At 40.5% G+C, this 230686-nt stretch carries 207 protein-coding genes, 8 pseudogenes and 1 riboswitch (1 of these 216 cut by a window edge); of the genes and pseudogenes, 42 read left to right on the forward strand and 173 right to left on the reverse strand.

The features are described 5' to 3' along the window. Positions 1–252: 252 nt before the first annotated feature. The gene (locus tag AC1D69_RS15925) at positions 253–927 is read right to left on the reverse strand and encodes a TetR/AcrR family transcriptional regulator (protein WP_495457135.1); all 675 of its coding nucleotides are present in this window, start codon (positions 925–927) and stop codon (positions 253–255) included. 142 nt (positions 928–1069) lie between these two features. On the opposite strand from AC1D69_RS15925, the gene AC1D69_RS15930 reads away from it, so the two are divergent. Together AC1D69_RS15930 and AC1D69_RS15935 are read left to right on the forward strand one after the other, a co-directional pair. Continuing rightward, on the forward strand, positions 1070–1822 hold the full coding sequence (locus AC1D69_RS15930) for an SDR family oxidoreductase (protein ID WP_495457136.1): 753 nt from the start codon (positions 1070–1072) through the stop codon (positions 1820–1822). A 45-nt stretch (positions 1823–1867) separates the two neighbouring features. After that, positions 1868–2662: pseudogene (locus AC1D69_RS15935) on the forward strand (SDR family oxidoreductase). A 190-nt stretch (positions 2663–2852) separates the two neighbouring features. On the opposite strand, the gene AC1D69_RS15940 reads toward AC1D69_RS15935, so the two are convergent. The 26 genes and pseudogenes from AC1D69_RS15940 to AC1D69_RS16065 form a co-directional block, all read right to left on the reverse strand. Further along, positions 2853–3059, reverse strand: a complete 207-nt coding sequence (locus AC1D69_RS15940) for a hypothetical protein (RefSeq protein WP_495457137.1) — start codon at positions 3057–3059, stop codon at positions 2853–2855. A gap of 151 nt (positions 3060–3210) precedes the next feature. Next, positions 3211–3855 (reverse strand): hypothetical protein, encoded by a 645-nt coding sequence (locus AC1D69_RS15945; protein ID WP_495457138.1) that lies wholly within the window; start codon positions 3853–3855, stop codon positions 3211–3213. Positions 3856–4056: 201 nt separating this feature from the next. Next, positions 4057–4599, reverse strand: coding sequence for a hypothetical protein (locus tag AC1D69_RS15950; RefSeq protein ID WP_495457139.1), 543 nt, complete (start codon positions 4597–4599; stop codon positions 4057–4059). 188 nt (positions 4600–4787) lie between these two features. After that, positions 4788–5666 (reverse strand): aminoglycoside phosphotransferase family protein, encoded by an 879-nt coding sequence (locus tag AC1D69_RS15955; protein WP_495457140.1) that lies wholly within the window; start codon positions 5664–5666, stop codon positions 4788–4790. 217 nt (positions 5667–5883) lie between these two features. Further along, the gene (locus tag AC1D69_RS15960; RefSeq protein WP_495457141.1) at positions 5884–6165 is read right to left on the reverse strand and encodes a hypothetical protein; all 282 of its coding nucleotides are present in this window, start codon (positions 6163–6165) and stop codon (positions 5884–5886) included. Between the two features lie 131 nt (positions 6166–6296). Then, on the reverse strand, positions 6297–6590 hold the full coding sequence (locus AC1D69_RS15965; RefSeq protein WP_495457142.1) for a hypothetical protein: 294 nt from the start codon (positions 6588–6590) through the stop codon (positions 6297–6299). A 202-nt stretch (positions 6591–6792) separates the two neighbouring features. Further along, the gene (locus AC1D69_RS15970) at positions 6793–7287 is read right to left on the reverse strand and encodes a hypothetical protein (protein ID WP_495457143.1); all 495 of its coding nucleotides are present in this window, start codon (positions 7285–7287) and stop codon (positions 6793–6795) included. 64 nt (positions 7288–7351) lie between these two features. Continuing rightward, positions 7352–8317 (reverse strand): phosphotransferase enzyme family protein, encoded by a 966-nt coding sequence (locus tag AC1D69_RS15975; RefSeq protein WP_495457144.1) that lies wholly within the window; start codon positions 8315–8317, stop codon positions 7352–7354. Positions 8318–8453: 136 nt separating this feature from the next. Next, positions 8454–9110 (reverse strand): hypothetical protein, encoded by a 657-nt coding sequence (locus AC1D69_RS15980; protein ID WP_495457145.1) that lies wholly within the window; start codon positions 9108–9110, stop codon positions 8454–8456. A gap of 177 nt (positions 9111–9287) precedes the next feature. Further along, positions 9288–9899, reverse strand: coding sequence for a class I SAM-dependent methyltransferase (locus AC1D69_RS15985; RefSeq protein ID WP_495457146.1), 612 nt, complete (start codon positions 9897–9899; stop codon positions 9288–9290). Positions 9900–10098: 199 nt separating this feature from the next. Next, positions 10099–10623, reverse strand: coding sequence for a GNAT family N-acetyltransferase (locus AC1D69_RS15990; RefSeq protein ID WP_495457147.1), 525 nt, complete (start codon positions 10621–10623; stop codon positions 10099–10101). A gap of 880 nt (positions 10624–11503) precedes the next feature. Continuing rightward, positions 11504–11899 (reverse strand): HIT family protein, encoded by a 396-nt coding sequence (locus AC1D69_RS15995; protein ID WP_495457148.1) that lies wholly within the window; start codon positions 11897–11899, stop codon positions 11504–11506. Positions 11900–12135: 236 nt separating this feature from the next. After that, a complete protein-coding gene (locus tag AC1D69_RS16000; protein WP_495457149.1) occupies positions 12136–12726 on the reverse strand; it encodes a GNAT family N-acetyltransferase in 591 nt (196 codons plus the stop codon). Between the two features lie 411 nt (positions 12727–13137). Next, positions 13138–14019, reverse strand: coding sequence for a phosphotransferase (locus AC1D69_RS16005; RefSeq protein ID WP_495457150.1), 882 nt, complete (start codon positions 14017–14019; stop codon positions 13138–13140). 300 nt (positions 14020–14319) lie between these two features. After that, positions 14320–14484, reverse strand: a complete 165-nt coding sequence (locus tag AC1D69_RS16010) for a hypothetical protein (protein WP_495457151.1) — start codon at positions 14482–14484, stop codon at positions 14320–14322. A 333-nt stretch (positions 14485–14817) separates the two neighbouring features. Further along, the gene (locus tag AC1D69_RS16015) at positions 14818–15813 is read right to left on the reverse strand and encodes a phosphotransferase enzyme family protein (protein ID WP_495457152.1); all 996 of its coding nucleotides are present in this window, start codon (positions 15811–15813) and stop codon (positions 14818–14820) included. 209 nt (positions 15814–16022) lie between these two features. Then, complete coding sequence (locus tag AC1D69_RS16020) at positions 16023–16151, reverse strand: hypothetical protein (RefSeq protein ID WP_495457153.1); 129 nt, start codon at positions 16149–16151, stop codon at positions 16023–16025. A 25-nt stretch (positions 16152–16176) separates the two neighbouring features. Then, positions 16177–16695 (reverse strand): DUF4085 family protein, encoded by a 519-nt coding sequence (locus AC1D69_RS16025; protein ID WP_495457154.1) that lies wholly within the window; start codon positions 16693–16695, stop codon positions 16177–16179. Positions 16696–17073: 378 nt separating this feature from the next. Beyond that, positions 17074–17664 (reverse strand): hypothetical protein, encoded by a 591-nt coding sequence (locus AC1D69_RS16030; RefSeq protein ID WP_495457155.1) that lies wholly within the window; start codon positions 17662–17664, stop codon positions 17074–17076. 519 nt (positions 17665–18183) lie between these two features. Next, complete coding sequence (locus AC1D69_RS16035; protein WP_495457156.1) at positions 18184–18873, reverse strand: hypothetical protein; 690 nt, start codon at positions 18871–18873, stop codon at positions 18184–18186. A gap of 132 nt (positions 18874–19005) precedes the next feature. Then, complete coding sequence (locus AC1D69_RS16040) at positions 19006–19422, reverse strand: DUF6157 family protein (protein ID WP_495457157.1); 417 nt, start codon at positions 19420–19422, stop codon at positions 19006–19008. Positions 19423–19665: 243 nt separating this feature from the next. Next, positions 19666–20314, reverse strand: a pseudogene (locus tag AC1D69_RS16045) (FusB/FusC family EF-G-binding protein). A gap of 298 nt (positions 20315–20612) precedes the next feature. After that, positions 20613–20792, reverse strand: coding sequence for a hypothetical protein (locus AC1D69_RS16050; RefSeq protein ID WP_495457158.1), 180 nt, complete (start codon positions 20790–20792; stop codon positions 20613–20615). 25 nt (positions 20793–20817) lie between these two features. Continuing rightward, positions 20818–21519 (reverse strand): class I SAM-dependent methyltransferase, encoded by a 702-nt coding sequence (locus tag AC1D69_RS16055; protein WP_495457159.1) that lies wholly within the window; start codon positions 21517–21519, stop codon positions 20818–20820. A gap of 29 nt (positions 21520–21548) precedes the next feature. Beyond that, on the reverse strand, positions 21549–22331 hold the full coding sequence (locus tag AC1D69_RS16060) for an MBL fold metallo-hydrolase (protein WP_495457160.1): 783 nt from the start codon (positions 22329–22331) through the stop codon (positions 21549–21551). Between the two features lie 36 nt (positions 22332–22367). After that, complete coding sequence (locus AC1D69_RS16065; RefSeq protein WP_495457161.1) at positions 22368–22943, reverse strand: GNAT family N-acetyltransferase; 576 nt, start codon at positions 22941–22943, stop codon at positions 22368–22370. A 256-nt stretch (positions 22944–23199) separates the two neighbouring features. On the opposite strand from AC1D69_RS16065, the gene AC1D69_RS16070 reads away from it, so the two are divergent. Genes AC1D69_RS16070 through AC1D69_RS16080 form a run of 3 tightly spaced genes read left to right on the forward strand, consistent with a single transcriptional unit; the run spans position 23200 to position 25087 of the window. Next, positions 23200–23586, forward strand: a complete 387-nt coding sequence (locus tag AC1D69_RS16070) for a GntR family transcriptional regulator (RefSeq protein ID WP_495457343.1) — start codon at positions 23200–23202, stop codon at positions 23584–23586. Then, a complete protein-coding gene (locus AC1D69_RS16075) occupies positions 23583–24434 on the forward strand; it encodes an ABC transporter ATP-binding protein (RefSeq protein ID WP_495457162.1) in 852 nt (283 codons plus the stop codon). The genes AC1D69_RS16070 and AC1D69_RS16075 overlap by 4 nt, the downstream gene beginning before the upstream one ends. A 5-nt stretch (positions 24435–24439) precedes the next feature. Further along, positions 24440–25087: an ABC-2 transporter permease gene (locus AC1D69_RS16080; RefSeq protein WP_495457163.1), complete on the forward strand. Its 648-nt coding sequence runs from the start codon at positions 24440–24442 to the stop codon at positions 25085–25087. Between the two features lie 88 nt (positions 25088–25175). Here AC1D69_RS16080 and AC1D69_RS16085 read toward each other — a convergent pair whose 3' ends face one another. From AC1D69_RS16085 to AC1D69_RS16125, 9 genes are all read right to left on the reverse strand, one after another. Beyond that, entirely contained in the window at positions 25176–26072 is an 897-nt protein-coding gene (locus tag AC1D69_RS16085; RefSeq protein WP_495457344.1) for a cation diffusion facilitator family transporter, read from the reverse strand. 230 nt (positions 26073–26302) lie between these two features. Continuing rightward, positions 26303–27565, reverse strand: coding sequence for a molybdopterin molybdotransferase MoeA (locus tag AC1D69_RS16090; protein ID WP_495457164.1), 1263 nt, complete (start codon positions 27563–27565; stop codon positions 26303–26305). A gap of 177 nt (positions 27566–27742) precedes the next feature. After that, positions 27743–28492, reverse strand: coding sequence for a DUF4247 domain-containing protein (locus tag AC1D69_RS16095; RefSeq protein WP_495457345.1), 750 nt, complete (start codon positions 28490–28492; stop codon positions 27743–27745). A gap of 39 nt (positions 28493–28531) precedes the next feature. Further along, a complete protein-coding gene (locus tag AC1D69_RS16100; protein ID WP_495457165.1) occupies positions 28532–29038 on the reverse strand; it encodes a DUF4178 domain-containing protein in 507 nt (168 codons plus the stop codon). Positions 29039–29072: 34 nt separating this feature from the next. Then, positions 29073–29477: a DUF350 domain-containing protein gene (locus tag AC1D69_RS16105; RefSeq protein ID WP_495457166.1), complete on the reverse strand. Its 405-nt coding sequence runs from the start codon at positions 29475–29477 to the stop codon at positions 29073–29075. A gap of 148 nt (positions 29478–29625) precedes the next feature. After that, entirely contained in the window at positions 29626–30294 is a 669-nt protein-coding gene (locus AC1D69_RS16110) for a PspA/IM30 family protein (protein ID WP_495457167.1), read from the reverse strand. 101 nt (positions 30295–30395) lie between these two features. Next, positions 30396–30737 carry a prenylated flavin chaperone LpdD gene (gene lpdD, locus AC1D69_RS16115; RefSeq protein ID WP_495457168.1) on the reverse strand — a complete coding sequence of 114 codons (342 nt, stop codon included), beginning with the start codon at positions 30735–30737 and terminating at the stop codon, positions 30396–30398. A gap of 44 nt (positions 30738–30781) precedes the next feature. Beyond that, positions 30782–31714, reverse strand: coding sequence for a dihydroorotate dehydrogenase (locus AC1D69_RS16120; protein WP_495457169.1), 933 nt, complete (start codon positions 31712–31714; stop codon positions 30782–30784). Then, positions 31707–32408, reverse strand: a complete 702-nt coding sequence (locus AC1D69_RS16125) for a dihydroorotate dehydrogenase electron transfer subunit (RefSeq protein ID WP_495457170.1) — start codon at positions 32406–32408, stop codon at positions 31707–31709. The genes AC1D69_RS16120 and AC1D69_RS16125 overlap by 8 nt, the downstream gene beginning before the upstream one ends. Before the next feature lie 238 nt (positions 32409–32646). Here AC1D69_RS16125 and AC1D69_RS16130 point away from each other — a divergent pair, with 238 nt between their 5' ends. Beyond that, positions 32647–33492, forward strand: coding sequence for a polysaccharide deacetylase family protein (locus AC1D69_RS16130; protein ID WP_495457171.1), 846 nt, complete (start codon positions 32647–32649; stop codon positions 33490–33492). Positions 33493–33603: 111 nt separating this feature from the next. Here AC1D69_RS16130 and AC1D69_RS16135 read toward each other — a convergent pair whose 3' ends face one another. Together AC1D69_RS16135 and AC1D69_RS16140 are read right to left on the reverse strand one after the other, a co-directional pair. Then, on the reverse strand, positions 33604–35508 hold the full coding sequence (locus AC1D69_RS16135) for a beta-N-acetylhexosaminidase (RefSeq protein ID WP_495457172.1): 1905 nt from the start codon (positions 35506–35508) through the stop codon (positions 33604–33606). Between the two features lie 34 nt (positions 35509–35542). Further along, positions 35543–36403, reverse strand: coding sequence for a helix-turn-helix transcriptional regulator (locus AC1D69_RS16140; RefSeq protein ID WP_495457173.1), 861 nt, complete (start codon positions 36401–36403; stop codon positions 35543–35545). A 131-nt stretch (positions 36404–36534) separates the two neighbouring features. On the opposite strand from AC1D69_RS16140, the gene AC1D69_RS16145 reads away from it, so the two are divergent. The 4 genes and pseudogenes from AC1D69_RS16145 to AC1D69_RS16160 form a co-directional block, all read left to right on the forward strand. Next, complete coding sequence (locus AC1D69_RS16145; protein ID WP_495457174.1) at positions 36535–37593, forward strand: Gfo/Idh/MocA family protein; 1059 nt, start codon at positions 36535–36537, stop codon at positions 37591–37593. 21 nt (positions 37594–37614) lie between these two features. Continuing rightward, positions 37615–38499, forward strand: a complete 885-nt coding sequence (locus tag AC1D69_RS16150; RefSeq protein ID WP_495457175.1) for a sugar phosphate isomerase/epimerase family protein — start codon at positions 37615–37617, stop codon at positions 38497–38499. A 33-nt stretch (positions 38500–38532) separates the two neighbouring features. Beyond that, the gene (locus AC1D69_RS16155; protein WP_495457176.1) at positions 38533–39390 is read left to right on the forward strand and encodes a sugar phosphate isomerase/epimerase family protein; all 858 of its coding nucleotides are present in this window, start codon (positions 38533–38535) and stop codon (positions 39388–39390) included. A gap of 492 nt (positions 39391–39882) precedes the next feature. Beyond that, positions 39883–40646 (forward strand): annotated as a pseudogene (locus tag AC1D69_RS16160) (transposase); the annotation flags it as partial. A gap of 333 nt (positions 40647–40979) precedes the next feature. On the opposite strand, the gene AC1D69_RS16165 reads toward AC1D69_RS16160, so the two are convergent. The 15 genes from AC1D69_RS16165 to AC1D69_RS16235 form a co-directional block, all read right to left on the reverse strand. Next, on the reverse strand, positions 40980–43727 hold the full coding sequence (locus tag AC1D69_RS16165; RefSeq protein WP_495457177.1) for an alpha-mannosidase: 2748 nt from the start codon (positions 43725–43727) through the stop codon (positions 40980–40982). A gap of 66 nt (positions 43728–43793) precedes the next feature. After that, a complete protein-coding gene (locus AC1D69_RS16170) occupies positions 43794–46919 on the reverse strand; it encodes a beta-galactosidase (protein WP_495457178.1) in 3126 nt (1041 codons plus the stop codon). After that, on the reverse strand, positions 46916–48235 hold the full coding sequence (locus tag AC1D69_RS16175; RefSeq protein WP_495457179.1) for a glycoside hydrolase family 125 protein: 1320 nt from the start codon (positions 48233–48235) through the stop codon (positions 46916–46918). The genes AC1D69_RS16170 and AC1D69_RS16175 overlap by 4 nt, the downstream gene beginning before the upstream one ends. A 13-nt stretch (positions 48236–48248) precedes the next feature. Continuing rightward, a complete protein-coding gene (locus AC1D69_RS16180; RefSeq protein WP_495457180.1) occupies positions 48249–51386 on the reverse strand; it encodes an alpha-mannosidase in 3138 nt (1045 codons plus the stop codon). A gap of 1 nt (position 51387) precedes the next feature. Further along, positions 51388–53688 carry a glycoside hydrolase family 3 N-terminal domain-containing protein gene (locus AC1D69_RS16185; RefSeq protein ID WP_495457181.1) on the reverse strand — a complete coding sequence of 767 codons (2301 nt, stop codon included), beginning with the start codon at positions 53686–53688 and terminating at the stop codon, positions 51388–51390. Between the two features lie 28 nt (positions 53689–53716). Then, on the reverse strand, positions 53717–54634 hold the full coding sequence (locus AC1D69_RS16190; protein ID WP_495457182.1) for a carbohydrate ABC transporter permease: 918 nt from the start codon (positions 54632–54634) through the stop codon (positions 53717–53719). Positions 54635–54657: 23 nt separating this feature from the next. After that, positions 54658–55590: an ABC transporter permease gene (locus AC1D69_RS16195; protein ID WP_495457183.1), complete on the reverse strand. Its 933-nt coding sequence runs from the start codon at positions 55588–55590 to the stop codon at positions 54658–54660. Between the two features lie 100 nt (positions 55591–55690). Next, entirely contained in the window at positions 55691–57163 is a 1473-nt protein-coding gene (locus AC1D69_RS16200) for an ABC transporter substrate-binding protein (protein ID WP_495457184.1), read from the reverse strand. Between the two features lie 195 nt (positions 57164–57358). Continuing rightward, the gene (locus AC1D69_RS16205; protein WP_495457185.1) at positions 57359–58873 is read right to left on the reverse strand and encodes a response regulator; all 1515 of its coding nucleotides are present in this window, start codon (positions 58871–58873) and stop codon (positions 57359–57361) included. Next, positions 58866–60695 carry a sensor histidine kinase gene (locus AC1D69_RS16210; RefSeq protein ID WP_495457186.1) on the reverse strand — a complete coding sequence of 610 codons (1830 nt, stop codon included), beginning with the start codon at positions 60693–60695 and terminating at the stop codon, positions 58866–58868. The genes AC1D69_RS16205 and AC1D69_RS16210 overlap by 8 nt, the downstream gene beginning before the upstream one ends. 267 nt (positions 60696–60962) lie before the next feature. Further along, on the reverse strand, positions 60963–62060 hold the full coding sequence (locus AC1D69_RS16215; RefSeq protein WP_495457187.1) for a hypothetical protein: 1098 nt from the start codon (positions 62058–62060) through the stop codon (positions 60963–60965). 144 nt (positions 62061–62204) lie between these two features. After that, a complete protein-coding gene (locus tag AC1D69_RS16220; protein WP_495457188.1) occupies positions 62205–62453 on the reverse strand; it encodes a hypothetical protein in 249 nt (82 codons plus the stop codon). Between the two features lie 15 nt (positions 62454–62468). Next, the gene (locus tag AC1D69_RS16225; RefSeq protein WP_495457189.1) at positions 62469–62786 is read right to left on the reverse strand and encodes a hypothetical protein; all 318 of its coding nucleotides are present in this window, start codon (positions 62784–62786) and stop codon (positions 62469–62471) included. Positions 62787–63014: 228 nt separating this feature from the next. Beyond that, positions 63015–63902 carry an AraC family transcriptional regulator gene (locus AC1D69_RS16230; protein WP_495457190.1) on the reverse strand — a complete coding sequence of 296 codons (888 nt, stop codon included), beginning with the start codon at positions 63900–63902 and terminating at the stop codon, positions 63015–63017. Positions 63903–64073: 171 nt separating this feature from the next. After that, positions 64074–64676 carry a hypothetical protein gene (locus AC1D69_RS16235; RefSeq protein ID WP_495457191.1) on the reverse strand — a complete coding sequence of 201 codons (603 nt, stop codon included), beginning with the start codon at positions 64674–64676 and terminating at the stop codon, positions 64074–64076. A 140-nt stretch (positions 64677–64816) separates the two neighbouring features. Between AC1D69_RS16235 and AC1D69_RS16240 the strand changes: the two genes are divergently transcribed. Beyond that, on the forward strand, positions 64817–65170 hold the full coding sequence (locus AC1D69_RS16240; protein ID WP_495457192.1) for an MmcQ/YjbR family DNA-binding protein: 354 nt from the start codon (positions 64817–64819) through the stop codon (positions 65168–65170). A gap of 327 nt (positions 65171–65497) precedes the next feature. On the opposite strand, the gene AC1D69_RS16245 is transcribed toward AC1D69_RS16240, so the two are convergent. From AC1D69_RS16245 to AC1D69_RS16255, 3 genes are all read right to left on the reverse strand, one after another. After that, complete coding sequence (locus AC1D69_RS16245) at positions 65498–65839, reverse strand: VOC family protein (RefSeq protein ID WP_495457193.1); 342 nt, start codon at positions 65837–65839, stop codon at positions 65498–65500. Between the two features lie 142 nt (positions 65840–65981). Further along, complete coding sequence (locus tag AC1D69_RS16250) at positions 65982–66548, reverse strand: DUF4256 domain-containing protein (RefSeq protein WP_495457194.1); 567 nt, start codon at positions 66546–66548, stop codon at positions 65982–65984. A 66-nt stretch (positions 66549–66614) separates the two neighbouring features. Next, positions 66615–67130 (reverse strand): hypothetical protein, encoded by a 516-nt coding sequence (locus AC1D69_RS16255; protein ID WP_495457195.1) that lies wholly within the window; start codon positions 67128–67130, stop codon positions 66615–66617. A 250-nt stretch (positions 67131–67380) separates the two neighbouring features. Between AC1D69_RS16255 and AC1D69_RS16260 the strand changes: the two genes are divergently transcribed. The 3 genes from AC1D69_RS16260 to AC1D69_RS16270 all read left to right on the forward strand — a co-directional run bounded on the left by AC1D69_RS16260 (position 67381) and on the right by AC1D69_RS16270 (position 70974). Then, the gene (locus AC1D69_RS16260; protein WP_495457196.1) at positions 67381–67581 is read left to right on the forward strand and encodes a DUF3311 domain-containing protein; all 201 of its coding nucleotides are present in this window, start codon (positions 67381–67383) and stop codon (positions 67579–67581) included. Continuing rightward, complete coding sequence (locus AC1D69_RS16265) at positions 67578–69029, forward strand: sodium:solute symporter family protein (RefSeq protein WP_495457197.1); 1452 nt, start codon at positions 67578–67580, stop codon at positions 69027–69029. Before AC1D69_RS16260 ends, AC1D69_RS16265 begins: the two co-directional genes overlap by 4 nt. Positions 69030–69327: 298 nt before the next feature. Continuing rightward, positions 69328–70974, forward strand: coding sequence for a glycosyl hydrolase family 28-related protein (locus tag AC1D69_RS16270; RefSeq protein ID WP_495457198.1), 1647 nt, complete (start codon positions 69328–69330; stop codon positions 70972–70974). A gap of 184 nt (positions 70975–71158) precedes the next feature. Here the strand turns inward: AC1D69_RS16270 and AC1D69_RS16275 are convergent. The 17 genes and pseudogenes from AC1D69_RS16275 to AC1D69_RS16355 all read right to left on the reverse strand — a co-directional run. Beyond that, positions 71159–71429, reverse strand: a pseudogene (locus tag AC1D69_RS16275) (zinc ribbon domain-containing protein); the annotation flags it as partial. Positions 71430–71530: 101 nt separating this feature from the next. Continuing rightward, positions 71531–72565, reverse strand: coding sequence for an LCP family protein (locus AC1D69_RS16280; RefSeq protein ID WP_495457199.1), 1035 nt, complete (start codon positions 72563–72565; stop codon positions 71531–71533). A gap of 40 nt (positions 72566–72605) precedes the next feature. Continuing rightward, entirely contained in the window at positions 72606–73700 is a 1095-nt protein-coding gene (locus tag AC1D69_RS16285; protein WP_495457200.1) for an acyltransferase family protein, read from the reverse strand. A 27-nt stretch (positions 73701–73727) separates the two neighbouring features. Beyond that, complete coding sequence (locus AC1D69_RS16290; RefSeq protein ID WP_495457201.1) at positions 73728–74672, reverse strand: NAD-dependent epimerase/dehydratase family protein; 945 nt, start codon at positions 74670–74672, stop codon at positions 73728–73730. A gap of 144 nt (positions 74673–74816) precedes the next feature. Then, positions 74817–75989 carry a DegT/DnrJ/EryC1/StrS family aminotransferase gene (locus tag AC1D69_RS16295; protein ID WP_495457202.1) on the reverse strand — a complete coding sequence of 391 codons (1173 nt, stop codon included), beginning with the start codon at positions 75987–75989 and terminating at the stop codon, positions 74817–74819. 54 nt (positions 75990–76043) lie between these two features. Further along, positions 76044–77153, reverse strand: a complete 1110-nt coding sequence (locus AC1D69_RS16300; protein WP_495457203.1) for a GNAT family N-acetyltransferase — start codon at positions 77151–77153, stop codon at positions 76044–76046. Next, complete coding sequence (locus AC1D69_RS16305) at positions 77146–77979, reverse strand: GNAT family N-acetyltransferase (protein WP_495457204.1); 834 nt, start codon at positions 77977–77979, stop codon at positions 77146–77148. The genes AC1D69_RS16300 and AC1D69_RS16305 overlap by 8 nt, the downstream gene beginning before the upstream one ends. Beyond that, positions 77976–78602: a sugar transferase gene (locus AC1D69_RS16310; protein WP_495457205.1), complete on the reverse strand. Its 627-nt coding sequence runs from the start codon at positions 78600–78602 to the stop codon at positions 77976–77978. Before AC1D69_RS16310 ends, AC1D69_RS16305 begins: the two co-directional genes overlap by 4 nt. 143 nt (positions 78603–78745) lie before the next feature. Next, positions 78746–80659, reverse strand: a complete 1914-nt coding sequence (locus AC1D69_RS16315) for a polysaccharide biosynthesis protein (RefSeq protein ID WP_495457206.1) — start codon at positions 80657–80659, stop codon at positions 78746–78748. Positions 80660–80724: 65 nt separating this feature from the next. Next, positions 80725–82044, reverse strand: a complete 1320-nt coding sequence (locus AC1D69_RS16320; protein ID WP_495457207.1) for a glycosyltransferase family 4 protein — start codon at positions 82042–82044, stop codon at positions 80725–80727. Continuing rightward, entirely contained in the window at positions 81941–83218 is a 1278-nt protein-coding gene (locus AC1D69_RS16325) for an O-antigen ligase family protein (RefSeq protein WP_495457208.1), read from the reverse strand. Before AC1D69_RS16325 ends, AC1D69_RS16320 begins: the two co-directional genes overlap by 104 nt. Before the next feature lie 97 nt (positions 83219–83315). Further along, the gene (locus AC1D69_RS16330) at positions 83316–84551 is read right to left on the reverse strand and encodes an oligosaccharide flippase family protein (protein ID WP_495457209.1); all 1236 of its coding nucleotides are present in this window, start codon (positions 84549–84551) and stop codon (positions 83316–83318) included. Positions 84552–84557: 6 nt separating this feature from the next. After that, positions 84558–85265 (reverse strand): CpsD/CapB family tyrosine-protein kinase, encoded by a 708-nt coding sequence (locus tag AC1D69_RS16335; RefSeq protein WP_495457210.1) that lies wholly within the window; start codon positions 85263–85265, stop codon positions 84558–84560. Further along, positions 85213–85971 carry a YveK family protein gene (locus AC1D69_RS16340; RefSeq protein WP_495457211.1) on the reverse strand — a complete coding sequence of 253 codons (759 nt, stop codon included), beginning with the start codon at positions 85969–85971 and terminating at the stop codon, positions 85213–85215. The genes AC1D69_RS16335 and AC1D69_RS16340 overlap by 53 nt, the downstream gene beginning before the upstream one ends. 243 nt (positions 85972–86214) lie before the next feature. Next, a complete protein-coding gene (locus tag AC1D69_RS16345; RefSeq protein WP_495457212.1) occupies positions 86215–86859 on the reverse strand; it encodes a 3D domain-containing protein in 645 nt (214 codons plus the stop codon). Between the two features lie 11 nt (positions 86860–86870). Further along, positions 86871–87046, reverse strand: a riboswitch (cyclic di-AMP (ydaO/yuaA leader). 164 nt (positions 87047–87210) lie between these two features. Then, entirely contained in the window at positions 87211–87933 is a 723-nt protein-coding gene (locus AC1D69_RS16350) for an amino acid ABC transporter ATP-binding protein (RefSeq protein ID WP_495457213.1), read from the reverse strand. Next, entirely contained in the window at positions 87920–89389 is a 1470-nt protein-coding gene (locus tag AC1D69_RS16355; protein ID WP_495457214.1) for an ABC transporter substrate-binding protein/permease, read from the reverse strand. The genes AC1D69_RS16350 and AC1D69_RS16355 overlap by 14 nt, the downstream gene beginning before the upstream one ends. Positions 89390–89612: 223 nt before the next feature. Here AC1D69_RS16355 and AC1D69_RS16360 point away from each other — a divergent pair, with 223 nt between their 5' ends. Next, entirely contained in the window at positions 89613–90785 is a 1173-nt protein-coding gene (locus AC1D69_RS16360; protein ID WP_495457215.1) for a M20 family metallopeptidase, read from the forward strand. Positions 90786–90948: 163 nt separating this feature from the next. On the opposite strand, the pseudogene AC1D69_RS16365 reads toward AC1D69_RS16360, so the two are convergent. Further along, positions 90949–91131 (reverse strand): annotated as a pseudogene (locus tag AC1D69_RS16365) (transposase); the annotation flags it as partial. 444 nt (positions 91132–91575) lie between these two features. On the opposite strand from AC1D69_RS16365, the gene AC1D69_RS16370 reads away from it, so the two are divergent. After that, a complete protein-coding gene (locus AC1D69_RS16370) occupies positions 91576–93321 on the forward strand; it encodes an alpha-glycosidase (RefSeq protein ID WP_495457216.1) in 1746 nt (581 codons plus the stop codon). A gap of 74 nt (positions 93322–93395) precedes the next feature. On the opposite strand, the gene glgA is transcribed toward AC1D69_RS16370, so the two are convergent. After that, positions 93396–94847 carry a glycogen synthase GlgA gene (glgA, locus tag AC1D69_RS16375; RefSeq protein ID WP_495457217.1) on the reverse strand — a complete coding sequence of 484 codons (1452 nt, stop codon included), beginning with the start codon at positions 94845–94847 and terminating at the stop codon, positions 93396–93398. A gap of 12 nt (positions 94848–94859) precedes the next feature. Then, positions 94860–96788, reverse strand: a complete 1929-nt coding sequence (gene glgB / locus AC1D69_RS16380; protein WP_495457218.1) for a 1,4-alpha-glucan branching protein GlgB — start codon at positions 96786–96788, stop codon at positions 94860–94862. A gap of 290 nt (positions 96789–97078) precedes the next feature. Here glgB and AC1D69_RS16385 point away from each other — a divergent pair, with 290 nt between their 5' ends. Further along, on the forward strand, positions 97079–98293 hold the full coding sequence (locus AC1D69_RS16385; protein ID WP_495457219.1) for a glucose-1-phosphate adenylyltransferase: 1215 nt from the start codon (positions 97079–97081) through the stop codon (positions 98291–98293). A gap of 115 nt (positions 98294–98408) precedes the next feature. Here the strand turns inward: AC1D69_RS16385 and AC1D69_RS16390 are convergent, their stop codons facing one another. From AC1D69_RS16390 to AC1D69_RS16410, 5 genes and pseudogenes are all read right to left on the reverse strand, one after another. Beyond that, the gene (locus tag AC1D69_RS16390; protein WP_495457220.1) at positions 98409–99803 is read right to left on the reverse strand and encodes a sensor histidine kinase; all 1395 of its coding nucleotides are present in this window, start codon (positions 99801–99803) and stop codon (positions 98409–98411) included. Beyond that, entirely contained in the window at positions 99800–100498 is a 699-nt protein-coding gene (locus tag AC1D69_RS16395; protein WP_495457221.1) for a response regulator transcription factor, read from the reverse strand. Before AC1D69_RS16395 ends, AC1D69_RS16390 begins: the two co-directional genes overlap by 4 nt. After that, complete coding sequence (locus AC1D69_RS16400) at positions 100491–101795, reverse strand: hypothetical protein (protein WP_495457222.1); 1305 nt, start codon at positions 101793–101795, stop codon at positions 100491–100493. Before AC1D69_RS16400 ends, AC1D69_RS16395 begins: the two co-directional genes overlap by 8 nt. A 298-nt stretch (positions 101796–102093) precedes the next feature. Further along, the gene (locus AC1D69_RS16405; RefSeq protein ID WP_495457223.1) at positions 102094–102819 is read right to left on the reverse strand and encodes a phosphonate ABC transporter ATP-binding protein; all 726 of its coding nucleotides are present in this window, start codon (positions 102817–102819) and stop codon (positions 102094–102096) included. A gap of 74 nt (positions 102820–102893) precedes the next feature. Next, positions 102894–104054, reverse strand: a pseudogene (locus AC1D69_RS16410) (MFS transporter). Positions 104055–104186: 132 nt separating this feature from the next. Here AC1D69_RS16410 and AC1D69_RS16415 point away from each other — a divergent pair. Beyond that, positions 104187–105104, forward strand: a complete 918-nt coding sequence (locus AC1D69_RS16415; RefSeq protein WP_495457224.1) for an ArsR/SmtB family transcription factor — start codon at positions 104187–104189, stop codon at positions 105102–105104. Positions 105105–105117: 13 nt separating this feature from the next. Then, positions 105118–105879 (forward strand): HAD family hydrolase, encoded by a 762-nt coding sequence (locus AC1D69_RS16420; RefSeq protein WP_495457225.1) that lies wholly within the window; start codon positions 105118–105120, stop codon positions 105877–105879. Between the two features lie 37 nt (positions 105880–105916). On the opposite strand, the gene AC1D69_RS16425 is transcribed toward AC1D69_RS16420, so the two are convergent. Continuing rightward, positions 105917–108154 (reverse strand): type IA DNA topoisomerase, encoded by a 2238-nt coding sequence (locus AC1D69_RS16425; RefSeq protein ID WP_495457226.1) that lies wholly within the window; start codon positions 108152–108154, stop codon positions 105917–105919. Between the two features lie 458 nt (positions 108155–108612). Here AC1D69_RS16425 and AC1D69_RS16430 point away from each other — a divergent pair, with 458 nt between their 5' ends. Beyond that, positions 108613–108885 carry an AbrB/MazE/SpoVT family DNA-binding domain-containing protein gene (locus AC1D69_RS16430; protein WP_495457227.1) on the forward strand — a complete coding sequence of 91 codons (273 nt, stop codon included), beginning with the start codon at positions 108613–108615 and terminating at the stop codon, positions 108883–108885. Between the two features lie 180 nt (positions 108886–109065). Here the strand turns inward: AC1D69_RS16430 and AC1D69_RS16435 are convergent, their stop codons facing one another. The 7 genes from AC1D69_RS16435 to pdhA form a co-directional block, all read right to left on the reverse strand. Beyond that, complete coding sequence (locus AC1D69_RS16435) at positions 109066–110553, reverse strand: glutamate synthase subunit beta (RefSeq protein ID WP_495457228.1); 1488 nt, start codon at positions 110551–110553, stop codon at positions 109066–109068. Positions 110554–110736: 183 nt separating this feature from the next. Beyond that, positions 110737–111228: a dihydrofolate reductase gene (locus tag AC1D69_RS16440; protein WP_495457229.1), complete on the reverse strand. Its 492-nt coding sequence runs from the start codon at positions 111226–111228 to the stop codon at positions 110737–110739. Positions 111229–111243: 15 nt separating this feature from the next. Beyond that, positions 111244–112038 (reverse strand): thymidylate synthase, encoded by a 795-nt coding sequence (gene thyA, locus AC1D69_RS16445; protein ID WP_495457230.1) that lies wholly within the window; start codon positions 112036–112038, stop codon positions 111244–111246. A gap of 685 nt (positions 112039–112723) precedes the next feature. After that, positions 112724–114148, reverse strand: a complete 1425-nt coding sequence (gene lpdA, locus AC1D69_RS16450) for a dihydrolipoyl dehydrogenase (RefSeq protein WP_495457231.1) — start codon at positions 114146–114148, stop codon at positions 112724–112726. 4 nt (positions 114149–114152) lie between these two features. Beyond that, positions 114153–115763 carry a 2-oxo acid dehydrogenase subunit E2 gene (locus AC1D69_RS16455; protein ID WP_495457232.1) on the reverse strand — a complete coding sequence of 537 codons (1611 nt, stop codon included), beginning with the start codon at positions 115761–115763 and terminating at the stop codon, positions 114153–114155. Between the two features lie 38 nt (positions 115764–115801). Further along, positions 115802–116779: an alpha-ketoacid dehydrogenase subunit beta gene (locus AC1D69_RS16460; protein ID WP_495457233.1), complete on the reverse strand. Its 978-nt coding sequence runs from the start codon at positions 116777–116779 to the stop codon at positions 115802–115804. Between the two features lie 69 nt (positions 116780–116848). After that, entirely contained in the window at positions 116849–117916 is a 1068-nt protein-coding gene (gene pdhA / locus AC1D69_RS16465; RefSeq protein ID WP_495457234.1) for a pyruvate dehydrogenase (acetyl-transferring) E1 component subunit alpha, read from the reverse strand. 258 nt (positions 117917–118174) lie between these two features. On the opposite strand from pdhA, the gene AC1D69_RS16470 reads away from it, so the two are divergent. Next, the gene (locus AC1D69_RS16470; RefSeq protein ID WP_495457235.1) at positions 118175–118906 is read left to right on the forward strand and encodes an alpha/beta hydrolase; all 732 of its coding nucleotides are present in this window, start codon (positions 118175–118177) and stop codon (positions 118904–118906) included. 241 nt (positions 118907–119147) lie between these two features. Here the strand turns inward: AC1D69_RS16470 and AC1D69_RS16475 are convergent, their stop codons facing one another. After that, entirely contained in the window at positions 119148–119615 is a 468-nt protein-coding gene (locus tag AC1D69_RS16475) for a low molecular weight protein-tyrosine-phosphatase (protein WP_495457236.1), read from the reverse strand. A gap of 47 nt (positions 119616–119662) precedes the next feature. Then, positions 119663–120289, reverse strand: coding sequence for a trimeric intracellular cation channel family protein (locus AC1D69_RS16480; protein WP_495457237.1), 627 nt, complete (start codon positions 120287–120289; stop codon positions 119663–119665). Between the two features lie 232 nt (positions 120290–120521). Between AC1D69_RS16480 and AC1D69_RS16485 the strand changes: the two genes are divergently transcribed. Beyond that, positions 120522–121163 (forward strand): thiamine diphosphokinase, encoded by a 642-nt coding sequence (locus tag AC1D69_RS16485; RefSeq protein ID WP_495457238.1) that lies wholly within the window; start codon positions 120522–120524, stop codon positions 121161–121163. Between the two features lie 269 nt (positions 121164–121432). Beyond that, positions 121433–121948, forward strand: coding sequence for a C40 family peptidase (locus tag AC1D69_RS16490; protein WP_495457239.1), 516 nt, complete (start codon positions 121433–121435; stop codon positions 121946–121948). Between the two features lie 78 nt (positions 121949–122026). On the opposite strand, the gene AC1D69_RS16495 is transcribed toward AC1D69_RS16490, so the two are convergent. The 22 genes from AC1D69_RS16495 to metH all read right to left on the reverse strand — a co-directional run bounded on the left by AC1D69_RS16495 (position 122027) and on the right by metH (position 146212). Continuing rightward, complete coding sequence (locus AC1D69_RS16495; protein ID WP_495457240.1) at positions 122027–122719, reverse strand: response regulator transcription factor; 693 nt, start codon at positions 122717–122719, stop codon at positions 122027–122029. A gap of 131 nt (positions 122720–122850) precedes the next feature. Further along, complete coding sequence (locus AC1D69_RS16500; protein WP_495457241.1) at positions 122851–123912, reverse strand: thiazole biosynthesis adenylyltransferase ThiF; 1062 nt, start codon at positions 123910–123912, stop codon at positions 122851–122853. A 19-nt stretch (positions 123913–123931) separates the two neighbouring features. After that, entirely contained in the window at positions 123932–125491 is a 1560-nt protein-coding gene (locus AC1D69_RS16505; protein ID WP_495457242.1) for an ABC-F family ATP-binding cassette domain-containing protein, read from the reverse strand. A gap of 128 nt (positions 125492–125619) precedes the next feature. Beyond that, the gene (locus AC1D69_RS16510) at positions 125620–126612 is read right to left on the reverse strand and encodes a hypothetical protein (RefSeq protein WP_495457243.1); all 993 of its coding nucleotides are present in this window, start codon (positions 126610–126612) and stop codon (positions 125620–125622) included. After that, complete coding sequence (locus AC1D69_RS16515) at positions 126599–127159, reverse strand: hypothetical protein (RefSeq protein ID WP_495457244.1); 561 nt, start codon at positions 127157–127159, stop codon at positions 126599–126601. The genes AC1D69_RS16510 and AC1D69_RS16515 overlap by 14 nt, the downstream gene beginning before the upstream one ends. Further along, complete coding sequence (locus tag AC1D69_RS16520) at positions 127159–127557, reverse strand: hypothetical protein (RefSeq protein WP_495457245.1); 399 nt, start codon at positions 127555–127557, stop codon at positions 127159–127161. The genes AC1D69_RS16515 and AC1D69_RS16520 overlap by 1 nt, the downstream gene beginning before the upstream one ends. A gap of 17 nt (positions 127558–127574) precedes the next feature. After that, positions 127575–128066: an ABC transporter permease gene (locus AC1D69_RS16525; protein ID WP_495457246.1), complete on the reverse strand. Its 492-nt coding sequence runs from the start codon at positions 128064–128066 to the stop codon at positions 127575–127577. Positions 128067–128079: 13 nt separating this feature from the next. Beyond that, on the reverse strand, positions 128080–130152 hold the full coding sequence (locus AC1D69_RS16530) for a hypothetical protein (protein WP_495457247.1): 2073 nt from the start codon (positions 130150–130152) through the stop codon (positions 128080–128082). Next, positions 130142–132028 carry a pilus assembly protein CpaF gene (locus tag AC1D69_RS16535; protein WP_495457248.1) on the reverse strand — a complete coding sequence of 629 codons (1887 nt, stop codon included), beginning with the start codon at positions 132026–132028 and terminating at the stop codon, positions 130142–130144. Before AC1D69_RS16535 ends, AC1D69_RS16530 begins: the two co-directional genes overlap by 11 nt. Beyond that, positions 132029–132877, reverse strand: coding sequence for a hypothetical protein (locus AC1D69_RS16540; RefSeq protein ID WP_495457249.1), 849 nt, complete (start codon positions 132875–132877; stop codon positions 132029–132031). Continuing rightward, positions 132874–133587: a hypothetical protein gene (locus AC1D69_RS16545; protein ID WP_495457250.1), complete on the reverse strand. Its 714-nt coding sequence runs from the start codon at positions 133585–133587 to the stop codon at positions 132874–132876. Before AC1D69_RS16545 ends, AC1D69_RS16540 begins: the two co-directional genes overlap by 4 nt. Positions 133588–133611: 24 nt before the next feature. Further along, on the reverse strand, positions 133612–134619 hold the full coding sequence (locus AC1D69_RS16550) for an SAF domain-containing protein (protein WP_495457251.1): 1008 nt from the start codon (positions 134617–134619) through the stop codon (positions 133612–133614). Positions 134620–134652: 33 nt separating this feature from the next. Next, positions 134653–136128: a serine/threonine protein kinase gene (locus tag AC1D69_RS16555; RefSeq protein ID WP_495457252.1), complete on the reverse strand. Its 1476-nt coding sequence runs from the start codon at positions 136126–136128 to the stop codon at positions 134653–134655. A gap of 222 nt (positions 136129–136350) precedes the next feature. Beyond that, positions 136351–137424 carry an SAM-dependent methyltransferase gene (locus tag AC1D69_RS16560; RefSeq protein WP_495457346.1) on the reverse strand — a complete coding sequence of 358 codons (1074 nt, stop codon included), beginning with the start codon at positions 137422–137424 and terminating at the stop codon, positions 136351–136353. A gap of 15 nt (positions 137425–137439) precedes the next feature. Continuing rightward, positions 137440–138213: an ABC transporter ATP-binding protein gene (locus AC1D69_RS16565; RefSeq protein ID WP_495457253.1), complete on the reverse strand. Its 774-nt coding sequence runs from the start codon at positions 138211–138213 to the stop codon at positions 137440–137442. Beyond that, on the reverse strand, positions 138213–138530 hold the full coding sequence (locus AC1D69_RS16570) for a thioredoxin family protein (RefSeq protein ID WP_495457254.1): 318 nt from the start codon (positions 138528–138530) through the stop codon (positions 138213–138215). Before AC1D69_RS16570 ends, AC1D69_RS16565 begins: the two co-directional genes overlap by 1 nt. Then, positions 138517–138873: a cyclic-phosphate processing receiver domain-containing protein gene (locus AC1D69_RS16575; protein WP_495457347.1), complete on the reverse strand. Its 357-nt coding sequence runs from the start codon at positions 138871–138873 to the stop codon at positions 138517–138519. Before AC1D69_RS16575 ends, AC1D69_RS16570 begins: the two co-directional genes overlap by 14 nt. A gap of 50 nt (positions 138874–138923) precedes the next feature. Then, on the reverse strand, positions 138924–139778 hold the full coding sequence (locus tag AC1D69_RS16580) for a deoxyribonuclease IV (RefSeq protein WP_495457255.1): 855 nt from the start codon (positions 139776–139778) through the stop codon (positions 138924–138926). Continuing rightward, positions 139768–140583, reverse strand: a complete 816-nt coding sequence (locus tag AC1D69_RS16585) for an Fpg/Nei family DNA glycosylase (protein ID WP_495457256.1) — start codon at positions 140581–140583, stop codon at positions 139768–139770. The genes AC1D69_RS16580 and AC1D69_RS16585 overlap by 11 nt, the downstream gene beginning before the upstream one ends. A gap of 66 nt (positions 140584–140649) precedes the next feature. Beyond that, positions 140650–141438 carry a TIGR01457 family HAD-type hydrolase gene (locus AC1D69_RS16590; RefSeq protein WP_495457257.1) on the reverse strand — a complete coding sequence of 263 codons (789 nt, stop codon included), beginning with the start codon at positions 141436–141438 and terminating at the stop codon, positions 140650–140652. A 345-nt stretch (positions 141439–141783) separates the two neighbouring features. Next, positions 141784–142713 carry a ribonuclease Z gene (gene rnz / locus AC1D69_RS16595; RefSeq protein ID WP_495457258.1) on the reverse strand — a complete coding sequence of 310 codons (930 nt, stop codon included), beginning with the start codon at positions 142711–142713 and terminating at the stop codon, positions 141784–141786. Positions 142714–142819: 106 nt separating this feature from the next. Continuing rightward, positions 142820–146212: a methionine synthase gene (metH, locus tag AC1D69_RS16600; RefSeq protein WP_495457348.1), complete on the reverse strand. Its 3393-nt coding sequence runs from the start codon at positions 146210–146212 to the stop codon at positions 142820–142822. A 224-nt stretch (positions 146213–146436) separates the two neighbouring features. On the opposite strand from metH, the gene AC1D69_RS16605 reads away from it, so the two are divergent. Beyond that, entirely contained in the window at positions 146437–146979 is a 543-nt protein-coding gene (locus AC1D69_RS16605; protein WP_495457259.1) for a cupin domain-containing protein, read from the forward strand. A 92-nt stretch (positions 146980–147071) separates the two neighbouring features. Here the strand turns inward: AC1D69_RS16605 and AC1D69_RS16610 are convergent, their stop codons facing one another. The 5 genes from AC1D69_RS16610 to AC1D69_RS16630 all read right to left on the reverse strand — a co-directional run bounded on the left by AC1D69_RS16610 (position 147072) and on the right by AC1D69_RS16630 (position 149643). Beyond that, the gene (locus AC1D69_RS16610) at positions 147072–147491 is read right to left on the reverse strand and encodes a FixH family protein (RefSeq protein WP_495457260.1); all 420 of its coding nucleotides are present in this window, start codon (positions 147489–147491) and stop codon (positions 147072–147074) included. Positions 147492–147701: 210 nt separating this feature from the next. Further along, complete coding sequence (locus AC1D69_RS16615) at positions 147702–148496, reverse strand: HAD family hydrolase (protein WP_495457261.1); 795 nt, start codon at positions 148494–148496, stop codon at positions 147702–147704. Positions 148497–148520: 24 nt separating this feature from the next. Further along, positions 148521–149054 carry a hypothetical protein gene (locus tag AC1D69_RS16620; RefSeq protein ID WP_495457262.1) on the reverse strand — a complete coding sequence of 178 codons (534 nt, stop codon included), beginning with the start codon at positions 149052–149054 and terminating at the stop codon, positions 148521–148523. A 26-nt stretch (positions 149055–149080) separates the two neighbouring features. Then, on the reverse strand, positions 149081–149284 hold the full coding sequence (locus AC1D69_RS16625) for a DUF896 domain-containing protein (protein WP_495457349.1): 204 nt from the start codon (positions 149282–149284) through the stop codon (positions 149081–149083). Positions 149285–149382: 98 nt separating this feature from the next. Beyond that, entirely contained in the window at positions 149383–149643 is a 261-nt protein-coding gene (locus AC1D69_RS16630; protein ID WP_495457263.1) for a LysM peptidoglycan-binding domain-containing protein, read from the reverse strand. A gap of 290 nt (positions 149644–149933) precedes the next feature. Between AC1D69_RS16630 and lexA the strand changes: the two genes are divergently transcribed. Together lexA and AC1D69_RS16640 are read left to right on the forward strand one after the other, a co-directional pair. Next, positions 149934–150560 carry a transcriptional repressor LexA gene (gene lexA / locus AC1D69_RS16635; protein ID WP_495457264.1) on the forward strand — a complete coding sequence of 209 codons (627 nt, stop codon included), beginning with the start codon at positions 149934–149936 and terminating at the stop codon, positions 150558–150560. Between the two features lie 146 nt (positions 150561–150706). Then, positions 150707–151363, forward strand: a complete 657-nt coding sequence (locus AC1D69_RS16640) for a pentapeptide repeat-containing protein (protein ID WP_495457265.1) — start codon at positions 150707–150709, stop codon at positions 151361–151363. Between the two features lie 377 nt (positions 151364–151740). Here AC1D69_RS16640 and glnA read toward each other — a convergent pair whose 3' ends face one another. The 20 genes from glnA to AC1D69_RS16740 all read right to left on the reverse strand — a co-directional run bounded on the left by glnA (position 151741) and on the right by AC1D69_RS16740 (position 176480). Further along, complete coding sequence (gene glnA / locus AC1D69_RS16645; RefSeq protein WP_495457266.1) at positions 151741–153069, reverse strand: type I glutamate--ammonia ligase; 1329 nt, start codon at positions 153067–153069, stop codon at positions 151741–151743. A gap of 43 nt (positions 153070–153112) precedes the next feature. Further along, the gene (locus tag AC1D69_RS16650; RefSeq protein WP_495457267.1) at positions 153113–153523 is read right to left on the reverse strand and encodes a MerR family transcriptional regulator; all 411 of its coding nucleotides are present in this window, start codon (positions 153521–153523) and stop codon (positions 153113–153115) included. 80 nt (positions 153524–153603) lie between these two features. After that, positions 153604–154824, reverse strand: a complete 1221-nt coding sequence (locus AC1D69_RS16655; protein WP_495457350.1) for a methionine gamma-lyase family protein — start codon at positions 154822–154824, stop codon at positions 153604–153606. Positions 154825–154940: 116 nt separating this feature from the next. Beyond that, entirely contained in the window at positions 154941–156230 is a 1290-nt protein-coding gene (gene hflX, locus AC1D69_RS16660) for a GTPase HflX (RefSeq protein WP_495457268.1), read from the reverse strand. A 64-nt stretch (positions 156231–156294) separates the two neighbouring features. Beyond that, a complete protein-coding gene (locus tag AC1D69_RS16665; RefSeq protein WP_495457269.1) occupies positions 156295–157287 on the reverse strand; it encodes an AAA family ATPase in 993 nt (330 codons plus the stop codon). A gap of 55 nt (positions 157288–157342) precedes the next feature. Continuing rightward, a complete protein-coding gene (locus AC1D69_RS16670; RefSeq protein ID WP_495457270.1) occupies positions 157343–158026 on the reverse strand; it encodes a YdcF family protein in 684 nt (227 codons plus the stop codon). Then, the gene (locus tag AC1D69_RS16675; RefSeq protein WP_495457271.1) at positions 158023–158580 is read right to left on the reverse strand and encodes a ribonuclease FAU-1 family protein; all 558 of its coding nucleotides are present in this window, start codon (positions 158578–158580) and stop codon (positions 158023–158025) included. The genes AC1D69_RS16670 and AC1D69_RS16675 overlap by 4 nt, the downstream gene beginning before the upstream one ends. A gap of 235 nt (positions 158581–158815) precedes the next feature. Beyond that, positions 158816–161494 (reverse strand): PBP1A family penicillin-binding protein, encoded by a 2679-nt coding sequence (locus tag AC1D69_RS16680; protein WP_495457272.1) that lies wholly within the window; start codon positions 161492–161494, stop codon positions 158816–158818. A 128-nt stretch (positions 161495–161622) separates the two neighbouring features. Further along, positions 161623–161862 (reverse strand): RNA chaperone Hfq, encoded by a 240-nt coding sequence (gene hfq, locus AC1D69_RS16685; RefSeq protein WP_068585714.1) that lies wholly within the window; start codon positions 161860–161862, stop codon positions 161623–161625. Between the two features lie 19 nt (positions 161863–161881). Further along, positions 161882–162862, reverse strand: a complete 981-nt coding sequence (gene miaA, locus AC1D69_RS16690) for a tRNA (adenosine(37)-N6)-dimethylallyltransferase MiaA (protein WP_495457273.1) — start codon at positions 162860–162862, stop codon at positions 161882–161884. Beyond that, positions 162846–163634: a class I SAM-dependent methyltransferase gene (locus AC1D69_RS16695; protein WP_495457274.1), complete on the reverse strand. Its 789-nt coding sequence runs from the start codon at positions 163632–163634 to the stop codon at positions 162846–162848. The genes miaA and AC1D69_RS16695 overlap by 17 nt, the downstream gene beginning before the upstream one ends. Before the next feature lie 48 nt (positions 163635–163682). Beyond that, positions 163683–165644 (reverse strand): DNA mismatch repair endonuclease MutL, encoded by a 1962-nt coding sequence (mutL, locus tag AC1D69_RS16700; protein WP_495457275.1) that lies wholly within the window; start codon positions 165642–165644, stop codon positions 163683–163685. Between the two features lie 315 nt (positions 165645–165959). Beyond that, positions 165960–168740: a DNA mismatch repair protein MutS gene (gene mutS, locus AC1D69_RS16705; protein WP_495457276.1), complete on the reverse strand. Its 2781-nt coding sequence runs from the start codon at positions 168738–168740 to the stop codon at positions 165960–165962. 36 nt (positions 168741–168776) lie between these two features. Next, complete coding sequence (locus tag AC1D69_RS16710; protein ID WP_495457277.1) at positions 168777–170024, reverse strand: putative amidoligase domain-containing protein; 1248 nt, start codon at positions 170022–170024, stop codon at positions 168777–168779. Between the two features lie 181 nt (positions 170025–170205). Beyond that, a complete protein-coding gene (locus AC1D69_RS16715; RefSeq protein ID WP_068648547.1) occupies positions 170206–170757 on the reverse strand; it encodes an outer spore coat protein CotE in 552 nt (183 codons plus the stop codon). Positions 170758–171016: 259 nt separating this feature from the next. After that, entirely contained in the window at positions 171017–171994 is a 978-nt protein-coding gene (locus AC1D69_RS16720; protein WP_495457278.1) for an aromatic acid exporter family protein, read from the reverse strand. Between the two features lie 108 nt (positions 171995–172102). Next, positions 172103–172882 (reverse strand): ABC transporter permease, encoded by a 780-nt coding sequence (locus AC1D69_RS16725; protein WP_495457351.1) that lies wholly within the window; start codon positions 172880–172882, stop codon positions 172103–172105. Positions 172883–172962: 80 nt separating this feature from the next. Next, the gene (locus tag AC1D69_RS16730) at positions 172963–173739 is read right to left on the reverse strand and encodes an ABC transporter ATP-binding protein (protein WP_495457279.1); all 777 of its coding nucleotides are present in this window, start codon (positions 173737–173739) and stop codon (positions 172963–172965) included. Between the two features lie 28 nt (positions 173740–173767). Continuing rightward, positions 173768–174778, reverse strand: coding sequence for an ABC transporter substrate-binding protein (locus tag AC1D69_RS16735; RefSeq protein ID WP_495457280.1), 1011 nt, complete (start codon positions 174776–174778; stop codon positions 173768–173770). A gap of 184 nt (positions 174779–174962) precedes the next feature. Continuing rightward, a complete protein-coding gene (locus tag AC1D69_RS16740; RefSeq protein ID WP_495457281.1) occupies positions 174963–176480 on the reverse strand; it encodes a carboxypeptidase M32 in 1518 nt (505 codons plus the stop codon). A gap of 118 nt (positions 176481–176598) precedes the next feature. Between AC1D69_RS16740 and AC1D69_RS16745 the strand changes: the two genes are divergently transcribed. The 4 genes from AC1D69_RS16745 to AC1D69_RS16760 all read left to right on the forward strand — a co-directional run bounded on the left by AC1D69_RS16745 (position 176599) and on the right by AC1D69_RS16760 (position 178720). After that, the gene (locus tag AC1D69_RS16745; protein WP_495457282.1) at positions 176599–177165 is read left to right on the forward strand and encodes a beta-class carbonic anhydrase; all 567 of its coding nucleotides are present in this window, start codon (positions 176599–176601) and stop codon (positions 177163–177165) included. Positions 177166–177354: 189 nt separating this feature from the next. Next, positions 177355–177906 carry a PadR family transcriptional regulator gene (locus AC1D69_RS16750; protein ID WP_495457283.1) on the forward strand — a complete coding sequence of 184 codons (552 nt, stop codon included), beginning with the start codon at positions 177355–177357 and terminating at the stop codon, positions 177904–177906. Between the two features lie 95 nt (positions 177907–178001). Further along, a complete protein-coding gene (locus AC1D69_RS16755; protein ID WP_495457284.1) occupies positions 178002–178433 on the forward strand; it encodes a hypothetical protein in 432 nt (143 codons plus the stop codon). A 5-nt stretch (positions 178434–178438) separates the two neighbouring features. Beyond that, entirely contained in the window at positions 178439–178720 is a 282-nt protein-coding gene (locus AC1D69_RS16760; protein ID WP_495457285.1) for a YxcD family protein, read from the forward strand. A 355-nt stretch (positions 178721–179075) separates the two neighbouring features. Here AC1D69_RS16760 and AC1D69_RS16765 read toward each other — a convergent pair whose 3' ends face one another. Further along, positions 179076–179513: a TVP38/TMEM64 family protein gene (locus AC1D69_RS16765; protein WP_495457286.1), complete on the reverse strand. Its 438-nt coding sequence runs from the start codon at positions 179511–179513 to the stop codon at positions 179076–179078. Positions 179514–179812: 299 nt separating this feature from the next. Here AC1D69_RS16765 and AC1D69_RS16770 point away from each other — a divergent pair, with 299 nt between their 5' ends. The 5 genes from AC1D69_RS16770 (at position 179813) to AC1D69_RS16790 (ending at position 184234) form a co-directional block, all read left to right on the forward strand. After that, positions 179813–180625, forward strand: coding sequence for a lipase family protein (locus tag AC1D69_RS16770; RefSeq protein WP_495457287.1), 813 nt, complete (start codon positions 179813–179815; stop codon positions 180623–180625). A 155-nt stretch (positions 180626–180780) separates the two neighbouring features. Further along, on the forward strand, positions 180781–182019 hold the full coding sequence (locus AC1D69_RS16775; RefSeq protein ID WP_495457288.1) for an MFS transporter: 1239 nt from the start codon (positions 180781–180783) through the stop codon (positions 182017–182019). A 144-nt stretch (positions 182020–182163) separates the two neighbouring features. Beyond that, complete coding sequence (locus AC1D69_RS16780; RefSeq protein WP_495457289.1) at positions 182164–182658, forward strand: RNA polymerase sigma factor; 495 nt, start codon at positions 182164–182166, stop codon at positions 182656–182658. A gap of 1 nt (position 182659) precedes the next feature. Then, the gene (locus AC1D69_RS16785) at positions 182660–183643 is read left to right on the forward strand and encodes an anti sigma factor C-terminal domain-containing protein (RefSeq protein WP_495457290.1); all 984 of its coding nucleotides are present in this window, start codon (positions 182660–182662) and stop codon (positions 183641–183643) included. 105 nt (positions 183644–183748) lie between these two features. After that, the gene (locus AC1D69_RS16790; RefSeq protein ID WP_495457291.1) at positions 183749–184234 is read left to right on the forward strand and encodes a hypothetical protein; all 486 of its coding nucleotides are present in this window, start codon (positions 183749–183751) and stop codon (positions 184232–184234) included. Positions 184235–184323: 89 nt separating this feature from the next. Here the strand turns inward: AC1D69_RS16790 and AC1D69_RS16795 are convergent, their stop codons facing one another. The 14 genes from AC1D69_RS16795 to hemH form a co-directional block, all read right to left on the reverse strand. Continuing rightward, positions 184324–185613 (reverse strand): DUF4179 domain-containing protein, encoded by a 1290-nt coding sequence (locus AC1D69_RS16795; protein WP_495457292.1) that lies wholly within the window; start codon positions 185611–185613, stop codon positions 184324–184326. Beyond that, positions 185600–186151, reverse strand: a complete 552-nt coding sequence (locus AC1D69_RS16800; RefSeq protein ID WP_495457293.1) for a sigma-70 family RNA polymerase sigma factor — start codon at positions 186149–186151, stop codon at positions 185600–185602. The genes AC1D69_RS16795 and AC1D69_RS16800 overlap by 14 nt, the downstream gene beginning before the upstream one ends. 669 nt (positions 186152–186820) lie before the next feature. Further along, positions 186821–187909, reverse strand: a complete 1089-nt coding sequence (locus AC1D69_RS16805; RefSeq protein ID WP_495457294.1) for a Gfo/Idh/MocA family protein — start codon at positions 187907–187909, stop codon at positions 186821–186823. Positions 187910–187934: 25 nt separating this feature from the next. Further along, entirely contained in the window at positions 187935–188852 is a 918-nt protein-coding gene (locus AC1D69_RS16810; RefSeq protein WP_495457295.1) for a helix-turn-helix domain-containing protein, read from the reverse strand. 12 nt (positions 188853–188864) lie between these two features. Continuing rightward, positions 188865–189866, reverse strand: a complete 1002-nt coding sequence (locus AC1D69_RS16815; protein WP_495457296.1) for a Gfo/Idh/MocA family protein — start codon at positions 189864–189866, stop codon at positions 188865–188867. A gap of 292 nt (positions 189867–190158) precedes the next feature. After that, the gene (locus tag AC1D69_RS16820) at positions 190159–191352 is read right to left on the reverse strand and encodes a glycosyltransferase family 2 protein (protein WP_495457297.1); all 1194 of its coding nucleotides are present in this window, start codon (positions 191350–191352) and stop codon (positions 190159–190161) included. A 3-nt stretch (positions 191353–191355) separates the two neighbouring features. After that, positions 191356–192258 (reverse strand): glycoside hydrolase family 16 protein, encoded by a 903-nt coding sequence (locus AC1D69_RS16825; RefSeq protein WP_495457298.1) that lies wholly within the window; start codon positions 192256–192258, stop codon positions 191356–191358. 631 nt (positions 192259–192889) lie between these two features. Next, the gene (locus AC1D69_RS16830) at positions 192890–193249 is read right to left on the reverse strand and encodes a hypothetical protein (RefSeq protein WP_495457299.1); all 360 of its coding nucleotides are present in this window, start codon (positions 193247–193249) and stop codon (positions 192890–192892) included. Between the two features lie 171 nt (positions 193250–193420). Beyond that, on the reverse strand, positions 193421–194713 hold the full coding sequence (hcp, locus tag AC1D69_RS16835; RefSeq protein WP_495457300.1) for a hydroxylamine reductase: 1293 nt from the start codon (positions 194711–194713) through the stop codon (positions 193421–193423). A gap of 125 nt (positions 194714–194838) precedes the next feature. Beyond that, a complete protein-coding gene (locus tag AC1D69_RS16840; protein WP_495457301.1) occupies positions 194839–195357 on the reverse strand; it encodes an ATP-binding cassette domain-containing protein in 519 nt (172 codons plus the stop codon). A 436-nt stretch (positions 195358–195793) separates the two neighbouring features. Further along, entirely contained in the window at positions 195794–196570 is a 777-nt protein-coding gene (locus tag AC1D69_RS16845; protein WP_495457302.1) for a CPBP family intramembrane glutamic endopeptidase, read from the reverse strand. Between the two features lie 268 nt (positions 196571–196838). Next, positions 196839–197414, reverse strand: a complete 576-nt coding sequence (locus AC1D69_RS16850) for a DUF305 domain-containing protein (protein ID WP_495457303.1) — start codon at positions 197412–197414, stop codon at positions 196839–196841. A gap of 55 nt (positions 197415–197469) precedes the next feature. Further along, positions 197470–198468 (reverse strand): phosphotransferase, encoded by a 999-nt coding sequence (locus tag AC1D69_RS16855; RefSeq protein WP_495457352.1) that lies wholly within the window; start codon positions 198466–198468, stop codon positions 197470–197472. Positions 198469–198621: 153 nt separating this feature from the next. Further along, positions 198622–199653, reverse strand: coding sequence for a ferrochelatase (gene hemH, locus AC1D69_RS16860; protein WP_495457304.1), 1032 nt, complete (start codon positions 199651–199653; stop codon positions 198622–198624). A 301-nt stretch (positions 199654–199954) separates the two neighbouring features. On the opposite strand from hemH, the gene AC1D69_RS16865 reads away from it, so the two are divergent. Both AC1D69_RS16865 and AC1D69_RS16870 read left to right on the forward strand, forming a co-directional pair. Next, positions 199955–200449 (forward strand): hypothetical protein, encoded by a 495-nt coding sequence (locus tag AC1D69_RS16865; RefSeq protein ID WP_495457305.1) that lies wholly within the window; start codon positions 199955–199957, stop codon positions 200447–200449. Between the two features lie 49 nt (positions 200450–200498). Next, a pseudogene (locus AC1D69_RS16870) lies at positions 200499–200894 on the forward strand (DUF2871 domain-containing protein). Positions 200895–201130: 236 nt separating this feature from the next. On the opposite strand, the gene AC1D69_RS16875 reads toward AC1D69_RS16870, so the two are convergent. The 5 genes from AC1D69_RS16875 to AC1D69_RS16895 all read right to left on the reverse strand — a co-directional run bounded on the left by AC1D69_RS16875 (position 201131) and on the right by AC1D69_RS16895 (position 206913). Further along, on the reverse strand, positions 201131–202108 hold the full coding sequence (locus AC1D69_RS16875; protein WP_495457306.1) for a ring-cleaving dioxygenase: 978 nt from the start codon (positions 202106–202108) through the stop codon (positions 201131–201133). 259 nt (positions 202109–202367) lie between these two features. Further along, a complete protein-coding gene (locus AC1D69_RS16880; RefSeq protein WP_495457307.1) occupies positions 202368–204437 on the reverse strand; it encodes an FtsX-like permease family protein in 2070 nt (689 codons plus the stop codon). Beyond that, a complete protein-coding gene (locus AC1D69_RS16885) occupies positions 204434–205192 on the reverse strand; it encodes an ABC transporter ATP-binding protein (protein ID WP_495457308.1) in 759 nt (252 codons plus the stop codon). The genes AC1D69_RS16880 and AC1D69_RS16885 overlap by 4 nt, the downstream gene beginning before the upstream one ends. 79 nt (positions 205193–205271) lie before the next feature. After that, positions 205272–206258 (reverse strand): sensor histidine kinase, encoded by a 987-nt coding sequence (locus tag AC1D69_RS16890; RefSeq protein ID WP_495457309.1) that lies wholly within the window; start codon positions 206256–206258, stop codon positions 205272–205274. Next, a complete protein-coding gene (locus AC1D69_RS16895; RefSeq protein ID WP_495457310.1) occupies positions 206233–206913 on the reverse strand; it encodes a response regulator transcription factor in 681 nt (226 codons plus the stop codon). Before AC1D69_RS16895 ends, AC1D69_RS16890 begins: the two co-directional genes overlap by 26 nt. Before the next feature lie 132 nt (positions 206914–207045). On the opposite strand from AC1D69_RS16895, the gene AC1D69_RS16900 reads away from it, so the two are divergent. Then, positions 207046–207612 (forward strand): sigma-70 family RNA polymerase sigma factor, encoded by a 567-nt coding sequence (locus AC1D69_RS16900; RefSeq protein ID WP_495457311.1) that lies wholly within the window; start codon positions 207046–207048, stop codon positions 207610–207612. After that, on the forward strand, positions 207609–208721 hold the full coding sequence (locus tag AC1D69_RS16905) for a DUF4179 domain-containing protein (protein WP_495457312.1): 1113 nt from the start codon (positions 207609–207611) through the stop codon (positions 208719–208721). The genes AC1D69_RS16900 and AC1D69_RS16905 overlap by 4 nt, the downstream gene beginning before the upstream one ends. 137 nt (positions 208722–208858) lie before the next feature. Here the strand turns inward: AC1D69_RS16905 and AC1D69_RS16910 are convergent, their stop codons facing one another. The 10 genes and pseudogenes from AC1D69_RS16910 to AC1D69_RS16955 all read right to left on the reverse strand — a co-directional run bounded on the left by AC1D69_RS16910 (position 208859) and on the right by AC1D69_RS16955 (position 221445). Then, entirely contained in the window at positions 208859–209368 is a 510-nt protein-coding gene (locus AC1D69_RS16910; RefSeq protein WP_495457313.1) for a hypothetical protein, read from the reverse strand. Further along, positions 209368–209523 (reverse strand): annotated as a pseudogene (locus AC1D69_RS16915) (IS1595 family transposase); the annotation flags it as partial. The gene AC1D69_RS16910 and the pseudogene AC1D69_RS16915, both read right to left, overlap by 1 nt. Positions 209524–209681: 158 nt before the next feature. Then, positions 209682–210950 (reverse strand): hypothetical protein, encoded by a 1269-nt coding sequence (locus AC1D69_RS16920; protein ID WP_495457314.1) that lies wholly within the window; start codon positions 210948–210950, stop codon positions 209682–209684. 264 nt (positions 210951–211214) lie between these two features. Further along, positions 211215–212548, reverse strand: a protein-coding gene (locus AC1D69_RS16925; protein ID WP_495457315.1) for an IS3 family transposase whose coding sequence is annotated in 2 segments (ribosomal slippage) — positions 211215–212164 and positions 212164–212548 — 1335 coding nt in all. Because the reading frame shifts where the segments join, the coding sequence is not laid out codon by codon here. A 148-nt stretch (positions 212549–212696) separates the two neighbouring features. After that, on the reverse strand, positions 212697–214190 hold the full coding sequence (locus AC1D69_RS16930) for an extracellular solute-binding protein (protein WP_495457316.1): 1494 nt from the start codon (positions 214188–214190) through the stop codon (positions 212697–212699). Between the two features lie 123 nt (positions 214191–214313). Then, positions 214314–215237, reverse strand: a complete 924-nt coding sequence (locus AC1D69_RS16935; RefSeq protein WP_495457317.1) for a carbohydrate ABC transporter permease — start codon at positions 215235–215237, stop codon at positions 214314–214316. 18 nt (positions 215238–215255) lie between these two features. After that, positions 215256–216212 (reverse strand): ABC transporter permease, encoded by a 957-nt coding sequence (locus AC1D69_RS16940; protein WP_495457318.1) that lies wholly within the window; start codon positions 216210–216212, stop codon positions 215256–215258. A gap of 198 nt (positions 216213–216410) precedes the next feature. Continuing rightward, positions 216411–218021 (reverse strand): response regulator transcription factor, encoded by a 1611-nt coding sequence (locus AC1D69_RS16945; protein WP_495457319.1) that lies wholly within the window; start codon positions 218019–218021, stop codon positions 216411–216413. An 18-nt stretch (positions 218022–218039) separates the two neighbouring features. After that, the gene (locus tag AC1D69_RS16950) at positions 218040–219860 is read right to left on the reverse strand and encodes a sensor histidine kinase (protein ID WP_495457320.1); all 1821 of its coding nucleotides are present in this window, start codon (positions 219858–219860) and stop codon (positions 218040–218042) included. After that, positions 219853–221445, reverse strand: a complete 1593-nt coding sequence (locus AC1D69_RS16955) for an extracellular solute-binding protein (RefSeq protein WP_495457321.1) — start codon at positions 221443–221445, stop codon at positions 219853–219855. Before AC1D69_RS16955 ends, AC1D69_RS16950 begins: the two co-directional genes overlap by 8 nt. A 298-nt stretch (positions 221446–221743) precedes the next feature. Here AC1D69_RS16955 and AC1D69_RS16960 point away from each other — a divergent pair, with 298 nt between their 5' ends. The 3 genes from AC1D69_RS16960 (at position 221744) to AC1D69_RS16970 (ending at position 225301) form a co-directional block, all read left to right on the forward strand. Then, positions 221744–222562 (forward strand): sugar phosphate isomerase/epimerase family protein, encoded by an 819-nt coding sequence (locus AC1D69_RS16960; RefSeq protein WP_495457322.1) that lies wholly within the window; start codon positions 221744–221746, stop codon positions 222560–222562. A 73-nt stretch (positions 222563–222635) separates the two neighbouring features. After that, positions 222636–224210, forward strand: coding sequence for an FAD-dependent oxidoreductase (locus AC1D69_RS16965; RefSeq protein WP_495457323.1), 1575 nt, complete (start codon positions 222636–222638; stop codon positions 224208–224210). 26 nt (positions 224211–224236) lie between these two features. Next, positions 224237–225301 (forward strand): Gfo/Idh/MocA family protein, encoded by a 1065-nt coding sequence (locus AC1D69_RS16970; protein WP_495457324.1) that lies wholly within the window; start codon positions 224237–224239, stop codon positions 225299–225301. A gap of 375 nt (positions 225302–225676) precedes the next feature. Here the strand turns inward: AC1D69_RS16970 and AC1D69_RS16975 are convergent, their stop codons facing one another. The 5 genes from AC1D69_RS16975 to AC1D69_RS16995 all read right to left on the reverse strand — a co-directional run. Beyond that, a complete protein-coding gene (locus AC1D69_RS16975) occupies positions 225677–226594 on the reverse strand; it encodes an N-acetylglucosamine kinase (RefSeq protein WP_495457325.1) in 918 nt (305 codons plus the stop codon). 26 nt (positions 226595–226620) lie between these two features. Continuing rightward, positions 226621–228180 carry a glycoside hydrolase family 3 protein gene (locus AC1D69_RS16980; protein WP_495457326.1) on the reverse strand — a complete coding sequence of 520 codons (1560 nt, stop codon included), beginning with the start codon at positions 228178–228180 and terminating at the stop codon, positions 226621–226623. A gap of 15 nt (positions 228181–228195) precedes the next feature. Next, positions 228196–229335 (reverse strand): exo-beta-N-acetylmuramidase NamZ family protein, encoded by a 1140-nt coding sequence (locus tag AC1D69_RS16985; protein ID WP_495457327.1) that lies wholly within the window; start codon positions 229333–229335, stop codon positions 228196–228198. A gap of 108 nt (positions 229336–229443) precedes the next feature. Then, complete coding sequence (locus AC1D69_RS16990; RefSeq protein WP_495457328.1) at positions 229444–230148, reverse strand: PIG-L deacetylase family protein; 705 nt, start codon at positions 230146–230148, stop codon at positions 229444–229446. Beyond that, positions 230148–230686: the 3' portion of a GNAT family N-acetyltransferase gene (locus tag AC1D69_RS16995; RefSeq protein ID WP_495457329.1), read on the reverse strand. 430 nt of this gene lie beyond the right edge of the window; the window shows 539 of its 969 coding nt (coding positions 431–969); the start codon falls outside the window, past its right edge; the stop codon is at positions 230148–230150. Before AC1D69_RS16995 ends, AC1D69_RS16990 begins: the two co-directional genes overlap by 1 nt.

The following is a 230686-nucleotide window of genomic DNA, read 5'->3' on the forward strand; positions in this document are numbered from 1 at the left end:
CAACAAGGTGAGATGTGGAAATTCGTTCAATGCGTTGATTTTGTCCGTCTGATTGTTTAAACTTCATATTTAGAGCGCCTCCTTGATGGTGTTGGGTTATTAACCCGTCGACAAACCCATCATACTGAGGCGCTCCTTTTTTGACAAAGGCCAAATCTTAGGCCTTACAGGAATGTTTACCTTAACGAAAACAAGGAGCAGCTGCCGTGGCAATCTGCTCCTTGTTTGATTGAACTATTGTGTTCCGTTAGTTCAATCATTCTTCTTGGCTTGCTCTAGCGGGTTTTTGAGGGCAGGCAGCAGGATGCCGTCAATTAGCGCTGTGAAGAAAGGCTTATCGAAGGGTTTACGCTGGATCAGTCCGCGAAAAGATGCCACTGATGTAATAACCTTGCAGGCCATCTCAATGTCCGCATGAGCCGGAATCTCACCGCGGGCGACGGCTCGGTTCATAAACTCGCGGTTCACATCCGCCCAGGGCTCGAAAATCTCGGCTACTTTTGCCTCGGCAAATGACGAATGCTGCAAAAAGGAACCTAGTCCCGCCAGGACTCGGAGTTTGCGCTCTTCTTCCGCGATGGATTGCGGTTTCAGTAGCATAAGGAGATCCCCACGCAAGCTCCCTGTATCCGGAAGGCTCTCGAGCTCCAGATGATTTTGATTCATCCAACTTAACGCGTCTCGAACCAAATCTACCTTAGAGGACCAACGGCGATACACCGTCGCTTTCCCGGCCTTTGCTCGAGCTGCGATCATGTCCATGGTCATCCCATCAAAGCTCGATTCGGCGAGGATTTCTATCGCCGCCTCGAGGATTTTTTCATCCCGCGTGTGGTCACGCTTGCGGCCCAATGCTGGTGCTGGCTTTTCTGCAGGAGCCTCGGTTGATTCGCCCTTCTGGGACATTTCCTTCTTGATTTCATTCATAAATATAGCTCCTTTTAAAATTCACTTATAGAACTTATTAGTTTCGGAACTTTACAGTTCCGTATATATATGTTTTAATATCATTATCCCACATCGAGCGGGAAATATATAGATGGCAACCTGCCAGAAGGAGATTACAAACATGCAGAACAAACCCGTAGCCTTGATCACCGGCGCCAATAAAGGAATTGGTCTACAAATTGCAAAGGGTCTAGCGGAGAACGGCTTCACCGTGCTCGTCGGATCACGCAACCTTGAGAATGGAGAAGTTGCCTCTAACAGCATCGGTTCAGATGCGCATGCCCTTCAGCTTGACGTTACAGACCAAGATTCTATTGTTGCTGCTACAGATCGTATTCGAAATGAATTTGGTCGTCTTGATGTACTCGTCAACAATGCAGGTATCTCCCATGCAGGCAAGCCTGACGATCCATTTCCAAGCGGAGGTGCAGCGAGTGGCCTTCTGACCGTCGCTTCACTCGAAGATATTCGCTCGGTTTATGATACGAATGTTTTTGGTGTCATTGCAGTCACCCAGGCAATGTTGCCCCTGTTGCGCGAGGCTCCCGCAGCACGCATCGTCAACATGGGTAGCACCGGCGGCTCTCTGAGCTGGAACTCCATGCCGGAAAATGATCATCGTGCCATATTTGGGGCCTATTCGGCGTCCAAATCGGCTGTTCATGCGGTGACGCTTGCGTTTGCCTTTGCGCTCGAATCGACCAACATCAAGGTCAACGCGGCATGCCCAGGTCATACATCCACTGCGCTCAATAATTATTCCGGCGCTCGTAGCGTTGAACAAGGGGCGAGTGAAGCGGTTCGGCTTGCGATGATTGGTGCGGACGGTCCAACAGGAACGTTCTCGGATGAGGATGGTCCCATCGCGTGGTAATTAAAATTGATACAATAATAGCTGAAGATTAAGGAGGATATCCTTATGCATGTTTTCGTAACCGGAGCAACAGGCTACATCGGTTCCGCTGTCGTCGGTCTTGTTCGCTCAGACAATAGTGCCGCCAAACTAAAAGATGCCGGGGCCGAAGTGCATCGCGGTGACATCGACGATCTCGACAGCCTTCGTAGCGGTGCGGCTGCTGCGGATGGCGTCATTCATCTTGCATTCAATCATGACTTCTCGAACTTCACCGGGGCACTTACAGCAGATCTTCGCGCCGTCGAAGCGATGGGGCAGCGCTGGAAGGTTCCGATAATCCGTTCGTAATCACCACACACGTCAATGGAGTAGCAGCGGAATGCAGTATTATCGCTGGCTGGGCGCGGAGTGCGGACATCCAGCGTAGAGCTTTGTCCTTCGGTTCACGGAGAGGGCGATACCGGATTTGTGCCGAGGCTGATTCATGTTGCCAAAACGAAGGGAATCTCAGCCTATGTAGAAGAGGGAACCAATCGTTGGCCGGCCGTTCACCGACTTGACGCCGCGCATCTATACCGCCTTGCGTTAGAGAAGGCATCTGCCGGTTCAAGATTAGATGGGGTCGCAGATGAAGGAGTGCCGTTTCGAGACATTGCCAGCGTAATTAGTAGACGCCTGAATGTACCTTTAGTCGGTATTCCACGTGAAGAAGCGGATGCGCACTTCGGCTTCCTCGGCGCGCTAGCAGTACTAGATATCCCAAGATCAAGCGTTGCGACTCAAGAGCTTCTAGGATGGAGGCCGATTCAACCTGCACTTATTGCCGATCTCGATCAGTCTCATTATTTCAACGACTAATTGGAATGCTCCCGTAAATCTCGGGAGCATTTTCTCTTTATCGAACAAAATTTAATCTGGCCGTTATTTACGAAGAGTAGGATCAATATTGCTTCGTTTTTTAAAAATGAATTATTTAAAGATCGAGTTCTCGCAATCTTTTCACTCGTTCTCCACCGTTTTTCTGTAAATAATACCCTTATCGCTGCCGCTAACCTGCCCGTTCGCTAAAAAAATACATCAATCCAGCAACTGCAAATGAAACAACTCCTGCTAAAGTAGACCATTTAGCAACTTTCTTCATCATTTCAAGATCTTCCTTAGGCTCTGAACTATGTTGGTAACCATTCATCCATGATCTAATGCAAAGACCAGAAACAGAAATAAAAATCATCCCTAGAAAGATGAAAAAATTCATAATTGATCTCCCTTCCCAATCACCCTAGATACTAATTTAACGTTTATTACAGGAAAAGGTTGTAAAGAAGTCAAGTTCATTGTGCTATCCTATTCGTTAACTAAAAAGGGCTACCGAATGTTGGCAGCCTTTTCTTCAAGATTTTCTTTTTTCATAATCTAAAATGTTCAATAACTAATGCAAATTGTTCTTCAACACTCATGTCGGGTGTTCTTTCAAGTGTTTTGATATCATTCTTTACGCAGGCATTTTTAATCGCATCTGAAAACTTAATGATGGACTTGTTACTCTGCTTTATCGTTTCCTCTGGATTTGTTGTATAAGCGTTAATACAGTCCAAAATCATCTTATGGTCTTCTCTGAAAAAATATAATCTTTCGATTTCTGAAGCAGACGTATAGAGACACATCATTCTTTCTTTAGGAATAAAGGATAGGATATGCTCAGGCATTATGCCTAAATCAATAATAATCGGTTTGTTATTCGGCATTCTCAACAAATCGATAACAAAGAACTCCATCATCTCTTCGACGATCTGAAGGAGCCATTTATAATGGTCATCAACGGGTTTATTAAACCACTTCTCCCAGTCTAAATTAGGATTAGGCATTTGAAGGGCAGGATAGTCAACAGGGCTAGTAAAGGGTCTATATTTTAAGACATCATCCCCTAGTGTTTGAAATCCAAAGTCTTCTATAAGTTTCTTTGTCATTGTGGTCTTCCCAGCGCAAGCTCCACCATTTAACCAATATACATGATTTAATTGTTCTCTTAGATAATTATCATTAATCTTCATGTTTACTCCTCCTCATCATTTTATTGTTGAAGGAGATGGCGTATTCTTATCATTCTGTAACAGTGAAAACACATAAAAGAGCCTCCTTATATTCCGTTATTTATTTTGTAAGCAAACCGAGTATATCTCATTATTCTTACTATTAAATCGATGCCGCTCATCCGCTATTCCACTATTATTCTACTATTCCCGTTAGCTCAATCATTTCCTACTTTCTTCTTCAAACTTTTGGATTAACCCTTGAGACCTTTTCATTGCTTCCTGTAAGTCATTCGCTGGTGCTGTAATCATATATCCGTTTGATGGGGACCACTGGCCATCATCATTCGTAACTTTAATTGTAAATTCAGAGAATTTATCATCAGTATATACATATACCCAACCGTAAGTGAAAATATCAGGCTCTATTCTACCTTTATCTTCTTTGATTCGAAAAGCGGAGAAAATGGTTGTGAAATTATGACCATCGTAATGCAACTCTAATTCTGTTCTATCTTTAGGAATTTGAGGAACCTTACTTCCTTCAAAGTCAATTACACCTTTAAAGGTTCTTTTTCCATTTATATGATTTTGCAACTTTCCATCAAGACGTACTTTTATACGCTCGATTATCCCTTCCGTTCCTAGTCGATAATAAACACCATTTACTGTCTCTGAGTACCGCTTAGGTATGAAGTACCAAGTAGAGAATATACTTGCGATTATTGCAATTATCATAACTATAACAGCAATTTTTCGCTTCATTAGACACCTCTTTTATTGTTTCAGGCTCTTTCTGTAATAAACGTAAACATACACACTAAGTTGCATTATCTTCTCTTTTTGAAAAAACAGCTGATTTATCCACTGGTACCCTGTCTGATGTCCAATTGGCTTAAGGTCCATAGGTACGGGTGGCTCTACCACTTGGTCAGTTGGATCTGTTGCCTGAATCACTTCTCATAAATTCTTGATATCTCATTTAAGTGTTTATTAGTTTCTAACATGTTATTAATAATACTCAATGTATTATAATTCTTAGGCAATGTTACTATTCTATTAAGTAAAATCCATCTCAAACAAGCGATAGCTTCAAATAATTTCAACTGCTCTTCTGGAAATCCGTTCATTTCCATATATGTCTTGATGAAAATGCGATATGATTCTTCGTCTGTATATATCAGCATCAAAAAACCAGACCATGCCACATCATATCTGACATCACCTAATTGTGCATTGGTCCAGTCAATGATTGTAAATCTTCCTTGCTCTTCTAGAATGTTTCCCAGATTAAAGTCACCGTGTATAATACAATCTTGTTGCATATTTGATTGTTCTACAAGTCTCCCTAGTATATTGTGAATGTCTTTGTGTTCCGTTAGTCCTGGAAAAAAACAATCAATAAAATCAAATTTCCTATGCATCGATGTATCCAATTGATTTATTGATGTTCTATGTATTTCAACTAATAGTCCCGAGATAACTTTTATTGTTTGCTCGTCTACTGTAGAGACCGATTTCCCATCAAAACTTGTAACTAATACTTTATTTAAATCCTCGTCATAACCCCAACCATACGGCTTTGATACAGAAACCCCGGTGTCGAAAAGAACTTGGAGTAATTTATACTGATAATTAACATCTGTACTTAATCCTTGATTCCAAATCTTGACTACCGCGCTTCCATACTTAGAATTCACTCTAATTACTTCGGCTTCTAATCCTCGTGGTAAATGATTCACTGTTATTTCGTTTGATTCATTCAGAATATCATTCAAAATTGCAGTTTGTTCTATCCATTTAAAATATTTAAAGTTTTTTATGTTTATCATCCTTTCGCAGGGAATTCTAATACGTTTGGCATTCCTGACGTTCCAGCAGCTTAAGTAAGTGACCAATGTAATGGGGAATCGGACTTAACATGTGAATGTATCCCTCAATCTATTTCTCTAATATTTCACTTCGAGCCCGAGGAGTTGACATTTCAACGATAGAATTCTTTGTTGTGTGATGCCCCCACTTTATCAAATTCCCTGTCCTATTACTTTCTTAACATATACTTTGAGTTCCATGAGTAATCCCTGTCTGATCATTTACATACTCAATTCCATTTTCACAGTTGGATTCTCTTTCCCACACGACTTTATATTCTCCATTCTCATAATCTACTGTAATAATATCAATTTCTTCTTGATCATTATTTGTTTCCTGTTGTGCTTTTACAATTGAAATTGCTTGATCTTCTGTAATTAATTTATCCCTCGAATTATCACATCCACACAAACCAACTATCAGAATAATTATCAAAAAACAGTACTGCAAATATCTCACTTCATTACCTCCCACAAGGTTGATAATTCAATTTATTTATCCCTTGCTACAACCAAAAAATAATGGTATTAATTCGATTAGTGGTCATGCCTTCTCTCCACGGACTGTAGGTAGGGGGGCTGAATCTTTAGCTAATTATTCTCTTCGAGTATCTTAACTTCATTGGAAGTCACCATGTATTTATAAATCGAGCGCATTTGAGGCCCCTCTCCGTCTTTAGGTTCACAATCTCGTTGAATTTTGATCACAAAGCCATTATCATTTTCCTTGCTTTCAATAACCTTGTTGAATGTTTCCAAGTTGTTACCGCATATAGGAACCTTTCTTAAGACCCTATTTGTAGCAGTTTCTTCAGTCAATTTTTGTTCAAAAATACACCCAGATAACAATATGATTAGTATAAACATATGCAATAATTTACGCATTACTTAACCCCCTTTAATAAGTTAGACGTAAAGATTATTTCTTTTGTTTTACTTTAGAACGCTTTAGAGGGTTTTCATAATGTTCGCTGATTCCCTATACTTTGCGCATTTCTGAAGTCCAAGCAGTTTAAGTGACCTAATAGGAAGGGGTCTCAGACTTAGCGGGGTGATGGCGCAGTATGAAGCTTTATTAAACGAATTTCTACTCTAACAAGAATAATCCTTCAATGTTTCCTTTATATTCTTCAAATCGTTTTAAATCATCAATTGCTTCCTGTACAACATCTTCTGTATTTCCGTATATCCCTTCTGTCGCTAGATAATATCCATCACTTAATCGGTCTAGAAAAGAAAATTCAGTAACATCTTTATCTGACGAACAACCATGAGTATATAAACGAAATATATATGTAAAAAATTCATCCTCAGATATCTTCTGCTTTACAAAATCCGAACGAATCAGACACAGCATAATATACATCGGGATCACAAATTCATTTTTACCATAAATAGTCTTTAGAAAAGATAAATTATCTTCAATGGATTTGGAACCTGATAATGAGAGTTCAATAAAATCATAAGGAACATCAACATGTTCAATGCAAAAATCAGCCCAGTTTATAACTTCACTTCTGCTAATATAACCTGTAGCTAGAGCAAGATAATATATACCTGCTTTGATATTTAAGTCTTTCAAATGTTTATCAATCCTTAGTAGAATTTCATCTAACGTTGTTACATTCCGATGTTCAATCGTCTTATTAGGAAGATAATAAAGAATCTATTTCAAACCAATGTTCAGTCAACCATAACATTTCATCTTTGAAACGCTTTGGGATTTCGTCACATTCGCCAAAAAATTCCGGTTGTATCCACCAAGGTATTTCAATGCACCACGATAGCCGCAAAGCGTCTGCTATATTAGATAAAGTCAACGCAGAATGCTGTGAATATCCTTCTAGGAAAGCGCATACCTTTTCGACGTTCATTATATTTCCTTCCAATGCAAAAGAAAGTATTGCTCTTCCTATGTCATGCCAAATATAGCTGAAGCAATTACGGTCGAAATCAATGACCGCGGATACGCAATTCACATCGAATAGGATATTTCCGGGTTGAAAATCCTCATGGGCAAATCCTTTTGGAAACTTATCAAAAAATTCGTTATTAAGTTGCTTCAAAATTGGTTCCAGCGCAAGCAATGCTTTCCGATATTCAACGTGATTATCAGATGAGAATTTCATCATACTGGAGTTAAAATATTCCCATAATAAATCCATCGTATAACCGCCGAAACTGGGTAGGGTCTTGACCGAATGCATCGGCAATTGTGAAAACGCTCTGTGCATTGTAGCGCAGGTGCTACCGAGACTGTACATTTGCGATACAGTGATTGTGTCGGGACTTTCTATCTTTCCGGTGCGAAAATCCATAACCATATAAGCTGTTTTGTCATCTAACCAACGAATTACACGGTCTCCGCATTGCCACAGAATTGGACAGGGAACGCCGTTTTTTTCAAGGATAATCTGCCGTTGTAGCGCGGACTCGATTCTCTTAATTTGTTCTCTGCGAAACCGCTTATTGCTGTATTGTTTGACCAATAGTTCGCCTTTTTCAGTAGAAACCTTCCATTTCAGATTCAACATTCCACCTGTTACCGGAGTAATTTGATTGAAAGTGATCCCATAGCTCTCTTTTAAATCAGCTATAATACTTTCCTCCATTTATTTACACCTTCTTGTTTTTTTATTGGTGGTTTTGTGGAGATAAGCTACTCCGAAATTCATCTTGCAGACCAAGGGTCACAAGACACGCAGCGTAGATACAATGTTTTAACATGTCCACGACTGATTCGCTAATCTATACAAGAGTCCTTACAATAAATTCATATTCCTTTGTATTAAGATTAATTATCCTTGTTCTTAAATCGTTCTTAGAAATGAAAACCGGCTCCCCATCCCTATCAATACAATAAGATATTGGTATTGAAATACCGCAATTTCTATATGAACCATCTGCATGACTTGTACCAAGTATCATCGTATTATATTTAACTGCGATTCTCTTCGCTTCAGAAATCCACTCATCAAATTGTTCTTCACTGAACATACCTACACCTATCGGATGTGCAATATACGTTAAACTTGTCTCATATTCTTCTAATCCAAGTAAACCTTGCAATAATTCTACACATAATAAATAGCCGATCTTAGAATCATTAACCTCAACTGCAGAAGGAGTATATAAACGAACATTCATGGGTGATTTTGCACGTTCTAAAATGATTTCACCAAGCTCATTAATTATCAATGCCCGATCTTTGTTGTTATCTCGATAACCGGTAATTATCATTTTCTTATACTTATTTGCTAACGCACATGCTTTAGCTACGTTATCTTTACCTGTAATGTAACCCTCAGGAAATAACACTGTATCAAAATCATAATCTAATGCTATTTCAGTTTGAAGTTGTTCAAGATTTCCTTCATGGGTTGGCTGAGAGATAAGGATTTTCATAGAATGTACCCTCTTTTCAATTGTCCGCTAGATGAGGTTGTATAAGGGCCGTACGGTTCGCAGACGAATGTTATATTAGATGATTTGGCTGGCCTCTTTCATATACGATTAAGGTTTCTTTGCTTTCCATATATATCTATACTCTTTCATTTCAATTCTTCCATCATTATTATTTTCTTAGATTTTCTTTTCAAGTTCTTCCTTATATTCAGGCCTTGTATAATCAGGATTCCCTGGTATTCCAGATATGAACTTGGCAAATTCATTATGGTTAGGAAATGTGATTTTGGCATCGTTGTATTCTCTTATTTCTATGTCCTTATAACTATTATTCATTAACCGTTCCTTAACAGTATCTAATGATCCCGAATGTATTCCAAATATCGTTCCCCCTGATTGAAGAATTCGACTATGATTTATGATCGAGGTCGGTCCTCTACGATTATATATCAGGTTAAATTGTCCCTCTGAAAAGGGCAGCTCTTGCTTTGTTGTTGTATCGATAAACAGCAAATTAGAAATGTGCGTTTCTTTCAAAGTCGCCCTAGCTATCTTAATCATCTCAATTGAGTTATCAAATCCAATGATTGAATTGGCGTGTTTAGCCATCTTTAAAGTGAAATCTCCGTGCCCACAACCTGCATCTAAAACAGAATGGAGATTAGGTAACATACTTATTAACTCTTGTTCAAAAATCTGTTCAGCTGAAATTCCTTCCACTTTGAAAATAGCATTGCTTCTGTAGCCGCCATTCCTAATAGCCAATGAATTATACCAATCTACTCCCATGTGATCCCTCCATATAATATGTATATACGTTCGCACATTACGAGGATCCAACTTGCGTAAGGCCTCTTGGTCCGGGTGGCGACGAAGTAGAAATGTTAAGTTAGATGATGTTACCAGGCTTCTCTGAAATAACCCGCGGTATATTCCCTTGAAATTCGATCTGTAAAACTTCAACAGTGACAATGAATTTAGACGATGCTTACAGTCTCTTTAACATATGTATATCATTTGGCTCTAGATCAAATAATTCTTGGTCTAATTCATCTGTTAATTCACTTCCACAGTGTTTATAAAAGTTTACTGCCGACTCTGTCTCTGTCGAAGAAATATACAAGAATTTTGCTCCTCTATTCATTGCTTCTTTGCTTAACTCGTTCATTAATTGTTTTCCTATTCCTTGCCTTCTAAAATTTCTTGTCACATACATAAGATCTATTTGAATTCGGTCTTTATTTTTCCCTCTTAATTTGTGGCCTAAAACACCAAAACCTATAAGACATTCATTCTCAAATGCTCCATAAGCTATTCCACAATCTGTGATTTCAATTCTAAACCTTTTTAATAATTGATCTAAATCCCTAGTATTCCATGTTGGACATTCATGATCGGTTCTGATTTCTTTAAGTCCCTCATTACTATTTTTGTAGATCAGATTAACTTTTTCTGATCGATCAATTTCTTTAATTTTTTTTACTTCTTCGAGCTTCATTTCTCTAATGATCATCTATGACCAACTCCCATTCCAAATTAAGTCTGGTAATTTATCGCCGAACATTTTTGTGTCTACGAATTACTGACCTTCAAACAGCTTATGTGGCCGAAGGGAACGGGTCGCCAGACTTAGATGTTGAATGTATCACCTGAATTAACTTTCTCCGATATCCCTCTTGGGAATCAAGGGCTAATGTTCTTCGATTCACTCCAAAACAATCATTCATATAATTATGTTAAGTAAGCAGGGAACATTATTGGAAAACTCACTAAAAACCCTATAATCAGAATAATTATTGCTTGTTTTATTGAATTAAGTGATCTATAAAATAGTGTTTTCATATTTCTATTGTAATAGAAGCTACTAATTAGAATAAGTAATATATAGATTACTAACATCGAAATACCGATAGATCTCGAAGTTACTGAAGGTCCAATATAATCTTCTCTAAATCTATGCTCATACTCAAATCCAAAATACGCACCATAGAAAAATAGATAAATAAATAATGTTATTATTGATGCAATGAGAAGTAATGTAACTTTTATCTTTAGTTTATTAATACCCTCATTCGAATTCTCTCTCATATAATCCTGCTTTCTGGTTATTTCATGAAACGTTCGCGCATTCCTGACGTTTCAAGTAGCTCAAGTGACCGTAGAGAGCCGGTCATCAGACTTAGCCGGACACAACCGCGCTTAGTCAGTGTAGGTGTATCGCCTGATTCAACTTCACCGCAAGTATTCCTAGAGACCCAGAGTCGGTAAGCCGGCTCATAGCGTGTTATTAACTAATATTCCCTCTTTCTCGAACCCCGTTTAATGGTCTTATGCTTTTATTGGTGCCATATTTATCTCTTTGCTCGTGTTTTTTTGTTTCAATACTCTACGTATTAACTATTTATACGTCTATTTTCTTCTTGCATTAGCCAATGCCGTATTCCCTTACCGGCATAAGGTTCATCTTTATATCTTGGTACAATATGTAAATGAGAATGAAAAATATACTGACCGCCCACTTCTCCTATATTCCAACCAAGATTATAACCATCTGGCTTATATTTTGTGTCTAAGTAATTTTTTGTTATATCAATCAATTTTTTTGTGTCTATCCATTCTCTTTCTGATAAATCAAATGGTGTCTCTTTATGTACTTTCGGTATGATATAACATGACCCTATTAATATATTACTATCATCAGAGACACAGACAACTGATTCATATTCAAATAAAACATGCTGAAAATTTGCTTGGTAATTACAGCATTTACAATTAACTTTTGTATTCATCTTAACCTCCAAGTTTCAAAAAGCTTAACTACAACTCTAGGATCTTATCCCGAGTTAATCTAATCTTTGGCTTGTTTTGCCATTCAATATCTATTAAATCAGATAGACAGGACAATAATTTCAATCAGCAAATATACGGTACACAAACTATAGCTTTTTCACTTTTTAGATGCACTCATAATATTATGGGTTAGGAGATTTCACTACCGTTTGGGTACCCCACTCATTTTGCAATGTTATTTTAACTTTTTTCTCATAATCAGTTTAGGTTCAATTTCATAATACGCAGAAAATCCTAATTTTTCATATAATTTTGCAGGTCCCATATAATCATATTCCGTATTCATAAATTCTCTATTAGGATACGCTTCTACAAAATCAAAACCCTCTCGTGCCGCATCTACGCAGACGCTTTTCAAGAGTAATTCTGCAATGCCATTCCTTCTCATATCAGGAGCAATTACAAAACAGAACACAGCTTTAACTTTTATATCTGGAGAAGATTCCTTCTTATTAACTGTACTCATATACATTTTGCCACACTGGCATTCAAGACAATCCGATTTTGTGTTTGCATTACACCAGCCAACAACCTTGTTATTATAATAAGCAAGATATCCTTGAATATTATTCTCGTTGACATAGGTAATCGCTATATTCCTTCTTTTTTCCGCAGTAGAAAAGTCTTGCCCTTCATAGGCAACATTGCACCAACACACACAGTAACATTTATCTTCCTCTTTATCAGTAAAGTGAGATACCGTATCAAAAAAATGTAAATAGTCATCTAATAATTCAGGTGATAATTTCTTAATCTCAATATTCATTTTTTTAGCTCCTCAAATATAATTCGTCTCCGCCAAACAAATTTATCGTTGAGAATCACCTACTTTACCATATTTATTTGAGTTCTTGTTTCGAAAATAGTTACACAGCTTTTGCATTTACTTACGCCTAATGTTCAGAAAACCCACCTTCTTCTAGCCGTAGCTTTCATCAGGTGGGTTTCTGTGTTGGTGGGTTCACTTCATTGGTTTATCTTCTTCCAACCGAGACCATCTTAATGTATGGAAATATAAATTCTGGGTTCGGTGATTAACGTTCCTGTATCCACGATGCCTCACCGACTTAAGGCTCCGTCAGGAGCCGGTATCGGTGCATGTGTCCGCTGAATCCGCTTCTCATCTAATCGCTTCTCAGGGAACGAGGACAGTCAGGTCCGAAGTGTGGATATGATGTTAGACGATGCTAATGCCCTCCTCGAGTTGCTTACAAAGATCCCTCCAATGTTTCCATGCTAATAAATATTGAGACAAGTCATTAGTATGATGTTTGATACTTAACCCTATTCGACAATAGAGTTGTACTGACACCTCATCTATTAATCTTTCTTTATCAATTAATCCTTGTTTAAGACGATTATAGGCAGTGAGTAAAGTATCCAAATTAATGTCATCAGGTGATGAACAAAACGCATAGATAAAGTCATATATTAATGGACCCGCCATCGGTGAAGGGTCAATTACTCCAATTAACCTTGATTGATTGAAAACAAAGTTGTGTACTCCTGTATCACCATGTAGTAAATATTTCTCAGTTGAATTATCACTATACAATTTCAATACTTGTGATCTAGCAAAATTATAATCTTCATTCGAGAGAATATTTCCGATATTGTTTTTAGCTTCTTCTACACTTGTCTTATTAAAATCCATCCATGAACTACGTAAATCTCCTAATCTTCCCCACGAACCTTCTGCCTTATATGGTTTATACTTGTTTAATAGATCATCGACTAGTCTAATTAACCATAATTTCTTATCACCACGATTAAAATGCGTCGTACCTTCAATAAACGTATAAATAATATGTGACCAATCATGAGCTAAATAAATTATATTCGGAAGCAACGATGATTCTTGATATGAGTTCAATAAATCGGCTCCAATTTTAATTTCATTAGGATGATCAAACTTTAAAACAAGCTTACTTCCTTTGGTAGTAATTAATTGAATAACACGACCGTCAGTCGTTCCTGACATTATTTTATAATCTACTAGGTCATAATCCAATTTATTAGATTTAAAAAGTTTCTGTATTTCAATAATATCAAGTTCCATATTTCTCCCCTTTTATCTTACATATCTCTGCATTAGTTTCATCTACCTTGCGCAATCCTGACGTTCAAGCGGCTTAAGGACCGTAGGTCCGGTTAGCTCTGCCACTTAGTCGGTTGGATGTGTCACCTGATTTAATCTTCCTTCTGGTGACCAAGGAAGCGTAGCGACCACTGTGTTAATGCAAGGTTACCGATGTTGGTAGCCTCTCTGAATCAATCCATCAAAACCACTTTATGTTTCTTATTTATTTTGCATTATTAATCTTTGTAATATTTTTTTGTACTTTATAATTCCTGAGTTCTATTTGTTACTCTTTGGAAATCCATAAGCCAATAAAAGAAATCCTAAGAAAAAAAAGAACCAAACAAAAAAATTATCAAAAAATCCTGAATAATTAGATGTTCTATCGGTACCCGTTCCTTGATTAGCATACCCTGCTGCAACTATTGAAGCTGATAACTTCACAATGATTCTTTCAACAGTGTATAATATCCCACTGACTATCATAAATATGGTCCCTAAAATCTTGTACAGGTTGTTTCCCAAGAAAAAAACTCCCTCCGCTTGTTATTCATGTTTTCGTGTTTCAATACATCTTTATACCATTATCCGATAACGTTTGGTATTCACGAACCCGAGAGGCTTAAGGAGCTTAAGCTCCGGGTCGCTAAACTTAGTCTCGCAGGGTGTCTGCCTGAATCCACTTCCTCGAAATACCTCTAGCACTATGGACCTCAGTCCAAAACATGAATACTGTGTTATCGGATGCCGGCACTTCCATTGGGTTACCTCAAAAATCTATTCCCAATAGGCTGTGCCTGTATATAGAAATGGCTCCTTGTTTAAGTAACTACTGAATTCTCTACTTACTAGACTACTTATGTGACCTTCCAACCATTCATTAGAATCAGGCATCCCTAACCAATAACCTAAGGTATCTAATTGACCAGCAATAAAAAATGTTTCAAGTAACGATTCATAGTTTGACGGCAATGGAAATATGTTTGAATAACAATTTAATAGACTTTCTCTAAATGAAGGATGAATATATGAAAATGTCCACCCAAGATCGAATAAATAAAATCCGAAACCACAAGCACCGAAATCAATAGGACTAACTATATCATTGTGAAATATATAATTAGAAGGAATTAAATCAGCATGGATTACTCCCCAATTATTATTAGTTTTTTCAAGATTTATTATTATGTTCTTAGCTTTTTGTCCTGCTAAAATAAGTGTTTCTCCACTCTTAATTATAGTACCATTCTCAATGGCTATTTGAATTCGTTCCAATGATTTATCAAGTTTATGTTCATCGAAAGTCGGTCGTGAAAATCCATTTGGAACAATCCATTTACTAGATTCAAGATGGAGCTTTGCAATCATTGTCCCAACTTTACCTGTATCCTCAGCAGTCGGAACATATGGTTTTTGTTCCCCATTAACCCAAGATAATAAAGTACAATACATAACCTTGTCACAATGATTGACTTCAGTAATAAGATTGTTATTTTGGTTATATATTGGTTTTGGAACTACGATATCACTTGCTTTAGAAAGAGCATCTAACCATGTCATTTCAGAATGAATAGACTCCTTTGTACCCCAAATCTCTTCAAATCCCTGGGATAGTGATTCATGAATTCTAAGAGAGAATTGTTTGCCACTATCCGTTTCATTAACACGATATATGACATTGCCACTTTGACCAATATACTCGATCTCATAATCATTGAAGTCATATTCTTTCAAAGCTTTCTTGGAGATCTCAACATAATTAGCATTTGACATTTGAATTGATCTCCTCTTTTTTTGTGCCGATTTCACTTAACGTTTCCGTGTTATCATAGCGTCCCACCACCTTAAGGTCCGTAGGACCGGCCGCGATGCGGTTAGGTAGTGTGGATGTGTCCGGCAACTGCTTCCTCGACTTCTCTTCCGAGACCGAGGCGGCTTCCGTAACATATTGTTAGCTGATGCCATACACTTCTTCGTTATTGCTACAATGAGCCTCTCGATTCTATTATTTTCAGATCACTGAATGTGATTTCTAGTTCTGCTAGTTCCAACCACCCATTCATTAATATTTGCACTTCAAATAAATCTTGTTCAATTAATCGTACTTCCATCCACAGACAGCTATTATTAGTAAGTTTAAATGAGAAATGAGTATTGAAATTTTCGTACTCCAGTAAAGATTAATCTTATTAGTTTTTCTTCCACAGTCTTAATTAGAAGTACAACATCATTTTCTTCATTACTAAACTGTACAATCGTCGCATCATATATAAGATGACTATTATGTAACTTTTTTATTTCTTCTGTGAGGTTACTTGAAATTGAACTGTAATATTGGTTATATTCCTCCCCAATTGATTTCCATTTCAAATCCCATTCAGCTTTCCAAGTTTCGACTTTATTTTGTATGGTTTTTTCTGGTATATTACATCCCATAAAACTTTGATTTTCTACGTATTTTAGTAAGTTGTGAGGTAGATACTTAAGATAGAATGGCTTCATGTATTCAAAGTTCTGTAATGACTCTTTATAGTAATCTCTCCCTTCATTTTCATACAATTCTATCCATCCCTCTAACTCTTCCTTTGACTCGTGAAAGCAAAGACTTCCTCGAACTTGCATTTCTTCATATATCTCTTTGGTGAAATACCTCATTACTTCCTCCAAAAAATTTATTTGTATAGTTTCACCTAACGTTGGTGTGCTCCCGACTCCTCACCGACTTAAGCCCGAAGGGCGGCCGCGACGCGGTTAGTCGGTGCAGGTGTGAATCCTCTTCCTCCTCGAAATTCCTCGGGCAGATCAAGGGGCGTAAGCCCAGCAGCGGGAAAACGGTGTTATACCACCATAACTATATTACTACCGACTTTACTAACATTGGAAACAGATAACCTCAATTTACTAGTTTCTCTATTTACAACGCCAGATGTCTATTACATGGATACTTTGGTTGCAGTTAGCATCCACTTTTTTAAATATCATTTTACTGTAACGTTTATTTCCCATTTTGCACCAACGCAGACCTTTCTAATTCTATACATCGAATCCTAAACTATTAATTTTCCACTCATTGTTATACTTAATAAATGTTAAATTTAGAAATGTTGGAGGGATCTCGGGTTCCCCATTTAAGTGTATATAGAATTCTCTTATAAATATATCGAATGTATTCGTTTTACGATCATATTCATATCCTTGAATTACCCAATCATCTAATTGAGTCTTTTCTTCATTATTAAATAAGAGCCATTCATAACCGTTAGTGTTTAATATTTTAGCGTATAAGTTATTATCTTTTTCTTCAAGAACGATGTCTTCTGATAATAATTGGCGGAGTTTGTCTTTATCTCCTGTTGTATGTGCTCTAACAAATTCCTTTGAAAGATTACTTATAGAAGCGTAATTTTCTTTTTCCTTATTATAATCATCAATTTGTATATTAAGTTGCTGGATCGTATGATTTAATTCTTCTATCCTTTTTTCTTTTTCATTTAATATTTCAGTAAATTTTGTATTTTCTTCTTCAAGCTGACTTTCATACCCTTTTATTGAGTCATCTTGCTGAGAACACCCAGTTAACAGTGTAAAACTACAAATAGTTAATATCAATAATCTCCTCACCATAATCACTTATACCCCTACTTTCTAATAGGTTTGTATTCATATTATATCGACTTCAACACGTGAGGTTGAAAATTATTTATTCATTTATCAACCACGCATAACCTATTTCCATTGTATATTATTTAGCTCTGGAATAACCATTTGTTCCAAATCATTGGTTATTATATATGATTTTAATCTTTTCTTTTGCGAAACCGCATTGTATTCAAAAATAGATATATGGTTATTATCGTAAAGTGTTATTCCAAAATTTCTATTTCCATTGCTCTTTAAGACTATCCAGTATGACGTTTTGAAATTGAAATTTGATACATTTGATTCTTTTAATTTCATCTGAGAGAAAGCATCCATTATTTTTATGATTTGGCTTGGATTTGTTACCGCTATTTCACTCTCATTTGTACGATCCGATATGATCCTTGTTGATTATCTTAATCCATTTTGCAATGTCTATGTATATCTATTACGAGTCCAAGTATGATTGCCCGATACTTTACGGACTATGAATATCCTTTTACTTCAATCAATAAGATCTATCAAGCCAAAATCTCTTGGATCGCTTATTGTTTTATACGCTATGAGTTCCCCTTTTTCATTAAAACCCTGGATATCAAATGGCGTGACAGATGTTGAGGGTAGAAATACGTACCAGATCATTTTTCCAGGATCTATTTCAGTCAATTTAGCGTTATATTTACCTTCACCTTTAATCTCAACGGATACATTCGTAATCGTTGGATCCAGAATATCTCCAGTAACCATAGGAAAGGGAGTTGAGATATTATCTATTTCAGGGATACTCATATGATTTAAGGCAGGCTTATTTTGTGAAGATTCACCAATTGCGTACCCCTGACCCCAGACCCATTTCCATCCGAGCCACGTTTTACGTGCATACTCCACTTGAAGATTACTAGCCACTTCTTCATTACCTCGTTTCACAAATAAAAGCATGCCCCCTTCTACAGGTTCTCGGTGAATGACTCGCATCGATGATAAACCTCTAAATTGCTGAACAGCGTCATCTGGGGTTTTACTAAGTGGGATACGAATTGTACTACTCAGTCCCATAGCATGACTCATTCGTCGGTCTGATAATCCACCGGGTCGATCATTAACATAAACAAGTACATAGAAGACAACGACAGAAGAAAGAATTAGTGTGGCAGTGGTCCAGATGATTCTTTTGTACTTTTTCAGTATTCGCATGCCCTACCTCCATCACAATATCACAAATTATTTTTAGAATATCTTTAATATAACGTTTATTATAGGGAAAGGTTGCAAGTAAAAAAGGTTGCCGTAGCAACCGTTATCGTGTCCGTTCATTCCAGTTTTAAGCTACCGTTGTATTCGACTTGAGCGCATTGCTTTCACATGTTTTATACTACTGTCATTTATAAAAGACTTATATTCATCTGATTCAATCGCGTAAAGTGCCACTTTCCCTTGTGAGTCATTATGAATACCCCAACCGTATCGTTTCCCTATGGATGATGTTCGAAGGCATGGTTGTCCTTTGGAAAATAATTTCTCGCGCTCAACTTTTCTCTCTGCATCCACAATATTATTACGATGTGCAAATACTTCAAATAGTACATCCTCCTGAGTGTATTGGTAGGGGTTATTCGCAATCAATTCAAACTGTAATACCGGAATAGACTTTGAACCACTTTTTGTTTTTGGAATTTCTGCTGTTTTAACCGGACAGTCATCCGCAACTTCAATAAATGTGTTGTAAAAATTCATATCCTTCATATTTGTAGTACCTCCAATCGGTTATTGAACTTTATATCTAACAATGGATTATTGTGTTATATGAATGAAACTAAGTAGTTTACTGTTCTCTTTTATGCAAGCATAAACGGCTTCGCCGTCCTTTAGCGGCGATGAAACGTTTAGCGTTGAAATATAATCCTATGTATAAGCAGAAATACTTATAAATTCTTATATTTTAAAATAGACTGCCTATGAAGGCAGCCTTTATTCTAACTATAAGCTTTATTTGCGTACTGACAGAATGAATTTCTCGAGTGCACCTGTATCCGTAATACTTTGATTACAATCATGACTCTCCATACATACGTAATGACCAACCATAGAATAATTGTCTGGTGAACCGTTCACGGTCTTGGTCTTAACAGAGAAGTATGCTAGCTCATGATGCTGATTACAGAACAGGCAGAACCCTTTCTTGTGTGTCGGTGTAATTCTTCCCTCAACTCCAATGAACTGTCCGTCGTATGGATATATAATGAATAGTTTGTTACTAGCAACATCTATCCATCTTAAATATGTCATATAACGAAAATCGAGGTCACGCAAATCAGATATTTTCAACTTCTTGTTCTTGGGGAATAGCTTCTGAATCTGTTTCTCCGTTATCGACGGATATGCATCAAGGTAAAGCTCTAATTCATTAAGATATGTCTGGAATTCATGTTCCAACTCGAAGGTCGATATTTGCTCCAGTATCTTCTTTTTGATTCTCTGTAAGAGAAGGAAATACTTCAACAATGTTCATCACAGCACGATATCTTACAGTCTCCAAGACTCTACGATCCGCAACGGTTCGCAGTGTATGCAGAATAAATTTCGTTTGTTTCTTAATAACGTTATATTGATGGTTTCTAATAAATGGTGTAATCATAGCTCTTCAGCTCCTTATTTTTAATGAAAAATGATAAGGTGCAAAGCCCATTTATAGAAACGATAAAATTAAGTTTGGGCGATCCATTCCATCGCACCTCACGCAAAGTATCGCCCTAAAAACTAGGCTTTGCATGAGGAACTTCTAGCTAATGGGCAATTCAGCATTAGCACTGTACCACCTCCGAGCATATTTATTCGCAAAAAATTATAGCACCAAATTTCAGAAGGGGCAATATATCTCCAGGGTTTAGCTCCATCTGACATCAGCCTTAAAAAAGTGATGCCATTATATATCATCAGATTGAAGAATCACTCATAAATTGAACAATACCAATTAACATCAAAAAAACTATAAAGACAATTATAAAGATGATTACAAACTTCAAAATTCTAGAAAACTGCGATTTTTGTTGGAGTTGATTCTCCACACTTACCAAACGTTCTTTCAGCTGCTGTATTTCTTTTTCATTGTCCATTTATTCCACCCTTTTGTCTCAGACTTTAAAATCGTCTATCCGGAAGATCTTCTGTAGTTTTCTGTCCAACAACAAGTCCTAGTGACAACCAGCGACCGTTATCCTCTAATATAAAGTCTTTCTCACCATCATAATACCGGAAATTATCGATCATCCATTGTTTAGCTTCCGGAAAATAGTATTTTTCTGTAATCGATAACCCGTGATTTCGATATAAGTCACAGTTCCATTCCAATGATCTTAACCATTTCTTATATGACGTAAAAATTTCATGCTTTTTCAATTCCGATGGTATTGGATTTAGTGTACACATGGGTTCTGCGATTCCTATATGCCCACCTTTACGTGTAACCCTTATGATTTCTTTCCATGCTTGTTCTCTTTCATCAATCATAAAAAAAGAACCAATACCAAAGACAGCATCAAATGATTCGTCTGGAAAAGGCATATCCTTGGCGTTTACATTCATTGCAACAACGTCATTCGACACACCTTGTTGAACCGCGAATTCTTGAATAACCTCTAAACTTTCCCAAGGTTCTAGAGTAATGACGGATACTCCCCAATTCCGAGCTAATATGGCAGCTACTTGACCCGTACCAGCACCAATCTCTAATACTCGCATCCCAGCTTTTAATTTCAGGGCATTTATTAATGGAAGTGCCATTTCATACGAGCCTGCTCCAAGTGGTTGGGGATGATCGATAGATAAAAAAGGATTGTTCATATCAATACTCCTCTGACTAAAAAGATATTTTAAAATTGTAAACTAAACCCTTTAAATGTATGAATTCCCGTTCCGTGTTGTACAAGTCCCTTTTCTCTCAAATCAACTACAGCTATCTTCACTTCATGTAGAATTGTTGGATCAAGACCTAAGGTATTGTGTGACCCGTAGACCTTTGTAACATTCGGGATTTCGGAAATCTTCTCTAATGAATCAACTAAGTCAACAGGATTGGTAGTGGGATAAAAGGCATAAATAGGCGTTTTATCATAAAGTAAGTCCCCTGTAAATAAATAACCGTTGTTATTATCAAATATGGATATATGCCCGGGAGAATGACCAGGAGTATGATAGATCGTTATTCTTCTTTTTCCAAGATCAATCACTTCACCATCTTGTAATATACCCGTGGGTTTCCCTTGAAAAGGCTTATAGGTATCTGGATTAAAAGTTTCTGGAGTAGGTATTGTGATATCTCTACGTATATCCTTCCTAATTAGCTCTATGGGCAGGCCCTTAATGCCATTGATTAACCAATCTTCCTCAACTTCATGAACGAAAATGTTATCAAATTCACCGTGACTTCCTATATGATCAACATGTACATGTGTTGTAATAACTAGGATTGGCAAGTTAGTTAGTTGGTCAGTTATCCTTTTAATATTGTCAATACCAAGACCTGTATCAATGAGTGCCGCTTTTTCTTCACCTATCAATAAATAAGAATGTACTTTCTCCCAATGTCCATACTCACTGATTGCATATGTTTTTGGATCAATTTCTTGAATTGTAAACCAAGCATCTTCTATCATTTCAAATCCCCCAATAAACGATTGTTCCTTCTCCAGCTATCTCTTACTAAGTTTGTAATAATTATATTTCCTATTTTCAATATCAATATTATTTTGGAATTCAAAACCACATTTTTGGATCACTCTATTCGATGGAAGGTTACGTATCTGAGCTATAGTGATGAGCTCCTTGACCTGTGTATTTTCAAACAAATACATAATTAACCCTTTTGCAGCTTGAGTCGTGTAGCCCTTATTGGTATGTTCTTTCGAAATTCCATAGTAAATCTCTCTATTTGGTAGTGGAAAATTATCCAAAATCCCTGTACCACAAACCCCTATAAACTCGCCCGTTTCTTTGGATATTATACCCAATCGCAAACGTAACTCTCCAATATCTCCATCTTTTGATACAGCATTTAAAAATCGTTTGTTTTCAGGCATTTCATAATTATTGAACCAATCTTCTCTTTGCTCCTTGGATCCATTCCAATCAATTAAATATTCATAAAAGTGAGGTTGCCAGGTAAGGTTATGTAGTTCGTCTAAATCCTCTGCTCGATACTCCCTCAAAAGTATATCATTACACTCTATAGTAAAGACGTTCTTGCTATTATTTTGCGAGTTACGCATCGGTATCCCCCTTCTAAAGAAGTAACTAAATTCGTTAATATGATAGCATATTTAGTGCGATTGAATTGATAAACAATAACTATAGTAAAACTCTCATGGATGTTTCCTTCGTTTCTCCATAACGACTCTATACAAATTAGATAGCTATGAATAAGCTATCATTGAGATCCTTGTAATGTTGAACTTTAACTTGACTTCGACTCAACATCTGTGTATTCTGTGTATGTATCACATACACAGTTGAAAGAGAGTGAAGATCACGAGAATAATTATTTCAAATGTATCCGACCCCCCTATATATCAGCAGGTAAAAGACCAAATTAAAGATGCCATTCTTCGAGGCGAATTAAACGAAGGCGAGCTTTTACCATCCATTCGAGCATTAGCCAACGATTTACATGTGAGCGTACTGACTACCCGAAGGGTATATGATGAGCTTGAATCAGAGGGCTTCATTACAACAAGACCCGGTAAGGGTTCTTATGTATCTCAGGGTAACCTTGAACTTTTGCGTGAATCTAAGAGGCATATGGTAGAGATGAAGCTTACCGAAGCATGGAAATCGGCATGTTCCCTGGGAATTAGTAAAAGCGAATTGTATCAAATGATGGACTTATTATTTGAGGAGATGGAAGATCAATGAATTCATTCTTGGAAGTACAGGGACTAAACAAAAAACTAGGCAGCTTTGAGTTACATGATGTCAGCTTTTCGTTACCAGAAAACTGCATTACGGGTTTTATCGGGATTAACGGAGCTGGGAAAACCACAACAATCAAATCTATCCTAGGATTAATATTGAGGGATACCGGAAATATTCAATTATTCGGCCAAGATATGGACAAAAATGAACGAGAATTGAAAAATCGGATCGGTATTGTTTTCGACGAAGGTTACTTCTATGAGGACTTAACGATGGCCGAAATGAAAAGCATTATCGCACCCGCTTATTCCCAATGGGATAATTCTATCTTCAAGAAGAACATGGAGCGCTTCGGGCTACAACTTAACCAGAAAATAAGTACCTTGTCCAAGGGAATGCGAATGAAATATGCAATCGCACTAGCGTTATCTCATCATGCTGATCTGTTGATTATGGATGAGCCGACAAGTGGCCTCGATCCTCTAATTAGAAGAGAGATTATGGACATTCTGTTAGAGTTCATGGAACATGAAGGAAAAAGCGTGTTCTTCTCAACTCATATCACCTCTGATCTCGACAAAATAGCAGATGTGCTGATTTTAATGGATCAAGGCAAAATTGTTTTTAACGAAGATAAAGACCTATTGTTAGATAAACATGGCTTTGTTAAGGGTGACACAAAGAATCTTAATGAACACACACGGAAAATGTTTCTAACACTACGCGAAACTGAATATGGTTTCGAAGGTTTAACGAATAATAAACCAGCTATACGGCAGGAAATGAATAATGTACTTATTGAAAAGCCGACGATTGAAGATATTATGCTCGGCTATGTTAGGAGGTAATGAAGATGTTGTTGAATCTCGTAAAGAAAGACTTTCTTCTGGTAAAAAAATATTTGATTATCATGTTTGTCGCTGCTATCGTGCTACCCGTGTTCATTAGAATGAAGACCGGCTTCCTTATTGATGGTGGTGCTCTCTCTTTTTTTATAAGTACGCTATTTATCTTATTTCTGATATTCAATTCAGTGTCGATGTTAGAGTATAAATACAAAGGTTCTGCGTTATTATGCGCGACTCCCTACAGAAGGAATGCGTTAGTCATATCGAAGTATCTGTTTCTCTTGATCATGTTTGTTAGCTGCTACATCTTATATACAGTGACTTCCTTGCTTATACCCAAGCAGTTAAACATGTTAAGTTTCTCCGGCTTAGGGACATCCTTTTTGATTATAACCCTTATTTTCTCGATCATGATCCCTGTTCAATACCGCTTTGGTTTCGAGAAGGCTAAATATATTTTCTTTTTCAGTGTATTTATAACACCTTTCATTACACCTGTTATAGTCAATTATGTACAAGACGATCTCAACGTCCAAATAACACTTTCTGCCCCGCAGATTATTCTAGACTTACTACCTATTGTATTGGCATTGGTCATAGGTAGCATCTCAATGATTGCCTCCATGCGTATTTATGGAAAAAAGAACCTCTAACAAAAATAAGACACACTTTTCGCCAATTGCTATTGCAACCGCTAAAAGTGTGCCTTATCACTTCGTTCTAAACGCCATTCACACTCATCTAGTTCTTAGATTCATCTGCATACCAAGGGTTGATATGAACCAACACCTCTGCTACCTCTCCATGTTGTTTCATGATGGTTTGCTTGATGATTCGAGAAGTATCATGACCATCCTGAACAGTTAATGTGCCCGGTACACTTACACGAACATCGACGATTGTATAATGTCCATGCTCTCTTGCCCTAATGCGATCGATTCGTTTCACATGTGGAATCGTTGTGATAAGCATAGCGAATTGATCCAATTTCTCGGTCTCTAAATTCTTCTCCATGAGTACATCAACGGACTCTCTGCCCATGTGAATCGCAAGCTTTAAGACGAAGTAAGCTACAACAATTCCTGCAATCGGGTCTCCGTACATCAACAGTTCAATGCCATAATATTCGCCGACCATAGCCAGGGCAATACCAATGACAGCCGCAACCGAGGCATACACATCAGCTAAATGATCATACGCAGTCGCGATCAACCCCTTACTGTTAACCTTTTTCCCGATTCGCATGGTGTATACATAAAGCGCTTGTTTGACGATTAGTGATATTATGGCTGCTATTAATGCAATCATGGATGCTTCATGCGGAGGTTCAAACAATGCCAGGACGGCGTGATACCCAATGAACAACGCTGCAATGATTAGAATGACTGCCACAATACCTGCCCCTATAACTTCTGCTTTCCCATGTCCGTAAGGATGATCATCGTCTGCCGGTCGTTTAGACACATGCATGGCGCTTAAAGTGGCCAAAGTAGCCACGATGTCACCCGCGTTATGAACCCCATCAGCAATCAAGACCTGACTGTTGACTAGAAAACCTACAATCAATTTTAATCCCGTCAGTACAATGTTGCCTATTAGACTAATCCAAATTGCGAAAGATGATTTTTTGTTGTCCATTGTCATTAATTCTGCCTCCTACCATAAACATTGCCCTAAGGAAACAAAAACCCTCGACGGGGTCGAGGACTGATTTGGATCACTTATTGAAAATTGATACACATTCGTCACATCGTCACCACATTTACTTAGTAGGATAATAAAGTTTTATTATAACACAATGTTGGTTGGAGACAAGGCACACTAGCCTTCCATACAATAAAAGGGCTACTGCATGTGGAATTTCTTCATCATTTCAACATCAACATGTGAATCTTCTCCCCACGTTTTAACCCTTGATCGCTCGGCGGAACGACGATTAAGCAATCGCTGTCCTTAATCGTGATCATCACGCCTGACTCATCTATCCCTGTTGGGATAGCGTAGACAACACCGTCTCTAATGTCGATCTTTCCACGAACGTAACGTGTGAAGTTGTTTACTATAGAATAATCTGCACCTAATGTGCCACTCAACTCTTTTAAATAAGGGCTCTGATCACCCAACATCCCTCTAATACTTGGTCTAACAAACAATTCAAATCCGACGAAACAAGCGCCAGGATTACCAGACAATGCAAATAACAACTTACCATCTTTAACAGCTGCTGTCGACACGCTCCCAGGACGCATAGCAATTTTGTTGTACAGCATTTCCTCACCGTCGCCACGTACCAGATCACCCATAATATCATAATCACCAACGGATACACCACCACTTGTAACGACCATATCATAGTGAGCGAGAGCCTCTTCCACTTTCTTACGTGCTAAAGACAGATCATCCATAATAGCGTCAAGAACGATTGGCTCTCCTCCAGCCTCGATAACCTGAGATGCAAGCATCAGAGTATTACTGTTACGTATTTTCCCAGGCTGAAGAGGTTCTTCAACAGATAAAAGTTCAGATCCTGTTGAGAAAATAGCTACACGAGGGCGACAATATACATCAACTTGATGGATACCAAATGTCGCTAACACAGATATTTCACCTGCTGTAATAGTTACACCTGGACTAAGGATTAATTCTCCCGCTTGCAGCTCTAATCCTATTGGGGTTATATTTGCCCCACTGTCGATAACATGTCTTAGTCCAATAAAAGATTGAGTATGTTCCTCACGAGCCTCTGTCTTTTCAAACATCACGACTGCATCCGCACCTTCTGGAATCTGTGCACCTGTCATAATTCGTGCAGCTGTACCTGGGGTGATCATCTTATCAGATACGGTACCACAAGGAATTTCATCAATGACTTGAAGCCATGTGATATGATCATCAGAACATTCCATGGTGTCAGCAGAACATATCGCATACCCGTCCATAACAGAACGGCGAAAGTGTGGATACGGATGGGGTGCAGATACTTCTTGAGCTAAAGTTCTTCCATGACTTTCGTTCAGCGAGATCCTTTCCGTATTCCCTGCACTTATATACTCGGCTATCATCGATTGAGCAACATCGACCTGTAACGCTTTTCGATTAAATTTAGAATCATGATGTATGGATTCAGACATGTTGTAACCTCCGTTATTAAAAAAAGTGTCTAGTACATTTATAGACTATGATCAAGGTTATTAGCAACCCTTCATAGCATGTTACACAACAAAAAAGGTAACCTACGAAAGAAAGTATTCTCCGCACGCTACCTTTACATATAATAATCTAATTTTTAAGCATACTCGATCTTCTCATTACCTTCGACTTCGCCTGCTAATCTTACCTGAACCAATCTTCGTCTTTGGCTTACTAATGGACTTCTTGGAACTTTTGGAACTGCTCGAAGAACCAAAGATACTGGATCCGCTATCGCTGCTCCCTCTCTTAATCGTTCCTTTACTTGTGTTTGAATCACTGGCACCTCGACTGAAGATCGTATCGTCGGATCCCGTACTACTCGAAGAGTTGGTCTTTCCTCGACGCGTAATCAGCCCTTTTTTCTCCACAGTCAGTGGGGGGGCAATTTTCTTGTCGTCTACTGTTGCTTGGCGGTAACTACCTTGTTGTGGTTTATAGACATCCTTACTTGAGTATCCACGATATGTACCACCTCTACCTATGGAATCAAATAGATTGCCTATAATACTTGCTGCGATATAACCTTGTAAGAAGCTTGAATCATAATTTTTCTGCACATATTCTTTAGAATCAACCTCGATAAGCGTATCTTCTTTGTTATCTGGATCCTGTTGCAAATGATACCATTCATTCGAATAGACAAGGAACATTCGCTCCGGGTCTTCTGGTGAGATCTCATCCGGCTTACGTTGTTCTGAAAGATCAGTAGCTACCTCTGGTACCGTTTGCCCTACAGCTTTATATACATATGAGGTCGCGTTACCTTCTTTATTGACGGACTCAAGCGGATACGACTTCGTTAAATCCCCCGACCCACAACCACTTAATAACGAAATAACTAAACTAAGAACAATCAATAATTTCATAGAAAGAACTGAACGTTTCTTCACTTGATCCACTCCTAGCTAGCTTGCCCGAATAACTTTGACATCTGCTGATATCACACTTTCACCTTCATACATCATGAACCGGCCATTCTGCCATTCAATGCGAAGCAGAAAATTATCATCGGATTGATATTGCCACACATGCTGGTCTCCACCTTGCATAAAAGGAGATCTTCCTGTTACTAATACATTTCCATCATATTCTTCTTCTAAATGGAATGCTCTATCATCCAAATCAATGATACTTGGTACTTCTTTAGGATTGTCTAATCTACCATCAATCGGAGTATATAAGGCATATTGTAAATTTTCTCTTTCTTCAATATGAAGATATGCGAGATCTTGGCCATCTTGTAAAGTAAGGACAACCGCATTTCGAGCCCGATTGTGTACTCTACCCACAACTTCATAAGTTACAAGAGATACTTCACAAATGTCTCCAGGAGCGAGTCCTAGCATACTTTTCTCCCGTATTGGAGGTTCTTCTTTACCAAATAAATTCCCTATTCGTTTCCATACACTCATTTTCTATGACTCCTCGCCTATGTTTCTTATCTAATTATAAACAAGCAGTTATGATTAATGCCCCAACAATATGAAGGGTCCCTGCGAATAGGCCGTAACCTACTTTACCTTGTTGTGTTCCCAGATCTAAATCGAGCTTAGCCCATCCACGTAACATGATTCGAACGATGCTCTCCAAAACGAGTAGTACGAGAAACGAGATGATCGATACTACAATCGCTTCAAGCAGTTCGTTAGAGGTAGAGATGGATACAGATAGGATATATCCTTGAGCAAGTAGCTTCATGATCATACGTGATGTGACTGCCATATTTCCTGCTTTTACCTCTTCGAAATCTTTATATTTCGTGAATAATGAGTCCACATAAAGCAGAATAAATAGTAAAATTGAGCCTACACCTGTCCAGACCAATACTCTTAGAACATACTCTAAATCCATGATACAGTCACCCCATTCAGCATTAAATAATACAGCAAACCTACTTCAATTCATATAAAAGCGAAGGAGGCCGATCTTGTGAATGGCTCCTTCGCCTGTTTCAAAAATGTAACTTTACCTGAATCAACCCTTAGATTGGATTCAATATTTATTTCTTTTCGTATTGTTTCATAAGTGCTGCTAGTTCATCTTCTACCGCTTGGTCTTTGCTTAAGTTAGCAAACTCATCATCTAGTGATTTCTCACTTGAAGCTAATTCATTGCTTGCTTCAGCTTGTGCTTCCATTTGCATCATTTTATCTTCCATGCGCTTAAGACCATTTGCTGCAGAATCCGTACTGAATCCAGTCATTGCTTTATTGATTTCAGTCTGTGCCTTAGCTGCATTGTAACGAGCAACTAGCGTTTCACGCTTATTTTTCATCAAAGTCAATTGCTTACGCATTTCATCCAGCTTACCACGTAAGTTGTCAGCAGCTGCTTTATTCTGATCATAGTTTGTTTTGTATTCATTCATCTTCACTTCTGCTGCTTTCTTCTCTTCCAAAGCACGACGTGCAAGATCAATGTTCTGAGCTTGTGCAGCTGTAGCTGCTTGTTGACCACGTTTCTCTACTAATGCTTCTTGTTCTTCAAATAGTTGTTTGAATTTCTTTTCAATTGCGATCTGTGCAGCTACCGCTTTCTCTGCATCTTCAAGATCCTCGTGCATATCTCGAATGTACTGATCCGTCATTTTAATTGGATCTTCCGCTTTATCGATAATGCTATTAATATTTGACATTGTTAAATCCCGTAATCTTTTGAACATTGACATGATTGATTTCCTCCCAGAAATAGGTTTGATATTTTATAATAAGGTTTACGCACGAAAAAAAATAATGTTTCAATATTTTTAAAAAAATATTTTAACTAAACTTAGGATTGAGCTACTTGTTGCAAATACTCATCCATTCTTTCATTCACGATGGCGACGATTGTCTTAATTTGTTCTAACGAAATATGATCATAATGGATTCCAGCGGCTACCGTTACGGTTCGATCCAGCGTTCTTGCCGCTTTGATTGCTAACTCTTCACTGATTGTATGCTCTTTGTGTCCGGGTAACGCTGTCGTCTGTACTTCGATCCTACCACTACTATCCTTATATGCTGTAGACACAGCACCGATATGTGCAGCTCCTCCTGTGACGAGCAGCATCATATCACGACCTACAGGAACTTCTCTTACTTCAATGTCTTCAGGATTATATTCATGCATTCTGACTCAGCCTTTCTTCATCAGTAGAATCGATATCCCTAATTCTATATTATTCCACGAATTTCGTCCAAAGAAGTTATATTCTCATCTCGCATAAATTGTTCCAATCCTTCAATTAGATCTTGACCCGCTCTAAGATTCATAAAGTTATAGGTTCCAACTTGCACTACTGAGGCACCAGCCATAATAAATTCAATCACATCCGTTGCGGATACAATACCTCCCATTCCCATAATCGGGATATTCACTTGTTGGGCCACTTGATGTACCATCCGTAGGGCAATCGGTTTGATGGCTGGACCTGACAATCCCGCATAAACATTCCGAAATACACTTGAACGGCGATGAACGTCTATTTTCATAGCTGAAACGGTATTAATGAGTGATAAGGCATCTGCGCCTTCATCTTGACACATCACAGCCATTTCAACGAGGTTCTCAGCATTCGGAGATAATTTAACCGTTAAAGGTAGCGAGGTAGCTTGTCTTACTTGCCGAACCACTTCACGTGCAGCTATTGTTTTCACGCCATAGGCTATTCCACCCTCTTTTACATTAGGACAGGAAATATTCAGTTCAATCATATCCACCGCTTGTCGCCCACATGCTAGTCTTCTATCATAATCCTCTTGTATAAGGATGGCACCCTTCACATATTCATCCATACTATTTCCACCTAAATTAACAATCCGTACCGTATCCAGAGTCTCCCAATAAGCGCATTCTTTATCTAAGAAATAAGGGATACCTGGATTCTCAAGACCTACACTATTCAACATTCCTGAAGGTGTCTCAAATACGCGTAGACCATCATTACCAGCCTTCGGATGTAACGTTAATCCTTTACCGCTAATGCCCCCGAGCTTCGAGATATCGTACAATTGACCATATTCTCTCCCGAAACCAAACGTTCCTGAAGCCATTACAATTGGATTCTTAAAGTGAATATCTCCCATTTGGCACGTTAGATCAATCATGAAACACAACCTCCTCTGCAGCAAACACAGGGCCATCTGTGCATGCTTTTTTACGACGATCCTTACAGGAGACACTACATACTAAACATGCCCCAATCCCACAAGCCATTCGATTCTCTAAAGAAATATAGACACGAGCTGAACTGCCTGTTATTTGTTGTTTGGTTTGTATAGCTCTCATCATTCCATGGGGTCCACAGGACAGAATCGTATCATACTGGTGGAAATCCACATCATCCACAATATATCCCCCAACATTAATATGAAGTTTACCCGCTACATTATTGAATTGATCTAATAAATAGGGCTCCTTACTGAACCCTAGATAGATATCTGCGTGTGGAATTTGTTGTGCACAATAATAGAGCGGTGCTATTCCGATCCCTCCACCAATCAATGCGACTCGACCTTCCGTCTCCGTAAATCCATTTCCAAATGGTCCTTCTAACCTAATTGAATCTCCTGGTCGGAGTGCTGCTAGAAGTGCTGTTCCCTCTCCGACAACTTGAATAAGAAACTCGATACTACGATCATCCTTATTAAATATACTTATGGGACGCGAGAGTAACGGGTAATTCCCCCATGCACGCAACATATAGAACTGACCCATTATGACTACATCATTGTTACAATCTTCTACTTTTAATAAATACACCTGTTCCGCTACCCGTTCGTTAGATATTACTTTCCCCATGGGAATACGCCTCCTATCACCACAAATCCATTCTAACAAACATAGCTCAGATCGATTATGAAGATAAGTGATCTTTTTCACAATAAAACACAAAACCATCATCATTTAGACTAACTCGCCATGACGAATACATTATTGTCCTAAATGACAACTCTTTTTAAGCATAAATTCAGCACGGTAAGGAAATAACAACAAAGATCTTGTCCATCGTAATTTCCAAAGAAGGGAGTCCATCGTTATGTTCAAAAAAATAGCAGTTATGCTTATGTTACCTCTCCTATTAAGTGGAATCCCCCAAATTCATTCGGAAATGAGTGATTCGTCAAGTCACATATCAACCCAAACCATTTTAGCTTCAGATCCAGAACCGCTTCAACCCACAACGAAAGCAGTAAACTCTACCAAGCGAAATCAACACAAGAATAAAGAGGCCACTTTATCAGAGTTATATCGCAAATTTCCTGAAACAATCATAACCAAAGGCCCTAGAAGTAAAAAAATAGCCTTAACATTCGATGATGTTCCAGATCCACGTTTTACACCAGCTGTATTGGATATACTCTCTAAATATCATGTTCCTGCCACCTTTTTTGTCGTTGGTAATCGTGCAGAGAAGCATCCAGGACTCGTGTCTCGAATGAAACGCGAAGGTCATGCTATAGGAAATCATTCGTATGACCACCCTCTTTTCACAAAGATTCCTTTATCTCAGTTTCAGAATCAAATTTTGACGACGGAGCGGAGAATACAATACATTGTTGGGTACAAACCAAAGTTGATACGTCCACCTTATGGGGATATTACTGAAGAACAGCTGAAATGGGCTAAGAAACATGGTTATAAGATCGTGAACTGGAATGTGGATTCTTTAGATTGGAAAGGCATTAGTAAAGAAAAAGTTAAGAATAACATTCTGTCTTCTGTAGGTCGGGGTTCTATCATTCTACAGCACGCAGGGGGAGGTGTTGGGTCAGATCTAACGGGTACCATTCAAGCTCTACCCGAAGTCATCCAGACATTACGAAGTAGAGGTTATACGTTCGTTACTGTTCCTGATTTGTTACATATATCTGAGGGGAAATAAATTCACAAGGAACATCCCAACCCTTCCATTCGATATGATTCATGGCTCTCAACAAACCGAAGTAATGGGCACTTCTATTTTTGATAATCATGCCCATTGCTTCAGATCCATTTAATTCATTGCTGATGCCGTAACGATCATCTGATACGACGCGTTCACATTCAAGGGTGCGGTAGGTACGCCGTTCTGATCAAAAATCAGACGTTGTACTTCCAACTCCTCTAATTCCTCCACATGTCCTTCCACATAATCCAATATCCGATCACCTGTAGACTGTATACGAGCCATTAAGCCGCCATACCGGATGTCGAGTACTTCCCAACCAAAAGCCTTGTATGTCATCATCCACATACGGCGATGGGCCATGCGCAATGCATCGACTTGACGATATAACTCTGGAAGTTCCGTAGACACAAAGTTCATTAGCTCATCCCTCTGTCTTGCATCGTAGCTCCGTTTAATACGTATACCTAAGGTAGACTTCAATACAAGTAGGCCTGCTAGTTTCTCATAAGTTTCGAACAAACGATTAAACGGGGATGGCATGGATTCCTTATAAGAGCGCCATTTCTGTTCCAGATCAGCATAGTATGTAGGGAGCACTTTCTCACTCTCCTCATCGATATGCCCGTCGAACAATCCCATCATCAAATCCTGCCATAATAAGAACTTCGATGGATTGGCCATCCAGTGATTACCCTCATCAACACCCGGAATCTCATCCATATATTTGAGAGAAATAAGGGGATCAAATAAATCGAGACCTGTGCAGACTTTTAGACGCTGACGGAGTCGTTCGTCATCAACTTCATCCCCATATCCATGTTCTGCAAATAGCTGTAAGCCAGCAAGAATGACATAATGATTTGTTTCGTTCCCATTATCACCCCACGCGGTGGAGAATACTTCTTTCACCCCTTTGTTCTTAGCTGCACGCAGCGCAGGATGACTTGTTACCCATGTTTTTCCGTAATTCGGGGCTATAGAATTCCACATATGAATCCCGCCTGCAAATATAGGGAGTGATCCGAACTTAAGATGCATGTCAACAATTTTCTCGTAACCTGCTTCGTCACCTTTACCATAATCCCAATAAACAAACTGCACGTCATTTGGGATTTTATCTATATGTTCATCAGAGAAATCGGCATTCATGTTATACAATTGTCCTTGATAATCGTTTGCAAGCAAGTTGAAATACATGTCGCTCCAGATCATCGGATGAAGTCCCAACTGTGTTGTAATAGCAAGCACCTTGCCCACATGTTCGTTCATAATCTCAAAGCGATCACGAAAGCCGTTCTCCCTCAAATAACGTCCAAGTCCAACCTGAAACGCTTCGTCCATTCCGATATGAATACGTTTCGAACGAAATGTGTTTGCAGCTGTCGTTATCATTTGCTCTATGAATTCATATGTTTTGGCCTCACCAGGCAGGAGAATGTCGTGATGATCCTTCATCTGTCCAGCATAGTCCCATTTCAATGCATGTTGCAGGTGACCTAACGTCTGGATACAAGCAATCATTTCAATACCAAACATATCGGCATAATCGTCTAACTCTCGCAGTTCCTCCATCGTATATCGACCACGCATATATCCGAAATACGGAAGTTCTTCGATTTCGTAAGTATCTTCCGTGTACATCATCAATCCGTTCAGACCCATGACTGCCATAAAACGGATAAACTGCTTAATGGTACTCACACGCATGACCCCGTTACGAGATACATCCAGCATCGTCCCATTGAAATCGAATCTAGGTTGTTCTGTTACCTCAAAGGAATCACCCGCTGTGGCATGTTCAATAAATAATCCAAGCGCACGATAGAAGTGAATATTTTTCTGATAATGAATGACTCCTTGGCCACCGCTACATAAAACCCTCAGAGGACCATCCTCCTGTATCACCTCAATACCGATGCCACCGTGGTCAATCTGTAATCCCAGCATGTCTGCTAACTGGGCGACACCTTGAGCCATGCTCGTCGTCAATCCTTTAAAATACACTCTCATTGTTCTACCTCCACCTGTCTGACTATAAATTGTTTTACTGACCGCCTCTCCCTCGATAGTTCCTCGGTGAAAGACCCGTTATACGTTTGAAGACTCTGGAGAAATAAAATGTATCTTTATAACCAAGTGCTTCACCCACTTCTTTAACCGCCAACTCTGAATTGAGCAAGATGTTCTTCGCTTCCGCAATCTTAAGCCTGTGAAGAAATTCATTTAAGGGATATCCTGTATACTCATGAATGATTCTGCGTAGTGTCGACACTGAAATATGATGCCTAGCCGCCATATCCGCAGGCTCTTGCGATAAGTGCAAGGAACGGGAAATATCATCAATGACTTTCACAACTTGGCTTCCTCGGTTACCAGCTTCACTTTTATCTCCTTGAGCTACAAGTTCATACAAGAAGGATTCAATCATCATCGAGGCGCGATCCAGATTGCTTGGAACACCACTATCAATGAGCATGAACATCAATTCCATCTTATGAATATATGCTTCATCAATATCCGCTTGTTTGACGAGATCAGGATCAAGAAGCCAATTCTCCAGCCACTCGGCTACCCTGGTTCCTTCCATGGTAAAATAATACTCATCCCAATACCCATCCATATGCGGACCGTAATTAAAGACAGCGCCCGGATATAGACAGAACCAGCTTCCCTGTTCAACGAGCTGTCTCTCGCCTCCGTTTACCTGGTAATAACCTCCTCCGCCCGTAATCATCACGAAAGCCCAATATTTGAAATCGGCGTCGATTCGTTGAAGTGTTCTCGCAGGTAAATGTCCCGCATTTACAACCGTCAGTGTCCTAATTCTTTTCTTACTAAGATCTACCATAGGATGAAATACACGGATCGGATGATTACTGATCATATAATCCATATATTTTGTCATTCCAACCATTCTCCCTTTTAAACAACTGTGTTAAATTATCCTTAGATGAACAAATAAAACATATCTATGTACAAGAACGAGCTAATTATAACAATATTGTACAGATAACGGAAGGGATGTAAACGTAAACAATGGATATTATCAAAATAGGTCTTATCGGAGCTGGATCGATCTCCGAATCCCACTTATTAGCCTATCAAGCCAACCCGAAAGTGAAACTATGGGCAGTCTGCGATCTAAACGAAGAAAGAGCTAGAAAAGCAGCCGAGAAATACGATATCCCTCATGTATATACGGATTATCATGAACTCCTTGCCAACTCGGAAGTCCAAGCCGTCAGCATCTGCACTTGGAACAATTCCCATTCCGAGATAAGTATCGCTGCTCTAGAAGCCGATAAGAATGTGTTGTGTGAGAAGCCACTGTGCAAGACTGTAGACGAAGCTCTTCGAATCGAAGAAGCTGTCCGTAAGACAGGTAAAATGCTTCAAGTTGGATTTGTCCGTCGTCATGCCTCTAATATCGCGGTGTTGAAAAAGTTTATCGATGCTGGTGATCTGGGTGACCTCTACTTCGCTAAAGCTAGCTTGATTCGCCGACTCGGCAATCCAGGTGGCTGGTTCTCCGACAAAGAACGCTCAGGCGGAGGACCGCTTATTGACATCGGCGTGCATGTGATCGATTTATGTTGGTACTTGATGGGCAAACCAAAAGTGAAATCAGTTAGTGGTAATACTTACTCCAAACTCGGCAACCGCTCCAATATAGAGTATTATGATTTCTATCAGGCGGCTGATTATGACGCAACATTAAACGACGTTGAGGACATGGCAAATGCACTGATCCGTTTTGAGAATGGCGCTTCCCTAATGGTAGATGTGAGCTTCTCACTTCATGCCAAACAAGATTCAGCCCAAGTCAATCTCTATGGTACGAAGGGCGGTGCCGAAGTCGAGCCTACATTATCGATCGTCGCAGAACAGCACAATACAATGATCAATATTGAACCACAAATCTCCCAACCTGCATTTGATTTCCAAGTCAGTTTCCGGAATGAGATCAATCATTTTGTGGACAGTTGCTTAGGGATTATCGAAACAAACAGTCCCGTCGAAGACGGCGTAGAAATAATGAAAATACTGAATGCCATATATCAATCGGCTGCTGAAGGCCGGGAAATTCAATTCTAAATCGGAGGAGGTATGAATGAGATGAGCCTACCCCTAAACAACAAAATCGGTGTCATTGTAGATAGCTTTGGTATAGGTGTTCTGGAAGGTCTGAAAAAGGCAAAAAAAGTAGGAGCAGATGGCGTACAAATCTATGCCGTATCTGGCGAAATGGACCCTGCTACGTTAACCGCTGCTAAACGCAGAGAACTTCGTAGTTATATCGACGATCTTGGGCTCGAAATTTCAGCGCTTTGCGGAGATTTGGCTGGCCATGGATTCCAAGATGCTGAGGTAAACCCAGACAAAGTCGAAAAATCTAAACGTATTCTCGATTTGGCTGTAGAACTCGGTAGTTCCATCGTAACTACTCATATCGGTATCGTACCCAACGATAAGAACGATCGCATTTATGACTCGATGCAACGTGCATGCGACGAATTGGGTATATACGCGAAGAGCATGAATGCCTATTACGCCATTGAGACGGGTCCTGAACCAGCAGCTCATTTGAAAAGTTTTCTAGATACGTTGCATACGAATGGAGTCTCCGTCAATTTCGATCCAGCCAACATGGTCATGGTCACGGGTGATGATCCCGTTGAAGGCGTCAAGACGCTGAAGGATTACCTTGTTCATACACATGTCAAAGATGGCAAACGTCTACGCTCTGTCGACCCTAGAGAGGTATATGGTTATCTTGGTTACGGTGCAATGGATCATGCCAAAATTGCTGAAATGGCTACATCCGGTGTTGCTTTTGAGGAAGTTCCACTTGGCGAAGGTAAAGTGGATTTCAATGCCTACTTCGCAGCCCTTAAGGAAATAGGTTACAACGGCTATTTAACCATTGAACGAGAAGTCGGAAGTAATCCCGAAGAAGATATACGTAAAGCGGTCTCTTTCATCCAAGCATTTCGTGGTTAAATTCCACAATATATTACCTAAGGAGCATTCATCATGAAATTAGGAGTTAGTTCTTATAGTTTGTATCAAGCTATGACTGCAAATGACATGAGTATTCAGGACGTTATTACATGGGTAGCGGACATTGGCGCTCAGCATATCGAAATCGTTCCGATTGGATTTGACTTCAATAGTAATCCCGAATTAGAAGATCAAATTCGAGAGAAAGCGGCAGAAGTAGGTATCGCTATTTCCAATTATGCTATCGGAGCGAATTTCATCACGGATACAGAAGAAGCCTATGAGGCGGAGATTCAACGTGTCATCAGCGAAGTAGATCGTGTCCATCGTCTTGGAGCCAAACTAATGCGCCATGATGTAGCTTCCCGCCAAGATACGTCCATTGCTCGATTCAATGAAGATTTAGCCCGCATCGCTCATGCTTGCCAGCGTATTGCTGATCATGCTAAACAATATGATATTACGACAAGTGTAGAGAACCACGGGTATTACATACAAGCCAGCGACCGTGTACAGTCACTTATTCATGCTGTAGACCGTCCGAATTTCAAGACGACCCTTGATGTCGGTAACTTCGTATGTGTGGATGAAAATCCAATATCCGCTGTGAAGAACAATATTAATTATGCATCGATGGTGCATATTAAAGACTTCTACATCCGTCCATCTTACCGCAACCCAGGTGAGGGTTGGTTCAAGAGTGCTGGAGGAGAATTCCTACGCGGAGCAATCGCCGGTCAAGGAGATCTCAATTTATATGAAATTCTACGGATCGTAAAACAATCCGGTTATGACAATTACATGTCTATTGAATACGAAGGCATGGAAGAATGCCGTAAAGGAACCCAGATTGCCTTTAATAACGTAAATCGAATCTGGAATGAAGTCTAGAATAACCGACTCATCATTTTATTCAGATAGATGACAGAATCTCAATACCAAAAAGGGGCTGTCCCAAAAGTCAAAAATGACTAGGGGCACCCCATTTGTTTTTTTGTAGGAGAAAGTTAGATGTTCTGAAAAGACGCTCCGCGAACGGACCGTTTCTCCAATCGCTGTGGTCTCCAAATTTCTGGATTGAAACCGCTCAGCGGTTAAAATTCGGAGACAGCGAAATCGTTCCGTCCTCTGCGCTACCTTAAGCATATTTTTGCAACTTTTCAACCGAATACAACACAAAAAAACCGCTCTTTTTGGTAAATGAAGTACGACCAACCATACCAAAGGGAGCGATTTTTTTGTACATTCATATACCATGGATCAACTTTTCTTGCCAATGGATTTAGAAGAAGACATTCCACAAAATCACCTCGTTCGTCTCGTCAACGCAGCCGTAAACCGGTTGGACGAAGCGATCTTTGACGCATCCTATTCCGGTGGTGGTTCATGCGGATGAAAGAAGACAACATGCGAAATGGTCAACTAAAATCGGGCTATAATGTGCAAGTCGGGACCGAAAACCAGTTTATTTTGGCCTACAGTTTACACCCAAGGTCTACCGATACTCGCTGCTTAGAGCCGCACATGGAAAAAGCAAGACAGATACTTGGCAAACTCCCACGAACCGTCATTGCAGATGCAGGATATGACAGCGAAGAAAACTACGCATATCTGGATAAGAAAGAAATTCAAGCTGTAGTGAAATACGGCAGCTATCATAAAGAAAAAAGCAAAGCTTGGAAAAGTAATGTCGGAAAGATTGAGAACTGGACGTACAACGAAGCTGCGGATATGTGGATATGCCCCGCTGGACAAACGTTACACTTCCGAAAAACTAGCAAAGAAACTCAACCTAGTAGATACGAAATTCAAAAACGCCATTACCGAAGCGAAAGCTGTGAGAGCTGTCCACTGAAGGAACGGTGTACGAAGACAACAGGAAATCGGGAAGTGGTTGTCAGTTTGGAACGACTGCGGTACCAGAAACAGGCACGGGAAATCCTGCGAAGTGAGGAAGGTTACGCCTTGGCCGAATGACGGAGCCGGAAAGTGTATTTGGACAACTGAAGAACAACCGGGAATTCCGGAGATTTCTACTTCGTGGCCTGGAAAAAGTAACGCTTGAGGTCGGTTGGCTTTTACTTGCCCACAATCTTCTGAAACAAGCCGCGATTGATCAAAAACGCAGAGTAGCGATCCTCCAATAACGGGAGAATCGCTACTCTGTTGACTTTTTACTGTTTTGAGAATGAAGAAAATCTATCATCGCTTGTAGAAAATCTACTTTTGGGACAGCCCCGTTTTTTTAACTTTACCCACAAGAGAGATTTCTTGTGTTGGAGTGAATTAAAAAAGGCTAACAGTAGCGCAGAGGACGGAACGATTTCGAAAAAGCGTAAGCGGTCACCTTGGTCTCCGAATTTCAACCGCTGGGCGGTCAATCCAGAAATTTGGAGACCACAGCGATTGTAGAAATGTTCCGTTATCGGAGCGACCGCTCCCTTTATTATCTATAACTCAAATACAATATCAATCTCCTTCTATCTACGTATACCCACTGTTATGATTTCACAAGGACCCACTTGTAAGGATACACAACCGTTCGAAGAGCTAGCGATTGGCTCACTCTCCCCTTCCAATATCGTCGTCTTGTAGAAGTGCTGCAGAGGTAGAGCCGAACTTAAACTCAGGTCTGTATTTTCCTGACTCATGTTATACCACCGAAGAAGCATATCTCCAGTCGCCTCGTTCATTTTTAATGAGGAAAATGCAAGTTCCTTGTTCTCCCATTCAAACGGCGTATATACCGGTGCAATGATCCCTTCATGAACATCTGTTTGACACACGACCCAAGGAATTTGGAATTGGTACGCCTCTGAATAAGCACCTGATGTCATAGCATTACCGGTGTGTGGAATAAGCTCCATACGTACAGTATGTTCTCCGAGACATTGCGCTTCCGGTGTAGGGAACAAGCCCCAGTCTCCGAGTTCACCCACACTACGAAGCAACGTGATCGCAATGGTGTTACGACCATCCCGAAGCACTTCATATTCGTTCAATCCAAAGTTAGCGACTGTAAGACCAGCGTTCTCTTCACTTATATCCACAAAAGCCTGCTGATGTTGTGTGTTACTCGGATTAGCCCACTCTGTAGCTGGCTCGATATCCCGCTCAGGAATTTCGAACATGGAGTCTACATGATGAACAGTATTGTTCATATCCGTTGGGAACAACGCACGCACGCGGTGGTCCTTGGCAGGATTATCTATCGTTGTTTCAATGTGTACGCCCTTACCATCGCGCTCTATGCTAATTATGGTTCGAAGCTTCAGAATGACCATGCGACTGCTTCGCTGTGCTTTACGCTCCGGATAGTACACCAGTGCCCGCTGCTCCTCGTCAAGCCATTCATCAGCTGAAGCTGGAATTTCCCAATCATGCTTCATTTCAACAGAAGCTCGGTAAGGTGTATTTTCCAGAACGGCAATGTTCGCCTTAAGTCCTTTTGTCGTCAACACCTGTTCGGCCAATGGCTGCATGTACATATACTCGTTACCGATATCGCCCGTGTTCTCGTACACACCAAGATCTCTGTACGTCTTGCCATTATTTTTGTCGAGCAATGTGAATGAACCGTCATCTTGGATCTCTACCTTAAGTGACTCATTCTCCATTACCCGGTCTCCTTGAAGCAAGGAATTAGCCGCCGTTGGTGGCAATGCGTCTGTACGACGAACCCAAGCGTATGAGCGAAGGCCGAGTGCAGGAACTTCTGCTGATTGGAATGTAAGTTGTACTCGACGACACATATACGGCTGGCGGAATCTATCATCTGGCAAGTCGTAGCCAAATTGAAGACCCAAATCCTCCATCGTGCATGCCAAAATATTCCCTTGTTCGTCTACAAGTTCACGATCGCTCAAATCGAGCTCCTTCATCCGCCGGGCTGTTTCTTCCAAAGAGAAACCTTCTCTCAAATACAGATGCGCTGCGTCAAGTACTATGCTCACCGTACCCGTGCGCTTCCAACCCGTCATGTTCATGACGACAAACGGAAGAACGTCCTCACCATATTCAGCGAACCCAGAAGTATTTACAGCTGTTGCAATCACTTGCTTACTATCATCTACGATAGTCTCCGTTACATGGCGGCTTTTCTCAAAGCGGGTAACCATTTCACGATGTACTTCATCTACACTACAACCACAAATACTGTCATGTGGGTGATTCTGCATCAACGTTTTCCAGGCATAAGTAAACAGATGATGTGGATAGTCCTTGCCCAATACGTGAGCGAACGATGCAAGTGGTTCGGCCAATTTCTCTAGCATCACCTGTCCTTCTTGATTCATTTGTTTCAAATAGACGCGTGCTGATGCCGTGTTTACTAGGGTACCCCATCCGTCTGTCCGCTGGCTACGGAGCTCACCCTTTACAGATGATAAGTTGCTTCGATCCATTGCTCCCTCTACTGCCTTAAGATAATCTGGAAAGTTCGAATGAATAAAGGTCATATCCGGATACAACTTCCTTGCCGTTTCGATTGCTTCCGGCAAATCCAGTTGAACAGGTTGATGATCACAACCATTCATGAATAGCAGCTCACTTGTAGAAGCGAATTTTTCTGCGTCTGCAAGCTTCCGCTCCCAGAACACTTTCGCTTCCGCTTCATCCACAGGTACTTCATTTCCGTTAGAATACCAGTTGGCAAACAGAATGCCCAGCACTTTGGAACCGTCTGGCCCTTCCCAAATGAGTTCGGAGAAAGAGGACTCATAACCTCCATCAGATACGGTATTATTGAATCCCGTTGGTTTCACACCTCGTCCAAAAAAGGCATTCGTGATCCCAGATTGCTGCATTAACTGCGGCGTCTGACCTACGAGTCCGAAGGTATCTGGAAAATAGCCGATCTTCGATGGTTCCCCGTATCTTTTCGAGTCCTGATGCCCTATTTGCATATTACGTATGTTCGCTTCCCCGCTTGTCAGGAATGCATCTTGCAGGATATACCACGGTCCAATGAGCAGGCGACCTTCCGTAATATATTTCTGCAGACGCTCCTGATTTTCCGGGCGAACCTGAAGGTAATCCTCCAGAATGATGGTCTGCCCGTCGAGGTAAAAACTCTTATATTCACTATCTTCATCTAACTTATCTAGTAGTGCATCAACCAGCTGAACGAGGCGCACATGGTGCTTCTCATAAGGCAGGTACCATTCCCGGTCCCAGTGGGTATGGGAGATGATGTGTGCAGTGCGTGATTTACCTGGTGTTGTTTCCAAAGTGAAGACCTCCTTATATGAAATGCATTCTCCATACACAGTTACTTAACATAGACACTGAGATTTTTAAGTTACGATGATCTCAACTTCCAACGGGCGATATACGCCTATCAGATCACCGGCCTTATTCGTTGCAAATAGCACTGAACGATCTTGTTCCAGCACAAATTCGTAGATTCTACCGGTTGCAGGATCCTTCACCTCGATCTTCGCGTCCAGAGCATACTCCGACACGAAGGTGAATAGAGCGCCTGTATCGAAGCTCAACTTGCGCCCGTAAACACCAGGTGAGTTGCCTCCGCTAAGCCAATCAAGCTCACGCTCTACACCTGCAGCTTCTATCGCATAGCGGTACAAAGCTGCTGTAGTGTCGCTACGCTCGCTCAGTTCAATAGGTAGCGGACTCCAGATGATTCGTCCTTTACCCAGGGGAATGTTCACGACAGAATCTCCGATGGAGCTATCCAATGATCCGTGAACAGGTGCTTCCTTTGTCACCTCAGCAATGCGCCGGTGACCGAAAGAGACAGGTAGTGCTTCGCCTTGCAGATCAAGCACTTCTTCGCGGCGCACATTTCGTTGCTCGTGCTTGCCGAGGATATGACTCAGGCGGTCTGATGGACGCCAATATGCATCTATATTAAGCGGGCCAGTGGCAAGTAATACTGCTCCGGTCTGTTCAACAATACGAATCAGCTGTTCCATCGCTGCATCGTCAAAGTTATGCGCGCTCGGTAGCAGAATAAGTTTCACTGGATTCTTTTCCAAGTCATCTAGATGATATTCGGAAGCCCCTCGGAAGGGCATTTTGAGATCATAAGCCAGAATACGGGTAAGTTGCGTTGTAGCAGCAAAGGCTAACTTACGATTTGAGAAATCGTTAGAATAAGGGAATACTGCTGCAATCTCTTCCAACTTCCGATCACCAAACACATCACGGATACTTTCTATAAATTGACCGAAATCATAAGATACGTTCGCCTCCGGCTTCTCAGTTCCATCTGCTCTCAGTGCCCCGATGTGGGACTCATTTGCATTATCCATATAGAAATTCGTGTTCCATATCCAGTGCACAGCTCCAGCACCTGCAGTCCCAAAGGCGTAAGCGTATTTACGTTCCAGTAGACTACGTAGCTCATGCTCCGAACGTTTAGCCCGTCCATCTGGCGTTTCGACGTACATGATACCGGTCTCCTGAATAAGGTTTGGCTTATTCGGGGTCTTGGCAAAGATGCCATCCCACATCAGATAATCATTAAACCACCAGGAATGCACCGTGGTATAATCTACTGCTTCTTCATAAAAGAAAGGCGAAGGACGTTGCGCACCTAACCCTTCATCCTGACCGACCGTCACCATATGTCCCGGACATTGTTCCTTAATGGTATCGGATAACTGTTTCACCCAGCGGTTATGCATATCCATAGAGAACAAACAGTAATCTAGCCAGCGTGTTCCCCTCTTCGCATTGTGCATATCCTGTACATCGAAGTTAATCTCTCTTGATTCTGGAAGTTCTGCCGAAGCGAAGCTCGGGAGCTGTGCTGGTGTCATGTTCCATCGTTCCTGAAGCACTTCGATCACGCCATGTCTCGCTTGGAGCCATTCTATGAAAGCTTGTTGTTCAAAGCGGTCATGACATGAACTCGGACCATCTGAGAAAATACGCACAGAATCAAACATCGATGGTTCATTAATCAAATCCCAGTCTACATTCGAAGTCTCTTTATGGCGAGAAACGATAGAACGGATGAATCGTTTCTGGGCTTCCACACTTTGTGGGTCTAGGTAAGGATTCACCCCACCCCATGTTTCCGGAGTGAAAGAGAAGAATGTAAAGGTCACTTGAAGATCGTGCTTCTTTGCTGTCATGATAAATGCATCAATTGCGCGTAGTACGTCTTCAGACACATGGCCATCGTCTTGCATTATATTACGATAGGCCGTCCAAATACCCGTACGAATCCAGTTAATCCCCGCCTTACGCATCTGTGCCATATCACGGTCCCATACCCCGACGTTCGGAAGGAAGAGAAATTTCCGTGCTACATCACTTGTCATATAGGTCATGCCTACGACTGGAAGCGGACGCCCATCCTTTATGAAATAATCTCTACCGCTTGTTACCGGTTCCCCTGCAGCTAGTAGCTCAGGTGCATGCCCCCAGAACCCTTGACGCATTATGCGAACTTCACCATCCACAGCTTCTGCTCGGCATTCAATCAAGTACATTCCACTTCTGATTTCCAGAGGAACAGGAATACGAACCATGTTCAATTCAGCATTAGCCTTCATCTCTAAGTTGTGGATCCATTGCAGGGATGCATCTTCTTCATGCTCTACCGTAATTGTAAACGTCCATGCCTCTTCGATCTGCGAAGACAACTTCACCCGTTCAAGCTGCTGGATCTGAAGCGTCAGCATGGCTCGTTCACCTGAATCATAGGAACCGTAATTGGGCTTAATCCACATCTCTGTAACGCCCTTGGCACAGAATTCGATCCATGTGGATATCGCGGATACACCCTCTTGTTCCCACAAGAAATCCGTCACTGGGACATTTACGAACAACCATCGTGAGCCGCCAAACAAACCGAGCGTATTCTCCCACAGTACCACTGGAGCAGCCATTTCCCTGCCATCTTGCACAATTCCCTTCAGTAGCGGATAAATTCGTGTGCTCATCGGACCCGAGGAACCCATTTGATGTGGTAGATCGCTTGTCTTCGTCGTATGGGGTACAAGGTTCCATGTATCGGAACTCGCCGTGAACAGGGATTCCTGACCCTTAAGCAAAGGAATGCCATCGGATGTAATCAGCGATTCAATGCGTGAACACTCAACGCGTAGAGCCTCATGGATATACAGCTCCTGATGATAAGAAGTCTGCTCCACTTCCACATGCCATTGTCCGTCTTCTCTACGAACCGGATGTTTGAAAGGAGCACCACCGATGCTAATCAACCCACCGCCTCTTTTCAAATAGTCAAGGATGTCCGGCCATGCAGATTTCGGAAAATATGGGGCGTGCAGGTTGATGAAACAACCACCTTCAGATCCATGAAGTACTTCTGCAAGGTGATCCCCATCCACAATCGTGCCGTATTCACTCATCGATTCAAGAGCTTGATCAGGTATTGAACCCGACATTGGAAATTCAGAATCGTAGAATATGATGATAGGTCTACTCATAGAAGCTCCTCCTTCATCGCCTTGTAGACAAGCTGGGAGAACAAACTATTGGACCAAGCGAACCATTTTCTAGTGAAAATAGTCGGATCATCAACATGGAAACCTTCATGCATAAATCCAGTATCCGCATCTGTTGCCTCTAACATTGCAATCATTTCTAACTTCTCTTCCTTAGATGAAGCCGTCAATCCTTGCATAGACAAGGCCATATGCCAGATGTATCCTTTCGGAGTATGCGGACTACCGATTCCTTTAGCTGCAGTACCTTCGAAATAAAATGGATTCTCTTTGCTTAAGGCAAAGCGTCTCGTATTCTGATAGATTTCATCATCTGCCGTAACATAACCTAGATAAGGAATAGACATAAGTCCCGGTGTTCCAGCATCATCCATCAAGCAGTAATTACCGAAACCATCGGTTTCGTAGGCATAGATGGGTCCGAATGTCGGATGACGATAAATCCCATACAGCTGGATGCCATGATCAATATCCGCTTCCAATGCTTTAAGTTCGTCTAACAAGCCAATATCACGGAATACCCATTCTGCGAATTCTTGCATCTGACGCAATGTAACCACAGCAAACATATTTCCTGGAATATTGTAATGGAAATCACATGCATCATCACTCGACCGGAAGCCGGACCATACCATGCCGGTATAGTTGACAGGCATACCCATTCCGTCGTTGCGTAGCGAGTCTTCTGGAATACCGTTATTACGTGTGAAACGATAAGGTGACAATTCGAAATGTCGCTGTTCCGTTTTAAACAAGTTGAATATCTTAACCATAGCTGCCTTAAATCCAGCATCGAATATATCGGTCAATCCTGTCTCTTTCCAATAAGCATGCACTAAACGCATAGTGAAACACAGAGAATCGATCTCAAATTTGCGTTCCCATACCCATGGAGACATGTCCGTAATATCTGCCGTACTCCAATGCCAATCATTGGCCGTCTCATTAAAAGCATTCGCGTATGGGTCGATATGAATATATTGAATATGACGTTTGATTAACCCACTTATAATACGTTGAAGATCAGCATCGTTCTTGGTAAAAGGGATGTAGTGCATGACCTGCTCCACAGAGTCACGAAGCCAAGAAGCTGGGATATCTCCAGTAATTACAAAGGTTGTTCCGTCATCCATGAGTTTGGTAGTTGTCTCTAATGTATTCGGGAAACAGTTCTTGAACAGCTGTAACAGTTTCGGACGATGAGCGAGCTTCTCCTCTGCTTCGTTCAATACGTCTTGAATAGCCGGTGGAAGTGCCATCTTCGGCATAGAGATCGTTGGAAGTCTGAATTGTTCCATGATAGTCACTCCTTTATGATAAGTTAGGGATTAATTTTAAAGTCTTAATTTCATATGGGGAAAATTGAAGTTCTATCGTTCCCTCGATCATTTCCAGTTCTTCAAATTGTTCCTCAAGGGCATTCGATACATAAACATTCGTAAGCGCATAAGGCCAACTTAGAGATACATTCTCGCGTCCACCAGAAGATTCATAGAACCGAAGAATGACACCATCGCCATCTTCTGCTGGTTTAATGGTATCCAATACCACTTCTTGACTCTTGAAAGGAATGAACGATAAGCAAGACGGTAGCGTTCCCTTCCTTTGTTCGCTTACAACAACAGGCATCGAGTGATTAAGTTCGGCTGCTTTCCTTACCGTCTGGGCAGTTCGCCAATCTCCAGCATGCGGATATAGAGAGTAAGTGAAATCATGTTCACCCAAATCAGCGGTTATATCGGGCCACTTAGGTGCCCGTAATAGTGACAAGCGAAGGGTACTGCCTTGAACATCATAACCATACTTACAATCATTCAACAGACTGACACCATATCCTCTCTCCGACACGTCAGCGAAGCGGTGCCCACAAACTTCATACTGCGCCTGCTCCCAGCTCGTGTTGCGGTGCGTTGGTCGTTCTAGCGCACCAAAAGGAATCTCATACGTCGCTTTCTCCGTCACAATATCAACTGGGAAGCCTACCTTGAGTAGCTTATGTGATTCATTCCAACGTACATGCGTCTTAAAGTCAATGCGAGCATCATGATGGTAAAATACGATATCTTGCGTGATTTCCGATTGATGCAACTGCCAGCGGAACCTGAGAATATCTTGTGTACTTCCGGCCATAATCAGCTTCTTCTCAAGCAGCACCGCTTCGCCTGCTCGCTGTTCTTCATATCGTGCGTCGATATCCCAAGCATCCCACAGTGTAGGTCGGTCATGGTAGAAATGAAAACGATTGGCCAGTTCACCGGTCTTCACGATTTCCCTCTGGGCCTTCTTGTCGTACAAGCTTACTATTTCCCCATTAGCGTTAAACCGAACGCTGTAGAATGCTGTCTCCCATTGATCTGCAAGCATATTGGGTCGATCCGTAGCTTCGGGCGAGACATTCATTTCTTCATATCTAAGCCATACTATCTTATATCCAAATGCCGGAATACCAGATACTCGAACGGACCATTTATCGTTGTCTCCATTCTCTCCTCGTATCCTATCGGTATCCAGACGTATACCTTCATCATCATAGAACGCAGCACACGCTGTACCCCTTGTTATGTCGCTCTCAACAATAGAATCCCTTTTCCAACCCAAGCTATTGAAGATTAGATATGGGGTACCTGTTCCTTCCGTTGTTATATCAGCAACAAGTTTATTCAGTCCATACTGAAGACCACTATTTCCTTTTTCGAAAATTTGCGTATATTCTTTCTCAGATGTTTCGTAGGCTTCCGTAATCGCAGAGCCTGGTATAATATCATGAAATTGATTCAGTAAAATTAGTTTCCATCCCTCGTGAAGGCTACCCCGGACTTCACGTTCTTCTGCCTGTGTCAGCAATGGTGCCGCCAACGCACTCCAAAGTTCTCCTTCACGATACAATATTTCAGCCTTGCGATTGCTTCTCTTGTTCCGTCCGTGCGTCGTGTAGGTTCCACGGTGAAGCTCCAAGTACAGGTCTCCCCGCCACTCTGGCAACGTTGGATCCTGCTCTGTTATTGCGCCGAAGAAATCTGCGGCAGTGCTATATCGGACCTCCGGTTGGCCAACCATCAGCTCACCACGCTCTATATATTCAAGCATTTCGCGCGTGACACCACCGCCCCCATCACCGTGTCCGTACAATAACATTTGTTCAGCATGGTTGTCTTTTTGCCTATAGGACTGCCAATGATCATGGATATCCTTAGGCATCGTATTCTCGTTCACACCATGATTGAGATATGAAAGCATCGGTGTTCCATCGATCCCAACCCAATGGAACAGATCATAAGGAAATACGTTGGTGTCGTTCCAACCAAGTTTCGTGGTCATGAAATAGTTCACACCACCATGCTTCAAGATTTGAGGCAGTGAAGCACAGTATCCGAACGTATCCGGAAGCCACTCAATATCAGAAGTCATCCCGAATTCTTCTTTGTAAAAAAGCTGTCCATAGAGCATCTGTCGCATAAGTGATTCACCACTTGGTATATTCAGGTCCGGCTCGACCCACATCCCACCAACGAGTTCCCAGCGCCCCTCAGCAATTCTTGCTTTGACCCGTCCATAAAGTTCCGGGTCGTTCTCTTTGAGAAAAGAAAAGAGCAGTGGCTGGCTCTGTGCATACTTGAAATCAGGATATTCGTTCATCAACGCATCAATGGTGGAGAACGTACGACTGGTCTTGCGGACCGTCTCTCGAACCGGCCACAACCAGGCAATATCAATATGCGACTGCCCAACCATATGCTGAATCCCTTCGGCATTTCCACCAATCTCGTTTACACGTCGTTTCAATTTCTCTTCTAATAAGATGATTGTACTGCCTTCCCGTATTTCCTTCTCGTCCATTGCAACAAATGTATCCATCGCTTCATATAACGTTTGGATCAGTCGATTACGACGGAAATCCTGCTCTGGCAAAAGAATGCTAGATGCTCGGATCACTGTTACCGTATGCATCAGGCTTTGAACAGGATGATTGGGCAATACAATCAAACTACGTACCGAGCGAATCGGCGGTTGAATAACAGCCTGCTGGTTAAGAGGATCTACTGGTTCAGGGATTGGATCATATAATTCAATTTCCAATGCTAGGGTTCTGACGTTGGTTTCTAGATGCTCTAATATCGGATTTAACGTCACATACGTATGATTCCGATCTAGTCCATGACGCGACAATCCATTTATCCGGAGCAAACCTTCTCCACCCGATTCAAACAACAAGCCCGCTTTGCCATTCATCCAGTCTTCTGATAGCTCAACAACTTGTCTGAAGAAGTACGTCGTCCCCTGCACACTCGGAAAATGGGCCAATCCATTTCCCTCAGGGTACAGTGCACGATCTTCATACTCCCCTGGCAGTTTATAGGTCGTCCGAGTAATCTCCCAGTCATTGAGTTCCGATTGTTCGAGCCATTGATGCTCGGACAATTCGCGAATAAATCGTGTAATACGTTCCATATTATCGAACCTCCCTAACCATTAGATCCGTGCTTAGTGTGTCATTGACATGCCTACCTACATGAATCCGAAACAACCCTTCTTCAACAACAGGCTTATAATCCATTCCTATACATTCTAATTGCTCTGCAGAAATAGTAAATTCTACCCTCCGGGTCTCACCAGGCTTCAGAGAAACCTTACAGAAGTCCTTCAGTTCTTTCGCTGGTCTTGTAACTGTACTGACGACATCCGTAATATATAACTGAACAACTTCTGAACCTTCAACCTGGCCTGTATTCGTCAATTCAATGGCAACGGATACGCTTCCTGTCGGGGTCATTGTATCCGCTGTTATTGTTAAATTTGAATAGCAGAATTCCGTATAACTTAGACCATAACCGAACGGATACCTAGGCTGCGAATCTGCTTCTAGATACCTCTTGCCGCGTGAACGCTTGCCGTTATAATAAACGGGAAGCTGTCCTACATGTTTTGGAATAGATATCGTGAGCCTACCCGATGGATTCACCTCACCAAACAAAATGTCAGCAATGGCATTTCCACCTTCCTGCCCTGGATACCACGCCTCCAGAATAGCGTGGGCATGATCGTCTACCCAGGGCTCAGCAATCGGTCTGCCATTAATATAGATAATAACAACGGGTTTCCCCAGTCTATAAATTTCCTGAATTAATTCTAGCTGTACTCCTGCAAGTTCGAGGGTCATCCGGTCAATCCCTTCACCGCATTCCATATCGCTCCAAGAATGCTCCGTCACCTTGGACGCGCCCGTCTTTAAGTCGATGCTTCCTTCACCAAAGTCGCGAGCGCTCGATCCGCCGACCACCATGACAACGGTGTCGGCCTGCGCTGCACAAGTTAGTGCATATTCGAACCCTTCTTTGGAGTCACCTTTAATCTGGCAACCCGGGGCGTATAAGAGACGTTCAGAGTCATTATGCAAATGGTTACTAATGCCTCGCAGTACAGTAACTACTTTGGATCGCAGCTGTGGCGATGTATAATCACCCAGTTGATTATATCCCTGATCGGCGTTCGGGCCGATCACAGCAATCTTACCGATGGACTTAGATAATGGTAATGTATTCGCTTCATTCTTCAGTAGAATGATGGCTTCTGAAGCTGTCTGCCGCGCAAGCTTGATATGCTCCTCGCTACCGATGACCTTCGCAGCTTTGTCCGGATCGGCATAGGGTTGTTCAAACAGACCCAACTTGAATTTCAATGTGAGTACTCGCCGTACAGCCTGATCCAACACGCCTGAATCAAGTTTGTTCTGATGAACAGCCTCTACTAAATAGCGACCAAACATTTCACCCGACATTTCCATGTCAATCCCGGCTGAAATCGCCCGTATTGCCGCATCCATTCCATCCTCCGCCGTATCATGTCCAGATGCCAACATATCTATTGCACCGCAATCGGTAATTAGCATTCCTTCAAATCCCCATTCTGAGCGGAGAATCGACTCAAGTAATTCCGTATTCACCGTACAAGGAATACCATCAATTTCATTGTAAGCAGGCATAATGGAGATAGCACCCGCTTCGACAGCCTTCTTAAAAGGTAACATGTCTACCTCAAGTAACTCTCGAAGTCCCATATGAACAGGGCCCGCATTTCTTCCACCTTCTGAACTACCATAAGCAACGAAGTGTTTCAACGTCGCTACCACACTGTCTTCGCTATCCAGACGTTCACCCTGATGTCCCTCTACGGAGGCAACAGCGAACTGACTGATCAAATACGGATCTTCTCCGAAGCATTCTTCCGTTCGTCCCCATCTTGGATCGCGGACCACATCAAGCACTGGAGAATAAGTTACCGCACCTCCTTGGCTCCTTGTCTCCCTAGCGACAGCTCTGCACATTTCACGGTATAAATCCACGTTCCATGTACTGCCGATTGATAAGGGTACTGGAAATACAGTTGCTCCAATGGCCATGTGTCCATGTGAGCATTCTTCACCAATTAGAATGGGAATACCGAGGCGCGAATGCTCTATAGCATACTTCTGGATCGCATTGACAGCCTCAGCGCCTTCTCTCGGAGAAAGCCCTGATTCAAGCGTAACACCTGTCCATGGATCAGCGCGTAGTACACCGTACAGCGAACCTACACCTCCATTCTCCACTTGAGCTTTAAAAGACTCAGTGAGAACAACTTCCCCTTCACTATGTTCATAAGTCTGCCAACCGAAAGGCTGAATGAGCTGGCCCACTTTTTCTTCTACAGTCATAAGACCGAGCAGATGCTCTACCCGATCTTCAGTTGGCATACTTCTATCTTGATAGATCATAGCTCCACTCTCTTCTCTATATATGACTTTATTCTTTTACAGCACCGATAGTCAGACCTTGAATGAAATAACGTTGAAAGAAAGGATATGCGAAAATAATGGGTCCAGTCGCAAGCACAACCATCGCCATGCGTGAAGTATCTTGAGGCATATTTTGCATAGCCCCTAAACTTAATGAGCTATTCTGTGAATTCTGAAGAATGAACTGCATACTCGTTTCGATCCGCATTAGCATCGACTGCAGCGGTACTAGATTTGGGTTGTCGATGTATAACAAAGCATTGAACCAATCATTCCAATAACCAAGTGTACTGAACAAACCAATTGTCGCAAGACCTGGTAGGGAAAGTGGTAGTACAACTGTTAAGAATATTCGGAATTCTCCCGCCCCATCAATTTTACCCGCTTCAATGAGGGCATCCGGTACACTTGTCGTATAGAAGGTTCGTAGAATCATAATGTAGAATGCATTTAGAGCAAGAGGAAGAACCAGTGCCCAGAATGAATCTTTCAGTCCCATTAATTGTGTAACGACAATGTAAGTAGGAACTAAACCACCATTGAATAACATCGTGAAGAATGCTAGAAAAGCGAAAAAATTACGATACTTGAAGCTTTTTCTCGAAATAGCATAGGCATACAACGCAGTGATAAAGAGACTCAATAGGGTTCCAACGACGGTGACCGAAATGGTCACGAAGTAAGAATTCAACAGTGCTTCTCCATTCTGGAATACGTACCGATAACCCTCCAGACTCCACTGAGATGGAATCAATTGATAGCCATCACGTGCCAGTGCCCCCTCATCTGTAAAGGAAATGATGACAACGAACAGAAAAGGAAATATACAGAGGAAAGCAAAAATACCGGCGATTAAATTAAACACTACATTCCATGAACCTCGAAGGCGATGGATATCTTTTTCTTTTGATTTTCTTTTTGACACAGGACTCACTCCCTCCATAGGTTCTAGAATAAGGCGCTATCTTTATCCACTTTACGTACTATATAGTTCGAAGTCATAACAAGAATGAAACCAACAAGAGATTGATACAATCCAGCAGCCGTACTCATACCGATTTCACCCGTCGTTTTAAGCCCACGATATACATAGGTATCAATGACGTTAGTAACGCTATACAACGTACCTGAATTTCGTGGAACTTGATAAAACAATCCGAAATCGGCATAGAATATTTTCCCGATAGCAAGCAACGTCATGATCGTAATGATCGGCTTCAACATAGGGATCGTTATACTACGGATCTGTTGCCACTTACTGGCTCCATCAATCATGGCAGCTTCATAAAGTGATCTATCAATCCCCATTATGGCTGCTAAATAGACGACGCTATTGTAACCAACAGCCTTCCATAGAAAGATAAGAACTAGGAAATAAGGCCAATATTTCGGATCAGAGTACCATTGAATCGGATCCATCCCAAACCATCCTGTAATTTGGTTCAGCATCCCCCGGTCCATACTCAGAAAGCTAAATGCGAAATACCCGACTACAACCCATGATAAGAAGTAAGGTAAGAACATCCCTGTTTGATACAGTTTAGCGAGCTTTTTATTTGCAATTTCAGACAATACCACAGCAAGAATAACGGACAAGATCAGACCTAGCGTAATAAATGCAACATTATACAGTAACGTATTTCGTGTAATGATATAAGCATCATTCGTACTGAATAGAAATTTAAAGTTATCAAATCCCACCCACTTGCTTTCAATAATACTAGCCAAGAATCCGTCTCTACTGTAACGATACTGTTTAAATGCAATAATCGTTCCTAGCATTGGTAGATAGGCAAAGAAGAGGAACCATAATGTGCCGGGCAATACCATAAGCAGCATGATTTTATTCTTGACAAGGTTCTTTAGAAATCCACCGATCATACATATCCCTCCCACTTGAGTTATAACGAACAAGAAAAAAAAGAACCGGGTATACGTTAGAAAGCACCCGGTTCTTTCAGATTCAAACTTCCTGTGCTTACTACTTCTTAGATGCTACCCATGCGTCAACTTGTGTTTGTGCTTCAACCATAATTTTGTCCAATCCGGCAGCTTTGAATTTCTCTAGCGCTTTCGGTAAATATACATCTGGATCAACGGTACCTGTCATTAGCGAGGACCAGAACTCTTCTTTGACGTTCATCACAGCTGCGACTTCATTTGTGATCTTGGAAGTGTCAAAGTTAAACCCTAGCAACGGTGCATTTTTACCTGCATCATTAAACTTTTTGAATTCATCCCATTTATTTTCAGGGTCACCTTCGTTTAAATACGTAAGGAGAACGTTACCAATTGAGAATGTTGGGATATCATAGTTTTTAGATTCCGCTAAATTCTTCATCATATTATCGGCAATTTTTTCATAATGAACATTCTCGATTCCGGAATCCAACAGATTACGTAGATACTTATCCGTATTTATTAGATTCAGGAACTCCATAGCTTTCTCAGGATATTTCGAGTTAGCTGAGATTGCCTGCATGGAACCCATTACGGACCAGTTATACACGATAGAATCTCCCGCTGGAGTAGATACAACAGGATAGCCATAGCTGGCTGACCATTGGTTATCTGCAAGAGGCTGAGTAGCAGCACGATCCGTGAACCAATTCCCAGTCTTGATCAGATCATCTGTTGAAGTCGTTGTAGCTGCTTCTGGTGAAATATATCCTGCTTTATAGTACTTATGCATCGTAGCAAGGCTAGCTTTCAATTCCGGGGTTTCCAACATGTTTATAACTTTATAGTCTTTTGTATCCAGTTTTACTGCCATAGGCATTTTCTCAATTAGGTAATCGAAAGGCATCAATGGTACGTAATCCTTGTTAATAGCAAATGGCGTAACGTTAGGCTCATTTTCTTTGATCGTTTTGAGAAGTGGCTCTGCACTCTCTAAGGATTTAACGCCGCTGATATCAAGGTTATATTTATCTAAGAGTTCCTTGTTGAAACGCCATACTTCCAATGCTGGTAGTTCTTTGTTGGCCGGAACGCCATAGTTCTTACCATCCACTTTGGAACCTTCAAGGAATGCTGGATCCAGTGTTTCGATAATTCCTTTACCTTCTTTAGTCAATAAATCATCAATTGGAGTAAATGCACCTTTTCTAGCATTCTGTACATAATCGAAGGCCCATGCACAGGTGAATAAAATGTCCATCGGCTCGCCAGATGCAGCCATTACCTGCATTTTTTGAGAATAGTCACCGTAGTCGATCATTTTCATCTTCACGGTAGCGTTTATTTTTTCCTTCGTATATTTATTCACTTCGGCGATAACAAGGTCTGTATCCTTCTGTGGTGCACCAATGGTATACCAGATCAGTTCAACAGGCTTCTCAGTACTTCCACTGTTACTAGAACTATTGTCTTTATTTCCTCCACATGCGCTAAGCGTCAGTGTACATGCCATCAACGTGGCAAGCATAATCGTAAAGCTCTTTTTCTTCTTCATCTTATAGTTCCCCTCTGTTCTGTAGTGTTTCTTAACAATTAATCCGTTGCCATTACAGTAAGTTCGCTAGTCTTTATACACTCTGTTCGTCTGTCATACTTTGTTTAACGGCTATCTTCACTTTAGTTCATGTAAGCACTTTCAAATAGAGGATAAACTTAATAAATGGTGTAGAAATTAAAGAAAATAAAAATACTAGAGTAGCCCTTTATATTCAATCGGAGAAATGCCAACATACTTTTTAAACTGTTTATAAAAGTATCCGCTTTCTAAATAACCTACGTTTGCAGCTATTTCATGGACTTTTAAATGAGTTGTTTTAAGTTGCTCCTTGGCCTTTTCTACACGATATTTATTAATGTATCCGGTGAACGTCTCGTTCGTCTCCTTATGGAATAACTGTCCCAAATACACGGGATGGATATTGTAAGCTGCTCCTAATGTCTTGAGGGAGAACTCTCCAGCATAGTTCTCATGAATATACTTCAGCACCTGCTGAACAACCGGATTCTTTACATCTCTAACCAATGCATCGATAACGGAAACTGCCACCTCTTGGATCGCCTTGATCAGGTCAGTTCCTGTATCCGCTTCCCTAACCGTCGTAAAAGCCAAAGTGAATGGTTCAGCTTCTTCCTTGTGATTCATTTCCTTTAATTGCATTTTGAATCGGACGATCAGTTCAAGAGCGATATCCTGTAGATGGCTTGGTGTCATTCCCTCTAGTCTCTGGATCTCTTTAAAATCATTCCCTATTTTCTCTTCCAGGCTTTCCGTCTCTTTCGCTAATATAAGCTTGACATATTCCGACCAGTCTATAGGAAATACCGATTTGAGTGGTCCTTCACATAGTGGAAGCTCACTATATTCCATAATCGCCTGTTGGGGGCAGATGAGGAAATACTCCATTGCTTTTTTGGCTTCAACATAACTTTTAGGAGCATGCTGAATTAAAAATCCTACACTTCCCATAGAGATACGAACTGGACTGAACGCAGTAATACGTTCATGTATATCTTCTAAGTTTTCTTTCAACCTCTTTTCTTCCAATACCTCCATCGTGGAAAGAATAACGATGTCCCCATCCATATCACGAAATGGTGTGAATGAATCATCGTTATCAAAAAGCTTCGTAATCAGGTCGAATACTTCATCGCCTGCCTTCTCACTCCGTACAATGGATACGGAAGCCAAAGGCCGTTTAAGCTGAATCCCAAGAAGGTCTGCCCGCTCATTGAACTCCGTCGTAGCCATTTGACCCTTCAACCAGCGATGCAATATATTATCTTTTACGATTTGCACACCCTTACTATCAAACCATTGTTCCACAAGTAAAAGATTCAACTTCTCTACCATACCTCGCAGTGTAGACTTTAACTCTTCAATGTTTATGGGCTTTAATAGGTAATTCTCAATTCCAAGCTTCATAGCTTCCTTCAAATAATTGAATTCACTGAACCCACTAAGAATGATTGCTAATAGATTAGGTTGAATCTCCCGAGCACTACTGATCAACTGAAGCCCATTCATGACCGGCATAGAGATATCTGAAATTAGCAGATCTACAGTCGTATGTCTCAGAATATCCATGGCTAGCTGCCCATTCTCTGCATGCCCCACAATTTCCATTCCGAAATCCGCCCAATGAATGATATTGTACAATCCTTCAAGGATAAACGGCTCATCATCAACAATAAGTACTTTATACATACTGATTCCCCTCCACTTCAATATCGGGAAACCTTACGATTACCGTCGTCCCGTTGTCTAATTCACTCTGTATATCAAGCCCATAAGACGGACCATATAATAACTTCAGTCGAGTATGTACACTACGTAATCCGAACGATCCACCTTCTTCTTCCGGCTTGTCCAGAGAATCTTTTATTTGTGTTAGTCTTACCGGATCAATTCCTCGTCCGTTATCCTCAATAATGACCTCTATGAATCCTATCTCCTGTAACACTCGAATCGATAGATGGTTATCCGTCCGTTCCGTTCTTATTCCATGTACGATGTAATTCTCAATTAGCGGTTGCAGTGACATCTTCATAACGACTTTTAAGGAATGCATCGGCTCGATTTCGATCTGGTAGGAGAACTTATCCTTATATCGAATCCGAAACAGTTCAAGATAAAGACGACATGCCTCCAGTTCATCTGTGAATAAGTGAATCTCCTTCTGCTGTACAAGACCTTTGAACAACACGGATAGGATGTAGATCATTTCGCTCACATCACTGGCACCCTGAGAGATCGCTCGCATACGGATAACCTCAAGCGTATTATATAGAAAATGGGGGTTAATCCTTGCTTGTAAAGCTGCTAGCTCTGTATGCTTCTGCTTAATTTCCGCTTTATATACCCTATCGATGTAGAGATTGAGGTCATCCATCATGTTGTTGAAACTCTTCGATATTTGCCCGAGTTCGTCCTCACGCTTGTCCTCAATTCGAGCCTCCAATTCACCATTTTTCACTTTCCTTGTGAACCGTATAATTCTATTTGTCCGCTTAGCGTAATTAGCAACGAATAGCGAGGGAATAACAATAGAGATGATGATACAGATCGCGCTGATCAACATAATCGTATTACGGAGGCCCGTATAAGACTGTGCAATGACATCCTTAGGTGCTACACCAACGACCATATATCCACCCTCGTTCGAAATTAGCTTGTTAATATACATGCCCTCATCCGCGAGTTTAGTGCTTTTGTCACTATAGAGAAATGAACTCTGATCTGCATAGGGGTAACCCCCTTCATAATATTGGGAGGATGAATCATACATTACCCCTCCATCCGGAGATATGACGGCAATATCCCCTTTTAATTTATCTTTATAACTGGATAGTACATTTGAAATGTGATCAGCGTCATAATAAATCAATAGTTGACCGATATTTTTTAACGTTATTTTGTCATTAAGCGGTATCCGAACCGAGTACAAATGCGAATCCCACTGGTTGATCGCTGTGCGAACCCAAACGTTAGGTCGGGAAATATGTTTATTTTCCAAAGCCATGACATCAGGGATGTAAGAGTTAGCAGCATTGGTAGAGATCGCTTTGAAGTGTTTATTCTGATCAAAGGTGAACAGATTCTGCTGATCCGCACTATACAGCATTAAGTTCCGTATATCCTCATCATTATCAAGCTGATCTTTTAAAAATTCCAGGACATCGGTCGATTTATCAGCATTATTGTAATAATATTGATCCAATTTATGCTGGGCATAATCTTGAAACGGATGTGTTAAGAAATAAGATAGATTCCCTGATAATGTCTCATTCCGGTACATCGCAAGCGTCATGTCTTTTACCGCAACATACTTAGCATCCAAGTAATTACTCACACTCTCCATCGCATTCTTCTGGATGTCTAGTTCTTTCCCAACGACCGATTGGGACATGGAGTGAAACATTAAATAAGAGAAGGTAATGATTGTAATAATCGTAATACCCGAGTAGAGCAGAATCATTTTCAAGAACACATTGTTTTTAAAATAATTTCCGTAAAGTCTCCTGACCATCACTATGCCTCCCATGTTGTCTTTTCGGTTAATTATAACAATGTTTCCAGCATATCGAATCAACATTTAGCAAAGAGTAAAAAAAGCCCTCCGATAAAAAATGTTAAGTCCAAAATATCATGAACTCATTTTCACTGTCTAACGTATGGAAATAATAATAGAAAAGCAGCTTTCCCACTCAAGGAGAAAGCTGCTTTTCATTATGTAACTTTCCGTTATCATACATATAAACTTCAAGCTCATACGAGAAGAGTCCTCATAAGAATTCTACTGAGGCCAGTTAAAAGGTTCATCTTCAACCTCTTGCTTTATCTCATTGAAGAACCATGTAACACCCTTCCACCAATTTGGATCCTCCGCATAGGTTTGGTTTAGCCATTGAATCGGGTGGCTTGTTCCTGGACGCCTATTGCTAATATTAGCTACAGTCTTCGCTGCGATATTAGCTGAAGATGCAATCGTTGTATTGTAACTCTCCCAACTTCCAAATACATTAAAAGGATTATTCGCTATCTCTTTTACTTTTTTATGATTTTTTGAAACGAATCCCTGCTCTTGCCCTGTAATGGCAAACAATAAAAGCGGATGAATATCATATTTCTGTGCAGCTTTCACAATCTCAGACATGTACGGTTCCTCAGCTAAAATGGAGTTCTTCCCCTTCAAATAATGATTCAATCGTTTCTTATCTATTGAAACGTATTTGAGCTCCTTAGGTATTCCATCGACCGGTTTCAGGTCACGAATCACTTGGTTATTTATAGGAACTTCAGTAGATATAGATGTAGAAGACCGCTGCTCTAATGATAATATCAACATTATACCTAGAATAACCACAATTAGAGACAGACTCGCAATAGATACCTTCCGATTGAGCCTTGCTTTCTTCCAATAGGGAACAACCGGTTCATTAACAACGGAAACGGCGATTTCCATGTGGCTGTTCAGGTTCTGTTGCTCCCATTCTCTCTCCAATGCTTGAAGTGAGACTGTAGTGAGTTCTTCCTGTGACCATTGAAGAAGGATGTCTCGAACCACTTCTTCCTGTAATTCTAATGTGGATCTGGCACAAGCCCATTCAGCTAAAGAGGATATCAGCTCATCTTTGCTCAAATCGAGAGACATACAATGTTGAAGAACATCATCTGCCTGAATAATAAGAGATTCTTTAAACTTGCTAAGAAGCTCGTAACACAGCCTCTTCTTCACCTCTTCTGGAAAAGAAGGTAAGCGGCTTTCAATAATTCGGTGCGCTGCATCCGCAAATACAGATGCTCGTCTCTTCGGATCAAGACTTTGATGTTTGCGATTAATATAATGCTTCAGTCTTACAATTTCTCCATCAGACAATACGAATTCTTGCATCCTTATGATCCCCAGCCTATCCTGATGTTCAGTTAGTGAACAATTAGAGTAATGATCCCTTTAAGAATGATTCCACATGTAGGTTGGAAAGTCCTTCTTCATCCATCATCGCTCATCAGCATTGTTGTCGCTCGCTATCGCGTCTTACTTTAATTCCTCTACAATACTAGTTAGTTGCTTGGTTAGATAAGGTGAAACATCACCGATTACGGATACTTCTTCTAGAAGGTCAAAGGTATTTCCGCCCCATGGACCTTGTGGATCGGATACTTGCCTACCGATTCGTAAAGTTCCTGCTTCGATATAGCTGTCTAGCAGTTGCACGCCTTCTAGAAGTAGATCAACTGGCAGCGGTTTGTCTCTGCGTCGTGACCATACTGCTAAGAAGGACATGCCACGCAATATATCCTATTCAAAAAACCTTGGAAAACAAGGTTTCAGCCATTCCGTATCGATGATATGCCCCGTTTGTTTAGAACATACGAGACGATGTTCAATCAAATAACGTGCACCTTCATCCAAGAAGATCGCTTCCTGCTCCGTGAAATCGCGGTTTGTATACCACAGAATAGCCTCTAGTGGAGGTAGAGTTGAAACAATAGAGCTTTTATTAGAATGTATATAAGCTTCCGGATCGCAGTTTAATCCTCCATCAGACTGTTGATGCTGTAAGAACCATTTGCGAATCCAAGGCATCTCCTTGTCCACATCACAGCCATATGTCATCAAGCACCGTCCCATTTTTCACGGCTGTGCTCGCAACGATCTAACTCCATATTCGGAGCAGATTCTAGAAATTGTACAGATTTTTGGATAGCGACCCGAAGGCTCTGGTTTGTTTCCATCTTAATCTATGTCTCCCAAAATTCTATTTAATTACATTTCCAAGGAACGAAGACGAAGAATGCCTGAGAAGATAATCTACACTTCTGCAAAGCTTGCAAAACACATGATCTATGGCTTAGGAACAACCCGTAACCATACCTCACAATAGCAATGTTCATCTTTCCCAAAATACAGCTCCATCTCATATTCATCAATTTTAGTATATGATGCTGTCGGTAACCAATCTGTATAGATTCTCTTAATCATTTCCTGAATAACAGTACTCGTCTCTTCCTCTGAATGCTCTCTTGTTCTGAAGATAGCCCATGTTGATGCAGGAACATCCAGCACAGTGTAACCTTCTGCGTTACAATGATCTGCCATGTAATTAAACAGCATATAGCGGAAGGAACTATCCATCTTGCCCTCATTACTCCAACATATAGCGTTAATCATACTAAGCTCATCATCTTTGTCCTTTTGTGCCGATAGAGCCAGCTTCTCGAGGCTTCCATCCTGCGCGCAGTCAATCCAAAATTGGGGTATATCTGTAAACTGCTTTTCTTGATCGGCTGTAAACACACGGTCGATACCATACACTGAGAATGCTTCTTTCTTAATCACTCGATAATCCATAGCTACATCTCCTCGAATTGATATATGAAAAGAGATTCGGGGATACGCTTTAAGCATTGCCCCTTCCCCACGAGCTGAGGTTGGAGTCAATCCATGTAGCGCATGAAAGGCACGTGCGAATGCTTCAGGTGACTCATAACCGTATTTTAATGCAATATCGATTATTTTGGTTTGACTATGCTGAATATCGAAAGCAGCCATTGTCAATCTGCGACGTCGAATATATTCTGCAAGCGAAACACCCGTAATAATGGAAAATACTTTTTGAAAATGATACACCGAGCATAAGGCTAACCGTGCTGCTTGTTCATTATCGATATCTCCATAGAGGTGACCTTCAATATAGTCGAGTGCACGATTCATCCGTTCTAACCAATCCATCGCTCCCCCTCCTTTCACAAGTATCATAAGGTGTGAAGCTTATCGTTGCCGTGCATTTCGTGCTTGTTACTGCTAGGTCTCCCGTGATCATATGTATGATGTTGTAAATAAACGCAATTGACCTCATGATGTGTAGAGTTTGTAAATAAGGTTATTAGTCATCCTTTTTTCTTAATTTTCAATAGGTTCAACATTAATTAGATCCACAATAAATTCATTCTTGACACTGTCGAATTTATATGTGATATGGAATTCACATACATATGTTGGCGATACTCCAACAGATCCCGTGATGTTTAATCTTATTTTTTGATTCTCTACTTCATAAATAACTACACCACCGAAAGCGAGCTCATCTTGATGGTAATTCGGAGCTGGATCATAATCATAATCAAAGTTATACTCTTTTCCTTGCGTTTTAACTATAATCGCTAAACCACCATTATCATTTTTAGCTACATACGATTCAATCTGGTCGGCAACAATGTCCAAATAACTTTGTACTTTAATCTCTGAGAAATCTTCGGTATTAATTACTTGAATATCATAGGTATCTAATCCTGTCCCACGGCCGATCTGGATGATAATTACGGTTTCTTTACCATCACCCTTAAGATCAGTATAGAATACCTGCGGTTTGGTTCCCGTATCAGGGATTTTCCAATTAAAGTATTTTTGACTTCCATTAATATTTAAGGTTACCCCTTCTATTCCATTCTTCGTTTCTTTAGTCGCATAAAGTTTTACTTCTTCATTTCTTGAAGTACTAATCAATTTTGCATCAGTCTCTTGCGTAACACCTCTTCCATTTCGCTGCCAAATCCATAATAACTAGTTTCTATAATTAACATTGCTTGCAATATCAGCTATAATTTTATTATTAATTAACTCAGTCCAAGGGGAAATAGATCAATATGAACTTACAATTATTAACGAGTTACTGTCTGTCAAAAAAGGGCAGCCTAGAGGATTATCCATTCGGTGACGATGTCCTAGTCATAAAAGTTGTATCCAAAATGTTTGCATTGATTTCTAACCAAAATAACCATCTAAAAATCAGTTTGAAATGTGATCCATTTATGGCGGAAAGTTTACGACAACAATACACTTCGATTACTCCGGGATATCACTTAAACAAAAACCACTGGAACACGATCTTGATCGATGGTACTCTTTCAGAACTAGAATTATGTAAAATGATAGATCACTCTTATGAATTGGTCTTTAAAGGGTTGAAAAAGTCAGAGAAAGATGCAATTAACCAATAGTATCATTTAGAGTTACAGCTTTATTTCGATCATTTAAAAAGTAAACTATACACCGACCGAATCAATTTCGGAGTCTATATAAACCGTTCTGATTAGCACTGTACATCTTTGCGGCATTTCAGTGATCGCAATCAGCATGGTGAGCAAGCACTAATAGTGTATGCAGTTGTAAAATAACCCCCTTCCTCCATTGGCATAGTTCACACGAAGGTCAAGAGGGTTATCATCTTTTAGCATTGCTGCCTCCCTTCTAACAAAGAAGGCAAATCACTTCCTAGTCGAAGACGGAGAAGGATGCTCCTCCCTTCGATAAATCACTGTCTTTTGTTACATGTCCCCAACAATATTGATAATATTTCCTTCCGTGTCCGCAAATGAAGCAAACACCATGCCGATCTCGGAAATTTCGGTTCGTTGCGTCACGATTTCACCGCCGCACTTCAAGATTCGTTCAATCATTCCATCTACATCGTCGACCCTAATTACTAGGCGCGGTTCCTTCAATTCTTCGCTGCGTTTAACGATTTCACCGTTTATAGCACCCACTATATTTTTGTTTGCGTAAACTTCTTCCTTGTTCCAACCGAAAACTTGCCCATAAAAATTCCATGCCCGTTCCTCATCATCTGTCGGAATTTGAAACCAAGTAACTTTATTTGAGGGTATCATCGTGGTTCCTCCACTCTTTAATTATTAACATATATCCTATTATATGGATAAATAACTGGCAGCACAATGTTATTCATAGCATACCAATACACAGCGATTTATCCATTAACACACTTAATACACTTCACCTTTTGTACAAAGCTCAGACCCTGAGCGATCCACGGAACCCTCTGGCGCCATAGTAAGATTCCGCACCGTTATGATACACAAAGACATGACCGTAGCGGTAATCAGCAAAGATAGCACCGCCGAGTTTTCTAATGTCAGATGGTGTTTTCACCCAGCTCGATGTTTTCATATCGAAATTTCCAAGGTTCAGTAGTTCCCGATACTGTTCTTCTGTTAACAGCTCAATGCCCATCGTACCCGCCATTTCAATAGCGCTATTTTCCGGTTTATGTTGTTTCCTTGACTCTAGTGCTTCATTGTCGTAACAAACACTTCTGCGACCTTTAGGACTTTCTGCTGAACAGTCATAGAAAATGTATTCGCCCGTCTCTTCATCATAACCAACAACATCCGGTTCACCGTCGGTTCTCTCCATTTCATTGAGTGACCATAGTTTCTCAGTATTAGCTTCCAGTTTTGTCTGTACGTTAGTCCATACAATATCTTTATGGCGGTTTATGTTTTTTTCAAACCGTGTTTCCAATGCTCTAAGTAGTTCTGCACGTTGTTCTGGTGACAACTTACATTCTTCATTTTTCATAATTACAAACCTCCTTGAAGTTTTCGAGAACTCACTTCATATATTATTTTATTCTACTAATTTACTTTATTTTAATTTAAGACTTTTAGCTATACTTAAAGCCGTCTGTTCATCAACATCTTGAGTCTTAAAATGTAGATCGTACGCCTTATTCTTATCCTTTAGAACAAAGTAGATGTGTGTGGATTCAGTTACAGTCAAATCACCCGATGCAGCTGGAGGTGTTTGTTTTAACTTTTCCAGTACGGCTTCTGTAAAATAACCTTCTAGTTTTTTGGATTCAATGACCTCTGTATGATTGGATCGTAATTGAAAAATAGGTTGGTCTGGATAGTATTCGACTACATCAACTCCACCTATCACGTTTCCATTTTTTTCGAAAGACAAGGATGAAAAAGGTAGTGTTCTTATGGACCAATTTTCAGGAGTAGTTAGTTCGTATAAGTCAGGTTGAGTGTTCTTCTTGATTTCTGCGTTGGTATTCCCAACTCTTGCCCCAATGATCGAAGCACCAATTATTACTACCATTAGAAGTACTAATGAAATGAATAGATTAACTCTCTTCTTTTTCTTATAGTTCATGATCTCCCCCAGCCGCTACTATTCATTTTTTCTAACCTTCTTATTAGTTTACACTTTTTCCCATAACTATTAAACCGTGATTCCTTCTACATTCCCCGCTGCTGTCTCCCTATAAATTCGATAAAGTCGGATATTCAGATGATGTTTGGTAAAAAATATGCCGTATTAACTTTAAATTTGATATGCAAATAGTGTAAGGTATATAAGTTATCATTAAAAGGTTCATTTTTTAAGAATGGAGGGTTTGTTTTTGAAAATTGTTTATATTCTTTCTATCGTTCCTTTTATAGGCATTTTGGGGTTACTTCCTTTTGTCAATAGAATAGAACCATATGTATTAGGGATGCCTTTTTATATGTTCTGGATGGCGATGTGGGTGGTCCTTACGTCCGTTATTTTGGGTATCATGTATAAGTTGGACCCTAGAAACCGGGAAGGTGAACAGGAATGAATATTGCCCTTCTCATTATTACAGGATTTTTACTTCTATCGATCTGGCTAGGAATTCGTTCAACCAAGGGAAAAGATATGAATTTGGAGCAGTGGACGGTTGGAGGACGCGGATTTGGTGCAGTATTCGTCTTTCTATTGATGGCTGGAGAAATTTATACGACCTTTTCCTTTCTTGGCGGTAGCGGCTGGGCGTATGGTAAAGGTGCACCTGCTTTATACGTCCTTATCTACATAACATTGTCTTATGTATTGTCCTATTGGCTTCTTCCAGAAATATGGGAATATGCCAAAAAACATAATCTAATGTCTCAATCTGATTTTTTTGCAAGTAAGTATAAAAGCCCTATTCTAGGGATCCTATCTGCGCTTGTTGGTGTAGTGTCGATGATTCCTGTGATTGTCGTACAGTTAAAAGGTCTAGGGATTATTGTATCTGAAGCCTCTTATGGCGCCATATCCATATCTACCGCGGTTTGGATGGGTGCCATCTGTCTTACTATTTATGTGATGCTTTCTGGCATACACGGCTCAGCTTGGATAGCTGTCATTAAAGATATCATGATGCTCGTGATCATAGGGTTCTTAGGAATTTATCTTCCTATTCATTACTATGGTGGTTTCCAAGCAATGTTTGAAGCTATTCATGTAGCTAAACCTGAATTTCTAAAACTTCCTGATCAGGGACTCAGTATTTCGTGGTTTATATCCACAGTAATTTTACTCGTATTCGGGTTTTATATGTGGCCCCAAGTCTTCAGTGCAGTCTATTCGGCCCGTAGTGGGAAAGTATTTCGCAAAAATGCGATTATCAGCCCGTTATATACACTCATGTTGTTATTTGTCTTTTTCGTAGGGTTTGCTGCCATATTGAAAGTGCCTGGACTCGAAGGAGCCGATGCAGATCTCTCCTTACTCCGTCTTTCGATCGAGACCTTTGATCCATGGTTTATCGGCATCATTGGTGGAGCTGGTCTGTTGACCGCATTAGTACCGGGGTCTATGCTATTAATGAGTGTAGCAACACTGCTATCAAAGAACGTCTTCAAAGAGTTCGTACCTTCAATCTCTGATCAGACTGTTGTAAGATTAGCAAAATGCCTTGTTCCTGTGATAGCCCTTATATCGGTGTACTTCACTTTAAACGGTGGCGAGACAATGTCTGCATTAATACTCATGGGATATAGCTTAATCACACAATTATTCCCTTCGCTTCTCTTTAGTCTAAGAAAGAATAATTTCGTTCATAAATATGGCGCTATCGCTGGGATTATCTGCGGCTTAGCTATCGTAGCTTATGTTACGATTAGTGATTCAACCATTGGTTCCTTGTTTCCATCTTTACCACAGGCAGCGAAGGATTTGAATGTTGGAATTATCGCTTTATCAGTCAATCTCCTTGTTATGATAGCAGTAAGTCTTGCTGTTAGAAGAGCCCAACACAAATAAAAGGCAAACCAAGAACCCATAAATTTTCGTACCTAGAATGGACCACTAATCACACGGATACCCTGTGTTTAGTGGCCTTTTTAGTTATATATCCGAGTGAGTCCTGCTATAGAATAGACTAGGTTCGATACACGATACTCGAAAAACACAAAGTCTTACAACCCGAACGAGGAATGAGCCCTGTTCCTAATACTTTCAAAAAAAGGCTACTTCCAGCCTTTTAGAGAGGTGTTTGTATCACACATCTTATACTAGATTCACATAAACTACGAAAACAGAAAAAAAGGAGTGAATGCACATGGCAACTCCCCCTATTCCAAACGGTTCGGTAACATCGACCACCATTGCTGACGGCGCAGTCACTTCTATTAAGTTGGATCCTGAGACAAACGGTTACGTGAACGTCCGATCCTTCGGGGCCAAAGGTAACGGTATCCAGGACGACACCGTAGCCATTCAAAATGCAATTAATGCTGGGAACACCAACCGCAAAGTTGTGATCTTCCCACCCGGCGTATACAAAGTCTCTTCCGGGCACATGCGTAATCCTTCACTTTTGGACTGGTGGTGCCTTCGTATGCCAACCGGAAGCAATCTACACTTCGAACCCGGATCCAAGTTGGTGCTTGCCTCGAACCCACCATCAGATACTCGGGTTCTCGTCATCTTCAACGTTTCTAACATCACGATATCTGGCAGTCTCGAAATAGATGGAAGTGCTTCCACCGTGAAATCAGCAGTCAACGATCAGCTTCACGGCTTGTTCATTTCTTCCGCACAAAATGTAAGGATCGAATCGGTGTACTCCCATGATTGTTATGGTGATAATATTTTTATTGGTGGTACAGAAGAAGATCCATCCATCAATGTACAAATCGGCTATGTGCGCTGTGAAACGGCTGGACGAAAAAACTTCGTTCTCCATTTCGTAGATCAGCTTCATGTCAACAGAGCGGTACTAAACAATAGTCTTGGTGGTGCTCCAGAATTTAAAGGAGCCAACTCACTCGATTTGGAACCCGACGAGTTCAAAGGAACACGTAGCTTTTATCAACGAATCGACTCGTTGACTACCATTGGCTTCGGTAATGATCTATCTGCTGGACTTACGGATGCCATTGCAAGACGTTGGACACTCGACATCGGTTCTCTCGACATGCGTGTGGCTGGAACGACGAATCCTGCATTATTGTCATATGGACTAACGATGAACATTAGCCATTTGACGATCCGCTCCACAGATCATAAAGCCACTTACGGTCTTCAGACGATTTATTCGCAGTTTATCGATATCGCGAGTGCTAGATTCGATGGTATAGGCGGCCCTGCAATTTACTCAGCCTTCAATGCTGCTGGTGGTAAGCCAAGGTTGCACATCGGCTCGCTAGGAATGTACGGATCGGGTTCTACGCTGGCAAGTGGCGTTCGAATCGACGGAGGAGATCTTTATGTAGGGACACTCGATGCACAAGACTTAATAGGGAGTACTTTGCAATTATTCACCACGGAATCTAATACAATGGCAACTGTCGATAATATGATCGTCCGTAACAGTGGTACCAATCAGGTAGTATTGGTCTCCTCCTATGGTGCCGCTAAACCTTCCTTGCATCTTAACAATGTAGCCGTCTTTGATACTCGAAACGTAAAGGTGAAACGCATTCTTGAATTCGAAACGTTGATAGGTATGCAAGGTACGTCACTTGGCACCTTGTACAATCCGTATTCACTTACGGAATGGTTCTCCACCTACGGCAACTTCAACCGGGCACTTCGCCTCACCGGAGGTACACTGCTTCCAGCAGTGTTCATGGTGGAAGGTTCTCCTGAGGGTAGCCTCACTGCTCCGGTCGGAAGTCTAGCTATGCGAACAGATGGTGCAGCGCAAACTACCTTGTATGTAAAGGAGAGCGGCACGGGTGCGACAGGCTGGAAGGCTAAATAATCAAATATAATCATTTCATCTGGACAGTTTGGTCCAGGTGGAATACATATCACATCAACAACTCATGACTTAAGTCACGAGCTTGTAACTGCCCAGAAGTGCGAACGATAACTTGCGAATCTCCTTCCTTAGTATGGCGTTACATCAGGGCAGGTTGACAGCTACCCAACTACAAAAGATATGCTTATGTAGTTACTTCAACGAAGTACTCAATTCCTTTTCGTTGAAGATTCATTGCTCCTACACGATCATCATTAGATGTATTGGCACGTTTTGCAACAAAAAACATGATTCTTCTTGTCTCGATCTGCCTTCTCTGTATGACCACATTTCGGACATGTCTGCGAAGTGTATTTTGGATCAACTGCAATAACCTTCGAGCCAGACATAACAGCTTTATATTCAAGCATTTGACGGAACTGAAAGAAAGACCAAGATACGAACACATAACGATCGAAGCAAGAAAGGATACGTAATAAGCTGATCCCCCGTATATATACAAATAGCTCCGCACATTGATGATCATCATCCTGAAACAACCACTCCCGTCCTTCCCTTATTCCGTAAACAGACGTTCCTTAAGTGAATTTACTTCTGTCAAATCTGCACTCCAGTAGTAAACCTTAGACCCGACTAACGGATCAGGTCCGAAACTGTTTTTACCAGGAATTTGCTCATATGTGAAATCATCAGATTCCATGCCCTTGAACAACCAAGCAAGACTGATCAAGTCACTGTCACTAAAGCTTGTATCGATAATGTCATTCTTCTCTTTCAGTAGTAATCCAGCTAGGTCAGGAATATGCTCGGGTTCCAGTAGCTGTTCAGCCACGGCTCGAACGATATGGAATTGTTCCCGTTGACGACTGAAATCGCCATCTTTGGTGGAATACCTTTCCCTCGCTAGGTAGAGTGCATGCTCTCCATCCAGATGTTGCTCGCCTTTCTTGATCGTAATCTCGGGGGTTATGGTCACATCCTGGTCGATGACCATATCGACCCCACCGATCGAATCTATGAAATCACGTACCCCGGAGAAATTTGTCTTGATGTAGTGATGTATGGGGATATTCATAAAGTCGCTGATGGCCTGGACGAGTGTCAACGTTCCCTGCTGATTACCACCCTTTGACTCACCAACAATATGAGCATGATTGATCTTGGTATAACCCACCTTTTGCACATAAACCCGAGTATCTCGCGGTATCGAGACGATATTTACCTTCCGCTGACTCGGCATTACATGTGCAACCATGATCGTGTCTGCTCGCGAGATTTCCCCACCCCAAGTATCGGTTCCAATTAACACAACATTAAAGGATGAGGTTTCTTTTTCTGAAGCAGCTTGTGATGCAGTGGGCACTTGCGTAGATGGTAGAAATCCTTCCGTATTAGGAAGACGATTTGGCGTGTCCACCGACTGCTCCATCCCCTCAGCCATTGGATAAATTTTCGAACTGGGTATCGTCAGGGGATTAAGGACAGCCTTTTGGAATCGATGTTCCGAATGTAACACTCCCCAGATCCAGGTACCAGCCACTACAATCAGAATAAGTAACCCAATGAATCCGACTCTTCTAATCCGTCTCACCAATGCACCTCCACCTGTAATCGATCATTGAGGAAAAAAATTATAGGATAACAGAAGGATATATAGGTGTCTTACTCCGATTTAACCCAATTCCGATACGACCGAATACATAGGATCCACCTGGGATGCGATTCGCTATGTTCATTATAATGGCCGAACCCACAACACACCCGATAAATTGTAGCCCAACACTGAGTAGCCCTAAGTCTTGGAACCCGAACGAGGAAGGAAGTTTGGCAAACACTGCCAACAATAACGGATGAAGCAAATATATCCCAAAGGAGTACCTACTACTCCACTCCAGGACACGTGGTACTGTCCGCATCGATGAGGCCACCATGAAGAGTAACAGGATCATGCTCAAACTGAATAGAAACATATCTATTCGCTTGGAACTATGTGCTGTAATCCAGCCTTGCCCATTAACGAACAGCACAAGCGCCCCAGTTAATACCGGAAGTGTGTACACGTACCATCGGAACTGTTTCAGCTTTTCCCGGAACCATGTCTCATTGCGTCCTAAGTAATAGGCCACGGTGAAATAGAAAATCCACCCTGGGGAGAATATCCAGTACATTTTATCCCAAATATAATGAGTGACTACCGTATCAACAGGCTTAGTGAAATTAAAGAAGCCTAAGTAAACTACGTTTATAACGAACGACACAATCAGAATACTTTGAGGCGAGAATCGCTTCGCATGCTTTTGAAACAAGATGTGTAGAGCGTAGAACTGAAAGATAATAAGGATAAAGTACCCGTGAAAATCGCCAAGAAGCAGATGACGCCAAAGATAATACCAACAAGCCTGAATAAGTGAAACACCTTGACTGCTCGACATTTCAAATCCTTTTAATCCTGCATATAAAGCACCGAAAAAAATGTACGGCAGGAAAATATATTTGATCCGTTTCTCCCAAAACCTCGCTGGAATTCCATCTGGGTAAGCAAATGATAGTACGAATTGGGAGATAAACACGAATACCGGTGTACCGAACGTAAGCAATAGACCCACTGATTCCACCCAAGGTGTATTTCCGTCGTCGTAAACCCGATATAAGGCATGCAGTAGCGCAATACTTAAGCAGGCTATGCTACGCAGAACGAACATTTCCGTATTCATTTTGCGTTCCATGATGGTTGCCTCCTTCCATTGTTGCGATTAGTTATCCACTGCTCTTCCTACAGTCAACCGGGCGACAATCGTCTTCTCTAACCCCATCTTAAGATCATGGTCTGGTGACCAAGACATCAATTCTTGTGCTTTACTATTGTTTAAATAGCTGTGAAGAATATCGCCCGGTCGTTCCTGTTGGTAGGTTGTCAAGAAATTTCGACCTGTAGTATCACCGATCATCCCAACAATGGTATTAATCGAGGTCGCTACTCCACAACTTATGTTCATTGTCTGATTGTCCACCATTTCATCTGTCTGAACCGCATTTACAAATGCTTTTGCCACATCCTCTACATAGACGAAATCCCTTGTCTGTTCCCCGTCCCCATAAATAACAAGACCTTTGCCATCTTTCATTCGATCCAGAAAAACCGAGACGACCCCAGCTTCCCCATGTGAACTTTGCCTTGGTCCATACACATTCGCAAGACGGAGAATCGTATACTTAAGCCCATGCATACTAGCGAACTGTCGAATGTAAAACTCAGGAACACTTTTGGATACGCCATAGCAGGATTGAGGATTTAAAGGATGCATCTCATCAATGCTTAAATATTCAGGATTTCCGTATACAGCTGCCGAAGAGGCGTATACAATTTTGTGCACACTATGGGTCTGACACAAGCGCAGAACGTTTAGTGTTCCGAGAATATTCACGTTCGCATCAAACAACGGATTCCTCTGTGATTCTCTTACATCAATCTGCGCAGCCAAATGAATGACAGCATCTGGTTTCTCCCGGCCAAACACATCATCGAGTGCCTCGTCCTGAATATCATATTTATGTAGAACTGCCGATGGATTCTTATAGAACGAGCCAGAAGCACCAGATAGATTATCTACAATCACGGTCTCAACGCCATGTCTTATGAGCCGATCAACAACATGCGACCCAATAAATCCAAGCCCTCCTGTTACTAATACTTTCAAATAAAAAAACTCCTTTCGCCCTATTAGAGTGGTGTTTGTACCACACATGAGTCCCCTATCCCCGACGATTCGGTGACAACGACCATCATGGCTGACAGCGCAGTCACTTCTATTATTGGTGGTACAGCAGAAAGACCAGATGGGCTACGTAAACCTCTTCTGAATACATGACTTTATCGTCTCAATTACACGTTCCTGATTCTCCTCCGATAAAGAACTTCCAGAGGGTAGGCATATCCCGGTTGTGAACAATTGATCAGCCACGCTATATCCCTCTAAGTAAGGATAATAGAAGGTGCTTGCGAACAAAGGCTGCAAATGAAGTGGTTTCCATACACGTCTAGCTTCAATATTGTGATGTTCCAAGCAAGCCAAGAGTTGATTGGAAGAGACACCCACAATCTCTTCATCAATCGTTACAGCACTCAACCAACGAGTGCTTCGGCCATTCGGGGCTTCTGGCATGAAATGGAGTCCCGATATAGAACTCAAGTGGTCCATGTACGTCTGACTAATATGTCTACGTCGTTCGACTCGCTCCTCAAGAAGTTCTAATTGCCCCCGACCAATAGCTGCTAATAGGTTGCTGAGCCGATAGTTGTAACCCATCTCGGAGTGTTGATAGTGTGGTGCAACGTCACGGGCTTGCGTAGACCAGAACCGTGCCTGTTCTAACGCATCGATATCGTCCGACACCAGCATACCTCCACCTGAGGTCGTAATGATCTTATTGCCATTGAATGAATAGATGCCGAATCGTCCCCAGGTACCACTTGCCTTTCCATGATAAACAGCACCAAGCGATTCGGCAGCATCTTCAATCAACGTGATCCCATACCGATCGGCGATGTCGACAATAGGCTTCATGTCTGCGCTCTGTCCATACAAATTGACAACAATAGCTGCTTTGGGCAGGATTCCTTTCTCATTCAAATCTCGGCAAGCCCGCTGAAATGCTAGTGGACACATGTTCCATGTCACGGGCTCTGAGTCGACGAATACGGGCGTAGCACCCATATATAGAATAGGATTAGCGCTCGCAACGAATGTGAGCGTCGAACAAATCACGTAATCACCTTGCGAGACACCCGCAAGACGCAGTGCGAGATGAATCGCTGCCGTTCCAGAGCTTAACGCAAGTGCGCCCTTCGAACCTGTGTAGGTGGCCATCTCTCTCTCAAAAGCGTCGACATGCGGGCCAATTGGAGCGATCCATCCCGATTGGAATGCGTCCGTCACATAGGCCTGCTCGCGACCGCTAATATGCGGAGGGGATAATAGGATCCGTTCCTGTATGCTAGGTTGAATAATACTCATGCGAAGCTCCCTTCTCTATCTAGATAATTAAGTCTAGATAGAATACATATCAACTTATTTAACAGCGTGATCCAAGGTGTTTTGTTCCAAAAAAGCTGGTTGTCTATACAGTGGAAAGTAATTTCCTTCTACGTGAATGTCATTGAGCGACAGAATCCGATCATACAGTTCGGGAAAGAATATACGCTTACCTAAACAAAAGTCTAGTGGTTCTAGGTGAGTACCGAACCTATGTTTGAATTGAAATAAGTTATCATTCCCCTTATAACCCCCACCAAGATGAAAACGTTCAAATCCATTCTCCATCCCCCATAAAGCTGCTGCGTGAATGAGCATTTTGGTCGGTGACCAATGTAGATATTCCCTATCCCACCCACACAGGTGATAATGCATCCAGGGTCGCTCATGGATCACAATGCAGGCCGCTACTGTTTTCTCCCCGTCCATGGCTTCGAACAGTTCTAAGTTTCCCGTAAGCAAATGGGATGTATCCCTGATAAATTTTTGCGTGAAATAATAGAAAGAATCCGCCTGTAAATCTTTTAACGTTCCATAATACAAAGTGCTAAAGGGCTCGATCCGAGCCCGCAGATCCGACTTGCGAATTGTAAATGGTGATGACTTTATTTTGCGAATGTTTCTTTGATGATTACTACAATAGTTCTTCATTAGCTCCGACTCCGAATCAACTCTCAAATCCATATAAGCTGTATTCCGAATGAAGTCCGTCTTTAACCCGCTTTGGTATTCGGTGGCATTACCTATTAACGGGTGAAAGCGTACAAACTCGGTCAGGATCCGCTTCTCTCTGCAGTATTCGGAGAAAGCTTCCCCGAATTGCCTGTACAACTCAGTTCGTTCAGCTCCCGGTGAAACATTAGATATCGGTCCACCGTATCCATAAGGCGTGCTGATATCGTACCATTCACCTTCCAATCCCAGTTTGATTATTGCGGGAAGGTGACTAATCGTTCGAAGCAAGTACGGATACATAATGAGCTGGTCCCCAAGCTTATATACAAACAGCTCCGCGCGTTGATGTTCTTCATCCTCGAACAACCGAAAATAAGCTGAGGAGAAATAGATATCCTTCTCGTACATCTGATTCAAATAGGAATCCCATTCATCCGATTGCGAGCTATGAAGCACGATAAAGCTACTCATACAACTCCTCCTGATTCTCTAATATTTTGATCATTCGAATACTTTCACTGCTTAAGATCAGACGAGGATCTATCTCAGGCAAGAATGCATCCGGCGAAAGTACAAGTAATTTCCGTGCTCTATCCAATTCGTTAAGCACATTGGTCAGGTGATAGCATCCGTCCCACTCCCCACTTTGCGTTTGGATACGATAATACCGTTCACCTAGCCGTCCCACTATTGAAGTCTTTTGTTTCGTCCTAATCCTAAAAGAAGAAAACCCATACTTTATATGATGTGCTTCTGCCATTGGATAATCATCAATGATGTAGTCCAACCCGGGCGATTCATCACGCTGAGCTACAGCTGTATTAGCATCTTCCATAGCATTCAACGATTTGCCCAAGTCCCCCTCGTACCAGTAAGTACGCCCTTCCTCTGAAAAACCAAGCCGAAGATACCAAGCATGGGCTTGTTCATTCCATGAAAACACATCCAATGCCAACTTATTAACGCCTTCCAATCGAGCTAACTTCTCACCGTACGCCACGAGCTGACCGCCGATACCATACTTGCGATAAGCAGCATCTACGTTCAAATTGTTTAGAACAAACATCTGTTCCATTCTTCGCCACTCAGCGAATCCAATGAGAAGATCTCCTGAATAAGCACCGATCAGAAGTGTCGTAGAATGGCTCCCACACTTACAAGCCGCTTGTAGATAAGCAGCGTAACCCGAACAAGCAAAAATGGTCTGATTATATACCTGCTCAGGTAAATAGCACCGCAAGAGCCGGCATGCATGGTAAATATCATCTTCATGCAGCGGACTAAACCGCACATTCATGCCGATCCCTCCTTTTTATTCATCCTGTACTCATCTAAGGGAAGACTATGCTGTCCGGGATTTTCTACAATGTCATCTTGTCGAATTACCTTCAGCACTGTTTTGCATAAGATTAGAGTATCTAGTCGTAAACTTAACTTTTCGACATAAGTAACATCATAAGAAAGCCGCTCTTTCCAAGGTAAAAGGTTACGCCCAGACACCTGCGCTAGTCCCGTAATACCCGGTCTTTCAGTGAATCGCAACTTCTCCCGTTCCGAGTAATATGGGCTGTAACGCATGAGCAGAGGTCTCGGTCCAATCAGGCTCATTTCTCCCTTCACCACATTCACCAATTGCGGTAGCTCATCTAGACTCAGTCTCCGAATCTTCCCTCCGAACTTCACAAAACGGCGATCATCCGATAATAGTCGACCCTCCGTATCGTACAGTTCAGCCATGGTTCGAAACTTGTAGATGTAGAATGGTTTCTCTCCTCTTCCTGGTCGCTTCTGCTTGAACAAGATTGGGCTTCCCAGCTTCATCCAAATCAACAACGACACCACAGCCATGACTGGACTAAACAGACATAACATTAAGGTCGCTCCTACTATATCGCAGCCTCGTTTCATATAGCGATACATGTAAGTACACCTCCTAACCTTCTCTTTTTGCTTAAAAAGAAGTGCCTTAATTATGAATTCACCTCCGCCTCATGACGGATCAATTCTTCCGTAATCATCCTGTCTCCCTTTTTCCTAGGAAATCTTGATTACATTTTTATCGCTCATATTCCTACATGAACTTCAGTTGGTATTCGTTCAAGCTCATGACTGCTTACCTGCAATTCTTCTTGAAATCCCGTATAACTTGGTATAAGTTGCTTTAATAGTTTTTTGATCTGTTGACTGCTCGGAACATATTCGTAACGCTTACACAAATTCTCCAGAACACCAAGCACCATATGCATTTCGGACCTAGAGACGCTTTGCGGACGGCTGATCATAATCCGATAGTTCTGGGTAACAATCAACCCTTCCTCTTCCGTCAACAGTTCCTCATATAGCTTTTCACCAGGACGAATGCCGGTGATCACAATGGAAATATCCTTCTCAGGTTCCAATCCCGACAAGCGAATTAAATCCCGTGCCAAATCATATATACGCACTGGTTTGCCCATGTCTAATACAAACACTTCGCCCCCTTCGGCTAGCACACTAGCCTGAATGACTAACTGTACCGCTTCGGGAATCGTCATGAAATAACGCACCATCTCCATATCCGTCACCGTCACAGGGCCACCATTTGCAATTTGTCTTTTGAATAGGGGGATAACGCTACCTCGACTGCCTAACACATTACCGAAACGAACAGCTGCGAACGCCGTCTTGCTGAACGAATTCTGATCATGAATGATCATTTCCGCCGCTCGCTTCGTAGCTCCCATCACACTGGTCGGATTAACCGCTTTGTCTGACGAGATAAGGATGAATCGCTTGACGCCGTATTTGTCACTCGCCTCCGCTACGTTCCTCGTTCCGATAACATTGTTTTTGACCGCCTCTACTGGATTCATCTCCATCAGTGGAACATGTTTGTGCGCGGCGGCGTGATATACGATCGTAGGTCGGAAACTTTGAAAGACACTTTCGATTCGCGACACATCCTGAATATCTGCAATGATTGGATGAATCACCTGTTGGGGGTATAGTTGGCGTAACTGTTGTTCAATGAGGTAAATACTGTTCTCTCCATGTCCTAACAGCAGCATTTCCTTCGGTCGATACACAGCCAACTGCCGGCACAACTCCGAACCGATTGATCCACCTGCACCCGTGATGAGAATAGTCTCACTTCCTAGATTCTCGCGAATCTCCTCTGTGTCGATCTCTACTGGCGCTCTCCCAAGCAAATCATTCACGGACACTTCACGAATCATATTAACTGCCATTTTTCCATCTAGAATATCTGTCATACTAGGCATCAGCTTGATCTGGGCTTTGGTAGATTTGCAGATCTCGATAATCTCCAGTACGGCGCTTTGAGGTGCGGTCGGAAGAGCAATAATAATATAGGAAATATCCAATTTCTTAACAGCTTCAGGAATATAACTTCGGTTACCAACAATCGGTAATCCCATCATTTCAAGCTTCTGTTTGGTCGGATCGTCATCAATGAAAGCGATCGGATTCATGAACTTAAATTTGGAATGCTTGATATCTTTGGTAACAAGGATCCCTGCCTTCCCCGCTCCTACGATAAGTAGATTCCCTTCGAATGAATCTTTCGCTCTCGGTATCACAACCCCATCATTTAGGAGACGGCTGACCATTCGTATCCCAGTAATACCGAGAAATACATATCCCGATGTTAAATAAATAGAAATTGGCAGACGGTAGGAAGGAACGAGTATATGCGCAGATACATTCACAATGATAACTCCAACGAATGTTAGGACGGTCACTTTAAGTAGCAACAATATCTCTCCCATACTGGTATATCGCCACATACTGTTATATGCTTTGAAACCGAAAGAACAGGAAATATGTACCGTAATGTATGTGATTATCGCTACTGGAAGCATGTTCATGTAAAGCTGGGGAATCTGAAAATCAAAGCGAAGTAAAAACACAAACAACACTGAAACCGCAACAATCCCCGCATCTAACAAGATCAAACGTACGAGCCTCATACTCCTCATCACTTCTTTCACCCTTATTAACCGAATGTTCACAATAGTCCCTGTACTTATATGTGTGAAATGCCCTATTCCCCAGACAGTGCCTGCCTATCTAAAGGAATCACCGTCCGCTTCGGATCGTTTAGTGCTTCTATATAAATCGAATTCATGTCATGGAGAACCGCAGGTAGCCCGTAACGCGTGATCCTAACCTTGTTCGCTTCCCCCATCGCAGCAGCTAAAGCCGGATCATCACGAAGTTGAAGAATTGCCTTTGCCGTTGCGGCCACATCGTCAACCGGAACCAAAATACCTGTTGATTCATGATCAATCAGATCGCGAAGTCCACGAATATGCGTGCCGATCACAGGTTTACCTGCTGCCATGGCCTCCATAATCGCCCGGGGTAGGCCCTCGCGATATGACACCAGCGCTACGGCATCACATGCTCTCAGCAGATCTGGTATATCTCGTCGATACCCAAGCATATGGACTCGATTCTGGATCCCCAGCCGATTGGCTAAATCTAGTAGTGCCTGCTGTGATGGACCCGTGCCCGCTAGTGCCAAATGGATGTTATCTGCCCGATCCGTTAACTGATACAGCGCTTCGATCAGTTGTTTCTGGTTCTTATTAGCGTTCAACTCAGCAACACACAGCAAGATAAACGCTGATTCTTCTTCGTCAATTTGAGGTAGACCAAATAATTGATAACGGCTCTCTGTTGTCTCTATTTTGGACGCTGAATGCTCCTCCTGATCACCGTAGACTTTGAGATCAATCCCAACGCCATTCACATACGTCACTTTATTTCGCACTGGAAATTTGAGGGCACGCTCAAAATCTTCCTTATTAATTGTGATCAGCACATCTGTAAAACGCGCCATCCATCGCTCGAACGGGTAATAAAGCAACCAATTCAGGAGTGGTGCTCCTTTGAAGAAGTGGAAGCCGTGTGCTGTATACAATGTGCAAGGTACGCCTGCCCTACGTGCCGCAATTCGTCCGAGAATCGAAGCGACTGGTGTATGTACATGGACGAAGCGGAATCCTTCCTTACGGAAGCTTTTAGTTAAGATCCGTAGAGCCTTCCAATTCTGTACTTGTAACGGGCTACGTTGAATGGGCACATCGTGGCATACGATCCCCCTTCGTTCCAATTGTTGTCTTTCTTCCCCTGGCTGCGCGTAAGCATGCACTTCGCAGCCCTTTTGCTGCAATAAATCCATGTAAGGTAAATGAAAGTTGCCAAAATGCCCATAAATAGAAGCGACAAAAGCAACTTTTACGGGTACGCTGACTTCAGCCGGGATAATCTTGCTGTTGTACTTGGTGTACTTGTTGTTCTGGTTCTGGTTCTGATTGTTGTTGTTGTTGTCGTAGCTCTCGTCCGGTCGTTCGTTCAATCCCCTTGGTTCGATGGTGCAACTCTCCTTTCAATTTCTTGTCCGTTAATTGGATACACGCTGCATTCATAGCCATCATGAACCACCAATAGCGCTGGAATAATGCTTCGATGCCCATGGAAAGTCCAATCATTGCGGCATGAGACAGTAGTAATGCCAAAATAATCGGTCTATGAATGGGATCCGCTGCACGGTAAGAACGGATTCCGACGATGAAGAACCAGACCATAAATCCGCCATATACCATCAACCCTACTAAACCGAATTCCGTCATAAACCACAGTGGTGTGTTATGAATGATAATGCGTAGTTCATAGTTATATGTACCGAGACCAATCCCGAACAACGGGCTTTGTGAAATCCAATCCAACGCTTTGTTAATGATGTCGAGGCGGGACTGAATCTGCGAAGGTCGACTGGACATTGATCCGAGTACATCTAGATAAGCCGTACCTTTAAACAACAGAAGTACTACAAAAGCAGTCATAAACCCCATACCGATCTTAATCAATCGCGATGGATTACTCAGCAAAAGCGTAAGTAACACAAGGATGAGACCGATCCAGGATGAACGTGAGAAGGTCATCATAATACCACCAGCCAAGGTTACCGTAGCGACTACGCTTACCCATCCCCAAAGGAGCTTCACCCCACTACCACTCGTCATGATATGAATGGCGAACGCCGTCACAAGCAATCCCCCGTATGCATTCGGATCAATCAGCATACCGGACAAACGTCCATCTTGCACCATGAATGGGACCTTCACGCCGCTAAAGAAAGCGAACAGGGCCAGACCATTCAGCCAGAGTACACTCATCAGAAAGACACGAAGCATCGTATATAGTCGATCCCAACAGTCTACGGCCTGAATGAGCATGATATATGTCAGCAAAAGAAGGATAAATCCAACATCCTTTTGCAACAAGGCGTATTGAGTAATGAACCCATTGCGCCAGATGGATACGAATGAGGCTAGGATAAAGATAAGTAACATGCCCCAATGCCATGAACTGAACTGCCTACGATCCAATTTCAGGTGTACACCCGCCGCGAACAAACCTAACAATAAGAAGAGATCCGACGGTGCGAGTCGGAATGCTCCTCCAATATCAAATTGTGCGGGAAGACATATGATGTAACCCATAATCGCAAACTGAAATAATTTGCTCATCGTGTAGGGGTTGTGTAATGTATCTTTTTTATTACATGTTCTCTCTACAACGGATACAGACGCCATATCGTCCCCTACTTTCCTGTGGGAAACAGCTCTATGTAACCACTTCCCGTTGTACTTGTTTCTTGGCCTGACCGATCACATAAGATAGTACGACCAAGCTGCCAATCATCTGTACGAATAATCCTAAGCTTGCTCCTATCGCAGCGCCAATCATCCCATATTGGGGTACGAATATAAGACAGGCCAGCCCATTCGTAATCGCTGTGCACAGAAACAATGGAATCTGTGCTTTGTACTTCCCGGTTGCAGTAATGGCATACCACAGGTATGACGAAACAAACACTAATAAGGTAGACACGAGTAACCATCGAAATAACCCTATCTCTTGTGCCACATCAGGACTGTATAACAAGGTCAGAAGTTGCTGTCCGAACATCCAACCGACGACACATGCCATTGCACTAATCCCCACGCCCACCGCTATCATTCGACGGAGTAAAGAAATAAATTCCCGATGCATCCCAGCAGCATGCCATCGTGCGAGACGTGGTGTGATGGCTTCTCCCAATGCCGTAACTACCACATTGCATGCCACGATCATGTAGGAGAGCGAAGCGTATATACCTAAGTCGTATTCCCCTTTAAAGTAAGAAATCGCGTATAGTGGAATATTCGTATTAAGCGACATCAACGCCAACACAACACCAAGCGGCGAACTGACGATCAACAACTGCCACAGACTACTTTTATTGAAAATTGGAATAAGGGCTGTAAGCGCTCTTGCTTTGCGAGCATCATATCCAATCGTTATAGCCAGCCATCCGATGATCATAACTATTAAAGCTAGATTGAGACTCTGTGTAGGGATGAATACGAATGTGAAGATAAGTATGGAAGACAATCCTTTAGCAGCTCTTGAGATCGAGATTTGATCCAGCCTCTCTTGCTTTTGAATGATACCTAACAAGATATCACTGACGGATTCAACGATTCTATACAAGCTGATGAGGAAAATAACAAGTACCGTGTTCCAGTCAAAGCCACTTACGATGATAAAGGCTGCTATAAATATGAATGCAACTACGGTCGTTATTAACCGAAGGCCAATAAAGTCTCCAAAGACGTATTTCCCAGATGTGTCCACGATCAAGACTGATCGAAGATGTAGATGAGACAACATGAAGATCGGCGCAGTAACCGCAAGTCCAAGCGAATATTGCCCAACGATTTCTGGTGATCCGAATTTATTGAGTAGTATCACAATGATGAACTGAGATCCTGCGTAAGTGATGTTTCCGAATAAATAACGAAGAGAGGCAAATGACATGATACGTCACACCATTCCTGAAGATGAAGCCCAATCGGCAAAATCCTCACTTCGGATCTTCTCACGTCTACTACTTTTCCTCTGATTCAGCACTGCTCCTAGTACATGAGCCCCTTGTTGCTCAAGCAACTGTTTGGCAGAACTCGTGTGCTTCAGCAACACTTTTCCAGATTTCACAACAAGCAGTACCCCCTCAGCCATCCTGGCCAAAGTCAGTGCATCCGAGAATGGGATTAGCACAGATGAAGAGTCGATGACGATTGTATCCCACCGCTCGCTCAGCTCCGCAAATAAATCCTTCATCCCCTCGGAGCCCAGTAATTCAGCCGGATCTGGTGAGATAGGCCCAGAAGTCAGCACAGAAAGTCCCCTTGAATATTTTATAGAATGAATGCAATCTTCCAGCCGAGTTTGATCAACCAGAATGCTGCTCAACCCAACCGAATTGGGAAGATCAAATGCCTTATGTACGGTTGGCGTACGCAGGTCCCCATCCATCAGTAACACAGACCTACCGGTCTCTGCCATCGATATAGCTAGGTTCATGGCCAATGTCGACTTCCCTTCCTCTGGAAGAGAGCTTGTGACTAATAACGACCGAATTTCTCCACCTACTCGGGTATAGCGAATATTGGATCGAATAGTTCGAAAAATAGATGCATTAGCTGATTTCGGTTGTTCCAGGCAATATAGCTTTGGCACTCTCTTCTTCATGTCTAATAACTCCTTCAACTGATTTAGCTTTCGTCCGTACCCGCCGTTTACGTAACTTCAATTTACCCACCGTACCTAGAAGAGGAAGTTGCAGATCAAGCTGAATGTCTTTGGCGCTGTTCACGGTCTTATCCATCAATTCCTTTAAAATAGAAATGGCGATCCCGGCAATCAGCGCTAGTCCAAATGCGACCACCAAATTGAATAGTGGCTTAGGCGATATAGCCTCGGTAGGAACCTTCGCCCGGTCGAGAAGTACAACATTCTCTACCCCCATAATGGATTGTATATTCCCGTTGAATGCCTCCCCGAAACCATTCGCGATATCCGTTGCCTGTTGTGCGTTCGAGTCCGTCACAATAACGGTTGTTAACAGTGACTCACTATTGGTTCTTGTCTTGACATGTTCGAGCAGTTTTTCCGGTGTCATCTTTAATTCGAGCCTTCTAACGACTTCTTCCGCTATCCTACTGCTTCGGATGATCTCCCCGTAAGTTGTTACCAGCTTTTGTCCTGCCATGATGTCATTAATTGCTTTCTCTTGCCTGTCCCCCTGAATAAGAATAGACGCTGTTGCCTCGTATTTCGGTTTCAACACATAATAGCTGACGAAACTGGCGAGTCCCATCGCAGTAATACACAACACAATGATAAACAGCAACCTACGTTTCACTAGTTTCAAAATGCTCCCTAGTTCGAACTCCATCGATTATTTCTCCTAACTAGTTAATGTATTTCTATCCTCTATAAAAATATGATTGTATATTCATATTCTCTTTCTCCCAACATATGTCCAAAGCATGATGAAAAATTTAAATTTTTCGGATTATACTAGTGAAAGGATAACTCTATCTCCCTTTTACCATGTTAGTAATCCAGATAAAAAAAAAGACCGAGAACCCATATTTCTGGTTCTCGGTCTCTTTCTTATCTTAATCTCTAAAACATTCTATTTAATTACATACAATTTAATTTGTTGAAACCCGAATGAACTTACGCTTTTCTGGCTTCCAGGAATAAATATATCAATTCGATTACCCTTGATAGCAGAACCTGCGTCGGTTGCTGTAGCAATAAAGGCATCGTTAGGAAGATTACTATGATTATGTCCAGTAACTAATACTTTCGTTCCCATAGGAATAACATTAGGATCTACTGCAATCGTACCTAGTTTAAGAGGATTTCCGAAATAATCAACGGCTCCCCATTTCCCATTTTCACTTGCAGCAGCTGAGTATGCTGTAGCTTTGACCTGAACTGTTTTACTATAGCTAAAGGTTTTACCCCAAGCTTCTACTACTTTCTGATCTGAAGATACGACTAGGTTAGAATCTGCCGATTTCACAGGAGCAGCGGATGCTGTGTTCTGCACCGTTGGTATGTTTAATTTCATTCCAACATGGATATTGTTTGCTTTCACATTCGGATTGGCATTGATCAACTTATCAAGATTTACACCATATTGTTGAGATAGTTTGTAGAACGTATCTCCGTCTTTGGTGATATGTACAGCATCAGCATGAATCGGTGTATTTTGAACGACCAATGCGACACCCATCGCCGCTACTATCATTTTCATTTTTCTGAATTTCATTGTGTTATGTTCCTCCTTGTTTTTAATGCCTGCGAAGTTAGCTGTCGGATTCGGATTGGGAGTCAACCCTACGCACACGAACTTGTGCGATTCACCCCAAGGTGCGAAGAACGGTTACCCGTTGTTCTTGTACACGCCTATTACATCCCCCACACTTTCTCTTTGAAAGTTTTGGCTCAACAAATATATCACAATTTTGTAACCAGAAAATATGTAATAATTGACAACAGTACTTTAACAACAGAGAATCGCGACTTTTTCGCACAAAAAAACAGACGTAATAATGACTAATATGTCACTTTTACGCCTGCTTAATTACACTTTAATTCATGAGTTTAGTTCAAGTCTACTTTACAATACTTTACTAAGAAATTCCTTGGTACGTATGTTCTTAGGATTACCAAATACCTCTTCAGGTGAACCCTGCTCCGAAATGCGACCTTCGTCTATGAATAGAATCCGATCCCCAACTTCACGTGCGAATCCCATTTCATGGGTCACAATGACCATCGTCATGCCTTCGAAGGCAAGTTTCTTCATAACTTCGAGAACCTCGCCTACCATTTCAGGATCTAGTGCCGAAGTTGGCTCATCAAACAACATGACGTGAGGTTGCATCGCCAGTGCGCGTGCAATCGCTATACGCTGTTTCTGTCCACCTGATAGTTGATTAGGGTATACATCCTTTTTGTCCGACAAGCCGACGGTTTGCAAAAGGTTCTCAGAAATGAGATCAGCTTCAGCTGCAGACTGCTTTTTAACCGTAAGTGGGGCTATCGTAATATTTTGGCCCACGGTTTTATGTGGAAAAAGGTTAAAGTTCTGGAACACCATTCCCATTTTTTCACGCGTTGCATTGATATCATGATTCGGAGCCGTAATAGACTCCCCTTCGAACAGAATCTCACCAGATGTCGGTTGCTCAAGTAGATTTAGACAACGAAGTAAGGTACTTTTACCAGAACCAGAAGGACCAATGACAACGACGACTTCACCTTTATTGACGAACAAATCGATCCCCTTGAGAATGTCTACTTTTCCATATGATTTATGAAGATCTTTAACGGTTATCACTAGCACTCAACTTCCTTTCAACGCGATTCAGAATCTTAGATAAAGTAAATGTCAGTACAAAATAAATGGCCGCAGCAATAATGAATGGGCTAAGACCTTGATACGTTATGTTCTTAACTACACCTGCTTGGTACATAATATCTACCATCCCAATAACCGAGATGATCGATGATTCTTTAATAATGGTAATGAATTCGTTACCGATCGCTGGAAGAACAGCTTTAAATGCTTGAGGCAAAATAATATGACGCATCGCCGTTCCACGTCGCATTCCAAGTGACCGAGCAGCTTCCATCTGTCCTCGATCCACACCTTGAATCCCTGCTCTAAATATCTCAGCTAGATAAGCAGAACTATTGATGGATAATGTGATAATACCGGACTGTAGCGGTGAAAAGTTAATCCCTAACGTTAAAGCTAGTCCGTAATGGATGATCATGAGCTGCACAAGCATAGGAGTACCACGCAATATCTCTACATATGCTGTTCCTAACCACTTCACAATTCGAATATTTGTCATCCGTAATAAAGAAATGAATAATCCAATAATGAAACCAAATAATACTCCTAGTGCGGATAATAAGAGGGTATATCCGATCCCTTTTGCATAGTAGCTACGATATTCCCAAGCCGTAGTAAAAATATTTCCTGAATCCTCTTTCAGATCCGCGTTACCTGCTGCTAATAGACTTGCTTCTTTAACCATTTCATCAATAGCACCTTCACTCTTCATGCGAGCAAGCGATTCATTAACGGCATTCAGAAGCTCAACATTCCCCTTCTTAATACCAATGGCTGCTTGGGACTCAGAATTATCTGGGACAGCTTCGGATAGAACCATCTCTGAGTCAAGATAACCTTGAGCTACCGTGTCTTCTACAATAACAGCATTAACACGTTTCGTCTGAAGCTGTAATATGATATCTGGGATTTTATCCAAAGAAGTCAGTTGTGCACCTGGAATGCTTTGGCCAATTCCTTCTTGAATGGAACCCTTTTGGACACTAATTTTCTCGTTCTCAAAATCCTTCATGGTTGGATATTTATCTTTATCTTCTGCTCTAACGATCATAACCTGTTGCGCTTTATAATAGTTATCAGAGAAATCGATGCTTCTACGACGTTCTTCTGTTGGTGTCATTCCTGAGATAACAAAGTCTACTCTACCGCTCTGTAGCGCAGATAGTAGGCTATCAAATGCCATATCCTCAATAACTAACTCGGCTCCCATATCTTCTGCAATCCGTTTAGCTATAGATATATCGAAACCAACAATTTGGTCTTGCCCATCTATTGTTTTGTGGAATTCATACGGTGCAAACTCAGCGCTTGTGCCCAGAACCAACTTTTTAGCTGTTCCCTCTTCGGCGCTAACCATTTGTGTCGTGTGAAAACCCGCTGTTATCAAGATGATAGTGCTTAGTAGAAAAACAATCATACGAGTTATTTTCTTCAACTTTCTTTCTCCCCTTACTTTTTTACACTTATAATATTTATACAGAACATAAACCATCATAAGTCAAAATGCATGATTATGCAATGACATTCCATTGGCAACCAAGGTTTTCCTAACATTTTGATACAAAATCATACAATTCTGATGCATAGACTCTACAAAAAAATTCATGTTATAATATAGAGCATTGTTAAATCTTCATACACACAGAGGAGTTGCCCTAATGAGTACTAAAAGCACGATTTCCAACACAATAGATCAATTTGCTTCGCGCTTCAAAGAAATTTCATTATATATCGGTGCAAATCCGGAACTCGGAAATGAAGAATTACTGGCCTCTGCTCGATTGAAAGAAGAACTTACCTATCACGGATTCACCGTTGAGGCTCCGATACTCGGTATTGAAACAGCATTCATCGGTACCTATTCATCTAATAAGCCTGGTCCTACCATAGCCTTGTTATGTGAATATGATGCACTACAAGGACTTGGACATGCTTGCGGTCATCATCTGATCTGTATGATGAGTCTAGGAGCTGCTGTTGGTCTTAAATCCGTGATTGATACTATTGGAGGAACCATTCGTGTATTTGGTACTCCAGCGGAAGAAACACGTGGTGCAAAAGTTCCAATGGCTGCTGCTGGGCTTTTTGACAATTGTGATGTGGCGTTGATGACTCATCCTTTTTATGCATTCGAGAAATCAGGACAATCTCTTGCTATGGATGCTATACAATTTGAATTTTATGGTAAGTCATCCCATGCTGCAGCGAGTCCACATGAAGGAGTAAATGCCCTTGATGCAGTCATTCAAACTTTTAATGGGGTTAACGCTTTCCGACAACAAGTGAAAAGCAGTGTACGTATACACGGGATTATTAATCATGGAGGACAAGCTGCTAACATCATTCCAGACTATGCTTCTGCTCAATTCTACGTTCGTGCAGCTACACGTAAAGAACTGAACATCTTAACAGATCGCGTGCAACAAATAGCACAGGGTGCGGCACTACAAACAGGCTGTCGTGTAAACATTTCAAATTATGAAACATCCTATGATGAAATGATTACAAACGAGCACCTGTCTGATACATTTACGTCCAACCTAGTAGCATTGGGAATTAACCAAGAGGACATCCAAACAGGTGATGATCACGGCTCCATGGATTTAGGTAATGTATCCTTATGCTGTCCATCTATTCATCCTTATATTAAGATTATTAATGAGAAACACATGCTTCATACGCCAGAATTCCGTGATCTTGCTATGGAAGATCTGGCATTAGATGGCATGATTCTAGCTGCGAAGGCATTAGCAGGAACAGCATATGACGTTATCACCCAGCCAGAGTTACTTGCACAGATTCAATCGGAGTTCCAACAAAGACAACAATAGTTAAATTTTTAGGGTAAACCGTAAATTGAAAATCTTTTGATGAGGTAGCCAACTTATCAAAAAAATACTATACACACAAAATAGCAGCTCAAGGCGTTTTATCCTTGAGCTGCTATTTGGCTTTGCTTGTTACAGCATTACCAGAACCTGAAGCACAACAGTAAAATACCGTTTCAAGCACATCCTTCATTCGCTTTGAATAAAAGCGATTGCTGGGGTCCGGAAATCTGGGCGTTTTTGTCCCGCCAACCACATCAATGGAGGTTTTATCTAGTAGACGAGAAAAATAAATACGCTGAGTGTATCCCTAAACAATAACCTTCGTGAGCATTTTGGGATGATAACTATATTGAATGTATAAAGAAATCCACTCCCGTGTGAATTGTTAATGGTACTTCCATTTAAACAAAAAGGACGATTTCATTTGTTGTTTTCGTTTGAAAAGTTAAAGAATGTGCTTAAATTAGCGCAGAGGACGGAACGATTTCGTAAAAGCGATAGCGGTCACCTACAAGCTTTCCAAAGGAAAGCTATTTCGAAAGCATATGCTGTCTCTAAATTTCAACCGCTGAGAGTTTCAATTCAGAAATTCGGAGACCACAGCGATTGGAGAAACGGTCCGTTCGCGGAGCGTTCTCGCAGAACACCTATTTTTTTGGGCACCCTCCTTTTCGCACATATTCTACATTTTCTTCATAACATATGACATTCGCCCGCCTATTTCCATCATCACTTGGTACAAAATAGCCTAAATTGGTTACTAATTCCAAAAGGTTGAGGAGGTGTTGTCATGTTGTTGGAAGCCTTGTATCATGTTGCACGAGATAAGTGGGCTTACGCTTATGATCCCTCAACGATCCATTTACGTGTTCGCACGAAGCGCAATGACGTTGATACCGTTGTCGCATTGACTGGGGATAAATACGATTGGGATCGAACTTATTTTGAGATTACTATGGAGAAATTGGCATCTGATGATATGTTTGACTATTGGGAGGCTGCTGTTCGCCCAAAATATAAACGATTATGTTATATATTTCGTGTAACCGATGGCATAGACACGGTATTCATGCTGGATAATGGTATTACGACAGAATGTCCTCAACCTGCGGGGTCCTATTATGAGTTTCCTTACATACACGAGATCGATGTGTTTAAAGTGCCTGAATGGGCTAAGGAAGCTGTATTTTATCAAATTATGCCGGAACGTTTCGCCAATGGTGACACTACGATTGATCCAGATAACTCGGAACCTTGGGGAGGCGAACCATCCTTCACAAATTTCTTCGGTGGCGATTTGCAGGGGGTTCTAGATCATCTAGATGACCTAGTGGAACTTGGAATTAATGCAATTTATTTTACCCCCCTCTTCCTTTCCCCATCTAACCATAAATATGACATTGTTGATTATAAGCTGGTCGATCCTCATTTCGGAGATAATGCGTTACTTAAAAAGGTCGTTGAAACATGTCACGCCCGAGGTATTAGAGTCATGCTTGATGCTGTGTTCAACCATTGCAGCGATCAATTTCCACCCTTTCAGGATGTACTCAAGCATGGGGATCAATCGAAATACACGAATTGGTTCCATGTCAACCAGTTCCCAGCTCATGTCCAAGATGATGGTATTGCCACATATGATACGTTTGGATTCTTTGGCCATATGCCTAAATTCAACACGGCTGATCCAGAAGTAAAGAAGTACTTACTGGATGTAGCCGAATACTGGATTAAAGAGATTAAGTTGGATGGTTGGCGCCTTGACGTTGCTAATGAAGTCGATAATCATTTCTGGAGAGACTTCCGCCACGTTGTAAAGAACGCTAATCCCGATTCCTATATTGTAGGTGAAGTATGGAGTGACTCCCTTACTTGGCTTGTTGGAGATATGTTCGATTCGGTCATGAATTACCCATTTGCAGATAAAGTATTACAGTTCTTCAATGGGGGTATGGATGGGATTACATTCGCTAATCGTGTAGGTTCAATCTTGATGCGCTACCCCCAGCAAACGAACGAAGTCGTATTTAATATGTTATGTAGCCATGATACAGGTCGACTCTTAAACCGTGTAGGAAATGACACACGCAAACTGAAACTTTCAGTCGTATTTTTATTTACATTCATGGGAACACCTTGTATATTTTATGGCGATGAAGTTGGATTAACGGGTGGAGACGATCCCGAGTGCCGACAATGTATGATATGGGACCCTGAGAAACAAGACCGTGAATTATTCCATTTTTACCAAGCCATGATCTCACTCCGCAAGCGAAACCATGCACTTCGACAAGGGCGATTTCACTTTCTAAAAGCAGACCCCGAAGATGGGCGTATTATATACGAACGTGTTGATGAACAAATTCATTTCACCATCTGGATGAACAATACAGATAGCCCACAAATCTTATCCCATCCCATGGTTACAACCGATTGGAAAGATGCCATGTCAGAAGAGGATGTCGTTCCTGAGGAAGGTATCATGAATATTTCTCTTGACCCTTTCGGTTATCGGATCTTATATCGCAATTTATAATCATAAGGACACGTAAACAAAAACGGTAGATCAAGGATACATCAACCTTGACCTACCGTTTTTTAGTTTTATTTTTAAGATTCCAGCGTTGGTGTCTCAAACTTCCCTGTAATTCGTTCATATATATCCATATACTCCCGTGCAGAGACATTCCAGCTATAGTCACCATTGAACGCATTTTTGGTTATTTTCCGCCAGTGTTCAGGCTGATGATAGAAGGATACGGCTCGACGAATCGTATACATCATATCATGCGCATTAAATGCACCAAATGTAAATCCATTCCCTTCACCCGTAAATTCATTATACGCATAAACCGTGTCATTCAAGCCACCAGTCTCACGAACGATGGGAATACTACCGTATCGTAGAGCCAACAATTGACTGATCCCACAAGGTTCGAACCGGGAAGGCATGAGGAATAAGTCACTAGCTGCATAACATTTACGTGATAACTCTTCATTAAAAGTAATCTGAGACGATAATTTGTTTGGATAACGTCCCGCAGCCTCTCTGAACCATTGTTCATAAGAAGCGTCTCCTGTGCCCAATATGACTACTTGTACATCATCGTAATAAAGGAGTTCGTCTAATGTTCTAATGAGCAAATCAAGCCCTTTAGAGTCCACTAAACGGGTGACCATCGCGATGAGAGGTATTTTAGGCGCAACGGGTAAGTTCAGTTGTTTCTGTAATTCAATTTTATTATCTTTTTTCTTATCCAGATTCGTACGATACTTCGTATATATATAAGGATCGTTTGCTGGATTATAACTTTTAGTGTCAATACCATTGACGATTCCACTCAATTTGTCGCCTAAAGATGATAGCAGACCATCGAGTCCATATCCATAATATGAAGTCTGAATTTCTTTAGCATATGTAGGACTTACTGTCGTAACATGATCGGAGAAGGTAATGCCCGCCTTCATGAAGTTCACATTTCCAAAGTATTCTACGCCTAGGTAATAACGATTATCCAACTCCATGAGTTCGCCCATAATCTCATAAGGAAATACACCTTGATATAGAAGATTATGAATCGTGAATACGGTACGCATATTAGAATAAAAAGGATCATGACGATAATGTGCATCCAGTAACAATGGCATCATCGCTGTATGCCAATCATGGCAATGCAACACATCCGCTTGGAAATCCACTACATGCATCACTTCTAATACGGCACGATTGAAAAATGCAAACCGTTCACCGTCATCCATATATCCATAAACACCATCACGCCCGAAATAATACTCATTATCTACGAAATAGACAGGTATGCCATCGTGAATAATTCTTTCAATTCCACAATATTGGCGCCGCCAACCTACCTGCACATCCACTTCAGCAAGATGCGTCATGGCATCCCTATATTCTTTAGCGATTCCATGATACTTAGGTAGAATGACTCGCACGTCAACGCCACTGTTATGAAGTGCTTTCGGAAGAGCCCCAATCACATCAGCCAGTCCACCCGTTTTAATAAAAGGTACAGATTCTGCTGCAGCAAACAATACGTTCATGATCATTCTCCTTTACTCTATTCTTGATTTTCTAACTCTAGGTTCCTTTTTATACACCAACATACTGAGCGGCGGAATTCTGAGTACAATGCTTTGCTTCTGGTTATGCCAAGGGACTTTTTCGGTTCGCAAGTCCGACTCGATGGTTACACCTTCTCCACCATATTCGACCTGATCTGTATTGAATACACATTGGTAATTTCCTGTTCGCAACATGCCAATGCGATAATTCTCGTGTAAAATGGGTTGAAAATTAATGACAATAATGAGATCATCTGAAGGTTTCTTTCCTTTGCGTATATACGAAATCACACTCTGTGAATGATCATCTGCACTAATCCACTGGTATCCATCTAACACATGATCCAGTTCCCATAATGCTTTCTCATCTTTATAGAAATGATTCAATGCAGCCGTATAGGCTTGTGTCTGACGATGTTTATCATAAGACAGTAAGAGCCAGTCCAACTGTTCTTGATCTTTCCATTCAATAAATTGGCCGAATTCGCCACCCATGAATAATAGCTTTTTACCAGGATGAGTCATTTGATACCCGAGCAATAACCGAAGTCCGGCAAATTTCTCCTCATAACGACCTGGCATTTTATCTAACAGAGATTTCTTACCGTGAACTACCTCATCATGTGATAACGGAAGCGCGAAATTCTCTGAATAGGCATAACAAATGGGGAAAGTTAGTAAGTTATGTTTGTTCGGTCTCTCCGAGAAGGGCTTCTCAACATAATCTAAAGTGTCGTTCATCCAACCCATATTCCACTTATAATTGAACCCCAATCCATGATCTTCAATCGGAGCTGTGACACCAGGCCATGCACTAGATTCTTCAGCCATCATTAACGCATGCGGGTGATATTGAAATACCGTTGTATTCAGTTGCTTTAGAAATGCAATGGCCTCTAGATTCTCAAGCCCACCCTTTTCATTCCTCTGATACTGCTCCTCTCTCTTCTCAAAATCAAGACGAATCATGCTCGTTACAGCATCTACGCGAAGCCCATCAATGTGATACATATCTAACCAGAATAAGGCGTTTGAAATCAGGTATGAGACAACTTCAGGTTTACTATAATCAAAAGAGAGCGTTCCCCAGCCAGGTTTCTCCGCTTTATAAGGATCACTGTACTCATATAATGGAGCCCCATCAAACATTCGTAATCCATGGGCATCTTTAGCGAAATGTGCAGGTACCCAATCCATAATGACACCTAGTCCGGCTAGATGACATTCGTCTACCAGAAACATGAAGTCCTGTGGTGAACCAAAGCGACTTGTTACTGCAAAAAATCCCGTCCCCTGATACCCCCAAGATAAATCATAAGGATGTTCACTTAAGGGCATAAACTCAATATGTGTGTATCCCATTTCTTTCACATATGGAATGAGTATATCGGCCATTTCCCGGTAAGAATATAAGGTACCATCCTCTTTCTGTCTCCATGTTCCTAAATGAACTTCATAGATGTTAAGTGGTTTCTGGAACGGCTGTTTTAATTTCCTAATCCATGATGTATCTCTCCACTTATATCCATCTATCTCGGACACTACAGATGCTGTTGCTGGTCTTAACTCCGCTTGAAAGGCATATGGATCAGCTTTTAGAAAAGGATTACCGTCAGGGCCGGTAATATGATATTTGTATAAAGTTCCAAGCGGTATCCCTGGGAAAAACCGACTCCAAAGTCCGGTTTCGGGTATCTTATATAAAGAATGATTGAACCCATTCCACGCATTCTCATCCATGGCTAGTCCTACGTGGGATGCATGTGGAGCCCATACGGTAAAACGAACACCAGCTTGTCCCTCTTCTGTTGCCGGATGTGCACCAAGGAAGCGGTAGCTATGATGTGATGTTCCTTCATGGAATAAATAAATTTCGTCCGATGAGATCACTTCATCCAAATAATTTAGCAAAGTTTTCACCTTCTCCTTTATGTATAGTACATCCTTACATCCTTATCATTACCCTATTCTAATCATCTTGAAAATATAAATGATATTCTGAATCTAATTTTGTAATAATTTCATAAGTTTTTCAATATACTCGTTTCATGTGTGTATTAAGCAGGTTATATATGACGTATCACCAAATCACATTTTCATAAAAAGTGGTGTCACGTTTAAAACGTAACAGTAAACTTCACACAGCTGTCAATGATTCATCATCATAATTTACTACAATAACTTAGATTTCAATTAGGGAGGGACGCAACATGAATAAAAAAGAATGTATTGCCATGCTACTTGCAGGCGGAGAAGGTCGCAGATTAGCGCCCTTAACTTCAGAAATGGCCAAACCAGCAGTTCCATTTGGTGGCGGCTACCGTATTATTGATTTTCCATTAAGTAATTGCGTTAATTCTGGTATTGATACTGTGGGTGTTCTCACCCAATATGAAGCACAATCATTACATGAACATATTGGTAATGGTGAACCTTGGGGTCTTCATAGCGATGGAGATGATGGTGTCTCTCTTTTACCTTCCTATAGTACGGGTAAAGAATATTTAGGCACAGCAGATGCTATATACAAGAACATCAAGTATATAGATCGTCAAAATCCTGAACATGTTCTTATTCTTTCTGGAGATCATATTTACCATATGGATTACAGTGAAATGTTGCAACAACATAAAGATAATAATGCTACGGCAACAATATCTGTTATGGAAGTACCATGGGAAGAAGCGAGTCGCTTCGGTATACTCAATGTTGATGCAGAATCACAAATTACAGATTTCACAGAAAAACCTGCACATCCTGAAAGTAATTTAGCTTCTATGGGGATTTATATCTTTAAATGGTCCTATCTAAAACAATTATTACTGGATGATGCAGCCAACTTAACTTCTTCACATGACTTTGGTAAAGATATCATTCCAACGATGCTAAATAATCAAGATACCCTGTTTGCATTCAGATTCAAGGGTTATTGGAGAGATGTTGGTACGGTTGAAAGTCTGTGGGAAGCTCATATGGACTTATTAGATAACACCGTTGATTGGGAATTACATAAGTCTAATTGGCCTATGTTCAGCCGCCCATGGAGAACGAAATATAGTCAGCCACAAAAGATGAAAGTTGGTAACTCATCTAATTCTATCGTATCTGATACGTGCTCGGTAGACGGTAATACTGAGAAATCCGTTGTGTTTTGTGGTGCAGAAATCGGTAAATCCTCAGTGATTAAGAATAGTGTCATTATGCCTAACGTTAAAATCGGGCGTAATGTTATCATAGAACGTGCAATCATTGGTGAAGGAGCCGTAATCAAAGATGGTTCAGTTATCAAAGGATCTGAAAATCATGTCGTTGTTGTAGGACCACGTGAGATTGTATTCCGGAAACCTACCGTGCGTACTCAACCCGCTCGTATTCTTCAAGATGTATATGAGAAATCAACACAGCTTCGTGCACAAGGTTTATAAAAAGAGTAACAACTACATTGCCTATATTGTAATAAAGAGCGAATTCCAATTGGGATTCGCTCTTGTTGTTATTATCGCTATTCTACCTGAAAATGTAATTAAAGTACAGTTAATGTCATTCATTTTCCAATTCTTCCGAAAGAGGTAACATGACCGTAACCACGGTTCCCCTTCCTAATTCACTGTTAATTCCCATCGTACCTTGATGCAATTCTACCAATTGTTGTGTGATAGCAAGCCCTAGTCCTGTTCCACCATTTAGAGGATTTACTTGAAAGAATCGATCTCGCACCCTATTTAAGTGCTCTTCACTTATTCCTACTCCATCATCCTGAATCTCAATCTCGACCTGTTCAGGATAACAATTCAATACAATTCGAATATTACTGTTTTCGTTAGAGAATTTAATGGCGTTATCAACAAGGTTAAGGAATACTTGTTTAAGTCGATTAGCATCGCCATTTACAATTGGGTTCTCGTCTGATTCCAATACAAGTTTTATGTTCTTAGTTTCCGCTTTCGTCCACATGTTAAGCATTATTTCTTGTAAAAGCTCCTTAAGAACCACTCTAGCCATGACTAATCTCATTTCATTTTGTTGAAGTTTCGAGAAGTCCAGAATTTCTTCTACTAGACCGATTAGCCTTGCGGTCTCTTTTGTTATAATCTTTATACCGATCTTCGTCTCATCAAGGTCATATCCACCTGAAGTGATCGTTTCACTCCATCCCTTGATACTCGTTAGTGGTGTTCTAAGCTCATGTGAAATGGATGAAATGAAGTCATCTTTAATCTGATTACTTCTAATGATCTCTTGGGCCATATGGTTAAGTGTACTTGCCAATTCACCTAATTCATATTTATAATCTCCCTTAACTCTTGCCTTATATTTACCCTTAGCCATTTGAGCCGATACCGCTGTAATATTATTCAATGGTTTGACGATGGAATTCGCAAGAGCCAAACCTAATGCCAGAACTACAGCTAATACAGCTGCACCAATTGAGATGGAGATTAATGTCACATTAAATAATTTATCATTTAACGTTTTTAAAGAAGTTGTATATCGCAGAATATAAGAGTCTTCCCCACCGATTTGTATTAATTTCGATACTGCCATAACGTCCTCATTAGTGGATGGTTGTCTTCCTACCCATCTACCCACATTTCCAGCAATAGCTTGTGGGATATCACTCGTTGTAAGTGAAGTATCCGCTTGAAATTCTGTTGTATTAATGAGTACATTACCCTTGGTATCCAATATTTGCAGTTCGGTATTATCCAATTTAAAATTCAATAACATATCTGATAATACATTCGAATCCTCTTCTTCAATCAAACGGAAATAATCCTCAGCATTTGTCACATTAATCTTGATATGACTATACACAGTATCATAATAATAGGTTCTCATTGCTAATAAGAAAATCACTTCGACGAGAAGAATCGCCGTAAACACTACAATGAAATAGTGAAGGACGATCTGTCTGCGAATACCCTTCTTAATCATTGTACCTTACCCTTCCACTTATACCCATGCCCCCATACGGTTTGCAAAAATTCCGGCTCTGAAGGGTTTTCTTCGATTTTTTGACGTAATCGTCTGATATTCACATCTACGATCTTAGGGTCACCCATATACTCTCTACCCCACACATGATCTAGAAGAACATCCCGACTCAAAGGAGTAGTCTCCTTTTCTAAGAAAAATTGAATGAGCGAAAATTCTGTAGGCGTTAGTTCAATAGTCACACTATTCTTCTTAAATTGTTTGGTGATAAGATCTAATGAGAATGGTCCTGAGTGAAAACTAACCTTCGCTGAACTTTCCCGATGAACATTCACACGACGTAACAAAGATTGAATTCGCGCGATTAGCTCTGTGGGGCTAAACGGTTTACTAACATGATCATCCGCGCCTACAGACAGAGCATATACTTTATCCTGCTCCTGAACTTTCGCTGTTAAGAAAATAATTCCTATCCGTTCATTGCTCTCTCGTATCCGTCGGCACACTTCGAACCCATCGATACCAGGTACCATGACGTCTAAGAGTGCAATATCAATATCAGGTATCGTCGTGAATTTCTCAATAGCCTCATACCCATCCGCTGCCTCTACAACCTCAAATCCATTTCGCTTTAAGTTAACAACAATAAAACTACGAATAGACTCTTCATCTTCCAAAATCAGAACTTTACTCATCCTTATTTCCTTTCCTCTCGATCGGAGCAACGTCCGTCTCCACTTTTTTATTTTTATTAAGCTCAAGATTCACATCATTACTCTTATATGCAACTACTTTATCGCTCACTTTAACGAGCAATTGCCAGTCACTATGACCCTTATCCCATTCTGATTGCGTGAAGAATTGGATCTCTGCAATAGTTTTATCTGTATCTGACATGACAAAACGTAAATATTGATCTTTATTTGATTTCGTGTCAATGGTTACGATATTATGCCATTCTGGAGGAAAAAAGTTAAGAAGGAACCTGTTCTTATGATCATGGTATTGTTGTCTTACAAAGGTCATTCCATCCTCACCATCCCATTGATAGTAAGAAAAGAACCAAGGAATCTCATCAAAACTAAAGTGTTCCCAGCCTTTAGGTGTTTCCAATATCCCAATTTCATATATACCATCTGAATTCACATCTTCACTATAAATCTGAATATCCTTATAGGTCTGATCATCATTAAGGACTGGCGTTAATTTATTGTCCTCCATAACGATCATTTCCGAATACCAATACCCAGAACTTGATCCACTTGCAGCATCTAAGATAATACCTTTCTTATCTTTTGCTACATTTCCTGCGACAACATTGTAATAACTGTTCACGTTTTTATCTAAATCTAATGTATCCAACTCTTTGAAAGCTTCATTATACTGATAAGTTGTCATCCTAGCATATTCATTACGCTTTAACGAAACGACCGTAATATCATTTAATCCATCGCCATTCAAGTCATCGATCACATAATTGGTATACGATTCCTCTAACTCTTTTACAAGATGATCGCCATGATAAGTATAGATGACTAGCCCGCTCTGAAGCTTTTCCTCACCTCTAGAGAATCCAGCAATCATGTCGATACTTCCGTCATTCGTTACATCACTAAATCTTAATGATTCCAGTACTTTTCCTTCCCCATCAAAGGATACGGTCAGCACCCATTCGCCATTCTGATTCTCAAATATTGAACCGTGCAATTGTACTGCTTGATCCGGAGTTTCATAAAATACGATAACTTCCTTCTTCCCATCACTGTTGAGATCTGCAAAACGAATCAAACTCGTGTTATCGTTATCCCGAGCCCGAATTAACGCCGCTCCTTTAGGAAGCTGTGATGTTATAAATGCCCGAAGTGATTCATTCTCAGCAGAAATCTGCGGTGTCTTCATTAGAGATACCGGATCACTGATGATGCTACAACCTCCAAGAATAAACAATGCCAAGCAAGCAGCACATGCCCGGGTTAAGCATGATTTGTACACCTATATCACTCTTTTCTATAAGAGGTTGTTCAAAAAGTCATCTTTTGATCACGAAGTATACCAAGAAGCTTATTCGACATCGAATATTGAATTCAGCCGGTCCTAGCGTATGCTTTCGAAGTATGTTTCCTTCGGAAACATTTCAGGTGCTCACGTAGGTACTGCCTACGCTCCGCTCCTCTCTCCCTTACTTCATCCAATCTTCTGAATCGTTTTGAAAAAACGCAGCATCGTAAGCATATTCTTGGTGCTGAAAATTTGACTTTTTGAACACTCACTATATATACCGCTCATAAATTTAGATCATATTCTTCTCGCGTTGGGTTAGACGTCGACCTTGAACATCGAACATGATTTCCCCTTTAGAGAGTCCTATAATTCGACTTCCGTATCTTTCAGCAAGTTCAAGTGGGAGCACCGTTAAGACAGTCACTCTCTCTTCCTTACACAATGTTCTAAGCTGCTCAAGTACACTTTCAACAGATTTAGGATCTAGACCTATAACCGGTTCATCTGCTAGAATCACCTGCGCACCATGAACTAGAGCTCGAGCGATAGCGATCCGTTGGCGTTCTCCACCACTTAACTGACCTGCCTTGTAATGAGCTTTCTCAAGTAGCCCTAGATTCTCTATTACATCCATAGCACCCATGTAATCATCCGACCTCACCATGCCTGTAAGCATACGCCACCAAGGTGTTTGACCAGATTGTCCGACAAGGACATTCTTAAGTGCCGTCCTTTTGAGACTAAACTCAGGGTTCTGTTCCAAGTATGCCCATTCTCTTCTAATTTTCATTTTACCTTTTAAACCTAATTTAAATATGTCATCCCCATCTACCATAAATGTTCCTTCATCCCATTTGGAGTGAAGGGATAGGCAGCGTAATAATGAAGTTTTCCCGCTTCCGCTTGCCCCTACGATGGTAATCATCTCACCTTTATGAAATTGAATATTCACATTATGTAGAATGGGCTGTTTATCGATTCCAACAAATTTAGTTAAGTGTTCTACTTTGATCATGACTATAACTCTCCTCTAGGTCCTTTCCTATAGTGTATTGGAAAAGACGTTGAAATTCCATGCGAACAATTGTTCTATTCTCTTTGTTTCGACGGTGAATACCAGAATCCTGCTAATCCAAACAATAAATAAGAAAGGCCAAGCATGATAAACAACCCTTCTTCCCAGTGATAGAACATGAAGATTCCACTTAAACTAGGACCTACAATACTTCCTATATTAAATTGAAATGATGCCACGACATTGGCCGCTGGTAACAAATCACGTGGTAACACATCTGCCGCATAAGCAAGACCTAACGAGAAGAATGAACCGATCAATCCACCCGCCAACATCATCAATATGATGCATGCTATGAAATGATTACCGACAGACGGGATGAGTGAAAAAATAATGCCCCCCGCAATGCCACATCACATTAAACACTTCTTTCTTCCAAAACGATCACTTAATATACCTAGCGGAAGCTGTAGTAAAAGCCCACCAATTCCAATCGCGGGAAGTAAGGCAGATATTTGCCCTTTACTATAACCAATCTGTAAACCATATAGTGGGAAACTACTGTTCATACTTGCTTCCATATAACCATAAAGCAATGCAGGAATGAGCGCATACCAGGCGATCCGATAACTTCGACGAAAGCGATGTTTCTGATTCACTGTACCTGATACCTTCTCAGGACGTTCATTGGGAAGCTTCAACACTACGAAAATTAATACGACAACTAGACATAGACTTAAGACGATAAAAGGGACTTCTTTTCCAAAAGAGAGCAATTGAATTCCCAGTGGACCTAGACTGAATCCCAACCCATAAGACATTCCATAGATCGATAAGTTTCTGCCTCTATTCTTAGAAGGAGAGGACATAATCACCCACAATTGTGAGGCATAGTGTAATGCACTATCTCCAATTCCAATGATGAGACGAAGTACAAACCATAGTCTTATATCGGGGATCCAGGGAAACAAAAGTAAGGTAACCAGGACGAGAACAAGGCCTCCGACGATTAATTTTTTAAAGCCTAAGGCTCCTAGTGTTTTCTCTGCTACAAGTGTCATCGCAAATGAACCTATGTATAATGCTGCTGCATTTAAGCCGTTCATGAATTCCGACACACCCATCTGATCTAGAAAAATAGCCAGTACGGGAAGCAACATCCCTTGGGTAATTCCTGCCACTACGATTACAGCAATGAGTATGAGATAATGTGTACGTGTCACATTTTGATGCATATGATTAGTCGTGCTGGTATTTACTGACACCGTTATTTCCCCCTTAAACTAATCCACATTATAGTGGACAACCCCTATCTGAACAAGCCATAATAAAAGAAGCTTTAGAAATGACGGAAAGGTATGTGTAACATGAACTATAAAGTGAAAGTCGATGTTTCATCGATCTACGAACTTATGGCGAGTTTTATGGTGTATGTGTCAAAAAAATGGACTGACAATATGGATATGGGGCCAGAGTGGGTACAAAAGGTCGAGTGTCAGCTACCAAAGGATGTACGCTCTAAGTTTACACCCGCATCATCATGGCCATTTAATGATTATGACGTGTTATATACATGGGCACTCTTCAGACAGACAGGAGATGACGTCGAACCTTTTCTTCACTATTTGATGGAATGTAGTGTGGATGATTTGTTCGAGATATCCTCACCTGCCATTCCAACGATGTCCTTGGATGATGTTAGTCGCATTCGGAATGACTACGTCCCTTTATTAAATCTGTGGTATATCCATTACTTCAAAGATGTTGAAGATGATATAAGACCACTAATTGAAGAAGATGCAATGGAAAAAAGAGCTCTTATAACCAAAATGGATCCTGAACATTTAATTGAATATGCCTCAGGCGGGTTAGTCGTGGAAGATATGCCCGATTTACATACGGTATTCCTATTCCCCACGGTTCATAATCGACCCATTAATACGTATTGCTTCTATACCAACATGTTACTCATTCAATATTCAGTAGATGTGCCTGAAGAACATGAAGATGAACCACCCATGTGTCTTTCGCGCATGACTCATGCTATATCTGATCAACATCGACTCCGTTTATTACGTTATGTCGCGGATCAACCCAAGTCTTTTACCGATATGCAACGAGATTTAAATCAACCTGTAGAGACACTGAAGCATCACCTCATGATTCTTCGAGTAGCCGGATTTCTACGCATCCATCTCGGTGATCACAACAATGAGAAATTCAGTATTCGTCCCGATGGTGTGGCCGAACTTCAAATATTCTTAGAGTCGTATATACATCTATAGGAGTGATTCACATATGAAACCAAGACAACAAATTCTATTCGATCTGGATGATACACTTATTCATTGCAACAAATATTTTGGGCTCGTTCTAAGTGAATTTTATCAATTATTGCAAGATTGGTTCGTTGAATATGAACTTACAACTTCTGAAATTCGCGACAAACAAATCGAGATTGACATCGCTTCTGTCCACATCGTTGGATTTAAAAGTGGCAACTTCCCTACATCTCTTATTGAAACGTATCGTTTCTTTAGCCAAAAGTGCCATCGCATGACCCATCCACTAGAGGAAGAGCAACTTCTAAAGTTAGGACTTAGTGTTTATGATCTGGAAGTTGAGCCATACCCAGGCATGGTTGAGACACTTGAAACTTTGAAGAGTGATGGTCATCAGCTGTATCTCTATACAGGTGGAGAGACTGCCATTCAGCAACGTAAAATTGATCAAATGAAATTAAATATGTATTTCGATGAGCGAATTTACATTCGTGAACATAAAAACACACACAGCTTAGAAAAAATTCTACATGCTGGAGCGTTTGATCGTTCCTCAACTTGGATGATTGGTAATTCTCTAAGAACGGATGTCATTCCCGCACTAACCGCAGGGATCTGCAGCATTCATATCCAAATATCGAATGAATGGGAATACAATATTGTTGATCTTGAGAAATCCCCAGAGCATATACTATATACCGTTACATCGATTCATGAGGTTCCAGAAATGATTGAGCACAAAATACAGCAAGAGATACAACAACGGACCCTAAATTAATGGGATCCGTTGTTTTTTTTCTCACAATTAGTTCGCCTTATTGTTCAATGGTTAAATCACCGGTGTCTAAATTTGCGATGATTAGACGAGCTTCCGTGGCTGTTCCATCTTCGAGTGTGAGTTTCAACTTACTGGTCTTCCCCTTATCAATTAAGGCTCTAACTTGTGCATCGGTTAATGCTCGTCCATAATTTTCTTTCCAGATGACAAATTTACAACCTTCTTTATAGTGGGAACAACCATATCCCTTACGACCCATGAATATCATCCCCCCACAACCAGGGCGTGGACACTTAGCAATGACTTGCGGTGACGATGATTCTTGTTTTTCCACTTTTTCTTTTTTCTTAGAAGCTGTTCTAGCCCCTCCAGCTGGCGCTGACGAACGTTTCTTCGCTCCAGGCTTCTGTGCTGAATCGTCACTCTCAAACGATGTCTTAGACGCTCTAGATTGGACACGAACCTTATCTACGATCATGGTTGCAAATTTCTTCACATTTCCCATGAATTGTTCATCCGATGCTGTACCTCGGGAGATTTCATTCAACCTACGCTCCCATTGACCCGTCATTTCAGGTGAGGTCAGAAGATCGATACCTGCTCCACGAATTAATTCGATAGCCGTTCTTCCTTTTTGCGTAATCTGAATTCTCTTCCCTTGCATATCGACATAACCCACACTTTTCAATCGCTCAATAGTTGCTGCGCGTGTTGCTGGGGTCCCAAGGCCTGAGTCTTTCATAGCATCACGTAACTCTTCATTCTCGATCTGTTTACCCGCACTTTCCATCGCTTTTAGGAGAGTACCTTCCGTATAATGTTTCGGAGGTTGAGTATCCTTCTCTTTTACAATCGTATCTGAACAAGTTACACCCTCACGCTCTTGAATCATGAAAGGTTCGTTAACTTCGGTCTCTTCTTCCTCTTCTTCATCCTTGTCTTTTCCCTTAGACTTCTTAACCTGTTCCTTCTTCTGATCTCCAGTAATAACCTTCCATCCTAAACTTAACAGCTCTTTTACGGTTGTTTTGAACACTTCACCTTCAACTTCAGTCATGACGGTATGTACTTTATATTCAGCCGGAGGATAGAAATGCGATAGAAATCTTCGAACGATCAAATCATATAGTTTCTGTTCATCTGGGCTAAGATTCGATGCCTTTCGATGAGTAGGAAGTATCGCATGGTGATCTTCTACTTTTGCTGGATTACAAATCGACTTATTTCCCGTATGAACTAGATTACGATTGGCTCCCGCTACCAGATCAGAATACGATGTCCCTTGTAAGACAGAGAGTGTTTTGTGCATTTCCGGAATATTCTGTTCCGTCACATAGTTTGAATTCGTCCGGGGATAAGAAATAACTTTGTGTTTCTCATAAAGTGCTTGTGCCGTATCTAATGTTTTCTTTGCAGAAAAAGAATATTTGGCGTTGGCCTCACGTTGCAGAAGCGTCAAATCATACAATTTGTAAGGATACTCTTTCGTTTCCTTCACTTCATATGATGCAATCTTACCTTGTTTACCCTTCACTTTGGTGGCTAAGGCTTCAACTTTGGCTTGATCGGTCATCCGTTCGCCCTGCCACATCCCTTTATACGTGTTCTCATGCTGCGCGAAATGGCCTTCAAGTTCAAAAAACTTTAACGAGTCAAAAGCTTCGATCTGCTTCTGTCGATCATAGATTAGCGCAAGAACAGGTGTCTGCACCCTACCTACGGATAAAAGAACATTGTGTTTCGTTGTGAAAGCACGTGAGCCGTTCATCCCAATTAACCAATCCGCTTCACTACGGGCTCTTGCAGCTTTGGTTAAATTCTCATACTCTGATCCTTCTTTCAGCTCCGCAAAACCTTTTCTTATCGTTTCAGGAGTTAGATCAGAAATCCATAATCGCTTCACGGGTTGACTCAGTTTCAAATGTCGTTGAATGAGTGAAAATATATGTTGACCTTCTCGTCCAGCATCGCATGAATTAACGAGAAGATTACTTCGCTTTGCTAATTCGTCAATGACCTTGAGTTGATCGATTGTTCTTTTATTAGGAACTAACTTAAATAAATCAGGAATAATTGGAAGATCATTAATATTCCATTTTTTATATTTATCATCATATGCATCAGGTTCAGCTAGACCAATTAAATGGCCGATAGCCCATGTAATAATATATTGATCACCTTCTAAGTAAGATCGGTGATTCTTCGCTTTGGGTTCTATAGCTGCAGCTATGTTTCGACCCATATCAGGTTTTTCTGCAATAATGAGTGTCTTCACTTACTTGTCACTCCTTAATCAATATATGTAATAATCTCAATGCAACGCATTCTATCGTATCATATTATAGTTATGTTAACTAATAAAAGTTGTTAAATATAAATGCTATGAACATTGTCATATCCGAATATCCGAGTGCTTAAACAAACTTTTTTAGTATCCAGTGGTAATATCACCATAAGAATACTTTAAATTTCATATTTTCCTCCATTGTGTTAATGTCGTGAAAGTATAAATATTGACGAATAATGTCGATTAACGACCTGCGAATGATAGTATTAAAATTCCTCAAACTTCCCAAAAAAACACTATTTGAGTGACAACTTACAATTAATACGACTTTTATGTTGACAAAAAGCTAGAAATAGGAATAAAATTCAATAAGTGGTTACGCAAAATTTGTCGAATAATATATATTATTGTCGTCATAATTCGATGAATCAATAGGAGGAAAAATTATGTTAAAAGCAACGGGTATTGTAAGAAAAGTAGATGAACTAGGTCGTATTGTATTACCGATCGAATTACGTAGAACGCTAGGAATTGAGATTAAAGATGGTTTAGAAATTTTTGTTGATGGTGACCGTATCGTCCTCAAAAAATATGAACCTTCATGTATTTTCACAGGAAATGCAGAAGATCTGATCTATTTCAAAGGTAAAATGATTAGTAAAGCTGCAATGGAAGAAATGATTACTGTCTACAATCAATCATTCTCTAAACAATCATAATCGTAAAAACGAATTACATATATTCTATTAACGATATGAAAAAAAAGGGATTGCTCACTAATGTCAGTCTATTGACCTTAGTGATCATTCCCTTTTCTTCTATACCAAATCATCAAAACAGTAGGCTGAAGATTACTCCTTCAGCCTACTGTTTGTTATATATATCGATAAATGCTTAAGCTAGACTAGCACTGTTGAACCCATTAAGAATTTATCTACTTCACGAGCAGCTTCGCGTCCTTCGTTAATGGCCCATACCACTAAACTTTGACCACGGCGCATATCGCCTGCAGCAAACACTTTATCCACATTAGTTGTATATCTACCTTTATGTGCTTTCACATTCGAACGGCGATCCGTTTCCAGACCCAACTGCTGAATCATCGTCTGTTCAGGACCATCAAATCCGATTGCGATCAGAGCCATCTGTGCTTTAAAAATACGCTCTGTGCCAGGAATCGGTTGATAAATTTTGCATCCTGTTTCATCAACGATTCGTTGGATTTGAACCGTATGCAACTCTTGGAGTTGACCTGATTCATCCCCTACAAACTTTGTAGTCATGATCGAGAACTCACGTGGATCTTGACCATAAATAGCCTTCGCTTCCTCTTGTGCATAATCTAAAGTATATACATTTGGAAATTGTGGCCATGGATTACCCAATGGATCACGTTCTAGTGGCGCTTTTTCATGTGTACCAAACTGTGTAATGCTACTACATCCGTGACGTAAAGACGTTGCTACACAGTCAGAACCTGTATCCCCACCACCAATTACAATGACATCTTTATCTTTGGCAGATATATAATTTCCATCTTCCAGACCTGAATCTAGAAAGCTCTTAATCGTTCCGTTCAAATAAGTCATTGCATAATGTACACCTTTTAGATTAGAACCTTCAATATTGAACTCACGAGGTTTCGTAGCCCCTCCGCAAAGTACCACAGCATCATATTCGTCCACTAGTTGCTGCGCCGGTATGTTACCGCCAATCTCAGCATTCGTTACAAATTGGATACCTTCTACTTCAAGAATATCTACGCGCCGTTGGACAACACCTTTATCAAGCTTCATCGCCGGAATACCATATGTCAACAATCCACCAATACGATCTGCACGTTCATAGACCGTCACGTTATGCCCTGCTTTATTAAGCTGAGCTGCTGCTGCAAGTCCTGCAGGACCTGAACCTACAAGCGCTACACGTTTACCTGTACGTCTCTCAGGCGGCTTAGGAACAACCCAGCCTTCCTCAAATCCTTTATCGATAATAGCTTGTTCAATCGTCTTGATCGTAACGGGTTGACCAATCAACCCAACAGTACAAGAACCTTCACAAGGTGCTGGGCAAACACGACCTGTAAATTCCGGGAAATTATTCGTCTTGTGAAGGCGATCTAACGCCTCTCTCCACAAGCCACGATAAATCAAATTATTCCATTCAGGAATAAGATTATTCACAGGACAACCTGACGTTCCACCTGCCATATCAACCCCTGTATGACAATAGGGTGTTCCGCAATCCATACAACGAGCACCCTGCGTCCGAAGCTCCTCTTCAGACATATGCTTATGAAACTCTTCCCAATCCTTAATCCGCTCCGTTGGATCACGATCGATAGGAAGCTGACGACTATATTCCATAAAACCTGTTGGCGTAGACATGACCCAATTCCCCCATCCGTTCTCTCTTTAAAGGCATAATTATTTATATAATTTTATAAATATGCTATCTCTTAAAAAACATTATATTTTAATTATATTAGCATTCTGATGACGTATTATTAATGGATTATCCGCCTAATTATTTGTACTATTTAACGCCAACATCACACAACATGGAAGCCATTAACATTTATTGCGGTCATAGATATAAAAGTCATAATCATAAAGATTCTTCTCATCTCTAATCCCTGGGATCTTCTCGGTAATGCTCCACTCCGACCAGTCCACATCTGAAAAAAAGGTATCTCCCGCGAAATCTTCTTCAATTCTTGTCACTAAAAGACGATCAGCGTAAGGAAGCCATTTCTCATAAATTTGTGCACCACCAATGATCATAAGCTCTTGATTATTTGCATAATCTAACGCTTCTTCTATACTATGAATAACTTGGGCTCCCTGTGCAGTATATTCTTTATCCCGAGTCATGATTATATTAAGGCGATCTTTTAAAGGTTTGCCACCAAAGGATTCCCACGTTTTCCGTCCCATAACAATCGTTTTCCCTAGTGTTTGTTGTTTAAAAAAAGCCATATCCCGCGGCAAATGCCATGGCATGCCGTTGTCTTTTCCTACAACACCATTTCTTCCCATAGCCCATATCATGGTAATGCTCATTTAGATCCTTCCCTTCTATATAGCTACTGGAGCCTTAATTCCAGGATGGTACTTATAATTGATAAACTCGAAATCTTCAAACTTGTAATCAAAGATAGACTCCGGTGTACGCTTTATTTCTAATGTTGGTAAATCAAACGGTTCACGTTGCAGTTGCTTCTGAACTTGATCCATATGATTTGAATAAATATGCACATCCCCACCAGACCAGACAAACTCTCCCACTTCTAACCCACATTGATGTGCTACCATATGTGTCAGCAAGGCATAGCTAGCAATATTGAATGGAAGGCCTAAGAACGTATCTACAGAGCGCATAGTAAGCATACAAGATAGCTTCCCACCGGCTACATAGAATTGAAATACAAAATGGCATGGCGGAAGTTTCATTTGATCTATTTCAGCCACGTTCCAAGCACTTACAATATGTCGACGTGAATCGGGATTATTCTTGATCGCTTCAATAACGTTCGCGATTTGATCAATTCGTTCGCCACTTGGAGATTCCCACGATCTCCACTGTGAACCATACACTGGGCCCAATTCTCCGTGTTCATCGGCCCATTCATCCCAGATCGACACACCATTTTCCTTCAAGTACTTTATATTGGTATCACCACTAAGGAACCATAACAACTCATGAATCACCGATTTCAGATGGATCCTTTTGGTTGTTAAGAGCGGAAATCCTTTGGATAGATCAAAACGTAATTGGCGACCAAATACAGACACCGTTCCTGTGCCTGTCCGATCTTCCTTAGGTGTACCGTTGTCTAGTATATCTTGTAGTAGTTCTAAATAATTCTTCACTGATTAGAGCACCTCACTGTAATTTATATCTGTTACATTCATTATTCTAATGATCTCAATTATTCTAAGTTTAACAGTAAGTATCAATAAAATAAATATATACACTTCAATAAATGAAAATATATAGAGTCTTGTAGATGTCCGCTACGGTGACGGATTGTCCTTCCAATCGCTGTCGCTTCTTCAGGACAATTCCGTCACCTTCGCTACTACGAAGGTTGTCATTACTTAATCTAAAGAAGCTATTCTTGATTTGAACTCTCCTTTAAAGCAGATATAGAAATTGCGCTATCAAATCTGATGAATGTAGTTGGCTGATAGGATAAATCTTATCGTCATAACACCACCGAGAATTAGCTACAAGAAATGTAGATTGTCTTTATGTTGTATTGTCGAAAAAGTTTGAAAAAATCATGCTCAAATTAGCGCAGTGAACGGAATTGTTCTGGAGAAGCGGAGCGGTCGCCTACAAGCTTTCCGTAGGAAAGCTACTTCGAAAGCATATGCTTGCCACCGAATTTTATCGCTAAAGCGATATATTCAAAAAAATTAATTTGGGGGCAACAGCGATCGGAAGAACAATCCGTTCGCGGAGCGTCCACCGCAAGATTTAGTTATCAAGAACAAAAAAGAAGCGCCCCCAACCATAATGGTCAGGAGCACTCCTATTTATGAACTTAATTATTTATTTTTTACGTGGAGCGATCATGTGAATTGGATTACCAAGACCAAGCTCAGCAGTTTCCATCACAATTTCACCAAGAGTTGGATGTGCATGAATAGTCAAAGCGATATCTTCAAGTGTAGCACCCATTTCAATTGCCAAACCAAGCTCAGCAATCAAGTTAGAAGCTTCAAGACCTGCGATATGGCATCCAAGTACAAGATCTGTACCTTCTTCTGAAATCAATTTCACGAATCCGTCTGGGCTATTTAGAGAAAGCGCACGTCCGTTACCGGCAAATGGGAATTTAGCTACAACCACTTTGTAACCTTTTTCCTTCGCTTCTTTCTCTGTATAACCTACACTTGCACATTCAGGATCTGTAAATGCTACAGCAGGGATACACTTGTAATCAACAACAGATGAGTGTCCTGCAATAGCTTCTGCAGCTACTTTACCTTCATATGAAGCTTTATGAGCAAGTGCTGGACCAGCGACGATGTCACCAATCGCGAAGATGTGTGGGAAGTTTGTACGACCTTGATGGTCAACTTTCACCAAACCACGATCTGTCATTTCAATACCAACAAGATCAAGACCAAGTTCACCATCTGTATTAGGACGACGTCCAACAGTAACTAGAAGATATTCAGCAGTTACTTCTTTGGATTCTCCACCTACAGAATATTTCACTGTAACGTCTTTATCTGTTTGCGTAGCACTTTCTGCTTTTGCATTTGTAATGATTTCAATACCTGTTTTTTCCATACTCTTCACAACAAGTTTAGTCATATCTGGATCGAAACCGTTAAGAACGGATTCTAATCCTTCCACGATAGTAATCTTCGTACCGAATTTAGAGAACATTTGGCCTAGTTCAGCACCAATGTATCCACCACCGATTACGATCATACTCTTAGGAATCTCTGGAAGACTCAATGCTTCTGTTGAAGACATGATACGTCCGCCGAAAGGAAATGGCTTAAGTTCGATTGGACGAGATCCTGTTGCAATAATACAGTTCTTGAAACGGTAACGTGGGGATTCGTGATCATTAAAGACACGAGCTTCGTTTTCATTGATGAACATACACTCACCATTGAATACTTCCACTTTGTTACCTTTAAGTAATCCAGCTACACCGCCAGTCAATTTCTTGACAACGCTGTTTTTGAATTCTTGTGTTTTACCGAAATCAACTTTCACGTTCTCAGCAGTAACACCAAATGCAGCGCCATGTTGAGCAGACTCATATTGATGAGCTGCTGCAATCAAAGCTTTGGAAGGAATACATCCACGGTTAAGACATACACCGCCGACTTCTTCCTTATCCACGATTAATACTTTTTGACCTAGTTGTGCTGCACGAATTGCAGCGACATATCCACCAGGACCTGCACCAATGACCAATGTATCGATATCTAATGAAGCGTCTCCTACTACCATATAATTAAACCTCCATAACTAGCGACTCAGGATTAGCGAGAAGCTGTTTAATGTAGTTCATGAAATGTTGTGCAGTAGCGCCATCGATAATACGGTGGTCAAAGCTCAAGGACAATGCCATAACTTTTGCTGCCACAATTTCACCATTCTTCACGACTGGTTTATCCGAGATACGACCTACACCCAAGATAGCAACTTCAGGGAAGTTAATGATTGGAGTGAAGAACATACCGCCAGCAGAACCAATGTTGGAGATAGAAATCGAGCTACCCTTCATTTCGTTCGCACTCAATTTACCATCACGTCCACGAACTGCAAGGTCAGTAATGGATTCAGCAATCATCCAGATGCTCTTACGATCAGCTTCTTTGATTACTGGAACGATCAAACCGTTAGGAGTATCTGTTGCAATACCGATATTGTAGTATTTCTTGTATACAATTTCATTGTTTTCTTCATCAATCATCGCGTTAAGAGCTGGGAATTGGCGACTAGCCGCAACCAATGCTTTGACGATAAATGGAAGGTAAGTAACTTTGATTCCTTTTTTCTCAGCCATTGGCTTAATACGAGTACGGAATTCAACCAATGCAGTTACGTCAACTTCGTCCATGATTGTAACATGTGGAGCTGTGTAAGCCGATTTAACCATTGCGTTAGAAATTGCTTTACGAATACCTTTGAACGGTACGCGTTCTTCTTCAAGGTTTGCATTAGCTGCAACAGTAGCTGTTGAAGCAGCTTTTGTTGTAGTAGCTGGCGCTGCTTTTTCAGTTGCACTAGCTGCTGGTGCTGAAGTTGCTTGACCACCATTCTTGAATGATTCAACATCTTCTTTCATCACTTTACCATTCTTACCTGATCCAGTAACGTTAGCGATATCAACACCTTGCTCACGAGCGAATTTACGCACACTTGGTGTAGCTAGAACGTCTTTGTTAGGAGCAGCTGGTGTTGATGAATTCGTTTTTGTGTTTGCACTACCTTTTGCTGCATCTGCTTCTTGTGCAGCCTGCGCTCCAGCGCCTTCTTGCTGAGGAACTTCACCTTCAGCAGCAATGATAGCTACAACTTCACCAACGCGACATACCTGACCGTCTTTAGTAAGTACTTCAAGTACTGTACCGTTAACTGGACAAGGAACCTCAACTACGGCTTTATCATTCTGAACTTCCATTACGATATCATCATCAGTGACTTTGTCACCCACTTTGATATGCATTTTGATGATTTCACCTTCATGTAAGCCTTCGCCTAGTTCTGGGAAACGATATTCAAAATTAGAAGTAGCATTAGCATTAGCTGCTGGTGCAGATTGAGTCGCAGCTGGTGCAGATTCTGCTGCTGCAGGTGCTTCTTGCTCAGGCACTTCACCTTCTGCATCAATGATAGCTACAACTTCACCGATATGACATACTTGTCCGTCTTTGGTAAGCACCTCTAGTACTGTACCGTTAACTGGGCAAGGAACTTCAATAACTGCCTTGTCATTTTGTACTTCCATTACGATGTCATCATCAGTGACTTTGTCACCAACTTTGATATGCATTTTGATGATTTCACCTTCGTGTAATCCTTCACCTAACTCTGGGAATCGATATTCAAATTTAGCCAATATTCTTACCTCCTACGATTTGTGACTGAGAAAACTACTTAAAATTCCAAAACTTTGTTAACTGCTGTAATGATACGAGCCGGAGTTGGAAGCCAAGTGTCTTCGATCTGTGCAAATGGGTAAATTGTGTCAGGACCTGCTACACGTAGAACTGGAGCTTCCAAGTGAAGAATAGCCTTCTCATTAATTTGTGCGATAACTTCAGCTGCGATACCTGCACTTTTTTGTGCTTCTTGAACGACAATGGCACGATTTGTTTTCTTAATTGAAGTTACAATTGTATCTATGTCAAGTGGGTTTAGTGTACGTAGGTCAATGATTTCAGCTTTAATACCGCTCTTCTCCAACTCATCAGCTGCTTTAGTAGCAGTATGCACAGTCATTCCGTAAGAAATGATTGTCACGTCGGATCCTTCACGAACGATGTTTGCTTTACCAAGTTCAACGGTATATTCACCTTCTGGTACTTCAGCACGGAATGCATGATATAGATTCAAATGCTCCATGAAGAATACAGGATCATTATCGCGAATAGCAGCGATTAGAAGTCCTTTTGCATCATAAGGGTTAGATGGAACTACTACTTTGATACCTGGAGTTTGAGTAATCAAACCTTCCAAAGAATCTGTGTGTAGTTCAGCCGCTTTAACACCACCACCAAATGGTGTACGGAAAACGATTGGTGAATTGTAACGTCCACCTGAACGGTAACGCATACGAGCAGCTTGAATCAACATTTGATCCATAGCTTCAAAAATAAATCCAACGAATTGAATTTCAGCAATTGGACGGAATCCTTGAATACCAAGTCCAACAGCCATACCACCGATAGCTGATTCAGCCAACGGAGTATCGAACACGCGCTCTTCACCAAAAGCCTTCTGCAAACCTTCTGTCACACGGAAAACTCCACCAACATTCCCTACATCTTCCCCGAAGATCAATACGTTAGGATCACGTTCAAGTTCAACACGCATCGCATCACGAATTGCTTCTTTCATATTCATTTGTGCCATTACTTCATATCCTCCTTAAACATTCACAGTCAAATAGGTTAGTAAAAAAAACTTACATTTAGAAAATTTCTATTCGAAATCAGCCTTCTGCTCTTCAAGATGCTGAGGAGTGTGTTCGAACATGCTATCGATTAAGCCAGAAACAGTCATTTTTTCCGTTTGTTCTGCCTTTTTAATTTGTTCATTAACTTTTGCTTTAGCTTCTTCTCTTACGCGAGCAGTATCTTCTTCAGTCCAAAGACCCTTTTTCTCTAGATACTTAGCAACACGTGCGATCGGATCTTTTTCGCTCCACTGTGCTTCTTCTTCTTTTGTACGATATTTACTAGCATCATCGGACAAGGAATGTGGGCGGAAACGATATGTAACAGCTTCGATCAATGTAGCTCCTTCGCCATTACGACCACGTTCTGCTGCTTCACGAACAGCACTAATTACTGCAAAAATATCCATACCATCAACTTTAATGCCTCTGATACCTGCAGCTACTGCTTTGTGTGCAATAGAAAGAGCTGCTGTTTGCTTAGCAAAAGGAGTTGTGATTGCATAGCCGTTGTTCTGAACAAAGAAAATAACAGGAAGTTTATATACGCCTGCATAGTTCAGACCTTCATAGAAGTCACCTTCAGATGAACCACCGTCACCTGTATAAGTGATTGCTACATGTTTTTGTTTTTTCAATTTAAAGCCCATTGCAATACCCATTGCGTGTAGAATTTGCGCACCAATAATAATCTGTGGCATCAATACGTTAACACCTTCTGGAATTTGACCTCCATGTTGGTGACCACGTGAATAAAGGAATGCTTGGTAAAGTGGAAGTCCGTGCCATACTAGCTGCGGAATGTCACGATATCCAGGACATACAAAATCTTCTTTATCAAGTGCGAATTCACTACCTACCATTGTCGCTTCTTGACCAGATACAGGAGCATAAAAACCAAGACGGCCTTGACGTCCTAAATTAACAGCACGGTCATCCCAAGTACGGGTAAATACCATACGGTACATAATTTCTTTCAATTCATCATCAGTAAGTTTCGGCATCATACTTTTATTAATGATTTCACCATCTGGGGAAAGAACGGATAGTGCCTCTACTTCCTCTGTATACACTTCATAAGGAACCTTGCTCATTATCTTCACCTCAACAAAATAATTTGATTATCATGTGCACCTGTTATAATATTATTATACACCTGTAACATACAATTCGTCAAAGGAAAATAGCATCTAATTTCAATTCTTTTGATTTTTGTATGTATAACAGTCGATAATAATTGGTATAACAGATAATACATTGAAACAACAAGCCATGAAATTAATCACACCGTTCACATCATATCTTAACGTTTTACCGTTTGCAAAAAACCATTTCAAGAAAAGGTGACATTCATGACAGATGCTCGATTTTTAAAACGAACCATACTAAAAGAAGAAATTCACAGTAAATACCTTGATGAGAAGCGTAACCTCCGCATTTATTTACCTCCAGGATATAATGAAATACTTACTTATCCTGTGGTGTATTGCCAAGATGGAGAAGAGTTCTTCAACTTTGGCAGAATTGCGACAATTGCAAACCGCCTCATTCTAGATGAAGGTGCTGAACCTTTTATTATAGTAGGAGTTGAAGTCGATACAACCGTACGTACGGAAGAGTACGCACCTTTTGGCAGCAGATTCAAGGCATATGTGAGTTGCTTTGCTGAAGAGATTATTCCCTTCATCCAGCATAAATATCCCGTTCGCACCGATCCAGCCGAAACTTTAATTGCAGGTGACTCCTTAGGAGGAAGCGTTTCTCTTCATATTGCTATTCAATATCCCCATCTGTTCACCCGTGTACTTAGCCTGTCCGGCGCTTACTATGAAGCTTCCCAAGAACTTATTGCAGCTGAACAAGACTTGTCTTGGTTAGACATCTTCATGATTGTTGGACTTCAAGAGAATGATTACCAAACCGACACAGGTACTTATAATTTTGTTCAACTCAATAGAGACACGAAGAATTTGTTACAAGAACGCGGCGCACAAGTCCACTATGAAGAAAAAGATGGTCATCACCTTTGGGGTTTCTGGCAAAAAGAACTCCCCGATGCCCTTATGTATTTCTTTGAAGAATAGCCATTAATAATATAGGTGAACCTACTCGTTATTTATGAGGATAGGATTCACCTTTATTTATCCATTATCATGAATGCGCTTACACTGTTTTTCACAAGCATAAACGGCATCGCCGTCCTTTAGCGGCGATGAAACGTTTAGCGGTGAAATAAAATCCTATTTATAAGCAGAAATGAAATACTTATAAAGTCTTATATTTTTAAAAAGAGCACGACTCTCATGCTCACTATAAATATTAGAATTAGATATTCTTTTCTTGTACGATTCTCTCCAGCAATACTTCACAGCCAGCATCCATCAAATCATATACCTCTTCAAAGTTTCCTGTGAAGTATGGATCGGGCACTTCACGCAATATCGCATCAGGTAATAAATCCATAAATGGAATAATGGACGCCTCTTCTCCACCCACAAGTTTTCGAAGGTTTGTTAAATTAGATTGATCCATACATATCAGATAGTCAAATGCTGTAAAATCTTGGCTTGTTACCTGTCGAGCAGTCATACCTTCATAGCTAATTGTATGAGTATCTAGCAATTTTCTAGTTCCTTCATGTGGCGGATGACCGATATGCCAATCCCCTGTTCCTGCAGAATCAACACTAATCACTTTCTCTAAACCCTTATTTTTAATTTTGTCCCGTAATACGGCCTCAGCCATGGGAGATCTACAAATGTTACCGAGACAAACAAACAATACTTTAACCATCGTACTTCATCCTTTCCGCGCTCACTCGTTACATTTTTAGTAAATTACTACTTAAGTCTTGTTGTAGGAGAATTTACAGAACGTCTTCTTGGTAATTTCCACTTATAAAAGACAGATAACAATCTGAATAATACGATAGCAACGAATACGGATAATAATTCCCACGTATCATGAAGCCAATTCAGACCCATAATTACCCCAATAATTAACGCCCACACAGCATAAATCTCATCCCTGAGGACAAGTGGTTTACGACCCGCAAGAATATCTCGGATAATACCACCCCCAGTTCCAGTTAATACTGCAGCCACAATTACAGCACTTAGGGGTTGCTTCATATCCATTGCATAGAATGCGCCTTGAATCGCAAAGGCTGACAAACCAATAGCATCATATATAACATCTGATCTCTTCCAATGCTTGACCCACTTTTGAGGTAGGACAAAAGCAAACAAGACAGAAATAAGGGCAAGACTCATTAATAGCCCTTGGCTCCACAACGCGGTTACAGGGAAACCAATCAACACATTACGTACGATTCCTCCACCAAAAGCGGTGACAAGACCTAATACGATCACACCTAAGATATCGTACTCTTCTTCCATTGCTACAAATGCTCCTGACATTGCAAAAGCAATTGTGCCGATAATACTGAACACATCAAAAATATCCATATCCACTTTTCAATGCAACCTCTTTCCTAACATGATGCTGACACTATTGTAAACAAGACTTGATGAATTGTGCAACCCTGAATTCTCATTTATAATTGTCACTAGATACAGTAATATTAATTGAACCAAAATAATTCCCGTCTTAAATCCTATTGATTCAATCTATAATCAACATTTATGGGCCTTAAAGTTCATTTTATCTATTTCAATTGATCACGGAGGAATAATACATATGACATATAAACGCGTAATCATTTTTTCAGGTGGAAGTCTCTATCCAGAGTTTTTACAAGAGATTCAAAAAGATGACTTCATTATAGGAGCCGATAAAGGAGCTCTATTCTTAATAGAGAATAATATACATCCTCACATGTCTGTAGGAGACTTCGATTCAATCACCGCAGGTGAGAAAGAAATCGTGTCTGCATCTAGTGGTCAGATCATGGCATGTGATGCTATTGATAAGAATCTCACAGATAGTGAACTAGCTTTTGAGATTGCTCTTGAGCAACGCCCTACTCACATTTTACTTGTGGGTGGAACAGGTACTCGGCTCGACCATACGTTAGCCAACATCCAGATGCTAAATAGAGCATTACAACACCATACTTCTTTCGCTATACTCGACAAAAATAATTATATTACAATGACCGGGTCTACTATTGAAGTCAGAGATATGGGCTACACCTATGTGTCACTCTTGCCGATGACAGCAGAAGTTACTGGCATTACTATTGAAGGATTTCAATATCCTCTCGTCAATGCAACATTGAAATTAGGACAATCTCTAGGCGTTAGTAATCGCTTAGCTGAGGAGATCGGTTCTGTTTCTATTGAAAGTGGATTATTACTAGTTATTCAAAGTAAAGATTAATTTACTACAGTTTTGTAATAATTAACTGATCACAAACTAAGCCAAGAAACCCTGATGATACAGGTTTCTTGGCTTTTTATTTTTGAAATAAATGTAATATTTAATATTTTGTAACTTTTAATTGAATTTTAATAAAGCTTGTCTAACTACTGGTATATCTGTATTTTCTGAGTCATGCCCATAATTTAGGTTGTTACAGAACTGTTATACTTGGTTTCGAGCCCAGACAGATATCAAAAATAAAATGAAATATTCGGAGGTATGACAACATGACTAAACACACATTGACCCATAGATTAGCTATAATTGGGATATGCTCATCTTTAGCCCTAACTGCTGCCATTACTATATCAAATCCTGTTGCAGAAGCCGCTACGGCTACAGCTACAGCAACCACGACATCAAAGGCAAATAAAATCATCAACTACGGAAAAACCTTTTTAGGAACTCCTTATAAATTTGGTGCTGCAACGACTACAACTAAGAACTTTGACTGTTCTTCTCTAATGAAAAGAATTTATGCCAAATACGGCGTTAGCTTGCCTCGTACGTCTGTTGATCAATCCAAAAAGGGTGTAGCGGTGTCTAAAGCTAACCTTAAAAAAGGTGATCTATTATTCTTCTCTACTGGAAGTAGAGCAAACGGTAAGAATGTAACTCACGTTGGTATGTACATTGGAAATGGTAAAATGCTTCATACTTATGGCGCGCCAGGTGTTATGATCACAGATATTAATAAAGCACACTGGAAGAAGACTTATTTGAAGGCGCGACGCGTCCTTTAATACATCAGAACTTTAGATATCATATATAAATTCATACAACATTCAGATGAACTGACAGTTAAATAACTGTCAGTTTTTTTAATATGTGGGTCCCTTTAATATATAACCCACTCCACGTGAGGTTTGAATCATTTTGTCATGTTGACCTTTATCTAACTTAACTCTTAAATGTCGTACATATACATCAACAACATTCGTTCCTAATGAATAATCATACTTCCATACTTGTTTTAAAATCTCCTCTCTACTGCATACTTCGTTGACGTGCCGGGCAAGAAATACTAACAAATCATATTCTTTTGGTGTCAGGTAAATCTCCTCAGAATTACGTGTAACTCTACGACTTTTCAGATCAATCGTTAATTCACCAATTGCAAGGGGTAGACTCATCTCTAAACCATTCATAGATGTAAGTTGAAACAGATTCTGAATCCGAACTAACAATATGTCAATTTGAACCGGTTTAACGATATAATCATTTCCTCCTGCGTTGAAACCTTCCACTATATCTTCTGTATTTAATCGATGGGATAGAATTATACTTACAAAATGCCTTTTTCTCTCCTGCAGCCTTCTAATCAAAGTATAATCCATCACTTCATCCATGGATTGATCGATAATTAGCATATCTATATCGTGGATATCTGCATATTCCTTAGCTTCCGTATTGTTAACAACTTTTATCACTTCGTACGTCGCTTCTATTAACGCTTCAATAATGGGATCCGCAGATCCACTATCGTACTCCACATATAAAATGATCTCATTCACAGCTTCCACCAATTTCTCTATAATCTAATCGTGACCTTTATCTATACCATAGCTTGCTCCAAGACAAAAAATCCATTCCTCTTAAGAGGAATGGATAGCAAGAAAATAAATTAATGATCCGAGGATGAAAATTATCCAAAGTATCGGTGATACAGTGTTCTAGCTTCCGCGATGTCCTTGGTACCATGGATCAATGCTCTCCCATCAGGAAAAACAACTAATCGATGTTGTCCTATACGATAGGATACCAGGAAGGGGTTGCTCTCTACTGTACCTTCTTGAAGTTTCGAAAGCCGAGAGGCTACCTGTTCAAGATTTATATGTTGGTGTTGGCTCGGACGAATTTGTACAGTGTCACGTCCACAAAGAACATCCACCTTCTCTAAGTTGGATGCTGATAAGTATGGATATGTGGCATGACTTCCACAAGAAAGACAATCCTCTTTCTTAGCAGAATCCACTCCAATGGATACATACTCATTTCGCCACAAATCAAAGGAAAGTAACTTACGACGTAATGCTTCTGGATGACCGCTAAGAAGTTTCAACGCTTCTGTTGTCTGATTAGCAGTTACCATCTGTACGGCTTGAGGAATAATGCCAGATGTATCACACGTGTCTCCACCTAGGGGCACGGCACCTAACAGACAATTGAGACAAGGTGTTTCTCCCGGGATAATGGTATAAGTAATGCCATAACTCCCCACACATCCACCGTAAACCCATGGAATATTATGCTTCTGAGAAATATCATTAATCAACAATCGTGTATCGAAGTTATCTGTGCCATCCATGATCAGATCTACTCCGGTGATCAAGGCTTCCAGTTCTTCCACCCGTACGTCCATCACATGAACATCAATTGTCACGAAAGAATTGATATCCTCTAATCGTCGCTTAGCAGCTACAGCTTTAGGAAGACGTTGTGAAGCATCTTGCTCACTAAACAACTGCTGTCGTTGTAGGTTGCTCCACTCCACATAATCCCGGTCAGCTAACGTAATATGCCCTACCCCTGCTCGTACTAATGTCTCAGCAATAGAAGTCCCTAAGGCACCGCAACCTACGATCAGAACATGGCTTTGTCCAAGTTTCTTCTGACCTTCCGTACCTAAAGGTGTGAATCGTTCTTGTCGTGAATAGCGTTGCAAGGCATCTGATGGTATTTCCTGTAGGATCTCATCATTGGACATGTTATTCACCCTTTCAGTACTATACAGTTTTGATCTTGGATGCCCATTCTTCTACGTTCCATTCTTTTGTGATCCAGTCTTCATAGAATTCTGGTTCATGGCAGACTAGAACTACCGTCCCTTTAAATTCCTTAAGAGCCTTCTGTAATTCAGCTTTAGCAATGATATCTAAATGGTTCGTAGGTTCATCAAATAGAATCCAGTTCGTTTCACGCATCATTAGCTTACATATACGAACTTTTGCTTGCTCTCCACCACTCAACATACTTAAAGGGCGTGTAATATGATCATTCTTAAGACCCACTCGTGCTAAATGTGATCGCACTTCACTTTGCGTAAGGTCAGAAAATTCATTCCATACGTCTTCAAGAGGCGTGATTTTACCAGCCATTGCTTCCTGCTCGAAGTATGCTGGTTGTAAATACTCACCTAGGTACGTTCTACCACTTATCGTAGGTAACTTACCGAGAATTGTTTTGAGCAATGTAGATTTACCTACACCATTGCACCCAACGATTGCAATCTTATCACCACGTTCAATCACCATACTCATCTTCGGAAGTAGTGCGTGATCATAACCAATCTCGAAATCAATCCCTTCGAACACGGTCTTAGAACTTGCTCTAGCATCTTTGAATTTGAAGGTTGGCTTAGATGCTTCTTCTGGTTTCTCAATTCGTTCCATGCGATCCAGTTGTTTCTCACGGCTCTTCGCTTGTTTGGATGAAGAAGCACGTGCTTTATTTCGAGCGATGAAATCTTCCTGCTTCTTAATCAACTCTTGCTGTCTCTCGTAAGCATCGACATGCTGATTCTTCGTCATATCAGCCATTTCAAGGAACTTCTCATAATTCGCAGTATATCTTGTTAATTTAGAGAATTCCAAATGATAAATGATATTTACGATTTGATTCATGAAATCCGTGTCATGTGAGATCAACATAAAAGCATGTGGATAGTTCTTCAAATACTGTGTCAACCATTCAATATGCTCAACATCCAAGTAGTTGGTAGGCTCATCCAGTAGTAGTACGTTCGGTTTCTCAAGTAATAACTTAGCAAGCAATACCTTCGTCCGCTGCCCACCACTTAATGATGCTACATCCCGATCTAAACCGATAGCAGTAAGACCTAGACCTTGGCTCATTTCTTCAACTTTAACATCAAGCAAATAGAAATCCCCGATATCTAACTGCTCTTGAATATCACCCATTTGCTCTAAGAGAACTTCTAATTCTTCAGGTGTTGCTTCGCCCATCTTGTTAGTAATCTCATTCATTTCCTGCTCAAGTACCAAAAGTGGCAAGAAAGCATCTTTGAGAACATCACGAATCGTTTTTCCTGGTGTTAACTTCGTATGTTGATCCAAATATCCAAAACGAACGCGTGGCGTCCATTCTACTTTCCCTTCATCCTTAAGCAATTTACCCGTAAGAATATTCATCAATGTGGATTTACCAACCCCGTTGGCACCAACAAAACCTACACGTTCCCCTTCTAACAATCGAAAAGAAACATCTTTAAACAATGTACGCCCTCCAAAATTATGGGAAAGACCTTCTACAGTTAATAAACTCATCTCTATTTTCTAACTCCTATCTATTATGAAAATCAATTAATCACGATTAAAAATTACTGTCAAGATTATATTGTAACATAAATAGGAGGTGGGCTACAGCATAAATGTATCCCATATTTAATCGGACCTTACGGAATGATGGTATTATAACAAGCCTTTTCAATATATCCAGCTAGTGCTGCGTCTTTAGCATGATTATATATTTCGTCTGATTGAATTGGAAATGTACACGAACCACGGTAGTAATATTTAATCCCTGTGCTCGGTTCTATTCCTGCATGAATATCCGGAACTTTTACTAATCTACCACCGCCTAATGCATAGTTATTATAAAATTGATCACCTACGGGGATTCCTTGAACGAACGCCATCATCCCAATATCGTTGACGGTATTGTTCCATTCTTCTTGTGAGATTGTTGGCAAAGTAAATAAATAGGATATCCCATTTCTTGTTGCGATGTCATTATGTCGCTGAATATACACACTAAGATCATCTTGGATTGTATTCACAATCGCTGTTCTTCTTACTTGTTCAAACAGTTGATTATCCTGAAGTAATGGAATCGTGGTACTGTTCTTTATTTCTTCTTGCCGACCTTGTAACCACTTTCCACTATTGGAATCAAAGGCTTCAACTACTTGATCTAAAGTAAAATGAATACTGTTTCCGTTCCTATCACTATACGAATAAGGTTTCTTCGTAGTCCACATCGGTTTTTGAATAGTAGTTCCTGCACCGTCCTTGTATTCACCCATCGTATAGATGTAATAACCATCATAATCCATCACAACAATGGCAGGTATGTACCACTGTAGAACAGACTGAGCTATTGGATCATCCTCTATGTCCATGTTAATATACATTGTCCGTAAAAAGATGTTTAGAGCTAGCTCTTTATCCGCACGAAACAACTTTGATGAAGTATACCCTGACTCAAGTTCCTGCTGTTCATTCATACTGAGTACTCTCCCACCATCCTGAACAGCCGTTCGTAGAGCCGCGGTATATTTCATTTCTAATATTTGAACTTCTTTTTGATCTTCTACATGTAGTCCATTAATCATGAAGATAGGAAATAAAATACATACAAAGATAATCGATAAATCAGTAATCTTCATTAAGGACCATTCCTCCATAAGGGAAGGCGATTGCAGCACGTTCTCCTGAAATAGACCCACTGCCATAGAGCAAATCAGACATCACATTCGCTGGAGTACGATTTGAATTGGTGATTGTTACTTTAAAGAAATCACCAACCATCATTTTATATTTCCGAGACTCACTATCTAGTGGTAAAGAGTTATCTGGAAATAGAACATCCGTCAAATCGGAGTCATAAAAGCCTTCGTACACCACATTAAATGTATCTTGAAATGTATTGGGATCTGCTGCATCCGTATATTCCGGGTGATACTTCTTATGTAAATGTTCCATATGGATGACGTACTCGTTCCCTGTAACATATACATCTCGAATAAACTCATTGTACATGGTAGGTGTTACATATCCCTTCGATCTAACAGCATCCACAAATTGAGTGACAGCATTCGTGACAATCATCTGGGAAAGATCATCTTGGTGTCTTGCCGCTTCTAGGGTTGGATAAATATATAAGAGCAATAATGCCAAAATAACAGCTACGAATTTAGACACAGCATTGCTCATTAGGGAGTCCCCTTTGGCGCCTTCGTAAATATAAGGGATTGTATATTACCGTTAGCATCTCGTATATATTTCACCAAGTAATTCGATTGCAGGTCAATAACAGCCTGATCTCGAGCAGTCATTACTGGACCATTGAAGGTTGTACTGTCAATTTCAATACGTTGTCCTAATGGTAAGCTTCCCTTCAGGCTATATAATACCTGAGAACCACTATATATTTCTGCTCCCAAGGAACGATAAGTCTCATCTATTGTTCTATCTTGTCCTCTTGTGACCTTACTTACAGCCTGCAAAGCATGATCCATTTGGTTGGACATACTAACAGACAACCAACAAGCACCCACAAATATGAACAAGGATGTGCTTAAATAGATCATACTCTGAGCATTTCCAGACATTCAGGCTGCCTCCTCCATTAATATTGACTAAATATAAGACCCCGAACGACATTCGAACTATCTTTTACAATACTAGCTCTAAATTTACCGCTGGGATTCACATACTCTGCATTTGCTTCATCAATAGTATCGTTAATGTTTCCTTGTCGAGATCCGGGGTTAATCACCGAACCATATTCGCTATTTGTATTTGCCACGGTCATATTAAGTGCATTACCATACCATGCACCGCCCGTAGTTAGGTTTTTACCTGTTTCAATCTTAACTCCAAATTGATCTTTATCCTTAAATTTACGTAGTGCGTTTGTCACCTGTGATCCACTAATGGTAGTTCCATCATATACAGTGAAAGATGCTTGAGATAATTCCGTTTGAATGTCCGAGAAATTATTTTGTGCTGTTTTGGTTGCCTCTTGTGCTGAAATAAACAAAATGACTACAATCGTTATTAATGCAATCGTTAGAAATATACCTGCGGCTACTTTTAATGCTGTTGAAGCGTTATTCATGAACTCCATCTCCTTAAATGTGTTGTATTTGTTCGTAATACATGTTCATTTGCATAAAACTCATACCAATCAGCGGAATAACAAGATACAGAAATATCAAGGCATACATGGGTGCAAAACCGATTATTCTTCCCCATCCTGCTTTCGTATCAATTATTTTCTCGTATTCTTGTTTACGCTGCTCGAAATAGAATGACATTTCACTCTCCAGATCATCAAACGCTTGAGCAATTGGGATTTTCTCTACGGCTAAGAGAAGCTTGTCTACAATACGTTGAAACTCTGCAAATAAAATGTCTTCCTTCAGTACATACAACGCCTTCTCTGCACCATGATCATAATGGAGAATACATCTTTGCAACGGGATTTTGAAGATCATAGAGAACCTTTCCATCCATTCCAACATCTCTTCCACGGACATGCGATCCATATCACGTAACATCGATAGAACGGTATGGAATTGATAGACTTCATGCTTCATATCCATCGTTCGTACTTTCTTTTGAAAATAAAGTAACCATAGCGGGAACTGGTACCCTATAATGCCTAGTAACACAGCCAATAAACATTCCCACCATTTCAGATATTCGGAATTATACTGTTGTAACTTGTCCAATATCCGTTGAACGTTGGTCACCAGATCCTCACTACTCGTTGCTTTATCCGCCTGTCCCTCCACTATTAACGCCACTTGATCATAGTTTGCTATAGCAGACATACCAACCTGCTCCATCACTTGCCGATCCTTAGTCGCTAATTGGTTACCCTCGTACTCCTGTTCTACTGACAACTGACCAAAGAACGCATTTGTGGAGACAGGATCTTCTAAAATATGTTCTCTTTCAGAATAGTGTAGGAACAACACTGTGGTTAAAGTAATCAAAAAGCTAAGAACAAAAAACATCATTCGGCGAATATAGAACCATTCCACCTTTAAATGGCTGTTCGTATCTTTAAGTAGCTTGATAACGGTATAGTAGGGTCTAGTTTGTGGTTTAGGCCCTATCAGAACAGCCATCCATCTGATCCAGCCGAAGGAATTTATGATTTGTTCCCATGATTTATGTTCTTTCCCAGCCCGGTATACAGTCTCATCGTTATGTTGTAACTTCTGAAGAATCATATACGCTAGAATAATGATGACAAATATCGAAATCTTAGTAATGTATCCTAGCTTACTCATGTAGAATTGATCCATGGCTGGAAAACTATTTCGTGCCCAACGTTCAATAGGCTTTGTAAAGAAAATAGGAGCCAGCGCAATTACATTAAGACCTTTCAATAAATAATCAAGTTTGTCTCTTCTCAGAATTTCGAGATGAATCTCCTTACTGAGACTGCTAAGTCCTTGAAGATAAATGGACCCGTGCTCTTTCACCTTGTCTCCAAATTCCATAATCATGTAAGAGATCCCCGCAAACGCCTTAATAAAACGATTGGGTGCCGCTTCGTAATATTTCTCAAGCTCCTCGTTTGGATTCTTAGAAGTAAGTGCTTCATAAATTTTACGAGTATGTAAGGCTACCTCATAACCAGCAGTTTCTGCAGCTTCATACAACGCTTCTTCTACCATGCCATGTTGATGATAGCGATGACGAACATCAGAGAAGAGGTCCACCATCTGTGATAACAATCTTCGTTCTAAGGCGTTAACATACATATCTACAATAAAACTGTTCATCACGATTGCCGCAATAATGACTGACAAAAGAAAACTTAAACTCTGATTAATAGTTAACAACATGATTACTGAACAGCCAATACTTCCAAGTACAGCGTAAGTCATCTTCATGCATTCATGACGTAAATGAAACTCATCGTAGGCATGGACGCCAGATAGCCTTTTTCGCATTCGTCTTATATAGCTTGATAAGAGCGGAAGCTTCATTCCTCTTGTATAAGATAATTGTAAGAAGGAATGATACCTCTCCTTGAACTTGAATTTATGAGTAAGTTCGTTACCATAAAGGACCGTTTGTTCGGCATTCTGTTCTCTACTCTTCATCCAAGCTAGAAAACCATATGTCATACAGAACATGACCAAGGTTATAATCAGGATTGTTGTTAATACAAAGTTAGCCGACATCACATTCACCCCAGTAATTCTTAGTGAATCTCTCGAAGGACATGGCATCTTCAGGGCTCATTTGCTCAACCATCTCATGGTAATTATGTTCAGAGATCGGATGCACGGCTACATATCCTCCATCACGATATTCAATGACATTACGTGAAGTAAAAGCGGTCCTATCTCCTACTCTTCGGTAGTACTCATTACTTAATTTCATGAACTGACCTACCATTTGTTTCATTGACCCATCACTCTCTGCCCAAGGCGGAAATGGTGGTTCTTCTCGAGGAATACATTCTGTAATTCGTTCAATATATCGATTACCATATGGATCCCGCTTCATATGAATATCGAAATTAATAACATGCACAACTTGCTGTTCTGCTATGGCTTCATTGTGAAACACCCCGCTTTTGAGAAGTGAGTTACGCAACGAATGAATCAAATCTCTAAACGTTTTGGCATGATGCGTAAATACGGTGAACAAACTTGCTACTTGCGACATTTGGATCATCCACGAAGCGACTTCATCACTTGCCACTTCACCAAGAATATTGACGGTTCCATCTGTTTTCTTCTGTAGATCCAGACCTGCTTGTCCCGATATATGCTCTGTCTCTCGAAAGCTTAATATGTTACGCCTACTATAAATTTTACGTAGATGGAGTTCAAATGCCATTTCCTGTACCCGTAGCGTATATGAAGCATAAATATATTGAACCATGGCCATTAACAGCGTTGTTTTACCTGAACCTTGGGCGCCAGTTACAGCTGTAATTCGACTACCTTTCATCAAATAAGATACAATTCCGATCGGCAGCTCTGCATTCTCTCCTACAATAAGTTGTTCTAAGGTTGCGTTGGGAACATCAAACTTCCGTACAAAGAAAGCCCATGATTCCGAGAATGGCGGTCTTACGACAACGACACGTGAGCCATCCTTCATTTCGTTAACTTTGTAACTTACCGCCTCTGACAATTGTCCAGGATAGTTGTATTTGTAAATGTTCTGACATACACGCTTCAACTCAAGCTCTGATCCAAAAGAAAGAAAGGCCATATGAATAGACTTTCCTTTATAAAATACCCACACACTTTCAATAGCTTTAGTCGGCATTTCACTTCGATCACTCATCTGGGATGTATACCAATCCAACTCAGAATCATAGTCCGTAACTCCATTAACGCCGCCACTTATGCCATCAATCCGCTGATCACGTAACTCATCTACTACGGAGAACCCCTTATATTCCTGATAGATACGTTGTGCAACGATGTCTACCTTCTCCTCGAATGACAACAACCGATACTCCGTGGAAAAAATACGAGAAATATCTTCTGCAACAATCGCATAGACAGGTTCATCTCCATAGTGAGGAAGGATCCTAGGTTCATCCAATTTATAACGCTTAAATAATTGAGATAATGCATCTTGATGAAATTGTTGTCCATATAAATAAAGAATGATTTCGAATTGATCTTGTGAACTTAATAAATGAATCTGCTCAAACGGAATAGCACCGTCAATATTGGTCTCGCTTAATCCGTAGCTCTTGATTAATAAATCACTCATAAATTGTTTTACATACTGCTTGTCATACAAGTCACCTGAGATACATCCCTTAAGTGCTTTCCGGAGTTCACTACGTTTGTTCAATCTACGTCTATATTCTTCTTCGTGAAGACCTAGATCTGACAACTGACTGTGCGTTAATTCATGTAGAGTCGCCTTAACAAATTCCGTCATTGATTCAATACTATAATGTTCATGGCCAGATGTAATTTGCGGCATGGGTCTACGAAGTTCTAGAAATTTAATATAAAGAAACAATGTAGCAAATAGTGTGATCAGACCTATTATAATGGCGTTTATAGTCGTTCCGAAGAGCATTTAAGCGCCCCTCTCCATCATTTTGATAGAAGAACTTAGGTTAAGCTGGTCCATAATATCCTTTGCCAAAGACCGAATACTCTCATAAAAAGGTGCCGCAGATTGATGACTATTCATATGTCGACTTCTATGTATAAACGGCAATACGGCCTGCATATTCCATGCATCTAGAAAGTCAGTCGAATAAGGAATCCCATGAATGGAACCTTTGAACTTAAATCTTCTCTTCATATTCTGTAATGTACAGTGAGAGTCACGGTCATATCTACCCACCACGATGATATATGGCTTATTATGAAGAGCTTCGGGCAGCTTTCCTCCTGAGAAAAAAGCTTCAAGTGCTTTAATGTTCTGTGTTAGACTGACGACGATTAGATCTGCATTATTAAGAAGCGCTCCATCTCCTTTGTTATCTAGATCTTCATTTCCACATCCAGCATCCATGAGTACTAGATCATAATATTCGTTAGCACATGAGAGGATCGACGGTAACAATGAAGGTCTATATCCCGGAAGTGTACCTTCCTTCTTTGCATTTCCAGTAACAAAGTCGAATCTTTCAGGCATTAACGGTATCGTGTAATCGCGGATATTCTCTTTATTTAGACGTCGGTTCAGACATAACCGTTCCAAAGCATCCATGCCACAATCATTAAATGAAACAAACGACTGATCTAATGCAACTTGGCCTGACTGAAATGCTCCCTCCACTCTCTCACCTACTGCTCCACCATGTCCGAGCAACATACGAACTCGATATTCCAACCCAATCATAGATGCGACAGAAATGGTATGTGCGGTGCTTCCACTTCCTCCTTGTAAAGGACTCCAAAATGCAACTGTGCTCATGCTTTTCTCCTTTCTGCTTTGTGTAGCGCACGCTTAATTTGTTTATGTTCAATCTCAGTAAGCTGTTCTACTAATGTACACAACACCCGTTTGTATCGCCTAGATAGTGGTTTGAGCCGCAGTTGACGTAAATGCTCATTCTCGATCCTTAACGCAACATCCAGCTCATCCCAAGGAATAATCGTAGACTCATTCACCCAGGTTACAGGCCATTTATCCACGGAACTATCCATAAAGGAACGATCTAATAAACAATCCACTGTTCGTAAATATATGAGTTGAAATGGGAGCCCTTTGAGCTCTGGGTGTTGGTGTATCCAATCGTTCATCCATTCTGCTCCTCTATGCAATGACCAAACCCCATACTCCATCGTCCATATCCTTGCATCTGCTCCTAACCAAATATTCACTGAACAGAACGATTCAATTTCAATGTCGTAGATAACATAATCATATTTATCTATTCCTTCTCCTTCATTTTGTAAATGCCTCTCCAGATCCATATGTGAAGTAAACCCGCATGCTACATCAAAATTAATAAACTCAGTAATAGCCAACGGACAATCCAATTGTCCAATATATAATGGATATTTATGTGTCAATGTAGCATCTACTAATAGAACTCTCTTATTGGTAGATGCTAGAATCATGCTCAGATAGAGTAGCAAATCACTTTTATCATGAATACCGGCAAACATCCAAGTCTTCAATCGTGTGTGTCTCCTTTCTCTTCATTACGGTGAAGGGTTATCTTGCGCATCTGAGAATATTTCTTCTGCGGGGGAATTCTGTGCTAAAATATCATTTTTCATTTCATTATCCGTGTTGGTAATAGTTGTGTTCTCCTCATTCATTTCTAATGATGTTGGTACTTCGGAAGAGTTAGAGGCATAATTATTCATTGTTTCTATAGTGCCTGTTCCAGTAACCAATGACATTCGTTCTAGATCGGCTTCTAAAGATAATCGAATGGATTCTGATAAATGCAGCTCTGCTTTGTTCACGATGTTGGGATCCTTAGCTATTAGTTTCTGAACTTCTTTATTTATAGGGTAAGTTGGGATAGCCTCATCTTGCATTTGTGGTTCAACATACGTTAAAGCATATAATGTAGCCTTATGCAGGTAGGCATCCACCATGGCGCTTGAGAACGTTAAGATTTCTTGTTCATTAAGTCTGATCCACATCGTTGGACTTAACAAATTATCAATTTTTTTCTTCGACAGAACGATGTAGTCTTGGCCTGTTGGAAATTGAATACGTACATCTACCACCTCGTCAATCTTAAGGTTCGTAGGAAGGTTAATAACGTTAATCTCTCTATTTCTCAAATCGGGAGAGGTCACTGCACCTTCAAAGAACATCGTCTTGGTCAAGGGTGTTCCTTTTCGGAGTTCAATTTTACTACTAGATCCTACAATGTCCTCATTGTTCGCAATTAAGTTCTCTGGAGAGGCCATGGGTGGTAATTTCACTGAGACCAGATCCTTCTGTTGTATCATCTGTCCTGCTGCAATATCACTTGAAGTTACATATCCACTAACCATGGATTGTTCCTGTTTATCTTGTTCATCCTTCATGACCTGAACCTTTTGTTCATACTCTAATCTCAGGTTTAATTGCTGCTTATTGGTGTCTCTGATGTTGTATATCACGTACCCTGCAAACATAATTCCCACAATAGCAGCCCCTGCAAGTCCAGAATAGATCAGGTTCTTACTACGCTGCCGGATCTTAGACATCGTCTTTCTCCCTTCTAGAAGTCATTCTCAATGCTATCCTAATCCGAATCGAAACCTTTTTCGTTTCACTAAGCCAGGTACAATGCCTTGAAATAGTTGATCCATCACTTTTTCCGTCTGATCACATCGATCAAAAGGATCCACATGTACAGGTAAGCTGTAGACTTTAGTAGTATTCATCTGTTTACGAAGACGTTGCACGGCATCCGGAGCTGCAAGAGGTAAACAATATACCCATTTGTTCTGAGGATATCTCCCAAGACTGTGTATGACATCATTCATATCCTGCATGCGCCATTCCGAACCCCAACCAACAAGAATTGGAACATCAGCCCTCAGAAACTCTTCCAATCGGTCGTTATCACGGTATGAACCCAAATCCATAACTACAAAACTGTAACTCCCCCCAAGTAATGCGATCACATTAGCTCTTGCAGTCTGTCGGTAATAATCTACATCCTCTACCGAGAATCGTCGCTCTTGTTGCTTCGTAACACTCGTTCTCCCTTCGATCACCTCCTGAATTCTAGTAAATGAAGAAGCGTTCATATTCATTTCAACGATGGCAACCTTGCTAAAAGTTCTAGCTAAATAATGTGCGATACAAATAGCTGTGTGTGTAGTACCAGCACCTGAACCGACGCCCATAACAGCAATCACTCGAGTTCCTATTTGTTCTGTAACTCTAGTCTGAGAAGAATGACTTACAGGTTGGTTATTTCTCATCCATACCTTGCTTACATCCTGTGCTGATTGATATCGATTATCTGGTGATTGTTGTAAGCATTTACGTATTACAGATATCATCTCTTTTGGGAAATCACTACGAACCTTAGATTCTATCCCATCCGTCCATTCGCTGGCCGTTCCTCCTGTGACTAGATATAAGAGTAAGGCCCCTAAGCCATATAAGTCCGATCGCGCATCACTCTGACCACTACCATATTGCTCGGGAGCTGCAAACCCGACTGTCCCAAGTTTCACCGTATCTTGATCCTTCTCTTGGTTGTAGTTACGTGCGATTCCAAAGTCTATTAATCGGACTTCTAGTTGGGATGTCAGCATGATATTGGATGGCTTAAGATCGCGAAAAATGATAGGAGGATCATGTTTATGTAGATAATCAAGTACATCTAGTACTTGTTCTGCAAGGGTAATGATAAAATCGCAACTTACTTTTCTATTATGACTACTGAAATACTTCTCCAATGTAACTCCTTGGATATAATCCATGACTAAATAGGCATGATCTCCTCCATGGGGTGGAAAAAAGTCTACAATCCGTGGAAGTCTTGGATGACTTAGTGTAATTAGAAGCTCCGCTTCATCCTCGATGTTGATTAGTTGCTGTGGAAAAGAAAAACACTCTTTTACAGCCCACTGTTTACCTAACAACTTCAGATCATCGGCCAAATAAACATGACTCATTCCTCCAGAACCTATCACATGATGGATCATGTATCTTCCACCAATGATATGCCCCTTTTGAAGGAAAGACCGTTGATTCATTATTTCACCTCCATGTAGCAACAAAAAAAAGGAAAGTATCCAGAAAAGTGAAGAAGCGGATTGAACCGATATTCTTCGAACTCTTCGGGATACTTTCCCTAATGTTGTTCTTTGGTTAATTTTGGAATTATCATAAATCATTACAAAGACACTTGTAAAGGTTTATTTTTGAAAAGTACGAGTAAATCGGATAAAAGTCATCAAATCAACGAATTCAACGCATTAATATTTAATCATATGAAGCGTTATCTCGTCCCGATTATGGAAGAGCTGCTTAGCATATTGTAATTGCATCTGATCTTCTTCAAATGATGCGATCACATCCTTGATCAATGCCATCGGCTTCTTATGCATAAGCTTAACTGTAACTATAGCTGTACCTCCAGGGGACAAACTATACAATAAATCTTTGACCAGTTTAACCATTTGCTTAGGACTCCAGCTCATATCGCATACAATTAGATCAAATTGATTATCACGGAATTTAACTACTGAAGCATTCTTACGCATAATTTTTAATTGAGAGTTATTCACTAATGAATCATGCATCTTCGCTGGATCAACCGCAGTCACATGAATTCCACGTTCAAGTAAGAACGATGTCCATCCCCCCGGTGCAGCACCTATATCAAGAGCATGGCGAAAAGCAGTGAAATCAATACCGAAGGATTTCTCCGCCTCTAGTAACTTAAATTTAGCTCGAGAAATCTGACCTTCTTCCCGTTGGAAACGAACAGCACCACCATTCCAATCCGAAAGATTATCCTTAGGCAGAGATATGCCCGCATAAATATGGTCGGATGATACAAACACAGACAGAATCCATTTCGCATCTTGAACCGTGAATTCCGCGTGTAGGTCTGCCAAATCTACAAGTAGTTGTTCTCTAAGTGCACCCGCACTTTGTTCACTTAGGCTCTTTTCGGATTTACGTACTTGAAGTGAAACACTCGCTCCCTGTAGTACATCTTGACGCAGTAGAACTTCCTTCAACTCAGATAATCCTTCATTCAATTGATCAGCCGCAATCTCAAAATCTACAGGTTGAATGTGTCGAACAAAGATAGGTGCTTGTTGCGCAATCATATTCGCCACTTCGTCCCATGAATATGCCACGCTTACCAAAAACACCTCACCGGAGATGAGAACCGTACTTTTGACACTTCCGAACAAGCGTCGCAATTCCTCTTGGGCAAATGGCGCGAACCCATGATTTGCGGTACAAATAAACTGTGATTGTCGTTGTTCTTGTTGCTCTTGTTGTTGTTGTTCTTCTTCACTAATATTTACTTTAATATCATCCAATTCGGATTAACCTCCAGAAGTTACCTTGATCCAGGGACGTCCACCGTCCCATTCCAGTTCCACTGGAATCTCATAGGTACGCATAATCATTTCTTTATTTAGAACTTGTTCTTTAGGTCCCGCTCCAGCCAGCTTACCATCTTTAATGAGTGCAACATGGGTAAAGAGTGGAACAATTTCTTCTACATGATGGGTAACATAAACAACTGTTATATCTCTCTTGCGCAAACGATCTACTTCAACTAACATTTTTTCCCGTTCAAATAGATCTAGACCTGCACAAGGCTCGTCCATAATAAGAAGTTTAGGATTTGCCATTAAACAACGAGCCAGTAATACCTTTTTACGTTCACCTTGAGATAATGTACCTAATGAATGCTCTGACAATCGCGCCATGTTCATCTCTTCTAATAAACGATATGCATTCTCTTTTACCTCTTGCGGAATGACTTCATAGAAGCGCAAGTATGCATACGCACCTGTTGCTACAACTTCCCACACCGTATCTGTCGCGGTAAATCGATCTAATAGTGAAGGACTGATATACCCAATGCTTTTGCGTATTTCTCGAATATCGCATTGTCCATATACATTCCCCATTACTTCAACTCGACCCCTACTTGGAAATAAATAACCCGTCATCATTTCCAGAAGAGTTGTCTTCCCAGAACCATTTCGACCTAAGATCGCCCAGTTCTCGCCACTCTTAATCTCAAGCGATACATCATCCAGTATAATATCATTCTCTCTTTGAAGAGTAATATGTTGCATGGATATCATTACATCACACTCCTAATAGCTTCTAACAACTCCTCCACAGATCCCATACGATAGCGAATACTAGGTGGGTGTTTACGATTCGCGTCCATTAGCAAGAGAGCAGGTACACTTCGAATTTGATACTCCTGAGCGATCTGAGGCATCATGTTAACATCCGCCGCCGATAGTATATCCTCAGGAAGTAAGTGCTCCGTAATCTCTAACATCCGTCGAGCAACCTTGCATGTTCCACATAGTGGTGTATACAGAAACACAGCTATCGGTCTACCCTTCTCATTCATTTGGGTACGTAACTCTTGTTCATTAAGAGTCAACATGTAGATCAGAATCCTTTGCAATACGGAGTAATACCTTATCACTCATCGGTCCATTGTGGAGAATCATCCCCGCAGGTTTATGCTCATATAACATCTGATACATCTCCTGTTTCCCTGACAGACTAGAAGTATGGAGATACACTTCGCGTGGATACAAACCTTCTCGAATGAGCGCAGCCACTACATCTCCACCACACATGTTACTATCGAAGCCAAGCTCGTAATCTAGAGATAAAATATCTACTTCACATTCACGAAGCATCATTAAACATTCTTCTCCATTGCGTGCTAAGGAGAATCCTTTAGGACAGCGACGATAGTCATCTAAATACAAATGAATCACAGTCATCATCCTTTTCAATAGTTTCACAAATCCTCATTTAAAGTAACTACTCACATCGATGTCCAACGGAGGACTTTGGCAATATCCTCTTTGTGTGTACCATCTTCACCGACTTCAGTCTCCATCACGATCGCTACATGATCCATGCCATGGAAGGATAATAGCTCTTGCAAAGCCGGCTCTCCAATATAACCCTCTCCTACACGCGCATGTCGATCTTGACCAGAACCGTAAGGAAAACGTGAATCATTGAGATGAACGGCAACGAGGTTTTTCCAATAATCCAATGTTACACCTTTATCGAATAACAATTGACTAACCGAAGTATCCCATAATCCTGCTGTAAATGCATGACATGTATCGAAGCAGAAGCTAATTTTCTCAGGATATTGGGACAAACTTCGAATATTAACCATTTCTTCAAGCGTAGTTCCCATCATATGCCCATGTCCCGCTTGATTCTCAATTAATATCTTTGCCTTTCCTTCCCAAGAGGTGAGTACCTTATTAAGACATTGTAATATATTTTTATACCCTTGTAATGGCTCAATCCCTTTATAATGACCAAAATGAACCACGACCCCGAGTGAACCGCAGGCTTCAGCGATGTTCAAATCATTCTGTATAGAACTCACAGTAAGATTAAACAACGCAGGATCATCACGCTCATCAATGGCTAAATTAACGGGATAAGGAGTGTGCGCAATACTAACGATATCCGCTTCTTCACAAATTAACTTACACCTTGCAGCGTCTCTAGCATCGAATTCTTTAATATGCAAACTCCGCGGATTCTTAGGAAAATATTGAAAAGATCGAGCCCCCATATCCATCGCTCGACGCGCCGCTTTAGCATAGCCACCTCGAATACTGATATGACTTCCAATCTTCATGTTATTGTTCATGCTGACAAGTAGGGCAATAAAATGTTTTGCGTCCATTCAACTCTACTTTAACTACGAGTCCTGCACATGTACCACAAGGTTCACTTTCACGATCATGTACTTTGAATTCTGATTTATAACTCCCCGTGTGGGTGTCATCTTTCATCACTGGCATGTCAATATAACCACCAGCTTCGACTGCTTTACTTAGAACAGATTTCATACTTGTATATAATCGGTCTATCGCTTCTGGCCCCAAATCCTGCACTTTTACCGATGGCAACAATCCTGCATCATAAGCAATCTCATCCGAATAACGATTCCCTATTCCAGCAATAATATTTTGGTTCACGAGAAGTGTCTTTAATGAACCACGACGACCTTTGACAATGCTCGCGAATCGATTGCTGTCCATTCTACGATCCGTCACTTCTGGACCCAATTGACCCAGAACTTGTTCTACTTCTTTCGCAGATAATAAATGCACATAACCTAGACGTAGGCCGATGAAATATAATGTAACCTCTCCAAATGAAATTTCCACTTGTGTATTGCGTTGAGGGAGATCCTCGTTCGTGCCCATATATAAGAGTCCACCAAGCATAAGATGGACTAACAATCTACGACCATTATTTAAATGGAAATTCAGATATTTACCCCGACGCTCTACAAAAATAACTCTTGTGTTCAACAATTCGGAGATAAACATATCTCCTTCCATATTAATCGACTTCTCCCTATTCACTTTTACATTCGTGATGGGTATGTTTAATATTTGGTCAGAAATTAGTTTGCGATAGTTTTCCATTTCCGGCATTTCTGGCATGTGGACTTCGACCCTTTCATGTGTGAGAATAACGATTTAAATTCAAATTATTGAAATACTTATCATTTAAGAAGTCAGGAGTTTTATAAGCTCATGCAAATCTTTACAAATGGTATCCGGTTCTACTCCTGTAGTCTGTATATGCTGCTGTAAGTTATTATCCGTCGTAATTCCTGTAAGAACAAGAATCGTTTCGCAACCAGCAGCTGCACCTGCAGCAATATCGGTACGCATATTATCACCAATCACTATGACTTCAGATGGTTTCATCCCTAGTATATCCGTTGCATAAGTCATTAAGTGACTGGATGGTTTACCAATGACAATGGGCTTCACACCACTCCCAGCTTCAATTGAAGCCGAGATTGTGCCCGCACCTGGGATTTGCCCATGATCTGAAGGAAGAAGTAAGTCAGGATTCGTTAGAATGTATTGTGCGCCTTCACTAATCCAACGGATCGCTGCAGCTAAAGATTGGTATGTAAAATTCCGATCAATACCTTGAACCACATATTGTGGTGACACCTCAACTTCTTGCAAACCTGCTTCAGCTAGTGCTTGACGTAGGCCATCTTCCCCCAGAATTGCTACCCTTGCCCCAGGTGATTCTTCAGCAATATACTTTGCGGCAGCCTGTGATGAAGTACAAACATCTTCAGGAACAGCTTGTATGCCCATCCCATTTAATAGAGCTGCTACATCTTGTGCGGTTCTCGATGAGTTATTGGTTACGAACAGATACGGGATATCCATGGATTTTAACGTATTAATAAGTGTATCTGCTCCTGAAATCATATGTTCCCCATGATATAACGTGCCATCAAGATCAATTAATAGGCCTTTAGATGTTTTCATATGATAGAAGCATCCTTTCAATGGAGAGTACACATCAGCTACCCTCCATTTAATTAATGGTATTAGTATTTAATCTCATTTCTCAAAAACATATTACCTGTATCTTTCTATTCCCACAGTGGGAAATGTATCATTAGGAAATAAACACAGAAAATTAACTTAGCATTACTTTATGACAATCGAAGGTTTAAAGAGCACATTTAGCATCACTTCTACTCAATATTCGTCACATAGTATCGAAGGATCACCGGATTTTCTATGAATACCATGGAATCCTGTGTCTAAACCTGCGCTTTCCCGGAAAATAATTCAAGAGTTTCTCCAGAGTTATACAACTCAATTATCTCATTGAATCCGTTCAATTGGAAGAATGTGAAATTCTTCTGCTAATATTGTGTTTGGAAAAATGGATTGCGCTTCTTCAAGAAGCCCACCTAGCTGCTCCATATCTTTATATCGTGAACTAAAATGAGTCAGTACGAGACATTTAGCTTTGGCCTTCATAGCAGCAGTAGCCGCTTGAACAGCTGTGCTATGATGGTATTCGTAAGCCGTATTTACCATCTCATGAAGGAACGTGGCTTCGTGCACAAGTATATCCGCATCTTGTGCTAGAGTGATAACGGTAGAACATGGTCGAGTATCACCAAGAATGGTAACCACTCTTCCCTTCTTCGGTAGTCCTAATACTTCTTCAGGTAGTAGAACAGAGCCATTCTCAAGTTCAATACTCTCTCCGTTCTTGATCTTCCCATACACAGGACCCGGTTTGATTCCGAGCGATTCTAGAAGTGCAAGGTTAAGCGTTCCTATACGTTCCTTCTCCGTCACACGGTATCCATAGCTATCAATGCGATGCTCCAATAGTTCGGATTCAACCACAAATCCCTGATCTTCAAAAATAACGCCGCCCTCATGCTCCACGACATCTAAATCATAATCCAATCGAGATTGGCTCAACTTCAATGTGGTGTCTAAAAATTCTTTAATACCCTTCGGTCCGTATACCGTTAATAATGACGTTCCGCCTTGATTATTTCGACTCGCAAGTAACCCTGGAAGACCAAATAAATGGTCTCCGTGTAAATGCGTTATAAATATTTTCTCTAACTTACTTAGCTTCAATGGTGATTTTAGAATTTGGTGTTGTGTAGCCTCACCGCAATCAAATAACCAGAAGCTTCGTCTTTCTTCATATAAACGCAATGCAATGGAGGTTACATTGCGTTGAAGCGTAGGAACACCTGCATTCGTACCTAGAAACATTAAATCCATATGTCTAAATCAGCTCCCTTTAACAACCTGCATAAGGTCCTCCGAAAATATCGGAGGACCTTATACAGACATGTCCTGATGGTATTTACTTCATAGATTACACTTTTTATAATTTTTCAACGTTGAAATATTGAGCTTGTGGATGACTAAATACCATTGCTGATACAGAAGCTTCCGGCTCCATCATGAAACCTTCTGTTAACTCAATACCAACATCTTCTGGTTGTAGTAGCTTAAACAACGGTCCTTGATCTTCAAGATCAGGACAAGCCGGATATCCAAAGGATACCCTAATTCCTTGATAACGAGCCCCATGTCTTTTCTTCATTGTCATGTCTGCTGGATCAGGGAATCCCCATGAATCACGCATCATATGATGAATACGTTCAGCAAGTCCTTCAGCAGTTTCTAGAGCTACTGCCTGCAACACATGTGAACGAAGATAGTCCCCTTTATCTTTCCATTCAGTTGATAATTGTTGAACACCATGTCCTGCAGTAACAATAAGGAATCCAACATAATCCATAGTACCACTTTCTACAGATTTCAAGAAATCTGCTAAACATAGATACGGTTCTACCTTCTGTCGAGGGAACGTAAATGTGTGTAACACTTTCGCATGATCTTGTGGATCATAGATAATGATATTATTCCCTTGTGATTGTGCCGGGAAGAACTGATATATGGCATGTGCCTGAATAATGGCATTCTGTCTTGCCTCATCCAGAATAGTATCAACTGTTTCCTTTAGTTCTACAGCCTTCACATTTCCTTCAGCCAATAATGTTTCAACTGATCCCCGTAAGCCTAGATGGTGCCCCAAGAGCATCTGCATATTCACATAAGGGATAATGTGATCTATCGGATAATTACGTAGAACGTGACGATCCGTATCCGGTGGAATAATGACAGGGTTATCTGTTGCAATATTAGACTTCATTGCTCGTGTCAATTCCGGTAATGGAAGTGTAGCAACACTAGCAGATTGGATCGCCTCTTGCTCAGCCTTCGATTCTGCCAACAAAATTTCGCGTTGTACTGGATCCATGATCTTATTCGCTGTATCTAGTCCATCCATAGCATCTTTTGAATAGAGTACCATCCCATTATACTCAGGATTAATTCGTGTTTTGGTGAACTTACGTGTAAGGGCAGCTCCACCTACCATGATCGGAACATCAATCCCAGCGTTCTTCAAATCCTGAGCTGTAATCACCATCTGTTGTGCAGATTTCACAAGTAACCCAGATAAACCGATAATATCAGCCTTCTCTTCACGATAAGCTTCAATAATCTTTTCCGGTGGTACTTTTATACCCAAATTAATGATCTGATAACCATTATTGGAGAGAATGATCTCAACTAAGTTCTTACCAATATCATGCACGTCACCTTTTACAGTGGCTAATATAATCTTCCCTTTAACACTACTCTCATTCTTTTCCATGAAATCTTCAAGGTAGGTAACGGATGCTTTCATGACTTCGGCACTTTGTAATACTTCAGCTACAATCAACTCGTTATTGTTAAAAAGTCGACCCACTTCCGCCATTCCATCCATCAGAGGACCATTAATAACTTCAAGTGCAGAGTATTTCTTGAGTGCTTCACTCAGATCTGGAATAAGTCCTTCCTTCGTACCTTCCACAACATAAGAGGCAAGACGCTCTTCTAAGGAAAGATTCGAAATCGCCTCTTTTTTCACAACTTTCTTTTCTCGAAAAGCAGCTACAAAATCAGCCAACGTCTGGTCACTTGTTCGGAAAATCAGATCTTCAGCAAGACGACGATCTTCTTGAGATATGGATGCATATCTCTCTAGTTTCTCTGTGTTCACGATAGCATAATCGAGCCCAGCCTTAGTACATTCATACAGGTATACTGAGTTCAATACTTCACGGCCTGCATCTGGTAACCCGAAAGAGATATTACTAAGTCCTAGTATCGTTTTTGTCTCAGGATACTTTTCCTTAATTAACTTAATACCTTCGATGGTTTCAACAGCAGAACCAATATATTGCGGATCACCTGAACCTACAGGGAACATGTTAGGATCAAATATAATGTCTTCTGGTTTCAGGCCATACTTATTCACAAGAAGATCGTAGGAACGGCTTGCTACTTCAAGTTTAGCTTCCCGTGTTACCGCTTGCCCACGCTCATCGATTAAGATACAGACCACTGCTGCTCCATATGAATGAATAAGTGGAACTATTTTCTCAAACTTTGATTCACCATCTTCAAGGTTAATGGAGTTAATTATCGCTTTCCCTTGAGAATACTGAAGACCTAGTTCGATAATATGATCATACGTAGAATCGATCATGAGTGGCGCTTTGACTTTCTTAGCAACCATAGGAAGAAACTGATTCACAGCAAATTCCTCATCAATATCTGTATCCTGTAAGTTAATATCTATAATCTGAGCTCCGCCTTTAACCTGCGAACGTGCTATTTCGGAAGCCTCGTCAAATTTCTCTTCCTTAATCAATCGTTTGAATTTCCGCGATCCTGAAATATTCGTCCGCTCACCGATCATGATAGGACGATTATCTGGCTCTATAAAGACAGCATCAACCCCTGAGACTGCTGGTGGATGTTCACCATATACACGCCGCGGTTCATACTTCGAGAGGGTCTCTGCCATCGCTCGTATATGATCTGGAGTCGTTCCACAACAACCTCCTGCTATGTTCAACCATCCATTCTCAGCGAAAGCCGCGAGCTTAAGTGAGAGTGACTCAGGTGACTCGTGATAATTCCCGTCCTCATCTGGTAGACCTGCATTTGGATAACAACTAACAGCTGTTTTGGCCATTGCAGCAAGTGAGCGAATATGATCACGCATGAACTCAGGTCCTGTAGCACAATTGAGTCCAATCGAAATCGGATTAAGATGTTCTAATGATATATAAAAAGATTCAATATTCTGTCCAGCCAATGTGGTACCCATCGGTTCGATCGTACCCGATATCATAATAGGAAGTGACACACCTGTATGTTCAAAAGCCTGACGAATACCGATACTTCCAGCTTTTACATTCAGCGTATCTTGACTCGTCTCTAATAGAAGCAAGTCCACGCCACCTTCGATTAGTGCAATGGCTTGTTCTTCATAAGATTCGATTAGTTCTTTAAATGTAACCCCGCCTGTGACGGACAACGTCTTCGTCGTAGGTCCCATAGCCCCAACAACATAACGTGGTTTACTTTCCGTACTATATTTATCTGCAGCACGACGTGCGAGTTCCGCCGCCTTCAAGTTGATCTCCCGAGCCTTTTCCGGTATATCATAATCAGCGAGTACAACGGATGTTGCACCAAATGTATTCGTCTCGATCATATCTGCACCTGCATCCAGGTACTTTTCATGAATTCCTTCAATGACATCTGGACGTGTAAGAACTAACATCTCATTACAACCATCCAACGCTTCTCCACCGAAATCTTGTGGTGAGAGATCCTCTTGTTGGATCATCGTCCCCATAGCGCCATCCATTATGAATATTCGTTCTTTTAAAGATTCTTCTAGGCTCTGTCTATTCAACTTTATCCCCCCTGCAAAACGTTAAATATTAGTTTAACAGAATACCTAACAATAGAAAAGGTAACTTTAGTCGGATTACACTAGATAGGAGAAGGTTTTCTATAAATCAATGATCGACAAAGAAAACAACCTATACTATAATACATATTAAACCAAGTGGGAAAGAAGGGTTATAAATGGCTGAAATCGTTATTAGAAACACGAACGAACGTATCACTGGAGCGGATAATGTACGTGCTTTTTTAAATAATCAGGAAGTTATTTATGAAAGTTGGGATCCAGCTAAGTTACCCGCCGAATTACATAATAATTTTCTACTAACAGATGACCAGAAAGAAACCATTCTACAAACTTATGATGCAGAGATTCAAGACTTAGCTACTCGTCGAGGATATAAAATTTGGGATGTCATTACACTTTCAGATTCAACTCCGAATCTCACTGAGCTTCTCACTAAATTCGAAGAAGTACATACACATTCAGAAGATGAGATTCGTGCCATCGTATCAGGAAAAGGTATCTTTGTAATCAAAGGTGCTGGAGATCTTGGATATTTCGATGTTGAATTATCCCCAGGGGATGTCATCTCTGTACCTGAGAACACCAATCATTTCTTTACATTAATGGATAACCGTCAGATTATAGCCGTACGTCTCTTTATTGAAGAGAATGGCTGGGTGTCCTCACCAGTAAATGATCCTGATTTTATAAAGAACTAATCCCTATATTTCTAATACAACAAAGACAACCCAGTCTTCCACTTAAGGAGGGCAGCGGTTGTCTTTTTTTCTAAATAACTATGTAGTTGTACTTAATTCGTAACTGTAATGACTTTCTTCGGCATCGTATGCATAGCCCCAACCGTCACATGAGACGTGATGCTATATGTATCAGCTTGTACAAAACTTGTCTCAACCGTATACTTCCCTTCCCCTACATGATTTGCTGGTATTTCAACAGGTTTCCCGTTGGTAGCCGTAGGCACAATCTCAATGATGACTTTATCTGCATCCGTTACTTTCTTATTATCCTGGGTCACTACAGCCTCAATCACAACTTTCTCATTCACTTTAACTTGATTAGGTTGAATGTTTAGTTCTACGTTCACGAGAGAAAATGATCCATTGCTCTCCATATCCATCCCCGCATGATTGGTATTATGATTACTGCATCCAACAACTACTAATAGAAGTAGCATAAATAAACCCAGCCCCGCTAATGTTCTTCTCATGTTTTCCCCTACCTTTCTTGTTACAGCCGCAGATAAATATGAATTTGAACATACACTATAAGTCACATAACAGTATTATAAAGCCCAAACTAGTTTAGAACGAGTGATTTATTCACAATATTGTGACATTTGTCATACGTAATAACCTTTCTTATATTCAAAAAAAGCCCCTTCTTCTGTCTAAACAGAGAATAGGCTAATTAAGATCTTTTAAGAGAATTGAGTGATAATCTGATGCAGTTGAGATAAATGGTCAATTTCGAAATTCGGAGTGATTTCAGGATCAGAAATTTTTCCAGTTCGATTAATCCATACCGTCTGAATCCCAGCAGCTAGACCCCCACGAATATCAGTCGTTAATTTATCCCCAACCATAAGGACTTGATCCTTACTAACACCTAAAATAGAGAGTGCATGATTAAAGATAGATACATCCGGTTTACCTTGTCCGAAATTTCCTGAGATGATGATCTCATCGAAATAAGGAGCAAGTTCTGGAACGCCGTCTAACTTCTCCTGTTGTAATGCTGGACATCCATTTGTTAATAAGAGCAATTTCACTTTTCCGCGTAATTCATCTAGCACTTTAAACGTTTCCTCATATACATGTGGCCGGGAACGTCGTTCCGCTGCGAACTGATCAGATAGTTCTTTTGCTAAACTCTCATCATCGATACCAAGTTTCAACAGACCAAGTCTCCAAGATTCTTTCCGATACAGAGGAACTAACTTTTCTAATTGACGAAATTCAGTCTGTTCTCCACCCGTAAAGTTCCCCCACAGACCTTCAAAAGGATTTATACCAATCTTGGTTGTAAAAGAATATGTCTCATACGACTCATATAGTGTTCGCGCTTCGCTTCTAACAGCTTCTTCTAATTGGATAGGATCGACTCCAGTAGCTTCAGCAGCTTTGTTACATGTAGCTTCAAAAGATTCCATCACACTGCGTTCATCCCATAACAAGGTATCATCTAAATCGAATATAACAGCATTTATCGACATCTCTCTACTTCTCTCCCTTGCCTATTACTTTTCGAAAGGTATATTGTTGACCTTTGCAAATTGTTCCAAACGTTCTCCCATAGCATTAACATCATAGCGGTTAAGGAGACGTGTAAATACCCAGTTCCCACCTTTACCCTTTTGTTCAATCACTACCGAACCTTTGGCAACTTTAATCTTAGTAATATCAGATGCCGGTACACTTCGAACTCTGTTTAATTTAGGTGTTTGTAGATTATCTTTATTGACAAGTAAATATGGACGTTTCAGATACAAAATGACACCTAACGCGATATAAGCAACCACTACAAACCAATTCATTAAAGCGTTAGTCTGTTGTTGTTCTTGCTCGGGAAGTGTGCTCGAAGCCCATGTAAGAAGTCCATATAATACGGCTAACATAATTAATACGAATGGAAAAATAATTTTACGTCCTTTAAAGCGATCTCCACTTACTACGGATCCAGTCGTTGATATACTCGATTGTCCTTGTTTCTTACGTTTCATATTAAGCTCTTTCTTATTCTTCTCTACCATTCTCTCCCACGAACGAGCCATGCGTTAGTCCCCCTTATAATGTAGCTTTACTTATTACCTTTTTGTTCAGAACTTGATGGTTCATCAACAATTTCAATAGAATCCAATTGTTGTCGGAAATTTCTCCGAATGTTCTGAAGATAGTTCTCGCGAAGACTCGCACGTTCTTGCAATTCATCCTCTGTTAACCCAACTGTTTTGTGCTTTTGGGCAAGTTCATTAATACGTTGTACCAAGTTGTCTATATCCATAAACCTTCCTCCAATCATGACTAACAGTACTAACTTTGCCATGATAAAAAGAGCTTGTCAAGGATTCCTCCTTACCAAGCTCTATTGTAAGTAATAATTCAGTATTGTGGTAACGACAGTATCTCTCCAGCCCTTATTACACCGTTAGATAATCCGTTTAAATGTCTTATTTCTTTAATATATACTCGGGTATCCATATTAGAAGGTTTCTCATTCAGAGCAATCTCCCAAAGAGTATCTCCTGGTTGAATAATTAGACGCTTCTCTTCCCGCAGTTCACTCGTGGAATTAGCAAATACACTTACCATACCTGTACAGCCTACTATAAATAATAGCATTAAACAAATTATCTTCTTCATCAATTGTTGTGAGATCAAACCCTTTACTCTATCACTCCATGTGTATGTATGTGTTTGCACTTGTGATTCACTATTCACCTTATAAATACTCTCGTAAGTACTGTATCTTAACATATTAACATCATCCCCCAAACATTCGTTCTTGTCTTTGAAATAACTATAACACGAACACTTGTTTTGTTCAAGACATTTTAGAACAGGTGTTCCCTATTATTTAGAACCTACGTTTGTGCGAACGGAAGTTCTATGTTATAATTTCCCGAAAGTCACTTTAATGAGGTGGGTACAATATGTCGAAGATATCTAGCCGACAACAAGCTATATTAGAATTCATACGTAACGAAGTACGTACTAAGGGATATCCGCCATCCGTGCGGGAAATCGGTGAAGCAGTAGGACTTGCTTCCAGTTCAACGGTTCATGGTCATCTAGACCGTCTAGAGAAGAAAGGCCTCATTCGAAGAGACCCAACGAAACCAAGAGCGATTGAAATTTTAGGACAAGACGACTCTGAGAATTCACATATGTTCACCCAGAGTGTATCTCGTGTTCCTATTGTCGGTAAGGTAACTGCTGGTGTACCTATTACTGCGACAGAGAATATCGAAGATTATTTCCCTCTACCCCAACATTTTGTGGGTGATGAGAAGGTATTTATGTTATCTGTTATGGGAGATAGTATGATTGAAGCAGGCATCCATGATGGAGACTTTGTAATCGTTCGTCAACAACAGACGGCTGATAACGGAGATATCGTTGTTGCGATGACAGAGGAAGATGAAGCTACGGTCAAGACCTTTTATAAAGAAAAGGATCATATCAGACTCCAACCCGAGAATCCAACTTACGAGGCTTTACGTTTAAATCATGTCACGATCCTCGGTAAGGTCGTTGGACTCTTCCGCGACATTCATTAAGCTATTATTATAATCATTTCATAATGACGTTTGAAAAGGATACGGTTGCTACCTTGCTGCTGTGTCCTTTTCTATGTAAATGTCGGGAAAAAAATCAGGAGGTATCAACATATGAGTGTTGTTGTTAAGATCGAGGTGGAACCCATATGAAAGCTAAGAAGCCAGCCGTCAAGATAGAGTCTCCCAAGATTCCGTTGGATTTACCAGACAACTCAGCTTTAGCAGCGGATATTCACAATGGAGAATGCATTGAACGAGGTAGATATCAAGATTGCCTCATGGACAATATTGAGTTGGATCGTGTTACTTTTGATGAAGTTCTCTTCACCAATGTAAATTTTTCGAATTCTAATTTTTCTAATCTGGAGCTTACCGATGTGATATTCGATAAATGTGATCTTTCTAATGCTGATTTCAGCAACTCAAGCATCCACAGAACAGAATTTCGAAACTGTAAGATGATCGGATTAAATTTATCGGAGACCACACTTCGAAATGTTGTTTTTCATACCTGTATGGGGGAACTTGCAAATTTCAGGTTTGCGAATATGAAACAAGTTAACATTGATGAATGCTCATTCTCTAGCACGGACTATTGTTACTCTACTTTTAGCAATGTGAATTTTGTGAAATCAGATATCGATCAATCTCAATTCTCGGGTGCAAAACACGGAGGAATTGACTTCAGTACCTGTGAGTTCAATTCATTAAGTATTAACCTGGATGATTTGAAGGGTTGTACCATCTCAAGAAACCAAGCTTATGTATTTGCAGGATTGCTGGAACTTGTAATTAAAGATTGAGATTTAAAGATTGAAAATAATGATATAAATATAGTCAATTCCCCGTAATTATATGTACACTACATTAAATCCTTTATAAGCCATCATGTTATAACGAAGTGCGTCCTTACTTTAAGAACGTACTTCCCTCTACTTGGAGTATCATATGGTTTCCCATAATTCTTATTGGTTTTATCACTACTTGCTTAGTCTACTCTAAAAAATATATACGTCTGCGTGGCGACATTCCCTCCCTATCTAGCATCTAAAAACCGAACCTGAAAAATCTAAAAGTTTGTGGGCATTTTGTGGGCAATCAAAGACGATAGCTCCAAAATGAGTAAATACCCACAAAAAGAAAAACCCCCAACGCTTAGAGCGTCAAGGGTTTAGAATACCTAGTACAACGTCATATATTGATCGCGTTCCCATTGGTGAACTTGTGTTCTAAACATATCCCACTCAATTTCTTTAAGCTCATAGAAATAAGCTAGAGCATGATCACCAAGAGCTGAAGTGATAACTTCGCTACGAATAAGTTCATTCAATGCTTCCTTCAAATCTGAAGGTAGACTTGGAATACCCTCTTCAATGCGTTCTTCTTCCGACATCACATAGATGTTACGGTCGATAGGCGCTGGTAATTTAAGTTCACGTTTGATTCCATCAAGACCCGCTTTGAGCATAACTGCAAGTGCGAGGTATGGATTAGCAGCAGGATCCGGATTACGTACTTCCACACGTGTGCTTAGTCCGCGTGATGCAGGAATACGAATCATTGGGCTACGGTTACTACCAGACCAAGCTACATAACAAGGAGCTTCATAACCAGGTACTAGACGTTTATAAGAGTTGACTGTTGGATTAGTGATCGCTGCAAAAGCACGAGCATGCTTCAGAACACCAGCCATATAGTGGCGAGCTGTTTTGCTCAATCCTAATTCATCACTTTCATCATAGAACGCATTCTCATTACCATTAAAGAGAGATTGGTGACAGTGCATACCTGAACCATTCACTCCATATAGAGGCTTAGGCATAAAGGTTGCATGAAGTCCATGCTCACGAGCAATGGTTTTAACAACCAATTTGAACGTTTGTATTTGGTCAGCCGCTTTGATAGCATCTTCATATTTAAAGTCAATCTCATGTTGACCTGGAGCTACTTCGTGATGAGAAGCTTCAACTTCAAATCCCATTTCTTCAAGTGTTAGAACAATCTCACGACGACAGTTCTCACCAAGATCCATAGGGGCAAGGTCAAAGTATCCACCTTGGTCATTCAATTCAGTCGTTGGATTACCATTCGCATCTGTTTTGAATAAGAAGAATTCAGGTTCTGGACCAACCATCATGGATGTATAGCCCATTTCTTCAGCTTCCTTCAAATTGCGTTTCAAAATACCACGTGGATCTCCAGCAAATGGTGTTCCGTCTGGCATGTAAATATCACAAATCAAACGCGCGATACGATCTTCTGCTACCCATGGAAATACAACCCATGTGTCAAGATCAGGATACAAATACATGTCTGATTCTTCGATACGTACATAACCTTCAATAGAAGAACCGTCAAACATCATTTTGTTATCTACGGCTTTCTTCAATTGGCTCACAGGGATTTCTACGTTCTTAATCGTTCCTAGCAAATCGGTAAATTGTAAGCGAACGAACCGTACATTCTCTTCTTTTGCCATGTTTAGGATATCTTCTTTTGAATAACTCACAGAACCTCTCCCTTTCTCTTCTGGAAATACTTACTCACTTAATTTATTTATTAAAAAACCGAGACAATTCTCCTTGAATTAAAGACACTTGCCCCGGTCTTTTACCAGCTACAAGTTGCTGTTTCAGTAAACGGTGAAGCTGTGAATCCGATAATTCCCTACGTTTAACTTCAGTATCTGGTGTAATGACTGTTGCTTCTTCAGATTCCTTCGTCACAGGGTTCATGACCTGCTTAATACCAGCAATATTAACACCCTTCTCAATAAGGGCCTTAATCTCAAGCAATCTTTCCACATCGTTAAAAGAAAACAATCGTTGATTCCCAGCCGTACGTGCAGGAACAATCAAATGATGTTGTTCATAATAACGAATCTGCCTTGCCGATAGATCTGTTAACTTCATTACGATACCAATCGGGAATAAAGCCATATTTCTACGAATTTCATCACCCATGACTCATCAACCTTCCAATGATCTAATATCTATCATTGTACAATTCATGATATGTTGTGTCAAGGGTATGTTAGATAAACTCACAATAATTTTCTATCTATCATGGTTTGAATCGCCTTAAGGACACCGTACTTAACATGCGAATAGGTTAACCCACCCTGCATATAACCTATGTACGGATCTCGTATGGGCGCATCCGCTGATAATTCAAGACTACCTCCTTGAATAAAGGTACCTGCTGCCATGATGACTGGATGTTCATATCCCGGCATGTCCCATGGTTCAGGAACGACATGACTATCCACTGCTGATGCTTGTTGAATCCCTTGTACAAAGGCAATTAGATGCTCTGGTCCTGTGAAGGATATGGCTTGAATAAGGTCCGTGCGCTTCTCATACCAAGCAGGCTTCGTAATAAATCCAACTTTTTCAAACATAGCAGATGCAAAAATACTACCTTTAACAGCTTGTCCTACAAGCGTAGGAGCAAGGAATAGTCCCTGGTAGATTCCTCTAGTTGTTCCTAACATTGCACCTACTTCTCCACCGATTCCGGGTGCTGTCAGACGATAAGATGCTAATTCAACGTAGTCTTTCTTCCCACAGATATAACCACCTGTCTCTGCGATGCCACCTCCAGGATTCTTTATTAAAGAACCTGCCATAAGATCAGCACCTACATTGGTAGGTTCGATCACTTCTGTAAATTCACCGTAGCAGTTATCTACGAATACGATAACCTCTGGTTTAATCGCTTTTACACGTCGAATCATTTCACCAATCTGTTCCACTGTGAATGATGATCGCCAATCATAACCTCTCGAACGTTGTATTCCTATGACTTTGGTCGCTGATGTAATCCCGTTCTCAACAGCCTCCCAATCCACATTTCCATCCTCTAGTAGGGCTGCTTCTCGATAAGTAATCCCGAAATCTAATAGTGAACCAGAGCCATCGCCAACGGAACCTATCACCTTATGAAGCGTATCATAGGGACGACCCGTAATATAAAATAATTCATCTCCAGGGCGCAACACTCCAAAAAGGGCCGTAGATATGGTATGTGTCCCTGAGGCAAAATGAGGTCTAACAAGAGCTGCTTCAGCACCAAACACGTCTGCATATACTAAATCAAGCACTTCACGGCCTCGATCATTGTAGGCGTAGCCTGTAGACCCAGCAAAGTGAAAATCACTCACATGATGATTCTGAAATGCATCAATAACTTTCCATTGATTCTGATCTACGATGTTATCTACCGCTTGAATCTGATCTTTGATCTGAAGTTCTACCGATTTCATGTCATTCTCTAGTTGTTCTGTAAATCTTGCCATTTCTGTTCCATTCTCCCTTGCTTGTAGTCATCAAACCAACACGGATTGCATGTAGTATGCAATCCGTGAATTTTAAAGGTGTATTATGACTCAATGTATTCTTGAAGCATATAACCATTCTTCTCATAATCATCTTTATGAAGCAGTACCTCATAAAGTGTATCACTACCATCAAACTCTTGATTAACAATTTCACCAACACGATACAACAACGCTACAATATCTCCACGACTTGCAGGAATCCGGAAGGTAATGGTGTCCCCCGTTAACGTGGTCTGGATTGCATCTCGTATCAACGCCAGATCCTCTTCATCAAAGGCACTGATCGTCAAATGCCCTTCAACTGTATTAAGCATTTCTAGTTGCTCTGGTGTACAACGATCCTTTTTGTTAAAGAGTACGATTTGTGGTTTATCCGATGCACCTAATTCCTCAAGGATCGACTGAACCACCGCCATTTGATCTTCTCTCATTTCTGATGAAGCATCCACCACATGAAGAATGAGATTTGCTTCATTTACTTCCTCCAACGTAGCACGGAAAGCAGCAATAAGATCATGAGGTAGATTTTGAATAAATCCAACAGTATCCGTGATCACTACTTCTTTACCCGTGGGAAGCTCTAATATGCGAGAAGTTGGATCTAGTGTTGCGAATAATTGATCCTGAATATATACGTCTGCATCTGTAAGTTCTTTTAGTAATGTCGATTTACCCGCATTCGTATATCCCACAAGTGCCACTTGAAAGACACCGCTCTTCTGTCTGCGTTCGCGATACAATGTTCGGTGACGGGTGATCTCTTCCAACTGATCCTTTAAATCGTTAACACGATTCCGAATATGACGTCTATCCATCTCTAGCTTACTTTCACCCGGACCCCGGGTCCCAATCCCCCCACCCAGACGGGAAAGGTTCGTGCTTTGTCCAGAGAGTCGTGGTAGCAAATAAGTTAACTGCGCCAGTTCTACCTGAATAATTCCTTCACGCGTTTTAGCTCTTTGGGCAAAAATATCAAGGATTAACTGCGTTCTGTCAATAATCTTTACATCTAGACTTTCCTCTAAGTGACGAACCTGAGCTCCAGATAGCTCATGATCAAAAATGGCCGTATTGGCATCAACAGCTTCCATAGCCATTCGCAATTCTTCCACTTTACCTTTTCCAATGAAAAATCTAGGATCTGGTTTCTGCAGATTCTGACTAAGCGTATCCATAACTTCTACCCCAGCTGTTTCAGCCAACTGCACTAATTCATGAAGAGAGTATTCTGGATTAATCCCCTTTTTCTTAACCGAATCCGTAACTAGACTAACTAGTACCGCGCGGTCAGGAATATCTGTTTCTGTATCAAACGTGATGTTATTTGCCATGAATTAAATTACCCCTTTATCTGCTTTCAATATAAATGAACGGATGGGTTGAACTCCATTTGAGTCAAATGCTCGAGGTAGACTTAGAATCGAACTTGAAATCTTCTGTACGCAGAGTCATGAGTTCTTGTTTGCCCGGATTACTATTTGAATATTGGTTCAGCAGGCGTACAGCATGATTACGTATCGATTTCTCGATCATATTCCGCACATATCTTGCATTGCTAAATGCATGTAAACTCTCGTTCTTTTCATGTGTAATATGTTGTCTTAATTTAAGTATCGCCTGTGGCATTAGAATATACTCTCGATCTTTAGCCATCAATTCCGAAATTTGAATCAATTGATCAATCGAGTAATCCGAGAAATCAACCTGAATGGGGAAACGGGAAGGAAGTCCAGGGTTCGTCTGTAAGAAGTAGTCCATCTCCTCGCAATAACCAGCAAGTATCAGAATGAATTGATTCTTATGATCCTCCATCGCTTTCACCAATGTATCGATAGCCTCTTTACCGAAATCTTTCTCCCCACCACGAGCTAGACTATAAGCTTCATCAATGAAAAGAATGCCTCCTAATGCCTTCTTAACAAGATCTCTCGTTTTTTGGGCCGTATGCCCAATATACTCTCCTACCAGATCGGCGCGTTCAACTTCGATCAAATGACCCTTACTAAGGACACCCATTTTTTGAAAAAGTTTGGCGATGATTCTCGCAACAGTTGTCTTTCCTGTTCCAGGATTACCTTTAAAAATCATGTGATACACATGACCTCCACTTGCAAGTCCTGCATCAGAACGCATTAAAGCAACTTGAAGAAGTGCATAAATCTCAAAGACTAACTCTTTAATATTATCCAATCCTATAAGTTGTTCCAACTCTCGTTGAATTTCCTGATACATGCCTTGCTCAGGAATACCCTTTGGGACTTTCAAAGGCTCTCTTTCTGGGGCAACATTGCTCTGTATAGGTGATTCTTGGCTACGTAATACAACATTGATTTGTCTAGACGGCCTACCCTCAGGCTGGCTGTTTGAGGCCATGACACGTCCGCTCATGCACCCATCACCTCATTATCTACCGGGATGATATCTCTATTCAATGTATTCAAACTTACGTAGGGTTATTAACAGATTCGAATGATTTCCATCCAAGCCTTAGAATCAATTCATCTAGCTTCCATTTAGAATATGCCAGAACCTCTCTACTCTTATGAAAAGACATCCGAAGAACTTTCGATTCGGTCGTTGATAATAGAGGATGATCATACCCTAAATATTCTGCTATTTCGAGAGAACGCATTCCGTGATATGTATGTGTTATGATGACAGCTGATTTCCAATCACGTTGCTCCATAATGTGTTGGCTAAATTGAAGGTTCTCCAAAGTACTTGTGGCTTTGTTCTCCACAATGATGAATTCATCCGATACACCATGGTCTAAGAGGTATTGGCGCATCCCTTCAGCCTCAGTGAAATTGAAATCAGGCTGATCCAATCCCCCGCTTACAATAAAATGATCGAATTTACCCTCATGATATTGCTGTAGTCCATAATCCAATCTCTCACGAAGACTTGGGCTTGGGGAATCACCCCACATGGAAGAACCAAGAATGATGCCGACATCTACTGACTCTCTCATATCGGAATTTTGTACATGATTAATCTTCCATAATACATAACCTAACCAACTAAGAATGAGGAGACATACGATTAAAATGAAGACTAGAATTCTCTTAAATGCACGGTGCCGTTTCGGGCTTTTACGAATTAAAGATGTGTTATAAATAAGAATCATGAGTTCCTCCTGAATTCACCGTTCTCAAACAATTGTTTACGGTGTTCCAATGACATCAGGAAATAAGGGAAATGGTGCGAGTCAATTTCATGTAGTAAATGTTGTGCCGTTGACATAGCTAATTGATAGTCATCTTCATTTATGTCGTTCCGATTCAATGCATCTTCCAGTTCGTCTTCATCAAGAAGAAATACTTCACCGTTTCGAAGAACAACAACATCTAAATACAAATCATCAAACCAAGGCACCCCTTGGTCCGTTACTCCCTGTATTTTGCATGTATCAATATACCATTGAATGATTTCTTGCCGCTCATCAAACATCGCAGTCACAATATAATGACTATTCTTAGGATAATATTGCAACCAAGAATACCCTTTGTCTGCAATTTTGTACGTATGGCTGCCATAAGTCTTCCATAGCGGTTCCTTTAGGTTATAAATCGTATATAACGTTATATACCCAGTAAACCTCTCGGACTCAACATAACGGCAGGTAAAGCGTCGACGTGAAATTCTGCGCCAGTTCGCACGATCTCCAAATTTACGTTTCATGGAAATTACCCTCTCCAATATGTTAGCTACAGCTTAACACATTTGTGAATCACACTCAAAAATAAGTGCTCTCTAGCACAATTCCAACTACCTATTTCTTGATTATACAACACAGACCAATATAACTTACATTGTTTTAGATGAATGATTCAAATAAAACTTATATTTCCTTATCTTTTAAAAAAGACAACAAGAAAGCCCCCAGGTGGGAGCTTTCTTGTTGTCTTTATGGGGTTTATGGAGTTGTGGTGCCCGCAGGATCTACAACACCTAGTGTGTCTGTAGAGGTTGATGCAGGATCTAGAGGTGGCGTCACACCCGAATCGACGCCATCTGGTGGTGTTCCTGGATCCACTGGGGTGATATCGGATGGTGGCGTCACGCCACCCGTATCTGGGTTATTCTCACCCGGATTCGTGCCACCCTCTGTACCACCGTTGCCATTGCCGTTATTCCCATTTTCATTGTTACCATTGCCATTGCCGTTATTCCCGTTTTCATTGTTACCATTTCCGTTGTTACCATTCCCGTTGTTACCATTCCCGTTATTCCCATTCTGGTTACCATTACCATTACCGTTACCATTACCGTTACCATTACCGTTATTCATGTCTGGAGGTACGACCTCAGGCTCTGGTATAACTTCAGGTTCTAACGGTTCCGTAAATATTTGAAACAAATTAGATTTGTCTGATTCTACTCCCGTATCTGGTTTATACACCGTTACGTAATATTCGTACGTAAATCCTTCTAACACATCCACATCTTCTGTGTTATCTGGTGATGCATTATCCTGAATTAAGCTGTATTGACTTTCAGAGGATTCCTTACGATACACACGATACTCAATATTATTATCATCTACTCCATTCCAAGTAAGAGATACAATTTGTGTATTTAGATCATAAGAACCACTTAACCCTGTTGCGACAGATGCTACTTCTGGTTCAGGCGTTGGTTCAGGTTTTTTCGTATTTTTAGGAGCAGGGAAACTCTTCTCTTCAAAACCTTGTACAGCCTGTTCCATGACTTTCCCCCAGAAAGATGCTGCTAGGGAACTACTCTTCTTAAGCAAATGTTTAGCATCTGGTTTATCATAACCCATCCATACGGCTGCAGTTAATTCTGGTGTGTAACCCACAAACCATACATCACGGTTCGAACTGTTACCTTTGATACCGCTCTGAGTCGTACCTGTTTTACCTGCAACAGGTCTACTTATAGCTGCCTTTTTCCCGGTACCACTCTCAACAACATTCCTCATCATATCCGTCATCTGATAAGAAGTCTCTTCGCTCATTACTTCTTTGCCATTCTTCTTATGCTCATATTTAACTTCATCATCACTATTCTTAATCTGTTTAATGGCATAGGCTTCATTCAATGTCCCGCCATTTGCGAATGCGCTGTATGCTTGAGCCATCTCTAGCGTATTCGTACCAGAACTAAGACCACCTAGCGCTAATGATAAGTTTTTATCTTCAGGCTTAAGAGGTATGCCCATTTTCTGTGCGAATTTAAATCCAGTACTTACACCAATTTCATTCAGCAGCCATACCGCCGGAATATTCTCTGACTTTTGAATGGCATCTGGCATACTAATGGTATCGGAATATCCATGTAGGTTACCTGGACAGTAATCTGAGAAACATTGCTTCTGATTATTAAGAAGCGAATCTTGTGTAAATTGTCCTGACTCTAACGCTGGAGCATAAGAAACAATAGGTTTAAAAGCTGAACCTGGCTGTCTCCGGCTGCTTGTAACCCGACTATATCCCTTACGTTCATAGTCTCTACCACCCAATAGGGCCACAATAGCTCCTGAGTCATTGTTCATGATCACCATAGAAGCTTGTACCTGCGTGTCATCTACACTTTTCTCGAAGTTGTCATCATCAGCGAATTCTTTTTCAAGCACTTTCTGTGCATCAGCATCCATCGTTGTATAAATCTTATATCCGCCGACGTTTAGATCATCTTGAGACAAGCCCGTAACTTCCTCAGCCTCACTCATGACATAATCCATAAATGCAAGGTACTGTTGTTTCTTCGCAGGTGGTGTATAGTCATACACCACCTTTTTAGCTTCTTCTCTCTCTGCACTTGTAATGTAACCTTGTTCTTCCATCAATTGAAGAACCACAGACCGACGTTGCATGGAGAGCTCCGGATTGCGAAGAGGGTTATATTTGCTTGGTCCTTTTGGCATCGCCGCTAATGTGGCCATCTGCCAAATCTTTAAATCATTCAGATCACTTTTTCCAAAGTAATACTCAGAAGCAGCCTTGATCCCATAAATTTGGCCACCAAAGTTAATGCGGTTGAGATACATCGTTATGATCTCGTCTTTTGTCTGGTTACGCTCGAGTGCCATGGCAATCGATACTTCCGTTGCTTTCCGGAAAAACGTCTTGTCACGGGTTAAGAATATATTCTTAGCAAGCTGTTGCGTAAGGGTACTTCCACCCTCTACTTTTGCTCTAGCGATAATGTCCTTAACCGCTGCACGTCCAATGGATAAAATATCCACTCCACTATGCTCGTAGAAACGCTTGTCTTCTGTCGCCACGAACGCATCTATTAGCAACTGTGGAATTTGATCGAAATCAACTGGGTCACTTTTTTGAATGGATAGTTCCCCCATTAATTTCCCATTTCTGTCATACACTTTGGAATTTTCATTGACAACCATTTTATCTTTATTTTCATTATAAAGTTTTTCACCATTGACAGTAATATACAAGTATCCTGCTAGAGCACAAAAGATTGCAATTGCTGCTGTAAAAAACAACGTCCAAAACACTCGTTTTTTTGTTAGTCGTTTCTTCTTTTTCTTTTTGGGCTGTTCTCTATTTCTATTATTTGCACTATTCGCATTATTTGCGTTAGCCCTCGTAGGCCGATCGTTCGCCATATCATTGCCCTCCCTAACCCCTTGATTCTAGTATCGGAATGAAAAGAACAACCCATAATAGGTTGCTCATTGTCTTTTTCCTATTCTTTTAAACGAAGAAACATTATAAAAGGTTTCATTTTTTTGTTTTATGCCTCAGTTGAAGGTTCCTGCATAAGAGATACATTACGCTGTGGAGTAATCGTTGAGATTGCATGCTTAAATAGCATTTGTTGGCGACCTTCACTATCCACTACAACCGTAAAGTTATCGAATGCTTTGATTGTTCCTCTGATCTGAAAACCGTTCACCAAGAAAATGGTAACAGAGATGTTTTCTTTACGTAATTGATTTAAAAAAGTATCCTGGATATTAATGGATTTGTTCATTAGCCGTACCCCCAATGATTCAATTAGATTGTTTAGATATATATTCAATATCTGAAAGAAACTTTCCTGCTATTATATCACGAATCCGTGCGAAATTCTCAGAGAAATTTGCTACGTCCGTAACATCAACCCATGAAATGTCCTTCATATGGCGGAACCAGGATAATTGTCGCTTAGCAAACCTACGTGTATCCCGTTTCAATAACGTTATTGTTTCTTCCCATGTTAACTCTTCTTGCAAGTAGGCTATGATCTCTTTGTAACCTAAACCTTGCATCGAGATTAAACCTGGTCCGTAACCCCTTTGAATTAATGATTTCACTTCTTCTACTAATCCTTGTTCAATCATTTCATCAATACGAGCTTCAATACGTTTATATAGCATTTGCCTATCCATTGTCAAACCTAATATACATAAATCATAGGGAGATTCTTTCTTTTGGGCAGCCATTTGATCCGAAAGAGTCCTATTCGTGAGATGATATATTTCCAAAGCTCGGACGATTCTTCGCTGATCATTTGCATGTAATCTCTCAGCACTAATCGGGTCTACAAGCTTTAATCGATCGTGTAAAGCCTCTGCGCCAAAGCTCTCTGCGTAAGCGAATTGTTCATTTCGAAATTCTTCATCTGCGCCTACATCGGTAAATTGAAAATCATAACAGACGGATTCAATATACAGCCCGGTCCCTCCAACAATAAAAGGAATCTTCCCTCTTGCGTGAATCTCTTCAATGAGTCGTCGACTCTGCTCTTGAAATTCGGCGACAGAATACGGATCATCTGGATCATGAATGTCTATCAGATGATGTGGGATACCTTCCATTTCATCTTTCGAGATTTTGGCAGTACCAATATCCATTTGGCGGTATACCTGCATAGAATCACCTGAAATAATTTCACAGCCATAATGTTTTGCAATTTCAATACTCATCTTTGTCTTTCCGACGGCGGTAGGACCTAATAACACGAGTAGAGAAGGTTTAGTCTCTATTGTCAAGGAATATCACTCCATACGTGATTTTTGAATTGTTTCGCTCTATCATCTGGAAGCCAAGTCGTGCAAATTCAGGACTACCCCACTTCTCTTTTAACACAACCGACTTTCTAGCCACGCGTATCGCTTCTTGTATACTATCTAAGCTAAGTGCATCACTATTGGCGAATTCTCTTAACGGATTAATCGCTGCAGATGCCATTAAAGGTTCCCGAAACATCGGATCAAAGTATACAACATCTACACTCTTATCCGGCATGTCTCTTAATACATCTAGATGATGTCCCTGCTTCACTTCGATTCGTCGCATCGCTTGGTTCACTTCCTCAAGATCTGTGACGTAATGTCCCAAACCTTCTTTCAACAGGGCTGCCAAGTCACCCGAACTCTCCAATGACATCACTTTACCTTCAGGGCCGGCTTTTACAGCAAAAACAAGAGAGTCACTTCCCAGACCAGCCGTGCAATCTAACACTGTGTCTCCTACTTGCATCCCTGTTGCATCTAACATAGGATCATTGTCGCCTTTAATCACACGTTTTACTCTCACATAACCCATACTTGGGTGATATTCGATCGGCGGATGTCCAGGTCTGACTAACCTAGCGCCACCATCCAGCACAATGAGTGCTACTGTATCTCCTGATGATTGAACTAGCTTCTTTACAGATGATCTCTGGCGCGGTACATAACGGAATCCTGTATCTAGAGCTAATGCCTTAGCACGCTCCACCAATCTTTCTGTAGCCTCGCTTCTTCCTGTTGTAATAATCATGTTTTTCTCCTGTCATATGTGAATACAAGTTTTCATTATTCCATTACACTACATCACACGCTTAAATAATTTTTCTAAATCGTACGTGGAGAATGATATCACAATCGGACGTCCGTGAGGACATGTATAGGGTTGTTTACAAGCAGCTAAACGCTCTAATAACGTATCAGATTCTAATGTCGTCAAACTCTGATTCGCCTTAATAGAGGCTTTGCATGAACATAGAATGGATGATTTCTCTCTTAATTTAGCCAGATCGATCACGCGTTCACTTAATACCCATTCTGCCATTTCCTCAACTAGAGCCTGCTCTTCTCCCTTAGGGAACCAATAGGGAAGCGATCGAACACGGAAGGTCTGTCCACCGAAATGTTCTAAGTATACCCCGACTTGTTCGAACCAAGTGAGTTTATGTTTCAATTGTTCCGATTCCGAAGGCGTAAATTCTAAGGTAATGGGCAATAACAGCTCTTGCGAAGCATCATTTGGTCGTCCAAATTGCTCATAATAAAATTCATAATTAATTCGCTCATGAGCTGCATGCTGGTCGATTAAATATAGCCCATCTTCATTCTGAGCTATCAAGTATGTACCATGATGTTGCCCAATAAGTGTCAACTCTGGAAACGGTGGAATATCCGGTGACCCATTCTTAGGAGTCGCATATACCTCAGGATTAAAAGGCACATTCTGCCCCGTTTGAGGTTTATTTCCCATAACCCCATTTACTCTATACTCATGGTTACTACGTTCTCTCAGCGGAGTATTTGCACTCGACGAACGAACATTATTGGCAGATCCACTATTCCTTACCCCTTCATTCTGGCCTGTTGAATTCGTTGCATATTGGGGGGATAAAGAAGCTCTGCTCGAATAGTTTTCCATCATATCAGATTGAACGGATTTATTCGACACATCCGATGTTCCATTCTCTTGATTCTTGGTGAATCGGAATTGTTCTTGTATAAAAGATGAACTTCCTTTGTTTCCTAAAGGATGCTTCACAGGTTGTGGGATGAGGACTTGTTGACGCAATACCGCATGAATCGATTGTTCAACAAATGGATATAATTCAGACTCTTTACTAAAGCGTACCTCAAGCTTCGCTGGATGAACATTGACATCCACAATCGAAGGATGCATCGTTAACGAAAGTATCGCAAGTGGATACCGATTAATAGGCAGTAAGGTATGATAGGCTCTCAGTATGGCATGATTCAGACCATTATTCCGAATATAACGACCATTCACAAAGGTTGATATTGCATTACGATTTGATCTTGTCCATTCTGGCATACTCACAAATCCTTGCATGCCGTAATCCATATCTTCAGCTTGTATCGGGAGCATTGCCTTCGCAGCTTGCGTCCCATAAATGGCAGCAATAACCTGAAGGAGATCTCCATTTCCTACGGTCTGCAATAACGTATTATCATTGTGTCTTAACGTGATTCCAATGCTCGGATGAGATAAAGCAATTCGATACATATAATCTGAAATATGACCTAGCTCAGTCTGGATGGTCTTCATATATTTCAGCCTTGCTGGTGTGTTGTAGAATAATTCTTTCACCAGAAAATCAGTTCCCCGAGGAGACGCGGAATCATCATTAGAGATCAAGTTTCCACCTTCAATGATAAGCTTTCGTCCCAATCCATCTTCTTGGTTAGAAGTGGTAAGTGTCACCTTGGATACCGCTGCAATACTTGGTAATGCTTCACCCCGAAAGCCTAGACTTGTAATATGAAAAAGATCGCGACCATTAGTAATTTTACTTGTAGCGTGACGATAAAAGGCAGACTCACAGTCTTCCGGTTCAATCCCTGAACCATTATCTGTTACTCGAATACTCTGAAGTCCACCTTCTTCGATCGTAACCTCAATCTTTGTACTCCCTGCATCAATCGCGTTTTCTACAAGTTCCTTAACAACGGAGGCAGGACGCTCCACAACCTCACCTGCGGCAATCTGGTTGGCTATGTGCTCATCCAATATGTGGATTTTGGCCATGGATTTTCCCTCTCTCTTTTCATTTATTTAAGTTTACAATGTGATACTTACCGCCGCTACGGTGACGGATTGTTCTTACGATCGCTGTTGCAGTCATATTTCTTGATTATATACTGCCTTCAGCAGTAGAAATCTGACCGCAAAGGCGAACGCTATCGCTTCTCCAGAACAATTCCGCCCCCTCCGCTACGTTTGCGCATGAAACAATGTAACACTCCGATTTCACTCAATACTTATATTCTTAAAATCACAAATCACTTCAACACCTTAATTCCTTAATCCCTTAATTACCTAGCACCTTAATTTCCCTTATATTTAGATCCCCTTCGCCTTCACACTAAGCTCGTGGAGTAATTGCATGGCTTGTAAGGGGGTCATGTTCATAAGATCGAGATTTTTCACAGAATCTATAATCTGAGTGACGTTACGGTTCATTGGAGCTATGGATTCTTTTTTGTGAGGTTTTACTTCCTCTTCATCAAAGATGGATAGCTGTACAACGTCACCGCCTTCTCTGATCTCGTCATCTACAACTATAGAGGTTGCATGTTTCTCCATTGCTGGCACGGCATATGCCTTAGTCGATGCTTCATTCGTTGACGTTAACGTTACTGTTTGTGCTGCCCCTGGTACTACTGCATCTTCAGTCGCTGGTATTCCTTTAACATTTGCTCCTTCTGTAGCAACGGCCACTTCTGAAGTAACAATTGCTTGTTCCAAACTTTCAAGAAGTCCATTCGCACGGTCAATAATAGAGTCAGGTAATCCTGCTAAGCGAGCGCAATAAACACCATAACTACTGCCAGCCGGACCTGGAATCAACTTGCGTAAGAAATGAACTTTATCTCCGCTCTCTTGCACGGCCATGGAGTAATTTCGTAATCCCTTCAAGCTTCCTTCGATATGGGATAATTCATGAAAATGGGTGGATACTAACGCTTTACAACCAATTTCGTCATGTACATATTCGATAACGGCTTGTGCAATGGCCATTCCCTCGCTGGTAGATGTTCCTCGACCAAGCTCGTCTATAATGATGAGACTCCGAGGGGTTGCTTTCTCTGTCATCACTTGAATATCTGCCATTTCTACCATAAAGGTACTTTGACCACCAATCAGGTCATCAGCTGCACCAATTCTCGTAAATATACGGTCTACCATCGGAATCTCTGCCCGACTCGCAGGGACGAAACAACCGATCTGCGCCATAATGGAAATCAAGGCTACCTGACGCATATACGTACTCTTACCCGCCATATTAGGACCTGTGATTAGTAAAATATTCGCTGAATCCTGTGACAGATTCGTAGCATTTGAGATAAATGCAGAATCCTTCATCACAGCCTCAACGACCGGATGTCGTCCACCCTCAATAATGAGGTCATAATTCTCTGTTAGTATAGGCTTCACGAAGCCATGTTCAGCACTTGTCGCTGCAAGAGATTGGTACACATCCAATTCAGCAACTTTCTCTGCCAGAGACTGCAGACGTGGAATTTGCTTATTAAGTTTCTCTCTTAACTCTGTAAAAAGAGAATATTCCAGATCCACCATCTTCTCCTGCGCTTCTAGAATGAGACTCTCTTTCTCTTTCAGTTCAGGTGTAATATATCGCTCTGCATTGGCAAGCGTTTGTTTCCGTTCATATCTACCTTCGGGTAAGGATCCAATATGAGATTTGGTTAATTCAATATAATATCCAAATACTTTATTGAAGCCAATCTTAAGAGACTTAATGCCAGTTGCCGCACGTTCTCTAGCTTCAAGCTCAGCAATCCACTTCTTCCCATTGATGCTAGCTTCCCGAAGCTCGTCCAAATGTTCATGATATCCAGGTTTGATTAATCCCCCATCACGGACGGATAATGGCGGTTCATCTTTAATCGCTTGATTAATTTCATCAAAAAGATCTTCACAGGCATCCATCTCTCTGGCAATTTTACCAAGCGTTAGGGATGGCGTTGCTGCACATAATTGTTTGAGAGACGGGATCTGGCCTAAAGACAATTTAAGTGCATTCAAATCACGACCATTCGCGTTACCAAAAGCTATTCTACCCACTAGTCTCTCTAGATCGTAGATTTCCCGAAGCGATTGTCGTAAATCTTCGCGTAATATGAGCTGGTTATATAGGAGTTCAACGGCTTCGAGCCGTTCCTCAATTCGACTCCGATGTAACAGTGGCTTATCTATTCTACGTCTTAATAAGCGAGCACCCATCGATGTCTCTGTTTTATCTAGAAGCCATAACAAAGAACCCTTCTTAGATCTTTCGCGGACCGTCTCCACTAATTCTAGATTACGCCGCGTAAAGGGATCTAATATCATGAAATGACCTGGTTCATAGGAAGAAATTTGTGTTAACTGGCCCAAGGAACGTCTCTGTGTCTCACTAAGATATGAGATTAGCACTGAGACACATAACGCTCTCTCCTGATCCAATCGAGCCCATGAAGCTTCACCGAATTGACTCCGGACCATCTTCTCATCTTTCTTATCCCACGACGTATAGACAACAGGCCGGTTTCCTTGAAGCTGTAAGGATCGAATGCTATCTAACATCCCTTGATCACCTATGATCTCAGAAGGTTCATATATATTAATCTCATCACGAAGCCATTCCAAAGAAGATGGAACCGAGGTGACATACAACTCCCCTGTAGAAAGATCACAAGCAGATAGGCTCATCATCCCGCTTGATGTTGTAACACATACTAAATAATTATTTGATTTATCCGAGATGTTCTTACTATCCATAATCGTTCCCGGTGTCACAACACGTACAATATCACGACGCACCATCCCTTTGGTGGTTGCCGCATCTTCAAGTTGCTCACAAATAGCAACCTTATATCCCTTTTCTATTAGACGCTGAATATAGCCCTCAGCAGCATGGTAAGGCACACCACACATCGGTATGCGTTCTTCCCCTCCACCTCCGCGCCCTGTCAGCGTGATCTCAAGCTCGCGAGATGCCAGAATCGCATCTTCAAAAAACATTTCATAAAAATCTCCCAGTCGGAAAAACAAAAAAGCATCTTGTGCTTGTTCTTTCACTTTCAAATATTGTTCAATCATCGGCGTATATTGGGCCATGAGTTACCTCCATAAATCTTCTTATACTAAGATTTATTATAGCACAGGAATATTCCATAGCGGACGGATATCCCGTGATTCATCCCATATCTTGCCGTTGGAAATATGAACCATTAAGGGATCGATATATTTGGCATACGCTGTATAATCACGAAGAGCTGTTAAATCTCTGAACAATGGCTCTACACAATCTCGGATCACATTCCTATTTCCTTCATAATAAGCTCTATGGATATTCTCTTGATGCAAAGGTCTCAGAGTTAATTGTTTATAATGAAGCATAATCAAATAAGCTAGGTATACAACACCCTTCGCTACGAGTGGAGATACTAAGAAACTGGGAAGTGTTCGATACTCAAACCCCCCATGCGGTTGCCTTCTGAAATCCCCTAGATAACCATACCGAGGCCGTCTAGATAAGCTTGTATGATCTTCAAGCAACATAACAGGAAGCGCCAAATAATTATCCAAAGCCTCCAAAAGGGACGTTGTGAGCACAATCCCACTGAAATGTAAGTGTCCACCTAATGGCAGACCAGGTATTGGCATTCCCCCAGCCATCCATATTAATGATCGATCTCGAATTAACTTCTTTGCGGAACCCATCGTGTGCATAAGCTCAATCAGTAAGCCTCGTGGTTCTAGACGTGGTCCAGGACGTAATTCCGCCACAGGGTAGCTAGTTACCCCTTCCATATGAACCGCATCACACCCCACCTCACCAACTCGTTCTAGAAATTCAGAAGCTGGAACAACTTCCATGGATGATGAATTGACAAGTAGAAATTCTGGATCCATACCCATCATTAACTGAATCCCATTCTTTTCTTCTTCACGTAAAACCTTATGTACATTTGCTCGTTGTTGTTTATATAATGCAGCCAACTTAGGTTCACGTAATTTCGATAATGGTGTAATCTGTTCTAACACATATTGGCGATCACCATAGGTTGAGATGATAGCTTCACCTGAATCTATACCTAACGTATATAAGCTTCGTACAGCCACCTTCGTTAATCTTTTCATTAAAGGATGATGTTCAATGTCCATTTCCGTTCTCCCAGAACCCTGCATTACACCTATTCTACTAGCACCAATTCCTAACTTACTGACTTCAATTCCACGTAAATTACATACTTGCACAGCATACCTGCTACGATAGATAGATGTGTGTTCACGTCCTGATCTACCTTCCATAAGCTGAGCTGAGACCCCAGAACGGATAAGTCGAGCTTGTGCCGCTGGGAGTGACATCGATTTATAGAGAGACTCTTCTTGATCCACTTACGTAATTCCCCCTTCACTCAAGTAGAAACGGTTAAGACGTCCTTTGGTTCAAGGAAGGCATTTGTTTCAGCAGAAATATAAGGATTTAAATAAAAACAAAAAAGGAGGGCATCCGCCCTCTACACAGACGCCCTCGAATCATATAATACGTTATACCATTTAAATCTTACCCTTGTTATTACAGGTCATCATCCAGTAAATCAGGGTCAAGGTCTTCATAATCTCCAGTATCCTCGCTGAATTCAAATTCCTTATCGTCATAATCTTCATGTCCGATCAGGACGAATACTTTGGTCTCAGCAATGAGTTCCACAGTGAATTCCCTTTCGACACGGATAATGACGCTTCCCCCACCCGAAGATACACTTGCTTCAACACAACTAGGTTCCTGCGTTGCCTCCGCAGATACCTCCACTGTTGAAGCACGGTGTCTTGGGTCTAGATACGACAGCGAGACAAATTCTACATACGGTACAGTTTCTTTGGCTACATCTGTCTGGGAATTTTTGTCGTAAGAATACCAAATGTTGATATCGTAAGTACCAATAACTTCAATTCCGTCTCCGGCCGCTACCGCTTCATATTGATGGTTTATAATCCATGCACCCAAGATACTGGTTGGATTATGAGGCGGAGTTACGGTATGTGTTACGGTAGAGAACTTACGACCTTTGCCGCAGATCGCTTTCGTTATGATCTCTCTACTTTGATGTTTACGACTTAATGACATCTTTGAACCTCCTCCATACAATCATTCACTACTAAGTGTATGCAGGAGGTAGGCAAAAGTTGATTAGCCCAGTGCAAATATTTTTTGAGAGAATCAACGAGATACTATTCTTCTTGACAAAGAGTGAGCCATATTAAGTATAGTCAGTACTGTAATTGGGCTACATACACCCTTTATTAAAGATATACTTAACCTGATCTACGTTAATTCCATCGCTTCACTACAATGAACTATGTAAATACTATTTTATTACATGATCTTACTTCAAGGCATATTCAACCCGCATTTTATTAGGGACAGGAGATTTATTCTTCTTCGCGATCTTCAAATACAATGATAATTCTCGGCATAATTGTAAAATAGAAGACCTAATCTCAAACTCATCTCTAGTGGTTGGGAGATCCATTTCTTTGAAATCTTGTTCCAACTCATGGAGTAAGACTTCTGTACGTCCCGTGTACATTTCCTCTGTAACGTCATGACTAAGTTGTTCGAATAAATCCGCAACCAAGTCAGCCTGAGGAAGTTTCTGATACACATCAGCAATTCGTTGCATCATTTGCATGATCAAATCCAGTTGTTCCTTGCGCATGTAAAAATAGATGTTCCAGGCTACGTCAGGACGTACCATCTGATTCTCCATCGCTCGAGTTGCTGCCAGTGACCCTTCATTAATCGCTTTACCCGCTTCAATAATCTCGTTACCGTCCCATAAATAATGAGGATCACGAAGCGTACAAGCCACTTGATTAAAGATTACAGCAAATAGCCCGTCCACCTTGTGACGAATCTCAAGCATCTGCTCTCCTCTTTTGGGCATATAGATCATATTAACGATCATGGCAGAGCCTAGTCCTACAACAAGCAGTTCAACCTGGGTTAACACGATATGAAGCGATAGGACACCTTCTCCAAATACACGAAACACAACGACTGAACTTGTCACGATCCCTTCTTTAAAGCTTGCCTTTACAATTAACGGAAATCCAAAGAGGACAAATAGAGCTAGTACCCAATAATGGAACCCAAATAGAGCGAATAGTCCACACGCAAAAAGGAGCCCCACGATGGAGGCGAAAAAACGAGCCGAAATCGTTCTAAGACTCCTTTTACGCGTAACTTCCACCCCTAGAATAGCTAACAGACCTGCAGCCTGCGGATTGGGAATACCAATTAGAGCTGCAATCTGAACAGAAATAAGTGTAGCTATAGCTGTTTTGATAACACGAAAACCCATGAGGACGCCTCTTTCTTCTATCATTATAATCGTAGTCTCATGGTACTTTATTTCATATTTCTACACAATGTGACATCTTACACTCCATGATAAGAATGTTTCTAATCGTTATTTATGTGACAACAACTTCCGCTCCATAAGGACAACAAGTTGATACATAACCGTTGCTACTACAGCAATAATGAACAAACTAGACATCACCAAGGTGAAGTTAAATACTTGGAATCCGTAGATAATTAAGTATCCTAACCCCATCTGTGCCACTAGAAATTCTCCGACAATAACACCAACCCAAGCTAGACCCACATTGACTTTCAGTGTGGAGATAATGGCTGGGAAAGATGCTGGAAAGATAACTTTTCGAAAAATATCTGATCGTGATCCCCCGAATGTTCGCACGACTTTAACTAGATTAGAATCCACTTCAGAGAAACTATTGTATACCACTAATGTGGTAATAATGACGATGACAGACAATGTAGTCACGACAATGGCCGTAAAGCCAGCACCAAACACTACGATAAATAGTGGTCCCAATGCTACCTTCGGCATACTATTAAACACAACCATATAAGGATCTAGCACTTTCGATAAGAACGGCGACCACCAGATAAGAATGGCTAGAACTGTTCCAAGTCCCGTCCCAAGTACGAAACCTACGACAGTCTCACCGACCGTTACTCCCAAGTGTCCCCAGAGTTCTCCGCTAATGACTTCTTGTGCAATATGTTTAAATATTTTACTCGGATAACTGAATAACAGTACATCGATCCATTTCAGCCTTCCAGCTGTCTCCCACAAAACGAATAACAACAATAACAATCCTAGCTGGACGGATAATATGTTCAGGCGTTGCTTTTTTTTGAAAGCAAGATGATTTTGATACATGGAAGTTAATTCGCTGTGCCTCGTGTCAGTAGACTCATCCTCCGTTCGACTTCTCCTTATCATCCTAATCGATCACCTCCTCACTTCTGCTCATTTGTCATTTCCATTGCACTCCAGATCTCGTGAAAGAGATGTTGGAACCCTTCCTGATCACGAGCATGAAAAGGTAACACTTCTCGAATGTTGTGGGGTACATCGAACGTCTTACGTATTCTTCCAGGATTGCTACCAAGTAAAATAATCCGATCGCTCATCGCAATCGCTTCGGATAGATCATGGGTAACAAGCACTGCCGTTTTGTTGCGTTCACGTAAAGTCCTAGATATCAAATCCTCTAATTGAAGTTTTGTCTGGTAATCAAGTGCAGAGAAAGGTTCATCTAGTAGCAATAGACTGGGATCCGTAGCCAGTGTCCGAACAAGTGCAACGCGTTGGCGCATTCCACCTGAGAGTTGTTGTGGATAAATATTTTCTTTCCCTTTTAGACCCATCTCTTCAAGCAGACCTGAAGTCACCTCTATACTTTCCGGTGTGACTCTTCCTGTTAACTCCAACCCTATGAGGGCATTATTTAGAATGGTACGCCAGGGAAATAAATAATCCTGTTGTAACATATAGCCTACCTCAGGTGTTGGTCCATCCAATTTGTGACCATTTACAAGGACTTCTCCGTGACTTGGTGTAAGTAGTCCTGCAATAATAGACAGAATGGTGGTCTTACCACATCCACTAGGCCCAACAATACTTACAAATTCTCCAGGAGCAACCGACATTTGAAGATGATCCACAGCCAGAGAGGCTTCGCGATCAGTGATATAGACATGGGCGACATCATTCAACTCAACAACAGGTACCATGTGCACTCTCCTTTTGGCAGGGATTACGTTATTTCACCGTCACTTTTGCCTTCTCTGCAAATGAATTATCTACAATCGCGTCTTGTGTCACCCGTTCCTTCAATTCGCCTGCATTATCCATAACGTCTAGAAGATTGTTCCATTCTGCTTCATCTAGTATAGGATCAGTAGCATACGTGCCTTGTTCTTGATAACGTTTCACTGCGGAGACAATGATCTCACGATCTGTATCTTTAAAATAGGGCATGATAGCATCCGTAATCTCTTCAGGCGTATGTCCTGCTACCCATTGCTGTGCTTTCTGAATGGCGTTCGTGAACTTCTGCACCGTATCCGCATTTTTCTTCATATAACTTTGTTTGCTCATAAACACGGTGTATGGAAGTTGCCCGCTTTCTACACCGAATGAGGCGACTACATGACCTTTACCTTCTTTTTCAAAAATGGAGGCCTGTGGCTCAAACAACTGTACATATTTCCCTGTTCCCGATGCAAAGGCTGATGCGATATTCGCGAAATCAATATTCTGAATTAATTCCAAATCGACATGTGGATCAATGCCTTTTTTCTTGAGTGTAAACTCCCCGGCCATTTGTGGCATACCACCTTTGCGTTGCCCTAAGAACACCTCACCCTTCAACTGATCCCAGCTAAATGTTCCACTGTCTTCTCTCGCAACAAGGAATGTTCCATCTGTCTGAGTCAATTGAGCGAAATTAATGACAGGATCCTCGGATCCTTGCTGATACACATAAATGGATGTTTCTGAGCCAACAAGTGCCACGTCTATCGCGTTCGATAACAATGCTGTCATCGTCTTATCTCCGCCGAAGGTCGTCTGTAGCTCGACATCTAACCCCTCATCCTTAAAGAAACCCTTCTCTATGGCAACATATTCTGGAGCATAAAATACTGACCGGGTTACTTCCCCAATCTTCACCTTCGTCGTAGCATCTTTCCCTCCGCACCCAGCAATGGCCGTCGTACAGAGAAGAAGAATACCTGCTACTGCAGTCAGCTTTTTTGTTCCTTTCCACATATGGTATCCTCCATTCTTTCGTATAAGATATGGCATCATATGCCCTCAGCCTACAAAAGGTTATTCATGTACTCTCATTTAAATCTCTAGGCAAAAAAAAGGCCCTGATTTTCTACTAATCGTAGAAGAATCAAGACCTTATGCAATAATCTCTATTTAATAGAGTGATTCAATAGTACTCAGACTATAATTTGTAAATTTCTTTATATTTCTCTTCCAAATAGTCCGCCAAGTAGTCTGGATTCAGTTCCTCACCTGTTACCTGTAATAAGATTTCTGTAGGTGTAAGACTCTTGCCATATTTGTAGATTTTGGTAGTAAGCCATTCTTTAATAGGTAATAGGTTGCCTTCTGCAATCCACTCATCATACTGAGGTAGCTCTTTACGGATGGTATGTAAGAATTGAGCTGCATACATATTACCTAGTGAGTAAGATGCGAAGTAACCAAAATCACCACCAGACCAGTGAACATCCTGAAGGACGCCAAGTCCATCATTTGGAGGTGTTACACCCAGATACTCTTGATATTTGGCATTCCATACCTCTGGTAAATCTTTAACCGATAATCCTTCGTTAAATAACATCTGCTCGATCTCATATCGAATAATAATATGCAGATTATACGTTAATTCGTCTGCTTCAATGCGGATCAGTGAATTCTCTACCCGATTAATAGCTCGATAGAATTCATCTACGGATACACCCTGCAGTTGCGGACCGAAATGTTGTTGCAAATCTCCATAATATCTTTCCCAGAACGAACGGCTACGTCCAATCATATTTTCCCATAAGCGTGACTGAGATTCATGTATTCCCATAGAAGTACCTTCAGCTAAAGGAGTCCCTCCGAGCTTAGCGTCAATGTTCTGCTCGTAAAGAGCATGTCCGCCTTCGTGTAAAGAACTGAATATCGCACTTGTTACATCATCTTGTAAATAATGTGTCGTTATCCGAACATCTCCAATGTTCAGTCCCGTAGCAAACGGATGTACACTCTCATCTTGACGTCCTGCTTGAAAGTCATATCCCATCTGTTCAAGAATGAAGAGGCCGAACTTCTCTTGTTGATCGATCTCAAATATTTGCTGTAGGAATCCATTGTCCGGTTGGTACTCAGACGCGTGAATTTTCTCAACTAGTGGCAATAATCGGCTACGTAATTGATTAAACAATTTATCTAATTTCGCAACGGTCATATCCGGTTCATACATATCAATGAGCGTATCGTATCTTGTTCCCTTGACTCCCCAATAGTCGATAAACTCTTGCTTCATGGCAACAATCTTACTCAAATAAGGTTCAAATCCAGCAAAATCGCTTGTTTCCTTTGCATCTTCCCATAGGGTTTGCGAATGAGCTGTTAATACGGAGTACTCTTGGAACTTTTCCGCTGGAATAAGCTTGTTTCGATCAAAGTCATTTTTACAATCTTTCACGATTTTAAGATCTATTTCATCCAGCTGTTCTGCAATTTCTGGTTTTGTAAAATATTCCAGATAGTTTCCCATCTCATCTGAGATTTGTAACTTAAACATTTCTGTATCTAACATTCCAATGGCCTCTGAGCGAAATTCAGCACCTTTACGGGGAGCACCCGTCCGTAGATCCCATTGCATTAAAGCTACAGCTTCATAATATCCTCTAATTTTACGAACTAACTCCCGGAATTGTTCTAATTTCATTTTTACTTGATCTTCCATTATGTGATCCACCTCACGAAAAAAATTATTGTTTCCTCTTGATGATACTTTTTAAGAAAAGTATAATCAACTTCTAAGAACGAAAATCGTTAAAATAAAAAGGAGGAAGAGGTCCCCCATGAATCACATTACTGAAGTATTAGAACACAATCGTCATTTTGTTGAGAACAAAGAGTACGAAGCCTATCGTACTAACAAATTCCCTGAGAAGAGAATCGTTGTTATCACTTGTATGGATACTCGCCTCACCGAATTACTTCCTAAAGCAATGAATTTCAAGAATGGTGACGTCAAACTCATCAAAAATGCAGGGGCTATTATTTCACAACCTTTCGGTAGTGTTATGCGTAGTGTGTTGGTTGCAATATATGAGCTTCAAGCAGATGAAGTCTTTGTCGTTGGTCACATGGATTGTGGTATGGCATCTTTGAACGCAGACCATATGATTGGACTCATTAAAGACCGTGGTGTCTCAGAAACCGTATTATCAACATTAGAGAATTCAGGAATCAAGTTAACGAAATGGCTACGTGGTTTTGATAATGAAAAAGAAGGCGTCATGGGTACCGTTGACATTATTAAAAATCACCCACTTCTACCTCCAAATATACCTGTTCACGGTATGATTATCGATCCAAATAATGGCGCTCTAGAGCTTATTGTAGATGGATACCTAACTGAATAATACACACTCACAAATTAGAAGCGGTGATACCGTCATTTTTCAAGGACGGTACCCGCTATATTTTAAACGAAGCGCGGATGACATCATCCGTGTCTTTTTTATATGCAATAACAGTTTGGTTGCCAAACCATACAGTTTAAGTGTACACTTCTTATCAGTGAAAAATTCATGATTAGGAGATATGCTCGTATGAATACACTTTCCTATGCACTCCTTGCTTTTCTTGCCCGGGAGCAGTCTTCAGGATATAATCTCATGCTTAATCTTCAACCTTTTTGGCCAGCGAAACATAGTCAGATTTACCCTCTCCTGTCGCAAATGGAGTCCGAAGAATACCTAACTTCATGTTGGATCGTACAATGTGAGAAACCAGACAAGAAGCTTTATACTATCACGGAGAAAGGTATATCAAAGCTCAAAGAATGGTTGTACTTACCTCTTACAGATCCCATCACACGAGATGAATTATCTATGAAAACATTCTGTATGTGGTTAACGGATTTAGAGAATGCTATGGATATGATTAAAAAAAGAAAAATCCATTTGGAAACCAAATTAGAGAAATTCAATCATAAAATAGGGGATAGAACGTTAGATACTCTGGAATTCGGAACACCTGAATTTTATGATTACATGTTACTCCAGAAAGGGATTCATACGGTAAGAGGTAATCTTGAATGGACGAATATGATGTTGGAAATACTTCATGTGCAACAAATTAAAACAAATCTAAATAATTAATTTGATTAATTATGAAACTTTAAATCTTTTAATACGTAGAGAATAATAGTTTCAACAAAATAAATATACAATACACTTAGGGGGATTATAACTTAATGAAGAAATGGCTTATGACAGTTATGGCATTTACTCTTATCTTTGCTACCGTTGCTCCGTCTACTAGCGTTGATGCGCGTCGTGGTGGTGGATATAAATCTAGTCCGAAATCATTTACGACTACACCGAAGAAATCAACTACGAACGATAATGTATCGAAATCTACAACAAGTAACAATAAATCTACAGCTGCAGGCACAACAGCGAAACGCGGATTCTTTAGCGGTGGTGGATTGATGAAAGGTCTAATGTTTGGTGGATTAGCTGGTATGTTGTTCGGTGGTATGTTCGGGAACATGGGATTCATGGGTAATTTCTTTGGACTAATCATTAACTTGCTTGCGGTTGTTGTTCTAATCTCTCTTGTCATGGCAGGATACAGAGCTTACAAGAACCGACGTAAACCAGATCCACGTGACGGAAGGTACTAATTGATATGGTTCTAACAATGGATGAAATTATAAATGCGATTTGCCTACACATAGCTGAACGCAAAGCTGTACGTCCTACAGATGTACTGGTTGAACTCAGTTGGGATGAAGAAGATGGTTATACCGCTGAAGTATGGGTGCAAGGTCGTAGTCAATTTCTAGTGGAGTCTAACATGATTGAAGCGATTCTTCGCTACCTACAAAGCGAATACAATATTCGTGCTTATCGCGAACAAGTAACGTTAGAACTCGATGAAGAAATTACGGCTAATGTAATTACAGACTAATATCACAAGCATAAACGGCCTCGCCGTCCTTTAGCGGCGAAGGAACGTTTAGCGTTGAAATATAAGACTATTTATAAGCCGAAATACTTATAAATTCTTATATTTTAGATAAGGGGTTGTCCTGCCATTTCAACATGGCTTTGGACAACCCCTTTTTCATATAGATCATACGCTATGTACGCTATGGCATTTCACGATTTCTCCGACGTTTAGACGTTTATTCGAAAATTTCAACACATAATAATCAACCACGATGATGATGCCCCCTACACAGATGGTAATATCGAGAGGGCTAGTCAAAGAGAAGGACAATATGCCATCCGAAATGAAGGATAGAACAATAGATTAAAATGTTTTAATTGAATTGAATTGAACAAACACCCGATGCAATATTGATCAGATTCGATGGTGCTAAAGGAAATATCCTGCCCCAAAAAACAAACCAGGCTCCTTTATTCTCAATTTTCCCCATCCACTCTGAACTCACTTTGCTAATTAGTAGACCCTGAAACCAGAAACGTGAGGCTAAGAATACGACAACACCACCTAAAAGACTGGTCACCCAACTCCATATGAAACCGTAGAACAGTCCGAACAGGGTGATATTCACTGAGATTACTAGGATCAGTGGAATAACAGTAAACATATTCTGAAGTATCATAATTACGAACATAAGGAACAAGATATACAGCATATTTTCATTCGCAACTTCACGGATCGTATCTATATCCACTTTTAACAAAAAATCCAATGCATCGGAATAACATAGCAAGAGTATTGTGATAACGCTCAAAGCTGCAAATGAAACAATTCTTGCTTTCTTCTTAATGGGTATTCACCTTGACTTTCCTTAATTATATTTTCGATCCGTTTTCAACCTCATACTGTCTCTATCTATTTATTGTGGGTAGGATAGCAACAAAACATTCTATCACTTTATTCTTCTTTATACCAGATTATGAGGCGTTTCCTTTCCATCTTTCAATGTGAATATCTACAGATCACGATCGTCATGTTAGCGCAAGGAGTTACATTCTTACTCTATAGGCACCTCTCCCCTACCCCCTAAATATAGTGTAGAGAAAGGGTGTGATGGGCTTGGGAAAAAATAATGAACAAGAGCAATGGGCTATCTTTTTAGCTGCGATCTGCGGACAGACCTATGCACAATTTGCAAACCTAGATGGGTTGTTCGTTGTTCCATCAGATTATTGGGTCACTGATACCATTCAAGCGAAATCCATCACCCATGTATGGGAACGCTTTGGGTTTATTCTGGAATCCCCACAGGAGATTATCATTGCCTTTAGGGGAACTAGCTCGAGGCCCAACTGGATCTCTAACATCAACGCCTCCCAAAGGAAGTTCCAATATATTAAAGAAGATTGTCTTACCCATCGCGGATTTACAGACATCTATTCCTCAGCTCGCGATGAGATCATCTCCACAGTTACTACGCTGTCTCCTGACAAAACGTTATATATTACAGGTCACAGCCTCGGTGCAGCACTAGCGACATTATGTGCTGTTGATATTGCAGCAAATACGCCTCACATTTCACCAAATTTGATTACATATGGCTCTCCACGCGTAGGTGACCCTACCTTCTCTAAAACGATCTCAAAGTACGTTCAGAATAGCCAACGGTTTGCGAATATATTTGACCTCGTAACCTATGCTCCTCCATCCGTCTACAAGTTGCCCAAGCGGGAAAAAAGGTATTATTACCGTCATGTCCAGACCCTCTCTTCCCTATCTTTCCAGAATGGATCTGTTGGCATTAATCATATGATTGGGAGCTATTTCGCAGATCTTTCCAAACTCCAGCCAGAATTTACGGAACAGTTATGTGTAACGAATCCTGGATTCTGTCCGGTCATTATAACAACGGAATCATTGGAGTAACTTTATATAGATTTATGTTCAATTTAGCAGGTAAAGTGTTGATTTAAGTATCGTAATTCCGTTGACAATATCTTGTCACACAGTTATATTGAATCTTATTAAAAATAATTTAATAAGTTATTTCGGTATTTCAGACCAGTTAGGAGTTACTCTCATTGAACAAAAAGTCATGGAAGTTTGATAGGAAATACACTTTACAATTAGCAACTATATTTTTAGGTTTTATCATTTTTGGGATCTCGGAGAATATTAAAGGTCCTGCTATTCCACGGATCCAATATGATTTCAATCTAAACGAAATGCAACTGGGTACGTTATTATCGCTTAATGCACTCGGTTATCTCATTGCCTGTTCCTTTACAGCTCTACTAACACGTAAAATCGGGATTAAAGCCGTCACCATGGTTGCCTTTGGATCCATGATGGTATCCGGTATTCTGATCTTTGTATCACGCACTTATCCTATTTTTTCTTCATCATATTTCATTATGTATATCGGCAATGGCATGCTAGAAATATCATTAGCTATACTCGGCGCACAGATTTTTGTAAAGAATACCGGTACGATGATGAATCTTTCGCATTTCTTTTACGGGTTGAGTTCAACCGTTGCCCCTATGATAGCTTCAGGATTGATGGCTGTCACAGTGTATGGTCATCTGGTAGACTGGCGTGGAATGTATCTCATCATGCTCCTTTTGTCGATCTTGCCGATGATTCCTGCCTTCTTGGGGACCTTTCCAGGAGATGACATAACGCAGGCAGAGAGAACTCCAGTGAAGGTACTGTTGCGTGATCCTGCTCTTTGGCTCCTTGTCCTGATCCTATCCTTTGGGGTTGTATCTGAACTCGCAGTGGGAGGATGGTTAGTTAATTTTCTGCAGAAGGCATATGGTTGGAATAACGTCTCGGCATCCGGGATGCTCTCTGCATTCTTTTTCTGCTTCTCAGCTGCAAGATTGTTGTTGGGACCCGTTACAGATAAAATAGGCTTCACATTGTCCCTTATCCTTGCTTCGGCCTTTTCGGCGATATGTACCTTTATTGCGATTGTGGGTGGAGAATCGGTCTCATTTCTATTCGCTGGCGCTGGACTCGGAATTGCCTTGATTTACCCTACCGTTATGGCCTTCATTTCCAAAAGATATCCTAATGATAGTGATAGTGCCATTACGTTTACAGTAACGATGATGGGCATTGGTAGTGTTATCGGAAATTATCTAATCGGCTTCATTACTAACAATGTAAGAGAAATTTTCGGAGTTGATTCTGAACTGGGCCTGTTACGCGGACTTCAGGCGGGTTATGGCTTCATTGGATTATGCGCACTTCTATGTGCTTTTTCTGGAATGGCATTATATAAATATTTAAAAGCTCGTAATGAATTAGTGTAAAAAAGGAGATAAACCATTCTCGCTCGTAAGCGATGATGATTTATCTCTTTTTGTGTACACACAGTTAAGTTATGAAATTACACATTTAAGATGAGCTGTAAACTTATTAGAGAGTTGTGCGTTGTATGTGTGGAGGAGGCAGACATGGCGAAAGAAACAATGAATGAATTTCTTCAGCAGGTAGGAACTATTTTATATAGATACTTAAGAAAACGCGGAATTACCCATGAGGATGCAGAAGATATCATGCAAGATACGTGTTATAAATTTTTATTACATAAGGATGGGATTCCATCAGATAAAGTCATGAGTTGGCTATTTCGTGTTGCTACAAATCAATTCTACGATCTGAAGCGAAAGGATACGCGTCATCCCACAATAGATGTTGATGATGTCCCTCTACTCTCTTTGACTAACCTTCCAGAAATCAGCATCCTACAAAAGGAAAAATCAAGGAATATCAGAGATACGCTTGAAACACTATCTGAATTTCACCAAGAAATGTTAATCCTTAAATTCGAGTTAGACTTGTCTTACAAAAGTATCTCATCGTTATTAAATAAGAATGAGAATACACTGAAAACGCATGTCGCACGTGCAAAGGAAAGATTCATAAAAAACTTCAAGGAGGATCTTTAATATGGACGAGGATCTGAATCATTTCTCATTTGATGAGAAACAAGCTAAAAAAATAATGAGGAAAGCAAAGCTACTGTCCACATTGAAAATGATTGGAGTCACCGTGATCATAACCCCCATTGTGTTGGTGTTATTATGGTATGGGTTCAGGACGTTGTCCCTCAATCAAGCACAAAAAACAATGAACGAAATAGTTATGTTTAATGAAATTAGTGCACCGAATATTCATATTAGTCATCAAACATACGACAACAATTGGTTTGGAGGAAAAATAGAAGCTAAAACCTATAAGTGGATTGGCGGAACCCCATATATTTGGGAATCCGTCGAAAGAAGGTACACATTATTGGGTCGCTCATCACGAATATATGGTTCACACGGATCCATTCCGTTAGATATACCATCAGAATCAAACCAATACCACCGATTTAATGCTGATACGGGTGATCGAGAGATGATCTTTTACCATCCTGAAGTTTCGTATGATACTTATAAAAACAGTATTAGAAATCTAAATCAAATGGATGACAATACATTAGTAGAGCTTGGATTATCATTCGATAAAGCATATACTTATACTGAGATCCAACGCCTACTTCCTTCTCAGGTAGACATCGTTTGGTGGTGGGTCGACGCCTACACAAAAGAATATTTAAATTATATGAAGCAAGTAAAGCTCATATTTTCTGCGGATGGTATGCTCATGTATGGGTTTCATTCAGAACAATTTGAGATAACCGGCGGAATGGACACTTTTATGACAAGTGTTGAACAGTTACGTGCCAGTAAGAGTTTCAAATGGGAAGCTGACCAAATCCATGAATCATTAGCGGGGGATAATAACATATTAGAACCAAATGATGTGAAAATTATTGGTACAGTTGTAACAGGGACAGCAGAACAATTAAAACAATTACAAGGGCAACCATTTATAAAAGCCTCTACATTTGGAGTAATATCTGACAAAAGAGTCATTCCTAACTAAATTCCTACCAACATTTTATGCTTTACAGAAGAAGTAATTGGGTAATATTCACTGATGAATGGGTGCACTTAACATGCACTTCAAAGCTAAGGGGGCAGTAGATGTATGAGAATTTATGCGTTGCCAATGATATGTCTAGTGATAATAGTAACTTTATTATCTGCTTGTGGAACAAGAACATATATAGAAGTATTTAAGGATAATCATCCTAACGCCGAAATATTACATGAAATAAAGACAGATAAGGGACTCGTCGTTATATTCAGTGAGAAACAGAACGTTGGTGCCGCCGTGTTATCACCCGAGGGTAATAGCTGGTCCATTACTAGTTCCAATGAATTTACTTCTGATGACGGGATTACCTTTGGCATTGTAAATAAAGGAGCAGATGACGAAATTTTATTCGGACAAATAAAAGACTTCAACATTGTGAAAGTGCAATTAAAGAAAGATAACGGCGATGTGATTGAAGCTACTTTACTTGGACCGAACCAACCCTTTTGGTATTTGAAATGGAAATACGATAACGCCGAATTAATTGGTTTATCTAAAGAGGGTACTATACTATATCAATCGAGCTTTCAAAAATAATAGATGCCGCACATACTCAATCGAAAACAAACAAGACGCTAGCGAATTGCTAGTGTCCTGTTTGTTAACTACAACCTTCACATATCAAATTAATCAACGGGTATCTCTATCACTTTATTGTAAACTTTCATATAGTGCATACCTTCTATTAATAGTTCCTCTGGTTGAATGGGTGTATCAAATAATAAAGTACGTTCCTTCAATATACTTCCGTCTTGTTGCTCTACATTTTTTTGGTTTATTGTTGTATTTAGTGGCGTTATCTCATCTTTTGTTGCTATAGATACACCGTCAAGCATGACATCATCATCTGTAGCGATCGTTATTTCTAATCCTTGTGATGTCTTTGACACATCCTTTACCCATAATTTTTTACCTTCTAGTATATATGGTTCATTGCCCATCGAAGCGAGGGACAGCTTTTCTTCTAGCTTTTGGTATCCAATAAACTCTTTAAAAACTAATTCAAGTGAATGTAACTCTTTGGGCAATGTATCATAGCGGATATCAAATGTTCTCCTACCTAGTGAAGATTGCGTGCCGCTACCCATTAATTCAATTGGTGTTCCATTAGCAATTAATTCTATTCCTTCATAAGTAGTATCCCCTCTATCAAAGTTTGCGACATTCATGGATCCCTCGATCATTGTCATTGTTGGTGTAGCTGTTATCGACTTGAATGTTATCGTACCTTTATCAACTTTAACCTTCTTATTGAGAGACTTTTTAATCTGAGTTTGCATAGCCTTATTTGGATTATAAGGAAAAGTAATCGTCCCTTCTGACATCTGACCGTTCTGTAGGGACTGCCAAAAGTGCACCGTTAATTTTTTTGCAAACGGACTTACACTATCGAACGACAATGTTCCTTTGATCTCCGTATGATTCTCATTAATTAATGATTCGCCACCTCCTACATTTGAATCCGTTAAAAACCCACTTATGTTTAAAGGTCTAAACAGGTCAACATTGTGCTCCTCTAGCCCATTTGAATTGGTTAGTGTGTAGTACATGATGAATTGATTGGCGTCCGATATGATACCGTTAATGATAAGATCTGTACCGTCTTCTAACGTTGTTTTTTTATCTATCATTTGACCCATACCTTCATCGTTTAGTTGTTGTAATGTGCCATGAATTACGTCATCAAACCCTAAAAGTTTCTTGCCATAATAAGCAAAAGCATTGTAGTTATTTCCGGTTATCACGGTGACCAACAATACGACTGCTGCGATCTTCCATATCGGGGCTATTCGTTTCGATCTTTTGGGTGTAGCTGTGTTTAAAGCATTTTTTAATCTCATTTCTAATTCTTCTGGTGCTATTATGGCATCCACACGTAATTTCTCTTCAGCTAATTGTTCCTCAACTGTTTTCATCTACATCCCCCCTGTAATGATCTCTTAGAATTTTCAACCCTTGAAACACCCTTGACTTAACGGTCCCAATCGATACATTTGTCATCTCAGCTATGGTCTGATAGTCGAAATCATGAAAGTATTTTAGTTGAATCGCTTCTTTTTGATACTCATTGACAAGTAATAGCATGGCTTGTATATCCATCTGTTGATCACTATTACGGTAAGGATCGATAATCGGGGCATTGTCTATTCCCTTCTCATTCGTAGCATTCCAATCATCAAATAACACCAGCTTGTTCCGCTTAAGAAGATAACTTTTACAACGATTCACCAAGATGGTCTTACTCCAACTGTAAAAAGCCTCTTCTTTCTTAAGCTGATCGATATTTTCGTATAATTTTACGATCATTTCCTCCATTACATCCATCGCATCATGTGCATTCCCCGTATAGGTGAGAGCAAGCCTATAATAATCGTCTTTCTCAGCCATAATGAGTTGAAGTAGTGCTTCTTTATTTCCCCTTTTTGCCTTTTTCACCAACCGAACGACATTCATTTCTTCACCTCTCTCCCCTATAAGAGTAATGACCCTAGTAAAAAGTTCATTTTTCTTCAAAAATAAATATATTCCATTGCTAGTGTTCCCATTCACGAAAAAAAAAGCACTAGCCATGGGCGAGACAACTGAAAAACCTGTTCGTTACGAATCTGTAAAAGTGGCAAAATAGATAAAGGCGAATTTTCACTCCATTTCGAGTAAGAATTCACCTTTATTTATGTATATTCTCATGCTTTTTACTAATATTCTTTTGAGATTGACTGAGGTTGAGGAATTGTTGGTTTGGAATCATCCGAGTCTCACCTAGAATTAATACATTTATTATACAGCAAAGCAAAACAGGACACCCTTCCTCGATCTTTTCGAGGAAGGGTGTCCTGAAATGGAGTTCTCATGGCCTTCTAAAAGACCTTTATAAATTAAAAACATTAGAGGAGTGTAGCGAAGGGGAAATTTGAAACTGTAGGAGCGATAGCGACCGCCTTTGTCTCCGGATTTCATCCGCTAACAGCGGTACAATTCAAGAAATATGGAGACAACAGCGGCCGAAAGTTCAAATATTCCTCGTAGCTACAACTGACTCCTTAGATGTATAGGTCTCAATTTAGTAGGGTCTTTTTCAGTGGCCTCGCCAAGGCTAGTGCCCTTCATAACGAATACATATCTCTACTTCTCGTTCAAATACACAGCCTTACCTGTTTGTGCAGATTCATAGATAGCTTCTAGTATTAAAGAAACAACATAGGCCTGTTCAGGAGTTACAACCGGGTCCTTATCCTGTTCGATCGCTTCAATCCACATTCTCAATTCTATATCAGGTGCACTCTCTGCATTTCCTTCATAGTAGGCAACACCACCTGCACCAAGTTCAATGTCATTTGTGTACAGACGGCTATATTTCTCTCCGTTAATACGAAGTCCATTCTTCATATCGGCGCCTGCTTCAGTCCCACTTAAGCTACACTTGGCTTCATCCACATCAAGTGAATTGAGCGCCCAGCTTGCTTCCAGCATAATCGTTGCCCCATTCTCCATCACAATCATCCCAAATGCCGAATCCTCAACGGTGAATTTCTTCGGATCCCATGGTCCCCAAGCATTCGCAGCATCTTCCTTTTGAGAAAGTTCATGATATTTAGTGCCTAGAACGATTTGGGGCTTATAGTTATCCATCATCCATAGAGTTAGATCCAGCGCATGGGTTCCGATATCAATAAGAGGGCCCCCCCCTTGTTTCTCCTCATCGAGGAAAACTCCCCATGTTGGTACAGCTCTTCGTCTGATTGCATGTGCCTTTGCATAGTAGATATGACCAAGATCCCCTGATTCACATACTTTTTTCAAATACAAGCTGTCTTCCCTATATCGATTGTCATATCCTATCGTTAGTTTCTTACCTGTACGTTTGGCGGCTTCGACCATTCTCTTGGCATCTGCTGCTGTCTTGGCCATTGGCTTTTCACACATAACGTGCTTTCCAGCTTCTAGCGCAGCAATAGAAATATCCGCATGAGCGTCATTAGGCGTAAGAACATGAATAATATCAATAGAACTATCTTTTAGCAATTCTTCATAATCCGTATAGATCACAGCGTTATCACTTCCGTATTTACTCGCTGCTTCTTCAGCCCGCTCTTTAATAATATCGCAAAAGGCAACAAGCTCTACCTTGCTTTGCTTACTTAGACTTGGAAGATGTTTACCATTTGCAATTCCACCACAACCGATGATTCCTACACGAAACACTTTACTCATATCATTTCACCCTCGCTTCTAATTTTTAATTGATTTGCTTCACAAGTCGATAATTTCCTGGTGTCATACCAAACCTTTTGCGAAAAACAGTATGCAAGTACGTAGCGTTCGTAAACCCTTCTGATTGCGCGATTTGCTCTATGGGATCACTACTTTCTTCAAGCTTGCGACAAACCCCTTGTAATCGTATGTCTTCCAGAACTCGGCTGAAGGATCTTTCTGCATTAACATGCTTAAATACGCGTTGTAACTGCCTAGAACTAATATTCAGCTTTTCTGCTACATTCTCTAAGGTAACCGTTCCAGAATGATTCGCCTCAATATACTGAATAGCGTAATGATATCGATAAGTTAACATATCTCTGACTGGTGCTTCTGTAACCAACTCATCCGAATCATAAGCTCTTACTGCCTTCAATAAAATACTGATGACGAGATGCTTAATAGAGGTATAGTATCCCGTCAACTTCCCATCACAAGCTTCATAAGCTTCAAGAAAACACTTCATCGCTCTGTGATAATCTTGTGCGGGTATCGGCGGTAGTTGCCTTAGCTTCTCAACACAGGCTTCGGCTTCAACAACCTCCCAAGGATCTACTTCATCCCTGATCTTGTCTTGAATATCAACATGTAGACACAGTTCTTCCATCGATTCTTCTGAATCCGCCTCTTGACGATGCATAACACCCGGTCCAGTTAAATAGAACATTCCCTCCGATAGAGGATAGCTTAGATCGCCAAGGATGACTTCACCCTTTCCTCGTGGAATAAAATGAAATTCAAATTCGGAATGATTATGGAAATCAATGATTTTTCCCGGTGGAAAGGACGTCAAATGAAAAGTAAGAACTGTAATCTCGTAATGACCCCAAGAAATCGAAATATCCAATCTTTCAAGCATATCCGGCTTCTCAAACATCATCTCATATGGAAAGTGACTCAACGTTAAATCCTCCTAAACAAGTTCAGTTAACCGAATAACACGACTTTCTTTAGCCGAGCGATTCGCTGCTTCCATTAATCGCGTAAGCTCTACAGCCATTTTAAGATTTTCGATTGCGAGTGTATTATCTTTAATATGATTAACCCATTGATGGAATGCGCTTTCACGATTAGTATGTAGAGGAATTTCTGTCCAGTCTTGTTCACTATCCGTTGACTTGTTGGATCTGAGAAGAAGCTTATCCTCTGGCGTGCCGTATAGAAGAGTCCCCTCGGTCCCATGAACTTCAATGGTAAACGGTGAATGACTATTGACGAAGCCAGCTTCCACTACACCAATCGCTCCCGAATCTGTAAATAGTGTTACTACTGCATTATCTTCCACTTCCTTACCTGTGACATAACCAAAATTTGCACTTACACCGGTCACATCTTGACCTAAGAAAAGCTTCGTTAAATACATGGGGTGGCATCCTAAGTCAATTAAAGCTCCCCCCGCGCATTGCTCCAGACTAAAGAAATGATCAGGAAGCCAGTTGGAAATAGCACCATTGTGGGATAAGCGAACTCTAACGTAAGTAATCTCTCCGAGTAACCCTTGATTTAAAATGTCTTGTATGGTTAATGTGTATCCATCATTTAAACGAGGTAAGGAGATTGTAAATTTCACTTCATTCTGGGCAACCTCTGTCATAATCTCATTGACCTCTTGTAGTGTTGGGGCAATAACCTTTTCTGTGAAGATATGTTTACCCGCTTTGGCAGCAGCAACCAGAACATCTCTATGCATGTTGGTTGGAGCATCTACAATGACGGCATCTATATCCTTTTGTGCAAATAACTCATCAAGCGAATGGTAAAATGGGACATTTAAGCTGTCAGCAGCCGTTTGCCCACGTTCATGATCTTCGTCCCATACAGCAGTAATAACGGTATCCTCATGTTCTTGAGCTTGCTTCGTGTAATCCCAAGCATGTACATGCCAAAAGCTGATCTTCCCTATTCTAATGGTCATTTACTTGCGCCTCCATTATATGTTATTCTGACATCTAACTATAAAGTATCATATAACAAGCACCATTATTAGTAGGTAAATACGACATTATGTATGCAATATTACGACATGAATGATATAATAAAATATATATATTTCCAGATGGTACAGTTATCACCACTAACACTTAATCTTGTACATGTGAGAATTTATCAGAATAAAAAAACCCTCAATTCTCGGAGATCAATCCGGACTAATGAAGGTTCTTCGTATGGAAATCTATACGTGCTTAGCAGCAACGTTACCTAGTCGTTTAACCGTAACTAGACAGACTATAGGCATGACAGTACTTATCACTAGCCCAGTACGCCAACACCTTTGTTAAAAATTGAATTGTGAGGGATATAATTAGGCAATAGATATGATAAGTTGTGATCCGTCCATAAGCTATAATTAATGGAGCTGTTATTAACGTTGCTATCCCTAACACAGCCATGCCCAGAGAATCCCATAATAAGAATAATGTAAACCTTTTCCCCAATGACTTAAAGAAAGATGATCTATACTTTACTAAACAATCCATGAACCCTTTCTGCCATCTTGTTTTCTGTTTAAATAGGTCCCTTACATTCTCAGGGATCTCCGTATAACATTCCGCTTTAGGGATAAACACCATGATGTACCCCTCATTAGACATGTTTATATACCTCTGTATATTTAGCGTAATTTCCATATCTTCTCCGAGTGTTTTCTTATAACCTCCAATTTCATATAATACATTTAATCGAAAAGCTCCAAATGCACCTGACACGATCGACATGACATTTAACTCGGATTGTGTAAACTTACGGATATAGAATGAGGTTAGATATTCAGTTAATTGATACTTTAATAAAAAGTTCCCCTTAAAGTTTGGAATCCCTTTGCTGTCAAACATCTGCCCAACATGAACCATTCCACCCGCTGCGATAACCTTCTTATTATGAAATTGTTCATTAATGTGTATCAAAGCATTGGATTCTAATATGCTGTCTGCATCTAATGTAATTACTACCTCACCTGTTGCGTAATCTCCTCCAGCATTTAAGGAATCCGCTTTACCACCATTGGCCTTGTCTATTACAATCATATTCGTGAATTTTTTAGAACGGTATATTTCTATAACAGAGGTGTATTGCAGTTGAGATTTAGGAGTAGTTTCATTGTCTGGTGCGAGATCTAGTAATGAAGTAAGTACAGCGAGTGTGTGATCTGAAGATCCATCATTAATAAAAATAGCTTCGTAATTATCGTATTTCAATGAGTTCAGACCCTCTACACAACTTATTATGACACTTTCTTCATTGTACGCTGGAATGAGTATAGTCATCTTAATCTCATCTAAATATGGATTAACTGATCTATGTTTGCTGCTATTAGTAGAGATTACCGGTATCACCAAATACATCAATTGAAAACCTATGACGAGTACAAAAAGTAAGATCCCGATCATCATACCTATACTCATTTATTATTCCTCTCTCACATAATATCTCACATAGTCAATTAGCATTGCATTAGGAAATGTCGTGTATTTATTCGGTTCGCCTACCCAATCACCTCCTACTCCTGCATTAATGTATAGATACATGGCTTCTTGTGGTATTAGTTTCTTACCTGTGAATATAACTTTACCATCTAATGTGTATACGATTTTGCTGGGTGTCCATTCGATTCCGTAAACGTGATAATCCTTTGTTAAGTCTACCGTTGTCGTCATGTTGTATTCTCTAACGTGTTTGTCTTGCCTCTCATCGTGTACAACGTTCCAGAGTTCATTAGGATTCTGACCAATAATTTCAGCAATATCAATTTCAGGAAATAACCTACCATTTGACGGTAACATCCATATAGCGGGTATGAACCCTGTCCCCTTCGGAAACATAGCTCTAATTTCAAACTTTCCGTACAAAAAATGAGCTTTCGTTTTTGTAATTAAGGCTCCTGATGTATAGGCAAATTTGCCTGACTTTTGTTTAAGAATACTTATTTTTAACTTTCCATTCACAATACTGATATTCTCGGGTTTATAATGCTGACTTCTGTTCCCATATCCATTGGCATCATCTAAGAGAGTCCACTTGTTGGTTGATAATGCATCAAATTCATCATTCCAATCCAGTACCCATTTTTTCTTTTCATTAGATGTAGACCTTCTTAGCACGTTCTTTACCTCTTGTTTCTTAACTAGGGAATTCCCACCCATTTCGTTCAAAAATACTTTACTGTCACTATCCATATTAGGTAAATTAGCAATGGGAACTGATGCTTCATTAATCGAAGTCATGAAATAAATGCAGTAGATGCCCGCAAATGAAGTGCATAGAATTATAGAAAAAAATATGACCCATATTCTTCTTCTTAACATGCCCATCAACCATTTCAGTGCGCAAAGCTAGTCTTTTATATTAGAGTTTTCTAGCATCACCAAAAGACACTGTAAAGTGCCGTATGGAGAGCACTTTAACGCTAGCTCTTTCAGCACAACTACAAATCGGGTCACACCGAATATAGTAATTTTTTTACATTAAAACCAAAAGGACACTAGCGATATGCGAGGCCACTGAAAAAGTCCACACATTGTGCAGGATGCTGCTACGATAACGGATTGTCCTTACGATCGCTGTTGCCCTCAAATTTCTTGATTTGTATAACCCCTATAGCGGTTGAAATCCGATGGCAAAGGCGAACGCTTACGCTTCTTCAGAACAATTCCGTTCTCTTCGCTACTTCGAACTTAATATATTATTCTGGTTTTCAGGCATTCCTCACACAATCTATTTGTGCGGAAGATGCCTGTCTGATGACAGAAAGAAAGTAAAATAGAGCGTAAAGAAAGGCGACCTTCCGTTCATAAATCGAACGAAAAGTCGCCTATTTTATCTTACATGTTCACTTGAGAATAAAACCGAAAGTTTTTCAGTGGCTCGATATGCTAGTGCCCTTTTTTTGTAACAGATTTTATGTCTTACTACCTCTTAACATAAAAGCGATCTTCAACCATGTTATGCTCTGGCAAGCTTAATAAATTCTACGAATAACATAACCATCGCCGTAAATATTCCTACTGAATTGATTACGGTCAATGCGTTCGGATAACTTTCCATATGGAATTGAGATATTAAGGCCACCGTCCACACTACACTGAAAAACAGTGAAAACATACCCGTAAACGCCTCAACATTGACACGTCTACTCTTGTAAAAGAATAGTACAAGACTAACGAAAGTATAAGCAATATAAATGATGAGCTCTATGGAAGTAATAACTATTGCTTCTCCTGATGCGAACCAGTGCATTAATGCGTACTGAATAGCGAGACATAGAAACACTAACCGACTAAATGAAACTTTGTCCAGGCTCATAGGTTAACTCCCTTACATTAAAGTAAATAGCACTACATGATAACGCTTACATTATACTTTTTATTTATGTTATTCACTGTGACATTCATCCGTCATATATTAAAAGCAGCCAAGAAATCATCATCAAGGCTGCTTAGTTTGTATTATTTTATTGAATATAGCATCTGTACCTTACGATAACGCCAACATTGCGTTCATATCTTCCTCAGCAGTAGTAATTAACTTCAATCCAAATGTCTCTACCAACACATCCAACACGCCAGGTGAGATGAACTCTGGTGGTTTCGGTCCGATCCGAATGTCTTGAATACCAAGGCTGAACAAGCCCAAAAGAATGGCAACTGCCTTTTGCTCAAACCAAGACAACACGATACTGACAGGTAACTCGTTCACGGTACACTCAAAAGCTTCAGCCAAGGCTAGAGCTATTTTTACAGTAGAACCAGAATTGTTGCATTGTCCAAGGTCAATATAACGTGGAATGCCCGTGTCACCGACCGTGCCATATTCTACATCATTAAAGCGGAATTTCCCGCAAGAAGTGGTTAAAATGACTGTATCATTCGGCAGAGAAGTCGCTAAATCACGATAATAGTTACCTCCTTGACCCGGTGCATCGCAGCCTGCAATGACGAAGAAGCGACGGATATGCCCATCCTTGACTGCTTGAATGATCTCGGGAGCGAGTCCGATCACGGTCTCATGATGATAGCCGGTCGTGAGTACCAACTCTGACTCTACATCTGCCGCAGGGAGTGACAACGCACGTTCAATCAGTGGAGAGAAATCATCATTTGTAATCTTCGCAACATTTTCAAGCCCCGCTACCTCATAAGAGAAAAAGCGATCTGCATACGTACCTTTAATTGGCATGACACAGTTTGTAGTAGCGAGAATCGCCCCGGGAAATTTCTCAAATAGTCTACGCTGATCATACCAAGCTTTACCGATGTTTCCTTTTAGATGCTCATACTTCTTCAACGCAGGATATCCATGAGCTGGAAGCATTTCAGAGTGGGTATAGATATTGATCCCTTTCCCCTCCGTCTGCCGCAACAGTTCCTCCAGCGCATATAAGTTATGACCTGTCACTACAATACATTTACCTTCAATTTTATTCTGACTGACTGTAATGGGTTGCGGAATGCCAAATCGATCCGTATGCGCCTTATCCAGCACATCCATGATCCTTACGGCTGCATCTCCAACCTTCATCGCCATCTCTATATGCTCCTGCACATTAAAGTTGGAATTCGTCAAGGTCATATACAAAGCTTCATGAGTGATTCGATCTACTTCGGGATCGCTATATCCTAGCTGCCTAGCATGTGTCGCATAAGCCGCAATACCTTTCAAAGCAAAAATCATCGTATCTTGTAAACTCGCTATAGTTTCATCCTTACCACACACACCAACCACAGTACATCCACCATCCGGTGTCTGTTCACACTGGTAACAAAACATATTATTATCCCCCAATACATAGATAATTATTCCATTACTATAGCGTAACAGAGCACCAAACCTCCAAGTGTGATTACACACACAAGCTACGAATCAATTATCCATTGATGACATTCTCATCATACTTAGAACCCCAATCCAAACAACCACAATGAAAGTTTCTCTTCCCGCTCCTTCAAGTCTGATGTGTCTCTATTATATTTACCAAGGCAATGTTCAGCAGCTATGCTACCATCCAACATATACAGTACACGTTCTGCTTGAACTGCGACTTTCGCATCATGTGTTACTAGTAGTATCGTTGTCCCTGACTGATTGACATCCACTAGTATCTCCATGATTTCATTTGCAGCTTTGGAGTTCAACGCGCCTGTTGGCTCGTCACCAAAGAGAATCTCGGGCTGATTAATAAGTGCCCTACAAATGGCTGCTCTTTGCAATTGGCCACCAGATACTTGTGTTATATCACGATCTGCAAGTTCGGCAATTCCGGTTCTCTTCATTAATTTTGTAGCTCTATTATTGATGAGCCTGCGACTGCCTTTTTTCTCCCGGTATGCGGAGAGGATAATGATGCGAACAAGACTGCTTTTTTGCTTTAAATCCAGAAAGCAAAATCGCTTCTCAGAGCTGAATATGGCCAAATATAAGGTTCGAAGTGTGTGAATGTAGTGTAGAATAAAACCATAAGGAATAATTGGTAATCTCCTATTTTAATGAAACGAGGTGTATGTAGTATTCATAAGATTCCAGGTATTATTGGTGGAGTAATAAGTATACTAACTTATATCGTAGTATGTTTTTTTAATCCTTATGCAAGTTCGAGTTTTGACTCAATAATTATCTTGTTTATTATGCTATTTATTCCTGCATGTTTGGCAATATATGCTTCTAGTGTAACTAAAAATGGCTTACTCTTATTTTGCATCTTCTGGTCATCTCCAATAATTATTTATCTTTCCCTTGGAGAAGGAATATTTAATTATGTATGGGTTAACCTCATTTTCTATTTTATTAGCTATATATCGATCAAAATAAAAAAGGGCGCCTAAGCAGCCTTTTTTATTTTGACCGATATTACTAATAAACAGTTACTTGGTTGTTTTCGATATTCATCTTTTCCCTATGTAACAAGACAAGAATCAAATAGGCTCCGTATAGCACATATATAATATTTAATATTGAAACAACCTGTATTTCCTTATCCACTATATTAGCGTTCGTCATCTGGGCTAATGCATCGAACATAAAATGAAATAAGATCAAAGGAACAATATTGTGAGTCGTTTCTATAAGTAAAGCAAGAATTAGACCGATAAGAAGTGCGTTGATGATTTGTAGTACCACCTGTATGATATCATTTCCGCTAAGCGCATTTGCCATATGTAGAATACCGAAGAAAATAGAAGAAAACACGATGTAAAATACAGGACCTTTGGATTGTAACCTTTCTCTAATGATCCCTCTAAAAATCGATTCCTCCGTAAAGCCGACAAGGAAAGAAAAAATAAGGATTATTATGATTTGGGATACGCTAAGTTCTAGGTTAAAACCACCCATGATGGGCTGAACAAATACGATAATCAGCAATGGAATATAATAAAGCGTTACATTTTCTTGACGGATATCTAACTTATTGAAGCCAAATATGCTTAAAGTGCGGTCCCTTTTTCTCATGTACACCGTAACAATCACTGCCATGACGAAGAATGCACACGCTTGGGCGACCATGATCCCCGTATCCTCAAAGCCCATAATCGACGCGATCGCAGATGCCACAGATATCAATAAGGTTAACAATATGCCCAACATGATTGAGAATAATATTGGGCGTCCTTTGGCTCCATTTTCTTTCACCGACTTCTCTCCTCTTCTATAATGCATATTTTTTTTCACAATCAAAACGTAAACCTACGAACATCAAAATATCACAAAAACATATTACCTAAATTGTGGAAAAACTTCCACCTTTCAAGCTGATTTTCTTTAAGTCTTACAGCACTTCAGCAAGGGTTAACATGAATATGCAATATAAAAAGAGATACAGTGTCACTGTACCTCTTGTTTCGTTCCAACTTTTTTTTATTATTGTTACCTAACGACATCTAGAGCCATTGTAATCATATTAACAACAATGATCGAGGTATCTAAGCAATTGTTGCATTTGTCTAATACCTGCGCATTGAGAAGTTATGATTGCATTTAGAATGGGCTTTAGTGGTGGGCAAATATTGAATTGAAGGGCATTGTCTGACATTTGTACAGCACCTTCGTGATGAGGAAGCATTTCACGCACAAAATTTATATTCACGTTATTTGTAATAGGAGCTGAACCCATTCTATTAAACATCGTTTCCGCTATTCCCTTAAATCTGCTCATATAGAGAGTAAGTTCACGATCTGTATTTATTATACAGCTACATTGAGATTGTATGGCTCTCATATTCGCGATACTTTTAGTTTGTTCTGAAATAATATTCGTAGCAATGCCCTGAAGTTCAAAATTTGTTGTGTACCGTAGGATATTCCTAGACATTTTAATTGCTGCTTCATGATGAGGAATCATCTGGTTAATGAAATTATTCGAGATACTATTGGTGAGGCATACACTTGTCATATCTCTAATCATCGTATTGAGAATACTATAAAAAACATCTAAATAGGCTTGCGTCACATGACTTAGTTTACATGTTCTATTCATTAGGCTTTAATCTCCTTTTTTGAATAGTCTATGTGAACCCGTAGGATCATGTGTCTTAACTACATAACTGTATTAATTCCTCTTCCATCCATGTTCGACTAAGCTCTAATTGGCTAAGATCATTAACCAGTGACTGCACCTGTTCATGCAACACTTCAGGTTGATCTGTACCCTTAAGGTAACGACTCATAAAATGAAGGAATACATCCATTTTACGAAGACGCATGAGTACAGGGATTGCATCAACTTCCACTGGAAGGAGACCACGTCTGCTGCTAAATCCAGCACAAAATTTCCTTACGGATTCTATCTCTTCTTGATGACCAAGGAGTCCGGAGATGATGACAGCTGGCTCCATCGCCCTAACATCCAGTGTACAAAATTCGAAATCTAGTAATGCAGATACTTGATCGACATTATTCCCATGTACCAATAAGTTAGATACGTTAAGATCACCATGTACAAGCTGATGCGGTAGCTCCTCTAGACCTACAAGCACATCACAGATCTCCTCGTACGCCACGCTAAGTGTAACTAAATCTCGAGTTAGATCATTGAATGGTTCTGGCGGATTATTGCAAAACTCTAAGATGACCGCTCGGGTACATAATGGATAAGACTTCTCTAATTCATAATACGGACGATATGCAGGTGAAACTTTTGGATCAATCTTGGCAAGTATAGCTGACAATTCCCCTGCTACTTCACCAAATGAATAGGCCATGGCAGCACTACTGTTCTTCGGAGATACACCTTCAATATATTCGAACAGACAGGCAAATCGTTCACTACCATCCTCCAGTTGTACAATGGTCTCACCCGTTACCGTCTTGACGAGAACCGGAATCCTGACACTTAGCGATTTACGTTGAATCGATTCTAACACAGCATGCTCAAATGCTATTTTATCTCGGTCCCTATGTGTATCATAGAAACGCAGCACACAGCTTCGTTCTTTATTCTTAATCATATGTGTTGTATTATTCCAACCGCCTGTTCCCTCTTGGATCGTCCCGCTCCACTGGGGCCAATAACGATTCATCATAGCTTCAATCATTTCATCAACCCTTTTACAAAATGTGTTGTAGTTTCTCATCTTCACTGATCTTCATACAGGATAAAGGGAATCTAGCAACTCTACAAATAAGAACATGCCACCATCATCCAACTTTAAATGGTCTATGTATTGCAAGAATCTCAGTTTTCCTTATGTCGTTGTATGTTCACTTATCCAACCTTGAGCGTTACTTAGAGCATATTCCGCAAGGAAATCTAGCCAAGATTCATGATCATTCAGACAAGGAGCCATCGTGTAATTTTCAATAGGTCCGCCTGCATTTTTAAACAATTCACGCCCTTCGATACCTAGCTCATGAAGTGTTTCTAGACAATCGACCGCGAACCCGGGTGCAAATAAGAACGGACGTTGTACACCCTGATGAGCTAAATCAGTAAGTACGTCAAATGTTGCTGGGCCAATCCAAGGTTCCTTACCAAATCGCGACTGAAATACAATCTCCCACTCGTTGGAAGACCAATTCATCGCCTCTGCAAGCAATTGTGCAGTCTTCAAACATTGTTCACGGTAAGGGTCTCCTGTAGCAGCATACCGTTCTGGAATACCATGAAATGTTAGGATAAATTTATCCGGCGGATTCTGGAGTAGCTGTAATTGTTGATCAAGATGCCGCTTCATCGCTGCAATATAGCCAGGATGATCATAAAAGGCATCCGTAAATCGCAAGGTGGGAACAAACCGTTTGGCTGTTGAACCCGAAGCATGGCGACGACCCATGGCAGCAAAAAAGACTTCATCATATATAGAAGCCGATGTCGTTGAAGAATATTGAGGATACAACGGCATCACAATAATCTTGGTTATTCCCTCATCTTCAAGTACCTTCACTGCTTGCTCAATACTCGGTTCACTATATCCCATTCCCACTTCAACCCGGAATTGACCTCCTAGTCGATTCTGTATACCAACCTGTTGATTGTACGCGTGAACCCGTAGTGGTGAACCTTGCTCCGTCCAAATTTCTTGGTATAACTTAGCTGAACGTTTAGGACGAACTCTAAGAATAACACCTCGTAGTAACGGCTGCCACAGTAAAGGGTGGTAATCTACAACTCGTCGGTCCGATAAGAAGCTTTTTAAATAAGGACGGACTGCCTTTGCTGTCGGCTCGCTTGGTGTTCCAATTTGAGCCAACAAAACTCCAATTTTCTCTTGTTTCATCATTAACCTCCCGAATACGTTCAAGACCCCCATCAGAATTTTGCTCTAAAGGGGGTCTACTATATCAGCAAATACTAACCATACTATACCAATGATCTTCCGACAATTTCAAGAGTATCTAGCCACACATAAAAATAGGTATCTTAATTGAGTTATCTGTAGAATGTATCCCTCTACCTAATTAACATACCCAATTTCTAATTAATTCAATATATGGTAAAGTTGTCGAGTGGGAATACATCCATCTGCCCACACTGCTGGGTATTCAAGTATGCTAGATTCGATAAGGGGGAATTTTCACATGAAAAAAAATAAGAGAATCTACTGGATAATGGCATTGCTATTATCATTACTCTTAGTAGCTTGTACCAATAACAATGCGTTGAAAGTTACTACTGAGCAAGCAATAGAAGATATCGACACACCTATAATTGAAACAGCCTCGCAAGTTGAAGCGCAAGAAGTCGAAGATAATAAAACTAATAAGTCGAACAATGGTTCACTCATAGAAGCAAAACATTCAGGAAGCGCATTCAAGAGTTATTTCTCGTGTACTCCAGATATGGGTAACCATTTAAACGTATATGTCAAAAATAATAATACGTCCGGAACCGTAATATTCAAAGTACTTAAAGATAATCAAGACTTTGAATTTGTTGATGTTGGCGCTGGCAAAGGTGTGTCAAGAACATTTACAATGAATGATGATAGTGTCATGTCTAGTGACTGGAAAGTCTATGTAACTACTAAAGATGGACATGCTATTGACATCGATGTAAGTGCAGGACAATTTTAAATATAGAGAAGATATATCGCTATCATCCGTTGATAGTATCCTTAATTACGTGAAAAAACTATATTACACTTCTTTTTTCTATGCAGTTCTTGGTTTGCTGGCTGGCATTGCTTATCGTGAAATCACGAAAGCAAATGATTTCAGTGGCAACACAATTTTAGTAGCACTACATACTCATATTCTAGTGTTAGGATTCCTCTTTTTTATCGTTACACTGATCCTAGCCAAGTTATTTCAAGTACATGAAGCTAAATCCTTTGGCGCGTGATACATTGTCTATAACATTGGTTTACTCATCACGATTGGTACTATGGCTACTCGTGGCATACTTCAAATTAACGGAGAAGATATCAGCTTCTTGCCCCATATCTCGGGACTTGGTCATGCTATTCTTGGTGTAGGAATCATTTGGCTCCTAGCTCTACTTGGTAAACGAATTAAATAAATCACAACAAAGGACCCTTGAATATCCACTTCAACGGTCCTTTGTTGTTTCTATTTTAAATGTGTACATGCAATATTACTTTAGGATCGTCTATATGGTCATGGTGTTACATTAATGACACCATATTCTATTTCTGGGGCTCTTGATTTCAAGAGTCCCTTTTCTTTTACACACAAAAAAAGAGGGGTATCCCCCTCATGCTTGCATCGATTCTTAATGCTATAGCACATGCATCTTTATTCTTTTTCAAATGTGATTGTGCTTCTTACCGTATGAATCGGACGAACTAATTGCTCGATTTGCTCACGTTTAGGTTCTAAGAATGGAGGTAAAGACAACTTTTCTCCAAGTGTCTCATAAGGTTCATCCCCCATAAATCCAGGACCATCCGTTGCGAACTCGAATAGAATTTGTGGTGCAACTCGTGCGTACAATGACTCGAAAAAGTGACGATTAACATACCCTGATGTATGGAAGCCAAATTGATCTAGGCGTGTAATCCATTCATCAAGAACAGCACGATCTGCAACACGGAATGCCGCATGATGAACGGTTCCGAAGCCTTGTCGAGCTTGTGGAAGAACCGTATTATGTTCTACGATAACCTGTGCGCCATTTCCTCCTTCACCTACTTCGAACAAATGGAACACTCCTGACTGATCTATCTCTTTCATCAGTAGAACTTTCTCCAATATTTCTTTGAAATTGTCAAAATTAGCGATTCGAACATGGATTGGTCCTAGACCCGTAATGCCATATTCTAAAGGAATTGGTCCTTTCTGCCACGGTGTACCTGCTGCAACACCTTCGTTATTCTCATCTGAAATCAGCTGGTATTGTTGGTCATCAAAGTCAACAAAAGAAAGCGACTTTTTATTAAATTGTTCTTTGATTCCCGTATGTTTCACGTCAAGTCGATCAAAACGTTTCAACCAATAATCTAAGGATGCATCGCTTGGCACACGGAAGGATGTCTTTGAAATTTCATCTGTACCATGTACTCCTTTCGAAATGCCAGGAAAATCGAAGAACGTCATATCTGTACCCGCACTACCTTCGTCATCTGCAAAAAACAAGTGATACGTTTGAATGTCATCTTGGTTGACGGTCTTCTTCACTAAACGCATCCCTAGCACATACGTAAAAAATTCATAATTCTTTTCTGCACTACTTGTAATGGCTGTTACGTGGTGTATTCCTTTTAATTCATTCATTTATTATTCCTCCAATGGGTTCTCGATTTATTATTCCTATAGTTGGGGTGAACTCATCAAATTATGCGTTTACCTTAAATTAATAACTCTTAACTTAGAGATATTGTATCACGAAAAATACTTCATGTCACTAGAAAAGAATATTCTTTTTCTTTTCGAAGTAAATATCCTTTGGAATATAGGCTAACACTTTTGCCAAGTCGCCAAAAACACTAACGTAATCGTTAGTGTCTTTAGGCTTATTTATATGTCTGTAACACTATAATAATTTATTCAGTTCCGAGAAAAACTTTCTTCTGCTTACATAATAGAAACCAATTTGCAGAACTAAAAATACGACCGCAACCGTGCTAGCCTTCCCTATCAATTGCATTAACATCGGCTGATTACTGAACAGGAAGTAAAAGTAATACATCCCTAGCCCTAATCCAAAAACGGTTGGGAAGAAGAAAGTAATAAATAACTCTTTTGAAACTATGCCCTTGATTTCTTTCGTTGTGACACCGATCCTTTTTAAGGAAAGAATACTTTCTTTCTGATCGTCTATATCTGATAAAACTTTATGAAACAATACGACACCAGAGGCGATCGCAAACAAAGCACCTAGAAACATAACGATAAAGAATGTTAAACCACTAGATTCAAGTTGTTCTTCGAGTAATTCCTTCTTATAAAATGGTTTTAAACCCTCTAATTCTGCTCTTTCCGTGCTAGAATCATCCATACTATCTTGTCTGTCCCTTGTCCAATAGGTTGAGTCTAAACCATTCCGATTACGTAATTCAGCTAGCAAAGATTGATAACCTTGCTCGTTAACATCCCCTTTTATCAGATGAAGGATCTTCACTTGCTCTGCGCCTATTCTATTTTTTAATTGGTCATAGATTTGATCATCCACAACAAGGGCAGTCCCATAATAATTGACTTTATTACGCACATTATTAATAAATGGTTCTGTTATTTCAATGAAATCGCCCGTATTGTATTCAAAATAAAGCTCTTTGTTTAAAATCTGGATTAATGCTTCTTTACTCATCCTTGATCTAAGGTTATCATCCATAGACTTCGTATTCATTGCTGTAATCAGCGTATCAGGCACTTCATAATCCATATTCTGTTCATATACTCTAGCAGATAGCGCTTGATCAACTGCTACTTCATAATGGGTACCCATATGATCGTTGTAATGACTTTCACTTATTAGCATGGAACGGTCATCCCAGAGAACCATTGCACCTTCATGCGAACGGAACTCTGGTAATTCGATAAATTCTAACGTCTTATTCTCTTCGATGGTATTCGCATTGTTCTTGAATACTTCCTCTATGGCATTGGCATTCATGTGATTGAATTGATTCGTCTCTACAAACATGACATCAAATGGATTATCCCGATCATTATTATCTTCGCTTGTTGCATACATCGCATAGACCATACCAATAAAGAACAGAGCTCCTGCAATTAATAGGGAGACCATATACAGAGTGGTTTTGTAGGATAGAAATCGATGAGATACGTTGGATAATACGATCAAGTGTGTATTATACGTTCTCTTAAATCTCTTAATCACTGATTTCAATACTACGAACATCGTTCCAACAATCACATATGGACAGGTTAGCGTTAAGACAACGAACACAATCATCATATAGGACTGATTCATAAATAATCCTTCAAGTAACATTTTGGGCAATAAATAAGCTGATCCAACAAATAAGATGATCGCAATTACGCCTAATACAATATCACTTTTTCCAATACCCTTTTCACTTGAAGATTTAAGAATATCTACAATAGAAGCTTTTCTTAGATAAAAGATGTTAAAGATAAAATTACATATAAATATCAATAAAAATACACCAATACTTAATATAAGAATTTGTCCATTCAACTCATATGCTATTGGATCTCCGATCACCATTTTGTTTAACCCCAAATAAAATAGCTTTCCAAATAGCCCACCAACGATATGCCCAGACACGATTGAAATAACCATAATCCCTGTATTTTCGATCAACAGTAATTTCGTTAAATCCTTCGTTGTCATCCCTAAAGTGATATACATTCCGAATTCTTTCCCTCTGTACTTCAAGAAGGTGACATTACTGTACGTAATAAACACAATTGAAAATAATACAACGCATAGTAGCGCCGTCTTAATGGTTTCATAAAGCGTAGTCTCGCCGACTTGCTCCAATACATCTGAATTATAAAACAAACTTCCAAACATGAACAAAATAGCTACAATTAGCGTATTCACAAAATATAAAGACATGTATTTCTTGAAATTATAGATGAAATTCTTGTGAATAATCGAAGAGAAGGTCATGTTCTCTCCCCTCCGATCACACTTTGCACTTCTAATATTTTATCGAAAAATGATTTCCGATCTCCGGAAGACCTAATCTCCATCTCGATGATTCCATCTTTAATGAAGATAATTCTCTTACAAAATGACGCTGCAAAAGGATCATGTGAAACCATAAGTATCGTACTATGTAGTTCTTCATTCAATGATCGGATGGTATTCATTAGATTATTGGCAGATTTAGAATCCAAATTCCCTGTTGGTTCATCTGCATAAATAACTACAGGTTCATTAGCAATCGCACGTGCCGCTGCCACTCTTTGCTTCTGCCCTCCAGAGATATGGTAAGGATATTTATCCTTCAAATCATAGATCCCTAGGAACTTCATAAGTGGGTTAATCTTGTCCTCTATTTCTTTGGGTGCTAACTTGTCCAAGATGAGCGGTAACGCAATATTCTCCTGTAAGGTTAAACTGTCCAGTAGATTAAAGTCCTGAAATATGTAGCCTATTTTTCCTCTTCTGAATAAAGCCATTTCATCTTTGGTTAATTTCGTAATATCTTTCCCGTCTATGATGACTTCCCCCGAAGTCGCTTTATCTACCCCTGACAAAATATTTAACAAGGTTGTCTTCCCGCTGCCGCTTGGGCCCATGATGCCTACGAAATCACCCTTTTCTACGGAAAGATTCACTTGATCGATAGCCGTTACTTCCTTTGCACCCTTGTATGCATTATAGATTTTTACTAAATGGGCTATTGTAATAATGTCCAATTCTTTTCCTCCTCATTGAATTATAAGAGAAGTATAGATAAGAAGTGCATTTTTTCTAATGCATTTCCCTTACGTAACCTTACATTTTTGAAAGAAAAGAAAGCGTCACTTCTGTTCCTACTCCTTCTTGTGAATCAATATGGAGACCGTGACCTAATTTCTGTGAAATATATTTCACCATATATAACCCAATTCCAGTTGCCGAACTATTGCTTCTTCCATTCTTCCCTGTGAAGAATGGATCAAATACACGTGGTAAATCTTCTTTAGCAATTCCAACACCATGATCTTTGATAATCAATGATATTTCATCGTTCTTAACTAGACTCGTAATCGTAACATTCTGATTCTTCTCACTGTATTTAATCGCATTGGATAGGATTTGCTCTATGATATAACTACACCACTTCTGGTCTGTATACACTTCTAAACTCGGGTCCATCTCTATTTTGGGATACACACCTTGATAGATAAAATCTCTTTTCTTGGTATTAATCACTTGAGTAACGATGCTATGTATATTGACCTTTTCCGGCATATAATCTCGGGAGAAGTCATCGAGTCGTAACACGTTTAAACACTCTTCAAGGTTCTGCTTTAATTTTATGTTCTCTTCTTTAATATCTTCAATAGCATCTTCAGAACCCTTCTCTGACGCTAATGCAATGATGGAGATGGACACTTTCATATTATGAATCCATTGAGAAAACAAGGTGTTTCTTTCTTTGAATGCACTGTTCATTTGATAGATATGTTGATTATATTTATCATGTATGTCATTTATGGTGTCAAAGATCAGAGTGTCCTCCACTCTTAGCTCATCCACTTCTATAAGTGGACTGGATTTGGCTTCATCCATTTTCTTAGTGAACGCGTACAACTTAAAACCTGCAATGATTAGGTACACGACTAGAATGAATATACTTATACTGACTGGGTATAAGAATTGGTCATATCCATATAGCAAATAGGACAACAAAATAAGGAGAAACGTATTTACAGCATAGATCATAATAACGCCTGATTTCACTTTCAGCAGGTTAACCATCAGTTGAATGAAAGACATAGCCTACCCCTCTTTTTGTCGTAATCATATGATCTAATCCGATATCATTAAGCTTCTTCTTTACTCTTGTTATATTTACGGTTAATGTATTATCATCCACGAAGACCTGTTCATCCCATAACACCTCAAGTAACTCTTCACGCGTAACCACTTCACCCAACTTACTGATGAACATTTTCATAATTCGATATTCGTTTTTACTTAAATCCATGATCTTTTCTTGATACTGTAGCTTCATACTTTCGTTCAATAATTTCAAATCCCCGACCGTGTAATCCATTTCTTTATCCCGCTTAGACACGCGTCTGAGAATGGCGTTAATCTTAGCTAAAAGTATTCCCACGCTAAAGGGTTTCGTAACGTAATCATCTGCCCCTAACTCCATACCTCGAATTTGTTCCCCCTCTTCGCTTCGCGCAGACAGAATGATGATCGGTGTATTATACTTCTTCCTTAGGACTCTTAAGTAATAGAACCCGTCAAATTTCGGCAAATTGATATCTAATAGAATCAGATCAGGGTTTGCTTCCTCTACCTCTTCAATCACTTGGTCGAAGTCTGTAACCGTCTCCACTTCAAAATCATAAGCAACCAAATAATTTTTGATATATTTTTGCAACTTGATGTCATCTTCAATGACAAATATTTTGTCCATATAATCAGCCTCCAAGAATTCTTACCTTACTATATACTAAACCCTATTTTTTGTAATGTGAGAGAAAAACAATTTCAATACGTTGTATAAAGTGTAAAGGCGCTTTTACAAAAAAATAAGGGGAATCCAACCATGAAGTCTAATGATACAAATTTCATTAAACGATTACAGACCCATGAAGAAGATGCATTAGAATTCATCGTTGATACGTACTTGCCATTAATCAAAGGTATCACATTCAAAGTACTCTCTCCACTTCAAAACAAAGGAATCATGGAAGAATGTATCAACGATATTTTTCTGTCCATCTGGAACAACGCACACAAGTTCCATGGAGATTCAACTGATTTTAAAAAGTGGATATGTGCCATCGCCAAATTCAAATCGATAGATTATTACAGAAAAGCTAGTAAAGACATATCTTTTTCCTCAGATTATATGGATGCTAATGCCGTAAGATCAGCAGAAGATGAACTTATTCTACTTGAAGACAGAACTGAACTCATCGAGTTAATCAATCATCTGGAGCCGCTTGATCGAGATATTTTCATCATGAAGTATTTCTTAGGCTTAAATACAGACGAAATATCAATTAAACTCGGAATCACCAGAGCCGCGATCGATAATCGAATCTATAGAGGCAAAAAGAAACTTAGTAAAAACGCCACGAACCTTATGTTGGGAGAGACCGGAATATGAAGGATATCTATGAACTATTAAATGATTCAAACATAGACATAACTGAATTTGATGAAATCGAAGTCAATGAACTTGAAACGAAAAAAGTTAAAAAAGCTCTTAAACAATCAATAAATAACATGAAAGAAACGAAGAGTTGGAAAAGGAATGTTGCTGTCGCTTCCATGATCATCGTTCTCTCATGTACAACGTTCGGGATAACATTCCCTGCTTATGCAAGTAACATTCCAGTGATAGGAGATATTTTTAGTTTTTTCAATCATCAAAGCACAGGTAATCATCTTTATGATCATTATCAAGAGTATTCCACCGAAATGAATTTGACGCAAGAAAGTGAGGGTATCAAAGTAACGATAAATGATGCCATTTATGATGGGAATACCTTATCATTAGCTTATTCTATTGAAAGTGAACGAGATTTGGGCGAAAACCTATACATCCATGGTATTCCGAAATTCAAAGAATCCAAAGGGATGGTAGCAAACTCAAAGATTGTAAAAGTGGATGAACATCATTATGTAGGTCTATTTCATGCTACTGATCCATCGAAGAATGGAGAAGATACCGTGTATATCCATTGGAATTTAGAAAATATTATTCAACACGATACGCAGGAAGAGATCATGGGGGATTGGAATTTCAATTTTTCTCTACAATCTACGGGTAACAAAATCCAATTAATTCATCAAGGTACAGAACAAGATGGCGTAAAAGTAACGATAGGAAAGTTAGCCATCACCCCTATGTCCTTTACTATGTATTACGATATAGAGGCTTCAGAGAAGGTAAGTAGCACATGGCATGATGTAGATGTCGTATTAGAAATCAAAGATAATTTAGGAAATAGATACTCAGGTGAAGGCAATGGTGGAACAGGTAAAGACTCTTATCATATGAGCTGGAGTAAAACATTTCAGAAGTTGGACCCCAATGCAACGCAGCTGATCGTAACCCCTCATGTCACTTTAAGAAGTTACACTTCTGAAAATCATGGGTCTGTAGAAATGAACAGAGGTGGAGAATCGAAGCAAATTCCGATACCTCAGAAATCCGGTGTAGGACAAGAAAGTTTTGCATTACCAAACATTCTTATTGATTTGAAAAAGTAACATGATCTTCTGATCGGACTGCCTATGCTACATAGCAGTCCTTCTCTTCTTTTTTTTTGGCTCTGTTAAAATTAAATGTTGATAATAGGGCAAACAATTTAAAGGAAACATTATTTTTATGGTGTTTCCTCATTATCTCAATTAGTTAGCCTTAGATAGTGAAGTTTAATATCTTGTAATTCAATACTTAAATCAAAAGATGCATCAATAGCAATATATAATGCAATACTACTTGCTAATACAACTACAATTGCAACATCTCTAAGTGTTTTTCTGTTCTTCTTATAAAGGAAAACCGAAATTACTGCAACAATAATAAAGTATGATAACGATATGATTAGTTTTGAAAGTATCAATTTAATATTACTTACAGCCATCATAAAATTTTGTAATTCATCTTTATTGTCGATACTTTCTTCGATAGTGGTTATATCTCCTTTGTAACCTACCTTCCAAGAGAATGAATTTCCCTCTTTGGTTACGGTGTACTCATAGCCCATAACTTTACCATCAACAATAATTCCTGAATATTCTTGTGTGTCTTCTTCACGTTGGGTACAAGCCGATAATATTAAAGTGAAACAAAGCAACACAATCGGAATATATTTTTTTATAATAATCCCCTCCTTAATTAGTTTAATAAGCACTATGCACTGAATTTTAATAAGCGTAAACTGTCGTTTTTTTCCATAATTTCAAATACAAATGATGTTAATAGAAACTCTTTTATATTATGTTTTGTGGTTTCATTACTATGGCTATCTACGAACAAGAACCAAGCGAGGTAATTGTCAAGATATTTTTTTTTTTTCAAAAACCAACAGGTTAAAACTCTTTGGCATTGGAAACGTTTATCAGAACAACTTGTAACTTTAACAATAAAACAACTAACATGATGCAGGAAAACTTCATAGTACCACCGTCTTCCAAGATGGCGATAGTGTTCCCCAGAATTGAAATCTATAAATTATTTAATGAAATCACTTCACCATTGGATGCATTCACAACGTAATTACAGTCTATTAATCCACATAAGATGTATCGCTGTTGTTTAGAATCAAAAACATAATAAGGCTCTAAAGTAATCCATTCTCTGATTTGTTCAAATGCTTCTTGCTTATTAATCGTTATTTCATTAGCCGCTTGAAATTGATGAAATGTTTCTAATAAAGACTCGTTATCCATATAATTAATAGCTTCAAATCTCTCTTCATCAATGATAATCTTAAGTTTTCTTTGAGATATGCGATTGTCTTGTTTATCGACTTTCAAGGTTGCAAGGATATTTCCTTTGTCACGATGTAAGATACTCAGTGTCCATTTTTCCGTATCATTAGGATATACTTGGCGCAAAAAATCTATAACGGCATGAATACTCTTATCTTGCTCAAGCTTGGTTATTGGAAATGAATCAGGATGCGGTTCATTAGAAAATGCTTGTTCAATTGTGATTTCTTCAATCCAATTTAATATCTTTCTTTCAAACCGTTGCTCGTTCGAAGTTGTCCAACTCATGATTTTGTCTATCACCACATACGACTTTATATTTACGTTAGATTCAAAAGGTACAGTTGATTTGTTATCATTGGTAACATAGATTTCTTCTAATCCGTATGCGAGGATTAACGCCTTTTGATCGTATGCAGGTATTTCAAAAAGTTTCAATTGTGACATCGCAACCTCTTCTATGTCCCCAAGAGAAAGTGAATACTTCTCTCCAGTCACCCATCCCTTAGAAAAGAAATGACCGTACTTATAAAATGTAGTGAGCTTTCCTTCTTCATCGAATGTAATTGTAATATTCCCAGATGGCGATACAGGAATATGATCGACACATTCTTGAAACCGATATTCCCTTTCTCCATCTTTTATCTGCTGAAAGTGTGTTCCATATATCAGTCCTGTTTCATTTTCAACCCATTTTATAATTTCAGTCTTATCTAGCTCTTTAAATGTATTTCCTCTCGCATAAGACTTTCCTCCAACAAAAATAACACTTTCATAGAAGCCATTATTCACGTTAATATGAATCACAGCTGTTCCTACTGGATTGAGATCCTCATCCTCTTGCTCTAAGATATGAGTAGGGAACCACTCCATACATAATGTATATTCCGTTTCATTGAAGAGGTTAAGGTTTCGATAAAACGTCTGTCTATGTAAAACATAGTTATCTAATCCGAATTTTTCTTTAGTAGAATCAATTAGAGCTTTTAACTTTAAGTCCATGCCAACAACCTCATTTCTACAAACGTATGATAGACCTATCAATCTCGATTAACTAGGACTGGTAGGGTGCCAATAGAATAAATGATGAAAAAGAATCCGTAAGATGACTATGAATCGAATTTACCTTATTGTTGCTATATTACCATTCATTATTCCATCTAAATGCCAGTCTACACAATATGTATTATACGTTTGGTGATTTGAACTAAAAAAGCTATTGTCGAATATAAACTGTACCCTTTGTAAAGGACATTTCAAAAAAAGCTAGGCAACTTGAAGAAGCTGCTGTCTGTATTTTGCAGGCGGTAGCTTTTTTAAGTTCCACTGCCCTCGATAATGATTGTAATAGATCATATAACTTTTCACTTCTCGTTTTACATCGTCTAATGTCTCACAGTTTTTCAAATCTGTTTCATCTTTAAAATGACCAAAGAAAGATTCTTGTGGAGCATTATCCCAACAGTTTCCTCGGCGTGACATAGATTGTCCTAATTTCATTTTATTTACCAAAATTTGTAAATGGGGACTTGTATAGTGGAATCCCTGATCCGAATGAATAAATGCATCTTGCGTGAGATGCGAATGATTGCGTTTTAGTTGATGTAGCGTATCTAAGGCAATATCTAAGGTGATCTTATCGGATACTTCATAGGCTAAAATCTCATTCGTTTCGGCATCTTTAATCGTCGACAAATAAGCACGTTTACCGTAAGCGTAGGTTAAGTAAGTGATATCCGTTAATAATACCTTGCCTGCGATACCTTGCTTAAATTGGCGCTGCAGGAGGTTTGGACAAGTACGGTGTTCGTGTGTCGCTTTCGCCATCCGACGATAAGGATTTGCTTTTCGAATCGGGCAGAAAATATTAAATTTCTTCATGATACGACGAATTCGTTTTAAGTTGTAAGTAATGTGGTACTGATTTTCTAACGTCATTTTAATTTGACGCGCACCTTTCTTTCTTCGACGGAAATGATAGGCTTTTAAAATAATTTCTCTTACTTCTTCATCTGCTGCATTGTGTGCTATACGCTTTTGCACTGATTTCTCATGGAAATAATTATAGTAACCAGAACGAGATACACCAATCATTTCACACAAATAGCGTACCATGCGCTTTAACTGATACTTTTTAATCGTTCGATAAACGAATTCAAATTTCTGTTCTGTTACAAGTTTAATTTCTTCTTCAACATCTGCCTTTCGAGTAGATCGAGCTTTTTTAAAAGTTCATTCTCCGCTTGTAATAAACGATTTTGTGCTTCTAGTCGTGAATTTTTTTCTTCTAATGTTAACTCTCGTTCTAAGGGGCGACCTGAGTTTGTTTTTCTTGTATCTTGTAGACCTTCAGCTCCATGTTCACGATAAGCTGCACGCCAGCGCTTACCTGCAGATTCAATGCGTTTTAAGCCGATTAGTTCAATGTCCAAACCTGCTCCTTCAAAAATAGTTCTTGGTAGCTTTCCTTTCTCATTTTCTGCAATGAATATCCGTTTAAACTCATCTGTATACGTGATGGCTTTGTTACTAACAGCTTGAACATGGGGATTACATTTTAGTTGTGTTTGTTCTTTTTCCGTAAATAATCGTTTGGTCATCTTTATTCGCTCCGATAGTTTTTTTCTTAGTATAAACAAAAATACTCTACAGGGTAGACCTTTTTAAAGTGTCTACTCTATAGGGTACAGTTTAATACCGACAACAGCTTTCTTAGATTATACTCTCATAGCTTGTTCTTCCATTATCTTATTTTTTCGTCGTTTCATACCACTCATTAGCAGCAATCACCATATCAGTACCACCCTCAGAATGCCATTGATCCAGGAACTTCTCATAGGAGGTTATCGGCTCCGATCCAGCAATAAACTTCAATACGTTATCATCTAAAAGCTTGTTTAGTTTCAGCGTGTTTTTGGACACCGCATCAATAGGTGGTGCCAATGACATGGGATCCACAATAATAATTCCTTCTGAATTTTTCTGAAACTCCTCATAATAGGCTTGAAGCACAGGATCTTTACGTACGCGCGCTTGCCAATACGTTGGATATTTTTCTTCATCAACACCCGTCATGAAAGCACTAGCATTATTCAGTTCATCATTGAATTTGGGCAAAATAGGATAATATTTCCCATCCTTCACCTCATGATGAATCCCCTCTGCACCGATCGCCATCCCTTTGAACGTCTCTGGCTCCAGCTTTGCGTTCAATAACTTCATGGCATCTTCTTTGTGTTTAGAGGCTTTAGGAATCGCGATGAACCAAGTCGTATTAGCCACCGCTCCAATAGACGCTTTACCATCCTTACCACTTAAGTAAGGAATGACAGACACTTTCGCATCGGGGAAATTATTACTTAGTGCACTAATCGTACTGCCCGCATTCCACCAGGCCAATTTGTAGATTGCGGCTTGGCCACTAGAGAATTTCTCGATTGCTTTGGGTGCTGTATTGATAGGCATTTCTGTATCCAGTAAACCCTCACTGTACAGTTTATTCATGTATTCCAGAAACGCTTTCATCTCAGGCTGCTCAGCTTTGTGCACGAGCTTTCCGTCTACTTCCTTCCAATCCGTAAGTACGCCGAAGGCAGCAGCAATATCCCCATAGATGGAGTCTCTACTGCCTGTAAGGGGGGTAATACCTTTCTTATCCTTGATTGTCTTGAGAACGGAATATAACTCGTCAGGATTAGTAGGTATCTTCAGCCCAAGCTCATCCAACCAGTCCTGTCTGACAACCAGTTCCTCCCCAATACTGACACCTGCTCCTGTCTCCGGTAATGCATAGACCTTTCCATCAATCGTTGCACTGCCCCATGAATCGGGTTTGATCGCCTGATTGATATTGTTCCCATGCGCTTTAAGCAGTTCGTCGAATGGTTCAAGGGCACCTGCTGTGGCGAGGTTGTAGAACTGTGCCGCATTAAGCTTCATCAGATCAAAGCTTTCTTTGTTGGCTACCAACAAATTCAATTTTTCATCAGCATTTTCAGCGGGCAGCATTTCATATTTGATCTCATATCCGGTTTTTTCTTGAATATATTTGCCTGTAAAATCTTTATTCGGGTCGAACAGGCCGTACTGCATAATCATGCGTAGAGCTGGTTTGGTTCCTTCATTCTGGCTTTCATTGCCTCTTTGATTATTTGAGCCTGTATTCGTAGTCCCACTACTACAGCCACCAACGACTAAGCTTAATCCCAGAACAAGGGCAATGTTCGCTATTTTTTTCTTCATGCTCGACCTCCTAGAATAAATAGATTGAATTACAAATGGATTCAAAAAAATAATAATAAGAGCGCTCTTTCCTCACAATAACGAAAAAAGTTAGGAGCATCACCATCCTTTAAGCTATCTGGATCAACCCTTGACTGACCCCACTAGAACACCTTTCACGAAATACTTCTGTAGAAAGGGATAGACACACAGTATGGGAATCGTGGCCAGCAGAATAGAAGACGCTTGAATAGATTGGGGAGTCGTATTCAGTGCAGCGTCCACATTATCCTTGAGAAATTCTCCTCCTGAGGCCACAAATAATTCCTTCAGATACAGCTGCAACGGCTTCAATCCTGGATCCGTAATATAAATCATTGAAGCAAAGTAATCATTCCAGAAGGCTACAGCAAAGAATAATGCAATAGTAGCAAGCACTGGCATCGACAGCGGCAAGACGATCGAGATCAAGATCCGGATATTACCAGCGCCGTCCAGCTTAGCTGATTCCTCCAGCGAATCAGGTAGTCCTTCAAAATAGTTTTTGATAATTAGCATATTAAACACATTCACCATACCGGGAAGAAACAATACCGGGAGCGTGTTGACCAGATTCAAGTTGCTCATCAGTAAATAGGTAGGAATTAAACCTCCGCTGAACAGCATAGTGAAGATAAACATCAGAAGAAACCACTTTCTCCCCCTGAGCCTGACCTTTGATAACGGATACGCTGTCATTGTTGTCAGAAGAAGACTAAGCAAAGTTCCGATAATGGTCAAAAGGACAGATATTTTCAATGAATTAAGAAACATCGAATCCTGCAACACATATCCGTAAGTACCAAACTGAAATCCTACAGGTAGCAAGCCCACCCTACCCGATATTACAGCTTCTTCACTGCTGAAGGACTTGGCAATCAGATTGATGAAGGGAAACAGCGTAGTGATCCCTAGCAAGATAAAAAAAGTATAGTTAAATACAGTGTATACCTTTTCTCCCAATGAACTTTTAAACTCTCCTTTAGTGCCCGCTGCCCACTTCTGTTTAACTGCTAGACGAATACTCATGTGAATTCCTCCTTCCTATTACCAGATTCCACGCTGTAAATATTTTTTACTCAAGGCATTACCAGTGATGACAAGCGTGAATGAAATAACAGCTTCAAACATACCGACTGCAGTTGTGAAGCTGTAATCCTGATTACCAAGCCCCATCCGATATACGTAGGTGCCTATAACATCTGAAACTTTATACACGACTGGATTGTACATCACGAGAATTTGCTCGGTACCAGCCTCCAGAATACTTCCCAAGCGTAGAATAAACATCAGAATAATAATCGGTGCGATTCCCGGTAGAGTAATATGCCATAACTGCTTCAACCTGCCAGCTCCATCGATTTTGGATGCTTCAAAGAGCACAGGATCTATGGTCGTAAAAGCCGCCAGATAGACTATAGTACTCCACCCGGTCTCCTTCCACCCTGCTGAAGTAATCAGAACACTCCGGAATACGCTGTTATCCATGAAAAATGAGACTGACTCCAAATTCATAGCAATCAAGAGCTTGTTTATAAGTCCATCATTTGTTGATAGAAGATCGATGAATAGTCCGCTAACAATAACCCATGATAAGAAGTGAGGGAGATAGATGACAGTCTGAATCGCTCGTTTGAAGAGCATGTGCCGCATTTCATTCAACATTAATGCGATGATGATAGGCAGTGGGAACAGAATAGCTATTTTCAGAAAGCTGATAATGACTGTATTCATGAAAACAAGCGTAAAATCAGCCGAGGTAAATAATTTCGCAAAATGCTTACCACCTACCCAAGGACTATCTGCAAAACCAGTAAAAATGTTGAAATCCTTAAAAGCAATAATAATGCCGTACATAGGCGTATACTTAAACAGCAGGATAAACAAAATGCCAGGAACTAGTAGTAAATATAAATCCCACTCCCTCCATATATCCGACCACAGCCGCTTCATATAGCTTTGGCGGAGATGGGAGCACGGTAGCTTATCCATCGCAGGCTTCATATCGTTCCCCCTCTAAAAGTAGTAGTGTCATATTTATTACTTAAAATTTTAGACTCAAATCATTTCGATAAGTAGATGAGAGTCATTACTATTTCTGGTACTTTGATGTTTAGTTTCTGAGATATGAGTGCAGAGTGTCAGAAAACAAAAAACCTGAAGCTCTCTATTGAAGAGTATTTCAGGTTAAGAGTTATGCGATTATGGCTTGCATTCACCAGGGTTCACACCCCAATATTTGCGAAATACTTTGGTGAAATAACTGACATCACGGTATCCAACCATGCGGGCAGCGTCATATACCTTTAAACCCTCCAGTAATTTCGTTTTGGCCCGTTCCATCTTACGCTCCAGCACATAAGCAGAGAAGACGACCCCCATCTCTTGTTTGAACAACCGACTCAAATAAGACGAATTGACATATAAGCGGTCTGCAACCGTGTGAAGCGTTATCTCCTGGTCCATCTCCAAATCCAATATCTTCAGAATCTCTTTGACCACCAGATTGCTTGTCGTTCGCCGCTGCTTCTGCATATAGGTTGTAATATGCTTGACCGTTCGCTTCAGCCATGACCAGGTTTGCACCTGAGTATTGAGCAATTTTACATTCTGAAAATAGATAATGTCCTCCTCAACTACATTCTTGACCATCCAGCCTTGTTTCTGAATGATTCGAATGAATAGACTGCTCAGATACAGTACCACTTCATGAACTTCATCTGCTGATTCCGACTGCTTAACCCCTTCCTCCCACAATCCAGACAACGCCTCCAGCGCTTTCACCTCATCTGCGGTTTCCAGAGCGATCTCAAGCATCTTCTCCAATCTTTGTTGGGCAACTAGATGTTGCTGATTTTGCTTAGGTAGCTCCCGATATGGAATGGCAATGTCAGGCCCGTAAACCATCCGCTCTTGCAGCGCTCTAAACGCTTGTACGTATAGCTGCCCCATTTCCTCCAGGCTCCCTGTGGAAGAGCAGATCCCTGCACTTGCTGTAAGTTTGAGTATCGCCTTCGTCTGGGACAAGAGCTTGACCACTAACGAGTTGATGAAGATCATTGATTCCTTTGGAGACTTTCCTTCCTCCATGATGAATACAAGCAGTAGCAGTTGGTTAGCATCTGTACTTACCCAGCAGGAGGGGTGAAATAATAATTCGTTAGCCATACATTGCATCGTGAATTGCAACAGTAACATGTCTTGGGAGTTGAACCGGTTGTCATGATCCGGAATCGGATCAAGACCCACAACGGCTACTGCGATCTGGTCATCCTCTTTTAGATCGATGTAGAGATCTTTACTAATTTTTAATATTTCCCAGTTGTTAAACTTCTCATTGACCCAATGTTGAAAAAAATTATTCTGCAGATTAGGTAGATGATCCTTCCATTTCTGCTCCAGTACCACCTTGCTCTGCCACTGCTCCAGTTCTTTTCTAAGCTGCTGTCTAGCTTCAAGGACCGCCTCCACAATCTCTTCTTCACCTGCCGGCTTGAGCAAATATCGGAAAACCCCATGCTCCATCGCATCCTGCGCAAAGGTGAAGTTATCGTGCCCGCTCAATATAATTATTTTCATAAAAAACTTCATTTCCTGCTGTTCATGCAGCTTACGAACGAGGGTCAGTCCATCCATCTCCGGCATCTGCACATCAATAATCATGATATCAGGCTTCTTATGCTCTATCAGCTGTAACGCCTCCAGCCCGTTGGATGCGAGTCCTATCAAATCAATCCCATGATCCTCCCATGGTATGTTATGTCCCAGTGCATTGCGCAAGCGCGGTTCATCCTCAACGATCATCAAATTCATTTCGGTTTCCCCCTTCCTTTAGCTCGTGATATGGCCTAGCTGATGCTGCAAGTTATCCCTGCAATGATCAAGAGGTATGGACAGCGTGACAATAGTCCCTTCTCCCTGTACACTGCTGATTGTCATATCTGACTGCTTGCCATAATACAGTCGCATTCTGGTATACACATTACGCAGACCGAACAAATCCTTAACATTTTCTTCATCCTGAGAGAGGGAGGGAAAGCTACGCATCCCCATCTGTTTCAATTCATTCTGGATATAATGAAGCCTCTCCCCTTTTATCCCTAGTCCATTATCCTTTACGCTGATATTAATCATTTGATTGTTGTCAATCCAACTGGAGATGCTCAGTAGTCCGCCACTGATACGTCCTTCCATACCGTGTAATATTGCATTTTCTACCAGAGGTTGAAGCATTAGCTTTAGTATGAGAACCGGTTTACTCTCTTCCGTTATCTGATATTCAACCTTGAAATTGTCGAGGAAACGTAGCTGCTGTATCCGAATGTAGTAATGCAGATGGGCAAGACTTTCTTGGATGGAGAACACTTCCTTGCCCTTATTCAAGCTCAAGCGGAAAAATTTTGATAAGTTCATCACCATCTCGCTGATTTCCTCAGCATCGTAATTTTTAGCCATCCAGTAGATGGAATCTAGTGTATTATACAAAAAGTGTGGATTAATCTGAGATTGCAAAAATTTAAGTTCCGTGGTGGTCATCCGAAGTTGTTGCTCGTAATGATCCTCGATCAGATGCTTCTGATAAATCGCCATTTGGTTGAACGAATCAATTAGAAATCCGAATTCATCCTTCCGTTTATTCTCCAGCCTGGTATTCAACTTACCGTTACCGAGCTGCTTCATGCCGCGGGAGAGCTTGTGTACGGGTGATGCTATTCCGCTGTAGACTACCCATGAGGTACCAACAGCCAGCAGTATGCTAATGACAATAATCGTATAGGTAAACATGCGCAACTGATCTGTCTCCTCATACAGTTCTTTCTTCGGCTGGACCAGGGTAAGTCTCCAGAGTGAGTACTCCGAGTCAATCGTAACCGCCATTTCGTTATCAGATATAGGTTGCGCATCCGTTTTACCTCTTGTATCTGTTCCCACCACTACCTCGCCCCTCTCATTAAGCAGCGTTATCCGAGTGCTTGCTGATGGGAGCAGAGTCTTGATTACGCTCAGCAACTTATTCTTATTAAAGGTCATAATCAATAGATTGGATTGACGATCTGTATTGTACAAATCCATGGTGCGCGCCAGTGATAGACTATCCGTATTCAGCATGGTACCAAGCGTTGTCCCCTCTGCAACCTGTGTATCAGCGAGCATATAGCGTAGCCCTGTGCCGTTAGCTCTAGAGGCCTCAACCAGCCATTCCTGTTGTGGTTCTGAGGTAATCCGACGTCCTCCAAAGTCAGTCGATATGAGCATATGAGTGGATTGGTGGTAGACAGAAATTTGGGACAGAAATCGATTAACAGAATTTAAATTCGATAACTGCTTGAGAATAAGGGAGAAATCGACGATAGATTCCGGTGGTAGGTTCGAACCATTCTTGTTCAACAGATCAATAATACTGGGATCCGAAGCAATCACTGTCGAGATTTCTTCAACGTTTTGCAGCGCAAGATCAATATAATCCATCGTTGAGGATAGTGCCACCTGCGTCCGTTCGACTGCTAGTTTATAGAGAATATCCCGAGATTTCTCAATCGCAAACAAACTGACGACAACCAGCGGAAGAAGTATGAGCAGGAAATAGCCAGTAAGCCGGACCTGAATATTTTGGGAGAAGCGTTCCGGAGTCCAGCGCAGTAGCTTACTCATATGAACCCTCTCCCCCTCCGTCATCCTTATGCTTGCTGTACCACTCGTTCACCTCTTTAGTTATTTCATCTCCTCCCTGTTGCTTCCACTCCTCTACATATTGGTCATAGGCATCCAAAGGCTCGATTCCCATAATGATTTTGGTCAGCACATTCTGCAGCTCATTCAACTGTTTGTCATATTTACTCATGGCAGGCGTAGGAACACCGTAAAACGCATTTATTATGAGATTCTCTCCAATCGTCTGGAGGTTATCATATAGATAAAAATCACCCAACGAGTTCAGACGTTCCTTAAATAACACAGGGTCCGACACGTCTACTAAGGATTGATAAATACCTCTGTACAGGTGCTTGTCATGCATCTCGAAATCCGTTACCATACGCCCATTCTCCATCGTCCAGATTTCATTCTCGAAGCCCAACTTCAAGTTCTTATAATCAGCAGCTATGAAATCCAACATTTTGATAACCTGTTCCGGATGCTTCGTTCCGACAGGTATCACGTTATAACCACGTATAATATCCTCGTTTTTCACACCCTTTTCACCTTTGGGACCTGTAGGATACTCTAGAGAAATCCACTCCGCATTAGGATCCTTTATCCGATTCGCAGCAATAGGACCACGGGTGTCAAACCATGTCGCTGAGAATAGCCCCACCTTTCCGTTCTCAACCTTATCGTACAGATTGTTATGCAGATTTAGAGGGAATTCACGATCGAGCAAATGCTCCTGATATAATCGGGCCAGATAAGCCAGCGCTTCCTTGGTCTCCGGCATGATGCTCCCGTAGATCAACTGTCCATCTCTCTCGAACCAGGTATCCAACTGTGTTCCGAAAGCACCGAAAAATGGAGCAGAACGTCCCATGTTCGTCATCAGGATAAGCCCCAGGGTATCATCTTTTCCGTTACCGTCAGGATCATCTAAGGTAAAAGCCTTGATGACTTCGTAGTACTCTTCCAGCGTAACAGGGGGCTTCAAACCCACTCGATCCAGCCAATCCTTACGGGCGTACATAAGTTCATTACCAACGACCTCATTCAAGCTGGGGATGGCATAGACTTTGCCGTTATATCGAACTCTATCCCACACCTCATTTGGAATTTTATCCATGAGATGCGGACCGAATTGACTAATCAGATCGTCTAAGGGAATAAAAGCTTTCTTCTTCGTATACTGGTCAAACCATACAGGATCATACGTATGAAGCAAATCAGGCAAATTGCCAGACGTCATAATGACATCCAACTTCTCCTCATACACTTCCGGAGACGGTGTGATCACCTTAATTTCTAATCCGTTCATGTTCTCAATATAATTCAGATAGGGATTGTCATTCTCATCCATCCCGTCAGGAAAGGCCATTCCGAGGTTATTTATTACAATGGATATCAAAGGCCTATCCGATGTAATACTGTTATTCACTTCCCTATGGCTAGACAACTCGCAACCTGTGCACAAATAGAATAAGGTAGCTGTGAGAATGGAAGATAATAAGATTTTCGACTGCATTGGTTTGATGATTGTAGGTCTTCTTATTCCTGTAGCCGAGTTACTGATTCGAATCTTATTTTCTTGCATATTCTTCTCTCCTTCCAAATGGTGAGCTGCAAACAGTCGATCTGAATACCTCGCTTTTCTTAAACACGATAATTCGACGCAAGGAATCTATCCTCTTCTTCCATTCATTAACATCAATCCTATTCAGACCCATGAGTCTCTCCCTACTAGACCGATAGTAAAGTCTTACATAATAGCGCATCATTTTACCATAAATGGTCATCCTTCTACCCTACCCTTACCTCTTATCACCTTCTACAATGAAGATAGTTAACAAGATCCTAATCATGATTTGAATCTGAAATGGAGGAATGACAGCATGGAATTATCATTGAGCATGTGGAGCGTTCATCGAACAGTAAGGGAGAAGAACTGGACCGTTATGAATTTCCTATCCTTCTGTACAGAGGAACAAATTAAACATGTGGAGTTGTTAGACATGTTCTGGAATGATGTGGAGCTGGAACTCCCGCAAGTGTTAAGTTACATCCAAGAACATAAGATAACGGTTGTAAGCTACGCCGTCGCCAATGATTTCGTGAACGAATCGGCCCAAGAGCGTTCAGCCGCCTTGACTCGAATCACCGAGGCTTACCCGATTGCCAAGGCACTTGGCACCACGATCATTCGAGTATTTTCTGGTGATCTGAGTGGAAACATCACTTATGAGATGGCCCTGAATTGGATTGTAGATGGGTTATCAGAGGCTACCAGGCAAGCAGAGCATTGCGGTATCTTTCTCTGTTTAGAAAATCACGGCAAGCTTGCCGGCAGTGGTGTGCAGATACAGACCATCATCGACCGTATCGATTCTGTAAATCTTCGTTCTACCTTCGATACTGGCAACTTTCTCTTGGTAGATGAGCACCCGACACAAGCTCTAGCAGTACTGCTTCCTGTTATCGGTCATGTCCATCTTAAGGATTTCTATCTTGAACCGAATGGACGGTATAAGTCCCTTTCTGGAAAGGCGTATGAAGGGATTGCATTGGGTAATGGTGATGTGGAGATCAAGAAAATAGTAGACCGGTTACTCGAATACGGTTATCAAGGGGCTTATGTCCTCGAATATGAAGGCGTTGGTAGTGAGGTTCAAGGGATACGCGATAGCTTCACGTATTTCAACTCCATTAAATAATCAAAAGAAAATAAATATAATAGTAGTTCAAAAAAGTCATCTATTAAATATGCCTATAAGGGAGATTTGTGGGATGAAACCAGAACTGCACGCGGATATTATCATTCTCGGAGGAAGTACTGGTGGCACTGCGGCTGCATTAGCAGCCGTAAAATCGGGAAAAACCGTTATCATGACGGAAGAAACCCTATGGATCGGTGGTCAATTGACGAGTCAAGCCGTGCCACCTGATGAACATCCCTGGATCGAGTCATTTGGCTGCACTGCTAGCTACAGGCAATTCCGTGAGGGAGTACGTCAATATTATCGGCAATATTTCCCTCTAACCTATGAAGCAAGGGCCATCTCTCATCTGAATCCTGGAAGCGGTATCGTCAGTCGTATCTCTCATGAGCCACGAACAGCGTTAGCCGTCCTACATGGAATCCTAGCTCCATATATCCACAGTGGTCAGTTACAGATTTTGCATCGTCATGTGCTTAAGCATACGGAGACTATAGGCGATCAGATCAGCTCAGTTACAGTAAAGTGCTTGGATACAGGTGAACAACAGATCCTGCTCGCTCCCTTCTATATCGATGCCACGGAGTGCGGCGATCTGCTGCCCTTGGCTGGAATTGAGTATGTTACCGGGGCGGAATCCACCTTCCAGACCGGCGAGCCTCATGCGGTAGAGGGGCCTGCCCAACCTATGAACATGCAGGGGTTCACCTACTGCTTTGCCATAGATTACCTTGATGGAGAAGATCACACTATTACTAAACCGGAGAATTATGAATTTTGGCGGAATTATAAGCCTGACTTTTGGCCGGACCGGTTGCTCAGTCTAAGTGGGATAAAGCCTTCTACTATGGAACCCACTCAATATGAGCTGTTTGCAGATACCGACAAATTCTCCCTGTATCTATATCGTCAAATAGTGGATCAACAGCACTTTCGTCCAGGTACGTTCCCAAGCTCCATATCGTTAGTAAATTGGCCGCAAAATGATTATTGGCTCGGATCTATCATTGATGTTAGTGAAGAAAAGCGGGCAGCTCATCTGTATCAGTCCAAGCAACTTAGCCTATCCTTGCTCTACTGGTTACAGACTGCTGCACCACGACCGGACGGCAGTGAGGGCTATCCCGGATTACGACTGCGACACGATGTAGTAGGTACTGCCGATGGCATGGCAATGTATCCCTATATCCGTGAATCTCGAAGAATTCAGGCTGAATTCACGGTTCTTGAACAGCATGTAGCCACCGCCTGTCGCATGGATGGTCATGCCGAAACCTTCCACGATTCTGTTGGTATTGGCTGTTACCGCATTGATCTTCACCCGAGTACGGGCGGGCAGTCATACATTGATATCTCTTCTCTTCCCTTCCAAATCCCGCTTGGTAGCCTAATACCAAAACGGATGACCAATGTACTCGCCGCATCCAAGAACATTGGTGTGACCCATATAACCAATGGCTGCTACAGGTTGCATCCAGTGGAATGGAACATCGGAGAGGCAGCAGGTTATTGTGCCAGCTATTGCCTCGACCGTGGTATCACACCAAGCGACGTTCGCAATAGCGAGAAAGAACTCGGCAGCTTTCAAAACAGATTGATTCAAGAAGGCATCGAACTCTCATGGCCTTCCATTCAAGCCGTCTAAACAATTATATTTATGAGGTGATAACGATGAGTAAAAGTATACGAATAGGAGTTATTGGTGCCGGGAATATCTCGGAGTTGCATCTACAATCCTATCATAATCATCCTGAGGTTGTCCTACATGCTGTCTGTGATCTGCAGATTGAACGTGCTCAAGCCAAAGCCGAGAAATACAATATTCCTCACGTCTATTCCGACTATACCGAGCTGCTACTGAATCCCGAGATTGATGCTATCAGTATTTGTACTTGGAATAATTCGCATTCCGAGATTAGCATCGCTGCCCTGCAAACGGGCAAACATGTATTGGTGGAAAAACCGCTCTGCAAAAACGTAGAGCAGGCGCTTGCCGTGGAAAAAGCAGTTCATGCTTCTGGCAAGATGCTCCAGGTCGGATTCGTCCGCAGATATGCATCAAATACACGCATCGTCAAAGCCTTCATTGAAAGCGGTGATATCGGTCCTATCTACTATGCTAAGGCCTCCTGCATTCGAAAATTGGGCAATCCGGGAGGCTGGTTCTCGGACGTTGAGCGTTCCGGTGGCGGTCCTCTGATTGATGTTGGCGTGCATGTCATCGATCTATGCTGGTACCTCATGGGTCGGCCCAAAGTAGCATCAATTAGCGGTAATACGTATAAGAAGCTCGGAAACCGTTCTAATGTCCAAAACCTGAAGTTCTACAAAGCGACAGATTACAACGCGGAGCACAATACCGTAGAGGACATGGCCAATGCGCTCATCCGATTTGATAACGGAGCCTCCCTCCTAGTAGACGTTAGCTTCACCCTTCATGCCAAGCAGGATGAATTAACGGTCAAGTTGTATGGGGAGCAAGGCGGCGTGGAACTGGAGCCTGAACTGACGATAATTACAGAGAAGCATGACACCATTCTCAATAGCACGCCTCAGATTAATGACCTATCCTTTGACTTTACAGCAGGATTCCAGGATGAAATCAATTATTTCATTGAAGTCTGTCAGGGCACAAAGACTACACTTAGCCCCGTGGAGGACGGTGTGGAAATGATGAAAATTTTATGCGGAATTTATGAGTCGAGCAAGCTCGGAAAAGAGATCCACTTCACTTAGACAATTTCAATTAACAAATAACTTTAACTGAGACATATTAAACCTTAATGTATCGCACATGAAAGGAACCTCCAACCCATCGTAAATCGTATGCAATTATCGGATTAACACGAATCTGAAAATTTTCATTTAGAAAATAACAATGATTGTGTTATCCTATAATTCCCTTGTTAATTGATATTCTTACAGATTGTATTTCTACTCGAATGGTTCACACTTCAACACTGTCTCTTAGATCTGCATGAATACTAATGAAGATTATCATTTCAAATAAAGGGACTGCCTTGAAGCAATCCCTCTTTTTTTGACCATAGATTAATATATTAGTAAGTCTAAAATCTAAAATCGTGCCCTACTCTACTATTCATAAATCTACTAGGTTGCATTCAACTGATTCATTGCCATTAAGACCGCACCACTCGCTGCATCTTTTTTAGCAATAATACATTCCAAGTCGGAATAGCGTTGGTTCAGCATTTCTTCAAAAGCAGTCCGCACACAGGTAGCATTGAGTAATACACTACCCGCCATAGCGAGGGTTCCTTTTTGAAGCGCTAGCTTTTCAACGACTGGTACTACCAATTCACACAATGAGGAAGCGCTTTGGTTAGCAATCGATAGTGCAGCTGCATCACCTAATGCGCATGCTTCCGACACGATCGGTGCCAAAGCTGCAATGTCTTTTTTATTGGTAGTCTTATCATACACAAACTTGATAATCTGCTGTACATTCTCCACTTGAAGTTGCTTATACACCAATCTAGTGATTTCAGTTTGTGGTATTCGACCATCATGCGCCTGAACTACGGCCGTAAGTACGTCTCTTCCCATACTATACCCGCTACCCTCATCATCAATGAGGTGACCGAATCCACCCGTGCGATGAGAACTTCCGGATTCATTCTTCCCATAACAGATAGATCCCGTACCAGCGATTAGTATCAACCCATGTAATTGTTCTTGCGCACCGTAAAGGCTCGTTTCGTGATCGCCCGTTATAGTCAACCCTCCCTGATACCCACACGCTCTAACTTCGGCTTCTAAACGTGAAATAACCGTAGGATGACTAACACCAGCCGCACCAATACAAATCTGTACACAATGCTCCAATCCACCGCATACACTTGAAATGGTTGTGCAAATCTCTTGTATGCTCTGGCGAACACTAGCTTCGTCATGTCCATTATAGTTAATAGCACCAGATGTAAAGGAATGCACTACGAATCCAGTCTCGTCGGCAATGGTCACCGCAGTTTTGGTACCGCCACCATCCCACCCTGCAACATATCTCATCCATGATCACTTCCTTATTCCTGTAATTACAACGCTGTACTCAATATACCGGACGGTGCAATAGTGCCGCTCAAGATTTGTACTAATGAGTCAAATACTAAGGGTGTATATTCAAAAGCCACTAATCCGCATAGTTCTCCAGGAAGCTTATCCAGATCATATGGACTTCCGAGAGCTATAGCCATAACCTGATGGCCTTCAGCGTACAATTGATGTACGAGTTCTAATTGACCGGTATTACGAATCCCATTAAAAAGACCCACAATGACCTTTGAATATCCCCGCACATGGTTTAGCGTTTGTTGAATTTCATCTTGGTCAGGATTAATATTGATCATCTGAGATGCAGTAGAAAAGGCAGTAGACATCGCTTCTGGGAATGAGAGCTCTGTATTTACACTACTAGAAGCCATCGTTGAACGATAGGCATAACTCCCTACAAATACAGCATCTTTGTCATTTGGCTCAATCGTTAGCAATTCACCTCGAACATGGCAAATACTTTCTAGACTCATGGCTGCAATGGCGCGACGATGCGTTGCACAACCTACGATAGACAAGTCCGATCCCGATGCGTTACCATATTTCTTCTTATAATAGAGTACCTTTTCCACTGCTTCATCTATGATGCTCATTGGCAGTTGTCCAGACTGTACAGCACACTCTATTAATTCCACTGTTTCTATGACAAGCGAAGGTGTATGGCTGATATAGATCATGTGCACCCCTGCATTTAACGCGGCAAATGCCCCTTGAGCCGTACCATAATATTGTTGGATCGCATCCATCTCTAAACAATCGGAGATGACAAGTCCATCATAACCCAATTTATTTTTCAACAAATCCGTGATGATAGTTCTAGACATAGTCGCAGGTACTCTCTCTTTTTCAATCGAGGGAAATAGAATATGCGCACTCGTGATACATTCCGCTCCGTTTTCAATCGCGGTAATAAAAGGCTGCAGCTCCAAACTCATCAATTCCTCTAGAGACTTATCTATCACGGGTAGCCCTAGATGGGAATCAACAGCTGTGTCACCATGACCAGGAAAATGCTTGATGGATGCTAGCACTCCTCCGTCCTCGTCCTGTAACCCCTTCATCATTTGCACACCGTATTCTTCCACAATGTCTGCTGTATCACCATAAGATCGCACGTTAATTACTGGATTCAATTTATTATTATTAATGTCCAGCACAGGAGCCAGATTATGATTAATACCTAACACACGTAATTCACGAGCCGTAATGCGTCCTGCGGTATAAGCATTTTCCGGACGTCCCGTTGAAGCTATCGCCATAGCACCAGGAATATTGACTGCATCCTCAGGTAAACGCGTCACCCTACCCCCTTCTTGATCGATAGATATCAGAGCATCATATCCTGTACTGTCCTTTATCAACGATTGTATCTCTCCACATAATTCCTGAAGTTGAACCTTATTCGCTACATTGTGGGAGAACAATATCACATTTCCGATTTTATAATCCGTGATTAAATGTCTTAGATCATCCGTTATGGTCTGTTCTGGAAATCCGGTTACGATGAGTTGACCAATCTTTTCTCTCAATGATAGATGATTCATGCGACCTCTTCTCCTTTAGTACAGATGATATTGCTGTTTGATCTCTGTAAATTCAAGACTTTCCAGACGGAATTGCTCCAGAAGGTTCGATAGATCTAGAGAATCGTCACGATACAACTTATCCCCACACAACAGATCAATAAAAGGTCTAGCGTTTTCCTTCACAGGTGGCAAGAAGGCAAATTCATCGTATAGATGCTTAATGGTATACATTAGCGTAACACCCGTCGCCACAGCGTGAAAGCTCCGAGAATTAGTTATATAAAGCTGTACTCCCCCGCAAAGTTCTCCTTGATGTTTTGAAAATGCAGGTTTGAAAAATACAGGACGGAACAACACCCCCGGGATTCTCAATGCATTCATTTCATTCGCAAGTTGCTCACTTTGAATAAAAGGTGCACCTATGATCTCAAAAGGAAAGGTCGTTCCTCTACCCTCAGATAGATTCGTCCCTTCAAATATGCAAGTACCGCTATACAGAAGGGCTGATTCAAACCGTGGAATACCCATAGATGGCTGTACCCAGATTCGTCCGGTTTCAGGGAATTGCATCTTCCTCTCCCAGCCTTCGCACCGCACCACATTCAGTTCACAATTCCACTTCATCTGGTCGTTGGCCATTATAGCTACCTCGCCGGCAGTCAACCCATAACGAACACTAAGAGGATAGTTGCCGACAAAAGATTGATAGCCCTGCTTTAGGATATTTCCTTCTACCGTCACACCATCTAGCGGATTCATTCGGTCGAGAACGACAAATTCTTTACCCGCTTTAGCACAGTCTTCCAGAGCATAGAGCATCGTATAGATATAGGTATAATAGCGTACTCCCACATCCTGAATATCGTATACGATAAGATCTACCTCATCCAACATTTCCTGAGTTAATCGCTTGGAATCCTTACGATACAGGCTATGTACAGGCACACCCGTCATAGGATCTAGATAAGTTTCTACTAGAGCCCCCGCATCTAAATCCCCGCGTACCCCATGCTCTGGTGAGAACAAGGCGGCTAGATTGAAATTCTCGTGCAGAATTTCAATCGTGGATACAAAATCGTTGTTTAATCCCGTTGGTGCTGTAATTAGCCCCAGCCGCTTCCCTTGGAATAAGTGAGTATACTGTTCAATACAGTCAATACCGTTTTGGATCATAGCGCCCTCCGACCAATTAGAGTATGATTCGGCAAATGACTGTAACAAGTTATTGTTACAGTTATTCCCTATGCCATCTATAAGTTCGTGACTTTTTGAACAACCTCTCTATAATTCAGTTCTAAGTACACGCATCGTTTCTTCTGGAATCATGAACGTCTCTGCATATTCTTTCCGAGCTTCAATACCGCGAACTCTGGATAAGTGTTTGTAATATTCTAAGTAAGGAAAGGACTTACTTCCTGTGACGAACCAGTGCTGAGACACGGCCTTAATCCATAGATCATAAGCTTCTTGGGAGAAATCCACATACACATAAGGTTTATAATCCACGGCATCCTCCCAGTTCTCCGCATAATATAGTTTGGATGCAAAGAACGCAGGTTTTTCCCTTTCGAATGATGCTAAGCCAGCAAAAAAGCGTGCATCATTAACAATGAGATGTGTCGTCATATGATCCTTGTGCATGCTGTTCTTAAAGTGTGTGATAATAATATTCGGCTTCACCTCACGAATAACATCACACACGCGAAGACGCATTTCCTGATTATCTTGTAGTTCTCCGTCCGGAATATCGAATACGATGGATTCTCCACCCAACATCTCTGCAAAAGCCTTAGCCTCATTCACCTTCTGCACACGATACTCAGCCATATCTCTTCCTGCCGGAACACCACGTTCACCTGCGGTCAGTGCTAATGTCACAATACGATCACCCTTAAGAGCGTGACTTGCTAATACACCTCCTGCAGTTAGTTCAGCATCTCCCACATGTCCACCAATAGCTAAGATCGTAATTTTGGATTCACTCATCATTTAAGCTCCCTTCTCATGACAGAAAATTCTTTAGCGTGTCGAAACCCAGCCTTCTCGTAAATACGCATGGCAGGATTGTTTCTTCCAGTAAACAGAGACATATATACGGTATCGATATTCTGGAATGCTTCACACATTTTGAAGAAAAGAATGCTACCTAGACCATGTCCCCCATGCTTGGGATGTACCCCAATTCCGGCAAAAAATGCTCTTCCATTATCCTGACGGATGACTGGACCAGCGAATCCCACGACATTCCCTTCATAAGCGGCAACTACTATTGGAACACCTTCTGCCATATATTTAGGAATTTGTGTATTCCATAAGGAATTATCCAATCCGGCTAACATATCTTCCATTCCGGTATGCCTTTCTAGATCGAATTCTTCCACTCGATATCCTTCGGTAATTACCTTTGCTTCCTTGGCTTTCACATCTTCTGGAATGTAGAAATCAGCTAGATTCATATACATGGCGCACTCTCTCGAACGATCTATGTATCCTTGATTTAATAGAAACGTAAATAGCGAACTAT

The sequence above is a fragment of the Paenibacillus sp. Y301 genome (assembly GCF_059445505.1).

Bases quoted from the DNA above. Each gene is read 5' to 3' on its own strand.
- rnz (WP_495457258.1), bottom strand. From the start codon at position 142,713: ATGGATTTAATGTTTCTAGGTACGAATGCAGGTGTTCCTACGCTTCAA.
- AC1D69_RS16665 (WP_495457269.1), bottom strand. From the start codon at position 157,287: ATGAGCGGACGTGTCATGGCCTCAAACAGCCAGCCTGAGGGTAGGCCG.
- mutL (WP_495457275.1), bottom strand. From the start codon at position 165,644: ATGGCCAAAATCCACATATTGGATGAGCACATAGCCAACCAGATTGCC.
- AC1D69_RS16865 (WP_495457305.1), top strand. From the start codon at position 199,955: ATGAAAAAAAATAAGAGAATCTACTGGATAATGGCATTGCTATTATCA.
- AC1D69_RS16990 (WP_495457328.1), bottom strand. From the start codon at position 230,148: ATGAGTGAATCCAAAATTACGATCTTAGCTATTGGTGGACATGTGGGA.
- AC1D69_RS16005 (WP_495457150.1), bottom strand. From the start codon at position 14,019: ATGGAACTTGATATTATTGAAATACAGAAACTTTTTAAATCTAATAAA.
- AC1D69_RS16415 (WP_495457224.1), top strand. From the start codon at position 104,187: ATGAACTATAAAGTGAAAGTCGATGTTTCATCGATCTACGAACTTATG.
- AC1D69_RS16245 (WP_495457193.1), bottom strand. From the start codon at position 65,839: ATGATACCCTCAAATAAAGTTACTTGGTTTCAAATTCCGACAGATGAT.
- AC1D69_RS16300 (WP_495457203.1), bottom strand. From the start codon at position 77,153: ATGAGTAGCTTTATCGTGCTTCATAGCTCGCAATCGGATGAATGGGAT.
- AC1D69_RS16015 (WP_495457152.1), bottom strand. From the start codon at position 15,813: ATGTCAAATGCTAATTATGTTGAGATCTCCAAGAAAGCTTTGAAAGAA.
- AC1D69_RS16500 (WP_495457241.1), bottom strand. From the start codon at position 123,912: ATGTCCAATGATGAGATCCTACAGGAAATACCATCAGATGCCTTGCAA.
- AC1D69_RS16020 (WP_495457153.1), bottom strand. From the start codon at position 16,151: ATGGAAGTACGATTAATTGAACAAGATTTATTTGAAGTGCAAATATTA.
- hcp (WP_495457300.1), bottom strand. From the start codon at position 194,713: ATGTTTTGTTACCAGTGTGAACAGACACCGGATGGTGGATGTACTGTG.
- AC1D69_RS16030 (WP_495457155.1), bottom strand. From the start codon at position 17,664: ATGGTGAGGAGATTATTGATATTAACTATTTGTAGTTTTACACTGTTA.
- AC1D69_RS16420 (WP_495457225.1), top strand. From the start codon at position 105,118: ATGAAACCAAGACAACAAATTCTATTCGATCTGGATGATACACTTATT.
- AC1D69_RS16920 (WP_495457314.1), bottom strand. From the start codon at position 210,950: ATGGACTTAAAGTTAAAAGCTCTAATTGATTCTACTAAAGAAAAATTC.
- mutS (WP_495457276.1), bottom strand. From the start codon at position 168,740: ATGGCCCAATATACGCCGATGATTGAACAATATTTGAAAGTGAAAGAA.
- AC1D69_RS16060 (WP_495457160.1), bottom strand. From the start codon at position 22,331: ATGATAGAAGATGCTTGGTTTACAATTCAAGAAATTGATCCAAAAACA.
- AC1D69_RS16105 (WP_495457166.1), bottom strand. From the start codon at position 29,477: ATGGATTTAGAGTATGTTCTAAGAGTATTGGTCTGGACAGGTGTAGGC.
- AC1D69_RS16875 (WP_495457306.1), bottom strand. From the start codon at position 202,108: ATGAATGAATTAAAAGGAATACACCACGTAACAGCCATTACAAGTAGT.
- AC1D69_RS16330 (WP_495457209.1), bottom strand. From the start codon at position 84,551: ATGTCATTTGCCTCTCTTCGTTATTTATTCGGAAACATCACTTACGCA.
- AC1D69_RS16170 (WP_495457178.1), bottom strand. From the start codon at position 46,919: ATGAGTAGACCTATCATCATATTCTACGATTCTGAATTTCCAATGTCG.
- AC1D69_RS16140 (WP_495457173.1), bottom strand. From the start codon at position 36,403: ATGACAAAATATATGGATTATATGATCAGTAATCATCCGATCCGTGTA.
- AC1D69_RS16395 (WP_495457221.1), bottom strand. From the start codon at position 100,498: ATGAGTAAAGTTCTGATTTTGGAAGATGAAGAGTCTATTCGTAGTTTT.
- AC1D69_RS16585 (WP_495457256.1), bottom strand. From the start codon at position 140,583: ATGCCAGAAATGCCGGAAATGGAAAACTATCGCAAACTAATTTCTGAC.
- AC1D69_RS16340 (WP_495457211.1), bottom strand. From the start codon at position 85,971: ATGGAGTTCGAACTAGGGAGCATTTTGAAACTAGTGAAACGTAGGTTG.
- AC1D69_RS16590 (WP_495457257.1), bottom strand. From the start codon at position 141,438: ATGAAAACATCTAAAGGCCTATTAATTGATCTTGATGGCACGTTATAT.
- AC1D69_RS16955 (WP_495457321.1), bottom strand. From the start codon at position 221,445: ATGCAAGAAAATAAGATTCGAATCAGTAACTCGGCTACAGGAATAAGA.
- AC1D69_RS15965 (WP_495457142.1), bottom strand. From the start codon at position 6,590: ATGCGTAAATTATTGCATATGTTTATACTAATCATATTGTTATCTGGG.
- AC1D69_RS16980 (WP_495457326.1), bottom strand. From the start codon at position 228,180: ATGAATCATCTATCATTGAGAGAAAAGATTGGTCAACTCATCGTAACC.
- AC1D69_RS16515 (WP_495457244.1), bottom strand. From the start codon at position 127,159: ATGAGCAATGCTGTGTCTAAATTCGTAGCTGTTATTTTGGCATTATTG.
- AC1D69_RS15945 (WP_495457138.1), bottom strand. From the start codon at position 3,855: ATGAAGATTAATGATAATTATCTAAGAGAACAATTAAATCATGTATAT.
- AC1D69_RS16285 (WP_495457200.1), bottom strand. From the start codon at position 73,700: ATGGAACGCAAAATGAATACGGAAATGTTCGTTCTGCGTAGCATAGCC.
- AC1D69_RS16880 (WP_495457307.1), bottom strand. From the start codon at position 204,437: ATGACCTTCTCTTCGATTATTCACAAGAATTTCATCTATAATTTCAAG.
- AC1D69_RS16675 (WP_495457271.1), bottom strand. From the start codon at position 158,580: ATGAAACGTAAATTTGGAGATCGTGCGAACTGGCGCAGAATTTCACGT.
- hflX (WP_495457268.1), bottom strand. From the start codon at position 156,230: ATGGCAAATAACATCACGTTTGATACAGAAACAGATATTCCTGACCGC.
- AC1D69_RS16225 (WP_495457189.1), bottom strand. From the start codon at position 62,786: ATGACATATGGCTGTGATGTGGACAAGGAGATGCCTTGGATTCGCAAA.
- AC1D69_RS16215 (WP_495457187.1), bottom strand. From the start codon at position 62,060: ATGCAAGAATTCGTATTGTCTGATGGAGAAATTGTAAGACTGAAGCAT.
- AC1D69_RS16145 (WP_495457174.1), top strand. From the start codon at position 36,535: ATGGATATTATCAAAATAGGTCTTATCGGAGCTGGATCGATCTCCGAA.
- AC1D69_RS16315 (WP_495457206.1), bottom strand. From the start codon at position 80,659: ATGAGGAGTATGAGGCTCGTACGTTTGATCTTGTTAGATGCGGGGATT.
- AC1D69_RS16620 (WP_495457262.1), bottom strand. From the start codon at position 149,054: ATGGCTCGTTCGTGGGAGAGAATGGTAGAGAAGAATAAGAAAGAGCTT.
- AC1D69_RS16945 (WP_495457319.1), bottom strand. From the start codon at position 218,021: ATGAATTTGATGATCGTTGAGGATGAACCGCGCTTGCGCAATGCACTG.
- AC1D69_RS15940 (WP_495457137.1), bottom strand. From the start codon at position 3,059: ATGAATTTTTTCATCTTTCTAGGGATGATTTTTATTTCTGTTTCTGGT.
- metH (WP_495457348.1), bottom strand. From the start codon at position 146,212: ATGGATGGCGCTATGGGGACGATGATCCAACAAGAGGATCTCTCACCA.
- AC1D69_RS16735 (WP_495457280.1), bottom strand. From the start codon at position 174,778: ATGTGGAAAGGAACAAAAAAGCTGACTGCAGTAGCAGGTATTCTTCTT.
- AC1D69_RS16120 (WP_495457169.1), bottom strand. From the start codon at position 31,714: ATGATTGATCTAACGTGCCAAATGGGAGATATTCACTTTAAGAATCCA.
- AC1D69_RS16730 (WP_495457279.1), bottom strand. From the start codon at position 173,739: ATGGTACCTGTTGTTGAGTTGAATGATGTCGCCCATGTCTATATCACT.
- AC1D69_RS16565 (WP_495457253.1), bottom strand. From the start codon at position 138,213: ATGATATCCATGCAACATATTACTCTTCAAAGAGAGAATGATATTATA.
- AC1D69_RS16520 (WP_495457245.1), bottom strand. From the start codon at position 127,557: ATGTCTGGAAATGCTCAGAGTATGATCTATTTAAGCACATCCTTGTTC.
- AC1D69_RS16435 (WP_495457228.1), bottom strand. From the start codon at position 110,553: ATGTCTACGCCAACAGGTTTTATGGAATATAGTCGTCAGCTTCCTATC.
- AC1D69_RS16090 (WP_495457164.1), bottom strand. From the start codon at position 27,565: ATGTCTGAATCCATACATCATGATTCTAAATTTAATCGAAAAGCGTTA.
- AC1D69_RS16175 (WP_495457179.1), bottom strand. From the start codon at position 48,235: ATGGAACAATTCAGACTTCCAACGATCTCTATGCCGAAGATGGCACTT.
- AC1D69_RS15930 (WP_495457136.1), top strand. From the start codon at position 1,070: ATGCAGAACAAACCCGTAGCCTTGATCACCGGCGCCAATAAAGGAATT.
- AC1D69_RS16490 (WP_495457239.1), top strand. From the start codon at position 121,433: ATGACTAAACACACATTGACCCATAGATTAGCTATAATTGGGATATGC.
- AC1D69_RS16480 (WP_495457237.1), bottom strand. From the start codon at position 120,289: ATGGATATTTTTGATGTGTTCAGTATTATCGGCACAATTGCTTTTGCA.
- AC1D69_RS16150 (WP_495457175.1), top strand. From the start codon at position 37,615: ATGAGCCTACCCCTAAACAACAAAATCGGTGTCATTGTAGATAGCTTT.
- AC1D69_RS16820 (WP_495457297.1), bottom strand. From the start codon at position 191,352: ATGAGTATAGGTATGATGATCGGGATCTTACTTTTTGTACTCGTCATA.
- AC1D69_RS16625 (WP_495457349.1), bottom strand. From the start codon at position 149,284: ATGGATATAGACAACTTGGTACAACGTATTAATGAACTTGCCCAAAAG.
- AC1D69_RS16580 (WP_495457255.1), bottom strand. From the start codon at position 139,778: ATGAACAATAACATGAAGATTGGAAGTCATATCAGTATTCGAGGTGGC.
- AC1D69_RS16255 (WP_495457195.1), bottom strand. From the start codon at position 67,130: ATGAACTATAAGAAAAAGAAGAGAGTTAATCTATTCATTTCATTAGTA.
- AC1D69_RS15990 (WP_495457147.1), bottom strand. From the start codon at position 10,623: ATGATCATTAGAGAAATGAAGCTCGAAGAAGTAAAAAAAATTAAAGAA.
- AC1D69_RS16065 (WP_495457161.1), bottom strand. From the start codon at position 22,943: ATGCGTAACTCGCAAAATAATAGCAAGAACGTCTTTACTATAGAGTGT.
- AC1D69_RS16325 (WP_495457208.1), bottom strand. From the start codon at position 83,218: ATGAGCAAATTATTTCAGTTTGCGATTATGGGTTACATCATATGTCTT.
- AC1D69_RS16895 (WP_495457310.1), bottom strand. From the start codon at position 206,913: ATGGACAAAATATTTGTCATTGAAGATGACATCAAGTTGCAAAAATAT.
- AC1D69_RS16795 (WP_495457292.1), bottom strand. From the start codon at position 185,613: ATGAAAACAGTTGAGGAACAATTAGCTGAAGAGAAATTACGTGTGGAT.
- AC1D69_RS16850 (WP_495457303.1), bottom strand. From the start codon at position 197,414: ATGAATAGAACATGTAAACTAAGTCATGTGACGCAAGCCTATTTAGAT.
- AC1D69_RS16680 (WP_495457272.1), bottom strand. From the start codon at position 161,494: ATGGCGAACGATCGGCCTACGAGGGCTAACGCAAATAATGCGAATAGT.
- AC1D69_RS16200 (WP_495457184.1), bottom strand. From the start codon at position 57,163: ATGAAGAAGAAAAAGAGCTTTACGATTATGCTTGCCACGTTGATGGCA.
- AC1D69_RS16755 (WP_495457284.1), top strand. From the start codon at position 178,002: ATGAAGAAATGGCTTATGACAGTTATGGCATTTACTCTTATCTTTGCT.
- AC1D69_RS16540 (WP_495457249.1), bottom strand. From the start codon at position 132,877: ATGAGCACAGTTGCATTTTGGAGTCCTTTACAAGGAGGAAGTGGAAGC.
- AC1D69_RS16295 (WP_495457202.1), bottom strand. From the start codon at position 75,989: ATGAGTATTATTCAACCTAGCATACAGGAACGGATCCTATTATCCCCT.
- AC1D69_RS16555 (WP_495457252.1), bottom strand. From the start codon at position 136,128: ATGAATCAACGGTCTTTCCTTCAAAAGGGGCATATCATTGGTGGAAGA.
- AC1D69_RS16940 (WP_495457318.1), bottom strand. From the start codon at position 216,212: ATGAAGCCTGCGATGGATAAGCTACCGTGCTCCCATCTCCGCCAAAGC.
- AC1D69_RS16220 (WP_495457188.1), bottom strand. From the start codon at position 62,453: ATGTCCTTCTTAGCAGTATGGTCACGACGCAGAGACAAACCGCTGCCA.
- AC1D69_RS16715 (WP_068648547.1), bottom strand. From the start codon at position 170,757: ATGTCATTAAGTCGTAAACATCAAAGTAGAGAGATCATAACGAAAGCG.
- AC1D69_RS16950 (WP_495457320.1), bottom strand. From the start codon at position 219,860: ATGAGTAAGCTACTGCGCTGGACTCCGGAACGCTTCTCCCAAAATATT.
- AC1D69_RS16510 (WP_495457243.1), bottom strand. From the start codon at position 126,612: ATGAAGATTACTGATTTATCGATTATCTTTGTATGTATTTTATTTCCT.
- AC1D69_RS16230 (WP_495457190.1), bottom strand. From the start codon at position 63,902: ATGGATTGGTTAGAACGGATGAATCGTGCACTCGACTATATTGAAGGT.
- AC1D69_RS16905 (WP_495457312.1), top strand. From the start codon at position 207,609: ATGAAGGATATCTATGAACTATTAAATGATTCAAACATAGACATAACT.
- hfq (WP_068585714.1), bottom strand. From the start codon at position 161,862: ATGAACAAATCCATTAATATCCAGGATACTTTTTTAAATCAATTACGT.
- AC1D69_RS16055 (WP_495457159.1), bottom strand. From the start codon at position 21,519: ATGAACAATCCTTTTTTATCTATCGATCATCCCCAACCACTTGGAGCA.
- AC1D69_RS16505 (WP_495457242.1), bottom strand. From the start codon at position 125,491: ATGAGTTTATTAACTGTAGAAGGTCTTTCCCATAATTTTGGAGGGCGT.
- AC1D69_RS16815 (WP_495457296.1), bottom strand. From the start codon at position 189,866: ATGACCATTAGAATAGGGAAGATCAGCTTTTGGCATGTACATGCTTGG.
- AC1D69_RS16130 (WP_495457171.1), top strand. From the start codon at position 32,647: ATGTTCAAAAAAATAGCAGTTATGCTTATGTTACCTCTCCTATTAAGT.
- AC1D69_RS16670 (WP_495457270.1), bottom strand. From the start codon at position 158,026: ATGATTCTTATTTATAACACATCTTTAATTCGTAAAAGCCCGAAACGG.
- AC1D69_RS16185 (WP_495457181.1), bottom strand. From the start codon at position 53,688: ATGATCTATCAAGATAGAAGTATGCCAACTGAAGATCGGGTAGAGCAT.
- AC1D69_RS15985 (WP_495457146.1), bottom strand. From the start codon at position 9,899: ATGGGAGTAGATTGGTATAATTCATTGGCTATTAGGAATGGCGGCTAC.
- AC1D69_RS16985 (WP_495457327.1), bottom strand. From the start codon at position 229,335: ATGATCCAAAACGGTATTGACTGTATTGAACAGTATACTCACTTATTC.
- AC1D69_RS15980 (WP_495457145.1), bottom strand. From the start codon at position 9,110: ATGAAAATCCTTATCTCTCAGCCAACCCATGAAGGAAATCTTGAACAA.
- AC1D69_RS16205 (WP_495457185.1), bottom strand. From the start codon at position 58,873: ATGTATAAAGTACTTATTGTTGATGATGAGCCGTTTATCCTTGAAGGA.
- lpdD (WP_495457168.1), bottom strand. From the start codon at position 30,737: ATGCATGAATATAATCCTGAAGACATTGAAGTAAGAGAAGTTCCTGTA.
- AC1D69_RS16155 (WP_495457176.1), top strand. From the start codon at position 38,533: ATGAAATTAGGAGTTAGTTCTTATAGTTTGTATCAAGCTATGACTGCA.
- AC1D69_RS16570 (WP_495457254.1), bottom strand. From the start codon at position 138,530: ATGTTGACTCTTAATGAACAAGAGTTACGTACCCAAATGAATGAGAAG.
- AC1D69_RS16535 (WP_495457248.1), bottom strand. From the start codon at position 132,028: ATGCTCTTCGGAACGACTATAAACGCCATTATAATAGGTCTGATCACA.
- AC1D69_RS16195 (WP_495457183.1), bottom strand. From the start codon at position 55,590: ATGATCGGTGGATTTCTAAAGAACCTTGTCAAGAATAAAATCATGCTG.
- AC1D69_RS16345 (WP_495457212.1), bottom strand. From the start codon at position 86,859: ATGAAATTCAGAAAAATGAAAATGATAGTAGCGGCGATGGGTGTCGCA.
- AC1D69_RS16615 (WP_495457261.1), bottom strand. From the start codon at position 148,496: ATGTCGATAAATGCTGTTATATTCGATTTAGATGATACCTTGTTATGG.
- AC1D69_RS16745 (WP_495457282.1), top strand. From the start codon at position 176,599: ATGAATCACATTACTGAAGTATTAGAACACAATCGTCATTTTGTTGAG.
- AC1D69_RS16100 (WP_495457165.1), bottom strand. From the start codon at position 29,038: ATGAGTGTATGGAAACGAATAGGGAATTTATTTGGTAAAGAAGAACCT.
- AC1D69_RS16790 (WP_495457291.1), top strand. From the start codon at position 183,749: ATGAGAATTTATGCGTTGCCAATGATATGTCTAGTGATAATAGTAACT.
- AC1D69_RS15955 (WP_495457140.1), bottom strand. From the start codon at position 5,666: ATGATAAACATAAAAAACTTTAAATATTTTAAATGGATAGAACAAACT.
- AC1D69_RS16085 (WP_495457344.1), bottom strand. From the start codon at position 26,072: ATGGACAACAAAAAATCATCTTTCGCAATTTGGATTAGTCTAATAGGC.
- AC1D69_RS16725 (WP_495457351.1), bottom strand. From the start codon at position 172,882: ATGTATCAAAATCATCTTGCTTTCAAAAAAAAGCAACGCCTGAACATA.
- AC1D69_RS16095 (WP_495457345.1), bottom strand. From the start codon at position 28,492: ATGAAATTATTGATTGTTCTTAGTTTAGTTATTTCGTTATTAAGTGGT.
- AC1D69_RS16935 (WP_495457317.1), bottom strand. From the start codon at position 215,237: ATGAGTATTCGTCTAGCAGTTAAACAGAAGTGGGCAGCGGGCACTAAA.
- AC1D69_RS16785 (WP_495457290.1), top strand. From the start codon at position 182,660: ATGGACGAGGATCTGAATCATTTCTCATTTGATGAGAAACAAGCTAAA.
- AC1D69_RS16135 (WP_495457172.1), bottom strand. From the start codon at position 35,508: ATGAGAGTGTATTTTAAAGGATTGACGACGAGCATGGCTCAAGGTGTC.
- AC1D69_RS16440 (WP_495457229.1), bottom strand. From the start codon at position 111,228: ATGAGCATTACCATGATATGGGCTATGGGAAGAAATGGTGTTGTAGGA.
- AC1D69_RS16040 (WP_495457157.1), bottom strand. From the start codon at position 19,422: ATGAAGGATATGAATTTTTACAACACATTTATTGAAGTTGCGGATGAC.
- AC1D69_RS16760 (WP_495457285.1), top strand. From the start codon at position 178,439: ATGGTTCTAACAATGGATGAAATTATAAATGCGATTTGCCTACACATA.
- AC1D69_RS16180 (WP_495457180.1), bottom strand. From the start codon at position 51,386: ATGGAACGTATTACACGATTTATTCGCGAATTGTCCGAGCATCAATGG.
- pdhA (WP_495457234.1), bottom strand. From the start codon at position 117,916: ATGAGCAAGGTTCCTTATGAAGTGTATACAGAGGAAGTAGAGGCACTA.
- AC1D69_RS16265 (WP_495457197.1), top strand. From the start codon at position 67,578: ATGAATATTGCCCTTCTCATTATTACAGGATTTTTACTTCTATCGATC.
- AC1D69_RS16630 (WP_495457263.1), bottom strand. From the start codon at position 149,643: ATGAAGAAGATAATTTGTTTAATGCTATTATTTATAGTAGGCTGTACA.
- AC1D69_RS16610 (WP_495457260.1), bottom strand. From the start codon at position 147,491: ATGAGAAGAACATTAGCGGGGCTGGGTTTATTTATGCTACTTCTATTA.
- AC1D69_RS16550 (WP_495457251.1), bottom strand. From the start codon at position 134,619: ATGTCTAAGATCCGGCAGCGTAGTAAGAACCTGATCTATTCTGGACTT.
- AC1D69_RS16385 (WP_495457219.1), top strand. From the start codon at position 97,079: ATGAATAAAAAAGAATGTATTGCCATGCTACTTGCAGGCGGAGAAGGT.
- lexA (WP_495457264.1), top strand. From the start codon at position 149,934: ATGTCGAAGATATCTAGCCGACAACAAGCTATATTAGAATTCATACGT.
- AC1D69_RS16650 (WP_495457267.1), bottom strand. From the start codon at position 153,523: ATGGGTGATGAAATTCGTAGAAATATGGCTTTATTCCCGATTGGTATC.
- lpdA (WP_495457231.1), bottom strand. From the start codon at position 114,148: ATGGTAGTAGGAGACGCTTCATTAGATATCGATACATTGGTCATTGGT.
- AC1D69_RS16930 (WP_495457316.1), bottom strand. From the start codon at position 214,190: ATGAAGAAAAAAATAGCGAACATTGCCCTTGTTCTGGGATTAAGCTTA.
- AC1D69_RS15925 (WP_495457135.1), bottom strand. From the start codon at position 927: ATGAATGAAATCAAGAAGGAAATGTCCCAGAAGGGCGAATCAACCGAG.
- AC1D69_RS16740 (WP_495457281.1), bottom strand. From the start codon at position 176,480: ATGGAAGATCAAGTAAAAATGAAATTAGAACAATTCCGGGAGTTAGTT.
- AC1D69_RS16960 (WP_495457322.1), top strand. From the start codon at position 221,744: ATGGAATTATCATTGAGCATGTGGAGCGTTCATCGAACAGTAAGGGAG.
- AC1D69_RS16405 (WP_495457223.1), bottom strand. From the start codon at position 102,819: ATGATCAAAGTAGAACACTTAACTAAATTTGTTGGAATCGATAAACAG.
- AC1D69_RS16830 (WP_495457299.1), bottom strand. From the start codon at position 193,249: ATGAGCCTGGACAAAGTTTCATTTAGTCGGTTAGTGTTTCTATGTCTC.
- AC1D69_RS16080 (WP_495457163.1), top strand. From the start codon at position 24,440: ATGTTGTTGAATCTCGTAAAGAAAGACTTTCTTCTGGTAAAAAAATAT.
- AC1D69_RS16110 (WP_495457167.1), bottom strand. From the start codon at position 30,294: ATGTCAATGTTCAAAAGATTACGGGATTTAACAATGTCAAATATTAAT.
- AC1D69_RS16900 (WP_495457311.1), top strand. From the start codon at position 207,046: ATGAAGTCTAATGATACAAATTTCATTAAACGATTACAGACCCATGAA.
- AC1D69_RS16305 (WP_495457204.1), bottom strand. From the start codon at position 77,979: ATGAATGTGCGGTTTAGTCCGCTGCATGAAGATGATATTTACCATGCA.
- AC1D69_RS16605 (WP_495457259.1), top strand. From the start codon at position 146,437: ATGGCTGAAATCGTTATTAGAAACACGAACGAACGTATCACTGGAGCG.
- AC1D69_RS16475 (WP_495457236.1), bottom strand. From the start codon at position 119,615: ATGGTTAAAGTATTGTTTGTTTGTCTCGGTAACATTTGTAGATCTCCC.
- AC1D69_RS16780 (WP_495457289.1), top strand. From the start codon at position 182,164: ATGGCGAAAGAAACAATGAATGAATTTCTTCAGCAGGTAGGAACTATT.
- AC1D69_RS16470 (WP_495457235.1), top strand. From the start codon at position 118,175: ATGACAGATGCTCGATTTTTAAAACGAACCATACTAAAAGAAGAAATT.
- AC1D69_RS16750 (WP_495457283.1), top strand. From the start codon at position 177,355: ATGAATACACTTTCCTATGCACTCCTTGCTTTTCTTGCCCGGGAGCAG.
- AC1D69_RS16075 (WP_495457162.1), top strand. From the start codon at position 23,583: ATGAATTCATTCTTGGAAGTACAGGGACTAAACAAAAAACTAGGCAGC.
- AC1D69_RS15950 (WP_495457139.1), bottom strand. From the start codon at position 4,599: ATGAAGCGAAAAATTGCTGTTATAGTTATGATAATTGCAATAATCGCA.
- AC1D69_RS16485 (WP_495457238.1), top strand. From the start codon at position 120,522: ATGACATATAAACGCGTAATCATTTTTTCAGGTGGAAGTCTCTATCCA.
- glgA (WP_495457217.1), bottom strand. From the start codon at position 94,847: ATGAACGTATTGTTTGCTGCAGCAGAATCTGTACCTTTTATTAAAACG.
- AC1D69_RS16530 (WP_495457247.1), bottom strand. From the start codon at position 130,152: ATGTCGGCTAACTTTGTATTAACAACAATCCTGATTATAACCTTGGTC.
- AC1D69_RS16720 (WP_495457278.1), bottom strand. From the start codon at position 171,994: ATGGGTTTTCGTGTTATCAAAACAGCTATAGCTACACTTATTTCTGTT.
- AC1D69_RS16035 (WP_495457156.1), bottom strand. From the start codon at position 18,873: ATGCGAATACTGAAAAAGTACAAAAGAATCATCTGGACCACTGCCACA.
- AC1D69_RS16240 (WP_495457192.1), top strand. From the start codon at position 64,817: ATGAACTTACAATTATTAACGAGTTACTGTCTGTCAAAAAAGGGCAGC.
- AC1D69_RS16825 (WP_495457298.1), bottom strand. From the start codon at position 192,258: ATGGGCATGTTAAGAAGAAGAATATGGGTCATATTTTTTTCTATAATT.
- AC1D69_RS16640 (WP_495457265.1), top strand. From the start codon at position 150,707: ATGAAAGCTAAGAAGCCAGCCGTCAAGATAGAGTCTCCCAAGATTCCG.
- AC1D69_RS16460 (WP_495457233.1), bottom strand. From the start codon at position 116,779: ATGGCACAAATGAATATGAAAGAAGCAATTCGTGATGCGATGCGTGTT.
- AC1D69_RS16370 (WP_495457216.1), top strand. From the start codon at position 91,576: ATGTTGTTGGAAGCCTTGTATCATGTTGCACGAGATAAGTGGGCTTAC.
- AC1D69_RS16890 (WP_495457309.1), bottom strand. From the start codon at position 206,258: ATGTCTTTCATTCAACTGATGGTTAACCTGCTGAAAGTGAAATCAGGC.
- AC1D69_RS16310 (WP_495457205.1), bottom strand. From the start codon at position 78,602: ATGTATCGCTATATGAAACGAGGCTGCGATATAGTAGGAGCGACCTTA.
- AC1D69_RS16000 (WP_495457149.1), bottom strand. From the start codon at position 12,726: ATGAATATTGAGATTAAGAAATTATCACCTGAATTATTAGATGACTAT.
- AC1D69_RS16525 (WP_495457246.1), bottom strand. From the start codon at position 128,066: ATGAATAACGCTTCAACAGCATTAAAAGTAGCCGCAGGTATATTTCTA.
- AC1D69_RS16360 (WP_495457215.1), top strand. From the start codon at position 89,613: ATGAGTACTAAAAGCACGATTTCCAACACAATAGATCAATTTGCTTCG.
- AC1D69_RS16965 (WP_495457323.1), top strand. From the start codon at position 222,636: ATGAAACCAGAACTGCACGCGGATATTATCATTCTCGGAGGAAGTACT.
- hemH (WP_495457304.1), bottom strand. From the start codon at position 199,653: ATGAAACAAGAGAAAATTGGAGTTTTGTTGGCTCAAATTGGAACACCA.
- AC1D69_RS16655 (WP_495457350.1), bottom strand. From the start codon at position 154,824: ATGAAATCGGTAGAACTTCAGATCAAAGATCAGATTCAAGCGGTAGAT.
- AC1D69_RS16970 (WP_495457324.1), top strand. From the start codon at position 224,237: ATGAGTAAAAGTATACGAATAGGAGTTATTGGTGCCGGGAATATCTCG.
- AC1D69_RS16770 (WP_495457287.1), top strand. From the start codon at position 179,813: ATGGGCTTGGGAAAAAATAATGAACAAGAGCAATGGGCTATCTTTTTA.
- AC1D69_RS16335 (WP_495457210.1), bottom strand. From the start codon at position 85,265: ATGAAGAAGAGAGTGCCAAAGCTATATTGCCTGGAACAACCGAAATCA.
- AC1D69_RS16695 (WP_495457274.1), bottom strand. From the start codon at position 163,634: ATGATTATTACAACAGGAAGAAGCGAGGCTACAGAAAGATTGGTGGAG.
- AC1D69_RS16210 (WP_495457186.1), bottom strand. From the start codon at position 60,695: ATGGTCAGGAGACTTTACGGAAATTATTTTAAAAACAATGTGTTCTTG.
- AC1D69_RS16390 (WP_495457220.1), bottom strand. From the start codon at position 99,803: ATGATTAAGAAGGGTATTCGCAGACAGATCGTCCTTCACTATTTCATT.
- AC1D69_RS16805 (WP_495457294.1), bottom strand. From the start codon at position 187,909: ATGAGTAAAGTGTTTCGTGTAGGAATCATCGGTTGTGGTGGAATTGCA.
- AC1D69_RS15975 (WP_495457144.1), bottom strand. From the start codon at position 8,317: ATGGAGGAAAGTATTATAGCTGATTTAAAAGAGAGCTATGGGATCACT.
- AC1D69_RS16975 (WP_495457325.1), bottom strand. From the start codon at position 226,594: ATGAGATATGTTGCAGGGTGGGATGGTGGCGGTACCAAAACTGCGGTG.
- AC1D69_RS16025 (WP_495457154.1), bottom strand. From the start codon at position 16,695: ATGAGGTATTTCACCAAAGAGATATATGAAGAAATGCAAGTTCGAGGA.
- AC1D69_RS16270 (WP_495457198.1), top strand. From the start codon at position 69,328: ATGGCAACTCCCCCTATTCCAAACGGTTCGGTAACATCGACCACCATT.
- AC1D69_RS16800 (WP_495457293.1), bottom strand. From the start codon at position 186,151: ATGAATGTCGTTCGGTTGGTGAAAAAGGCAAAAAGGGGAAATAAAGAA.
- AC1D69_RS16125 (WP_495457170.1), bottom strand. From the start codon at position 32,408: ATGGGGAAAGTAATATCTAACGAACGGGTAGCGGAACAGGTGTATTTA.
- AC1D69_RS16430 (WP_495457227.1), top strand. From the start codon at position 108,613: ATGTTAAAAGCAACGGGTATTGTAAGAAAAGTAGATGAACTAGGTCGT.
- AC1D69_RS16050 (WP_495457158.1), bottom strand. From the start codon at position 20,792: ATGGACAATGAAAAAGAAATACAGCAGCTGAAAGAACGTTTGGTAAGT.
- AC1D69_RS15995 (WP_495457148.1), bottom strand. From the start codon at position 11,899: ATGAATACAAAAGTTAATTGTAAATGCTGTAATTACCAAGCAAATTTT.
- AC1D69_RS16250 (WP_495457194.1), bottom strand. From the start codon at position 66,548: ATGAAAAATGAAGAATGTAAGTTGTCACCAGAACAACGTGCAGAACTA.